The sequence below is a fragment of the Streptomyces sp. NPDC088923 genome (assembly GCF_044749745.1).
Taxonomy (GTDB): Bacteria; Actinomycetota; Actinomycetes; order Streptomycetales; family Streptomycetaceae; genus Streptomyces.
Map to the genome: position 1 here is coordinate 2,107,584 of NZ_JBIVIO010000001.1, position 230,195 is coordinate 2,337,778.

The window sequence follows — 230,195 nt, forward strand, 5'->3', positions numbered from 1 at the left end:
GAACTCGGCTCGGTGGCCCACGTGCCCGCCGACCGCGTCACCGTCAACCCCGAGGCGTACGAGGAACTCGGCTCCTTCGGCAAGCGCTTCGTACTCATCCACGAGGCCACGCACGTCGCGACCCGCTCCGCCACGACCGCCGAGACCCCGCTGTGGCTCTCCGAGGGCTTCGCCGACTGGACCGGTTACCACGGCAGCGGGCGCACCCCGCGCCAGGTCGCCCCCGAACTCGCCCAGGCGGTCCGCGAGGGCGAGGCGCCCACCGCGCTGCCCACCGACGCCGACTTCGCCTTCTCGGGGGACCCGGACCACCTCGCCCGCGCCTACGAGGGCGGCTGGCTCGCCTGCCGGATGATCGCCGAACAGTGGGGCGAGCCGAAACTGCGCGACTTCTACCAGGCGGTGGGGGAGCACAAGGGCCGGGACGGAGCGGTCGCCGCCGCCGCGCGCGGGGTGCTCGGGGTGAGCGAGGCGGAACTCGTGGGGAGGTGGCGCGGGTACGTGAGGGAGCAACTCGCCTAGACGTCCGCCACGCCCCGGCCCCGACCCCGCTCGCCTACGCGTCCGTCGTCGCCCACCCCGGCACCGGCTCGCGCTCCTCGCTCCCGCCGCGCGGCACGGCCCGTACCGTCTCCCGCCACAGCCCCCGGCAGGCGAGCACCGTCGCCGCCACGAGCAGCCCGTTGCGCACGACGAGCAGGCCGGTGCCGAACGGTGTCGAGCCGACCACGTCGCCGAAGTACACGGGGAACTCCAGCCACGTCACGAACGAGGCGATCACCGTGAGGACCACCGGGAGCGTCATCCGGCCGCCCCGGTACAGCAGGCACACCGCGCCGAGACCGAGGAGCCACACCAGGTACTGCGGGCTGATGACCCGGCTCGTCGTCGTGAAGAGCAGCAGCGCCGTGAACGCCGCGTCCGCGAACGTCGCCTCGCTCCACACCCGCGCCCGCACCCGCCACAGCACGAGCCAGCAGAGCGCGAGCACGCTGAGCACCTGCGCGAGCGTCGACACGAGCGGCACACCCGTGCCGAGGAACTCCATCGAGCCGTAGTGGAACTCGACGCGCCCGTCCCAGCCGAAGTGCCGCGCGAAGTGGAACACGAGGGCGCCCAGCGACTCGACCTCCGTGCCCCGGTCCCGCTGCGCCGTCAGGAAGGAGAGGCTGCCCGGCATCAGGAGCCCGAAGCCGGCGAGCAGCACGAGTCCCGTCACGGCCGCGCTCGTCCACGAGCGGCGCGTCCCGAGCCCGCGCGGCGTCCCGACGAGCAGCAGCACCGGCCACCCCTTGACGACCGCGCCGAGCGCCGCGAGCGCCCCGAAACCGCGCGCCCGGCGCGTGCCCACGAGCAGCGCGCCGACGGCGAGCGCCGTGACCATCACGTCGTAGCGCGCGTAGACCGTCGGCCCGAGCAGCGGCACGCCCACGACCCACACCCACACCCCGGCCCCGCTCCGTCCAGGGCGCCCCGCCGCGTACAGCAGGAGCGCCGTCACGAGCGCGTCGCACACGAGCGCGAGGACGAAGAACGCCGTCGCGTACGGCCAGAAGGGCAGCAGCTTCGGCGCGAGGATCGCGAGCGCCGCGCCCGGCGGGTACTGCCACGTCACGTCGTGCTCGGGAAAGCCGCCGCCGGACAGGACGTTCGCCCAGTTCTGGTACGTGACCGAGACGTCGCCCGTCACGTCGAGACCGGGCGGCACGATCACCTTGAGCACGGAGAGCAGGAGCAGCGCCCGCGTCGCCGCCCACACCACGCACGCGCCCGCCGTCCGCGTCCACGCCGTCCGCCCAGTCCGTCCGCTCACGTACCGTCCCGCTCTCGTCTCGTCACCTCGACCGCGCCCTTCGGGGGCCCGGGGTCCGGGTCATGATGCCTGCCCCACCCCTCCTGGGCCATCGCGCCGGGCGCTGTGTCCCGGTTCGCCCGCCGGGCGGCGGCAACGGGAGGGGTGCGGGCCTGGGCCCGCGCCGACCGGTACTGTCGGCGGCGATGGACAGGACCTTGATCGTCACCAACGACTTCCCGCCACGTCCCGGCGGCATCCAGTCGTTCCTGCACAACATGGCGCTCCGCCTCGAACCCGAGCGCTTCGTCGTCTACGCCTCGACGTGGAGACGGAGCCAGGAGGGCCGCGAGGCGACGGCCCGCTTCGACGCCGAGCAGCCCTTCCGCGTGCACCGCGACCAGACCACGATGCTGCTCCCCACCCCGCGCACCACCGCGCGAGCCAAGCTGCTCCTGAAGCGGTACGAGGCGACCTCGGTGTGGTTCGGCGCCGCCGCCCCGCTCGGGCTCATGGCCCCCGCGCTGCGCGCCGCGGGGGCCACGCGGCTCGTCGGCACGACGCACGGGCACGAGGCGGGCTGGGCGCAACTGCCCGGGGCCCGTGAGCTGCTGCGGCGGATCGGTGAGGGCACCGACACGCTCACCTACCTCGGCGCCTACACGCGCGCGCGGATCGCCCGCGCGCTCACCCCCGAGGCGGCGGCCCGCATGGTCCAGCTCCCGCCGGGCGTCGACGAGAAGGTCTTCCACCCCGGCTCGGGCGGGCTCGCGCTGCGCGCCGCGCTGGGGCTCGCGGACCGTCCCGTCGTCGTGTGCGTCTCGCGCCTCGTGCCGCGCAAGGGACAGGACACGCTCATCCGGGCCTGGCCCGCCGTGCTCCGCGCGCAGCCGGACGCCGTGCTCCTGATCGTCGGGGACGGGCCGTACGGGGAGGACCTGCGGCGCCTCGCGCGCGAGAGCGGCGTCGCGGACTCCGTGCGGTTCACGGGCGGCGTCCCGTGGTCCGAACTGCCCGCGCACTTCGGCGCGGGCGACGTCTTCGCGATGCCGTGCCGCACGCGGCGCGGAGGGCTCGACGTGGAGGGCCTGGGAATCGTGTACCTGGAGGCCTCGGCGACGGGGCTGCCCGTCGTGGCGGGGGACTCCGGGGGCGCGCCGGATGCCGTCAAGGAGGGCGAGACCGGATTCGTCGTGCGCGGCGAGAGCGTCGCGGAGACGGCGGAGCGGATCGTCGCCCTGCTCGGGGACGCGGGACTGCGGGAGCGGATGGGCGCCGCGGGACGGGCGTGGGTGGAGGAGAAGTGGCGGTGGGACCTGCTGGCGGAGCGGCTCAAGGAGCTGCTGTAGCGGGGCGGCCGGGGTGAGGGCGGCCGGGGGGCCGCCTCCGCCGCCTCACTTCCGGTACAGCGCCTCGATCTCCAGCGCGTAGTCCTTCGTGACGACCGAGCGCTTGAGCTTGAGCGAGGGGGTCACGTGGCCGGACTCCTCGGTGAACTGCGTGTCGAGGACGCGGAACTTGCGTACCGACTCCGCCTTCGAGACCGCGAGGTTGCCCTCGTCCACGGCCTCCTGGAGCGCGGCGAGCAGCTCCGGGTCCTCGCGCAGCGCCGCGACCGTCGCCTCGGGCTTGCCGTGGTCCTTCGCCCAGTGGGCGAGGAACTCCTCGTCGAGCGTGAGGAGCGCGCCGACGAAGGGGCGGCCGTCGCCCACGACCATGCACTCGGCGACGAGCGCGTTGCCCCTGACGCGGTCCTCGATGACGGCCGGGGCGACGTTCTTGCCGCCCGCCGTCACGATGATCTCCTTCTTGCGGCCCGTGATCGCGAGGTAGCCGTCCGCGTCGAGCGTCCCGAGGTCGCCGGTGTGGAACCAGCCGTCCGCGAGCGCCTCCGCGGTCGCCGCCTCGTTGTTCCAGTACCGCGTGAACAGGTGCTCGCCGTGGAGCAGGACCTCCCCGTCGTCGGCGATCCGCACCACCGAACCGGGCAGTGGCTGTCCCACCGTGCCGATCTTCTGCCGGTCCCAGGGGTTGAAGGCCGTCGCGGCGCAGGACTCGGTGAGCCCGTACCCCTCCAGGACCGTGAAGCCGATGCCGCGGAAGAAGTGCCCGAGCCGCTCGCCGAGCGGCGCGCCGCCCGAGATCGCGTACTCGCCGCGCCCGCCGAGCACGGCGCGCAGCTTCGCGTAGACGAGCTTGTCGAAGAGCGTGTGGCGCAGGCGCAACCCGAGCGAGGGCCCCTGCGGGGTGTCCTTCGCACGGCTGTACGCGATCGCCGTATCGGCCGCGCGGTCGAAGATCCGGCCCTTGCCGCCGGCCCGCGCCTGCGCGCGCGCCGCGTTGTAGACCTTCTCGAAGACGCGCGGGACGCCGAGCACCATCGTCGGCCGGAAGGCGCTCAGCTCCTCGGTGAGGTCCTTGACGTCGGGCGCGTGGCCGAGCTTGATCGGTGCCATGAGCGCCGCGACCTCGACGAGCCGTCCCAGGACGTGCGCGACGGGCAGGAAGAGCAGGACCGAGCACTCGCCGGTGCGGAAGAGCGGCTTGAGGCGCTCCACGACGTTGCCGCACTCGGCGAAGAAGTTGCGGTGCGTGAGGACGCAGCCCTTGGGGCGGCCCGTCGTGCCCGAGGTGTAGACGATCGTCGCCGGGTCGTCCGCGCCGACCGCCGCGGCCCGCTCGTCGAGGGCGCTGTCCGGTACGCCGGCGCCCGCCGCCCCCAGCGCGCCGATCGCGTCCTCGTCGAGTCGCCACACCTGCTTCAGCGCGGGCAGCCCCTCCCGTACCGCCTCGACCGCCCGCGCGTGCTCGCCGCTCTCCACGACGCACGCGACCGCGCCCGAGTCGCCGAGAATCCACCGCACCTGCTCCTCGGAGCTCGTCTCGTAGACGGGCACGGTGACCGCTCCGGCCATCCAGACGGCGAAGTCGACGAGGGTCCACTCGTAGCGGGTACGGGACATGAGCCCGACGCGGTCGCCGGGGCCCACGCCCGAGGCCACGAGCCCCTTGGCCACCGCGGTGACCTCGGCGAGGAACGTCGTCGAGGTCACGTCGCGCCACACCCCGTCGACCTTCCGGCCGAGCACCGCCACGTCCGGGTGCCGCGCGGCGTTGCGGCGGACGATGTCGGCCAGGTTGCCGGCCGCGGGGACCTCGTACAGGGCCGGAAGGCTGAACTCGCGCAAAGCTGCTCCTCGTAGGGCACCGGTGGTCACCCCGTGGAGTGCGGGTGGGCCGCGACGGTGCGGATGCCCCCGGCGGGGGGCAGGACGGACTGCCCGGACGTTACCCACCGGTAAGCGGTTCCGATAGGGGGGTCCGGAGAGATGTTCACTCCGTCACACTCCCTCGTGGGGGCTTGCGGGAAGGGTAGTCCCCCGCAGCGGGCTTCGGGGAGTAACCGCAGGTGAGGGCCGTGCGTCGGGCGCGTACTAGGCTGCACGCATGACGCGGGTTCATGTGGTGAGTGACGTGCACGGGAACGCGCGGGATCTCGCGCACGCCGGGGACGGGGCCGACGCCCTCGTATGCCTCGGGGATCTCGTCATGTTCCTCGACTACGCCGACCACGCGAACGGCATCTTCCCCGACCTCTTCGGCACCGCGGCCGCCGACCGGATCGTCGAACTGCGCACCGCGCGCCGCTTCACCGAGGCGCACGCCTTCGGCCGCGCCCTGTGGGAGGCCCTCGGCGAGGAGCCGGGCCCCGCCATCGAGCGCGCCGCCCGCGAGCAGTACGCGCGCCTGTTCGCCGCGATGCCCACGCCCACGTACGCGACCTTCGGCAACGTCGACCTCCCGCACCTGTGGCCCGAGTACGCGCACGCGGGCGTCACCGTCCTCGACGGGCAGCGCGCCGAGATCGGCGGCCGCGTCTTCGGCTTCGTCGGCGGCGGCCTGCGCACCCCGATGCGCACCCCCTACGAGCGCGACGAGGAGGAGTACGCGGCCCTCGTCGAGCAGCTCGGCGAGGTCGACGTGCTGTGCACCCACATCCCGCCCGACGTGCCCGAACTCTGCTACGACACCGTCGCGCGCCGCTTCGAGCGCGGCAGCGGCGCCCTGCTCGCCGCGATCCGCCGCACCCGCCCCCGCTACCACCTCTTCGGCCACGTCCACCAGCCGCTCGTGCGCCGCACGCGCATCGGCGCCACCGAGTGCGTGAACGTCGGTCACTTCGCGTCGACCGGCCGTCCCTGGGCCCTCAGCTGGTGAGTACGGGCCCCGGCGAGGCGCGTGCCGGGGAGCGGTAGCCTTGCCGCGCGGGCCCCGCACCGCGTCCCCGCCACCCGGCAGCACGGAGGAGTCACGGCGATGGCCGAACACACCAGCTCAAGCATCACCATCGAGGCCGCGCCGGCCACGGTCATGGGTGTGATCGCCGACTTCGCCCGCTACCCCGACTGGACCGGCGAGGTCAAGGAGGCCGACGTCCTCGCGCGCGACGCCCAGGGCCGCGCCGAGCAGGTCCGCCTCGTCATGGACGCGGGCGCCATCAAGGACGACCAGACCCTCGCCTACACGTGGGTGAGCCCCGACGAGGTCACCTGGACCCTCGTCAAGTCCCAGATGCTGCGCTCCCTCGACGGCTCCTACCGGCTGCGCGCCAAGGGCGACGCGACCGAGGTGACCTACCAGCTCACCGTGGACGTCAAGATCCCCATGCTCGGCATGATCAAGCGCAAGGCGGAGAAGGTCATCATCGACCGAGCCCTCGCCGGGCTGAAGAAGCGCGTCGAGTCCGGCACGGCGCCCGGCACCGAGGGCTGACCCCCTCCGTGCGCACCGTCCTCGTCACCGGACCCGGCGGGGCCGGACGCACCACGCTCGCCGCCGCCACCGCCCTCACCGCGGCCCGCGCCGGAACCCCCACGCTCCTGCTCACCCCGGGTCCCGTGCCCCTCGGCACCGCGCCCGCCCCCGGCCTGCGCGTCGTCGCCGCCGACCCCGACGCCGCCTTCCGGAACGGGGTCGGCGCACTCCAGGACCGCGCGGGCGCCCTCCTCGGACTGCTCGGCGCGGCACCCCTGGAGGACGGCGAACTGGCGCCGCCGCCCGGACTCGCCCCGTACGCCCTCCTCGCCGCGCTCCACCGGCACGCCACGGAGCCGTACGGCCTCCTCGTCGTGGACCTCCCGGCCGGCACCGAGGGGCTCGCTCTCCTCGCCGCGCCCGCCCTGCTGCGCCGCTACCTCGACCGGCTCCTGCCCCGGCAGCGCCAGGCGGCGCGCGCCCTGCGGCCCGTCCTCGGCAAGCTCGCGGGCGTCCCGCTGCCCGGCGCGGAGTGGTACGAGGCCGCCGCGCGGGCGGAGGCCGCGCTCGCCGCGAGCGAGGCGCTCCTCACCGGACCGGAAACGAGCCTCCTGCCCGTCCTCGTCCCGGGCCGCGCCGGTACGGAGGCGCTCCGCCTGACCCGGATCGCCGCGAGCCTGCACGGCCTCGCGCTCGATCGTCCGCTCGCCAACCGCGTCCTGCCCGAAGGGGCCTTCGGCGCGGCGGCCCAGCACGCGGCCCTCAAGACGTTGGAGGACGTGCGCGAGATCCCGCACCTCGGCGCCGAACCGGCGGGCCCCGCCGGCCTCGAAGCCCTCGGCGCCCCGCTGCCCGGCGAGCCCGCGAGGGCCCCGGAGTGGACCCTGCACGACCTGCGGGCCGAGACGGGTCTCATCGAGTGGCATGTCCCCCTGCCGGGAGCCGAGCGCGGGGAACTCGACCTCTACCGCTTCGAGGACGAACTCGCCGTCACGGCGGGCCCCTTCCGCCGTACCCGCCCCCTGCCCTCGGCCCTGCGCCGCTGCGACGTCACGGGAGCGGCCCTGCGGGACGGCGTGCTGCGGGTCCGGTTCCGGCCGACGCCGGGGCTGTGGCCGGAGGGCTGAGAGGGGCCGCCCCGGGGCTGCCGCGTTCCGCGGCGCGGTCCGGTACCGTCGAAGGCACCACCGTGTCCCAGGAGTCCGCCATGAGCGAAGCCCATTCCTCCCAGCCGCCCGAGGACCCCGAGGGCGACGCCTGGTCCGAGGCCTGCGCCGAGGACCTCGCCGCCGAGCGCGAGCGCCGTGCCGGGGAGGGGCGGGCCGAGACCGGTTCCGCCGCCGAGGAACTGCTGCGCCTCGCCGACACCCTCGCCGAGAAGCTGACCGGCCTCACCTCCCGCGCCGCGGGCCCGCTCCAGGGCGAGGCCGTGCGCCAGGCCGTCGGTCAGGCCCGCTCCTTCGTGGAGCCCGTCCTCGCCCGCAACCCCGAAGTGCTCGATCACCTCGCGGCGGCCGGCTCCGAACTCCTCGCCGCCTACCGCTCCGCCGTCACCGGCCAGGAAGCCCGCTGGACGCGCGAGAAGCCGCCCCGGGGCCCCGCCGGCGACCCCCTGCGCAAGCCCCCGCCCGAAGAGGGCGAGGGCGGCCGGGGGGAGCGCATCGATCTCGACTGACAGGCCCTCGCGTAAGGTTGAGCCTCAGCGGGGCTCGACCGAAAACTGAGGGACACATGGGACTCACCATCGGCGTCGACATCGGCGGTACCAAGATCGCGGCTGGAGTGGTGGACGAGGAGGGCGCGATCCTTTCCACGTTCACCGTGCCCACGCCGCCCACCGCCGAGGCCATCGTCGACGCGATCTCCAGCGCGGTCGCCGGGGCCAGCAAGGGACACGACATCGAGGCCGTGGGCATCGGCGCGGCCGGGTACGTGGACGACAAACGGGCCACCGTCCTGTTCGCACCCAACATCGACTGGCGGCACGAGCCGCTCAAGGACAAGGTCGAGAAGCGCGTCGGCCTCCCCGTCGTCGTCGAGAACGACGCGAACGCCGCCGCCTGGGGCGAGTACCGCTTCGGCGCGGGCCAGGGGCACGAGGACGTCATCTGCATCACCCTCGGCACCGGGCTCGGCGGCGGCATCATCATCGGCAACAAGCTCCGGCGCGGACGCTTCGGCGTCGCCGCCGAGTTCGGCCACATCCGGGTCGTCCCCGACGGCCTCCTGTGCGGCTGCGGCAGCCAGGGCTGCTGGGAGCAGTACGCCTCCGGGCGCGCCCTCGTCCGCTACGCCAAGCAGCGCGCCAACGCGACCCCGGAGAACGCCGAGATCCTGCTCGGCTTCGGCGACGGCACGCCGGACGGCATCGAGGGCAAGCACATCAGCCAGGCCGCCCGCCGGGGCGACCCGGTCGCCGTCGACTCCTTCCGCGAACTGGCCCGCTGGGCGGGGGCCGGGCTCGCCGACCTCGCCTCGCTCTTCGACCCCTCCGCCTTCATCGTCGGCGGCGGCGTCTCGGACGAGGGCGACCTCGTGCTCGACCCGATCCGCCGCTCCTTCCGGCGCTGGCTCATCGGCGGAGCCTGGCGCCCGCACGCCCAGGTGCTCGCCGCCCAGCTCGGCAACAAGGCCGGACTCGTCGGCGCGGCCGACCTGGCCCGGCAGGGCTGAACCCGGCTCGTACCCGGGCCTGTTGACGTGGTGCCGCCCCGCCTGTGGCGGGGCGGCACCCGTCTGTCCGGGGTCCGTGATCTTGAGGGGCGGGCACGTGCTTAGCTTGGGCGCCATGAGCACCGCCGCGCCCCAGAGCCTGCCCGCTTCCCGCACCGAGGAGGACGGCTCGGCCGTCGTACGAGTCCTCAGCTACAACATCCGCTCGATGCGCGACGACACCACCGCGCTCGGCCGGGTCATCCGCGCCTGCGACCCGGACCTCGTCCTGATCCAGGAGGCCCCGCGCTTCTTCCGCTGGCGCAAGGCCCTCTCCCGCCTCGCGCGTTCGGCCGGGCTCGTCACCCTCGCGGGCGGTGCGACCGCCGCGGGGCCCGCGCTGCTGTGCGCGATGCGGGCGACCGTCGAGCGGACCGAGGACGTGCTTCTTCCGCTGACGCCGGGTCTGCACCGGCGCGGCTTCTCGACCGCCGTCGTGCGGTTCGGCGCCGTTCGCCTCGGCGTGGTGAGCTGCCACCTGAGTCTGGCGAAGGACGAACGGCTGGCACAGGCACGGCTGTTGACGGAGCGGGTGGCGGGGATGGGGGTCTCGCACGTCGTCGCCGGGGGCGATCTCAACGAGGGGCCGCGCGGGAGGGCCTTCCGGCATGTGGCGGCGAAGCTGCGGGACGCGTTCGCCGCGCGGGCCTGGGGCGGGGAGTTCACCTCCACGGCCGTTGATCCGTATCAGCGGATCGACGCGGTGTTCGTGACGGAGGGGATCGAGGTGCTGGGGTGCGGGGTTCCTGACGTGGTGGGGGCGGACGTCGCTTCTGATCACCTGCCGGTGCTGGCCGTGCTGAGGGTTCCGGCAGTGTGAGCCCGCTCGGGCCTCCGCCCCGGGTGGTTCACACCACCGCGCCCCTCCCCGGGTCGTCCTCGTCCTCGTCGTCCCCCGCGCCCATGCGGATGACCAGCGTCACGAAGCCGCCGACGAAGCCACCGATGCACAGCGTCGCGAGCCACCAGGTCATGTCCCAGTCGAGGAGCACGGCCAGGAGGGTCAGGACCGGGCCGCCGATCACCGCGAGCCACGCGAACTTCGAGGTCACGTCGGATTCGGGGAGTTCGGGGTCCGGCGGGACGAAGTGGCCCTCGTCCTCCTCCGCCGGGGTGTGGTCGCGCGGGCCCGGGGGCGCCGGGGTGGCGCGGACGCCGGGCGCGAAGGCGACCGAGCCGCCGAGCGCCGGCTTCTCCGGGGGCTTCTCCTCCTCGCCCTCCGGGGGAGCCGCGGCGTTCCGCGAGCGCGTCTCCAGGTCCGCCAGGTCCTCGACCGACTTGAAGGGCTTCGTGCCCGGCGGGTCGTCCGGCTCCTCGCCGTAGCCCGCGACGATCGCCGCCCACGCGGCCTCCTCGTCGAGCGGGGGCACGCCGCTCTCCTCTGGCTCCCTGCTCTCCTCGCGCTCCGCGCCGTTCTCAGCCACCGCTGGCCGTCCCTTCCTGGCCGACAAGGCCGACATGGGCGTACTCGGGGGCGATCCGGGCCACGAAGGACTCGCTCTCCGCGAAGATCCGGTCCGCGTCGTTGTCCAACGTCGCGACATGGTGACTGTGTTCCAGGACCAGTTCGGTGGTGTCCGCCGAGGAGACCCGCGCGAGCACGCGCGCCGAGTCGGCTGACGGTACGACGTGGTCGGTGGCGCTGCGCAGCAGGAGCAGCGGCCGCGACACGCGCGGCAGGTCGCGGTCCACGATCCGGAAGAAGCGCCGCAGCGAGTGCGCGGCGTGCAGCGGGACCCGCGTGTAGCCGGTCTCCTCGACCCCCTCCTTCGCGATGTCGCTGACGATCCCCTTCGTCGAGGGCAGTACGTGCCGGGCCACGGGCAGCGCGTGCGCCGCGAGGCCGTGCACCTTGAGCGCCGGGTTCACCAGGACGAGGCCCGCGACCGCGTCGCCGTGCCGTTCCGCGAGCCGGAGCGCGAGCGCCCCGCCCATCGAGAGCCCCGCCACGACCACCGTCGCGCACCGCTCGCGCAACTCGGCGAAGGCCCGGTCCACCTCCGCGTACCAGTCCTGCCAGCCGGTGACCTGGAGGTCCTGCCAGCGGGTGCCGTGACCGGGCAGCAGCGGCAGCGACACGCTCAGCCCGCGTGCCGCCAGGTACGCGGCCCACGGCCGCAGCGACTGCGGGCTCCCCGTGAAGCCGTGGCACAAGAGGACTCCGGTGGCACCGCCCTCGTGGCGGTAGGGCTCGGCTCCGGGGATGACCGGCACGACGGGCTCCTTCGGTGAGCGATCGACGACGAACGAGAGGACGGAGGAGGCGGGACGGCGGACGGACGAAGCGGCGGGCGCGAGGGCCCGGACACGCGGGCCCGTACATGACCCTCATGCCCGGGGGAACAGGCACAGTACGGTGTCGCGGCGTATTTCACCGTACGCGACCGGACCGACACCGACCAGGGTCCTGGGCGGCCGGGAACGGCCGTGCGAGGGCCCGGGCCGGTATGGTCGGCCACGACGGAGGACGGAAGGCGGAGCGGTGATCTACAACGCGATGAAGCACTCCCTGGGTGCCTCGCTCAAGGTGGCGTTCCGGCCGTGGGTCGAGGGCATGGAGAACATCCCCGAGGAAGGCCCCGCGATCCTCGCGAGCAACCACCTCTCCTTCTCCGACTCCTTCTTCCTCCCCGCCGTCCTGGAACGCCGGGTGACCTTCATCGCCAAGGCCGAGTACTTCACCACCCCCGGGGTCAAGGGCAGGCTGACGGCCGCCTTCTTCAAGGGCGTCGGACAGCTCCCCGTGGACCGCTCGGGCGGGCGCGGCGCGGGCGAGGCCGCGATCAAGAGCGGCATCGACGTCCTCGCGCGCGGCGAGCTCTTCGGCATCTACCCCGAGGGCACCCGTTCCCCCGACGGCCGCCTCTACCGCGGCAAGCCCGGCGGCCTCGCCCGCGTCGCCCTCGGCAGCGGTGCCCCCGTCATCCCCGTCGCCATGATCGACACCGAGAAGATCCAGCCCCCCGGCAAGGCCGTCCCCAAGCTCATGCGGCCCGGCATCCGCATCGGCAAGCCCCTCGACTTCAGCCGCTACGAGGGCATGGAGGGCGACCGCTTCATCCTCCGCGCCCTCACCGACGAGGTCATGTACGAGATCATGAAGCTCTCGGGCCAGGAATACGTCGACATCTACGCCACCGCGGCCAAGCGCCAACTGGCGGAGGCGGCGAAGGCCGAGGCGGCGAAGGCGGGCAGGACGAAGGCCGCCTGAACCTCCGGGCCCGGCGAGGAACCCCGGGGCGGGCAGGCACGTCTCCCTCCGCGAGCGCGCCGCCCGTAGGCTGCCTCCCGGGGACCGGGCCGGACGCCCGGCAGGCGGACACGGGGAACACGAGGACATGGCCACGAGCGACAACGCCCCGCCGAAGGCGGCGAACCGCCTCGTCGAGCGCCCCTTGTGGCAGGCCCTCACCGCCTACCGCCTCCTCACCGCCTGCTACGCCCTCGCCCTCTTCCTCGCCGAGCGCGAGCACTTCGCCCGCCCCGCCGTCGCCTGGGCCTTCTACGCCGTCCTCCTCCCCTGGACGGTCCTCACCCTGCCCCGCGTCCGCCAAGAGGCCCGCTGCACCCGGCCCTTCCTCGTCGCCGACCTCCTCCTCGCCCTCACCGGCGTCCTCCTCACTCCCCTCGCGGACGGCGCCGCGCGCGTGGCGAGCGGGGTGCCGACGCTGCCCTCGATATGGACCGCCGGCGCCGTCCTCGCCTGGGCGCTCAAGGGCGGCTGGCGCCCTGCCGCCGTCGCCTCCGTGCTCGTCGGCATCGCGAACGTCGTGCAGCGCGGCACCCCGAGCCAGAGCACCCTGCACGCCGTCCTCCTCGTCTGCATCGCCGCGATCGCCATCGGGTACGTCGTCGAGGTCGCCCGCGCCTCCGAGCGCACCCTCGCCCGCGCCCTGGAGATCGAGTCCGCGACCCGCGAGCGCGAACGCCTCGCCCGCGACATCCACGACGGCGTGCTCCAGGTCCTCGCCATGGTGCAGCGGCGCGGTACCGCGCTCGGCGGCGAGGCGGCGGAGCTGGGCAGGCTCGCGGGCGAGCAGGAGACGGCCCTGCGCGCGCTCGTACGGGGCGGACCGCCACCCGCCGCGCCCAGCCCCGGGAAGCCGGGCGCTCCCGTCGACCTCATGACGCTCCTCGCCCCGCTCGCGGACGCCCGCACGAGCCTCGCGGGCCCGGGCACCCCCGTACCGCTCGCCGCCCACGCCGCCCGCGAGCTGACCGCCGCCGTCGCCGCCGCGCTCGACAACGTCGGGCGGCACGCGGGCGAGGAGGCGCGAGCCTGGCTGCTTGTCGAGGACGAGACGGACGCGGTGCTCGTGACCGTGCGGGACGACGGCCCCGGCATCCCCGAGGGCCGCCTCGCCGAAGCCGCCGAGCAGGGTCGTCTCGGCGTCGCGCAGTCGATCAGGGGCCGCCTCGCCGACCTCGGCGGCAGCGCGGCCCTCCTCTCGGTCCCGGGCCAGGGCACCGAGGTCGAACTGCGCCTGCCGCGCCCGCCCGAGAGCACCAACGACCGGAAGGACAGCGCCCGATGAACGCGCCCGCACAGACCGCCCGCGTCATGGTCGTCGACGACCACCCGATGTGGCGGGACGCCGTCGCCCGCGACCTGGAGGCCGCCGGTTTCGAGCTCGTCGCGACCGCGGGGGACGGGCCGCAGGCCGTGCGCCGCGCGAGCGCCACGCGCCCCGACGTCCTGGTCCTCGACCTCAACCTGCCGGGCCTGCCCGGCGTCGAGGTCTGCAAGCGGCTCGTACGGGAACTGCCCGAGCTGCACGTCCTGGTGCTCTCGGCCTCCGGCGAGCACGCCGACGTCCTGGAGGCAGTGAAGTCCGGCGCCACCGGCTACCTCGTGAAGTCGGCGAGCACGGAGGAACTGATCGAGGCGGTGCGCCGGACGGCCGTCGGCGACGCGGTCTTCACCCCCGGACTCGCCGGGCTCGTCCTCGGCGAGTACCGCAGGCTCGCGGCCGAGCCGGAGCCGAAGACCTCCGGCGGGGGGCCGGAGACCCCGCGTCTCACCGAGCGCGAGACGGAGGTGCTGCGGCTGGTGGCGAAGGGCCTGAGCTACAAGCAGATCGCGGAGCGGCTCGTCATCTCGCACCGGACGGTGCAGAACCACGTGCAGAACACGCTGGGGAAGCTGCAGCTGCACAACCGGGTCGAACTCGTCCGCTACGCGATCGAACAAGGGCTGGACGACCCGGCCTGAGGACCCTGGGGAGCGCCCCTCGGCCGCCGTAGTGTGGGCCGCCCAGACACAGGGAGTTGACGTGGACGTACTCGCGTTCGGGGTGCAGGCCGACGAGCGGCCGTTGATCGAGGCCGCCTTCGCCGGGGAGTGCGAGGTGCGCTGCGTCGATGTCTTCCTCACGGCCGACACCGCCGCCATCGCGCACGGCCACGAGGCCATCTCGACCAGCGTCAACTGCGAGCTCGGGCCCGAGGCCCTCCAGGCTCTCGCCGCCGGCGGCACGCGGATGGTCGCCCAGCGCTCCACCGGCTTCAACAACATCGACCTCGACGTCGCCGAAGCCCTCGGCCTCACCGTCTTCCGCGTCTCCTCCTACTCCCCGTACTCCGTCGCCGAGTTCGCCTGGTCGCTCGCCATGGCCGTCAACCGCAACCTCGTGCGCGCCGCGATCCGCACCCGCGACTTCGACTTCCGCCTCCACGGCCTCATGGGCCGCGACTTCCACGGCCGCACCGCCGGAATCATCGGCACCGGCAGAATCGGCACCGCCTTCGCCTCGATCGCGCGCGGTTTCGGGATGCGGCTGCTCGGCTGGGACGTCCACGAGAACCCGGACTGCCGCGCCCTCGGCGTGGAGTACGTGGACCGCGACCGCCTGCTGCGCGAGTCCGACCTCGTCAGCCTCCACGTACCGCTCCTGCCCACCACCGCGCACCTCCTCGACGCGCGGGCGCTGCGCCTGATGAAGGACGACGCGCTCCTCGTCAACTCCAGCAGGGGCGGGCTCATCGACACGGAGGCGCTCGTGGGGGAGTTGCGCAAGGGGCGGTTCGCGGGGGTCGGGCTCGACGTGTACGAGGCGGAGAGCGGGCTCTTCTTCCTCGACAAGTCCCTGGAAGGGGTGGACGACGACGTGCTGGCCCGTCTCATGACGTTCCCGCACGTCATCGTCACCTCGCACCAGGCGTACTACACCGAGGACGCCGTGGGGCAGATCATCGCGGCGACCCTGGAGAACGTGCGGGACTGGGGGGCGGGGCGGCGGACGCCGAACGTCATCGTGCCGCGGGCACCAGAAGCCGTGTGATCACCTCCCGCACCACCTCCACCCCTCCCAGGCTCAGCACCGACTCCGGGTGGAACTGGACCGAGGCGAAGCCGGGGCCGCGAAGCGCGTGGACCTCGCCGCTCGCCGGGTCGCGGCTCACCTCGATGCCGTGGGCCGCGAGTTCGGTGGCCGCCTCGTCGTCGCAGCGGGCGACGAAGCTGTTGTAGAAGCCGACCGTCTCGCGGCGGCCGAAGAAGCCGATCTCCGTCTGCGCGCCCTGGTAGGGGACGTCCTTGCGGACGAGGGGGAGGCCGAGGCGCTCCGCGATCAGCTCGTGGCCCAGGCACACGCCGAGCACGCCGTGCCGGTGGCCGGCGAGCAGCGCGTCCGCGAGCGCCCCGAGGCGCCGCATCCGGGGGTCCGCGCGGTCGGCGGGATCACCGGGCCCGGGGCCCAGCACGACCTGGCCCTCGTGGGCGAGCGCCGCCTCGTGCAGGCCCGGCTCGTCGTGCCGCCGCACCGTCACCTGGCAGCCCGTCGCCCGCAGCACGTGCGCGAGCATCGCCGTGAACGTGTCCTCCGCGTCCACGACGAGCACCCGCGCCCTCGGTTCCCCGCCCGGCGCCTCGCGCAGCCGCAGCCAGAACGGCGCGAGCCCCGCGCGCCGCCCGTCGAGCGCGGCCCGCACCCGCGGATCGTCCGCGAGCCGCGCGGGCGCCGCGCCGTCCGTCCGCGCCGCCCCCTCCCGTACACCCAGCGCCGTCAGCACCCCCGCCGCCTTCGCGTGCGTCTCCGCGACCTCGCCGTACGGGTCCGAGCCGCGCACGAGCGTCGCGCCGACGGCGACGCGCAGCCCGCCCGCCGCGTCGATGTCGGCGGTACGGATCAGGATCGGCGAGTCGAGCGTCTGCGCGCCCGAGGCGTCGCGGCCGATGAGCGCGAGCGCGCCCGCGTAGTAGCCGCGCCCGTCCGGCTCGTGGCGCGCGATGACCCGGCAGGCGTTCTGCACCGGGGACCCGGTCACGGTCGCGGCGAACATCGTCTCGCGCAGCACCTCGCGCGCGTCCAGCGTCGAGCGCCCGCGCAACTCGTACTCGGTGTGCGCGAGGTGCGCCATCTCCTTCAGGCGCGGCCCGACGACGACCCCGCCGAGGTCGCCGACGGTCGCCATCATCTTCAGCTCCTCGTCCACCACCATCGACAGCTCCTCCTTCTCCTTCGCGTCCGCGAGGAAGCGCAGCAGGTCCTCGGAGTCCGGGCCGCCGGCCGGGTAGCGGTAGGTGCCGCTGATCGGGTTCATGACGACGGTCCCGCCCGTCATCCGCACGTGCACCTCGGGGCTCGCGCCCACGAGCGTGCGCTCCCCGGTGTGCACGACGAACGTCCAGTACGCGCCCCGCTCGCCCACGAGCAGCCGCCGGAACAGCGCGAGCGCGTCCCGCCGCCCGAAGCCGGGGATCTCGGCCCGGTACGTACGGCGTACGACGAAGTTCGCGCCCTCGCCGGAGCCGATCTCGTCCCGCAGCACCCGGCCCACCGTCGCGGCGTACGCGTCGTCGTCCTGGTCGAAGCCGTGGCCGACGATCCCGGGGCGGTGCGCGGGCAGGAGCGCCGTCACCTCGTCGAGCGGCAGCCGGTACGTCTCCTCGGCGACGAGCACCGCGAGCGGCGTCCCGTCCTCGCGCACCTCGAAGCCGCGCTCCCTGATCTGCCCGAACGGCACGAGGGCGAGGACCGGGTGCGCGGCGTCCTCGTCAGGGATCTCCGCGAGCCGTTCCACCTCGCGCACCTGTCCGAGCAGTACCTCGACGGTGTCGGGCTCCAGGCCCGGCGTACGGCGCCGCAGCAGCGCGAAGGGCGGGGCACAGGGAGCGGTGAGACGTGCGAGGACCTGAGCTGTGGTGGACATCGGGTTCCTTCCGGGAGGGACGGGAACCGCCGGGAGAGCCCACCCCCGGAAAACACCGAAGGCCGCCCTCGGGCGGCCTTTCGCATACGCGACAAGAGGTGGACCGCCTAGGGAGCGGACCACCACCACATGGAACGAGTCGCGAACATGGGGGGAGCGTACCCCAGGAACGTGAGAACACAGCCCCTCCGGCGTTTGAGGAGCGGGGTCCGGGGCGGAGCCCCCGGAAAGAGGCCACCCCCGCCGCGACGTCTCACCGACCGAACCACGTCCACCCCGCCCCCGCCCACCCCGTAAGGTGGCCGTCGTGACCGCCATCGCTGAAACAGACGCCCTCGCCACCAAGGCGAGCTGGCGAGACCTGCCCGCGGCGCAGCAGCCTACGTACCCCGATGCCGAGGCCCTGCGCGAAGTCGTCGCGGACCTCGAGTCGTATCCCCCGCTCGTCTTCGCCGGCGAGTGCGACGAGCTGCGCACCCGGATGGGAGCCGTCGCCCGCGGCGAGGCGTTCCTCCTCCAGGGCGGCGACTGCGCCGAGTCCTTCGACGCCGTGACCGCCGAGCACATCCGCGCCAAGCTCAAGACGATCCTCCAGATGGGTGCCGTCCTCACCTACGCGGCCTCCGTGCCCGTCGTGAAGGTCGGCCGGATCGCGGGCCAGTACTCCAAGCCCCGCTCGAAGGACACCGAGACCCGCGACGGCGTGACGCTCCCCACCTACCGGGGCGACTCCGTCAACGGCTTCGACTTCACCGAGGCCGCCCGCGTCCCCGACCCGGACCGCCTGCGCCGGATGTACCACCACTCGGCCTCCACGCTGAACCTCGTGCGCGCCTTCACCACGGGCGGCTACGCGGACCTGCGCCAGGTGCACGCCTGGAACCAGGACTTCGTCCGCACCTCGGCCTCGGGCCAGCGCTACGAGCAGCTCGCCCGCGAGATCGACAACGCGCTGAACTTCATGCGGGCCTGCGGGACCGACCCCGAGGAGTTCCGCACCGTCGAGTTCTACTCCTCGCACGAGGCGCTGCTCATGGACTACGAGTCGGCGCTCACCCGCGTCGACTCGCGCACCGGGCGGCTCTACGACGTCTCGGCGCACATGGTGTGGATCGGTGAGCGCACCCGCCAGCTCGACGGCGCCCACATCGAGTTCGCCTCGAAGATCCGCAACCCCATCGGCGTCAAGCTCGGCCCCTCCACGACCCCGGAGGAGGCGCTCCAGTACATCGAGCGCCTCGACCCCGAGCGCGAGCCCGGCCGCCTCACCTTCGTCGTGCGCATGGGCGCGGACAAGATCCGCGACAAGCTCCCGACGCTCGTCGAGAAGGTCACCGCCTCGGGCGCCACCGTCGCCTGGGTCACCGACCCCATGCACGGCAACACCTTCGAGGCCGCCTCGGGCCACAAGACCCGCCGCTTCGACGACGTCCTCGACGAGGTCAAGGGCTTCTTCGAGGTCCACAAGGAGCTGGGCACCCACCCGGGCGGCATCCACGTGGAGCTGACCGGGGACGACGTCACGGAGTGCGTGGGCGGCGGCGACGAGATCTTCGTCGACGACCTCCACCAGCGCTACGAGACCGCCTGCGACCCGCGCCTGAACCGCAGCCAGTCGCTCGACCTCGCCTTCCTCGTCGCGGAGATGTACCGCTCGCAGTGAGGTGAGCCGGACCGTACGGTCGCCGATGGGGCACGGATCGCCTGTGATCCGTGCCCCATCGGCGTATCCGGGGTTCCTCGCCGGACTCCACGGGGTTAGGTTAGGTTTGCCTCAGCAAGGCGGGCGGGTAGTCCCCTCCCGGCAGGAGGCGCCCGGTCCGGACGGGCCGGACGACCGGCGGTTTCGGCAGGAGGTGACCCGCGTGTACGTGTGCTCGTGCTTCGGCATCACGGAGGCGGACGTGCGCGCGCACGCGGAGAACGGGGCCGTCACACCCCGCAAGATCGCCTCCGCCTGCAAGGCCGGGACCGACTGCGGCGGTTGCGTCCGCCGCATCCAGGCCCTCCTCGGCCGGGGCACCTGCCCGCGCAGGGAGGCCGCCGACCGCGAGGAACCGGTGTTCCTGCCCGTACCGGCCCCGCTCCCGGCGCCGACGGCTCAGGACCCGCTGCCGGCGACGCGGCTGCCCGTACCCGTGACGGCGTCCGCGCGGCTGCCCGTACCCGTCGCGCAGACGCCCGCGGCACCGGTCGCGCGCCTCGACGACGCCGCCTGAGCCGCGCGGGCGGTACCCGCCTCCACCGCCTCAGTCGGTCTTGAAGCCGCTCGTGCCCGGGCCCGAGGGGTCCGGCTGCTCCTGCGAGATCACCGTCGACAGGTACAGCGCCTCGCCCAGCTTCTCGATGAGGTCGAGCTGGGTCTCCAGGTAGTCGACGTGGTGCTCCTCGTCCGCGAGGATCGCCTCGAAGACGTTCGCCGAGGTGATGTCCCCCTTGGAGCGCATCAGCTCGATCCCGCGCCGCAGCCGGTCGATCGCCTCGACCTCCACCTGCCGGTCGGCGCGGAACATCTCCGTCACCGTCTGCCCGACCGAGACGTGGAAGAGCCGCTGGTAGTTCGGCAGCCCGTCGAGGAGCAGGATGCGGTCCGTGAGGATCTCCGCGTGCCGCATCTCGTCGAAGGACTCGGCACGCGTGTACCTCGCGAGCTTCGTCCACCCCTTGTGATCCTGGAGCTTCGCGTGCAGGAAGTACTGGTTGATCGCCGTCAGCTCGGCCGTGAGCTGCTCGTTCAGGAATTCGATGACCTCGGGGTCGCCCTGCATCGTCCGGGCTCCTTCTAGGAGTACGACTAGGCGGCGGGTACGTCTGGTGTCCGACCTGCTACGGAACGCGCGCATCGTCGCATCACCGGTTCCGCGGAGTCCAGTAAGTGCACGCTTAGTCACGTCTGCCCCGGAAGCCACCCGGGTAACACGTGCCAGGTCGGCGGCTCCCCGCCCGGTCTGTCAGGATGGATGCATGGGCCAGGCGGAGAGCGAGAGAGACGGCCCGCCTTCCCCGGGCGGGCCTGCCGCGGACGATCCCTCCTCGGCGGCGCACCGGCTGCCGCCGGGACAGCGGCTCCAGCGCGGCTGGCCGGTCACCCACTACGGGCCGGTGCCGAAGTTCCGGCCCGAGCGCTGGGAGTTCCGCGTCTTCGGGGCGACGGCGGACGGGGACAAACGCGGCTGGAACCACGAGGAGTTCACCGCGCTCGGCTGGACCACCGTCGAGGCCGACCTGCACTGCGTGACCCGGTTCAGCGTGGTCGACGCGGAGTGGGGCGGCATCCCGGCCCGTACGCTGCTCGACCTCGTCCCGCCCGCGCCCCGGGCCACGCACGTCATGGTGTGGGCCGAGTACGGCTACAGCGCCAATCTGCGGCTCGCCGACTTCGCCGCGCCGCACACCGTCTTCGCCACCCACAAGGACGGCGAGCCCCTCACCGCCGAACACGGCTACCCGGTGCGCCTCGTCGTGCCGCACCTCTACGCCTGGAAGGGCCCCAAGTGGGTGCGCGGCGTCGAGTACATGACCGCCGACCGGCGCGGCTTCTGGGAGGAGCGGGGCTACCACAACATCGGCGACCCGTGGCGGGAGCAGCGGTACACCTACCAGGAGGAGGCGGGGGACGGACCCGGGCTGTGAGCGCCGCCGCGACGCCCGGCCGCGCGGTTCTCCTTCGGCCGCCGTCCGCTCAGCCGCGCAGTTCCTTCAGCCGTGCCACGTCCGCCGCGTGTCCCTCGGGGCCGCCCGGGGTCTCGATGATCAGCGGCACGCCCGCCGTCGCCGGGTGGGCGCACAGCTCCGCGAACGCCGCCGTGCCGATCGTGCCCGCGCCGATGTTCTCGTGCCGGTCCAGGTGCGAGCCGCAGCCCGCCTTCGAGTCGTTGGCGTGGACGAGCTTGAGCCTGCCCTCGCCGACCTCGTCCACGAGCAGGTCGAGCGTCTGCTTCGCGCCGCCCGGGGCACCGAGGTCGTGCCCCGCCGCGTGGACGTGGCACGTGTCCAGGCACACGCCGAGCCTCGGGTGCGCGTCGAGGGCGGCCGCGTACGGGCCCAGGTCCCACGTCCGCGCGCACAGCGAGGCGCCCTGCCCGGCCGTCGGCTCCAGGAGCAGATCCGGGTCGCCGGGCTGGTCGAGCTCGTCGAGCAGCGGCAGCATCCGCTCCCGCACCTGCGCGAGCGCCACCTCGCGCGTACGGCCCCCGGTCGCCGAACCGGTGTGCACGACGACACCGAGCGCGCCGATCTCGCGCGCCCTGCGCAGCGAGTGCCGCAGCGAGAGCACCGACTTCTCGACGGTGGCCTCGGTGTGCGAGCCGAAGTTGATGAGGTACGGGGCGTGCACGTACGCGCGCAGGCCCTCGGAGGCGCAGCGCGTACGGAACTCCTCGTCCTGCGCCGGGTCCCCGGGTCCCGTCGCCCAGCCGCGCGGATTGGCGACGAAGACCTGCACGGCCTCGGCGCCGAGCGTGCGCGCGTAGGAGAGGCCGGTCTTCGCGAGACCCCCGGCGACGGGGACGTGCGCGCCGACGGGGTTGCGGGGGGTGGTGTTCACCCGTCCAGGGTGACACGGACCCGGGGGCGGACAGGTCTCAGGGGAGGGCCGGGCGTTCGGAGCCGGCGGGCTCGCCCTCCTCGATGACGAGGTCCTCGGGGAACTCGACGACGCAGTCCGCCTCGTCGGTCAGGCCCTCGGTCAAGGGCTCGGCGCACGGACCGTCGGGGTCGGTGGGATCGACGGGGGCGCTGGTGGCCGCGGCGGGCCGCACGACGGTGTGATCCCCGGTCCCCCCGCTCGCCGGGCCGCCGTCCGACGACGAGCAGGCGGTCGCGGTGAGGCCCGCGCCCAGAACAAGGACGGCACTGACGGCGACGGCGCGCAGACGCATGGTTCCCCCCACACGAAACGGCCTCTCCGGTGGAGGCCGAGAGGAGAAGTCTGCCCTGTGGATCACGGACACGGAGAACGTTTTCGGTGAAGGAATCGTTCAGGTGTGCGGACGTGCTTCCGGACCGTCACCGCACCCGGCCGCTCACCGCACGCGGACCGTCACCGCACCCGGATCGTCACCGTGCTCCCGCGCGGTGCCGTGTCCCCGCCGCTCACCGACTGGTCCCACACGGTGTGCCCGAGGAACCAGCGGGAGACCTTCACCTCGAACCCGGCGTCCTCCAGCAGCCCCTTCGCCTCGTCCTCCTGCTTGCCCTCCACGTCCGGGACCTCCACGAGGTCGGGGCCCTTGGAGAGCGTCAGCGTCACCGTGTCGCCCGCCGCGAGCCGCTTGCCGGGCGAGGGGGACTGCTTCGCGACGGCGCCCTCGTCGGCGTCCGAGGAGAAGACCCGCTCGGCGGCGACCTTCACGTCCAGACCCGCGTCGGACAGCTCCTCGCGCGCCTCCGCCTCGTCCTTGCCGCTCACCTCCGGTACGTCCACGGGCGCGCCCCTGCTCACGGTGATCCGCACCGTCGAACCGGCCTTCACGTTCTCGCCCGCCTGCGGCTCCGTGTCGATCACGGCGCCCTGGCTGACGTCCTGGTCGAAGCGCTCGGTGACCAGGCCCGGGTCGAGCCCACGCCCGCGCAGCGCCGCGCGCGCCTCGGTGAGGGTCTTGCCGGTGAGCCGGGGCACGTCGACCGTGCGCGGGCCGAGCGAGACGGTGAGGGCGACCTCGCCGTGGTCGCGGATACGGGCGCCCGGCGCCGGGTCTGTGCCGAGCACGGTGCCGCGCGGCTCGGTGGCGCTGTAGCGGCCCTTGACGTCCTTGACCCGCAGCCCCGCCTTGTCGAGACGCCCCTTCGCCTCCTTCTCGCTCTTCGCGAGCACGCGCGGGACCTCGGTGAACTGCCCCGCGTTGACGTACCAGACGCCCGCGCCCCCGCACAGCACGACGACGGCGACGACGAGCGCCGACCACAGCCTGCGGCGGGGCCGCCCGGTGCGCGCGGGGGCGGGTGCGGGCGTGGGCGTGGGCAGCACGCTCGTGCGCGACACGTCCCCGGCGGCCCCCGGGCGGGGCAGTGTCAGCGCGCGCGGCAGGACGCTCGTACGGTCCTCGGCGTTGTCATGCCCGCCCGCGCGCGCCGCCGGGGGCTCCGCGTCGAGCGCCGCCCCGTCGAGGTGCGCCGTCGCGTGCCGTACCGCCGCGAGGAGGGCCACCGCGTCGCGCGGACGCGCCGCCGGCTCGCGTGCCGCGGCGGCGGCCACGAGCGTGTCGAAGGCCGGGTCGAGGGCGGGGAAGAAGCCGGAGGGGGCGGGCACGTCGGTGTTCAGGTGCTGGTAGAGGACCTGCGCGGGGGAGTCGCCGAGGTGCGGCTTGCCGCCGGTCAGCATCTCGAAGAGGACGATGCCGCAGGCGTACACGTCGGCGCGCTCGTCGACCGCCTCGTCGCTGATCTGCTCGGGGGCGAGGTAGGAGACGGTGCCGAGGACGGCGCCCGTCGAGCGCGAGTCGGTGCCCACGCCCCGTACGAGACCGAAGTCCGCGACCTTGACCCGGCCGTCGTCCCCTATCAGGACGTTCTCCGGCTTCATGTCGCGGTGCACGAGACCCGCGCGGTGCGCCGCGCCGAGCCCGGCGAGGACCGGCTCCAGGATGTCGAGCGCGGCCCGCGGGCTCAGCGCCCCGCGCTCGCGCAGCACGTCGCGGAGCGTGCAGCCGGGCACGTACTCCATCGCCAGGTACACGAAGGCGCCGTCCGCGTTCTGGTCGAAGACGCTCACCACGTTCGGGTGGTCGAGCCGCGCCACCGACTTCGCCTCGCGGATGAACCGCTCGACGAACACCGCGTCCGTGGCGAGTTCCGGGTGCATGACCTTGAGCGCGACCACCCGGTCCAGGCGCAGATCGACCGCGCGATGCACGGTCGACATGCCCCCGGCCGCGATGAGCGCGTCCACCCGGTACCGCCCGTCGAGGACCTTCCCGAGGAGCGAGGCGTTCTGATCGGCCGGCCTTGTGTCCACGCGGCGAGTCTACGGGGCCGCGCGCGGCCCTCCGGGGCGGCGGTGTCACGCGGTGTCAGTGGCGGCTGGCACTGTGAAGGCGGTCACCGGGCGCGCTCGCCCGCCTCCCCCCACGTGGCCGGACGGAAGGATCTGGACATGAGCTGGGACGTGCTGGTGCTGCGGCTGCCCGAGGGCCGCGCCCGGGTGGAGGACCTGCCGGAGGGCCCCGCGGAACTTCCCCTCGGGCCGCGCGCCGACGTGCTCGCCGCGCTCGCCGCGGCGGTGCCCGAGGCGGACTTCTCCGACCCTGCCTGGGGTGAGCTGGAGGGGCCCGGCTGGTCCATGGAGCTGAACATCGGCGACGCGGAGCCGGTCGACGCGGTCATGCTCCACGTGCGCGGCGGCGGGGACGACGTGCTCCCCGTCGTCCTGCGCATCGCCGAGGCGCTGGGGGCGCGCGCCTGGGACACGGCGGGCGGAATGCTCACCGGCCCCGGCGACACCTCGGGCTGGCACGCCTTCCAGGAGTTCCGGGACCACCTGACGGGTGTGCGGAGCGGGGGGTGAGGCGGTACGGGGACGGGGCCGCCGTCCGCGTACCGCCGCCCCGTCCCCGTCCCTCAGAACGCCGGGCGCTCCGGGTCCAGCTCGGCGCGGTCCTCCACCGGGGACGAGGCCTCGGCGAAGTGGCGGCGCGGGATGCGGCCCGCGCGGTGGGCCAGACGGCCCGCCTCCGTCGCGTGCCGCATCGCGCGCGCCATCAGCTCCGGCTCGCGCGCCCGCGTCACCGCCGAGGCGAGCATCACCGCCGCGCAGCCCAGCTCCATCGCGAGCGCCACGTCCGAGGCCGTCCCCGCGCCCGCGTCGAGGATCACGGGGACGCGCGCCCGCTCCGTGATGAGCTGGAAGTTGTGCGGATTGCGGATGCCGAGCCCGGAACCGATCGGCGAGCCGAGCGGCATGACGGCCGCGCAGCCCACGTCCTCCAGCTTCCGCGCGAGCACCGGGTCGTCGTTCGTGTACGGGAGCACGGTGAACCCGTCGTCGACGAGGACCTCGGCCGCGTCGAGCAGCTCCACCGGATCGGGCAGCAGGGTGCGCTCGTCCGCGACGACCTCCAGCTTCACGAGGTCCGTGCCGAGCGCCTCGCGCGCGAGCCGCGCCGTGAGCACCGCCTCGCCCGCCGTGTGACAGCCCGCCGTGTTCGGCAGCACCCGGATGCCGAGCCGGTCGAGCACCGAGAGCACCGAACCCTGCGTGCCCGGGTCCAGACGGCGCATCGCGACCGTCGTCAGCTCCGTGCCCGAGGCGGTCAGCGCGCGCTCCAGGACGTCGAGACTGGGCGCGCCGCCGGTGCCCATGATCAGCCGCGAGGAGTACGTCGTCCCCGCCAGCACGAAAGGATCGTCGGCCATGAGCGCCTCAGCCTCCCTGGACAGCGGTCAGGATCTCGACGCGGTCCCCCGCGGCGAGCACGGTCGCGGGCCAGTCGCCACGCGGGACGACCGTCTCGTTGACGGCGGCGGCGACCCCCGTACGGGCCCGGCTCAGCCCGGTGACGAGCACGTCGAGCGTCGTGCCCGCGGGGACGGCGTGCTCGGCGCCGTTGACTCTCACGGTCAGGTCGAGGTTCACAGCACGGGCTCCGGGCTTCTCGTGAATCGCTGGGGGGTGAAGGGGCGCGCGGCTTCCGGCAGCGCGTCATGGGCCAGGGCATGCGCCATGACGGCGCCCGTCTCGGGGGCGAGGAGCACCCCGTTGCGGCCGTGACCCGTCGCGAGGTGCAGTCCGGGGAGCGCCGTGGGGCCGAGGAGCGGCGCGTTGTCGGGCGAGGCGGGGCGCAGCCCGGCACGGGTCTCGGTGAGCGCGAGTTCGGTGATGCCGGGGAGCAGTTCGTGCGCGTCGCGCAGCAGGGCGTAGACGCCGCCCGCCGTGACCGTCGTGTCCCTGCCCCGCTCCTCGCTCGTCGCGCCCACCACGAGTTCGCCGTTCTCACGCGGCACGAGGTAGAGGCTCCCGCCCCGTACGACGGCGCGCACCGTGCGGCGCAGGAACTCCGCGTACGCGCCGTCCATCCGCAACCGCAGGACCTGGCCCTTCACCGGCCGTACGGGGACGACGACCTCGGGCGGCAACCCCGCCAGGTCCGTGCTGAAGCACCCGGCCGCGAGCACCGTGCGGGCCGCGTCCACGCGCGCGCCGTCCGCGAGCACGACGCCGCGCGCCCGGTCCCCCTCCACCACGAGCCGCGCCGCCCTCGCCCGCCGGAACCCCACCCCGGCCCGGGCGCACGCGACGAGCAGTGCCCCCGCGACCCGGCGCGGATCGACCTGGTGGTCGCCCTCGACACGCAGCCCGCCCCGTATCCCCGGCGCGAGCATCGGCTCCAGGCGGCGGCACTCCCGGCCCGTCAGCCACTGCGAGTCGAGCCCGCGCCGCGTGTGCAGCGCGTGCAGTTCGCGCAGTTCGGCGCGGTCGTCGGCGTCCAGCGCGACGGCGAGCGTCCCGCAGGCGCGGTACCCGAGGTCCCGCCCGCTCGCCTCGCCCAGTTCGGCCGCGAACTCCGGCCACCGCCGCGCCGAGGCGAGCCCGAGCGCGAGCAACGCCTCCTCGCCGTAGTGCGGTTCGGTGACGGCCGCGAGCATCCCGGCGGCGACCTGCGCCGCCCCGCCCCCCGGCTCCGGATCGACCACCGTCACCCGCGCCCCGCCGAGCGCGGCCCGCCACGCGGTCACGAGCCCGACGATCCCGCCCCCGACCACGAGGACATCCCCACCACTGGCCACCAAGCCCCCTCCCTTCGCCGGAATGACCCGGATCAGGTTCATACGGTCGGAGGCCGCAGCCCCCCTCTCAGCCCGGTCCGCCCGGACTCCCGCGGTGTGCGCGGCACAGCTTAGGGGGTGGCGGGGCGGAACGGGCGCCCCGGTCCCCGCTTCCCGCGCCGGGCGGTGCGCCGGACCCGGCCGGTCCTGCCCGGATCCCTCCGGCCGTGGTCCCCCTCGCCTGCGCCGGGCGCCCGACGACCTCGGCCCGAGTGGCCCCGGCCTTTGGTCCGGCCTGGCCCCGGCCTTTGGTCCGGCCTGGCCCCGGCCTTTGGTCCCGGGCGGCCCGGAAGCGCCTGGTGTGGGCGGGATCTCGTGGGGGAGCGGGCTCGGGGGCGGGGGTGGGCGGCCTAGAGTTGCGGGCGTGAGCGGAGACCGGGAGCAGCAGGGGCGGGTCGTTGTCGTCGGCGCCGGGATGGCGGGGGTGCGGACCGTCGTGGCGCTGCGCGAGGAGGGGTACGAGGGGGACGTCGTGCTGCTCGGCGAGGAGCCGCACGCCCCGTACGACCGTCCTCCGCTCTCCAAGTCCGTGCTCCTCGGCAGCGCCGAGACCTCCGCCTTCGACGTCGACTTCGCCGCGCTCGGGACCGAGCTGCGGCTCGGGGTGCGCGCCACCGGGCTGCGCGCCGCCGCGCACGAGATCGACACGAGCGAGGGCCCGCTCGGCTACGACCACCTCGTGCTCGCGACCGGCACCGCGCCCGTACGGCTCCCCGGCACCGCCCAGCACCCCCACGTCCACCTCCTGCACACCCTCGACGACGTCCGCGCCCTGCGCGCGGTCCTCGCGCGCCGCGCCGAGGTCGCCGTCGTCGGCGCGGGCTGGATCGGCGCCGAGTTCACGACGGCCGCGCGCGAGGCGGGCTGCGCCGTCACCGTCCTGGAGGCCGCCGGCCACCCGCTCAGCGGCGCGCTGCCCGCCGAGGTCGCCGCGCCGATGGCGAAGTGGTACGCCGAGGCGGGCGCCCGGCTGCGCACCGACGCCCGCGTCGCCGCCGTCGAGGACGACGCCGTCGTCCTGGCGGGCGGCGAGCGCGTGCCCGCCGACGCCGTCCTCGTCGGCATCGGCGCCCGCCCCGTCACCGGCTGGCTCGAAGGCTCCGGCATCGACCTCGCCCCGGACGGCTCGGTCCGTACCGACGCCTGGCTGCGCACCTCGCTGCCCGACGTCCACGCGGTCGGCGACTGCGCCTCCTTCCCCTCGCGGCGGTACGGGCGGCGCCTGACCGTGCACCACTGGGACAACGCCCTCCAGGGCCCCCACACGCTCGCCGGCGTCCTCACGGGCGAGCGCGCCGAGCCGTACGACCCGGTGCCCTACTTCTGGTCCGAGCAGTTCGGGCGCTTCGTGCAGTACGCGGGCGACCACGCGGGCGCGAGCCGCCTCGTGTGGCGCGGCGACCCGGACGGGGCCGCCTGGACCGTGTGCTGGCTGGAGGAGGACGGGCGGCTCGCCGCCGTGCTCGCCGTCGGCCGCCCCCGCGACCTCGCCCAGGGGCGCAAACTCATCGCCTCGGGCGCGACGCTCGACCCCGTACTCCTCGCGGACGCGGCACGGCCCCTGAAGACGGCCGTGCGCTGACCGGTGGCCCGGGCCCCCGCCCCGTCGCCCGCGGGGACCCTCCCGCTACCGCCCGGCCGCCCGGGATGGCACGCTTGTCCCGTGACCCAGATTGATGCCAAGACCGAAGCGCTCGTCCCCGAGTGGCTCAGCCTCCCCGACATCGCCGAACGGTTCGACGTCGAGGTGACCCGGGTGCGCCAGTTGGTGAAGGAGGGCCAGCTCGTCGCCGTCCGCCGCGGCGAGAACAACGCCCTCTACGTGCCCGCCGCCTTCCTCGACGGCAACCGCACCGTGCGCGGCCTGTCCGGGCTGCTGACCCTGCTGCGCGACGACGGCTTCGACGACGTGGAGATCATCCAGTGGATGTTCACTCCCGACCCGACGCTGCCCGGCACCCCCGCCCAGGCGATGAGCGAGAACCGGGGCACGGAGGTGAAGCGCCGCGCCCAGGCCCTCGCCTTCTGAGCCGGACCGCGGGACCACGGTGACCCCCGCCCCTGCACGAGTGGCATGATCCTCATGTCGTACGAACAGGGGTGGGGCATGCCGAACCGAACACCGCGCGATCCGCGCACCGCGCTCGCCGACGCCCGTCTCTACCTCTGCACGGACGCCCGCAAGCGCCAGAACGACCTGCCCGGCTTCCTCGACGCCGTCCTCTCCGGCGGGGTCGACATCGTCCAGCTGCGGGACAAGGGCCTGGAGGCGGCCGAGGAGCTCGAACTCCTCCAGGTCTTCGCCGACGCCTGCCGCCGCCACGGCAAACTCCTCGCCGTGAACGACCGCGCCGACATCGCCCACGCCGCCCGCGCCGACGTGCTCCACCTCGGGCAGGGCGACCTCCCCGTCCCCGCCGCGCGCGCCCTGATCGGCCCCGACGTGCTCGTCGGCCGCTCGACCCACAGCGAGGCGGAGGCCGCGGCGGCGGCCGTGCGGGACGGCGTCGACTACTTCTGCACCGGCCCCTGCTGGCCGACCCCCACCAAGCCCGGCCGTCCCGCCCCCGGCCTGCCCCTCGTGCGCTACGCCGCCGCCCTCGGCACCACCCGCCCGTGGTTCGCGATCGGGGGCATCGACGCGGCCCGCCTGGACGAGGTCCTCGACGCCGGGGCGCGCCGCGTCGTCGTCGTCCGGGCACTGACCGAGGCCGACGACCCGGAGGACGCGGCCCGCGACCTCGCCCGCCGGGTGCGCGCGCTGCCCCTGGAGACGCCCTCCGTCCAAGGCGTGGACAAGAAGACCGCGTAACGGGCATAACACTCCGCTTCGCCTCGCTGACCGGCGGCTTCTGGCTACCCTGCCCCTATGGCCTCCGGCACCGCATCCACCTGGACCTCCGAGCACCCGACCGTGGCGGAGGTGCTCGCGAGCGGCAAACGCTCCTACTCCTTCGAGTTCTGGGCGCCGAAGACCCCGAAGGGCGAGCGCAACCTGTGGAACGCGCTGCGCCGCGTCGAGGCCGTCGCGCCGAGCTTCGTCTCGGTGACGTACGGCGCCGGCGGCAGCACCCGCACCGGCACGGTGCGCGCCACGCAGGCGATCGCCGAGAACACCACGCTCGTCCCCGTCGCCCACCTCACCGCCGTCGAGCACTCGGTCGCCGAGCTGCGCCACATGATCGGGCAGTACGCGGACGGCGGCGTCCGGAACATCCTCGCCGTGCGCGGCGACCCGCCCGGGGACCCGCTCGGCGACTGGGTGGCGCGCGCGGACGGGCTGACGTACGCCGCCGAACTCGTGCGCCTCATCAAGGAATCGGGAAATTTCTGCGTGGGTGTCGCGGCCTTCCCCGAGATGCATCCGCGCTCCGAGAACTGGGACTCCGACGTCCGGTACTTCGTCGACAAGTGCCGGGCCGGGGCGGATTACGCGATCACGCAGATGTTCTTCGATCCGGCCTCCTACCTGCGCCTGCGCGACCGGCTCGCCGCCGCCGGGTGCGAGACCCCGGTGATTCCCGAGGTCATGCCGGTGACGAGCGTGCGCCAGCTGGAGCGGCTCTCCCGGCTCAGCACCGCCGCCTTCCCCGAGACGGTGAAAGAACGCATGCTCGCGGCGAAGGACGACCCGGCGGCGGTACGCTCCATGGGAATCGAGTTCGCCACAGAGTTCTGCGCGCGACTGCTGGCCGAGGATGTCCCGGGGCTGCACTTCATCACGCTCAACAACTCCACGGCGACACTGGAGATCCACGAGAATCTGGGCCTTCCCCACCACAGGCCCTGATCCGACGGACGGACCCCGGCCCCCATGCCGGGGCGAGAGGGGCGTACATGGGCTGGGCGGTCCTCTATTTCGCTTTCGCCGTAGTGGCGTTGTGGCTCCTCGGGGAGGTGCTGCTCCAGTACAAGGCGCGGCTGCGCTGGCGCCTGCTCGCCTTCGCGGGCTTCCTCGGCGTGGTGCTCGGCGTGCTCATGGCCTCGGTCTTCGTGATCGTCCTCGGCGCGCTCGCCTTCGCGACCGGGCAGACCCTCGTCACGCTCTCCTTCCGGCGCGGCTTCGCGGCGGGCTGGGCCCTCAAGGGCAAGGCGGGCGAGAAGCTCGGCGCGCTCGGCGACCGGGTGCGCGGCGAGCGCGAGCGGGGTCCCGCGCTGGAAATCTCCGACCTGCGCGAGGAGTCCGGCGAGCCCGTACGCGAGCAGCCCGGGTCCCCCGAGACCCCCGAGGCCGCCACGACCTCGGTCCTCGACGCGGTCAACGTCGCGGAGGGCAGGGGAGTGCTGAGCGAGCCGGCCGCGGCGGAGGCTTCCTGGCAGTCCCCGGTCGCCGAGCACACCCCCGGCTACCAGTCCGGCTACGACCCGTACACCGGCCACGGCTACGCCCCGGAGACGGCCCCCGCAGCGTGGGACCAGCAGCAGCCCGGGTACGGGACGGGGACGCACGACGCGGGCGCGAGCGCGGCCGCGTACGGCACCGGTCCGTACGAGACGTCCAAGTACGACGCCTCCGGGTACGACACCACCGGGTACGACACCTCCTCCTTCGCGAACGCGTCGCCCTTCGGCGGCGCGTTCGCGCAGCAGCCCCAGGACACCAGCGGTACCTGGGCGGGGCTGGTGCAGGGCGACGCCACGGGCACGTGGGGCACGACGACGGATGGGTGGGGGCAGCAGTACGCGCAACAGCAGCCGTACGCCGCGCCCCAGCCTTCCCAGGAGCAGTACCAGCAGCCCTACGCGGACCCCTACGCCGACCCGTACGCGACGTCCGGCTACGGCTATCCCGCGCAGGAGCAGGGCGGGCAGGAGACCCCGCCCGGTGGGGTGTGGGTGCCGCGGCAGCGGGAGGACGAGCAGCAGGGCGGGGCGTGGCCGGCGGGCCCGTACGAGGGCAGCGAGGGGTATGGGTACCGGGGCTGATAGGGCGTCCGCGAGGTGAGTGAGTACTCACTCATGCCCAAAGCTTCCCGGAAAACGGACCACACTTTCGAGTGAGACGTGGTGCGAGTTTCCCGGAGTTATCCACAGATTCGGGCGGATGGCGCTGAGGGGGCTTCGAGTTGGGGGAGGATGGTATTGGGGTCGCCCCCCGGGCGGGAGGGGGCTGTCCGCCCCCGGGGAGACCCCCCTCACGTCGACCCCGTGAACCCCGCCCCCTCCACGATCAGCCCCGCCACGAGTGCCCCCGACATCCCCGCGTGCGGCAGCCCGCCGCCTGGGTGGGACCAGCCGCCCACCGCGTAAAGGCCGGGCAGCGCCGTCGAGTTGGCCGGGTAGAGCCACCGGCCCCCGCCGGCGGCGAGCGCCGGGGCGGGGACCGCGCCGCCGGGCGCGCCCGTCGCCGCCTCGGCCGTCGCGGGGGTCAGCGTCTCGTGCCACAGCAGGCGGTCGCGAAGCTCCGGTACGGCGGCGGCGCCGACCCGGTCGATCAGCTCCGCCACGTACGCCTCCGGCACCTCGGCGCCCGCCGGGACCGTCACCGTCAGCGTCACCGCCTCGTGCCCGGCGTCCGGCACCCGCTCCGCGTCGCCCGGGCGCAGCACCGTCACGGTCGGCGCGGGGGGCGGCGTGCCCGCCGCGAGCGCCGCGCGCTCGGCGGCCGCGTCGGGAGTGTGCAGCACCGTGCGCACGACGGTTCCCGCGGGGCGCTCCCCGCGCAGCGCGAGCAGGACGAGGAGGCGTGCCGCCCCCTCCGTACGGGCCGGCACCCCGTCCGCGGGCCACGGTGCCGTCCCGCCGAGCAGCCGCGCGAGGACCGCGGGGGCGACCCCCGCCACGACGTGCTCCGCCTCCACGAGCGAACCGTCCGCGAGCCCGACGCCCGCCGCACGACCGTCCTTCTCCACGATCCGCGTCACCTCCGAACCGAAGACGAACTCCACCCGCCGCTCGACGCACCGGGCGTGCACCGCCTCCGCGAGCGCCCGCAGCCCGCCCCGCACCGCCCACACGCCGAAGGTGTGCTCGACGAACGGCAGCACAGCCGCGCTCGCCGGGGCCCGCTCCGCGTCCAGCCCGGCGGCGAGCGCGTAGCTCTCCAGGAGTGCCCGCAGTCGCGGCTCTCGCAGCTCCAGCTCACCCACCTCGGCGAGCGTCCTCGCGCGCCGCTCGCGGCGCAGCGGCCTGCGCACGGGCAGCGCGGGGTAGGGCTCGCGCTCCGCGAGGACCTGCCAGTTGGGCCACTGCGTCTCCTCCAGGAGCGGACGGCGGGTACGGTCCCACGCCTCGCGCGCCCGGCCGAGGAAGTCCGCCCACCGCGCCCCCGCACCCGCGCCGAGAGCCGCGTCCAGCGCCTGCGCGACCCCGCCGCGCGAGGCGTTCGGCAGCGCGCACTCCGTACCGTCGGCGAAGACGTGGCGCGCCGCGGGGTCCACCTGCTCCAGCACGATCCGGTCCGCCAGCTCCGCACGGCCCGTCTTCACGAACAGGTCCCGGTACACCGCGGGGAGCGTCAGGAGCCCCGGCCCCGTGTCGAAGCGGAACCCGTCCCGCGCGTACTCGCCGAGCGCGCCCCCGTACGTCGCGCCCCGCTCGTGCACCACCACCCGGTGCCCCGCGATCGCGAGCCGCGCCGCCGCCGCCATGGCGCCGAGCCCCGCGCCGATCACCACAATCCGTGCCATGCCAGCGACTTTATCCGCAGCTCACACGCGCCCCACGCCCTGTCCCGCCTCCCCGCCCGGGGCCCGCTGGGCGCCGCGCCCCAGCCCCTGAGTACCGCTACTCAGACCCCCGGTTGAGTACGCCTACGGATGGGCCCCGACCTGCGCGGACGGCACAGTGGTGCACGGATCGGGGGCCCTTCGCCCCGGTACCGCCGACACGGGGCGGCGGAACCGGGCAGGGGCCCCTTGGCCGTGACCGCCTGCCGCGTGCGCCCTTAACCTCCCCGCTCCACGGGTACCCGGAGTCGCACGACGGACGGAGACGGGGGACGCCGATGGCAGGACATGGACCGAGGAGAGAGCCCGGGTGGCTGCGGGCGATGTGGCTGGCATGGGCGTTCCTCGGCGTCCCGGCGCTCATGGGGTGGGAGTTCCACGGGGGAGCCGTGATCTTCGTCCCCCTCGTCGTCGTCATGGTGGGCGGACTCCTCGGCAGCCTGTGGACAGGGGCGCGCGCCGCACGCGTCTCCGTGCGCGCATACCGGCGGACGGGTGCGCGGCTCAACCGCGGTCACGCCCCGGTGAGCCCCACGGAACGCGCCGTCGCGTGGACCGTTCTCACCCGTGAGGAGTCGACCCCGAGGGGGCCGTGGGCGCGCTGGGGCTTTCCCGCGCTCTTCCTGTTCTGCGCGCTCGTCAACGTGCCGGACCGGAACTGGGCCTTCCTGGCCCTGATGCTGGGCAACGTCCTGCTCTTCACGACGGCCGGGCTCCTCGCTCCGCGGCGGACGACCTGGTGCGCCTGGCTGCGGCGGGAGCTGAAGGGCGCCGCCGGCGACGGCCGTGCGGCGGCCGAGCGGCCCGGTGGCGCGACCAAGGAGCCGGGGTGAGCGAGCGCGAAGCGGACGGAGGAGCCTTCCGCCGCTACGCCGCCCGCCCCGCCACCCGCCCCCGCAACAGCAGCGACAGTGCCCCGTGCACCTCGTCCAGCGAGCGGTCCGGCTGGAAGGCCTGCCAGTCGAGCGCGGCGACGAGGACCATGCCGACGAGCGCCGCCGCCGTGAGCGGTACGTCGATCTCCTCGCTCAGCTCACCGGCCGCGATCCCCTCGGCGAGCGACCTCTCCACGACGGCCACGACCTCCCGTCGCACGACGCCGAGCGTCGCCTGCCAGGCCCGGTTCGTGCGCCACAGCTCCGCCACGTACAGCTGCGTGAACGCCGGGTAGCGGTCGATGAAGACGAGGCCCGCGCGGATCATCGCGTCCAGCGCGGCGACCGGGCCGCCGCCCGCCGCCGCCATTCGCTCCGCCGCCTCGCGCAACGCCGCCGTGAGCAGCCCCACGCCGTGCCGCAGCAGCGCCTCGAAGAGTCCCGCCTTGCTCCGGAAGTGGTAGTAGACGGTGCCCTTCGCGACTCCGGCCCGCTCCGCGATCTCGTCGACGGTGGTCGCCGAGAAGCCCTGCTCCGCGATGAGCGTGACGGCGGCCTCGTAGAGCCTCTGCCGCGTCGCCTGCCGCCGGTCGCCGCCTCCACCGCTGCTCTCCATGCCGCCGATTCTCACAGGCCCGGCCCACCCGCGCCGGAGCGCCGTCGGGGGAGCGGACGCGCTCGCTGCGCGGGCGCGGACACCGGCCCGGGGGCCTCCGCGTGTCCCCCGATCGGGGTGAATGTCCAGCTCAGGGGCGATTGTCAGTGCGGGAAGCGAGGATGGGGGCACACGCGGTCACGGTGACAGGGAGCGGAGCGCGCTCCAGGACGGAGGAGGTACGCCATGGCCCACACGCCCAGCGGTGACGCCGCAACCCCTCGACCGGAGAGCGACGCCCCCGAGCAGGGGAGCGGCACCCGCGTGGCAGGGGGTGGTGCCCGCGGGGAGCGGGGTGGCGCCCGCGAGCGGCCGGGCGTGCGGCGCGAGCCGCCGGAGCAACTGCGCCTTCCGGTGCCCGACCAGAGGGCCGCCGTCCCGGCGGCCCCCCGCACGCCGCGCCGCGTCGCCCGTCAGCTCGCCTTCCCGGTCACCCCGGCCCAGCCCGTACGCCCCGGACCACGAGGCGCCGCGGCGAGGACCGTGCGCCCCGGCGAGCGGGAGCGGGCGGCGGCGACGCGGGCGGCGGGGGAGGGGGACGCCGGGCGAGGTGGTGGTGCGGTTCCGCCGACGGACGCCCCTTCGCGGGAAGCGGCCCACCGGCCCCCCGTCGTCATCCCGCGACAGCCCGCCCCGCCGGACACAGGAGCGGCACCCACCCCGCTCGGACCGCCCGCCCCGCCGGGCACAAACGCGCTGCCCATCCCGCCCAGCACACACACCCCGCCCGCGCCGCCCGCTACGAGCGCGCCCCCGCCCGCCTCGCCCGCCTCGCCCGGCGAGGACGTGCACCCCGTGCTGCGGAAGGCCGGGGCGCCGCCCGCCGCGCGGGACCTGCTCGACCGGGCGCGCGAGGAGCTGGCGGTGGCGCGGAGCGAGACCGGCGCGGAGCGGTACGCCGCCGCGCACCGGGCGGCGTTGCGGGCCGCCTCGGCCGTGCTCGCGGTGCACGGACCGCCGCCGGGCACGCGGCCCCGCGGCCGCCGGGGTATCCGCAGTGCGTGGGAGACGCTCGCCGAGGCGGTCCCGGAGCTCGCCCCGTGGACCCTCCTCTTCACCGCGAGCGCCGCCCACCGCGCACGCGCCGAGGCGGGTCTCCACGACCCGGCGAGCACCGGCCAGGCAGACGAACTCCTCCGCGCGGCCGAGGACTTCACCCAGCAGGCCACGGCCCTGCTGGCCCTGCCCGAACCTCACGCGACCCCCTGACCCACGCCTTTGAGATCCCACCCGCACCGCATATCCAGCCCCTTCGGCCTTCGAGGAGCCGGGGGCGCGAGGGGCGGGGCCCCCGCAAGGCCCACCCCGCGAGAAGGCCCCACCAGGACATAAGCTGACCCTCACCACTTGGCCCACCCCCTCCTCCGCAGGAGCACCGTGTCCGACCCGATGCGCCCCCGCGCCGCCCTTCGTACCGCCGTCGTCTGGGACGTCCTGAAGGACGCCCTCGACGGTGCGGGGCAGACCCTGGACGTGCTCGACACCGGCGGGGGCACCGGGAACTTCGCCGTGCCCGTCGCCCGGCTCGGGCACCGGGTCACCGTCGTGGACCCCAGCCCCAACGCGCTCTTCGCGCTCGAACGCCGTGCCGCCGAGGCCGGGGTCGCCGACCTCGTGCACGGCGTGCAGGGCGACGTCCACGGCCTCTTCGACGTCGTGGGACGCGAGAGCTTCGACGTCGTGCTCTGCCACGGCGTCCTCGAATACCTCGACCGGCCCGCCGCCGGTCTCGGCAACGTCGTCGCCGCGCTCCGCCCCGGCGGCACCCTGAGCCTCCTCGCCGCCGGGCTCGGCGGCGCCGTCCTCGCCCGCGCCCTCGCCGGGCACTTCTCCGAGGCCCGCCAAGCCCTCGACGACCCTGAGGGGCGCTGGGGCGCCGCCGACCCCGTGCCGCACCGCTTCACCGCCGGACAGCTCACCGCGCTCGTCGCGGACGCCGGTGTCGAGACCGGCGCCGTGCACGGCGTACGGGTCTTCTCGGACCTCGTGCCCGGCGTCCTCGTCGACACCGAACCCGGCGCGCTCGACGCCCTCCTGCGCCTCGAAGCGGCCGCCGCGGCCCGCCCCGAGTTCCATGCGGTGGCCACCCAGTTGCACGTGCTCGGCCGCAAGAGCGCGGCCGGGGCCTGAGCCCGCGGGGGGCCGGCTTTCCTCGACCCGCCGTCCTCGGCACAGGCGCCGTATGATCGGAGGAGGCCGCCCGGCATGGCGTCGGGGTTCGTGGGAATGCTGGTGTCAACCGGTGTACCGGCGGACCCCCGGTGTCCGGCCGGTCGCGTCCGGTGAATTGGCGCAGAGGGGCGGGTTTCACGGGGGCGATTCCCTGCCTATCCTTAAGGGGACCCCCGGTCGCCCCGGCGACTGCACGATGAGGAGGACTCCCGTGCCGCTCTCAGAGCACGAGCAGCGAATGCTCGAGCAGATGGAGCGAGCGCTGTACGCCGAAGATCCCAAATTCGCGACAGCGCTTGAGGGAAGCAAGCTGCGCACGTACACCCGACGCCGGGTGTACCTGTCGGTCGTGGGCTTCCTGGTCGGCATCGCGCTCCTTGTCGGCGGAGTCGGCCAGGGCGGTGTGAGCAGCGTCGTCTTCGGCGTCATCGGCTTCCTCGTGATGCTCGTCTGCGCGGTACTCGCGATCACCGGCTGGCGCAAAGCTCCCAAGCCGGGCGAACAGCAGGCCACCGCCCCCGGCGGCGAGGCGACGGCCCCGCACGGCCGCACCGCCCGCCAGAAGCGCGGAATGATGGACCGCATCGAGCAGCGCTGGCAACGGCGCCGCGACGAATCCGGCCACTAGCGGAAATCCTCGAACGCGCCACCTTTCCTTACGTGGAAGCGGCGGACCTCCACCGAGAGGTCCGCCGCTTCCACGTACCCGGGTCCCGGCGGACGATTCCTCGAAGCCCGCCCCGCGCCAGCCTGTCCCGTCAGCAGTCCGCCCCGCGTCAGTCCCTCCCCGCGTCAGTCCGCCCCGCGTCAGCCTGCCCCGTCAGCAGCCCGCCCCGCCCCGCCTCAGCCCGCCTCGCGCGTCCCGCGCACCCGCACCCACCCCGTGACCCGCCCCCGCACCGCGGCGCCCCGCGCCGACAGCGATCGGCCCAGGCGGCCCGCCGAGGAGCGGGGTGCGAACAGGGCGCGGAGCCGGTCGGTACGGCCCGAGCCCGCCCGCAGCCCCGCCAGCACCCGGCGGACGTCGGCGGCGACCGGCGCGGGGGTCGCCGCGGGGGCGTAGCGAACGTGTTCCAGGGCGTCGACGAGCCGGTCCAGGGCGGCGGCGGCCTCCTCGTCCAAATGACCCGCGCGGACCAGTCGCGCCGCCGCCGCGCGCGGGCTGAGCGCCTCGTCCGGCGGGATGCCGAGGTCCCAGGCGGTGTCGAGCACCTCGGCCCACGCCGCCCGCACCCGCGCCCCGAGCGCTAGGGCGTCGCGCCCCGGGCCCCCGCCGAGCCGCCGCGCGCGCAGCCTGCGCCGCCACAGCACCGGCAGGAGCGGCACCGCGAGGACCACGAGCACGAGGAGCCCCACCCCGAGGAGCGTGCCCGTGGGCGGCCCGTCGTCGCCGTGCGCCACGACCGCCTGCGGGCTCGGCCCGCCGCACTCGCCGAGCCGCCGGTCGGCCGCCGGGCAGGAGGCGTCCGCCGAGGCCGAGGTCGAGGGGGCGGCGGACTCGCTCGCCTCGGGCTGCTCGGGCGCCGTGCTCGCCGCGCCCCCTTCGGGCGTCTCGGGCTGCGTGTACTCCGGGGTCGTGCCCCGGCTCGGCGTCGGCTCGAAGCGCGTCCAGCCCACGCCCTGGAAGTACAGCTCGGGCCACGCGTGCGCGTCCCGCAGGCCCACCGACATCGTGCCCTCGTCCCCGGTCTGGGTGCCGGGCGTGAACCCGATCGCGACCCGGGCCGGGATGCCGAGGGTGCGGGCCATCGCCGCCATCGAGAAGGAGAAGTGGACGCAGAAGCCCTCCTTCTGCTTCAGGAACCGCGCGATCGCCTGCGGGCCGCTGCCCGCGCCGACCCGCGTGTTGTAGGTGAAGCCGCCGTCGTAGGCGAACCAGTCCTGGAGCCGCACCGCGCGCTCGTAGTCGTTGGCGGCGCCCTTCGTGACCTCGCGCGCGGTCGCCTCGACGACGTCGGGCAGGTTGCCCGGCACGGCGGTGTACGCGCGGCGGATGTCCTCGGGGGCCGGCTGGGCGTTGGCGAGCTGGCGGGCCGTGGGACGTACGTCGAGGCTCTCGACGCGGTACGAGGCGTTGCGCGTCGTCTGGCCGCGCTCGCCGACGAGGGTGCGGCCCACCGGCTCGTACCGCCAGCGCCCGTCGATGTCCACGGAACTGGCCGGGTAGGGCAGTGGCAGCCAGTCCTGTCCGTAGTCGCCCGCGACCCGCACGGACGTCGTGACGGTGCCCGTGGCGACGTCGGGGGAGAGGCCGGTGGGCTGGGGGAGCTGGTCGGGGATCTCGGTGATGCGGCGTTCGGACGGCGACCAGGAGGTGCCGTCGAACTTGTCGAGCGAGACGATCCGCAGATACAGGTCGGAGATGTTCGCCGCGTCGGTGCGGTAGCGCAGGACCTCGCGGTCGTCGGGCTGGTTGAGGGCGTCCTGGAGCGAGACGAGCGGGTTGACCGCCGAGATCGTGCCGCCCCCGCCGCCCTTGCCACCCCCGCCCTTGCCGTCGAGGAGCCCGCCGTCGAGCGCCGGCAGCGCGAGCGGTACGACGAGCGCGACGCCGAGCGCGAGGACACCGATCCTGCGGCCGTTGCGCACCGGGGACAGCTTCGGCGGCTTCCCGCGCCCGTCGGCGGCGCGTACCCCGAAGACCCGCCCCCAGCGCGCGACCCGGTCGCGGCTCTCGGCGAGCAGCAGAAGCAGATAGCCGCCCGCCGCGAGGAGGAAGAGGAGCCAGCCCGAACCTTCCTCGGCGATCCCGGTGGCGACCGAGTAGAGCGCGAGCAGCGGCAGCCCCGCCGCCGAGGCCGCGCGGAACGTCACCGCGAGCGTGTCGACGACCAGGCCCACCACGAGGACCCCGCCGATCAGCAGGAACGTGATGCCGTCGGTGAGCGGCGCGGGGATCGTGTACCCGCGCACGTCGTGCTGCCCGGCCTCGAAGAGCTGTCCGAAGTGCCGCATCGCCTCGGGCCCCGGAACGAAACCGGCCAGGGCCTGGGACCGCGCGAAGACGAGGGTCAGCAGGAGCAGCCCCACGAGGGCCTCGATCGCGACCACGAGCGGGCGCGGCAACTGCGCCTGCCGCGCGAGCGCCCCCGCCCCGGCCATGAGCGCGAGCAGCAGGAGGCACAGCGCGAACCACGTCCCGCTCTCCACGAGCGGCAGCAGCGCCGCGGCGGAGAGCGCCGTCGCCACCGTCGCCGCGAGAGTGACCCGACCCCGCCCGCTCATGACTCCCGCTCCCTGTCGTCCGGCCGCCGGTCCCGTTCCCACCGCGCGACACGCTCGATCCGCTCATAGGGCGAGGGCGCACGGGGCCCCGGGGGACCGGGAGGCGGAAGGTACGCGCCCGGGGCGTCCCCCTGCCCGTACGCACCGCCCCCGAAGTTCTCGCCGCGCGGGGCGCTTTCCCCGTACGTGCCACTGCTCCCGTACGTGCCGCCGCCCCCGTACGCCCCCGCGCTCTCCGGTCCGCCGCCCACGGCGTGCCCCGTGTGGAGGGCGCCCGCCTGCCGCCACAGCTCGGCGAGCGGGGCGCCGCGCGGGACGCGCAGCACCGTCCAGCCCGCCTCGCGCAGGGCACGCGCGGACCGCTCGGCCCCCGGCGGTACCTGCCCGGGCTCCGCGGGCAGTCCCCACTCGGGGCCGTCGAGGAGGAAGGCGACCGCGCTCGCGCCCCGGCCGCGCGCCCCGGCGAGCAGCGCCGTCTGCTCCGCGTCGAGCGCGCCGAGGAAGGCGACGAGCAGCCCCTCCGTACCGCCGTGCAGGACCTCGTGGGCCGCCGCGAGGCCCGTGCCCGCCGAGTGGTCGATGACCGCGAGGACATCGAGGAGCGCGCCCGCGGCCTCGGCGGCCTCGTGCCGCGCGGTCGCGAAGCCGTCGCTGCCCGGCACGGCGTCGAGCGCGCCCTCGTCGGTGATGAGGCGTACGTCCATCTCGCGTTCGAGGAGGTGCGTGAGGACCGAGGCGGTTCCCGAGACGGCCCACTCGAAGGCGCTGTCCGGGCCACCGCCCGCGTAGGCGCCGCGCCGCGTGTCGAGCAGCACCGTGCAGCGGGACCTGCGCGGCTGCTCCTCGCGCCGCACCATCAGCTCCCCGTACCGCGCCGTCGAGCGCCAGTGCACCCGGCGCAGGTCGTCGCCGTGCCGGTAGCCGCGCGGGATGACGTCGTCCTCGCCGGTGAACGAGAGCGCGCGCTGCCGCCCGCCGCCCGCCCCCGGGGCCTGCCCGTCGAGCCCCGCCGCGGGCAGCGGGACCACCGCGGGGAGCACGGTGAGGGTGTCGCGCGCGCTGAAGGAACGGCTCAGCTCGCACATCCCGAAGGGATCGCTGAGCCGCAGTTGCAGGGGACCGAGCGGGAAGTGGCCCCGCATGTCGGAGCGCACCCGGTACGAGACCTCGCGGCGCCCGGCCGCCTCGACGCGGTCGAGGACGAAGCGCGGGCGGGGGCCGAGCTGGTAGGGCACCCGGTCCTGGAGCATGAGCAGCCCCGTCGTGAGCCGCGAGACGTTCTCGACGCGCAGATGGACGCGGGCCTCCTCGCCCGCCTGCACGCGCAGCGGGCTGAGCCTGCGGCTGCCCGTGACGCGGTGGCGGGTACGGAAGAGGACGCTCGCGGCGACGAGCGGGAGCACCGCGAGCAGCACCCCGACCCGCAGCAGCTCGCCCTGCCCGAGGACGTACGCGCAGATCCCGGCGGCGACCCCGGCGGCGAGGAAGGACCGGCCGCGTGTGGTCAGCCCCGCGAACGCGGTCCGCAGCGGCCCGCGCGCCCCGCCCTCCTCGTGGTCCTCGGCGACCGGCGCGAGGGCGGGCCGGTCCTGCGGGGGCACGGTGCCGGGCCGCCGAGGGGCCACGAGGCCGCCGGTGCCCTCCGCGCTCCCGCCCCCCGAGCCCCGTACCGCCGCGCCCCGCCCGGCCCCTGGGACCTTCACCGGCCGCCGCTCGCGGGGCGGCCCACGCGGGCGCCGCTGTCGGGGATCGCCACCTGCTGGAGCAGTTCGACGACGATCGCCTCGGCGCTGCGCCGCCCGAGCTGCGCCTGCGTCGTCGGGAGCAGCCGGTGCGCGAGTACCGGCACCGCGAGGTGCTGCACGTCGTCCGGGAGCACGAAGTCGCGCCCGGCGAGCGCGGCCGAGGCACGCGCGGCCCGTACGAGATGGAGCGTGGCGCGCGGCGAGGCGCCGAGCCGCAGCTCGGGGTGGACCCGGGTCGCCTGCGTGAGCGCCACCGCGTACCGCTCGATGTCCTCGGCGATGTGCACGCCCCGCACCGCCTCGACGAGCTTGGCGATCTCGTCGACGTGCGCGACGGGGAGGAGCGCGTCGAGCGGCGAGGCGGCACCGTGCGCGCCGAGCATCTTCAGCTCGGCCTGGGCCGAGGGGTACCCCATCGAGACGCGCGCCATGAAGCGGTCGCGCTGCGCCTCGGGGAGCGGGTAGGTGCCCTCCATCTCGACCGGGTTCTGCGTCGCGACGACCATGAAGGGGCGCGGCAGCGGGAAGGTCTCGCCGTCGAGCGTGACCTGCCCCTCCTCCATCGCCTCCAGGAGCGCCGACTGCGTCTTCGGCGAGGCCCGGTTGATCTCGTCGCCGATCACGATCTGCGCGAAGACGGCGCCGGGTTTGAAGTCGAAGGTGCCGGAGACCTGGTCGTAGACGGAGACGCCGGTGATGTCCGAGGGCAGCAGGTCCGGCGTGAACTGGATACGGCGCACGGTGGCGTCCACGGAGCGCCCCAGCGCCCGCGCGAGCATCGTCTTGCCGACCCCCGGCACGTCCTCGATGAGCAGGTGCCCCTCCGCGAGCAGCACGGTCAGGGCGAGCCGGACGACGTCCGGTTTGCCCTCGATGACCGTCTCGACGGCGCCCCGTACCCGGCCCGCCGTCTCGCTCAGATCCCTCAGGTCCCCTCGCGCGTCGGCGCGCTCGTCAAAGGTCGTCACCCGGCCCTCCTCGGCCCACGGCCCCGAGCGGGGCCACCCCTCCACCGGGTTGCGCCCGGCTCGCGGCGAGCCGGCACCCGACATGTCCTGGACCCCGCGCGGACCACTCCGCGCGGGCTCCCCACGCATTCTTGTTGCCGTTATCGGTTCGTGTCACTCGCCCGCGGACAACAGCTCACCGCTTGTCAGCGCTTGTGGCATTTGTCCGCCGGATTCGGCCGATACCCGGCCGCGGCGGTGCCGGAACCGGAGGTACGGGACCGGGACGCCGCGCGCGGCCGGGGCGTGCGGCCGGCTCAGGCGGCGGGGGCCGGGTCGACCTCGCGCAGCAGCCCCGTGTGCACGTCGAAGACGAATCCGCGCACGTCGTTCGCCTCGACGAGGAACGGCGAGGTGCGCACCCGCTGCATCGACTGCCGTACGTCCTGCTCCGCGTTGGTGAAGGCCTCGACCGCCCACGAGGGGCGCTGGCCCACCTCGCGCTCCAGTTCCTGGCGGAAGTCCTCGGTCAGCGATTCGAGACCGCAGTTGGTGTGGTGGATGAGGACGACGCTGCGGGTGCCCAGGGCGCGCTGGCTGATCGTCAGGGACCGGATCACGTCATCGGTCACCACACCGCCCGCGTTGCGGATCGTGTGGCAGTCGCCGAGTTCCAGGCCGAGCGCGGCGTGCAGGTCGATACGCGCGTCCATGCACGCGACGACGGCGACCTTCTGCACGGGCCGGGCGTCCATGCCGGGGTCGGTGAACGTCTTCGCGTACGCCTCGTTCGAGGCGACGAGACGGTCGGTGACCGAGGTACCGGGGGTGATAGGGGCGGAAGTCATGCTCCAGACGGTACCGAACCGCGGCGCCGGGCCCCGCCGCGCGCGTATCCGTACGAACGTGATCATGCCGCGCGGGCCCCGGTTTCACGGGCTCCGCGACGCGCAGGGTCGTTGATTGACCGGGCGACAGGGTGGACTAAAGTGACGCGAAGCGGGACCCCGGACACCCCGCTGGTGACTGTCGCGGTCCGTGTCGGCCGCGGCCCCGCGTCCCGGGGCCGCTTCTCCACGGTGCGCGGCGGATACGTACGACCCGGCCCCCTCCCGTTCCGGCCGGCCGGTGCCGCGAGGCGCCGGCGGGCCACTCCCCTTCCGAGCGGGAGGGGACCAGGCCGCGCGTCCCCGCCGCGCCGTCCGCGCACGGGGGAGCACGGCGCGGGACCGGGGCGCGGGACCAGGGCGCGAGGCGCCTTTCGACGAGGGTGACGGGCAGGACATTGCACACGGACCAGACGCCCGAGGGCACAGCACCGGAGGGCACAGCGCGGGACCGGCCCGCACCGGCGGCGGGAACGGCCGAGGGGCGCCACGTCCCCGTCATGCTGCGCCGCTGCCTCGACCTCCTCGGCCCCGCCCTCGCGGAGCCGGGCGCGGTGGTCGTCGACTGCACCCTCGGCCTCGGCGGCCACAGCGAGGCCCTCCTCAGCACCTTCCCCGCCGCCCGCCTCGTCGCGCTCGACCGCGACAAGGAGGCGCTGCGCCTCGCGGGCGAACGCCTCGCCCCCTTCGGCGCGCGCGCGACACTGGCCCACGCCGTCTACGACGAGCTTCCCGACGTCCTCGACCGGCTCGGCGTCCCGCGCGTCCAGGGCGTCCTCTTCGACCTCGGCGTCTCCTCGATGCAACTCGACGAGGCGGACCGCGGCTTCGCCTACGCGCAGGACGCCCCGCTCGACATGCGCATGGACCAGACGGCGGGCATGAGCGCCGCCGAGGTCCTCAACACCTACCCGCCCGGGGAACTCGTCCGCATCCTGCGCACGTACGGGGAGGAGAAGCAGGCCCGCCGGATCGTCTCCGCGATCGTGCGCGAGCGCGAGAAGGAGCCCTTCGCGCGCAGCGCGCGCCTCGTCGAGCTGATCCGCGAGGCACTGCCGCAGGCCGCCAAGCGCACCGGCGGGAACCCGGCGAAACGCACCTTCCAGGCCCTGCGCATCGAGGTCAACGGCGAACTGTCGGTCCTGGAACGCGCGATCCCCGCGGCGGTGAACACCCTCGCCGTCGGCGGCCGGATCGCCGTGCTCTCCTACCACTCCCTTGAGGACAGGCTCGTCAAGCAGGTCCTCTCCTCCGGGGCCACGAGCACCGCGCCCCCCGGGCTCCCCGTCGTCCCCGAGCGCTACCAGCCCCGCCTCAAACTCCTCACGCGCGGCGCCGAACTGCCCGCCGAGGAAGAGGTCGCCGCCAACCGCCGTGCCGCGCCCGCCCGCCTGCGCGGGGCCGAGCGCCTCCGCGAGGGGGCCGTGTGAGCGGAAGCGGGCCGCCCCGTACCGGAGCCGGCCGCGTCCGCGGAACCGGCGGCCGTGCCCGTGCGTGTCACCCCCCGGAGGAGTCGTGAACGGTGTCCTGCGCGGCCGGGCGGCCGCCCTCGCCCGGCTGCTGCCCGAGCGCGGCCCGAACCGGGCGGCGCGCACGCCCTTCGTGCTGCTCGTCGTCGTCCTCCTCGCCGGGGGGCTCATCACGCTCCTCGTGCTCAACTCCTCGCTCAACGAGGGCTCCTTCCAGGTGAGCCGGCTCAAGAAGCAGTCCACGGACCTCACCGACGAGCAGCAGGAACTCCAGCGGGACGTGGACGCCTACTCCGCCCCCGACGCGCTCGCCCGCCGCGCCGCCGAACTGGGCATGGTGCCGGGCGGCGACCCGGCGTTCCTCGCGCCGGACGGGACGGTACGGGGCCGGGCCTCGGCGGCGCCCCGCGTCGCGCTCGTCCGGCCGAGCGCGGCGGCGGAGTCCGTACCGAAGGCGAGCCCCACCCCGACGCCCTCCCCGAGCCAGAGCCCGAACCCCAACTCCAGCGCCAGCCCGAGCCCGAGCCCGGGGCAGAGCCAGAGCCCGAGCCCCGGCTCCAGCACCTCCCCGAGCCCCACCCCCACCCCGTACGCGAGCCCGGACCCCACCCCCGGAAGGTGACGCCGTGACCGACAGGGAACCGCCCCGCCGCCGGGTGCCAGGCCCCGCCAGGCCCGCCGAACGCCCACGCGCCGGGGCACGGCCGGGCGCCCGCCCGGGACCCGGGGCCCGGCCGCGCCGCAGCCCCTCCGGACCGGGGCCCAGGCTCCAGGGACCCCGCACGATCCGGCTCGGCTCGCCGCGCCCGAGGCTCCGGCTCGTCGGCGTCACGATCACGCTGATCATGGCGGTCTTCGTGGGGCGACTGCTCCAGATCCAGGCCGTCGACGCGGACTCCTTCACGACGGCCGCGCAGAAGAACCGCGTCGTCGTCCACGAGATCGCCCCCGAGCGCGGCGCCGTGACCGACCGCGAGGGGGTCGAGCTGGCCACGAGCGTCGACGCCTACGACATCACCGCCGACCCCTCGATGTTCAGCCGCGAGCAGACCCACGTGAAGGACGCCCCCGAGCAGGCCGCGGCCCTCCTCGCCCCGATCCTCGGCAAGGACGAGGACAAGGTCGCCGCCCAGTTGCGCGGCACCGGCCGCTACGCGCTCCTCGCCACCCGGCAGACCCCGCAGGTCTGGACGCAGATCAAGGACCTCAAGAACGCCTTCCAGGAGAAGGCCACGAAGGACAGGCCCAGCATCCTCGCCGGGGTCTTCCAGGAGCCGACGAGCAAACGCGTCTACCCCAACGGCGACCTCGCCGCCGGGATACTGGGCTGGGTCAACTCCGAGGGCAAGGGCGCGGGCGGCCTGGAGGCGCAGTACGAGACCTCGCTCGCGGGCACCCCGGGCGAGGTGCGCTACGCGCAGGCCGGGGGGCGCCAGGTCCCGACGGCGGGCGGCAGCGAGCACCCCGCCGTGGCCGGTACGGACGTACAGCTCACCCTCGACCGCGACATCCAGTGGGCCGCGCAGCAGGCGATCACCGAACAGGTGAAGAAGTCCAAGGCCGACCGCGGCTACGTCATCGTGCAGGACACCCGCACCGGCGAGATCCTCGCCCTCGCCAACGCACCCGGCTTCGACCCGAACGACCTGAGCGCCGCCGACGTGGACGCGCTCGGCAACCCGGCCCTCCAGGACGCCTACGAACCCGGCTCCACCAGCAAGATCATGTCCATGGCCGCCGTCCTGGAGGAGAACAAGGCGACCCCGGGCACCCACGTCACCGTGCCCGGCGAACTGCGCCGCGGCGACCGCATCTTCCACGACGACGTACCGCACGGCACCTGGCACCTCACCCTGAACGGGGTGCTCGCCAAGTCCTCCAACATCGGCACGATCCTCGCCACGGGGCAGCTCGGCAAGACGCAGGAGCAGGCGAACCAGGTGCTCTCCTCGTACCTGCGCAAATTCGGCATCGGCAGCCCCACCGGGCTCGGCTTCCCCGGCGAGACCTCCGGCATCCTCGCGCCGCCGGAGAAGTGGAACACCTCGCAGCAGTACACGATCCCCTTCGGACAGGGCCTGTCGCTCAACGCGGTGCAGGCCGCCTCGGTCTACTCCACGATCGCCAACGGCGGCGTCCGCACCGCGCCGACCCTCGTCAAGGCGACCAAGGGCGCGGACGGCCGCTGGGCCCCCACCGAGCCCGCGAAGAAGACCCGCGTCGTGAGCGACAAGACCGCCAGGACGCTCGCGGCCATGCTGGAGTCCGTCGTCGACGACAAGGAGGGCACGGGCACCTCCGCGCGCATCCCCGGCTACCGCGTCGCGGGCAAGACGGGGACGGCCAACCGGGTGGACCCGAAGACCGGGCTCTACCGCGGCTACACCGCCTCCTTCGCCGGCTTCGCCCCCGCCGACAAGCCCCGCGTGACCGTCTACTGCGCCATCCAGAACCCGACGAAGGGCGGCTACTTCGGCGGCCAGATCTGCGGACCCATCTACAAGAGCGTCATGGAGTTCGCGCTGAAGACCCTCCAGGTCCCGCCCACCGGCGCCGAGCCCGCGCGGCTTCCGACCACCTTCGAACCCTGACCGGCGGACCCCGCGCCCCGCGCACCCCCGAAGACCCACCAGGAACCGCCCGTGACAACGATCACCCCCGATCCGGGGAACCGCCGCCGACCCCCCGGAACCGACGGCGCGCCAGCCCCCGCCCACAGCCCCTCATTTCGCGGCGAGCCCATCCCGCCCGGTACGCTCACCGCCGTGCCACGCCCCGATCAGCCCCACACCCCCCGGGAGAACGGTCCCGTGACGTACCCCGGCCCCCCGCGCCCCGCCAAGACCGCGGCCACCCCGCTCGACGACCTCGCGGAAGAACTGGGGGTCGAGCCGCGCGGCGGCCGCGGCCCCGCGCCCGCCGATGTCACCGGCATCACCCACGACTCCCGCGCCGTGCGCCCCGGCGACATCTACGCCGCCCTGCCCGGCGCCCGCTTCCACGGTGCCGACTTCGCCGCGCAGGCCGCCTCGCTCGGCGCCGTCGCCGCGCTCACCGACCCCGCGGGGGCCGAGCGCGTCCTCGCCGCCGGGCTCCCCGTCCTCGTCGTCGGGGACCCGCGCGGCCGCATGGGCGCCCTCGCGGCGCGCATCTACGGCAACCCGGGCGACGGCCTCCTCCAGATCGGCATCACCGGGACCTCGGGGAAGACCACCACCGCGTACCTCATGGAGGGCGGCCTGCGCGCCGCCGGGCACGCCACCGGGCTCATCGGCACCGTCGAGACCCGCATCGGCGACGAACGCCTCAAGTCCGAGCGCACCACGCCCGAGGCCACCGACCTCCAGGCGCTCTTCGCCGTCATGCGCGAACGCGGCGTCGACGCCGTCGCCATGGAGGTCTCCAGCCACGCCCTCGTGCTCGGCCGCGTCGACGGCGTCGTCCACGACGTCGCCGTCTTCAACAACCTGAGCCCGGAGCACATGGAGTTCCACTCCGGCATGGAGGACTACTTCCAGGCCAAGGCCCAGCTCTTCACCCGCGCGCGCAGCCGCAGAGGCGTCGTCAACTACGACGACGAGTACGGCCGCAGGCTCGTCACCGAGGCCGAGGTCCCGATCGTCACCTTCTCCGCCGAGGGCCACCCCGACGCCGACTGGCGCGCCGAGGACGTCGAGACCGGCCCCACCGACTCGACGTTCACCGTCGTGGGCCCCGACGGCTCCCGCTACCCGGCCCGCGCCCCGCTGCCCGGCGCCTTCAACGTCGCCAACACCCTCGCCGCCGTCGCGGCCCTCGCCGAGGCCGGGACGGACCCCCGCGTCGCCGCCGAGGGCATCGGGGCCGTCCCCGGCGTCCCCGGCCGCCTGGAGCGCGTGAACGAGGGCCAGCCCTACCTCGCCGTCGTCGACTACGCGCACAAGACCGACGCCGTCGAATCGGTGCTCCGCTCGCTGCGCCGCGTCACCGAGGGCCGCGTGCACGTCGTGCTCGGCTGCGGCGGCGACCGCGACACCACCAAACGCGGACCGATGGGGGCCGCCGCGGCGCGCCTCGCCGACACCGCCGTACTCACCTCCGACAACCCGCGCTCCGAGGACCCGCTCGCGATCCTCGCCGCGATGCTCGCGGGCGCCGCCGAGGTGCCCGTGCACGAGCGCGGGGACGTCCTCGTGGACGCCGACCGGGCGGCGGCCATCGCCGCCGCCGTCGCCCGCGCCGAGCCCGGGGACACCGTGCTCATCGCGGGCAAGGGTCACGAACAGGGCCAGGACGTCAACGGGGTCGTCCGCCCCTTCGACGACCGCGAGGTCCTCAAGGAAGCCATCCGCAAAGCCGCGGCCACCCCGGCCGCGCAGCAGAAAAGCGTGGGATGAACCTGTGATCGCCCTCTCTCTCGCCGAGATCGCTGACATCGTCGGCGGGCGGACCCACGACATACCGGACCCGGAGCTTCGCGTCACCGGTCCCGTCGTCACCGACTCCCGGGCCGTCGAGGACGGCGGACTCTTCGTCGCCTTCGCCGGCGAACGCGTCGACGGGCACGACTACGCCGCGTCAGCCGTCGCGGCGGGCGCCGTCGCCGTCCTCGCGACCCGGCCCCTCGGCGTGCCCGCGATCGTCGTGGACGACGTCACCGCGGCCCTCGGCGCCCTCGCCCGCACCGTCGTGGAGCGCCTCGGCACCACCGTGATCGCCATGACCGGCTCGGCGGGCAAGACGTCCACCAAGGACCTCATCGCGCAGCTCCTGAGCCGCCGCGGACCCACCGTGTGGCCACCGGGCAACCTCAACAACGAGATCGGGCTCCCGCTGACCGCGCTGCGCGTCACCGAGGAGACCCGCCACCTCGTCCTGGAGATGGGCGCCCGCGGCATCGGCCACATCCGCTACCTCACGAGCCTCACCCCGCCCTCCATCGGCATCGTCCTCAACGTCGGCTCCGCCCACATCGGCGAGTTCGGCGGCAAGGAGCAGATCGCCGAGGCCAAGGGCGAGATGGTCGAGGCCCTGCCCGAGTCCGGACTCGCCGTGCTCAACGCGGACGATCCGCTCGTACGCGGCATGGCACCCCGTACCCGGGCACGGGTCCTCCTCTTCGGCGAAGCGGACGATGCGGAAGTCCGGGCCGAGAACGTCACGCTTACGGACACCGGACGCCCCCGGTTCCTCCTGCGCACACCCACCGGGTGCGGCGAAGTGACCTTGCGCCTGTACGGTGAGCACCACGTGTCGAACGCGCTCGCCGCCGCAGCCGTCGCCCATGAGCTGGGCATGCCCGCCGAAGAGATCGCCCTTGGTCTCAGCGAGGCACGCTCCCTCTCCCGCTGGCGGATGGAGGTCACCGAGCGCCCGGACGGCGTGACGATCGTCAACGACGCCTACAACGCGAGCCCCGATTCCGTACGAGCAGCACTGCGCGCGCTCGTCGCGATGGGCTCGGCAGCCCGAGACAAGGGCGGCCGGACCTGGGCGGTGCTCGGGATGATGGCGGAACTCGGGGACGAATCGCTCGCCGCCCACGACGCCGTCGGACGGCTGGCCGTCCGGCTCAACGTGAGCAAGCTCGTCGCGGTCGGGGGCCAGGAGGCGGCCTGGCTGCGGATGGGCGCATACAACGAGGGTTCGTGGGGTGAGGAGTCGGTGCACGTGTCCGACACACAGGCGGCGATCGACCTGCTACGCGGGGAACTGCGACCGGGGGATGTCGTCCTGGTGAAGGCGTCCCGGGCGGCGGGCCTGGAGGAAGTCGCCCAGGCCCTCCTGGAAGGCGCCGGTGAGGGCGAGGCCGCCGCGCGATGAAGCAAATCCTCTTCGCGGGAGCGATCGGTCTCTTCCTGACCCTCATCGGCACCCCGTTGCTCATCAAGCTGCTCGCCCGCAAGGGCTACGGCCAGTTCATCCGTGACGACGGGCCGCGCGAGCACCACAGCAAGCGCGGCACGCCGACCATGGGTGGCATCGCCTTCATCCTCGCCACGCTCATCGCGTACTTCCTCACCAAGCTCATCACCGGCAGCCCGACCAGCTTCTCCGGGCTCCTGGTGCTGTTCCTGATGACGGGCATGGGCCTGGTCGGCTTCCTCGACGACTACATCAAGATCGTCAAACAGCGCTCGCTCGGCCTGCGCGCCAAGGCGAAGATGGCCGGCCAGCTCATCGTCGGCATCGCCTTCGCCGTGCTCGCCCTGCAATTCGCCGACCAGCGCGGCAACACCCCGGCGTCCACGAAGCTCTCCTTCGTCACCGACTTCGGCTGGACCATCGGCCCCGTGCTCTTCGTGGTCTGGGCGCTCTTCATGATCCTGGCCATGTCCAACGGCGTGAACCTGACGGACGGTCTGGACGGCCTCGCCACCGGCGCCTCCGTCATGGTCTTCGGGGCGTACACCTTCATCGGCGTCTGGCAGTTCCAGGAGTCCTGCGCCAACGCGGCAACCCTCACCAACCCGGCCGCCTGCTTCGAAGTGCGTGACCCGCTCGACCTCGCCGTCGTCGCCTCCGCCCTCATGGGCGCCTGCTTCGGCTTCCTGTGGTGGAACACCTCGCCCGCCAAGATCTTCATGGGCGACACCGGCTCGCTCGCTCTCGGCGGCGCCCTCGCGGGTCTCGCGATCTGCTCGCGCACCGAACTGCTCATCGCCCTCCTGGGCGGCCTGTTCGTGCTCATCACGCTCTCGGTCGTCATCCAGGTCGGCTCCTTCAAGCTGACCCGCAGGCGCGTCTTCCGCATGGCACCGCTCCAGCACCACTTCGAACTCAAGGGCTGGTCGGAAGTCCTCGTCGTGGTCCGGTTCTGGATCATCCAGGGCATGTGCGTCATCGTCGGCCTCGGTCTCTTCTACGCGGGATGGGCGGCCGACAAGTGACCGAGCAGGACTTCGCGGGCAAGCGCGTCACCGTCGCCGGGCTCGGCGTCTCGGGGATGCCGGCCGCACGCGTCCTCCACGCGCGCGGAGCCCTCGTCACCGCCGTCACCGACGCCGAGGACGAGCGCTCCCGCGCCCAGGCCGAGGAACTGCGGGCCCTCGGCATCACCGTCCGCCTCGGCGACGGGACGGCCCTCCCCGAGGGCACCGAACTCGTCGTCACCGCCCCCGGCTGGCGGCCGGACAAGCCGCTCTTCGCCGCCGCCGAGGCGGCCGGGGTGCCGGTCTGGGGCGACGTCGAACTCGCCTGGCGCCTGCGCGGCCCGGACGCCGCGCCCTGGCTCGCCGTCACCGGCACCAACGGCAAGACGACGACGGTACGGATGCTCGCCGCGATCCTCGAAGCGGCGGGCCACCGCACCGCCGCCGTCGGCAACATCGGCGTATCGCTCCTCGACGCGGTCCTCGCCAAGGAGCCGTACGACGTCCTCGCGGTCGAGCTGTCGAGCTATCAGCTGCACTGGGCGCCCTCGGTGCGGCCGCACTCCGCGGCCGTGCTCAACCTCGCGCCCGACCACCTCGACTGGCACGGCTCGATGGCCGCGTACGCCGCCGACAAGGGCCGCGTCTACGAGGGCAACACGGTCGCCTGCGTCTACAACGCCGCCGACCCGGCCACCGAGGAACTCGTGCGCGCCGCCGACGTGGAGGAGGGCTGCCGGGCCATCGGCTTCACGCTCGGCACGCCCAGCCCCTCCGAACTCGGCGTCGTCGAGGGCTACCTGGTCGACCGGGCCTTCGTGCCCGACCGTGCCCAGCAGGCCCAGGAACTCGCCGAGGTCGCCGACGTGGACCCGCCGGCCCCGCACAACATCGCCAACGCCCTCGCCGCCGCCGCGCTCGCCCGCGCCTACGGCGTCCCGGCCACGGCGGTGCGCGAGGGACTGCGCGCCTTCCGGCCCGACCCGCACCGCATCGAGCACGTCGCCACGATCGACGGCGTCTCCTACGTCGACGACTCCAAAGCGACCAACACGCACGCCGCCGAAGCCTCGCTCGCCGCGTACGAACCGATCGTCTGGATCGCCGGGGGACTCGCGAAAGGCGCGTCCTTCGACGAACTGGTGCAAGGCGCCGCGAAACGCCTGCGGGCCGTCGTCCTCATGGGCCGCGACCGCGCGCTGATCCGCGAAGCCCTCGCGCGACACGCGCCGAACGTACCCGTGGTCGACCTCGACCGGGCCGACACTGGGGCGATGTCCGAAGCGGTGCGCGAGGCGGCCGGGCTCGCCGAGAGCGGCGACACGGTCCTGCTCGCCCCGGCGTGCGCCTCGATGGACATGTTCACCAACTACAACGTGCGCGGCGACCTCTTCGCCGAGGCGGTCCGCGCACGCGCCACCGCTGCCGAAGGCGACTGATCCGGACCGGCCCGCCGCCGGGCCGGTCCGCGCCAGGACGACTGGAGGGGACAGCGACGATGGCCGCTGAGCGTACGGCCGAGGGCGGGCGGTACAGCTCCGCCCGCGTGCACCGCAGCCGCAGCCCGAGAGCACCCCGCGCGGGCCTCCCGCTGCGCGGCAGGACCTTCGCGGGCCGGGCGCGCGGCACGGGGAGCGGAGCGGGGGGCGGCGGCTCGTCCCGCGCCCCCCGGCCCCCGAGGGGCCCGCGCGGCAATCCGCTGCGCGGGCTCCCCGCCCGGCTCATGCGGGCCTGGGACCGGCCGCTCACCGCGTACTACGTGATCCTCGGCGCGAGCCTGCTGATCATCGTGCTCGGCCTCGTCATGGTCTACTCGGCCTCCGTCATCACGGCCCTCAACTACGGGCTCGCGGGCTCCTTCTTCTTCCGCAAGCAGCTCGGCGCCGCCCTCATCGGCGGCCTGCTCCTGGTCGCCGCCGCGCGGATGCCGGTCAAACTGCACCGGGCGCTGTCGTACCCGCTGCTCGTCGTGGCCGTCATCACGATGGCCGCGGTGCCGCTCATCGGCGTCTCCGTCAACGGCAACCGGAACTGGATCAACCTCGGCTTCTTCCAGATCCAGCCCTCCGAGTTCGGCAAGCTCGCGCTCGTCCTGTGGGGCGCCGACCTGCTCGCGCGCAAGAGCGAGAAGCGGTTGCTCAACCAGTGGAAGCACATGCTGGTGCCGCTCGTGCCCGTGACCTTCCTGCTGCTCGGGCTCATCATGCTCGGCTCGGACATGGGCACCGCGATGATCCTCACCGCGATCCTCTTCGGCCTCCTGTGGCTCGCGGGGGCGCCCACGCGGATGTTCGCCGGCGTGCTCGGCTTCGTCGGGCTGCTCGGCGTGATCCTCGTCAAGACGAGCGACAACCGCCTCGCCCGCTTCGCCTGCCTCGGCTCGACCGACGCCCACGCCTTCAACGACAAGTGCCAGCAAGGCGTGCACGGCCTCTACGCCCTCGCCTCCGGCGGCTTCTTCGGCTCCGGCCTCGGCGCGAGTGTGGAGAAATGGGGTGAACTCCCAGAAGCCCACACGGACTTCATCTTCGCCGTGCTCGGCGAGGAACTGGGCCTGGCGGGGACGCTGTCGGTGATCGCCCTCTTCACCGCTCTAGGCTATGCGGGTATCCGCGTGGCCGGACGCACGGAGGACCCCTTCGTGAGGTACGCCGCGGGAGCGGTCATCACCTGGATCACGGCGCAGGCCGTGATCAACCTCGGTGCGGTGCTCGGTCTGCTGCCGATCGCCGGGGTGCCGCTGCCGCTGTTCTCCTACGGGGGTTCCTCGCTGCTGCCGACCATGTTCGCCATCGGGCTCCTCATCGCCTTCGCACGCGACGAGCCCGCTGCGCGAGCGGCCCTCGCCCTGCGGGGGCCCGGCTTCGGCCGCAAGCGGTTCGCGGTGAGATGGAACACGATGAGACGGCGCGCCCCGGGGGCGCGTCCGTCCGGAGAGCGGTGAATTTCGGTGCATGTCGTACTCGCCGGCGGGGGGACCGCCGGCCACATCGAGCCGGCGCTCGCCCTCGCGGACGCCCTGCGCAGGCAGGACCCCACCGTGGGGATCACGGCTCTGGGCACGGAACGCGGCCTGGAGACCCGGCTCGTACCCGAGCGCGGCTATGAACTCGCTCTCATCCCCGCGGTCCCGCTGCCGCGCAAGCCGACCCCCGAGCTGATCACCGTGCCGGGCCGGCTGCGCGGCACCATCAAGGCCGCCGAGCAGGTCATCGAGCGCACCAAGGCGGACTGCGTCATCGGCTTCGGCGGGTACGTGGCGCTGCCCGGCTACCTCGCGGCGAAGCGCACCGGCACCCCGATCGTCGTGCACGAGGCCAACGCCCGCCCCGGCCTCGCCAACAAGATCGGCTCGCGCTACGCCTCCGGCGTCGCGGTCTCGACGCCGGACAGCAAGCTGCGCGGCGCCCGCTACATCGGCATCCCGCTGCGCCGCACCATCGCGACCCTGGACCGCGCCCGGGTGCGCCCCGAGGCCCGCGCCGCCTTCGGCCTGGACCAGAACCTGCCCACCCTCCTCGTCTCCGGCGGCTCCCAGGGCGCCCGCCACCTGAACGAGGTCGTCCAGCGGGTCGTCCCGCTGCTCCAGCGCTCCGGCATCCAGGTCCTGCACGCGGTCGGTCCCAAGAACGAGCTGCCACGCGCCGACAACATGCCCGGAATGCCGCCGTACATCCCGGTACCGTACGTGGACCGGATGGACCTCGCGTACGCCGCCGCCGACATGATGCTGTGCCGCGCGGGCGCGATGACCGTCGCCGAACTCTCCGCCGTGGGCCTGCCCGCCGCCTATGTCCCGCTGCCCATCGGCAACGGCGAACAGCGGCTCAACGCCCAGCCGGTGGTGAAGGCGGGGGGCGGACTCCTCGTGGACGACGCGGAACTGACCCCGGAGTGGGTGCAGTCCCAGGTGGTGCCGGTGCTCGCCGATCCGCACCGGCTCTACGAGATGTCGCGCGCCGCCGCCGAGTTCGGCCGCAGGGACGCCGACGACCTGCTCGTCGGCATGGTGTACGAGGCGATCGCCGCACGCAGGAACCGCTGAGGGGCCCTGGAAGCCCCCGCATCACGAGGAGGCTGAGGGAGCGTGGCCGGAGCGAGGACCGCCCAGGGCGGCGAAGGACGTACCGGGGCCGAAGCGCCCCACGACGCCGAGCGGTCCCCGGCCCCGCCCCCGCCCCCGCGCGGCCTGCCGGGACCGAGGTTCTGGCTCGTCGCCGGGAGCCTCGTGCTGCTGCTCGGCGGGGCGCTCTACCTGCTCTACGGCTCGCCGTGGCTCAAGCTCCGGCAGGTGAGCGTGACCGGGACCGAGGTGCTCACCAGGCGCGAGGTGGAACAGGCGGCGGCGGCCCCCGAGGGAAGTCCGCTCATTTCCGTGGACACCGACGCGCTCGAAGCGAATGCGCGCGACCGGCTGCCCCGTATCGAATCCGTGGAAATCAACCGTTCCTGGCCGCACGGAGTGCGCATCACGGTCACGGAGCGTAAACCCGTTCTCGTACGGGAAAAGGGCGGAAAATTCGACGAAGTGGACGCGCACGGCGTGCTTTTCGCCACCGTGGGCACTCCTCCGCGCGGTATTCCGCGACTGGATCTCGACGCGTCCGACTCGCCCTCGCTGCACCGTTTCGGCACCGGCCGGCTGCTGCGCGAGGCGGCCACCGTCGCGGCCCGCGTGCCGTCGTCCGTGGTCAAGGATCTGCGCACGATCCGGATTCGCTCCTACGACGACGTGACACTGCTGTTGCGCGAGGGGCGAACGGTGGCGTGGGGGAGTGGTGAGAAAGGCGTGGCGAAGGCCCGCAGCCTGACCGCCCTGATGAAAGCGGCGCCCAAGGCGCGGCACTTCGACGTCTCTGTTCCTGTCGCGCCGTCAGTGAGCGGAAGTTGACGGGTAGTTGGCGCGGTATTGACCCCGAATTGGCCCGAAAAATCGCGGTACTGACCCCTGGTTGGGCATCGCCACGGCTGATCACATAGGGTGAAAAGAAAAACGGGAGGTTCGGCGTGTTCGTTGAACGCGCGCCACTTGTCGACTTAGTGTCCTGTTCGGAACAGTCAGCGAAGTCCCAGCAACAGACACACTGGTAACCCTCTCTCACTGGGGTAGAACACAGGGGAACTCTTACGGGAGTAACCCTGAACTTCAGGGTGAGGGTTCGGGTCGGCGCTTCGGACCGTCCCTTATTCGGCATCAGTCGACGCACGCCGGGCGGCGAGGCATCGACACGTAAATCGAGGCGAGAGGCAGCCTTCGACGTGGCAGCACCGCAGAACTACCTCGCAGTCATCAAAGTCATCGGTGTCGGCGGCGGTGGTGTCAATGCCATCAACCGGATGATCGAGGTCGGGCTCAAGGGCGTCGAGTTCATCGCGATCAACACCGACGCGCAGGCCCTGCTCATGAGCGACGCCGACGTCAAGCTCGACGTCGGCCGCGAACTGACCCGGGGCCTGGGAGCCGGCGCCAATCCGGCGGTCGGCCGCAAGGCGGCCGAGGACCACCGCGAGGAGATCGAGGAGGTCCTCAAGGGGGCCGACATGGTCTTCGTCACGGCGGGCGAAGGTGGCGGCACCGGCACCGGCGGCGCACCCGTCGTCGCCAACATCGCACGCTCCCTGGGCGCCCTCACGATCGGCGTGGTCACCCGGCCCTTCACCTTCGAGGGGCGACGCCGGGCCAACCAGGCGGAGGACGGCATCGCCGAACTCCGCGAAGAGGTCGACACCCTCATCGTCATCCCCAACGACCGACTGCTGTCCATCTCGGACCGGCAGGTCAGTGTCCTGGACGCGTTCAAGTCCGCGGACCAGGTCCTGCTCTCCGGTGTCCAGGGCATCACCGACCTGATCACGACCCCGGGGCTCATCAACCTCGACTTCGCGGACGTCAAGTCCGTGATGAGCGAGGCGGGCTCCGCCCTCATGGGGATCGGCTCCGCGCGCGGCGACGACCGGGCCGTAGCGGCGGCCGAACTGGCCATCTCCTCACCGCTGCTCGAAGCCTCCATCGACGGGGCGCGCGGGGTCCTGCTGTCCATCTCGGGCGGCTCCGACCTCGGTCTCTTCGAGATCAACGAGGCGGCCCAGCTGGTGAGCGAGGCCGCGCACCCCGAGGCCAACATCATCTTCGGCGCCGTCATCGACGACGCCCTCGGCGACGAGGTCAAGGTCACCGTCATCGCGGCCGGCTTCGACGGGGGCCAGCCCCCCGCCAAGCGGGACAACGTGATCGGTGCCAGCACCGGCAAGCGCGAGGAGCAGCCGCAGGCCCGTACGAGCGAGCCGGTCCGTCCGGCCTTCGGCGGCCTCGGCTCCGTCACCCCGCGCGAGGAGCCGGCCCCCCGCCCGGAGCCCGAACCGGCCCCGGTCAACGAGGCGCCCGCCCCGCAGCTCCCGCAGCCCTCGGTCCCCCCGGCCCGTCCCTACCCGGACAGCCAGGCCGAGGAGCTGGACGTGCCGGACTTCCTGAAGTGATAGGCACGCACGAGGAAGCGGGCGGCGCGCACTTCGCCTTCACCGACAGGTGGGGCGGGGTGAGCGCCGCTCCGTACGAGGAGCTGAACCTCGGCGGCGCGGTCGGCGACGCTTCCGAGGCGGTCCTCGCCAACCGGGCGCTCGCGGCGAAGGACCTCGGCCTCGATCCCGCGCACGTGGTCTGGATGAACCAGGTCCACGGGCGCGAGGTCGCGGTCGTCGACGAGGCCTGGGGGGAGGAGCCCGTACCGGCCGTCGACGCGGTCGTCACCGCGCGGCGCGGGCTCGCGCTCGCGGTGCTCACCGCGGACTGCGTGCCCGTCCTGCTCGCCGACCCCGTCGCCGGGGTCGTGGGCGCCGCGCACGCGGGGCGCCCCGGGCTCGTCGCCGGGGTCGTCCCCGCGGCCGTCGAGGCCATGCGCGGACTCGGCGCCGAGCCCGCGCGGATCGTGGCCCGCACCGGACCGGCGATCTGCGGGGCGTGTTACGAGGTGCCCGAGGCCATGCGCGCCGAGGTCGCCGCGCTCGCGCCCCGGGCGCACGCCGAGACAAGCTGGGGCACGCCGGCGCTCGACGTGGCGGCGGGGGTGCTCGCGCAACTCGACGCGCTCGGCGTGCGCGACATGCGCCGCTCGCCGTCCTGCACGCGGGAGTCGGCGGATCACTTCTCGTACCGCGGGGACCGGGTCACCGGGCGCCTCGCGGGCTACGCGTGGCTGGACTGATGGGGCATGACGGACCTGAGTGGACGTAAGGAACAACTCGCCGCGAACCTCGCGAAGGTGGAGGAAAGGATCGCCAAGGCGTGTGCCACGGCGGGCCGTCCGCGCGCCGACGTGACATTGATCGCGGTCACCAAGACCTACCCGGCGAGCGATGTGCGTCTTCTCTCCTCGCTCGGCGTCGAACAGGTCGGCGAGAACCGCGACCAGGAAGCGGCCCCGAAGGCCGCCGAGTGCGCGGACCTGCCGCTCACGTGGCACTTCATCGGGCAGTTGCAGACCAACAAGGCGAAGTCCGTGGCCCGGTACGCCTCGTACGCGCACTCCGTGGACCGCGCGCGGCTCGCCGCCGCGCTGGGGGCCGCGGCGGTGCGCGAGGGACGCGAGATCGGCGCGCTCGTGCAGGTCGCGCTCGACACCGAGGGCGATCCCGCGGCGCACGCCGGTCGCGGCGGGGCCCACCCGGACGAGGTCTTGGAACTCATGGACCGTATCGCCGCCACCGAGGGCCTGCGCCCCGCCGGGCTCATGACGGTGGCTCCGCTGGCGGGGCGTTACGCGGGCGACGCGCGCGCCGCCTTCGCGCGGCTCGCGGAATTGGCGAGGCTCGTACGCGCCGCGCATCCGGCTGCCACGATGGTCTCCGCCGGGATGAGCGGTGACCTGGAGGAGGCGATCGCGGCCGGGGCGACACATGTACGGATCGGCAGCGCGATACTCGGCACGCGTTCCCCCCTCGGGTAACGTCGCCAAGCAAGTCGGACCACAGCACAAAATATGGTCATTACCCGTCAAAGAGGCGGAAAGGCCACGTGGATCGCGGGCAGGTGGTCCTTGTCGATCCACCACAGAGCGGAGGACTCAGAGCATGGCCGGCGCGATGCGCAAGATGGCGGTCTACCTCGGCCTCGTGGAGGACGATGGGTACGACGGCCCGGGGTTCGACCCCGATGACGAGTTCGAGCCCGAGCCGGAGCCCGAGCGCGACCGCAGGCGGCACAACCCGCCGCTCCAGGAGCCCGAACCGGACGAACCGGTGCGTTCCGCCCAGCCTCCGGCTCCGCGTGAACCCGTGTCGCTGCCCGTGGAGTCGGGCCGTCCGGCGCGTATCGCGCCCGTGTCATCCATCACACCAGAACGTCCGAGCATGGAGAAGAACGCGCCGGTGATCATGCCCAAGGTTGTCTCGGAGCGGGAGCCGTACCGCATCACGACGTTGCACCCCCGGACCTACAACGAAGCCCGTACCATCGGGGAACACTTCCGCGAGGGCACGCCGGTGATCATGAACCTGACCGAGATGGACGACACGGACGCGAAGCGACTTGTCGACTTCGCGGCCGGTCTGGTGTTCGGCCTGCACGGGAGCATCGAGCGGGTGACTCAGAAGGTTTTCCTGTTGTCGCCTGCTAACGTCGATGTAACGGCGGAGGACAAGGCTCGCATCGCAGAGGGCGGGTTCTTCAACCAGAGCTGAGACCGAATGACGCACAACGGAACGGCTCGTGACGGCGGGCTCGCAGGACAGGGGAGTGGGAAGCGTTCATGAGCGTTGTGCTGGATGTGCTCTACATCGCGCTGATGTGTTTCCTGCTGGTCCTGATCTTCCGGCTCGTCATGGACTACGTGTTCCAGTTCGCCCGCTCCTGGCAGCCGGGCAAGCCCATGGTGGTCGTTTTGGAGGCCGCCTACACTGTCACCGATCCACCACTCAAGCTTCTGCGGCGGTTCATCCCGCCGCTGCGCCTCGGGGGCGTGGCGCTCGACCTGTCCTTCTTCGTACTGATGATCATCGTCTACATCCTGATCTCCGTCGTGAGCCGGCTGTGAGCGCGATGTCAACTACGTTCTTGCCGAATGCCGACGACTACGTTGAGGTGAAGAGATGCCATTGACCCCCGAGGACGTGCGGAACAAGCAGTTCACGACCGTCCGCCTCCGAGAAGGCTATGACGAGGACGAGGTCGATGCCTTCCTCGACGAGGTAGAGGCCGAACTGACCAGGCTCGCGCGGGAGAACGAGGACCTGCGGGCGAAACTCGCCGCGGCCACTCGTGCCGCCGCGCAGAACCAGCAGCAGAACATGCGCAAGGGTCCCGAGCAGCCGGAACGGCCGCAGGGTCCCGGGCCCGCCGCCATATCGGGTCCGCCGCAGGGGCAGCACCCTGGACAGCCGCAGCACCCGGGGCAGCCCCAGCACCCCGGTCAGCCGCAGCACCCGGGACAGCCCCAGCACCCCGGTCAGCCTCAGCACCCGGGCCAGCAGCAGCACCCGCAGCAGCAGCACATGGGCGGCCCGCCCCAGCTGCCCTCCGGTGCGCCGCAGCTGCCCTCGGGTCCCGGCGGTCACGGTCCGCAGGGGCCGGGCCCGATGGGCCAGGGTCCGATGGGCGGCCCGCAGGGCCCCGGCCCCATGGGACAGATGGCTCCGCAGGGCCCCGGCCCGATGGGCCAGCAGGGTCCGATGGGCCAGCAGGGCCCCGGCCCCATGGGCCAGCAGGGTCCCGGGCCCATGGGCCAGGGACCGATGGGCGGACCGCAGGGTCCGATGGGCCAGCCGCAGCAGCAGATGGTCGGCCCGCTCGGTCACGGCGGCCCCCAGCTGCCGCAGCCGGGCCAGGGTCCTGGTGGCGACAGCGCCGCGCGTGTCCTCTCGCTCGCCCAGCAGACCGCCGACCAGGCGATCGCCGAGGCGCGTTCCGAGGCCAACAAGATCGTCGGCGAGGCCCGCAGCCGCGCCGAGGGTCTGGAGCGGGACGCCCGTGCCAAGGCGGACGCCCTGGAGCGGGACGCGCAGGAGAAGCACCGCGTGGCGATGGGCTCCCTGGAGTCCGCGCGCGCCACGCTGGAGCGCAAGGTCGAGGACCTGCGCGGCTTCGAACGCGAGTACCGGACGCGGCTGAAGTCGTACCTGGAGTCGCAGCTGCGCCAGCTGGAGACGCAGTCGGACGACTCGCTCGCCCCGCCGCGTGTCTCCTCGACGCCGTCGCTGCCGCCGTCCCCCTCGCCCTCCATGGCCCCGGCCGGTGCGCCGTCCTTCGGGGGCGGGCACAACGGTCCCGGCCCGATGGGTGGACCCACGCCGCCTTCGGCCGGTCCCTCGTACGGGGGTGGGCAGCAGCAGATGTCCCCGGCGATGACCCAGCCGATGGCGCCGGTGCGGCCGCAGGCGCCGCAGCCGATGCAGCAGGCGCCGTCGCCGATGCGGGGATTCCTGATCGACGAGGACGACAACTGAGCCGCCCGCGGCGGTAGATGTCGGCATTCGCTGGCCCCCCAGGTCTGGTTGACCTGGGGGGCCAGTTGCCGTTGCGGGGCTCCGCCCCGGACCCCGCTCCTCAATCTCCCCCAGCCTCCGGCCGGGAGGTACCCCCAGAGGGGCTGGGATGAGTTCGCCGGAGGGGCTGGATTTTTCCAGTCCCTCCGGCGATAAGGGCTTTCAGCCCAGCTTGTGCAGTGCGAACGTCAGCCCGAGGCCCGTGTCCTCGAAGGGCTTGCCGTAGAGCTCTGTCGGCTCGCCCTCCGCGTAGTCCGTGGCCAGGACTTCGTCGGCGATCAGGCTCGCGTGTTCGCGCAGGGCCTCGGCGAGGGCGGGGTCGGCGCTGGTCCAGCGCAGGGCGATGCGGTCGGCCACGTCGAGGCCGCTGTTCTTGCGGGCCTCCTGGACGAGGCGGATCGCGTCACGGGCGAGGCCCGCGCGGCGCAGCTCCTCGGTGATCTCCAGGTCGAGGGCGACCGTGGCGCCCGCCTCGGAGGCGACCGCCCAGCCCTCGCGCGGGGTCTCCGTCAGGAAGACCTCCTCGGGGGAGAGGGCGACCTCCTCACCGTCCACGAGGACCGTCGCCGTGCCCGTCTCGCGCAGGGACGCCGAGAGCGCCGCGGCGTCCGCGTCGGCGACCGCCTTCGCGACCGCCTGCACGCCCTTGCCGAACCGCTTGCCGAGCGCGCGGAAGTTGGCCTTCGCGCTCGTGTCCACGAGCGAGGCGCCGACCTCGCCGAGCGAGGCGAGCCCCGCGACGTTCAGCTCCTCCGCGATCTGCGCCCGCAGCTCCTCGCCCAGCGTCTCGAAGCCCGTCGCCGCGATGAGCGCGCGGCTCAGCGGCTGGCGGGTCTTGACGCCCGACTCGGCGCGCGTCGCGCGGCCCAGCTCCACGAGCCGCCGCACGAGCGCCATCTGCCGCGACAACTCCTCGTCCACGGCCGCGGGATCGGCCTCGGGCCAGCTCGCCATGTGCACCGACTCGGCCGCCGAGGCGTCCACGGAGACCACGAGGTCCTGCCAGACCCGCTCCGTGACGAAGGGGACGAGCGGGGCCATGAGCCGCGTGACCGTCTCGACGACCTCGTGCAGGGTGCGCAGCGCCGCCTTGTCGCCCTGCCAGAAGCGGCGGCGCGAGCGGCGCACGTACCAGTTGGAGAGGTCGTCGACGAAAGCGGAGAGGAGCTGCCCGGTGCGGTGGGTGTCGTACGACTCCAGCGCCTCGGTGACCCCGGCGGTGAGCTTGTGCAGCTCGGACAGGAGCCAGCGGTCGATGACGGGGCGCTCGGCGGGGGCCGGATCGGCGGCCGAGGGCGCCCAGTTCGACGTACGGGCGTACAGGGCCTGGAAGGCCACGGTGTTCCAGTACGTGAGGAGCGTCTTGCGGACGACCTCCTGGATCGTGCCGTGCCCGACGCGGCGCGCCGCCCAGGGCGAGCCGCCCGCCGCCATGAACCAGCGGACCGCGTCGGCGCCGTGCTGGTCCATGAGCGGGATCGGCTGGAGGATGTTGCCCAGGTGCTTGGACATCTTCCGGCCGTCCTCGGCGAGGATGTGGCCGAGGCACACGACGTTCTCGTAGCTCGACTCGTCGAAGACGAGGGTGCCGATCGCCATCAGCGTGTAGAACCAGCCGCGGGTCTGGTCGATCGCCTCGGAGATGAACTGCGCGGGGTAGCGCGCCTCGAACAGCTCCTTGTTGCGGTACGGGTAGCCCCACTGCGCGAAGGGCATCGAACCCGAGTCGTACCAGGCGTCGATGACCTCCTCGACGCGCTTCGCGCCCGCGCCGCACTCGGGGCAGGCGAAGGTGACCGCGTCGATGTACGGGCGGTGCGGGTCCAGGCCCGACTGGTCGGTGCCGGTCAGCTCGCTCAGCTCGGCGAGCGAGCCGACGCAGGTCAGGTGGTCGTCCGGGCAGCGCCAGACGGGCAGCGGGGTGCCCCAGTAGCGCTTGCGCGAGAGCGCCCAGTCCACGTTGTTCTTGAGCCAGTCCCCGAAGCGGCCGTGCTTGACGTTCTCCGGGTGCCAGTTGGTCTTCTCGTTCTCCTCCAGGAGGCGGTCGCGCACCGCGGTCGTGCGGATGTACCAGGAGGGCTGCGCGTAGTAGAGCAGCGCGGTGTGGCAGCGCCAGCAGTGCGGGTAGCTGTGCTCGTACGGGACGTGCTTGAAGAGCAGGCCGCGCGCCTTCAGGTCGGCGACGAGGTCCTCGTCGGCCTTCTTGAAGAACTGGCCGCCGACGAGGGGCACGTCCTCGGCGAAGGTGCCGTTGGAGCGGACCGGGTTGACGACGGGCAGCCCGTAGGCGCGGCAGACGCGGAGGTCGTCGGCGCCGAAGGCGGGGGACTGGTGGACGAGCCCGGTGCCGTCCTCGGTCGTCACGTACGTGTCGTTGACGACGTAGTGCGCGGCCTCGGGGAACTCGATCAGCTCGAAGGGGCGCCGGTAGGTCCAGCGCTCCATCTCCGCGCCCGTGTACCGCTCGCCCGTCGCCTCCCAGCCCTCGCCGAGGGCCTTCTCCAGGAGAGGTTCGGCGACGAGGAGGCGCTCGGCGCCGTCCGTCGCCACGACGTAGGAGACCTCGGGGTGCGCGGCGACGGCGGTGTTCGAGACGAGCGTCCACGGCGTCGTCGTCCACACGAGCAGCGCGGTGTTCCCGGCGAGCGGGCCGGAGGTGAGCGGGAGGCGTACGTAGACCGAGGGGTCGACGACGGTCTCGTACCCCTGCGCCAGCTCGTGGTCCGAGAGGCCCGTCTCGTCCTTCGGGCACCAGGGGGCGACGCGGTAGTCCTCGACGAGGAGGCCCTTGTCGAAGATCTGCTTCAGCGACCACCACACCGACTCGACGTACTCGGGGTCCATCGTGCGGTAGGCGTGGTCGACGTCGAGCCAGTAGCCCATGCGGGTCGTCAGCTCGGTGAAGGCGTCGGTGTGCCGGGTCACGGACTCGCGGCACTTCGCGTTGAACTCCGCGATGCCGTACGCCTCGATGTCCTTCTTGCCCGTGAAGCCGAGCTCCTTCTCGACCGCCAGCTCGACCGGCAGGCCGTGGCAGTCCCAGCCGGCCTTGCGGCCCACGTGGTAGCCGCGCATCGTGCGATAGCGCGGGAAGACGTCCTTGAAGACGCGCGCCTCGATGTGGTGCGCGCCCGGCATGCCGTTGGCGGTCGGCGGGCCCTCGTAGAAGACCCACTCGGGGCGGCCCTCGGACTGGGCGAGCGTCTTGGCGAAGGTGTCGCGCTCGCGCCACAGGTCGAGCACCTCGTGCTCAAGGGCGGGGAGGTCCACCTGGGCGGGGACGGGTCGGTACTGCGGCGGGGTCGTCATGGGGCTCGCTGCTCCTCCGGCGGATCTGCTTTCCGTCGGAGGGACGAGAGCCGACGCGCTCCCGCGGTACCACCCTCCTTGGCCACCGGGCGACTGCCCTGCGGCCCCCTCATTGGGTCCGCGAAGCCGGTTCTACGGCCGCGGGGCACTCACCCCTGGCTTTCCTCCGGCGGCTCCGGGGGTGATCTTCGCGTCGCGCGTGCCCCCGGGCTTCCACCGTCCCCGGGTCGCTCCTGGCCGCTTCTCGGCGCTACTCGTCCCCATCCACACCTGTGTTTCGCTGCCGCAAGTGTACGGGTACGGGGTGGGCGGGCCGCCACGGCTTTGGGCGCCACGGCTTTGGGCGCGACCGGTGGCCGGTCGGGGAGAGCCGTCCGGGGAGGGCGCACGGGGGCGCGTGGCGGTCGGGGGCGGCGTGGCCCGTTGCCGAGCGGAGGATGTCGATTTATCGTCCCACCACCGTGTGTGCGGGGCTGTTTCGCGTACGCGGGGGCAGGAACGAGGAATATCGCAGGCCGGTCCGGTGCTGCGTCTGCGGCAAGCGGTACGACGAAGGTGATGGAGGAGATCGTGCCCACTACGCGCGGCGGAGCGACGGACCCCGCTGAACTGGCGGTACGGCCTGGCGAGGACCCCTGGACGGCTGAGGAGGCCGCCGAGGCGAGGCATGGCCTGGAGCAGGAGATCGCCGGGCTGCGGGCCGAGCTGGAGACGGCCGAGGCGGACCTCGCGAGCCTGATGCGGGACTCCGCGGACGGGGCGGGGGACGACGAGGCGGACACCGGGACGAAGAACGTGACCCGGGAGCACGAGCTGGCACTGGCCGCGGGGTCGCGGGAGCGGCTCGAACAGACGGAGCGGGCGCTGCGGCGGCTGGAGGCGGGGACGTACGGGGTGTGCGAGAACTGCGGGAAGCCGATCGGGAAGGCGCGGATGCAGGCGTTTCCGCATGCGATTCTCTGCGTGGACTGCAAGCAGAAGTCCGAGCGGCGGTAGGGGCGGGAGAGGGCGGGGCTTCGGGGCTTCGCCCCGGGCCCCATCTCTGGGGCTCCGCCCCAGACCCCGCTCCTCAAACTCCCCCAGCCTTCGGCCGGGGGGACCCCCAGAGGGGCTGGTTTTCGCGTTACCCTCGGAGCCATTCGGTTCATCGGGTTTGAGGACGGCACGTGGCTGAGGCGGGGCGCACCATCGAGAGAGTTTCGGCCGAGCGTGCGGGCAAGGGGCCGCGGCGCGTGCTCGCGTTGTTCGTGGTGGCCGTGCTCGTGTACGCCATCGACCTCGTGAGCAAGCTGCTCGTCGTCGCGAGGCTGGAGGGGCACGGGGACGGGTCCGTGCAGGTCATCGGGGACTGGCTGCGGCTCACCGCGATCCGGAACTCGGGGGCCGCCTTCTCGATGGGCGAGGCGTACACGATCGTCTTCACGGTCATCGCCGCCGGCGTCATCGTCGTCATCGCCCGTCTCGCCCGCAAGCTGCACAGCCTGCCCTGGGCCATCGCGCTCGGGCTGCTCCTCGGCGGTGCGCTCGGCAACCTCACCGACCGGATCTTCCGCTCCCCGGGCGTCTTCCGGGGCGCCGTCGTCGACTTCATCGCGCCCAAGGGCTACGCCGTCTTCAACCTCGCGGACTCCGCGATCGTGTGCGGTGGCATCCTCATCGTCCTGCTCTCCTTCCGCGGCCTCGACCCGGACGGCACCAGGCACCGTGACGAGAAGGCCGAGGACAAGACCGAGGACGAGGGCGACGAGAAGGCCGGGGAGAAGGCCGGGAGCGCGGGCGAGTAGCTCGCGTACCGGCCTTCCTCACCGTCCGGCATACTCGACGGGTGAGCGCTATTCCCGAGGTCCGTACCCTTCCCGTCCCCGACGGCCTGGAGGGCGAGCGTGTCGACGCCGCCCTCTCCCGCATGTTCGGCTTCTCCCGCACCAAGGCCGCCGAGCTGGCCGCGGGCGGAAAGGTGCAGGTCGACGGCTCGGTGGTGGGCAAGTCCGAGCGGGTGCGCGGCGGCGCCTGGCTGGAGGTCGAGATGCCGCGGGCCGCGGCGCCCGTCCGGATCGTCGCCGAACCCGTCGAGGGCATGGAGATCGTCCACGACGACGAGGACGTCGTCGTGATCATGAAGCCGGTCGGCGTCGCCGCCCACCCCAGCCCCGGCTGGACGGGCCCGACCGTGATCGGCGGCCTCGCCGCCGCCGGGTACCGCATCTCCACCTCGGGCGCCGCCGAGCGCCAGGGCATCGTGCACCGCCTCGACGTCGGCACCTCCGGGCTCATGGTGGTCGCCAAGTCCGAGCACGCGTACACCTCGCTCAAGAACCAGTTCCGCGTCCGTACGGTCGACAAGCGCTATCACACGCTCGTCCAGGGCCACCCCGACCCGACCTCGGGCACCATCGACGCGCCCATCGGCCGCCATCCGCAGCACGACTACAAGTGGGCCGTGACCGCCGAGGGCAAGGCCTCGGTCACCCACTACGACCTCATCGAGGCGTTCCGCGCCGCGTCCCTCTTGGACGTCAAGCTGGAGACGGGCCGCACCCACCAGATCCGCGTGCACATGTCCGCGCACCGCCATCCCTGCGTCGGCGACCTCACCTACGGGGCCGATCCCACGCTCGCCAAGCGGCTCGGCCTCACCCGGCAGTGGCTGCACGCGGTCCGCCTCGGCTTCACCCACCCCGGCACGGGCGACTGGGCCGAGTACACGAGCGAGTACCCCGAGGACCTCCAGCGCGCCCTGGACCGGGTCCGCGCCGAGAGCCGCTGAGGAGGCTTCGTGAACAACGCGACACTGGCGGAGGGCACGCTGCCCGACGGCACCGCGTACGTCGTGCGGCGGGCGGAGAGCGACGAGGACCGCGCGGCGTGCTTCCTCGTGCGCAAGGAGGTCTTCGTCCAGGAGCAGGGCGTGCCCGAGGACCTGGAGTACGACGCGCTCGACGCCGGGGCCGTGCACGTACTCGCGCTCGCCGAGGACGGCACACCGCTCGGCGCCGGACGGCTGCTGCACGGCGAGGCCGCGTGGGAGCCGACCGGGCACACGGAGGGGGCCGGCTCGCTCGGGCGGCTCGCCGTGCGCGGCGCGGCACGGGGCGGCGGGGCCGGGGCCGCGCTCGTCACCGGCATCGAGCGGCTCGCCGCCGGACTCGGGCTCACGAGCGTGGACCTGCACGCCCAGACGCGTGCGCTCGGTTTCTACGAGCGGCTCGGATACGTGGCGTACGGGGGGACTTACCTCGAAGCCGGGATCGAACACCGGGCGATGCGGAAGGCTGTCTGAGGCCGGGGGCCACCGGTCGCGCGACCGGGCGGGCCGTGACCCACCTGTTCGGTAAAGAAACACCCATGGGAGGGTAGGGGGACCCCTCAGGGGGTGATTCCGGTGAGGATCGGCCCTGGTGGAGGGGTGGCCCGTACGTCTGAGCCCCCTGGGAGGCCCCCGCCGTGGACCAATTGGCGCTGCTGATCCTGCTGTTGCTCGGAGCCGTGCTCACGGTGCCCCTCGGGGACAAACTGGCGCTGCCCTCCCCGGTGCTCATGACGCTGCTCGGGGTCGTCCTCGCGCTGCTCCCCTTCGTGCCGAACGTCAGCATCCCGCCCGAGTTCATCCTGCCGCTCGTCCTGCCGCCCTTGCTCTACGCGGCGGTGCAACGGACCTCCTGGCGCCAGTTCGCGGCGAACAAGCGGCCCATCTTCTTCCTCGCCGTCGCGCTCGTCTTCGTCACGACCGCCGCCGTCGCCGCGGTGGCCAGCGCTATCGTCCCGGGCCTGCCGCTCGCCGCCGCCGTCGCGCTCGGCGCACTCGTCGCGCCGCCCGACCCGGTCGCGGCGACCGCCGTCGCCGGCTCGCTCGGGCTGCCGCGCCGCCTCGTCTCCATCCTGGAGGGCGAGGGCCTCTTCAACGACGTCACCGCGATCGTGCTCTACCACGTCGCGATCGGCGCGGCGGTCGGCGGCAGCTTCTCGCTCCCCTCGGCCGTGGGCCTCTTCTTCCTCTCGGCGGCCGTCGCCGTCGCCGTCGGTCTCGCGCTCGGCTGGCTCACCAGCAAGCTCCTCGACTTCCTCGGCGACGCGACCCTCCAGACCGGGCTCACCCTCCTCGTCCCCTTCGTCAGCTACGTGATCGCCGAGGAGCTGCACGGCTCGGGTGTGCTCGCCGTGCTCACCACCGCGCTCTTCCTGTCCGAGTACGCGCTCGGCGCCGACGACGTGCTCGGGCGCATCACCGGTCAGACCTTCTGGCAGGTCGTCGACACCCTCGTCACCGGGGTCGCCTTCGGGCTCATCGGGCTCGAACTGCACACCGTCTTCGGCACGGCCGGCGACCGGGTCTGGGAGATGATCGGCTGGGGCCTGCTCGTGGCGGCCGTCGTCATCGGCGTACGGTTCCTGTGGCTGCTGCCCGCGAGCTGGCTGACCCAGCGGCTGCACAAGAAGCGTGACGTCGCCGAGGACATCCCGACGAGCTGGCGCGAGACCGTCGTCATGTGGTGGGCGGGGATGCGGGGCGTCGCCTCGGTCGCCCTCGCCCTCGCCATCCCGCTCACGACGGACGCGGGCAAGCCCTTCCCCGGGCGCGACGAACTCGTCTTCATCGCCTTCTGCGTCATCATGGTCACTCTCGTCTTCCAGGGGCTCACGCTGCCGTGGCTCGTGCGGAGACTGGGCGTGCGGGCCGATACGGACGCCGAGCGGCAGATCGAGCACGACCTCGCCATCCGCGCGGCGAAGGCGGCCCGGCGCAGGCTCCACGAGATCGAGTCGCTCCAGGACCTTCCCGACGATGTCATCGAACGCCTTCAGCGCGGTGCCTTCGATATCGGGGCGCGGATCAGCCCGGAGATCCTGGACGACGAGCGGCGCGAGCACCTGGCGCAGCGGGTGGAGCGCGTGAGGGCGTTCAGGAAGGTGCAGAAGGAGATGATGTCGGCGGCGCGGCATGCGGTGCTGTCGGCGCGGAGTGAGCCGGGGGCGGATCCGGAGATCGTGGACCGGGTGTTGCGGCAGCTTGACGTGCGGTCTTTGCATTGAGGGGGCGGGGGTGGCCCGGGACGCGGGTGCGGCCTCGCGGGGCTCCGCCCCGGGCCCCGGATTCGGGGCTCCGCCCCGGGCCCCGGATTCGGGGCTCCGCCCCGGGCCCCGCTCCTCAAACGCCGGAGGGGCTTGATTTATGGGGCTCCGCCCCATGCCCCGCTCCTCAAACGCCGGAGGGGCTGGAGTGCCGGGCTCCGCTGCTCAAGTGGCGGAGGGGCTTGATTTGTTCTTCGTGCGGCTATGAAATCTCAACTTCGCGTGGTCTTGAGGGGGGCGGCCATCCCGCTCATCCCGCTCACCCCCGTCCGGTCCGTCGGGTCCGGGGGCCCACGTCGTGGTGGCGGGGGTCAGGGGCGCTCGGGTGGGGGCGCTGCGGGGCGTGGTCGCGGGAGCCGCGGCCGTAGTGCTCGCGGGAGCGGGGGGCGCGGTCCGTGCGCGGCGAGGACTCGTCCTCCCGAGGCCCGTCCGCGTTCTGCGCGGGCACGGCGTCGTCCTCCTCCGCGCGCAGCGCGTCCTCCGCCTCCGGGGGCAGTTCGTGGCCGTCCTCGCGCAAGGGGTAGTCCGCCGCGTTGTTGCTGTGGACCTCGGAGGGGCGCGGCTGGGTGTCCTTGCGCAGGCTCGGTGCGGAGGCGGCGGCCGGGGGCTCGGCGGCGGGGACGGTGGCGACGCTCGGCAGGGCGTACGGGTGGTGGGCGCTGAGCCAGGCGATGAGCCGCTCGCGGACCACGACCCGTACCGTCCAGATGTCGTCCGCGTCCTTCGCCGTGACCACGGCGCGTACCTCGATCGTCGTCGGCGTCGTGTCCGTCACGGCGAGGCTCCAGTCGCGGCCGTCCCAGGCGGGGCAGTCGGCGAGGATGCGCCGCAGTTCCTCGCGCATGAGCGGGACGGGGGCCGAGTGGTCGAGCTGGAAGAAGACGGTGCCGGACATCTGCGCGCCGCCGCGCGACCAGTTCTCGAAGGGCCGCGAGGTGAAGTACGAGACCGGCATCGTGATGCGCCGCTCGTCCCACGTACGCACCGCGAGGAAGGTCAGCGTGACCTCCTCGACGACACCCCACTCGCCGTCCACGACCACCGTGTCCCCGATCCGGACCATGTCGCCGAAGGCGATCTGGAAACCGGAGAAGAGGTTGCCGAGGGTCGACTGCGCGGCGACACCCGCGACGATCCCGATGATCCCCGCCGAGGCGAGCACCGACTTCCCCGCCGTCCGCAGATCGGGAAAGGTCATGAGCATCGAGGCGACCGCGATGACGATGACGAGGGCCGTGACGATCCGCATGATGAGCGTCATCTGCGTACGGACCCTGCGCACCCGCGCCGCGTCGCGCGTCACCGCCGCGTACCGCGCGTACGAGGACTCCAGGACCGTCGAGACGACCCGGACCAGGAGCCACGCCGTCGCCCCGATGAGGACGAGGGTCAGGATCAGCCCGATCGCGCCGTCGGAGCGCTCCACCACGCTCCAGGTGATCTCCCGGTAGCTGCCGCGCAGGAGCGCCGCGAGCAGCAGCACCTGCCAGGGCACCCGGCACTCGCGCAGCTTCTCCCACAGCGGGGTCTCGTTGTGCCGTACCGCCGCGCGCGCGAGCAGCCGGTCCGAACCCCAGCCGAGGAACAGCGTGAGCAGGACGGAACCGCCGATCACGAGGACGGGGCGCAGGATCTCTTCCATGGGCGTCAAGGTCTCCGGGTCTCGGTCGGCCCCCGGGGCCTGGCGCGTCCGGGTCGGGGGCGCTGGCAGGATGACCGTCATGGACATCCTGCTTTTTCACTCCGCCTACGGACTGCGACCGGCCGTGCACGAGGCGGCCGACCGGCTGCGGGCGGCCGGACACCAGGTGCGCGTGCCCGACCTGTACGAGGGGCAAACGGCGGGGACGGAGGAGGAGGCCGCCGAGCTGCGCGAATCGATCGGCAACGACCGCCTGCTGACCCGGGCCGTCAAGGCCGCCGCGCCCTTCAGTGACAAAGGACTCGTCTACGCCGGCTTCTCGCTCGGCGGGGCCCTCGCGCAGAACCTCGCACTCGGTGACGAGAACGCCCGCGGTCTGCTCCTCCTGCACGGCACCTCGGATCTGCGCGAGGACGCGGCCGTCGACGACCTCCCCGTACAGCTGCACGTCGCCGACCCCGACCCGGCCGAGACGCACGAGTGGCTGAGTCTGTGGTACCCGCAGATGCGGCGGGCGGGGGCCGACGTGGAGATCTACCGGTACCCGGGCGCGGGCCACCTCTTCACCGACCCCGCACTCCCCGACTACGACGCGGAGGCCGCCGAGCAGGTGTGGCGGACGGCGCTCGGGTTCCTGGACAGCCTGTAGCCGCCTGGGCGGCTCGCCTCTCGGGGCTCCGCCCCGAACCCCGCTCCTACCCCGCTCCTCAAACGCCGGAGAGGCTGGAATGTTCCCGTCCCAGGAAATTCCAGCCCCTCCGGTCCTGAGCGACTCAGCCCTTCAGCGCCGCGTCGATCGCCGTCTTGTAGTCCTGGACGGTCATCGGCGCGTTCTGGCCGTCGCTGCCGACGACCTTCTTGCCGTCCATGACCATCGACGGTGTGCCGGTGACGCCGTACTTGTCGGACTGCTTGTTGAAGTTCTTGCTCATCTCGATCGCCCAGCGGTCGTACGTGCCGTCCTTGACCTGCTTCTCGAAGGTCGCGTTGTCCTTGAGCGCGGGGACGGTCGCGGCGATCTTGAGGAGGTAGGAGTCCGAGTTGAACTTGTCGTCGGTCTCGTCCGGGTGCCATTCCTTCTTGTACATGGCGGTCTTGTAGTCGAGGAAGGCGTCGGGGCTGACGTTGAGCGCGGCGCCGAGAGCGCTCATCGCGTTCTTGGAGCCGGAGCCCCGGCTGCCGAGGTCGATCTTGCTGCCGGAGCCGGAGTCCCCGTCGAGGAAGGTCGCGCCGACGTACTCGATCTTGAACTTGCCCGCGTCCAGGTCGGCGTGGACGTCCGGGCCCACGGTCTGCTCGAACTGCGAGCAGATCGGGCAGCGCGGGTCCTCGAAGAGGGTCAGGGTCTTCTTCGCGGAGTCCTTGCCGATGACGACCGTCGTGCCGTTCGCGCCGCTCGTGTTCTTCGGCTTGACGAGGGTGTCCGACTTCGCGGACTCCCACTGCGAGGGCTTGTTGCCCTGGGCGACCGCGACGGCTATCCCGGCGCCTATCGCGAGGACGGCGACGACGCCGCCGGCGACGAGGAACTGGCGCTTGCGGGCGTCCTTCTTCGCCTGGCGCTCGCGTTCGGCGCGCAGCCGCTCGCGGGCGGTGGCCTTGGCCTGCTGGCTGTTGCGCTGGCTCATGGGGTGACTCCGTAATCCGTAAGACGTGTGAGGACGTGCGAAACGAGGCCGTGCCGGCGGGCACGGCGGGGGACTTCAGGCGGTGAGTGCCACCGCGGGAGGTCCCCGGCGTCCTACGGAGTGGGCCAGGAGCAGCAGGTGGGGGCGGGCCACGCGGGCGAGGGCGGGGCCGAGGTGGGCGCGGGCCGCGCGGGAGCGGGCGGCGGCGCAGGCCACGGCGAGCAGCAGCGGCCGGAAGGCGAACCAGGTGAGCGAGCCGAGCGCCCGCGCGAGGGCCCTCTCGCCGCCGCGCAGCCACGCCGCCGCCAGCATCCCGACGGCCAGGTGCGCGCCGAGCAGCAGCCAGGCGGCGCCCGGCCGCGGGTCGGTGAGGAGGGTCGCGGCGCCGGTGGGCTCGCCCCCGGCGAAGTGGCTCAGCGGGACACCGACCGGGCCGCCGCCGCACAGGACGTCGATGCCGACGCTGCGCAGCGGTCCCGCGACCGGGCCGCCGCCCTCGCCGTAGCAGAGGTGCTGGCCCGTCGTGAAGACGGTGTCGGCGGCCAGTTCCAGGGGGACGAGCAGCGCGGCGATGGCCCCGTAGCGCCGCTCACGGCCCGCGAGCGCGTACGCGAGCGCGAAGACGGCCCCCGCGACCACGAGGAGCGGGGTGAGGGGCAGCGGGGAGCGGGTCAGGATCACGTGGGAGGCAGCCGAGAGCGTCACCACGAGCGCGGTGAAGAACAGCGCGCGCAGTGCTCTGAGCTGGGTCCCTGATATGTCCATCGCTGTCGAGTCTGCCACGGGCCCGGTTAAGCGAGCCCTAAAGGGATGCTGTGGAAGGCCCCGGGGTGACAGGCGCCACCGCGAAGCCGTGTGGCGCAAGGGAATCATCCGTCCGCCCCCGGGACAACACCCCGGAGGCGGACGGCTGCTCACAGCCCGGGGATACGCCCGTTGCGGAAGAGGTCCACGAAGATCTGGTGGTCGCGGCGGGCGACCGCCCCGTAACCGTGCGCGAACTCGACGAGGAGCGGCGCGAAGCCCTCCTCGTCCGCGGCGATCGCGGCGTCGATGGCCCGCTCGGTCGAGAAGGGCACCAGCTCCGAGTGCTCGCTCTCGTCGTCCGCCGCCGCGTGCATCGCGGCCGTGGCCCGCCCGAGGTCGGCGACGACGGCGGCGATCTCCTCGTACTCGTCGATGTCGCTCCAGTCGAGATCGACCGCGTACGGCGAGATCTCCGCGACGAGCTGCCCGGCCCCGTCCAGCTCGGTCCAGCCGAGCCACGGGTCGGCGTGCGCCTGGAGGGCGCGCTGCGAGATCACCGTGCGGTGCCCCTCGTGCAGGAAGTAGGCGCGCGCCGCCGGGTCGTCCACGTGCCGCGAGACGGCGGGCGTCTGGGCCTGCTTGAGGTAGATCACGACGTCGTTCTCCAGCGCGTCGCTGTTCCCCTCCAGGAGGATGTTGTACGAGGGCAGCCCGGCCGAGCCGATGCCGATGCCGCGCCTGCCGACGACGTCCTTGACGCGGTAGGAGTCGGGCCGCGCGAGGCTGGACTCGGGCAGCGTCTCCAGGTAGCCGTCGAAGGCGGCCAGGACCTTGTAGCGTGTCGCCGCGTCCAGCTCGATCGTGCCGGGACCGGCGGTGAAGCGGCGCTCGGCCTCGCGAATCCCGGTCATCGACTCCAGGAGCCCGAAGCGGGTCAGCGAGCGGGCCTCGCGCAGCGCGCCGAGCAGCGGCCCCTCGGCGGTGTCGAGCGTGAAGGGCGGCACCTCGTCGCTCTTGGCGCCGGTCGCGAGCTGGTGGACGCGCTCGCGGTAGGCGTGCGCGTAGACCGTGACCAGCTCGGTGATCTGCGCGTCGCTGAGCGCCTTCGCGTAGCCGATGAGGGCGACGGAGGCGGCGAAGCGCTTGAGGTCCCAGGTGAAGGGGCCGACGTACGCCTCGTCGAAGTCGTTGACGTTGAAGACGAGGCGGCCCTGGGCGTTCATGTACGTGCCGAAGTTCTCGGCGTGGAGGTCGCCGTGCACCCACACGCGGCTCGTGCGCTCGTCGAGGTAGGGGCCGCCGTGCCGCTCGCGGGCGAGGTCGGCGTAGAAGAGGCAGGCCGTACCGCGGTAGAACGCGAAGGCGGAGGCCGCCATCTTGCGGAACTTGACGCGGAAGGCGGCGGGGTCCGCCGTCAGCAGCTCCCCGAAGGCCGTGTCGAACACGCCGAGGATGTGCTCTCCCCGCTCCTCGGCGGGGATGGCAGTGGGCTGCGGGACGGACATCGCGGGTGCCTCCTTGGGCGGTGAACCAGGGGAAGGAATCAACTCCCCGAGCTGAAACGACCGGCAGCGGGGTCAGGGTTCCGGCAGAGCGAAATTTAAACCCGCCCGGGATCGAGCGGAGGAAATATCAAGCCCGTCCGGCGTTTGAGGACGAGCCCGAAGGGCGATCCACGGCACCCCCGCAGGAAGCGAAACCGTAGACTTCCGGGGTCCCCGCATCCGCGCCCGCCCCGGAGGATTCGTGCCAGCGAAAACGCCGTTCACTCACCTGCACGTGCACACGCAGTACTCGCTCCTGGACGGCGCGGCGCGGCTCAAGGACATGTTCCAGGCGTGCAACGAGATGGGCATGACGCACATCGCGATGTCCGACCACGGCAACCTGCACGGCGCCTACGACTTCTTCCACCAGGCGAAGAAGGCGGGCGTCACGCCGATCATCGGCATCGAGGCGTACGTGGCGCCCGAGTCCCGCCGCAACAAGCGCAAGATCCAGTGGGGCCAGCCGCACCAGAAGCGCGACGACGTCTCCGGCTCCGGCGGTTACACCCACAAGACGATCTGGGCGGCGAACAGCACCGGGCTGCACAACCTCTTCAGGCTCTCCTCCGACGCCTATGCCGAGGGCTGGCTCCAGAAGTGGCCCCGGATGGACAAGGAGACGATCTCGCAGTGGTCCGAGGGCCTCATCGCCTCGACCGGCTGCCCCTCCGGCGAGGTGCAGACGCGGCTGCGCCTCGGCCAGCCCGAGGAGGCGCTCAAGGCGGCGGCCGACTACCAGGACATCTTCGGCAAGGACCGGTACTTCCTGGAGCTGATGGACCACGGCATCGATATCGAGCACCGGGTCCGTGACGGGCTCCTGGAGATCGGCAAGAAGCTCGGCATCCCGCCGCTCGTCACCAACGACTCGCACTACACGTACGCGCACGAATCCGTCGCCCACGACGCGCTGCTGTGCATCCAGACCGGCAAGAACCTCTCGGACCCGGACCGCTTCCGCTTCGACGGCACGGGCTACTACCTCAAGACGACCGACGAGATGTACGCCATCGACTCCTCGGACGCCTGGCAGGAGGGCTGCCGCAACACGCTCCTGGTCGCCGAGCAGATCGACACCACGGGCATGTTCGAGAAGCGCGACCTCATGCCGAAGTTCGACATCCCCGAGGGCTTCACGGAGATCACCTGGTTCCAGGAGGAGGTCCGCCGCGGGATGGAGCGCCGCTACCCGGCGGGCGTCCCCGACGACCGGCAGAAGCAGGCCGAGTACGAGATGGACGTCATCATCCAGATGGGGTTCCCCGGCTACTTCCTCGTCGTCGCCGACTTCATCATGTGGGCGAAGAACAACGGCATCGCGGTCGGCCCCGGGCGAGGCTCCGCAGCCGGCTCGATCGTCGCGTACGCGATGGGCATCACCGACCTCGACCCGATCGAGCACGGGCTGATCTTCGAGCGCTTCCTCAACCCCGAGCGCATCTCGATGCCCGACGTCGACATCGACTTCGACGAACGCAGGCGCGTCGAGGTCATCCGCTACGTGACCGAGAAGTACGGCGCCGACAAGGTCGCCATGATCGGCACGTACGGCAAGATCAAGGCGAAGAACGCGATCAAGGACTCCGCGCGCGTCCTCGGCTACCCGTACGCGATGGGCGACCGCATCACCAAGGCGATGCCCGCCGACGTCCTCGGCAAGGGCATCGACCTCGACGGCATCACCAACCCCACGCACCCGCGCTACTCCGAGGCGGGCGAAGTGCGCGGGATGTACGAGAACGAGCCCGACGTCAAGAAGGTCATCGACACCGCCAAGGGCGTCGAGGGCCTCGTGCGGCAGATGGGCGTGCACGCCGCCGGCGTCATCATGTCCAGCGAGCCGATCATCGACCACGCCCCGGTCTGGGTCCGGCACACGGACAACGTGACGATCACGCAGTGGGACTACCCGCAGTGCGAGTCGCTCGGCCTGCTGAAGATGGACTTCCTGGGCCTGCGCAACCTCACGATCATGGACGACGCCGTCAAGATGGTGAAGTCCAACAAGGGCAGGGAACTCGACCTCCTCGCCATCCCGCTCGACGACCCGAAGACGTACGACCTGCTGTGCCGGGGCGACACGCTCGGCGTCTTCCAGTTCGACGGCGGCCCGATGCGCTCCCTGCTGCGCCTCATGAAGCCGGACAACTTCGAGGACATCTCCGCCGTCTCGGCCCTGTACCGGCCGGGCCCGATGGGCATGAACTCGCACACGAACTACGCGCTGCGCAAGAACGGCCAGCAGGAGATCACCCCGATCCACCCCGAGCTGGAGGAGCCGCTCAAGGAGGTCCTGGGGCTCACCTACGGGCTCATCGTGTACCAGGAGCAGGTGCAGAAGGCCGCCCAGATCGTCGCCGGGTACTCGCTCGGCGAGGCCGACATCCTGCGCCGCGTGATGGGCAAGAAGAAGGCCGACGAGCTCCAGAAGAACTTCGTGCTCTTCCAGGCCGGTGCCCGCAAGAACGGCTACAGCGACGAGGCGATCCAGGCCCTGTGGGACGTCCTCGTCCCCTTCGCCGGTTACGCCTTCAACAAGGCGCACTCCTCGGCGTACGGCCTCGTCACCTACTGGACCGCGTACCTCAAGGCGAACTACCCGGCCGAGTACATGGCCGCGGTGCTCACCTCGGTGCGCGACGACAAGGACAAGTCGGCCGTCTACCTCAACGAGTGCCGGCGCATGGGCATCCGGGTGCTGCCGCCGGACGTGAACGAGTCGCTCGCGAACTTCGCGGCCCAGGGCGACGACGTGATCCTCTTCGGTCTCACGGCGGTCAGGAACGTCGGCCAGAACGTCGTGGACTCGATCATCCGCAGTCGCAAGGGGAAGGGGAAGTACGCCTCGTTCCCCGACTACCTCGACAAGGTCGAAGCCGTCGTCTGCAATAAGCGCACGACGGAATCGCTCATCAAGGCGGGCGCCTTCGACCAGCTCGGGCACACCCGCAAGGGCCTCACCGCGCAGTACGAGCCGATGATCGACAACGTCGTCGCGGTCAAGCGCAAGGAGGCGGAGGGGCAGTTCGACCTCTTCGGCGGCATGGGCGACGACGACGCCAAGGACGAGCCGGGCTTCGGGCTCGACGTCGTCTTCGGCGAGGACGAGTGGGAGAAGAGCTACCTCCTCGCGCAGGAGCGCGAGATGCTCGGCCTCTACGTCTCCGACCACCCGCTCTTCGGCCTGGAGCACGTCCTCTCGGACAAGGCCGACGCGGGGATCGGGCAGCTCACCGGCGGCGACTTCGGTGACGGCGCCGTCGTCACCGTGGGCGGCATCATCTCCGGTCTCCAGCGCAAGATGACCAAGCAGGGCAACGCCTGGGCGATCGCCACGGTGGAGGACCTCGCGGGCTCCATCGAGTGCATGTTCTTCCCCGCCACCTACCAGCTCGTCTCGACCCAGCTCGTCGAGGACACCGTCGTCTTCGTCAAGGGCCGCCTCGACAAGCGCGAGGACATCCCGCGCCTCGTCGCGATGGAGATGCAGGTCCCCGACCTCTCCAACGCGGGCACCAACGCCCCGGTGATCATCACGATCCCGGCGACCCGCGTCACGCCGCCGATGATCAGCCGCCTGAGCGAGGTGCTCGGCAGCCACCGGGGCAACTCGGAGGTGCGGATCAAGCTCCAGGGCCCGCGCAAGACGACCGTGCTGCGCCTGGACCGGCACCGGGTACAGCCCGATCCCTCGCTGTTCGGCGACTTGAAGGTGCTGCTCGGCCCGTCCTGCCTGGCGGGATGACGGGGCCGCGCGGGGGCTCTCGTACGGGCCGGTCCCGCTGACGGGCCCCCGGCCGGGCTCTCGTACGTGCCGAAGGGGCGCCGCCGTCGCGTGACGGGGGCGCCCCTTCTCGTACGTCCCGGGGGGTGCGGGACACCCGGGAGACGTACGGGTCCTGACCGGTCCCGGCTCAGTTGTGGCCGAAGCGCCGCTCGCGGCCCTTGCGGGCCATGTCCCCCGGCGTCGCCTGCGAGGTCTGGTGCGCCTCGGTCGACGTCTCCTTGGCCTGCGCGCTCGCCGCCTCGGCGGAGGAACGGTTCTGGGCGCTCTGCTTGCGGTTCTTGTTCTTGGCCATGGGAATCTTCCTCCTGGGAAGGTCTGGGGGCCAGGTACGCGCTCACTCTCACACGGCCCGACAAAGAACGCATTTCGGATAATTACTTTCCGTGATGATCGCGGTGAAGAGGCGTGCGCGAGCCTTGACATGGCCGGTAACGGACGGTGGCGACAGGGCGGGCGGCGAAACGGCACGCCGATGATCGAGTTCGGACCGTTAACCCTCGTAGGGTCGGGCAGACTCGAAGCGAAGCCGGAGTGAAACCGCCTTCCGTCAGCGGAGACGGAAGCGGGCACCGGGTCGTGAGGGAAGAGGGTGGAACGCGTGGACCGCTGCGTCGTCCTGGTGGATGCCGGGTATCTCCTCGGTGCCGCCGCCAGTCTGCTGGCCGGTGATCCCTCGCGTTCCCGGATCACCGTCGATCACGCCGCGCTCATCCAGCGGCTGCGCGAGCGGGCCGAGGAGGAGACCGGCCAACCCCTGCTCCGTATCTACTGGTTCGACGGCGCCCCCGATCGCGTACCGCAGCCCGAGCACCGCAGGCTGCGGGTCCGGCCACGTGTCACCGTGCGGCTCGGCGCGCTGACGCGCAGTGACGGGCGCTGGGCGCAGAAGGGCGTCGACGCGGCGATGCACGCCGAACTGACGGAGCTGGCCCGCAACCGCGCCTGCTCCGACGTCGTCCTCGTGACGGGCGACGGCGACCTCCTGCCCGGTCTCGTCTCCGCCAAGGAGCACGGCGTCGCCGTGCACCTGTGGGCCGTTCAGGCGGCGGACGGCGACTACAACCAGTCCGAGGACCTCGTCGCCGAGGCCGACGAGCGGCGGGTCCTGGACCGGCAGTGGATCACGGGCGCGATCCGCGCCAAGGAGACCCCCGGGCCCTGCGCGCTGCCGAACGGGCAGCGCAGCCCCGAGATCACCGCGATCTTCTCGGCGCCGCTCCCCGACAGCGACGGGGCACCGCCCGCGCCGCGCGTGCCCGAGCCGAGCGCCGGGGCGGGGGCCGGGACGGCGGGAGGGGGAGTGGGCATCGGGACCGGAGCGGGTGCCGACTCCGACGGCGGGACGGGGGCGGGCTCGCGGGCGGGCGACGGGGCCTTGGCCGGGGGCGGGGCCGGGGCCGGTATGGGTTCCGGTCCCGGTGACGACGAGGAGGGGCAGGCGGGAGAGCGGGCCGGGGGCCGGGGCGTCCCCACGCCGAAGGATCTCGCGGCGCTCAAGACCCCCGCACCGGCACCGCAGCCCGCGCCGAACGCGACCCTGCGGTGGTCCTCCGACAAGGGCTGGGTCGAGCGGCCCGGCGGAGAGCCGGCCGAGGCCGCGGCGCTCCCCACGCTCGCCCAGCTCACCACCGCCGAACAGCGGTGGGCGGACCGCGAGGAGGACATCACGACGGTCGGCGGCGACCCCTTCGAGGTCGGCCAGGTCTTCGCCCGCCGCTGGCTCTCCCGCGTCCCGCCCAACCCCCCGGCCCGCGAGCGCCTCGCCCCCCTCTACCCCCGCATCCCGCACCGCATCGACGGCGAACTCCTCCGCTACGCCGCCCGCTTCGGCCTCCTCGCGCACAAGGACGACCAGATCGACGAGAACGACCGCTACGCGATCAGGGCGGGCTTCTGGCGCGAGACGGGCGTGGAGGCGGGGGCGACGACGGGGCGGTGACCTGTCCCCCCGAGGGCCGGGAGCGGGGGAGCCGCTCCCGGCGAGGGGGACCGCCCGGGCTGAAGAGGGGCGGCCCTGACGTCAGTTCGGCAGCAGCGTCCCCAGCGGGCCGAGGTCCAGGTTGAGGTCCTCGCGGCGCAGGCCGTGGCGTTCGCACAAGTCGTCCATGCGCTCGTCCAGCAGCATCAGCGCCGTACCCACCGCCTCCTCCTGCTCGCTCGTGAGGTCCCCCGAGTCGAAGCGCCGCACCGCCTGCCGTTCCATCAGCTGCCGCAACAACTCGACGACCGTCAGCACGAGCGCGGCGAGGTCGCGGCCCACCGCCGCAGGGTCGAGATCGAGGGTCGCCGGGGGCTTCGCGGCGCCGGGGAGCATGCTCGTCACAAGGGGCCTCCGTCGTTCCAGGGGGCGGGTACGGACTCGCTCACCGAGGCGAGCAGCGCGTGCAGGGAGATCCGCACGAGAGGCACCTCCGCGATCGCGAGCACGAGGTCCCCGCTGACCACGACCCCCGCCCCGAGCACGCGGTCGAGCAGGTCCACGAGGGGCACCCCGAGCGGTGCCCCGCTGTCGGGCCCGGTCCACGCCACCGGCGCCCCGGCCGCGCTCACACCGCCTCCCCGGTGAAGGAGTACGGGACCCACGGCCCCGCGAGCTCCAGCGCGCACCCCACGGGCAGGTCCGCCCGCTCGCGCGCGATCCGCTCCGTGAAGGCGGCGGCCTTCGCGAGCGGCACGAGGTAGGCCCCGTTGAGCACCTGCGAGCGCCCCTCGCCCGTCACCTCCTTGCCGTGCAACGGCCGCCGCACCCCCTCGGCCGCCACCTCGCGCGCCGCGCTGTCGACCCGCTCCGCGATCCGCAGCGCCGCCTCGTGCCCGGACTCCTGCGCGCGCTGCCTGGCCCGTACCCGGTCCAGGTAGTCGCGCCCCCCGCGCGGCCGCCCCGACGGCGGCGACGCGGGGGAGGCGGCGGGCGCCTCGCGGTGCACCTTGACGGCCCACTCGGCGTGCTCCGCCACGCGCCGCAGCACGGTGTCGAAGCGGTCCGCGTGCGCGAGCAGCCCCGTCCGCGCGCCGTGCTCGTCGTGGTAGAGCGTCGCGAGCGGCAGTGGTACGGCACGCCACTCGGCGGCGGCCGCCGAGACGACGGCGTGGTGGGTACGGGCGAGTTGCTCCAGCTCGGCCGGATCGGCGCACCGCGCGCGGAGCGCCGCGTCGTCGTACCCGGCGGCGGGCACCTCCTGCACGACGGCCCACAGATCGCCTGCCGCCATGAGCCGCACCTCGCCGCCGCCGCTGTGGCCGGTCAGCCCCGCGGGGAGCGCGGGCCCGCGCCCGCGCCGTACCGCGAAGACGCAGACGGCCGTCGCCGCGTCCGTCATGCCGTCTCCTTCTCGCGCCCGGAGGCGCCGCCGCGCCCGCCGCCGTTCGCGCGGGCCCTGCCGTCAGCGCGCGCCTTCCCGTCCTCGCGCCCGGTGGCGTCGTGCCCGGGCGCGGCCCGCTCCAGTTCGGCGAGGCGCGCGCGCAGTTCCCTGTTCTCCTCGCGGAGTTCCTCGCGGGCGGCGCGCGAGGACAGGGCGGGATCGGTCTCCCACCAGTCGATGCCCGCCTTGCGCGCGGTGTCGACGGAGGAGACGAAGAGCCGCAGCCGGATGGTGAGCAGCTCGATGTCGAGCAGGTCGATCTTGATGTCCCCCGCGATGACGACCCCCTTGTCGAGCACCCGTTCCAGGATGTCGGCGAGGTTCGCGGGCTGCGCGGCGTGCGAGGGCGGGCCGAGGGGAGTGGTGGTGAGGTCGACGGTCATCGGGCCCCGCTCCGGGCCCTGCGACGGCGGCGCGGACGCTCCTCGGGCTCTTCCTCCTCCTCGGGCTCCTCCTCGCCGTCCTCGCCCTCTCCGTCCTCGTCGCCGTCCTCGGACTCCTCGTCCTCGTACGGCTCTTCGCCGCCCTCCTCCGGCTCCTCCTCCTCGCCCTCCGGAGCCTCCTCGTCCTCGTAGCCGTCCTCGTACTCGCCCTCGTCGCCCTCCCCGGCGTTCTCCTCGTTCTCGTCCTTCTCGTCGTCCTCCAGGCCCTCCTCGTGGCTGCGGACGACCTCGCCGTCGCGGATCTCGCCGCGCCAGCCCTCGATCTCCTCGTCCTCGTGGAGGGTGACGTGGCGGGCGAAGTGCTTGAGGTCCAGGCGGAGCCTGCGGCCCTGCGCGCGCCAGAGGTTGGCGGTCTTCTCGAAGAAGCCGGAGGGCTCGTACTCGACGACGACCACGACGCGGGTCAGGTCCGGGGTCAGCTCGTGGAAGCTGACGCAGCCCGTCGTCGAGCCCTTGGCACCCTCGGAGGTCCACACGATCCGCTCGTCGGGGACCTGCTCCTGGGTGGTCGCCTTCCAACTGCGGGCGGAGGGGGCGATCTTCATCTGCCACTGCGTCGTGACGTCGTCCTCCTGGTTGACGCTCTTGACGCCCTTCGTGAAGGCGGGGAAGTCGGCGAGCTGCGTCCAGTGGTCGTACACGGTGCGGACCGGCTTGCCGATGTCGACCGTCTCGATGATGTTCGTCGTCTTGACGTTCTCGCCGCCGCCTCCGCCACCCCCTCCGCCCCCGCCGCCGCCGTCCCCGCCCCCGCCGCCGAAGAGACTTTTCGCCTTGTCCGTCACGCCGCCCGTCAGGTCCTTTGCTTTCTGACCCGCGATCGCCTTCAGCGGGTTCTCGCCCTTGAGGATCTTGCCGCCGATCCCGGCCATGCTGCCGAGACCACCCCCGCCCCCACCGTCGCCGATCTTCTCGACGAGCCCGCTCAGCGAGTCCCCCGCCTTCTCGGCCAGCTTGCCGCCGTGGGCGCCGAGGTAACCGTTGATCTCTTCCATCAGGCGGTCGAGGCCCGAATGCTGCTCAGCCATTGCCTTACCTTCCTCGTCCGCCGCGCGAAGCCGAACGCTTCGCGGTGCTCTTCGTCGTGCGCTTCGCCGCCTTCTTGGCGGGCGCCTTCTTCGCGGGCTCGCGCGTGGGCTTGCCCCTGAGCGCGGCGGCCTTCCTGGCACCGGGATTGTTGGCGGGGGCCCGCTTGGCCGCGGACTTCTTGGCCGGGGCCTTCTTCGCCGCCTTCTTGGCGGGGCGCCGGTGGCGGGCGGGACGGCGGGGGGCGGGCTCCTCCTCCGGCTCCTCCTCGCCTTCCTCCGCCTCGTCCCGCGGCTCCTCCTCGGGCTCCTCCTCGGGCTCCTCCTCGGGCTCCTCCTCGGGCTCCTCCTCGTCCCGGGGTTCCTCCTCGCCCTCCTCCGGCTCCTCCTCTTCCTCGTCGCGCGGGGGCTCCAGGAGGGAGGCGGTGCGGGCCGCGAGGGTGTCGGCGAGCGCGCTGAGACGGCGGTCGGCCGCCGTGCGCCCGGCGGTGAGCAGTTCCTCGCGCACCTGATCGCTCAGCTCGGCGAACTGCGGGGTCTCCCGGAGCTTGCGCACGCCAGCGGTGAGGAGGTCCTGCGGGGTCAGGTTGAGGCGCTTGCCGGCGAGGCAGGAGGCGACCACGAGGGCCAGCCGTGCCTTGCGGGTGCGCCCGAGCAGGTAGCCGCCGATGAGGGCGGTACCGAGAACGAGCTTGTCCGAGTCATCCATCGGGCATTCCCAAAGTCGTGGGGGACGGGGTAAGGGGTGAACGGGTTTCCAGCAGGCCGAGCAGGTGGTCCTCCTCGGCCTCGAACGTGGCCTCGTCGATCTCGCCCGCCTCGAAGGCGGAGTTGAGCGCGGCGAGGCGGACACGGACGGCGGCGGGCGAGTACAGACGCCGCTCCGCCTCGTCGGCGATCTGCTCCGCGACCCAGGCGACGCCGCGCACGGGCGCGAGCGGCAGCAGCAGGACGCCACCGACGAGGCCCATGTCAGGCACCGACCGGCAGGGGCGGCGCGGCCACGAAGCTGTAGCAGGGCAGCGGTCCGGTGAGGACGAGCGCGAGGTACGGGGCCGAGGGACCCGCGAGCCGCCCGGCCTCGGCGCGGAAGGCGGCGAGGCGGTCGGCGTCCACGAGCCAGGAGGCGTTGAGGACGGTGCTCTCGTCCACGGGACCCTGGCAGGAGTCCACGGCGAGCGGCTCCAGCGCCGCGCGCACCGCGCCCGCCGCCTCGCGTGCCCGCCGGGTCAGCGCCTCGGCGACCGCGCGGCCGAGCCGCACCTCCGCCTCGTACCCGGGCCGGGCCCGCGCCTGCTCGCGCAGACCGCGCAGTCGCGCGTCGGCGCGCAGCAGCGCGGGCAGGCCCTGCTCCGAGACGGTGCCCTTGACGTTGACCTCGACGCGCCCGGTGACGCGCTCCAGCGCGGCGCGGTACCGCTCGGCCCCGCGCCGCAGGTCCTCGCGGACCGCCTCCTCGCCGGCCGCCACGACGCCGAAGCGCATCGGGACGACGGGACCGCGCGCGGCGAGCGCGGCGAGGACCCCTTGATGGGCGAGGAGGTCGCGGCGCTTGGCGCGCAGCGGGGCGGGCGCCGGGCTCACGAGCGCGGCGAGGCCCGCGGCGCGCACCGCGCGCGGCTCCCGGGCCGGGCTCCCGACCCCGGTGAGGCCGGTCGGCTCCGTGTCCTCGGGGACGACGGCGTAGACGTACAGGCCGGGTGCGCTCACGCGGCCTCACTCCTGCGGCGGCGCGCGGTGCCGGCGGGGCGGCGGGCGGGCTCCCGCTCGTCCTCGCGGTCCTCCGCCTCCTCGTCCCCGCCGTCCATGCCGAGCGTGCCCTTGACCTTGTCGCCGACCGAGCGCACGGCGCGCTTGCCCGCGGCCCCGGCCAGTCCCGCCTTGCCCCCGGCGAACAGCTCGGGGACCGTGCGGCTGGACGGGTCGTTCGACAGGTCGACCCTGTTGCACGCCTCGGCGAAGCGCAGGTACGTGTCGACGGAGGCGACGACGACGCGGGCGTCGATCTTCAGGATCTCGATGCCGACGAGCGACACGCGCACGAAGATGTCGATGACCATGCCGCGGTCGAGGATGAGTTCGAGGACGTCGTAGAGGGTGCCCGCGCGCGGTGCGCACAGGAGGGCGCCGGGCTCGGCGTACTCGGTCTGGATCGTCATGGCAGGACGTGCTCCTAGGTCGGTGTGGCAGTGGCCCCCGTCCGGTGCTGCCCGGGCGGTGCGGCTCAGCCGTCGGCCCAGCCCCGGCGGAAGCGCCGGAGTCTGCGGTACTCGACGAGGCGGCCCTCCTCGTCGAGCGTCATCTCGTACGTGGCGAGCAGGCTCGTCGTGTCCGGGATGCGGAGCACCTCGACCACGTCGACCTCGACCCGCCACCCCGCCTCGCCGCGCCGCACCGCCGAGACGCCCTCGGCCTCGTGGCCGATGAGCGCCGCGAGCTCCTCGGCGGCCTCGGTGGCGATCTCGCGCAGCCGGGAGGCCGCGGGAGCCTTCGCGGGAGCGCGCCCGGCCGTGCTCTTCGGCGTGCTCCCGGCCGTGCTCTTGGCAGGGCTCTTCGCCGTGCTCCTCGCCGTGCTCTTGGGCCGGGACGTGCCCGAGCCCGCCTTCGGCCGGGACGTGCCGGAGGCCGCCTTCGGCCGGGTGCTTCCCGTGCTCTTCGTGCCACCACTCCGGGTGGCTCTGCGTGTACCGCGCGCTTCCGCCATGGAGCCACGGTCCGTCATCCCCCTGCCTGCGCGCGCGGTGGAGGGAGCCATCCGGGTCGTGCGCCCGGCCGGACGGTGCCTCCGGCCCGACACGCCGGGACCGGGAGCGGAGCGGGCCCCGGGCGCCGCGTCCCGGCCCCGACCCAGTAGCCTCGGGTGTCGTGGACACGGGTACGGGCGAGGCGCGCGACGGCGAAGTCGTGTGCGCGGTGCGTGAGCTGGTCAAGACGTATCCGGCCCTGCGCGGGCGGCGCGGCCAGCCCCCCGCCCCCGCCGTGCGCGCCACCGACGGTGTCGATCTCGACGTGCGCCGCGGTGAGATCTTCGGCCTCCTCGGTCCCAACGGGGCCGGCAAGTCCACGCTGGTGCGGCAGCTCACCGGGCTCATGCGCCCCGACGCGGGCTCCATCCACCTCCTCGGCCACGACCTCGTGCGCCACCCCGAGCGCGCCGCGCGCCTGCTCGCCTACCTCGGGCAGGAGTCGACCGCGCTCGACGAGCTGACCGTCTCCCTGGCCGTCGAGACGACGGGCCGGCTGCGCGGTATGGACGCCGCGGTGGTACGTACGGCCCGCGAGGCGATCCTCGACGAACTCGGCCTCACCGAACTCGCCGCCCGCCCGCTCAAGAAGCTCTCCGGCGGCCAGCGCCGCCTCGCCTGCTTCGCCGCCGCCCTCGTCGGCGACCGCTCCGTTCTCGTCCTCGACGAGCCCACGACCGGCATGGACCCCGTCGCGCGCCGCGCCGTGTGGGCCGCCGTCGACCGGCGCCGCGAGGAGCAGGGGGTCACCGTCCTGCTCGTGACCCACAACGTCATCGAGGCCGAGACCGTGCTCGACCGGGTCGCCGTGCTCGAAGCGGGCCGCATCATCGCCTGCGACACGCCCTCCGGTCTCAAGTCCCGCGTCGCCCACGAGGTCAGGCTCGACCTCGTCTGGCGCGAGCGGGCGCCCCTCGACGTGCCGGAGGTCGCGGCGCTGCGGGCCTCGGCGATCGAGTCCGGGCGGCGCTGGACGCTGCGGCTCGCCCCCGACGAGGCCCGCGCGGCCGTCTCCGCCGTGACCGGCGGCGCCGCCTTCCTCGCCCTCGACGACTTCACCCTCACGACCCCCAGCCTCGAAGACGTCTACCTCTCCCTCGGCGGAAGCACGAAGGGGCTGGTCAAGGCGTGAGCCCCCGCAGCGGCAGGCCGGTGGGCACCAGCCCAGCGAAAGCGAACAGGAGCACCCGGACCGTGACAGCCGTACCGGTGGATCTCGTGGACCCTGTCGAGCACGCGGACGGCCGCCGATGAGCGCCGCCCCGATCGAGGTGACCGCCACCGTGCGCACTCCAGGACCCCGCCGCGCGAGCGCGCCCGCCACCGCGCCCGCGCCGCTCGCGCCGCGGGCCCGGCTGCTGCCCGCGCTCGGCGCCGTCTACCGCGCCCAGCTCTCGCGGGCCCGGGTGGCCCGCATCCCGCTGCTCTTCGTCGCGACGTTCCAGTCCGTCGGCATCATGATCCTCATGCGCGGGGTCGTCGACGGCGGCGACGAGGCCCGCGCGGTCGTCGCCGGGTCCGCCGTCCTCGTCGTCGCCTTCGTCGCGCTCAACCTCCTCGCCCAGTACTTCGGGCAGCTCCGCGCCACCGGCGGGCTCGACCACTACGCGACCCTCCCGGTGCCCCCCGCGGCCGTCGTCCTCGGCGCCGCCGGGGCCTACGCCTCCTTCACCGCGCCCGGCACCCTCGTGACCGCGCTCATCGGCTGCGGGCTCTTCGGGCTGCCCATCGCGCACGTGTGGATTCTCTTCGCGGTCGTCCCGCTCGCCGGGGCGGCGCTCGCCGGGCTCGGCGCCGCGTTCGGGCTGCTCGCGCCGCGCCCCGAACTCGCCACGCTGCTCGGGCAGCTCGGCATGTCCGCCGCGCTGCTCCTCGGCGTCCTGCCCGCCGACCACCTGCCCGAGCCGATCCAGTGGTGCCGCGACCTGCTCCCCTCGACGTACGGCGTCGAGGCCTTCGCCAGGACCTTCACGGCACACCCCGACTGGCTCGTGGTCCTCGGCGACCTCGGCGTCTGCGCGGGGGTCGGGGTCGTCTCGCTCGCGGTGGCGACGTGGGCGTACCGGCGCGCGGCGGTCGCGGGCCCCCGCTGACGCACCGCTGAACCCGCCGCCGAACCCCCCGCGCGCCGCACAGGCCGTCCACAGCGTGCCCCGCACGGCACCCCTCGAACGGCCGTCCCGTCGCACGTTTGGCACGATGGGCCGGTGAGCGCTCCCCAGACACCGCCCCCGGCCCCGTACGACCCCGCGCAGCAGGCCTCCGAGAGCGGGGGAGCGCGGGTGCGGCGCGGCGTTCTGCTCGCCCTCGTGCTCGTCGTGCTCGGGCTCGCCTTCGGGGCGCTGTGGCTGTGGCTCGCGCCGCGCGTGCCGCTCGTCGCGGACGGCAAGGCCGTGTACCTCAAGGACAGCGAGGGCGAGCAGCCCATCGGCGCGGACGGCACGTTCGCCCTGATCGGTCTCGGGCTGGGGATTCTCACCGGCCTGGCCGTCTTCCTGTGGCGCCGCGCGGGCGGCGCCGCGCTGGTCCTGGGCATGGCGGTGGGCGCGTTGCTCGGCTCGGTCCTCGCGTGGCGGCTCGGCGTGTGGCTCGGGCCGACGCAGGACGTCGTGGCCCACGCGAAGGAGGCCGGCGAGAACGTCACCTTCGACGCCCCCCTGAAGCTCGCCGCGAAGGGCACCCTGCTGGCCTGGCCCCTCGCCGCCTGCGTCGTCCACCTCCTCCTGACCGCCGCCTTCGGCCCCCGCGACCCCTCGCCGTACGGCCTGGACGCGGTCCCCGCCTGGAGGAGTCCGGGCGGCGAAGCCAAGCACTGGCCGGCCCCGGGCCCGGCGGGAGGCGGGGGCGCGGGGCCCCAGGGCCACGGAGGTACGGGTCCCGAGGGTCGCGACGGCGACGGCGGTACGCGAGGTCCGGGCGCCCCCGCCCCGTACGCGCCCCCGCCGGCGGGCTGAGCCGGAGCGCCTCAGCCCCTCCCGATCGGTGCCAGCACCGCCTTCGTCAGGGCCGCCAGGTCCTTGGGCGCCAGCTCGACCTCCAGACCGCGGCGGCCAGCCGAGACGCAGATCGTGGGGTGGGCCCCGGCGGAGTCGTCGATGACCGTGGGCAGGGCCTTGCGCTGGCCCAGTGGGGAGATGCCGCCCCGGACGTAGCCCGTCGTGCGCTCGGCCGCCGCCGGGTCGGCCATCACGGCGCGTTTGCCGCCCGCCGCCGCCGCGAGGGCCTTGAGGTCGAGGGTGCCCGCGACCGGGACCACCGCGACCGTCAGGGAGCCGTCCACCTCGGCGACGAGCGTCTTGAAGACCCGGTCCGGTGTCACACCGAGCGCCTCGGCCGCCTCCTCGCCGTACGAGGGGTGCGCCGGGTCGTGCTCGTAGGCGTGCAGCGTGTACGCGGTGCCCGCCCGCGTGAGCGCGACCGTCGCCGGGGTGCCGCCCGCCTGGTTCTTCCTCGTCTTCTTCGCCATCCGGGTCTCTCAGTTCAGGCTGGTCGGCGTGCGCGTCAGCTCCATCGCGGGCAGCGAGGGCAGGTGCCGGATGAGCGCCGTCTCGGCACGCAGCAGCCGCACCTCCTCGCGCAGCCGCGAACTCGTGTCGGGGGCCTGGAGCAGCCGCTGCCTCGTCGGCACGTCGAGCATCGTCGCCGCCGCCACGAGGTAGGAGACGACGGAGGGCTCGTCCGGCAGCTCGGTGCCCGCCGCGAGTGTCCGCTCCCGCGCCCCCGCCAGCCGCTTCTGGTACGCGCGAAACGCCCGCAGCACCGCCTCGGCGAGCGCCTCCGGATCGTCCCCCGGCTCCTCGGGCAGCTCCTCCGCCTCCACCGTCAGGTACGGGCCGGAGTCGTCGACCGCGCCGAGCCTGACCCGGGTCGTCCCGGTCGTCAGGACCTCGTACCCGCCGTCGGGCCGCTCCCGCACGCTCGCCGCGTCCGCGACGCACCCGACCTCGTGGAAGGCCCGCCGCGGATCGGGCCCGAAACCGGCCCCCGCCCGCGTATCGGGCTTCGCGTCCTCACCGGGCAGCCCCGGCAGACTCGGCGCGACCTCCAGGCCGTCCTTGATCGCCACGACCACGAAGCGGCGCGGTTCCTCCTCGGGCAGCTCTTCGAGTTCGCGGACGAGGGTGCGATAACGCTCCTCGAAGATGTTGAGGGGAAGCACGAGCCCGGGAAAGAGCACCGAGTTCAGCGGGAAAAGAGGCAATCGGACGGTCGTCACGGCTGGCAAGCCTAATGGGCCGGGACGCCCCCGCGCGGCGCCCTCGCGCACTCCGCGCCGCGCCGCCCCCGCCCCGCCGCCCGCAGACCCCCGCACCGGCGCTCCCGAAGCCCCGTACCGGCGTACCCGAAGGCCCGTACCGGCGTACCCGAAGGCCCGTGCCCGCGTCCCGCGAACCCCCGTCAGGAGTGCGCGTCGCGCAGCGGAGTCGCCGCGGCGACCTCGATGCGCACCCCGTCCCGTACGTCCATGAACTGCGCGAGCGGGTCGTCCGAGAGCCGCGCCCACGGCAACGAGGTCACGAGCGGCCCCACCCGCCGCACCTCCTGGAGCGCCGCGTCCCAGGCCCGCAGCCGCACCAGCACGTACACGAGCAGATTGCGGATCTCGGCCGGCCACGGATCGCCCTCGGCGAACCGCGCGGAGAGCGCCTGGGCGCGCTCGGCCGCCGCAAGCACGCGCGTCTCGGAGACCTCGCCCGTCCCCTCCGCGCGCAGCCACAGGTACGCGGCGCGCAGCGGCAGCGCCTGGCTCAGCGAGCCGGGGAGGGCGTCCTCGGCGGCGCGCTCGGCGAAGTCGAAGCACTCGCCGTGCGAACCGTGCCAGGAGGCCGAGAGATAGAGCAGCGCCGAGACGTGCGAACCGTCGTGGTGCGGGCTGCGCCGCAGCGCCCGCTCCCACAGGTCCGCGAAGACGTCGTGCCCGGCGCCCGTGCCGCGCGCCCCGTCGAGCGCGAGCCGCCACGGCACCGGGTCCTCGGGCTGCGCCCCGGCCGCCGCGTCGATGAGCGGCGCGGCCTCGCGCAGCAGTTCGGCCCGCACGGGCGACTCCCAGGCGGCGTGCAGGGCGACCTGCGCGTGGAGGAGGAGCAGGTCGGGGTCGTGCGGGGCCGACGCCGTCCAGCGCGCGTACCACTCGGAGCGGCGCGCGGCGAACGAGGCGAGCCGCCGCACCGCGCGGTCCCGCACCTCCCACTGCCCGCGCTCCCGCGTCGTCGCGAGCAGCTTCGCCGCCGCCTCGTGGTCGCCCGCCCCCGCCGCGACGAGCGCGGGCGCGAGCCAGGGCTCCGGCGCGTCGAGCAGCAGCTCCTCGTCGGCGGGCAGCCCGTCGGAGAGCGGGGCGGTGTGCCTGGCCATCCGGGCGGCGCGGCGCAGGGCGAGCAGGGGGCGCATGGTGCGGACCATTGAAAACCGCAGGTGGGAGCGCGTCCAGAGGGAGCCGGGTGTCGCTTTGGCATCGGGGTTTACGTTGTACGGGCGCAGGTAAATTCCTGGCAAAGCATGACACCTCGCCGGACTGCCCGAGCCACCCCGCACACGCCCTCGTCAACCCGCCGAGCGGCTTCGCACACGCCCTCGTCAACCCGCCGAGCGGCTTCGCACACGCCCTCGTCAACCCGCCGAGCGGCCCCGCTCACCCCTTCCGCAGCGCCCGCGTCGCCCCCGCCGCCACCGTCGTCGCGAGCATCCAGCCGAGCGCCACGAGCCCCGCGGCCGCCCACTGCGCGGCCCCCTGCATCCGCCAGAAACCGTCCTGCCCCAGGTCCACGACCGGGATGAGCAGGTCGAGCGCGAAGAGCGCCGGGTTCCACTGCGGGTGCTCGCCCGCGCGCAGCGGCGAGGGCGGCTCCCAGGAGAAGAACAGGCTGCTCGCCGCCCACAGCACCCCCATCCACAGCGCCGCCCGTCCCGGCCGGTACCCGTACGCCACCGTGACGTCCTGCACGTACCCCCACAGCCGTACGGCGGGCGGCAGCGTCGCGCGCCGCGCCCGCTCCTTGGCGAGCAGCACCTCGCGCGCCTCCGGGTCCTCGCCGCTCGCGCGCAGCACGGCGGCGAGCCGCTCGTACCCCTCGGGCCGGTACTCCGGCTCGGCGGCGGCGACCCACGCGAGCCGCGCCGAGAGCGGGAACGCTCCCACGGGCACGAGGCTCTCGTAGCTGAAACCGCCCATCGCGAGGAGCCCCGCGCGCGGCCAGCTCGCCGCGCGGTCCACGAGCGTCCCCACCCGCGCCCCCGAGAGCACGACCCGCCCCCGCTCGACGCGCCGCGCCAGGAACCGCAGCTCGGGCACCTGGATACGGCGCAGCGACACCTCCTGGTCGTTGTCGAGCACGAACTCCGCCTGCTCCAGGTCGACCGCGTCCCCGAATCTCCCGTCGTCCAGCCGCACCCCGCCCCGGCACTCGAAGCCCCGCACCCGCGCCCCGCGCGCCGGGGTGCTGCCACCCGTCACCGGCGGGTCGACCACGGCGGCCGGGGTCAGGTAGAGGGTGCGCTCGACGGTCAGCTGCGGCGCGTTGAGCGCGCGGCGCCCGTACGGGTGACTGAGCCGGGCCCCGCGCAGGCTCAGCGAGACCCCGATCTGCGCCCCGCGCAGACTCACCTCGCCCTCCGCCTCCAGAAGTTCCGCCTGGAGGTCCTGGCCCACACTCAGCCCGTCGCCCAGCAGGCAGCTCCCGCGCCGGTCCGCGCGCAGCACGGCCTGGTTCAGGAGCAGGTCCGTGCCGATGTGCGCGTCGGTGAGCCGGACCCCGTGCGCGACCTGGCAGCGCGGGAGGTGGAAATCGCCCTCCGTGTGCAGCCGCGCCGCCTCCAGGCGTGGCAACGCGCAGTCCACGAGCCGCAGTGTCGTGAACCGGGCCTCGGGCAGCAGCACCTCCTGCTCGAAGCGGCAGCCCACGAGTTCGACGTACGGGGCGACCGTGCCGCCCGCGAGGTCGAGCAGCCCCGTCACGCGCGCCCCGGCGAGCTTGAGCGAGGAGACCCGCCCCCGCAGCGGGGGCGGACAGCTCAGCAGCAGGACGCACACGACGCGCGCCCGTACCTCCCTGTCGTGCCCCCACGGCTCGGTGCCGTGCGGATCGTCCCTGACCGGGTCCCCGGTGCGCAGGTCGAACATGCTGCCGTTGCGGAACGCCAGCCACAGCCCGGCCTCCGCCGGGCTCAACCATTCCGGTGGCTCGCCGCTCAGTTCCTCGTCCACGGCCGGCCTCCCCTCAAGGAGTCGTCGGCGCGCACCGCCGTGCGCACACACCGTCAGGGATCACATGCCCGCTGCGTGATGCCTCGAACGCGCACAGTGAGACGAATCGGGTGGTGGGGAGGTGTTCTTTTGTTCGGACGGCCTGCTTCGGGGTGACGCAGGGTGGCAGCCCCCGTGTCCGACGGCACACACGGCCGCGCCCCCTCCACGGCCGCCCCCCGTCCCGTATCACCGAGTGATACGCGCCCGCGTGCTCCGCGCGGCGTCTGCGAGACTTGACCCCGTGATCTCTCGAATCGACCTGCGTGGTGCCGCCCTCCCCGAGGGCTCCGCGCTGCGCGACCTGCTGCCCCGAGCCGAGTTCGACGTCGAGACCGCCCTGGAGAAGGTGCGGCCCGTCTGCGAGGACGTGCGCCATCGGGGCTCGGCGGCGGTCATCGAGTGGGGAGAACGCTTCGGCGACGGCACACCGGCGCGCCTGCGGGTGCCGAGGGCCGAGATCGAGAAGGCCCGCACCGCGCTCGACCCCGAGGTCGAGGCCGCGCTCGTCGAGTCGATCCGCCGCGCCCGCCTCGTCCACCGCGAGCAGCGCCGCACCGACGTCACCACCCAGGTCGTCCCCGGCGGCACCGTCACCGAGAAGTGGGTGCCCGTCGAGCGCGTCGGGCTCTACGTGCCCGGCGGGCGCTCGGTCTACCCCTCCTCCGTCGTCATGAACGTCGTGCCCGCGCAGGAGGCCGGGGTCGAGGGCATCGCCGTCGCCTCGCCCGCGCAGCCCGAGTTCGGCGGACTGCCGCACCCGACGATCCTCGCCGCCTGCGCCCTCCTCGGCGTCGACGAGGTGTACGCGGCGGGCGGTGCCCAGGCGATCGCGATGTTCGCCTACGGCACGTACGGCCCCGAGGACCCCGAGGGCTGCCGCCCCGTCGACCTCGTCACCGGTCCCGGCAACATCTACGTCGCCGCCGCGAAGCGCCTGCTCAAGGGCCGGATCGGCATCGACGCCGAAGCGGGCCCGACCGAGATCGCGATCCTCGCCGACGCGAGCGCGGACCCCGTGCACGTCGCCGCCGACCTCATCAGCCAGGCCGAGCACGACCCCATGGCCGCCTCGGTCCTCGTCACCGACTCGCCCGTACTCGCCGAGGCCACCGAGCTGGAGCTGTCCCGCCAGGTCGCCGCGACCAAGCACCGCGCCGAGCGCGTCGAACCCGCCCTCGCCGGGCGCCAGTCCGCGATCGTCCTCGTGGACGACCTCGCCGACGGGCTCACCGTCGTCGACACCTACGCCGCCGAGCACCTGGAGATCCAGACCGCCGACGCCGCCGCCGTCGCCGCCCGGGTCCGCAACGCGGGCGCGATCTTCGTCGGCCCCTGGGCGCCCGTCTCGCTCGGCGACTACTGCGCCGGCTCGAACCACGTGCTGCCCACCGGCGGCTGCGCCTGCCACTCCTCGGGCCTGAGCGTGCAGTCCTTCCTGCGCGGCATCCACATCGTCGACTACAGCCGCGACGCGCTCGCCGAGGTCGCCCACCACGTCGTGACCCTCGCCGAGGCCGAGGACCTCCCCGCGCACGGCGCCGCCGTGACCGCCCGCTTCGAGGGGCAGGTGCCGCGCGCGTGAGCACCCCCCAGGACCGTATCGACGCCCTCCCGCTCCGCCCCGAACTGCGCGGCAAGAGCCCCTACGGCGCGCCCCAGCTCGACGTGCCCGTACGCCTCAACACCAACGAGAACCCGTACCCGCTGCCCGACGCGCTCGTCGCGCGCATCGCCGAGCGCGTCCGCGAGGCCGCCCGCGGCCTCAACCGCTACCCGGACCGCGACGCCGTCGAGCTGCGCACCGCGCTCGCCGCGTACCTCTCCCGCGACGGCTTCGAGGTCACCGCCGGGCAGGTGTGGGCCGCGAACGGTTCCAACGAGGTCATCCAGCAGCTCCTCCAGGTCTTCGGCGGCCCCGGGCGGCTCGCGATCGGCTTCGAGCCCTCGTACTCGATGCACGGCCTCATCGCCCGCGGCACCAGCACCGAGTGGGTCTCCGGGCCGCGCCGCGCGGACTTCCGCATCGACACCGAGGCCGCCGTCGCCGCGCTCGCGACGCACCGCCCCGACGTCGTCTTCATCACCTCGCCCAACAACCCGACCGGCACGGCCGTGGACCGTGAGACCGTCCTCGCCCTCTACGAGGCCGCGCAGGCCGTCAAGCCGACGGTCGTCGTCGTCGACGAGGCGTACGTCGAGTTCAGCCACGCCGACTCGCTGCTCCCGCTGCTCGAAGGCCGCCCGCTGCTCGTGATCTCGCGCACCATGTCGAAGGCCTTCGGCGCCGCCGGGCTCCGCCTCGGCTACCTCGCCGCCGACCCCGCCGTGGTCGACGCGGTCCAGCTCGTACGCCTCCCGTACCACCTCTCCGCCGTCACCCAGGCCACCGCGCTCGCCGCGCTGGAGCACACCGATACGCTGCTCGGGTACGTCGAGCAGCTCAAGGCGGAGCGCGACCGGATCGTCGGCGAGCTGACCGAGCTCGGCTTCGAAGTGACCCCCTCCGACGCGAACTTCGTGCAGTTCGGGGTCTTCGACGGGCCCGGCGGGGCGCACACCGCCTGGCAGTACATCCTCGACCGGGGCGTCCTGGTCAGGGACAACGGCGTACCGGGGCGGCTGCGGGTCTCGACCGGGACCCCCGCCGAGAACGACGCGTTCCTCGACGCGGTACGCGGACTGAAGAAGGAGCACAGCGCATGAGCCGCACGGGCCGGGTGGAGCGCACCACCAAGGAGACCTCCGTGCTGGTCGAGATCGACCTCGACGGGACCGGGAAGACCGACATCTCCACGGGGGTCGGCTTCTACGACCACATGCTCGACCAGCTCGGCAGGCACGGCCTGTTCGACCTCGTCGTACGCACCGAGGGCGATCTGCACATCGACACGCACCACACCATCGAGGACACCGCGCTCGCCCTCGGCGCCGCCTTCAGGCAGGCGCTCGGCGACAAGGTCGGCATCTACCGCTTCGGCAACTGCGCGGTGCCGCTCGACGAATCCCTCGCCCAGGTCACCGTGGACCTCTCGGGCCGCCCCTATCTCGTGCACACCGAGCCCGAGGGCATGGCCCCGATGATCGGCGCCTACGACACGACGATGACCCGGCACATCCTGGAGTCCTTCGTCGCCCAGGCCCAGCTCGCCCTGCACGTCCACGTGCCCTACGGGCGCAACGCGCACCACATCGTCGAGTGCCAGTTCAAGGCACTCGCCCGCGCCCTGCGCTACGCCAGCGAACCCGACCCGCGCGCCGCGGGCATCCTCCCCTCCACGAAGGGCGCCCTGTGAACGGCACCTCCACGCTCCTGATCATCATCGGCCTGTTCCTCGCCGGGGGCGTCTGGTCCTTCGTGAAGCAGGGCATGCCGAAGAGCCTGCTCGCGATGCTGTCGGTCGGGGCCGGGGTCTTCCTGATCGCCGGCGTCCTCAACCTCACGGTGTGAGCGGCTCCATGACCTTCAGGAAGAGCGCCCCATGACCACGAAGAAGAAGGTCGTCGTCCTCGACTACGGCTTCGGCAACGTCCGCTCCGCCGAGCGCGCCGTCGCCCGCACCGGCGCCGAGGTCGAGATCACCCGCGACTACGACGCCGCGATGGCAGCGGACGGCCTCCTCGTCCCCGGCGTCGGCGCCTTCGCCGCCTGCATGGCCGGGCTCAAGGCCGCGCGCGGCGACTGGATCGTCGACCGCCGCCTCACCGGGGGCCGCCCCGTCCTCGGCATCTGCGTCGGGATGCAGGTCCTCTTCGGGCGCGGCATCGAGCACGGCGTCGAGACCGAGGGGCTCGACGAGTGGCCCGGCACGGTCGGCCCGCTCAAGGCGGACGTCGTCCCGCACATGGGCTGGAACACCGTCGACGCCCCCGCCGACAGCGCGATGTTCGCCGGGCTGAGCCCCGAGGAGCGCTACTACTTCGTGCACTCCTACGCGGTGCACGACTGGACCCTTCAGGTCACCAACCCGGCGATCCGCCCCCCACTCGTGACCTGGACCACGCACGGCGAGCGCTTCGTCTCCGCCGTCGAGAACGGCCCGCTGTGGGCCACCCAGTTCCACCCCGAGAAGTCCGGCGACGCCGGAGCCCAGCTCCTCACCAACTGGATCGAGACCCTCTGACCATGGCCCAGCAGCTCGCACTCCTCCCCGCCGTCGACGTCCGCGACGGCCAGGCCGTGCGCCTCGTGCACGGCGAGTCCGGTACGGAGACCTCCTACGGCTCCCCCCTGGAGGCCGCCCTCGCCTGGCAGTCCGCGGGCGCCGAGTGGCTGCATCTCGTCGACCTCGACGCCGCCTTCGGCACCGGCGACAACCGCGCGCTCGTCGCCGAGGTGACGGCCGCCATGGACATCCGCGTCGAGCTCTCCGGCGGCATCCGCGACGACGACACCCTCGCCGCCGCGCTCGCCACCGGCTGCACCCGCGTCAACCTCGGCACCGCCGCCCTGGAGACCCCCGAGTGGGTCGCCAAGGTCATCGCCGAGCACGGCGACCGCATCGCCGTCGGCCTCGACGTCCGCGGCACCACGCTGCGCGGACGCGGCTGGACCCGCGACGGCGGCGACCTCTACGAGACCCTCGCGCGCCTGGACGCCGAGGGCTGCGCCCGCTACGTCGTCACCGATATCGCCAAGGACGGCACCCTCAAGGGCCCCAACCTCGACCTCCTGCGCGGCGTCTGCGCCGCCACCGACCGCCCCGTCGTCGCCTCGGGCGGCGTCGCGACGCTCGACGACCTGCGCGCGCTCAGCACGCTCGTTTCCGAGGGCGTCGAGGGCGCGATCGTCGGCAAGGCGCTCTACGCGAAGGCGTTCACGCTGGAGGAGGCGCTCGACGTGGTGAGGCAGGCGTGAGCGGCGCGGTACGCAGGATCTCCTCGGGCGGCCCCTGGGAGGAACGCTTCGGCTACGCACGCGCCGTCGCCCTCCCGAACGGCCTCGCCCTCGTCTCCGGCTGCACCGGGATACAGGCGAGCGGCACCCTCGTCGCCGGCGGCCCCTACGAGCAGGCCCGCGCCGCGCTCGCGACGGCGCTCGACGCGCTCGGCCGCCTCGGACTCACCGCCGCCGACGTCGTCCGCACCCGCATGTACGTCGTCCACGCCCGTGACGTGGACGAGGTCGGACGTGCCCACGCCGAGGTCTTCGGCGAGGTCCGCCCCGCCGCGACCCTCGTCCTCGTCGCCGGGCTCGTCGACCCCGAGATGCTGGTGGAGATCGAGGTCGAGGCGTACGGGAACCCGGAGGTGACCGCGTGAGCCTCGCCGTCCGCGTGATCCCCTGCCTCGACGTCGACGCGGGCCGCGTCGTCAAGGGCGTCAACTTCGAGAACCTGCGCGACGCGGGCGACCCCGTCGAACTCGCCAAGCTCTACGACGCCCAGGGCGCCGACGAGCTGACCTTCCTCGACATCACCGCCTCGTCCGGCTCCCGCGAGACGACGTACGACGTCGTGCGCCGCACCGCCGAGCAGGTCTTCATCCCGCTCACGGTCGGCGGTGGCGTCCGCACCGCCGAGGACGTCGACAAGCTCCTGCGCGCGGGCGCCGACAAGGTCGGTGTCAACACCGCGGCGATCAGCCGGCCCGAGCTGATCCGCGAGATCGCCGAGCGCTTCGGCCGCCAGGTCCTCGTCCTCTCCGTCGACGCGCGCCGCCGCACGGACTCCACCCCGGGCTTCGAGGTGACGACCCACGGCGGACGCACGGGCACCGGGCTCGACGCCCTGGCGTGGGCCGAGCGGGCCGCGGAACTGGGCGCGGGCGAGATCCTCCTCAACTCCATGGACGCGGACGGCACCAAGGACGGCTACGACCTGGAGATGATCACCGAGGTCCGCCGCCGCGTCGACGTCCCCGTCATCGCGAGCGGCGGCGCCGGCAAGCTCGCCGACTTCGTCCCCGCCGTCGAAGCGGGCGCCGACGCGGTCCTCGCGGCCTCGGTCTTCCACTTCGGCGACCTGGCCATCAGCGAGGTCAAGGACGCGATGCGGGGGGCGGGACTGCCGGTGCGCTGAGGCGCGCGGGCGGCGCGGGGACGTCGAACCCCCACCGGAGGGCGGGGACGTCGAACCCGCCACCGCAGCCCCCCGGGACCGGAATCCGGCAGCTCGGAGGCCGTTCTCACTGCCGTATCCCCGCACTGCGCCCCGCCCCGCCCGGAAGCTACGGTTCCGGGCGGGGCGGGCGGTTCCTTCGCACGCCGTACGAGGGAGGGGAGTCCATTGCGGATACGCGGGAAGCGGGCGTACGGCGAGGGCGCGCGGCACCGGGGCAGCCGCTACACGTACGACCGCACCTGGCAGAGCCGTGCGCACCTGCCGCGCAAGCGCCCCGCCTGGCTGGGGTGGACGTTCTGCGGGGGTGTCCTCGCCCTCGCGGTCGGCGTGGGTGCCCTGCTGGCGCTGCCCGGGCAGGTGACCGAGGAGGCCGCTTTCCGCAAGGCCGGGACCTGCGGTTCCTCCGTACCCGCGAGGGACACGGGAGCCGACTGCCTGCGCCCCGTCCGCCTCACCGTCACCTCGGTGGGGAACACGACGGAGGGCAAGAGCAAGGTCCGCCGCGTCGGCTTCGACGGCAAGGGCTGGAGCGGCGCCGTCAACTTCGCGGACGACACCCGGTTCGGCGGGGAGGTCGCGGAGGGCGACACGGTGCGGGGCTCCCTGTGGCACGACAGCCTCGTCGCGGTCACCTGGGCGGGGAAGCGCCAGAAGAGCACCAGCGACCCGCGTGGCGAGAGTCTGGCCCTGACCGGCTTCGTGCTCGGCGGCCTCTCCGTCGGCGCGCTCTGCCTCCGCGCGGGCGTCCGCCGCCTACGGCGCGCGGGCTGGCACCGCCCGCACGGCCCCGCGGGATACGCGCTGGACAGGGAGTCGGACGACCTGGTCAGTGCCTGCTTCACGCTCGGCCTCGCCGCGATCCTCCCCGGGATGCTCCTCGGCGCCCTCGATCTGCCCTGGTGGAGCCTGCCGCCCCTCTGGGCGGCGATCGTGGGAACGGCCTACGCGGGGTACCTCCGGTGGCGGGACCCGGGACGGAGGCGGATCTCCGCCCTCGCACTGCGCGCGGAGTGACCGTCCGCCCCGCCGCCCCCTCAGAACCCCAGTTTGTCCGTCTCCGAGACCGCCGTGACCGCTGCCTTCTCGCCCTCCAGCTGCACGTCCGCGTGTGCCTGGCGGCCGAAGAGGAAGAGGGTCAGTTCGCCCGGCTCGCCCGTCACCGTCACGACCGGGGTCTCACGGTTGGCGACCGCCGTGCGGCCGTCGGGCAGGCGCAGGACGAGGCCGACCGGGGAGCGGCGGGCGAGCGGGCGCGCCATCTTCTCCAGGCGCGTCCACAGCGTGCCCGCGAAGACCGGGTCGAGGGTGCGCGGCGTCCAGTCGGGCTGCGCCCGGCGGACGTCCTCGGCGTGGACGAAGAACTCGACGGCGTTCGCCAGCTCGTCGACCTGCTTGAGCTTGAACGGCGAGTACTTCTGCGGACCCGTGCGGATGAGCTGGAGCAGTTCCTCGTACGGCTTGCCCGCGTACTCCGCCTGCACCCGCTCCAGGCGCGGGGCGAGCGCCTTGACGAACATGCCCCCTGACGCGTCCGGGCGCCGCTCGCGGACCACCACGTGCGCGGCGAGGTCCCGCGTCAGCCACCCCTCGCACAGGGTCGGCGCGGTGGGACCCGACGCCTCCAACAGATCGGCCAGAAGGAGCCGTTCACGCTTCGCATGACTGGACATACAGGTCAGCCTAGCCCCGCGAGGGGCAGGTGAAACGTCCCGCGCCCGGGGCGTGCCGCGCTGCGCGACAATGGGCGGTATGAACAGTACGGCCGACAGCCCCCTCGACCCGGACCTCGCCCGGCGGCTCAAGCGGACGGCGGACGGGCTCGTGCCCGCCATCGCCCAGCAGTACGACACCGGCGAGGTGCTCATGCTCGGGTGGATGGACGACGAGGCGCTGCACCGCACCCTCACCACCGGGCGCTGCACCTACTGGTCGCGCTCGCGGCGGGAGTACTGGGTCAAGGGCGACACCTCCGGTCACGTCCAGCACGTCAAGTCCGTCGCCCTGGACTGCGACGGCGACACGCTCCTCGTCCAGGTCGACCAGGTGGGCGCCGCCTGCCACACGGGCGACCGCACGTGCTTCGACGCGGACGTCCTGCTCGCGCCGGAGTCCTGAGGCGGGGGGACCGGCGGCCGGACCCCACCCGGCGGCCCCGGCGGCGAGACGTGAATCCGGTGACCCCCGCAGGCCAGTAGGGTCCTGCCCCATGGACCTCGCAGCCTTCCGCGCTCTCGCCGCCGACCGGCGTGTCATCCCCGTCAGCCGCACCCTGCTCGCCGACGGCGACACCCCGGTCGGCCTCTACCGCAAGCTCGCCGCCGAGCGCCCCGGCACCTTCCTGCTCGAATCGGCCGAGAGCGCGGGCCAGTCCTGGTCCCGGTACTCCTTCATCGGCGTCCGCAGCGCCGCCGTGCTCAGCGAGCAGGACGGGCAGGCGCACTGGACGGGCACCCCGCCCGTCGGCGTCCCCACCGAGGGCGACCCGCTCGCCGCGCTGCGCGCCACCGTCGAGGCCCTGCACACCCCGCGCGACCTCGCCCCCGGACTGCCGCCCTTCACCGGCGGCATGGTCGGCTACCTCGGCTACGACGTCGTCCGCCGCCTGGAGAAGCTCCCCGAGGACACGCCCGACGAACTGGGCCTGCCCGAACTGACGATGCTCCTCACCTCCGACCTCGCCGTACTCGACCACTGGAACGGCACCGTCCGGCTCATCGCCAACGCCATCAACCACAACGACCTCGCCACCGGCGTCGACGAGGCGTACGCGGACGCCGTCGCCCGCCTCGACGCGATGGAGGCCGACCTGCGCCGCCCCCTCGCCTCCGAGCCCGCCGCACTCCCCGAGTCCGCGCTGCCCGAGTACACCGCGCGCTGGGGCGGCCCCGACTTCCGTACCGCCGTCGACACCATCAAGGAGCGCATCCGCGCCGGGGAGGCCTTCCAGGTCGTGCCCTCGCAGCGCTTCGAGACCCCGTGCGCGGCGAGCGCCCTCGACGTCTACCGCGTCCTGCGCGCCACCAACCCCTCGCCGTACATGTACCTCCTGCGCCTCGACGGCTTCGACATCGTCGGCTCCAGCCCCGAGGCGCTCGTCAAGGTCGAGGACGGCCGCGCCATGGTCCACCCCATCGCGGGCACCAGGCCACGCGGCGCGAGTCCGCAGGAGGACCGCGAACTCGGCGAGGAACTCCTCAAGGACCCCAAGGAGCGCGCCGAGCACCTCATGCTCGTCGACCTCGGCCGCAACGACCTCGGCCGCGTCTGCGCCCCCGGCAGCGTCGAGGTCGTCGACTTCATGTCGATCGAGCGGTACTCGCACGTCATGCACATCGTCTCGACCGTCACCGGGCAGGTCGCCGAGGGCCGCACCGCCTTCGACGTCCTCACCTCCTGCTTCCCCGCCGGGACCCTCTCGGGCGCGCCGAAGCCGCGCGCCCTGGAGATCATCGACGAGCTGGAGCCCTCGCGGCGCGGCGTGTACGGCGGCGCCGTCGGCTACCTCGACTTCGCGGGCGACTCGGACACCGCGATCGCGATCCGCACCGCCGTCCTGCGCGAGGGCACCGCGTACGTGCAGGCCGGGGCAGGGGTCGTCGCCGACTCGGACCCGCTCGCCGAGGACCAGGAGTGCCGCAACAAGGCCGCCGCCGTGCTCCGCGCCGTCCACAGCGCCGACCGCCTGCGGGCCGCACGGGGCGGTGAGGGATAGTGGACGAGTGACTGCTGTCCCGCATCCCCGTACCGACGCGCCGCCCGCGCCCGCGAGCCCGGCGGCCCCCGCCGCGGCGCGCGCCCAGCGCGGCGCGCGCCGGAGCCTCGCCGCCGCGCTCGTGCTCGGCGCCGCGGGTGCCGCGCTCGCCCTCCTGTGCTCGCGCCAGACCTGGGCGCACGGCACCGCGAACGTCGTGGGCGGCACCCTGCCGCTCTCGGTGAAGGGCGGCGACGTCACCGGCGCGCCCGCGGCCCTCGCCATCGTCGGCCTCGCCTCGCTCTTCGCCGTCTTCGCCGTGCGCCGCGCGGGCCGCGTCTTCGTCGCGGCGCTCCTCGCGCTCAGCGGCCTCGGCACCGTCGTCGCCGGTGTCCTCGGCGCCCGCGACCACGGCGCGCTCGACGACAAGGCCGCCGAAGCCTCCGGGCACGCGGCGGCGACCGTCCACGCCTTCAGCGCGACCGCCTGGCCCTGGGTCTCCACGGGCGCGGGCGCCCTCCTCCTGCTCGCGGGCGTCCTCGCGCTGCTGCACGGCCGCCGCTGGCCCGCGATGTCCGGGCGGTACGAGCGGGGGAGCGCGGCGCCCCGGCCCCGTACCCCCGCCCGCGCGCTCGACCCGGACCGCCCCGAGGACCTGTGGAAGGCCATCGACCGGGGCGAGGACCCGACGGGCGAACGCTGAGCCTCCGCAGCTCAGCGGGCCCACCCCGGTGCGCGCCGCCGGGCCCGGTGGGCGACAATGGAGGCGTAGATCCACCGTACCGAGGAGCAAGTCATGTCGAAGAGGAGCCACGGGCACACCCCGGCGGCGTGGACCGGCGTCCTGATCGCCTTCGTCGGGTTCATCGTTTGCAGCGTCTTCATCGTGATGTCCGTGCCGGTCGGCTTCTGGATCGGCATCGGGATTCTGCTGCTCGCGGCGATCGTCGGCGGCGTCATGAGCATGGCGGGCCTGGGGAACCGGCCCACCGGCAAGACCGAGCTCGGCCACGGCGCGCACTGACCCCGCGCGCCACGCCGCGAGCGAGCCGTGTGCGCGGTGCGGGCCCGGCCCGCACAATGAGCCCGTGACCACCCCGTCCGCCGCCGCGCACCCCGCCCGCCGCCTCCTCGCCCCCGCCGCCGCCCTCGCGGGCGTGGCGGGGGCGTTCGTGTACGTGGGGGCCGTCGACCCGAACGAGCCCGGGCACTATCCCGCGTGCCCCCTGCTGCGGCTCACCGGCATCTACTGCCCCGGGTGCGGGGGGCTCCGCAGCGCGCACGCCGTGGCGCACGGGGACCTCGCGGCGGCCTTCCAGGACAACGCGCTCGCCGTCGCCGGGTACGCGATCGCCGCGGTGCTCTGGCTCGTGTGGGTCGTCCGCGCCGCCCGCGGCCAGGACCTCGCGGTGCTCCAGCCCCCGGCCCGGCTGCGGTGGGCGCTCGGGGCCCTCGTGCTCGCCTTCACGCTCCTGCGGAACCTGCCGCCCGGCGGTTTCCTGCACCCATGAGTCAACGCCGCGGCGAATGCGCTGGTCAGCCTCGCCACCGTCAACCGGATGCGCGCCTTACGCCTTGTGGCGGCTACCATCGCCAGAGGTCCCCCGGCCCCGTACCACCGGGCACGGCCGCGCCCGTACCACGTTGCCCCTTCCCGCGCGGGGAGGCTTGAGAGGAGTCCGCCGGAGTGAGTGTGCTCGACGAGATCATCGACGGAGTGCGTGCCGACCTCGCGGAGCGGCAGGCGCGCGTCAGCCTCGACGAGCTGAAGGAGCGTGCGGCCCGCGCCCCGGAGGCCCGCGACGGGCTCGCCGCGCTCGGCGGCGAGGGCGTGCAGGTCATCTGCGAGGTCAAGCGCTCCAGCCCCTCCAAGGGCGCGCTCGCCGCGATCGCCGACCCCGCCGCGCTCGCGGCGGACTACGAGGCGGGCGGCGCCGCCGTCATCTCCGTGCTCACCGAGCAGCGCCGCTTCGGCGGCTCGCTCGCCGACCTCGAAGCCGTCCGCGCCAAGGTCGACATCCCCGTCCTGCGCAAGGACTTCATCGTCACCTCGTACCAGCTCTGGGAAGCCCGCGCCTACGGGGCCGACCTCGCGCTCCTCATCGTCGCGGCCCTGGAGCAGCCCGCGCTCGAATCGCTCATCGAGCGCGCCGTCTCGATCGGCCTCACGCCGCTCGTCGAGGCGCACGACGAGGAGGAGGTCGAGCGCGCGGTCGCCGCCGGCGCCCGCCTCGTCGGCATCAACGCGCGCAACCTCAAGAACCTCAAGGTCGACCGCAACACCTTCGAGCGCGTCGCCCCGGAGGTCCCCGCGGGCGTCCTCAAGGTCGCCGAGTCGGGCGTACGCGGTCCGCACGACCTCATCGCCTACGCCAACGCGGGCGCCGACGCCGTGCTCGTCGGCGAGTCGCTCGTCACCGGGCGCGACCCGAAGACCGCCGTCGCCGACCTCGTCGCCGCGGGCGCCCACCCCGCGCTGCGCCACGGACGGGACTGACACCTCCACCATGACCACCGCCGCCCCCGCCCCCGCGACCCGGCAGGCCCCGTGCCCGCCCGGGGCCGCGGCCTGCGCGGCGGAGAGCGGTCTCGCGGTTCCCGCCCGGCCCGGCCCCGTAGCGGAACGGGCGGCGTGCGCGCAGGCCCGCGACCCGTACGCGCGGCTCGCCAGGGGCTGCCGCCCGCGCGGCTGCCGCGCACCGGCCCGCCGCGTCCACGGCCGCCGGGTGCGGTACGTGATCGGCGACGAACCGGGGCAGGTCAACGGCATGCGATGGCGCCGCACCGGCCGCTGAGGGCGCTGACGCGGCGTGCCGCCCGTACCGTATGTGTCCGGGCGGGCACACTCCGTACCCTCGTGGCCGCTGTGCCGTCCCTGACCACCTCTCCCGGGCCGCCCACACGCGCCCCGGTACCGGAGCGTCCATCCATGTCACACGAGACATCCCAGGGGCACGACTTCTTCGTGCCCGATCCCGAGGGCCTGAGCCCGAACACCGAGGGCTACTTCGGCCGCTTCGGCGGCGCCTTCATCCCCGAGGCGCTCGTCGCGGCCGTCGACGAGGTCGCCGTCGCCTACGACAAGGCCAAGAGCGATCCCGCCTTCGCCGCCGAGCTGAACGACCTCCTCCTCAACTACACCGGGCGCCCCAGCGCCCTCACCGAGGTGCCCCGCTTCGCCGGACACGCGGGCGGCGCCCGGGTGTTCCTCAAGCGCGAGGACCTCAACCACACCGGCTCGCACAAGATCAACAACGTGCTCGGGCAGGCGCTGCTCACCCGCCGCATGGGCAAGACCCGCGTCATCGCCGAGACCGGCGCGGGTCAGCACGGGGTCGCCACCGCGACCGCCTGCGCCCTCTTCGGCCTCGACTGCACGATCTACATGGGCGAGATCGACACCGAGCGCCAGGCCCTCAACGTGGCCCGCATGCGCATGCTCGGCGCCGAGGTCGTCGCCGTGAAGTCCGGCAGCCGCACCCTGAAGGACGCCATCAACGAGGCGTTCCGCGACTGGGTCGCCAACGTCGAGCACACGCACTACCTCTTCGGCACCGTCGCGGGCCCGCACCCCTTCCCCGCGATGGTCCGCGACTTCCACCGCGTCATCGGCGTCGAGGCCCGCCGCCAGCTCCTGGAGCGCACCGGCAGGCTCCCCGACGCCGCGGTCGCCTGCGTCGGCGGCGGCTCCAACGCGATGGGTCTCTTCCACGCCTTCCTGCCCGACGAGGGCGTCCGGCTCGTCGGCTGCGAGGCCGCGGGCCACGGCGTCGCCTCCGGCGAGCACGCGGCGACCCTCACGGCGGGCGAGCCGGGGATACTGCACGGCTCCCGCAGCTACGTCCTCCAGGACGAGGAGGGCCAGATCACCGAGCCCTACTCGATCTCCGCCGGGCTCGACTACCCCGGCATCGGCCCCGAGCACGCGCACCTGCGCGAGAGCGGGCGCGCCGAGTACCGCCCGGTCACCGACCGGGAGGCGATGGAGGCGCTGCGGCTTTTGTCGCGCACCGAGGGCATCATCCCGGCCATCGAGTCGGCGCACGCCCTCGCGGGCGCCCTCGACATCGGCCGCGAACTCGGCCCCGACGGGCTCGTCCTCGTCAACCTGTCCGGACGCGGCGACAAGGACATGGACACCGCCGCCAAGTACTTCGGCCTCTACGACGAGGAATCGGTCGTCGTGGACGGCATCGTCCGCGCCGACGCGGAGGGGGAGCCCCAGTGAGTGAGCACCACGTTGGACAGTCCGCGCTTTTGAGCGAGACCCTCGCGGGGGCCCGCGCCGAGAACCGCGCCGCGCTCGTCGCGTACCTCCCGGCGGGCTTCCCGAGCATCGAGGGCGGTGCGAAGGCCGTGCGGGCCGCGCTCGAAGGCGGCGCCGACGTCGTCGAGGTCGGGCTGCCGCACTCCGACCCGGTCATGGACGGCCCCGTGATCCAGACCGCCGACGACATCGCGCTGCGCGGCGGCCTCAAGATCCGGCACGTCATGGACACGGTCCGCCAGGCCTTCGAGGCGACGGGCAAGCCCGTCCTCGTCATGACGTACTGGAACCCGATCGACCGCTACGGCATCGAGCGCTTCACGCGCGAACTCGCCGAGGCCGGGGGAGCGGGCTGCATCCTGCCCGACCTGCCCGTGCAGGAGGCCGGCGAGTGGCGCGCGCACGCCGAGAAGCAGGGCCTCGCGACGGTCTTCGTCGTCGCGCCGAGCAGCACCGACAAGCGGCTCGGCGAGATCACGGCGGCGGGCAGCGGCTTCGTCTACGCGGCCTCGCTCATGGGCGTCACGGGCACCCGCGACTCGGTGGGCGAACAGGCCAAGGACCTCGTGGCCCGCACCCGCGCCACGACCGACCTGCCGATCTGCGTCGGCATCGGCGTCTCGACCCCGGCCCACGCCGCCGAGGTCGCCGCCTTCGCGGACGGCGTCATCGTCGGCTCCGCCTTCGTCAAGCGCCTCCTGGACGCGCCCGACGAGGAGTCGGGACTGGCGGCGGTACGGGAACTGGCGGGCGAGCTGGCGAAGGGCGTCCGGCAGCGGGGCTGAACCGGTGGGGCCGGTCCGGCGAGGCCGGTCCGGCGGGCGTGACGCACGGCAGCGGGCCGGGCGCGGCGGGGGTTCCCCCGGCCGTGCCCGGCCCGCGGGCTTTCCGGGCCGACGTACGGCGCCGCTTTCCACGACGTGCCCGCACGAGGGGGCGGCCGATGAGCCGATCGTCCGACCGGTTCCCGGCAACCCCGCGCGTCCCGTTTCACTCGTCCGCGTGAAGAAGCCGTTCGGCAGGCACGCGTGCCCCGCCGGTTCGTTGACGGGGGTGTGAGCGAGAAGAATCGTCAGGGAAAGCTGTCCGCGCGGGACCGCATCGCGGCCGACCGCCGTCGTGAGGAGGCCCGCGAGAAGCGGCGCAAGAGCCTCGTCATGGGCGCCGTCGTGCTCGGGGTGCTCGCCGTGGTGGGGGGCGTCGGTGCCGCCGTCACGCTCGGCAAGAAGAGCGGCACGGACGCCGCGGGGCCCGTCGTCGCTCCCAAGGGCGCGACGGGCGAGGACGGGCTCGCCATCCCGCTCGGCGAGAAGTCGGCCCCCTCCGTCCTCACCATCTGGGAGGACTTCCGCTGCCCGGCCTGCGCCCAGTTCGAGAACGGCTTCCGGTCCACGATCCACGAGCTGACCGCCTCGGGGAAGCTCCGCGTCGAGTACCACCTCGCCACCCTCATCGACAGCAACATGGGCGGCAGCGGTTCGGCGACCGCGGCCAACGCGGCGCTCTGCGCGCAGGACGAGAACAAGTTCCCCGCCTACCACGACGTCCTCTACGCCCACCAGCCCGCCGAGACGACCGACCCCTACGCCGAGCCGGACGAGCTCATCGGCCTCGCCAAGAAGGTCAAGGGCCTCGACACCCCCGTCTTCCGCGCCTGCGTCACCGAGAAGAAGCACAGCGCCTGGGTCGCCAAGTCCAACGAGAAGTTCCAGCAGGGCGACTTCCGCGGCACCCCCACGGTGATCCTCGACGGCAAAGACGTCTTCAAGAACCCGAAGCCGGCCTTCACCCCCGACCGCCTGAAGGAACTCGTGGAGGAGAAGGCGGCCAAGGGCTGAGCCCCTCGCCCGAGGCCCACGAATCAAGCCCGTCCCGCGCTTGAGGAGACTGCCGGAGGCGGCGGAGGGCCGGCCCGCCGAAGGGCGCTGTTACGGAGACGTTGCCAACACTGCGGCCCGTCCCCCTCCCGCCCCGCGATAGCGTGGACGTCGTCATGGACCTTGCCTACATTCCCAGCCCGTCGCGCGGAGTGCTGTACCTCGGCTCCATCCCGCTGCGCGGATACGCGTTCTGCATCATCATCGGCGTCTTCGTCGCCGTGCTCATCGGCAACCGGCGCTGGATCGCGCGCGGTGGCCGGGCGGGCACGGTGGCGGACATCGCCGTCTGGGCGGTGCCCTTCGGGCTCGTCGGCGGACGGCTGTACCACGTCATCACCGACTACGAGCTGTACTTCACCGAGGGCAAGGACTGGGTCAACGCCTTCAAGATCTGGGAGGGCGGCCTCGGCATCTGGGGCGCGATCGCCTTCGGCGCCCTCGGCGCCTGGATCGGCTGCCGCAGGCGCGGCATCCCGCTCCCGGCCTGGGCCGACACGGTCGCCCCCGGCATCGCCTTCGCCCAGGCGATCGGCCGCTGGGGCAACTGGTTCAACCAGGAGCTGTACGGCAAGCCGACCGACCTGCCCTGGGCGGTGAAGATCACCAACGACAGCGGCGGCCGCATCCCCGGCACGTACCACCCGACCTTCCTCTACGAGTTCCTGTGGTGCGTCGGCGTCGGCCTCCTCGTGATCTGGGCCGACCGTCGCTTCCGCCTCGGCCACGGACGCGCCTTCGCGCTCTACGTCGCCGCGTACTGCGCGGGCCGCGGCTGGATCGAGTACATGCGCGTGGACACCGCGCACCACATCTTCGGGGTCCGGCTCAACGTCTGGACGGCGATCATCGTCTTCATCGCCGCCGTCACCTACTTCGTGCTCTCCGCCCGCCTGCGCCCGGGCCGCGAGGTCATCGTCGACAAGGGCGGCGACGACACGGAGACCCCGGAGCCGCTGGACGCCGGGGACACGAAGGACACGAAGGACGGGAAGGCCGCGAAGGGCGCCGAGGACACCGGCGACACCGGGGCCGAGGCGAGCGACAAGGCCGGGGACAAGGCGGACGAGCCGGGCGACGCCGCCCGCGAGGACGCCGAGTCCGCCGGTCCCGCACCCTCCCTCAAGAAGAGCTGAGCCGCCGGGCCGCACCCAGGTCCACGGCACCCCGCGGGGCGGGACGGATCACCTCCGTCCCGCCCCGTACCCGTACCGCCTGCCCCGGCCCCTGCCCGCCGTCCTCTACCCCACCCCGAGCCGCTCCGCGAGCGACTTCGTGCGGCGGGCGACCGCGACGAGCGCCGCGTCCACGAAGCGGCCGTCCGGGAGCACGAGCGCGCCGCCGTCCCGCGCCGCCGCGCTCAGCACCTCCTCCGCCGCCGCGACCTCCGCACCGCCCGGACGCCACGCGCGCTCGATGACCGCGAGCTGACGGGGGTGGATCGCCGCGCGCCCGAAGAAGCCGAGGTCCCTGCCGTGCCGGCACGAGGCCGCGAGGCCCTCCTCGTCCCGCACGTCCGGGTACACCGACTGCGCGGGCGGCGCGAGCCCCGCCGCGCCCGCCGCGAGCACGACGCGCCCGCGCGCGTGGTCCAGCCCCGCGTCCCCGCGCACCCCCAGCACCGCCCGCAGATCCGCCTCGCCGAGCGCCAGGCCCCGTACCGCCGGGTGCGCCGTCGCGACCTCGAAGGCGCGCTCGACGCCGAGCGGGCACTCCAGGATCGGGTACAGCTCGGGCACCGGCGCCCCGCCGCAGGCGACCGCCGCGCGCCGTACGTCCTCCGGCCCCCGCGACTTCGGCAGCCGCAGGCCCGACAGGTGCGGCAGCCCGGCGAGCGCCGCCACGTCGTGCGCGCCCCACGGGCCGTCCAGGTGGTTGACGCGCACGTGCACCGGGACGGGGACCGGGGAGGAAAGGAGTTCGGCGACGGCGGCCCGCGCGTACTCCTTGCCGTCGGGCGCGACCGCGTCCTCCAGATCCACGAGCACCACGTCGGCCCCCGCCGAGAGCGCCTTCTCCACCCGCGCGGGACGGTCGCCCGGCACGTACAGCCAGGTCAGCGGAGTGCTGGACAGCGTGTCCTCCCTCGCCTCGCTCGTCATACGGCACCCGCCGCCCGCAGCCGCGCGATGTCCCCGGCGCCGAAACCGGCCTCACCGAGCACCGCGTCCGTGTCCGCGCCGTGCGGTCTGCCCGTCCAGCGGATGTGCCCCGGCGTCTCCGAGAGCCGGAAGAGCACGTTCTGCATCCGCAGGCGCCCCAGCTCGGGATCGTCGAACACCGGCAGCGAGCCGAGCGCCGCGTACTGCGGATCGGCCATGACGTCGGTGACGTCCTGCACGGGCGCGATCGCCGCCTGTGCCTCCTCGAAGGCGGCCACGACCTCCTCGCGCTCGCGGGCCGCGATCCACGAGCCGACCGCCTCGTCGAGCACGTCCGCGTGCGCCGCGCGCCCCGCGCCGCTCCCGAACCACGCCTCCTCGATCAGCTCAGGGCGCCCCACGAGCCGCATGACCCGCTCGGCGACCGACTGCGCCGAGGTCGAGACCGCGACCCAGCGGTCGTCCGCCGTGCGGTACGTGTTGCGCGGGGCGTTGTTCGCGGAGCGGTTGCCGGTGCGCGGCTGGACGTAGCCGAGCTGGTCGTACCAGAGGGGCTGCGGGCCGAGCACCGTGAGGATCGGCTCGATGATCGCGAGGTCCACGACCTGGCCGCGCCCCGTGCGTTCCCGCCCCGCGAGCGCCGTCATGACCGCGTACGCCGTCGCGAGCGCCGCGATCGAGTCGGCGAGCCCGAACGGCGGCAGCACCGGGGGCCCGTCCGGCTCCCCGGTGATCGCCGCGAAGCCGCTCATCGCCTCCGCGAGCGTCCCGAAGCCGGGGCGACGCGCGTACGGGCCGAACTGCCCGAAGCCCGTGACGCGCGCGAGGACGAGCCGGGGATTGACCTCACTCAGCTCCGCCCAGCCCAGCCCCCAGCGCTCCAGCGTCCCCGGGCGGAAGTTCTCGATCACGACGTCCGCGTCCGCGACGAGCCGCAGCAGCACCTCGCGCCCCTCGGGCCGCGACAGGTCCGCCGTCGCGTTCCGCTTCCCGCGCCCGAGCAGCTTCCACCACAGCCCCACGCCGTCCTTGCCGGGCCCGTGCCCGCGCGAGGGATCGGGCCGCGTGGGGTGCTCGATCTTGACGACGTCGGCGCCGAAGTCCGCGAGCATCGTCGCGGCGAGCGGCCCGGCGAAGAGCGTCGCGAGATCGAGCACGCGAGTGCCGTGCAGGGGACCCGGCTCCTCGGGCTGCTCCGGGGGCTCGGGCCGCTCCGGGAGTTCGGCCGCGCCGACGCCCGGCGGGGGCTCGCGCGTCGCGAGCGGCTCGTGGTTGCCCGCGCCCCTCACGCCACCACCCCCGCGCTCGCGTCGATCTCGGACCGGTGCGGCATCGAGGGCGCCGCGCCCGCGCGCTGCACCGAGAGCGCCGCCGCCGTGCCCGCCCACGCGAGCGCGTCCGGCATCGCGCGGCCCTCGCCGAGCGCGACGGCGAGGGCGCCGACGAAGGTGTCCCCCGCCGCCGTCGTGTCCACCGGGTCCACCTCGGGCGCGGGGACGAGGAGCTGGGCCGCGCCTCTCGCCGCGTAGAGGCAGCCGCGCGCGCCGAGCGTCACGACGACCTCGGGCACGCGGTCGAGCAGGACCCGCGCGGCCTCGGCCGGGTCGCGGCTGCCGGTCAGCGCCGCGGCCTCGTGCTCGTTGGGGACGAGGAGGTCGGTCGCGGCGAGGAGCCCGGGGGGCAGCGTCTGCGCGGGCGCGGGGGTGAGGACCGTGCGCACGCCGTGGCGGCGCGCGGCCTCGGCGCCCGCCAGGACCGTGCCGAGCGGGATCTCCAGTTGCAGGAGCAGCGTGTCGGCCCCGGCGATGAGGTGCTCGTCGCCGGGGACGAGTCCGGTGAGGCTCGCGTTGGCGCCCGGGACGACGACGATGGCGTTGCCCCCGTCGTCGTCCACGACGATGTGGGCGGTGCCGCTCGGGCCGGGGACGAGGCGGAGCAGTTCGGTGTCCACCCCGGCGTCGGCGAGTTCCTGCCGCAGCCGGGTGCCGAAGGCGTCCTCGCCGACGGCGCCGATCATCGCGACGGTCCCGCCCGCGCGCGCGGCGGCGACGGCCTGGTTGGCGCCCTTGCCGCCGGGGTGGGTGCGGAAACCGTGCCCGGTGACGGTCTCCCCGCGCTCGGGGGCGCGGGCGACGCGGGCGACGAGATCCATGTTCGTGCTGCCGAGGACCACGATGTGGCTCATGGCGTGGGGCTCCTGGTGGCGGTCGGGGGCGGCGCCTCGCCGTCCGTGGCGGGCACGTCCCGTACGAGGACGCGCTCGCGGGCGGCGGGGCGAGGTGCGGTCTGGTCGTGCGCGGCCCCGGGGGGCGAGGGCGAGTTCCGTCGTGAGCCGGGCGAGCCTGTCGTACTCCGCGCCGGTCTCGCCGGGATCGTTCCAGCTCCCCTTGACCGCTGTCCTCAATCGGTTCCCCAGGGGAGCGGTCCACACCCCGGGGACCCCGTGGAGCACTCCTGCGACGGACCCGGCCGTCGCTCCGTTCGAATCCGTGTCCCAGCCGCCGGAGACGGTACGGGTCACGGCGGCGGTGAAGAAGTCCTCCTCCGCGCCCGCCTCCACCGCGAGCGCCGCGTGGGTGAGCGCGGCGGCGAGCAGCGCCACGTTCGGCACGACGTGCACCCAGTGCGTGCCCCGGTGGGCGGCGTGGAGCGCGTCCACGACGGTGGCGAAGTCCTCGTGGGTACGGGCGAGGGCGACCGCCTCGCGGACCGCGCGCGCGAGGCGCGAGCGCGCGGGCACGACGCGCAGGCCCGTCGCGAGGCAGTGGTGCGCGTCCCCGCCGTGCGCGGTCGCCTCCGCGAGCACGGCCGCCGCGAACATCGCCCCGTACACGCCGTTGGTCGTGTGGCTCAGCACCGCGTCCCGCCACGCCTGCGCCGCGGCGCCCGCCGGGTCGCCCGGGTGCGTCCAGCCGTGCACGTCGGCCCGGATCAGCGCGCCGATCCACTCGCGGAAGGGGTTGCGGTGCCGGGCGGTCTCCGGCGGCTCCAGGCCGCGCAGGAGGTTCGCGTACGCGACCCGCTCGGCCGTGAAGACCTTCCCGGCGGGCAATTGCTCCAGCCACAGCGCCGCGAGGTCGGCCGTCGTGAAGTCCCGCCCGTGCCGCAGCAGCAGCTCGACGGTCAGCACGGGGTGGTCGAGGTCGTCGTCCTCGGGCGTCCCCGCGATGTTCTCGGCGAGGCAACTGCCCGCGCTGCGCCGGTTCCAGGGGTAGGCGGCGAGCAGTTCGGCCGGGACGCCGCGCGCCGTGAACCACGTGCGCAGCGGCCAGTTCCCCGCCGCCCGCGCGAGCGCCCTGATCCCGTCGAGCGGGAGCTTCTCGACCGGCTTGCCGAGCACGCACCCGGCCGCGCGCCCGCGCCAGGCGGCTTCGAGCCGCGCCTTGAGCGTCGCCGGATCGCCCTCGTACGCACGCGCCTTGGGCCACTCGGGACACGCCGCGACGATCTCGGCGAGCCCCGTCGGCTCGGCGCGGTCCGCCGCTTCGGGCACGTCCGCGATCCGGTCCATCAACTCCTCGGCGAGCGCGCGCAGTTCACGCGGTACGGAGACGGTCGAGGCCCCGGCCCGCACGGGTGCGGCGAGGCCGCCCGCCGCATACCAGCGCGCCGCGATCCCCGCGACCTCCCGCCCCTCCTCGCCCGCCTGCCGCAACTCGTGCCCGATCAGGTCCTCGGGCTGCACCCAGGTCAGGCGCAGCCGCGCGCCGCGCCTCTCCGCGTCGCCCGCGCCCGTCCGCGCGCCGCGCCTCTCCGCGTCGCCCGCGCCCGTGCCCCTCACGCGCCGTCCCCCGCGTCCAGCGCGGCGAACGCCGCCTCGTGCGCGCGGCGCCGTGCCACGTCCTTGCGGTGGATCTCCCGTGCCACCGCCGTGAGTTCGGCTGCCGGGCCGTCCAGGTCGAGGCGGCTCGCGCGGCTCACCTCCGCCGCCCACTCGGCGGGGATCGCCGCCGCACCGCCGAGCGCCCCCGCGAGTGCCCCGCCCATCGTCGCGATCGAGTCGCAGTCCCTGCCGTAGTTCACCGCGCCGAGGATCGTGTCCCCGCCCCGGCCCGCGCACACGAGCAACATGCCGAGCGCGATCGGCAGTTCCTCGATCGAGTGCAGCCGCGAGGGCCGCCGCGCGCCGAGCGAGGGCGCCCGGTACTCCTCGCCGACCGTGTCGTACGGCGCGACCGCGGCGCGCAACTCGGCCTGGGCCGCCTCCGGCTCCTCGTGCCGTACGGCGACCGCGCACACCGCCTCGATCGCCGCGCGCGTCCCGTCCTTCGCGAGCCGCAGACACGCCTCCACGACGTCCCCGGGGCCCGCCCCGGGCCGGCACGCGGCGGCGACGGCGGCGGCGAAGACCGCGGCCGCCTCGCGTCCGTAGGAGGACTGGTGCGCGCCCGCGATCTCGGCGGCCTCCGCGTAGGCGCCCTCCGGGTCACCCGCGTTGACGAGCCCGACCGGCGCCATGTACATCGCGGCGCCGCAGTTCACGACGTTCCCGACGCCCGCCTCGCGCGGGTCGGCGTGCGCGTAGTGCAGCCGTGTCACGAGCCACTTCTCGGCGAGGAAGACCCGTTGCAGCGGCAGCGCCTCGGCCTCCAGCTCGGGAATCCACCGGGGTTTCTCGGTGAGTTCGGGCACGAGGTGCGCGGCGATCGCGTGCGCGTCCAGGTGGTCGCGGACGGTGCCGTAGACGCGGATCAGCGCGTGCGTCATGAGGGTGTCGTCGGTGACGTGCCCGTCGCCCTTGTGGTACGGGGCCAAGGGGCGCGCCGTACGCCACTGTTCCCCCGCCCACGGGCCGACGATCCCGGTCACCCTGCCGCCGTGCCGCGCCACGATCTGCTCCGGGCTGTACCCCTCGACGGGCCCGCCGAGCGCGTCGCCCACGGCGGCGCCGAGCAGCGCGCCGCGCACACGGTCGGCGAGGGAGGGGCCCGCCGCGGGGACGTCTCGGGCAGGGGGAAGCGGTGAGACTGCGGTCATGAGGTACTGCCGTCCTTTCCCGCGCCCGCGGCGGGTGCGGTGGTCTTCTCGCGGAGTGGGGTCTGCGTGGCGCCTCGGCGGGGTTCCCGCGCGGGTTCCGGGTGGGTGCCCCGCGCGGGTTCCCGCTGGGTTTCGCGCGCGGGGACGAGGGCGTCGAGCCGTGCGGCGAGCGCGAGGAGATCGGTGCCCGCGAGCCGGGGCACGGCGCAGCCGCTGAGCCACCGGCAGGCCGCGCGCCACGGAGCGGGCACCACCGCACCGAGCGCCCCGGTGAGCGCCCCGGTCAGCGCGGGCGCCGAGTCGGCGACGCGGGCGAGGCAGGCGGCGGCGGGCAGCGCGGCCTCGACGCGACCGCGCGCGGCGAGCGTCAGCGCGAGCGCGACGGGCACGGTCTCGGCGGCGGCGACTCCGTAGCTGTAGACGTGGTCGACGATCTCGTGCTCCAGGACGGGGACGAGCGCGAAGGCGGCGGTGCCCGCGTCGCCGCCCGCGCGCCCGTGCCCGCCCGCGCGGTCGTCGCGCCCGTGCCCGCCCGCGCCGTCGTCCTCGCCCATGGCCCGGCGCGCGTGCGCGACCGCCTCGTGCGCGGCTCGGCCGATCGCCGTGGTCGCGGGCAGTTCGGCGAGCGCCGCGCCGACCGCCGCCTCCGCGTCCGCGCCGCCGAGCGCCGCGGCGACCGCCGCGGCGACGGCCCGCGCGCCGAGCACCCCGTCCCCGTCCTGCGTGTAGCGCGCGTCGTACTCGGCGAGCGCGGCGGCCGCGCGGGGCTCGCCGGGGCACAGCGTCGCGAGGACGGCGGCGCGGACGCACGCCGCGTCGTCGAAGTAGTGCGGGTTGTCGTGCCCGCAGGCCGGGGGAGCGAGCCCGGCGGCGAGGTTCGCGAGCGAGGTCCGCACCGAGATCCGCGCGCGGAAGGCGGGCGGCGGCTCCTCGGACGCGTGCGCCGCGGGCTCGGCGCGCGGCGCGGTGAGCTGGGCCGCGAGCGCCGTCCAGTGCCGGTCGAGCGCCGCGCGCACCCCGCTCGCGTCGGGCGCCTCGCGTACTCCGCTCGTGTCGGAAGGTACGGCGTCGAGCAGCGCGTACGCCGTCAGCGCCGCCCACTCGGCGTCGTCCGAGGGTCCGAGTCGCAGCGGCCCCGGCGCCTGGTTGAGCGCGACGGGCACCGGGAGCGTGGTCACGCCGCCCTGCTCGGCGAAGAGGTCGAGTTCGCGCGCGAGCCGCCGCGTCCACGCGGGCATCCCGTGCGCCCGGTGCCGAGCCGCGGGCCATCCCGCCGCGTCCCCGGCGGCGATCCCGAGCAGCACGCGGGCGGCGGGGGAGCGGGGGTCGTCGGCGGCGTGCGCGCGGGCGGGCGTGACGGCGACGGTCGCTGATTGCGCGGGGGCGCTCATGGGGTGGCTCCGGAGGAGGGAGGGAACGGGGCGACAGGTCCTCCGGCCGGCGGTGCGGCGGCGGGGTCCGGCACGGCGCGGTCCGGCACGGGTCGGTCCGGTGGGGCCGCGCCGGACCGGCCGGCCGCGTGGCGGGCCGTGACGAGCTGGTCGGCCAGGTCGAGTACGTGTCGGCCGGCCATCGCCGGGAGGCAGGAGCCGCGCGCGGGGCCGATGCGGCGCGCCCACTCCGGGGGGATCGCCTCGACCCCGCCCGCCGCGCCCGCGAGCGCGCCGGCGATCGCGGCGGTCGTGTCGGCGTCGCGGCCCATGTTCACCGCGGCGAGCACCGCCGTACGGAACGCGCCGCCCGCGAGCGCGTACGCGCCGAGCGCGAGGCCCACGGCCTCCGGCGCGAGGTCCGTCCACGGGTAGGCGCGCACGACGACGGCGGCGCGCAGCGCCCGTTCCCCCTCGCGCGCCGCCACGAGGGCGCGGCGCGCGGAGCGGTACGTCCAGGAATCGGTCGGTACGCAGGCGAGCGCCGCCTCCGTCACCTCGCCGGGAGCCGCCCCCGTCATCGCCACGGCGACCGCCGCGGCGACGGCCTGCCCGCCGTACACGCCCTCGCCCTCGTGGCTGACCGCGCCGTCCACGGCGACGAGCCGCGCCGCCTCGGCCGGGTCGCCCGCCGCGTACACCCCGAACGGCGCCGCCCGCATCGCGAGGCCGTCGCTCCACGGGTGCCGGTGCTGCGCGCTCGCCGGGGCGCCGAGCCCGCGCCGCAGGTTCTCCACCGTGCCGCGCTCGCTGAACCCGGCCCCGCGGAAGGCGCCCTCGTCGATGTCGGTGAGCCACTCCCGCCACGCCGCCTCCGCGTGCGCGACGGTGAGCCCGGCCCCGTGCCGTACGAGCAGCAGGCCCGAGAACAAGGCGTACTCGGTGTCGTCCGTCCCCGCGGGCCGCTCCGCCACGTACCCGGTGATCCGCCCCCACCGCCGTCTGATCTCGCTCGGCTTGAGGTTCTCGGCGGGCGCGCCGAGCGCGTCCCCGACCGCGAGCCCGAGGAGCGCGCCGCGTGCCCGTGTCTCCAGCGCGGGCGGTGCCGTGCTCACCGTGGTGGCCATCGTGTGCCTCCTCGGGCGACCTGCGGCGGGACCCTCGTTCCGCCCTCCGTCCGCTGATCCTGCGTCATCCTTCGCGCTGTTCGGACGACGTTCGAGGGGACGGGGGGATGCCCGCGGGAGAGAATCACTCTTTCGGCGGTCGCGGGAGCGGGGGGCGACAGGAGGCGGGCGCACGGCCGGGAGGTGTGCGCCCGCCGTGCGCCGGGGCCCGGCCGTGCCGGGTGGCGCGCGAGGTGCCGCGCGGGCCGGTAAGTACGGCCTTCCTTGCTGGCAGCCGCCGTTTTTCGCGCGTACTTTCGAGCGTCCCGCTCCACTCGTTCGACCCGCGAAGGACCCCCGGGCATGACGCCGCTCGATACGACCACCCCGCCCAGGCCCGACCCCGCCGTCACCCCCGAGGCCCCCGCCCCCACGCCGCCGCACCCCCACCACCGCGACGTCAACGGCGGCTGGCTGCGGCCCGCCGTGTTCGGTGCCATGGACGGGCTCGTCTCGAACCTCGCGCTCATGAGCGGAGTCGCCGGTGGCTCCGTCGCGCCGCACACCGTCGTGCTGACCGGCCTCGCCGGGCTCGCGGCGGGGGCGTTCTCGATGGCGGCGGGGGAGTACACCTCGGTCGCCTCGCAGCGCGAACTCGTCCTCGCGGAGCTGGAGGTCGAACGGCGCGAGCTGCGGCGCAACCCGGAGGAGGAACTGGCGGAGCTGGCCGCCGTCTACGAGGCGCGCGGCGTGGAGCCGCGACTCGCCGCCGAAGTGGCCCGCCAGCTCTCGGCCGACCCGGAGCAGGCCCTGGAGGTGCACGCGCGCGAGGAACTGGGCGTCGACCCCGGCGACCTGCCCTCGCCGCTCGTGGCCGCGGGGTCCTCGTTCGTCTCCTTCGCGCTCGGCGCCCTGCTCCCCGTCCTGCCGTACCTCCTCGGCGCGAGCGCCCTGTGGCCCGCCGTGGCGCTCGCGCTGCTCGGCCTCTTCGGCTGCGGCGCGGTCGTGGCCCGCGTGACGGCGCGCAGCTGGTGGTACGGGGGGCTGCGCCAGCTCGTCCTGGGCGGCGCGGCGGCCGGTGTGACCTACCTCCTGGGCAATCTCTTCGGGGCCGCTCTAGGATGAGGAGCTGAGCGCCTATACGGAACTTTGCATAGCTAGTCGTTACTTGGCGGTTTCAGTCACGCGACGGCAGGGCATGAGCCGTACGCGCCACGGGCAGCGTCGCCCGTTCCACGGCCTGCCGGGCACGACCCCCGCACCTCGCAGGCCCCCCGCCCGGCTCGCCGCCGGGCTTTTCAGGCCCCCGATCGCCCCCGCTCGACCAGCACCCTGGTCGGTGCGGTCACCAGACCGCCGCAGGCGGCCGGTCCACGCCCGTGGACCGGTCGCGGCACGTGTCTCGGCAACACTCCAGCCGTATCGAAGCCGGACCGTCGCCACCCCGCCCGAGCCGCGGGTTCCGCCGGGTGATTGTCCGCATGGTGGAACGCGGTATCCGGTTTCCGGGATTGCTTCCATCATGTAACCTGCTCGAAATTTCGCAGAGGGCCAACGTCGTCCCTCGGCACATGTCATATGCCACCGACGACGACGGGAGAGCCGATGCGTACTCCGCGCCCGCAGTCCCCGCGGACAGCGGCCCAGGGCTCCGCGGTCACCTCGACCTCCTGGGCCCCCATGGACGCCCGCCCTGCCGCCCAGGGCCTGTACGACCCCCGCGACGAGCACGACGCCTGCGGCGTCGGCTTCGTGGCGACCCTCACCGGCGAGGCGAGCCACACGCTCGTCGAGCAGGGACTCACGGTGCTCAAGAACCTGGAGCACCGCGGCGCGACCGGTTCCGAACCCGACTCCGGCGACGGCGCGGGCCTCCTCTCCCAGATCCCCGACGCCTTCCTGCGCGAGGTGGCCGGCTTCGAGCTGCCCGCCCCCGGCGCCTACGCCGTCGGCATCGCCTTCCTCCCCGACAACGAGCCCGACGAGGTCGCCGACGCCGTCGCGATCCTCGCCCGCGAGGAAGGACTCACCGTCCTCGGCTGGCGCGAGGTCCCCGTCGCCCCCCAGCTCCTCGGCGCCGCCGCCCGCGCCACCATGCCCGTCTTCCGGCAGCTCTTCGTCGCCGACGCGGCGGGCGAGGCCACGGGCATCGCGCTCGACCGCCGCGCCTTCCTGCTCCGCAAGCGCGCCGAACGCGAACTCGGCGTCTACTTCCCCTCGCTCTCCGCACGCACGATCGTGTACAAGGGCATGCTCACCACGGGGCAGCTGGAACCCTTCTTCCCCGACCTCTCGGACCGCCGCTTCGCGAGCGCCGTCGCCCTAGTGCACTCGCGCTTCTCGACGAACACCTTCCCGAGCTGGCCGCTCGCCCACCCGTACCGCTTCATCGCGCACAACGGCGAGATCAACACCGTCAAGGGCAACCGCAACTGGATGCGCGCCCGCGAGTCCCAGCTCGCCTCCGACCTCTTCCCCGGCGAGTCGCTGGAGCGGATCTTCCCGATCTGCACCCCCGACGCCTCCGACTCCGCGTCCTTCGACGAGGTCCTCGAACTCCTCCACCTCGGCGGCCGCTCGCTCCCGCACAGCGTGCTCATGATGATCCCCGAGGCCTGGGAGAACCACGCCTCGATGGACCCCGCACGCCGCGCGTTCTACGAGTACCACTCGGCGCTCATGGAGCCCTGGGACGGCCCCGCCGCCGTCGCCTTCACCGACGGCGTCCAGATCGGCGCCGTACTCGACCGCAACGGCCTGCGCCCCGGCCGCTACTGGGTCACCGACGACGGTCTCGTCGTGCTCGGCTCCGAGGTCGGCGTCCTCGACATCGACCCCGCCAAGGTCGTCCGCAAGGGCCGCCTCCAGCCCGGCCGCATGTTCCTCGTGGACACCGCCGAGCACCGCATCATCGAGGACGACGAGGTCAAGGCGGCGCTCGCCGCGGAGCACCCCTACGAGGAGTGGGTCGAGGCCGGCGAGATCGAGCTGCCCGACCTGCCCGAGCGCGAGCACGTCGTGCACACGCACGCCTCCGTCACCCGCCGCCAGCAGACCTTCGGCTACACCGAGGAAGAACTGCGCGTCCTCATCGCCCCCATGGCCAAGGCCGGCGCCGAGCCGATCGGCTCCATGGGCACCGACTCGCCGATCGCCGCGCTCTCCGCCCGGCCCCGGCTCCTCTTCGACTACTTCACGCAGCTCTTCGCGCAGGTCACCAACCCGCCGCTGGACGCGATCCGCGAGGAACTGGTCACCTCGCTGCGCTCCGTGCTCGGCCCCCAGGGCAACCTCCTGGAGCCCACCGCGGCCTCCTGTCGCGGCGTGACCCTGCCCTTCCCGGTGATCGACAACGACGAGCTGGCCAAGCTCATCCACATCAACGCCGACGGCGACCTGCCCGGCATGAAGGCCGTCACGCTCTCCGGCCTCTACCGCGTCTCCGGCGGCGGCGAAGCGCTCGCCGCCCGCATCGAGGAGATCCGCGCCGAGACGGACGCCGCCATCGAGGCCGGCGCACGCCTCATCGTGCTCTCCGACCGGCACTCGGACGCCGAGCACGCCCCGATCCCCTCGCTGCTGCTCACCGCGGCCGTGCACCACCACCTCATCAAGACCAAGCAGCGCTCCGAGGTCGGCCTGCTCGTCGAGGCCGGGGACGTCCGCGAGGTCCACCACGTGGCCCTCCTCATCGGCTACGGGGCCGCCGCCGTCAACCCGTACCTCGCCATGGAGTCCGTCGAGGACCTCGTGCGCGCCGGGACCTTCCTCCCCGACACCGAGGTCGAGCAGGGCATCCGCAACCTCATCAAGGCGCTCGGCAAGGGCGTCCTGAAGGTCATGTCGAAGATGGGCATCTCGACCGTCGCCTCCTACCGCGGCGCGCAGGTCTTCGAAGCCGTCGGCCTCGCCGCCGACTTCGTCGAGACCTACTTCTCCGGCACCGCCTCCAAGATCGGCGGCATCGGCATCGACGTCGTCGCCGAGGAGGTCGCGGCCCGACACGCCAAGGCCTACCCGCCCACCGGCATCCCCTCCGCGCACCGCGCCCTGGAGATCGGCGGCGAGTACCAGTGGCGCCGCGAGGGCGAACCGCACCTCTTCGACCCCGAGACGGTCTTCCGCCTCCAGCACGCCACGCGCAGCCGCCGCTACGACATCTTCCAGAAGTACACGGAGCGCGTGAACGAGCAGTCCGAGCGGCTCATGACGCTGCGCGGCCTCTTCCACTTCGACACCGGGCGCCCCCCGGTCCCGCTCGACGAGGTCGAGCCGGTCTCCGAGATCGTCAAGCGCTTCTCGACCGGCGCCATGTCGTACGGCTCCATCTCCCAGGAGGCGCACGAGAACCTCGCCATCGCGATGAACCAGCTCGGCGGCAAGTCGAACACCGGTGAGGGCGGCGAGGACGCCGACCGGCTCTACGACCCCGCGCGCCGCTCCGCGATCAAGCAGGTCGCCTCCGGGCGTTTCGGCGTCACGAGCGAGTACCTCGTCAACGCCGACGACATCCAGATCAAGATGGCCCAGGGCGCCAAGCCCGGCGAGGGCGGCCAGCTCCCCGGCCACAAGGTCTACCCCTGGGTCGCCACCACCCGGCACTCCACGCCCGGCGTCGGCCTCATCTCGCCGCCCCCGCACCACGACATCTACTCCATCGAGGACCTCGCCCAGCTCATCCACGACCTGAAGAACGCCAACCCCCGGGCGCGCGTCCACGTCAAGCTGGTCTCCGAGGTCGGCGTCGGCACCGTCGCCGCCGGTGTCTCCAAGGCCCACGCGGACGTCGTCCTCGTCTCCGGCCACGACGGCGGCACGGGAGCCTCGCCGCTCACCTCGCTCAAGCACGCGGGCGGCCCCTGGGAGCTGGGCCTCGCCGAGACCCAGCAGACGCTGCTCCTCAACGGGCTGCGCGACCGCATCGTCGTGCAGACCGACGGACAGCTCAAGACCGGCCGCGACGTCGTCATCGCGGCCCTCCTCGGCGCCGAGGAGTACGGCTTCGCGACCGCGCCTCTCGTCGTCTCCGGCTGCGTCATGATGCGCGTCTGCCACCTCGACACCTGCCCCGTCGGCATCGCCACGCAGAACCCCGTCCTGCGCGAGCGCTTCGCCGGCAAGCCCGAGTTCGTCGTCAACTTCTTCGAGTTCATCGCCGAAGAGGTCCGCGAACTCCTCGCCGAGCTGGGCTTCCGCACCCTGGACGAGGCCATCGGCCACGCCGAGTACCTCGACACGACCCGCGCGGTGAACCACTGGAAGGCGCGGGGCCTCGACCTCGCCCCCCTCTTCCACGTGCCCCAGCTGCCCGAGGGCACGGCCCGCCGCCAGGTCACCGAGCAGGACCACGGCCTCGCCAAGGCGCTCGACAACGAGCTGATCAAGCTCGCCGCCGACGCGCTGGCCGCCGCCTCGCCCGAAGCGGCCCCGCCGGTCCGCGGCCAGCTCGCGATCCGCAACATCAACCGCACCGTCGGCACGATGCTCGGCCACGAGGTCACCCGCCGCTTCGGCGGCGCGGGCCTGCCCGACGACACCATCGACATCACCTTCACCGGGTCCGCGGGCCAGTCCTTCGGCGCCTTCCTCCCGCACGGCGTCACGCTGCGCCTGGAGGGCGACGCCAACGACTACGTCGGCAAGGGCCTCTCCGGCGGCCGCGTCGTCGTCCGCCCCGACCGGGGCGCCGACCACCTCGCCGAGTACTCCACGATCGCGGGCAACACGATCGCCTACGGCGCGACCGGCGGGGAACTCTTCCTGCGCGGCCGTACCGGCGAGCGCTTCTGCGTCCGCAACTCGGGCGCCACCGTCGTCTCCGAGGGCGTCGGCGACCACGGCTGCGAGTACATGACCGGGGGCCGCGCCCTCGTCCTCGGCCCGACCGGGCGCAACTTCGCGGCCGGGATGTCCGGCGGCATCGCGTACGTCATCGACCTCGACCGGGACAACGTCAACGGCGAGTCCCTCGCCTCCGTCACCGACGTCCTCGACGACACCGACACCGCGTGGCTGCGCGAGACCGTCCGCCGCCACCAGGAGGAGACCGGCTCCACCGTCGCCGCCAAGCTCCTCGCCGACTGGGACAGCGCCGTCCACCGCTTCAGCAAGATCATTCCCCGTACGTACCAGGCCGTGCTCGCCGCCAAGGACGCCGCCGAGCGGGCCGGGCTCTCGGAGAACGAGACCCAGGACAAGATGATGGAGGCGGCGACCCATGGCTGACCCCAAGGGCTTTCTCACCCACGGGCGCGAGGTCGCCCGCACCCGTCCCGTCGCCGAGCGCGTCCAGGACTGGAACGAGGTCTACGTCCCCGGCTCCCTGCTGCCGATCGTCTCGGCGCAGGCCAGCCGCTGCATGGACTGCGGCATCCCCTTCTGCCACCAGGGCTGCCCGCTCGGCAACCTCATCCCCGAGTGGAACGACTTCGCCTACCGCGAGGACTGGTCCGCCGCCGCCGAGCGCCTCCACGCGACGAACAACTTCCCCGAGTTCACCGGACGGCTCTGCCCCGCCCCGTGCGAGTCGGCGTGCGTCCTCGGCATCAACCAGCAGCCGGTGACCATCAAGAACGTCGAGGTCTCCATCATCGACAAGGCGTGGGACACCGGCGACGTCGCGCCGAGCATCCCCGAGCGCCTCTCCGGCAAGACCGTCGCCGTCATCGGCTCCGGCCCCGCCGGACTCGCCGCCGCCCAGCAGCTCACGCGCGCCGGGCACACCGTCGCCGTCTACGAGCGCGCCGACCGCATCGGCGGCCTCCTGCGCTACGGCATCCCCGAGTTCAAGATGGAGAAGCGGCACATCAACCGCCGCATCGAGCAGATGCGCGCGGAGGGCACCAAGTTCCGCACCGGCATGGAGATCGGCCGCGACCTCGACGCGGCGAAGCTGCGCCGCCGCCACGACGCCGTCGTCATCGCCGCCGGAGCCACCGTCTCGCGGGACCTGCCCGTCCCCGGGCGCGAGCTCAAGGGCATCCACTACGCGATGGAGTACCTGCCCCTGTCCAACAAGGTGCAGGAGGGCGACTACGTCGCCTCGCCGATCTCGGCCGAGGGCAAGCACGTCGTCGTGATCGGCGGCGGCGACACGGGCGCCGACTGCGTCGGCACCGCCCACCGCCAGGGCGCGGCCTCGGTCACGCAGCTGGAGATCATGCCGCAGCCCGGCGCCGAGCGGAACCCGGCCTCGCAGCCCTGGCCGACCTTCCCCCTGCTCTACAAGGTCACCTCCGCGCACGAGGAGGGCGGCGAGCGGATCTACTCCGCCGGCACCACCCACTTCGAGGGCGACGAGGACGGCAACGTGCGGTTCCTGCACCTCGCCGAGGTCGAGTTCGTCGACGGCAAGCTCACCCAGAAGCCGGGCACCGAACGGAGGATTCCCGCCGAACTGGTCACCCTCGCCATGGGCTTCACCGGCACCGACCAGTCCAACGGCCTCGTCGAGCAGTTCGGCCTCGACCTCGACGCGCGCGGCAACATCGCCCGCGACGAGCACTTCGAGACCAACGTCCCCGGCGTCTTCGTCGCCGGCGACGCCGGCCGCGGCCAGTCCCTCATCGTGTGGGCCATCGCCGAGGGCCGCTCCGCGGCGCGCGGCGTGGACCGCTACCTGACCGGGGCCAGCTCGCTGCCCGCCCCGATCCGCCCCACGGACCGCTCCCTCGCGGTCTGACGGCCCGCCCCGCGAAGGGGCCCTCACTGTCCCGTACAAAGGCGTACGGAACTGAGCGCGGCGCCCGCCTCGTCCCCGACCGGACGGCGGGCGCCGCCGCACGTCCCGCCACCCCGCCGCCCGCACGTCCCGCCACCCCGGCCCGGCCCGTTCCGCCGCACCCCCGCCGCCGCGCGCCCCGCCGCCTGCCCCACCCCTGACCTGCGCCGCGACACGCCCGAGTGGCCTGACTCACGCACGGGACGGGCTGTGCGTGTTAGGCTGGCGATGTTGCAGTTTTGGTACCCATAGAACTTTCTTATGTGCGCCTGACGGAATGCTTCGTCGGGCGCATCGTTTGTTTGGTCCCGGTTCTCCGGGTGGGGCTCATGGTGCGACACGGTGCGTGCACAGGGTACGTACCGCTCTCATCTCTCGACCTCTCAGGAGATTGATATGGCCACCGGTACCGTGAAGTGGTTCAACAGCGAAAAGGGCTTCGGCTTCATCGAGCAGGACGGCGGCGGCCCCGACGTCTTCGCCCACTACTCGAACATCGCGTCCTCGGGCTTCCGTGAGCTCATCGAGGGCCAGAAGGTCGAGTTCGACGTCACGCAGGGCCAGAAGGGCCTGCAGGCGGAGAACATCACGCCCAAGGGCTGATCTCGCGCACGGCCCCCTCGGGGGCCGAAAACGCCGCGTGAGCGGGGTCCGCACCAGCAGGTGCGGGCCCCGTTTCCGTGCCGACGCCTTCCGCGCACGGGCGTCACCCATCCGCCCGCCGCCCCTAGAGGAAGGCACCCGTATGACCACCCCCCAGGACCCCGCAGGCCGCCCCGCCCGCGACTCCCGCCGCCCCGCCCGCCGCCGAGGCGGAAACGGCGGCGCCACCGCCCGCACCGAGGCCCCCCGCACCGCACGCGGCGACGCCCCCCGCGTCGGCCGCGGCGAGCCCCGTACCGCCCGCGGCGACTCGGCCCGCGCCCCCCAGCCCCGCCGCCGCGGCCCCGCCTCCGGCGCACCGCGCGGCAGCGGCTCACGCGGCGGCGCCAAGCCCGGCGGCGCCCCCCGCGACTTCGCGGCGCCCGAGCCCCGCACCCCCGCGCTCCCGCCCGTCGCGGCCTTCGAGGACCTCGACATGCCCGAGGCGCTCCTGAAGACCCTCGCCGCGCAGGGCGTCACGACGCCGTTCCCGATCCAGGCCGCGACCCTCCCGAACTCCCTCGCGGGCCGCGACATCCTCGGCCGGGGCCGCACCGGCTCGGGCAAGACCCTCGCCTTCGGCCTCGCGCTCCTCGCCCGGACGGCCGGCCGCCGCGCCCAGCCGCACGCCCCGCTCGGCCTCGTCCTCGTGCCCACGCGCGAACTCGCCCAGCAGGTCACCGACGCCCTCACCCCCTACGCCACCTCGGTGAACCTGCGCCTGACGACCGTCGTCGGCGGGCTCTCGCTCACCAAGCAGGCCAACGCCCTGCGGCGCGGCGCGGAACTCCTCGTCGCGACCCCCGGGCGACTCAAGGACCTCATCGACCGCGGCGACTGCACCCTCCAGGACGTGCGCACCACCGTCCTCGACGAGGCCGACCAGATGGCCGACATGGGCTTCCTGCCCCAGGTCACCCGGCTGCTCAACCAGGTCGAGCCCGAGGGCCAGACGATGCTGTTCTCGGCGACGCTCGACGCCAACGTCGACCGCCTCGTCCGCGACTTCCTCGACGACCCGGTCGTCCACTCTGTCGACCCCTCCGCGGGCGCCGTCACGACGATGGAGCACCACCTGCTCTACGTCGCCGACGCGACCGTCAAGCGCGCCGTCACGCACCACATCGCCGCCCGCGAGGGCCGCCTCATCATGTTCGTCGACACCAAGCACGGCGCTGACCGGCTTGCCAAGCGCCTCCTCGCCGACGGCGTCCCCGCCGCGGCCCTGCACGGCGGACGCAGCCAGCCCCAGCGCACCCGCACCCTCGACCAGTTCAAGAACGGGCAGGTCACCGCGCTCGTCGCGACCAACGTCGCCGCCCGCGGCATCCACATCGACGCGCTCGACCTCGTCGTCAACGTCGACCCGCCCGTCGACCACAAGGACTACCTGCACCGCGGCGGACGCACCGCCCGCGCCGGCGAGTCGGGCAGCGTCGTCACGCTCGTCCTGCCCGAGCAGAAGCGCGACACACAGCGCCTCTTCTCGGCGGCCGGCATCCGCCCGCAGACCGCGAACGTCACCGCGAGCGACCCCGAACTCGCCCGCGTCACCGGCGCCCGCGAACCCTCCGGCGTCCCCGTGACCCTCGCCCCGCCCGTCAGCGCCACCCCGCCCGCCCAGCGCGGCGGCGGCGCCACCCGCACCGGCTCCGGTAGGCGGCGCGGCGGCGGTGGCACCGGCGGCGGCGCGAGCCGACGCGGCCGGGGGCGCGGCCCGCGCTCGCAAGCGAGCTGACCAAGCCCGCGCAGGGGGCGCCCCGGGATCATCCCGGGGCGCCCCTTCGGCGTCCCGGCCGTCACGCATCCCCACCCGTCTCGTTGGGCAGGCTCCCCACCGGCACCCTCCCCACGGCGCCCCGGTCACCGGAGCACCCCCAGCGAAAGGGCCCCCGTTGCCGTACCGCCTGCCGTACCGCACCCTCGGCACCGTCCTCGCCGCCGTCGCGCTCACCTTCGGCGCCACCACCGCCCACGCCGCGCCCCGCCCCGTCATCGGCGGCACCGAAGCGGCCCCCGGCGAGTACCCCTGGGCGGTCCACCTCTCGATGGGCTGCGGCGGCTCCCTCTACGCCGAGGACCTCGTCCTCACCGCCGCGCACTGCCTCGACGGCACCGTCAGCCCCGACCAGGTCACCGCGACCCTCGGCAGCACGGACCTCGACAGCCCCGACGCGCTCAAGGTCCGCGGCACCAAGGCCGTCCTCGCGCCCGGCTACGACGGAGCGGGCAAGGACTGGGCCCTCCTCGAACTCGCCGAGCCCGTCGACCTCCCGACGCTCCCCCTCACCCCGTCGAAGCGCTACGACAAGGGCACCTTCACCGTCGCCGGCTGGGGCGCCACGAGCGAGAACGGCACCGAGGTGCGCCAACTGCGCACCGTCGACGTCCCCTTCGTCGACGACCGCACCTGCGCCCGCACCTACGGCAAGGACCTCGTCCCGGCCGAGGAACTCTGCGCGGGCAAGCCCAAGGGCGGCGCCGACGCCTGCCAGGGCGACTCCGGAGGCCCCCTCTTCCGCCCCGGCCCCTCGCGCGAACCCGTCCAGATCGGCATCGTCAGCTGGGGCCAGGGCTGCGGGCGCGCCCACACCCCCGGCGTCTACACCGAACTGAGTCACTTCCGCGAGGACATCGCGAAGGCGGCACGGACGCTGTGACGACGGGGGAGCGGGGCTCCCGGGAGCTCGGGGCTACCGCGGTACGGGGCCCGTCGCGGCCGTACGGACCGGCCTCACCCCTCCACCGGCCGCAACCGCACCGCCCCCGCCTCCTCGCCCTCCGAGTCCGGCCCCTTGGGGCCCGCCAGCTCCAGGACCCGTAGCTCGTTCTCGCCCTCCGCCCGCAACACAGGTCCGGGCACGAAGAGTTCGGTCTGCGGGCCCTGCGACCAGTAGCGGCCCAGGCACTCGCCGTTCAGCCACACGAAGCCCCGGCCCCACCCCGGCAGCGAGAGCCAGGCATCCCCCGGAGCGGCGGTCGCGAACACGGCGCGGTGCAGACCGCGCGCCCCCGGCACGGGCGGCGCCGCGAAGGGCAGCGCGGGCAGCGCGCCGTCCAGGTCCCGCAGCCGCAGCGGGGTCGCGCGGACGCCGTGGAGGTACTGGGTCGCGTGCAGCACACCGCCCGGCAGGCCCTTCGGCTCGCCCAGGCGCGGCCCGTAGTTGACGCGCCCCAGGGACTCCACCCACAGCTCGACCTCGGCCCCACCCCCGACCGGGGTGCCCGGCGCGACGCGGACCCCGTCCACGTACACCTCGCACAGGTCCCGTATCTCCGGCAGACGCAAGGGGCGCGGCGCGCGCGGACCCGGGACGCGCAGCCGGTAACGGACCAGGCCCCGGTCCACGCCCAGGTCCTCGAACGACGGAGCCCATGCCGACTCGCGCTCCCCGCCGCCCACCGCGTCCACGAGCGCGTCGAGCGGCGCCCACGCCTCGGGCCGCACCGACACCTCCGCGCCGAGCGCCAAGGGAGCGGCGGGCAACTCCGGGAGCGGACCCCGCGCGTACGGGGCGAGCACCTCGCGCATGAGGTGGAACTTCCGCGTCGGGCGGCCCGCCTCGTCGATCGGGGCGTCGTAGTCGTACGAGGTCGTCGTCGCCGTGTACGCGCCGTCGTGCCACTCGCCGAGCCGGTTCGCGCCCTCCCAGCCGCCGTTCGAACCGCCGTGCGCCATGTAGAGGTTCACCGAGGCACCCGCGTCGAGGATCGCCCGCAGTTCCGCCGCCGCGTCCGCCGCGTCCCTGCGCTCCACGGCCTTGTCCCCCCAGTGCGTGAACCACCCGCACCAGAACTCCATGACCATCAAAGGACCCTCGGGCCGCGCGCGCCGCAGCGTCGCGAGCGCCTCCGCGCTCCCCGAGCCGAAGTTCACCGTCGCGAGCACCCCCGGCACCGTGCCGCCCGACAGCATCCAGTCCTCGGGACCGTCCGACGTGCACAACGGCACCGTCACACCCACCTCGCGCAGCAGCCCCGCCAGCCACTCCAGGTACACCGCGTCCGAGCCGAAACTTCCGTACTCGTTCTCCACCTGCACCATGACCACGGGCCCGCCCCGGTCCGCCTGCCGCTCCACGACCTGCGGCAACAGCCGCCGGAACCACGCGGCGACCGGCTCCGTGTAACTCGCGTCCCGCGTCCGCAGCGGGCCCCGCAGCCAGACGGGCAGCCCGCCGTTCTCCCACTCGGCGCAGATGTACGGCCCCGGCCGGACGATCGCGTACAGGCCCGCCTCCGCCGCCGCGTCCAGGAACCGCCCGAGCGCCGCCACGTCCTCGTACCGCCCCCGCTCCGGCTCGTGCAGGTTCCACGGCACGTACGTCTCCACGCAGTTCAGGCCCAGCGCCCGCAGCATCCCGAGCCGGTGCGCCCACTGCCCCTCATGCACGCGGAAATAGTGCAAAGCCCCCGAAAGCAGCCGCACCGGCCGCCCGTCCACCAGGAAATCCCGCTCGCCGACCTCGAACATCGCCTACCCCTGTCCGCCCCGGTGCCCCGGCCACCGTAGGCTCCCTGTCCATGACCACCAGCAACGCCGAGGACGCCCGCGCCGAACTGCTCCGGCTCCGGGACAGCATCGACAACATCGACGCCGCTGTCATCTACATGCTCGCGGAACGCTTCAAGGCCACGCAGCAGGTCGGCCACCTCAAGGCCGCCCACCAGCTGCCCCCGGCCGACCCCGCCCGCGAGGCCCAGCAGATCGCCCGCCTCCGCCGCCTCGCCGAAAGCGCCAAACTCGACCCGGCCTTCGCGGAGAAGCTCCTGAACTTCATCGTCGCGGAGGTCATCCGCCACCACGAGCGCATCGCGGAGGAAGCGGGCGGCAAGAGCTGAGCCGCACGGAGCGGGCGGGGGCTGCGGGGACGTCGGCCGGGGCGGGGCCGCGGGGACGTCGGCCGGGGCGGATGCCCGCGCGGGGACGTCGAACCGTCCCCGTACCGCTACACCCCCGGCACCGACTCCACGTACCGGTACACCCCCTCCTCCCGCCGGTACACGAGCGTCACCGACTCGTCCTCCCGCGCCCCCTCCCACTTCGGCACCGCCGCGAACCGCAGCTCCACCCCCGGCACCCCCTCCACCTCGTGCCGCTTCCCGTCCAAGGGACCCCCGTACAGCTCCACCACCGTCACACCGCTCACTCCTCCCACACAGCCGGACGCGCACAGTAGACCTCCCCGCTCCCGCGCACCACCATGCCGCGCCCTGCCTCCCGCAACCCCACCCGGCTCCGGCAGCATGGCCCCATGTCCGTACTGACGCGCGACGAAGCGCACACCCGCTCCGCCCTCCTCGACGTCCAGCGCTACGAGGTCCGCCTCGACCTCACCCAGGGCCCCGAGACCTTCGGCTCCACGACCGTCATCCACTTCACCGCCCGCGCCGAAGGCGACACCTTCGTCGAGCTGAAGCCGGACACCCTCCACACCATCGCCCTCGACGGCACCCCGCTCGACCCCGCCCGCCTCGACGGCAACCGCTACCCCCTGCCCGCCCTCGCCGCGGGCGCACACACCCTCACCGCCGAAGCCACCATGCGCTACTCCCGCACCGGCGAGGGCATGCACCGCTTCACCGACCCCAGCGACGGCGAGACCTACCTCTACACCCAGCTCTTCATGGAGGACGTCCAGCGCGTCCTGACCGCCTTCGACCAGCCCGACCTCAAGGCCGTCTTCGACCTCACCGTCATCGCCCCCGAAGGCTGGACCGTCCTCGCCAACACCGTCACGACCCACGACGGGCACGGCACCTGGACCGCCGCGACCACGCCGCTCATCTCCACCTACCTCCTCGCCGTCGCCGCCGGACCCTGGCACTCCGTGCGCACCGAGCACCGCGGCCTCCCCTTCGGCATCCACTGCCGCCGCTCCCTCGCCCCCCACCTCGACGCCGACGCCGAGGAGATCCTCGACGTCACCCGCGCCCTCTTCGACCGCTACCACGAGAAGTTCACCGAGCCCTACCCCTTCGACTCCTACGACCAGGCCTTCGTCCCCGAGTTCAACGCCGGCGCCATGGAGAACCCCGGACTCGTCACCTTCCGCGACGAATTCGTCTACCGCTCCGCCGTCACCGAGACCGAACGCCAGACCCGCGCCATGGTCATCGCCCACGAGATGGCCCACATGTGGTTCGGCGACCTCGTCACCCTGCGCTGGTGGGACGACATCTGGCTCAACGAGTCCTTCGCCGAGTACATGGGCTACCAGACCCTCGCCGAGGCAAGCACCCGCTTCGCCGACACCTGGACCGAGTTCGCCGTCTCCCGCAAGACCTGGGGCTACGAGGCCGACCAACGGCCCTCCACGCACCCCGTCGCCCCCGACGACGTCCCCGACACCGCCGCCGCCCTCCTCAACTTCGACGGCATCTCCTACGCCAAGGGCGCCTCCGCACTGCGCCAACTCGTCGCCTGGCTCGGCGAGAAGGACTTCCTCGCGGGCATCAACACCCACTTCGCCCGCCACAAGTTCGCCAACGCCTCCCTCGCCGACTTCCTCGACTCGCTCGCCTCCGCGACCACGCGCGACGTCCACGCCTGGGCCGAATCCTGGCTGCGCACCACCGGCGTCGACACCCTCACCCCCGAGCTCGACGAGACCGGCACCCGCCTCACCGTCCGCCACGAGGGCACCCGCCCCCACCGCGTCCGCCTCGGCCTGTGGGACCTCGACCCCGAGGGCGCCCCCCGCCGCCGCCCCGACACCTGGCTCGACCTCACCCCCGGCACCCCCACGACCGTCACCGTCGAGGCCCCCCGCCCCGCCCTCGTCCTCCTCAACGACCACGACCACACCTACGCCAAGACCGGCTTCGACGACACCTCCCACGCCACCCTCACCGCGCACCTCTCCGGCATCGCCGACCCGCTGAGCCGCGCCGTCGTCTGGACCGCGCTGCGCAACGCCGTACGCGACAACCGCCTCGCCCCCGCCGACTACCTCGCCGCCGTCCGCGCCCACCTCCCGCACGAGGACGACGCCGCCGTCGTCCGCGGCGTCCTCCAGTTCGCCCACACCCAGGTCGCCGACCAGTACACCGACGCGACCCGCCGCCCCGAGGCCCTTACCCTCCTCGGCGACACATGCCGCGACCTCCTGCGCCGCACCGAGGACGGCCACAACCCCTCCCTGCGCCTCACCGCCGTACGCAACCTCCTCCACCTCGCCACCCGCCCCGAGACCCTCCAGGACTGGTACGAGGGCGGCACCGTCCCCGGCGGCCCCGCCCTCGACCCCGAACTGCGCTGGACACTCCTCACCCGCCTCGCCGTCCTCGGCGCCACCGACGAGGCCACCATCGCCGCCGCCCTCGACCGCGACCCCAGCGCCACCGGGCACGAGGGCGCCGCCCGCTGCCGCGCCGCGCTGCCCCACCCCGAGGCCAAGGAGGCCGCCTTCCGCTCCCTCTTCGAGGACGACTCCCTCTCCAACTACCTCTTCACCGCCACCGCACAGGGCTTCTGGCAGCCCGAACAGGCCGCGCTCCTCGCCCCCTACGTGGAGCGCTACTACCCGGCCGCGCTCGCCCTCGCCGAGCGCCGGGGCGCCGCCCTCGCCCAGGCGGCCGGCAAGACCGCCTTCCCCACGAGCACCGTCACCCCCGAACACCTCGCACTCGGCGAGGAAACCCTCCGCACGGCCACGGACGCGACCCCGGCCCTGCGCCGCGCCCTGACCGACCAACTCGACGACCTCCGCCGCGCGCTGCGGGTGCGGGAGGGGGCGAAGGGCTGAGGCGCGTAGCTGGGGTGGGGGGGGTGGGCGGTTCCCGCCGGGCCTGAGTGCGGACAGTCCCCGCCCGCCGTGGGTGCGGGCAGCCCCCGCCCGCCCTGCGTGCGGACAGTCCCCGCCCGCCGTGGGTGCGGGCAGCCCCCGCCCGCCGTGGGTGCGGGCAGCCCCCGCCCGCTCTGGGTGCGGACAGCCCCCACCCGCCCTGGGGGGGCGACCCCAACACCAAGTCTTCCGCACCCGCAAGCCCGTTCCGCCCCCTCCACCCGCATCTGTGGACAACTCGGCGAAACCCGCGAATCCGCTCACCCCCAAGGGTGAGCGGATTTCCGCTTCAGGCCGAGTTATCCACAGGTGACGGCGAAGAACACGCACCGTCCAGTACCCGCCCCCCTCGCGCTCGCCCCGTACCGGCACCTCCCCGTACCGCCGCCCCCGCCGGGTCGCCCTCGCCCCGTACCGCCGCCCCCGCCCCCTACCAGCCCCCCGTAACGCAGCCCCTATACCAGACCACCCCCACCCGGAGGCGGATTCACCCCACCCCCATACCCCTTTCGGGTTCCGTTCGTTGGGCTCTGTGGACCTCGCACGCGCAGCGCCGGGCAGGCTGACCGCCGACCCGCAGACCCGAAGGACGAGCCGTCATGCCCCGCCCCCTCCCGCCCCTGTCCGGCGGCCCGCACGGAGCCGAGGCCCTGCGGCCCCTGCTCGACACCGTCCTCGCCGCCCTCACCGACGGCGCCCACCACCGCAAGGGCCCCCTCCCCGCCGGGGGCCCCGCGCCCGTCGCCGCCGCCCTCCACGCCGCGGCGACCCCCGTACTCCCCGACACCGGCACCGACCCGCACACCGCCCTCACCACCCTCGTCACCGCCCTCGCCGCCGGCGCCGCCGACCCCGCCCACCCGCACTGCGCCGCCCACCTGCACTGCCCCCCGCTCGCCGTCGCCACCGCCGCCGACCTCGCCGCCAGCGCCCTCAACCCCTCGCTCGACTCCTGGGACCAGGCCCCCGCCGCGACCGCGCTCGAAGAACACGTCACCCACACCCTCGCCGCCGAGATCTACCCCCAGGCCGTCGCGGCCCAAGCCCTCGTCACCACCGGCGGCACCGAGGCCAACCAACTCGCCGTCCTCCTCGCCCGCGAAGCCGCGCCCGACCGCGCCCCGCTCCTCCTCCACGGCGCCAACGCCCACCACTCCCTGCCCCGCGCCGCCTGGCTCCTCGGCCTCCCCCCGGCCCACCGCATCCCCACCCCCACCGGACGCGTCCACCCCGCGGACCTCCGCACCGCGCTCGAAACCCACCGGGGCCGCCCCCTCCTCGTCGCCGCCACCGCCGGAACCACCGACGCGGGACTCATCGACCCGCTCGACGAACTCGCCGACCTCTGCGAGGAATTCGGTGCCCGCCTCCACATCGACGCCGCCTACGGAGGCCCCCTCCTCTTCAGCCCCACCCACCGCCACCACCTCACCGGCCTCGACCGCGCCCACACCGTCACCCTCGACCTCCACAAACTCGGCTGGCAGCCCGTCGCCGCCGGACTCCTCGCCACCCGCGACCCCCACGACCTCGCCCCCCTCACCCACCAGGCCGACTACCTCAACGCCGACGACGACACCGACGCCGGACTCCCCGACCTCCTCGGCCGCTCCCTGCGCACCACCCGCCGCCCCGACGTCCTCAAGGTCGCCGTCACCCTCCGCACCCTCGGCCGCGAAGGACTCGCCCACCTCGTCGACACCGTCCAGGAGCAGGCCCGCACCCTCGCCGCCCTCATCACCGAACGCCCCCACCTCGACCTCTGGGCACCCCCCACCCTCAGCACCGTCCTCTTCCGCCCCACCCACGCCACCGACCACGACCTCGCCCGGCTCCGCCGCACCCTTCTCACCGAAGGCACCGCGGTACTCGGCCGCGCCCGCGCCGAAGGCCGCCTCTGGCTCAAGGCCACCCTCCTCAACCCCCACACCACCCCCCAGGACCTCACCGCCCTCCTCGACCTCGTGGAAGGACACACCCCCCGATGAACCTCCAGCCCCGCCCCTTCCGAAGCCACCACGACACCCCCGCCGTCCCCGCCCCCCGGGCCGCGGAAACCACCGACGCCACCGAGGAACCCGAACCCCCCGAGGCCGCCCCCGCCCCCGAGCCCTCCACACCCACCCCCACCGAAACCCCCCTCGACCTCGCCGGAATCGGCATCGGCCCCTTCAACCTCTCCCTCGCCGCCCTCGCCCACCACCTCCCGACCGGCACCGCCCCCCTGCGCACCGCCTTCTACGAGCAACGCCCCGCCTTCCACTGGCACCCCGGCCAGCTCATCGACGGCACCACCCTCCAAGTCCCCTTCCTCGCCGACCTCGTCACCCTCGCCGACCCCGGCAACCCCTGGACCTTCCTCAACTGGCTCAAAGCGAACGACCGCCTCTATCCCTTCTACTTCGCCGAGCGCTTCCACATCCACCGTGCCGAATACGACGCCTACTGCCGCTGGGTCAGCGAGAACCTCCCCGGACTCCACTTCTCCCACCAGGCCGACGCCGTCCGCTGGAACGCCGACCGCTCCTGCTTCGAGATCGACTACACCCAACTCGACGCCGACGGCGAGGCCCACGCCCTCGGCCGCACCCACACCCGCAACCTCGTCCTCGGCATCGGCACCGCCCCCCACATCCCCGAACCCCTGCGCCCCCTCGCCGAAGCCCCCCACGTCCCCGTCGTCCACTCCGCCGACTACCTCGGCCACCGCGAACGACTCCTCACCGCCGGACACATCACCGTCATCGGCTCAGGACAGTCGGGCGCCGAGATCTTCCTCGACCTCCTCCGCCACCGCGCCCCCGGCCGCGAACGCCTCACCTGGCTCGCCCGCACCCCCGCCTTCGCCCCCATGGAGTACTCGAAACTCGGCCTCGAACACTTCACCCCCGACTACACCCGCTACTTCCACGCCCTCCCCGAGACCACCCGCGACCAGCTCACCGCCCAGCAGTGGCAACTCCACAAGGGCATCGACACCGAGACCATCACCGCCATCCACGACGAGCTCTACCACCGCACCCTGAACGGCGGCTGGCCCGACGCCACCCTCACCCCCGGCGTCAGCGTCCGCACCGCCGGACGCGTCGCCACCACCCAGATCGAACTCCACCTCGAACACCGCGAACAAGGCACCCGCTCCCGCCTCACCACCGACGCCGTCGTCCTCGCCACCGGCTACCGCGAACGCCCCCTCGCCCAACTTCTCGCCGGACTCGACCCCTACCTGCGCCGCGACAACGCCGAACGCCCCCGCGTCGACGCCCACTACCGCCTCCACCTCGACGAGGCCATCACCGCCACCGGCTCCCACGTCTACGTCCAGAACGCCGAACGCCACACCCACGGCGTCGGCGCCCCCGACCTCGGCCTCGCCGCCCACCGCAGCGCCACCATCCTCAACACCCTCACCGGCACCACCCCCTACCCCCTCCCCACCCGCACCGCCTTCACCACCTTCGGCCTCACCCCCCAAACCGCCCCCACGCCCCGCCCCCAGCACCTGGTCCGCCTCAACGAACAACCCTGAACACACCCGTACGGCCCCGGAGAACCCTCCGGGGCCGTACGCGCACACACCGACTCAGGCCACCGGCCTCAGAACACCGGCACCCCCTCCCGCACCAACCGCCACTCCACCCCCGCGAAATCGGCCGGATCGATCGTCCCCGCCTCCCGCACCCACGTAATGATCGTGTTGCGGATCTCCTCCGAATTCGCCCACACCTGCGTCGACTTCGGCACGTACGGGAAGTTCCCGCCACCACTCGCCCGGTAGTTGTTCACCGCCAGCACGAACCGCGCCTCGTCCGCCACCGGCGCACCCTCGAACGTCAGGCCCACGATCCGCGCGCCCACCTCCTTCGAGATGTCGATGTCGTACGAAACACCCGACACCACGTCGTAGTTGTAGTCCGGCGTCCCGTCCGCGTTCGTCAACGCCGCCGGATCGACCGGCGCCCCCACCGCCGTCCGCACGAAGAACTTCGCCGAGTACTCCAGGTACTCCTTCAACTGCGCACCCGTGATCAGCCGCGCCTCCAACGTGTTCTCGAACGTGTACAGACCCGCCGCGTCCCGGATCGTCACATCCCCCGCCGGGAACCGCGCCGTACGCGAGAACGGCGACGCCTGCGACAGCACGGGCACCTCCGCGTACTCCCCGCCAGCCAGCGCACCCCGCACCGTCTCCGCCTGCACGTGGTTGATCAGATCCACCATCGGAACGTCCTTGTACGTCCCCTCCGCCGTCGACATCTCCACCACCGACGAACCGATCACCTGATTCACGTACGCCACCACCTCACGGTGCTCCTTCGCGAGCAACCGCGTGATCCGCACGTCCTCCGCCACCTCGTTCGAGTTCAGCACCCGCGAAGCCACCCGCTCCACCGACCACCGCCCCCGCTCCCACACCAGCGAGAAATCGAAGACCGACAACCGCTGTCCCCACTTCAACGGCTCCGAGAGCACCACCTCACGCCCCGACTCCGCGTTCACCACCCGCCGCTCCGGGATCTCCACATGCGCGTGACCCACCAGGATCGCGTCGATCCCCGGCACCCGCTCCGCCACCCGCGCCGCGGCGTTCTCCACGTACGGCAACTGATCACCCCACGACGAGGAACCGTCCGCACCCGAGTGCGCCGCCACCAGGACCACGTCCGCGCCCATCGACCGCAACTTCGGCACCCAGTACGCCGCCTGCTCCTCCAGCCCCGGGAACTTCAGCTTCCCCTGCACATTCACCTTGTCCCAGATCGCGATCCCCGGATTCGTCAGCCCGAGCACCGCCACCCGCACATCCCGCCCGTGCGGCGTCCGCAGCCGCTTCATCACATACGGGCGAAACGCGGGCCGCCCCGAACGCGCGTCCACCGCGTTCGCGCCCAGCAACGGGAACTCGCACTGCTCCTCGAACTTCCGCAGCACCTCGATCCCGTAATTGAACTCGTGGTTCCCCAGCGCCGCCGCCTCGTACCCGATCGCGTTCATCGCCTTCGCCATCGGATGCACCGGCCCCCGCCGCGCCGTGATCGGATCGATCCGCGCGTAGTAGTACGAGAGCTGCGTCCCCTGGATCGTGTCGCCCGCGTCGATCAGCAGCGTGTTCCCCCGCCCCTTCTCCTCGCGCAGGCGATTCACCAGCGTCGAGATCTTCGCGAGGCCCACGTCATTGTGCTGCGCGTCGTCGTACTCCTTATCGGTGAAATAATCCCAGTTCATCGCATTGCCGTGCAGATCCGTCGTCCCGAGTACCGAAAACCCGTACCGACGCGCTTCCTTGCCCCGTCCACCCCCCTTCGCGGCCTCGGCCGGCGCCGCCGCACCCAGCGCCACCACCGCCCCGGTCGCCGCCGAAGCACCCAGGAACACCCTGCGATCCACGCTCATCACGTACTCCCTCTCGTCCACACCGCGGAACAACGCGCGTAGATGATGGCCCGAAACGCCAACCCCGCAACACCCCCGCCACGTTGCGATCAGATGACCACCCCCGGCACCACCCCGTCCCCCGCTCATCGGAGACCGCACCCGCTCATTCAACATTTGTCAAATCCCGTGCACCCAAAGGCCGTTGGCTCGTCACCACCACCCAGCCCCCTACCCGCCGGTAAGCCCTAGGCTCGAACCATGCGCCGAGCGAAAATCGTCTGCACCCTGGGCCCAGCCACCGACTCCTACGACCAGATCAAAGCCCTGGTCGAAGCCGGAATGGATGTGGCCCGCTTCAACCTCAGCCACGGCAGCTACGCCGAACACGAGGAGCGCTACCACCGCGTCCGCGAAGCCGCCGAGGAGACCGGCCGCAGCGTCGGCGTCCTCGCCGACCTTCAAGGACCGAAGATCCGCCTCGGCCGCTTCAGCGAAGGCCCCGTACTCCTTGAACGCGGCGACACCTTCACCATCACCACCGAGGACGGCTACCTGGGCGACCGCGGCAGCTGCGGCACCACCTACGCCGGACTCGCCACCGACGTCACCCCCGGCGAACGCGTCCTCGTCGACGACGGCAAGGTCTGCCTCCAGGTCACCGCCGTCGAAGGCCCCCGCGTCCGCACCACCGTCGTCGAAGGCGGCATGGTCTCCGACCACAAGGGCCTCAACCTCCCCGGCGTCGCCGTCTCCGTCCCCGCCCTCTCCGAGAAGGACATCGAAGACCTCCGCTGGGCCCTGCGCACCGGCGCCGACATCATCGCCCTCAGCTTCGTCCGCAGCGCCCGCGACATCGTCGACGTCCACCGCGTCATGCGCGAGGAAGGCCGCCGCCTCCCCGTCATCGCCAAGGTCGAGAAGCCGCAGGCCGTCGAGAACATCGAGGAGATCGTCGACGCCTTCGACGGCATCATGGTCGCCCGCGGCGACCTCGGCGTCGAGATGCCCCTCGAAGCGGTGCCCCTCGTACAGAAGCGGGCCGTCAAGCTCGCCAAGCGGAACGCCAAGCCCGTCATCGTCGCGACCCAGATGCTCGACTCCATGATCGAGAACAGCCGGCCGACCCGCGCCGAAGCCTCCGACGTCGCCAACGCCGTGATCGACGGCACGGATGCCGTGATGCTCTCCGGCGAGACCAGCGTCGGGAAGTACGCCGTCGAGACCGTCCGCACCATGGGGCGCATCGTGGAGGCGGCCGAGGAGGAGATCCTCGACAAGGGACTGCCGCCCCTCACCGATCGCAACAAGCCCCGCACCCAGGGCGGGGCGGTCGCCCGCGCGGCGGCCGAGATGGGCGACTTCCTCGGCGCCCGCTTCCTCGTCGCCTTCACGCAGTCCGGCGACACGGTCCGCCGCCTGAGCCGCTACCGCTCCCCGATCCCGCTCCTCGCCTTCACCCCCGACCCGGCGACGCGGGCACAGCTCAACCTGTCCTGGGGCGTGGAGACCTTCCTCGGGCCGCACGTGGACTCCACGGACGCGATGGTCGAGCAGGTCGACGACATGCTCCTGAAGCTCGGCCGTTGCGAGCGGGGCGACGTCGTCGTGATCACGGCCGGCTCCCCTCCGGGCGTCGCGGGCACGACGAACCTGGTGCGGGTGCACCACATCGGAGAGGACGACGCCCCGAAGTAGACGAGCGCGGTACGAAGGGGGCGACCGGAATCCCGCTCGCCCCCTTGCGCCCGTCCCGCTCGCCCCCTTGCGCCCGTCCCGCTCGCCCCCCTGCGCCCGTCCCGGCACCCTCTTGCGCCCGTCCCGGCGCGTGTCTCAGTACTTGGGACCGATGTGGGCGTCCATGAGGGCGACGGAGGCTTTGCGGGCGACAGAGATGTTGTATGCATTGGGTCTTTTCCACGCGACCCCGAGCCGGTCGAGGGCCTCGCAGTACAGGTCCCGGATATCCGCCGATTTGTTGGTGAAGAAGTAACGCGGGTATTCGTACCGCTTCGGCTCCCTGTTCACCGTGCGCACGGTCCAGTTGGTGATGCGGCAGCCGTCGGAATGGATGAGGCCGCGCACGAATTCCCAGGAGAATTCCGCGACGAGATCCCGCTGCCAGCCGGCGAGGACGATCGCGCGCTCGTGTTTCTTTCCCGCGCCGTGCTGCGGAAAGAGGCAGGACCAGTGTTTGCTGCTGCCGGAGACGGCGACGCAGCCCGGGCACTGCGTGCGCCAGACACTGTTGTGCGGAAGGACGGTGCGGAGCGCGGTCTCGCAGGCGTCCTGGAGGCCGGGCCAGGCGTCGGCGCAGGCGATACGGAGGGTGTAGACGCCCTTGGTGGAGCGGCTGAGGCAGCCGTCGCCCAGGTAGAGGCCGAGCAGGTAGCAGTACGCGGCGGGGTCGGGCGGTGCGGTGGGGAGGTCCTGGCAACGGCAACAGGTGGCCACCGCCCGTACCGGATCGATCCGGTCGCGCCAGCCGCGGATCGCTGAGCGGGATATCCCGGTCTGCTTGCTCACGGAATTGAGGCTGTGGCCCCGCTCCAGGAGACGGAGCGCCTGCGCGCGGACAGAGTGCTTGTACATGCGGCACATGATGTGCGCCGCGCGTGGGAAAAGGCGCGGCTCGGCATTGAAAAACCCGATCGAGTGATACCCGACCGGGTTTTCCTTCAGTGGACCGAGTGCCCCGAGTCGGATTCGAACCGACGCTGGATGGGTTTTGAATCCATGGCCTCTACCGCTGGGCTACCGGGGCTTGCCTTGGAATCGAAGGTTTCCTCCGACCCAATGCGCCACACCTTACCCCAGCTGGGTAGGCTCTCTCCAGCAGTCCCCTGCCTATACGAGGAGCCCCCGTGAGCGCCCCCGAGCCCCAGTCGTCTTCCGCTGCCGCCGCCCACGGCGAGTCATCGCATGTGCCGCCCCTCACCACGCGTGTCGTCATCGCCGAGGACGAGGCGCTCATCCGGCTCGATCTCAAGGAGATGCTGGAGGAGGAGGGGTACACCGTCGTCGGGGAGGCCGGGGACGGGCAGGCGGCTGTGGAGCTGGCTCGGGAGCACCGGCCCGACCTCGTCATCCTCGATGTGAAGATGCCCGTGCTGGATGGGATCTCGGCGGCCGAGAAGATCGCCGAGGAGTCCATCGCCCCCGTGCTGATGCTCACCGCGTTTTCGCAGCGCGACCTCGTCGAGCGGGCGCGGGATGCGGGCGCGATGGCGTACCTCGTGAAGCCGTTCAGCAAGAGCGACGTCGTGCCGGCGATCGAGATGGCGGTCTCGCGGTTCACGGAGTTGCGGGCGCTGGAGAAGGAGGTCGAGGACCTCTCGCAGCGGCTGGAGACGCGCAAGCTGGTGGACCGGGCGAAGTCGGTGTTGCAGACGGAGTACGGGCTCACCGAGCCTGCCGCGTTCCGGTGGATTCAGAAGACGTCGATGGACCGGCGCATGTCGATGCGGCAGGTGGCGGAGGCCGTGATCGAGGACGCGGCGGAGAAGAAGGCGGCGAAGGAGCAGAAGGACAAGTAGCCGCCGCCGAGGTACGTACGTACGGGGAAGGGGCGCCCACCACAAGGTGGGCGCCCCTTCCCCGTACCTGCCCGGAGGGCCGGGTCAGTCCTCGCCGAGGTACGCCTTGCGGACGGACTCGTCGTGGAGGAGGTCGGAGCCCGTGCCGCTCAGTGCGATCGTGCCGATCTCCATGACGTGTGCCTGGTCGGCGAGGGAGAGCGCGGCCTGCGCGTTCTGCTCGACGAGCAGGATCGTGGTGCCCTGTTCGCGCAGTTCGGCGATGGTCGTCATGATCTTCTGCATCATGATCGGCGAGAGGCCCATGGAGGGTTCGTCGAGCATGAGCAGTTTCGGCTTGGACATGAGGGCGCGGCCCATGGCGAGCATCTGCTGTTCGCCGCCGGAGAGGGTGCCCGCCGCCTGCCTGCGGCGTTCCCCGAGGATGGGGAAGAGGTCGTAGGCGTGCTGGATGTCCTTGGCGATGCCTTCGGTGTCCTTGCGGAGGAAGGCGCCGAGGCGGAGGTTGTCCTCGATGGTCATGCGGGGAAAGATGTGGCGGCCTTCGGGGGAGTGCGCCAGGCCGAGCGCGACGATCTGGTCGGCGCGGTACTTGTGGAGCGGTTGCCCGTCGAAGGTGATGGTGCCGGCGAGGGGTTTGAGGAGTCCGCTGAGGGTGCGCAGGGTCGTGGTCTTGCCGGCGCCGTTGGTGCCGATGAGGGTGACGACCTGTCCGGCCTCGACGGTGAAGCTGATGCCCTTGACGGCTTCGATCTTGCCGTAGGCGACGCGGAGGTTGTCGACTTCGAGGAGCGCGGTCACTCGCCGTCCTCCTTGGTGGTCCGGGGGGTGTCGGTCTTCGTGGCGGCGGCTTCGGCGGCCTGGACCTCGGCGAGGGCCTCGTCCTCGGGGGCGGTGTCCATGGGGGTGCCGAGGTAGGCGGCGATGACGCGTTCGTCGGCCTGGACGATGTCGGGGGTGCCTTCGAGGAGTTTCTGCCCTTGGACGAGGACGGCGACGCGGTCGCTGAGGTTGAAGATGAACCGCATGTCGTGCTCGATGACGAGGACGGCGGTGCCCTGCTCGCGGATGGCGAAGACGAGTTCCTCGGTGGCGCGGGTCTCCTGGGGGTTCATCCCGGCGGTGGGTTCGTCGAGGAGGAGGAGTCCGGGGTCGCTGGCGAGGGCGCGGGCGATCTCCAGTTTGCGCTGCTCGCCGTAGGGGAGGTTGCGCGAGAGGTGGTCCGCTTTGTGGGCGAGGCCGATGAATTCCAGGAGTTCCATGGCCCGGGCGGTGGAGGCGGCTTCGGCGCGCTGGAATCCGGGGCCGCGCAGGAGGGCGGAGAAGAGCCCTTCGCGGGTGCGGGTGTGGCGGCCGACGAGGACGTTCTCCAGGACGGTCATGTTGGCGAAGAGCCGGATGTTCTGGAAGGTGCGGGCGATGCCGGCCTTGGTGACGAGGTGGGGTTTGGGCGGGAGGGTGGTGCCTTTGTAGGCGACGCGGCCCTCGGTGGGGACGTAGAGGCCGGTGAGGCAGTTGAAGAAGGTGGTCTTTCCCGCGCCGTTGGGGCCGATGAGGCCGACGATCTCGCCGGTGTTGACGGTGAGGGAGACGTCGCGTACGGCGGTGAGGCCGCCGAAGCGCATGGTGACGCCGGTGGCTTCGAGGACGGCGGTGCCGGTGGGGGCGGGGGTTGTCGTGGTGGTGGTCATGGTGGTCAGGCCCCCGCTTTGGTGGCGCCGGTGGCGGCTTCGGGTGCGTTGTCCCCGGTCAGGCGCTGTTCCGGCACGGCGAGTTGGTCGTTCTCGTGGAATTCGAGTTGCTTGCGGCGGTCGGGGACGATGCCCTCGGGGCGCAGGCGCATGAGGAGGATGAGGGCGAGGCCGAAGAGCAGAAGCTGGTACTTCTGCATGAATTCGAGCTTCTCCGGGATGAGGAAGAGCAGTGCGGCGCCGATGAGGGGGCCGGTGATGGTGCCCATGCCGCCGAGGATGACGGCGGCGATGAGGAAGGCGGAGTTGGGCGGGGCGGTCCCGGCGAACTGGTACTGCTCGGGGGTGACGCTGTAGTTGACGTGTGCCTGGACGGTGCCGGCGAGTCCGGCGAGGGTCGCGCCGAGGGCGAAGGCGAGGAGTTTGAGGCGGAAGCCGTTGATGCCCATGGCGGAGGCGGCGGTCTCGTCCTCGCGGATGGCGACCCAGGCGCGGCCGATGCGGGATTGCCCGGAGCGGTGGAAGACGAGGAGGACGATCGCGGTGAACAGGAGCATCAGCAGGAAGTAGTTGCCGGACCTGCCGAGCGGGAAGCCGAGGACGTCGTGGGCTTCGCCGAACTTGAAGCCGAACATTTCGAGGTCGGGGATGTTCGGGATGCCCTGGGAGCCGTTGACGAGGTCGGGGCCGCTGTTGCCGTTGAGGTTGTTCATGGTGATCCGGAAGATTTCTCCGAATCCCAGGGTGACGATGGCGAGGTAGTCGCCGCGCAGGCGCAGTGTGGGCGCGCCGATGACGACGCCGAAGACGAGGGAGACGGCGGCGCCGGTGAGGACGGCGAGGGGGAAGGGGAAGTGGACGCCGATGCTGGACTGGGGGGAGCCGGAGACGAGTGCGGCGGTGTAGGCGCCGACGCCGAGGAAGGCGACGTATCCGAGGTCGAGGAGTCCGGCGAGGCCGACGACGACGTTGAGGCCGAGGGCGACGGTGGCGAAGATCAGGATGTTGGTCCCGATGAGCGCGTAGGTGTCGTTGTCCTGGGTGAAGGGGAAGCAGATCGCGGCGACGAACATCGCGGCGAGGCTGACGGCGCGGTGGCGTGCGGTGAGGGCGGCGAGGCGGCGGAAGAGTCCGGCGCGGGTGAGGGAGAGGGCGCCGAGGGCGACGAGGATGAGGTAGCCGATGAAGAGTTCGGAGTTGGCGCTGTCGATGTCGATGCCGTACGTGAAGACGTAGAGGGCGAGGCCGAAGGCGACGGCGATGAGGAGGATGTCGGCCCAGGCGGGGAGGGTGCGGCTGGGGGCGCGGGGGGCCGGGGCCTTGAGGGTGTGGGTGAGGCGGTTCAGCGCGGTGTCGCCGGGCTGGGGGTCGTAGGGGGTGTCGTCGGGGAGGCCGAAGGCCGCGGTGGCGGCGACGAGGGAGCCGACGAGGGAGATCCAGGCGCCGGGGTCGAGGGCGATGAGCCCGTCGAGTTCGACGGCGATGGCGATGACGGTGTAGAGGGTGGCGGCGAGGGTGCCGAGGGCCATGAGGCGTACGGCGCTGTGCGGGCCGCCGGGGGTGAGCCAGCGCAGTCCGGGGGTGCCGAGGGCGGCGAGGGTGAGGAGTGCGGTGAGGAGTGCTCCGGTGAGGGTGATGAGCTGGAGGCCGCCGGGATAGCCGTTGACGGTGAGGTTGCCGGGGAATTCCTCGGTGTAGGTCCAGGAGAGGAAGGTGCCGGCGAAGGCGATGAGGGCGCCCGCGAGGGTGCCGTAGCGGGCGGCGGGGGCGGGGAGTTTCAGCAGCTGGGTGTCGGTCATGGTGTTCACGCCCTGTCCGCGACGCGTTCGCCCAGGAGACCCTGGGGCCTGATGAGGAGGACGACGATGAGGAGCACGAAGGCCCAGACGTCCTTCCAGGCGCCGCCGCCGAAGAGGTCCATGCCGGGGACGTCGCCCATGTAGCCGGTGGCGAGGGATTCGGCGATGCCGAGGACGAGTCCGCCGAGCATGGCTCCGTAGAGGTTGCCGATGCCGCCGAGCACGGCGGCGGTGAAGGCTTTGAGGCCCATGATGAAGCCCATGCGGAAGCCGATCTGGCCGTTGTGCAGTCCGTAGCCGACGGCGGCGACGGCGGCGAACGCGGCGCCGATGGCGAAGGCCATGACGATGATGCGGTCGGTGTTGATGCCCATGAGCTTGGCGGTGTCGGGGTCCTGGGCGGTGGCCTGCATGCCGCGTCCGGAGCGGGTGCGGTTGACGAACCAGCCGAGGGCGATCATGCAGACGGGGGCGGCGATGATGACGAAGAGGTCGCCGCGCTGCACGGTGGCGCCGAGGACGTGGAAGGGGTCGCCGTGGAACTGGGGGAAGGAGATGTCGGACTTGGCGTCGGGGTAGAAGGCCCAGACGAGTTGCTGGAGGAAGAGGGAGAGCCCGATGGCGGTGATGAGGGGGGCGAGGCGGGGGGCGCCGCGCAGGGGGCGGTAGGCGAAGCGTTCCGCCGCGGTGCCCACGAGGACGGAGCAGAGGATGCCGCCGAGGATCATGAGGGGGATGACGGCGGCGAGCGAGGAGCCGTCGGGCAGGAGGGTCCAGACGGTGTAGGCGCCGAATCCTCCGATCATGAATATCTCGCCGTGGGCGAAGTTGATGAGCTGGACAATGCCGTAGACCATCGTGTAGCCGATCGCGATGAGTCCGTACATCGCGCCGAGGATGAGTCCATTGGCCAGCTGTTGCGGCAGTTCGTGCACCGCAGGGCCTCCGTGGAGTGGTCGGATAAGGGTGCGCCGCGCGGGACGCTGTGTGCATCCCGCGCGGCGTGTGTGGGGTGCCCGGTGGTGGGCGGGTGGGGCGGGGTGACGAGCGCTCGGGGGGCTGTGGGTGGGGCCCCTCAGCGGGTCACGGCTTGTAGACCTCGCTCTTCTTGGGCACCCACTTGCCGCTCTCGACCTGGTAGGCGGTCATCATCGTGTTGGTGGTGTCGCCGTACTCGTCGAAGGAGATGTCGCCGGTGACGCCGGAGAACTTGACGGTGCTCATGGCTTCGAGGACCTTGGCGCGGGCGTCGGAGGGGAGCTTGCCGTCGTTGTCGTCGACGACCTTCTTGACGGCCTCGATGATGGACCAGGCGGCGTCGTAGGTGCCGCCGCCGTACGCCTCGTAGCCGTCCTTGTAACCGGCGGCCTCGTAGTCGGAGATGAACTTCTTGGCGGAGTCGAGCTGTTCGACGGGGGCGCCGACGGAGGTCGCGAGGTCGCCCTGAGCCTTCTTGTTGAGCTTGATGAAGTCGGCGGCGTAGATGCCGTCGCCGCCCATGAGGGGGATCTTGGCGCCGCTGTCCTTGAGCTGCTGGCTCAGGGGGCCGGCGGCGGGGTACTCGCCGCCGTAGTAGACGGCCTTGGCGCCGGTCTTCTTGACCTTGGCGACGACGGAGTTGAAGTCGCGGTCGTCGGGGTTGATGTGGTCGGCGCCGACGATCTTGCCGCCGAGCTTGGTGAAGGTGTCCTTGAAGGAGGCGGCGAGTCCGGCGCCGTAGGTCTTCTGGTCGTCGATCAGGTAGACCTTGTTGATCTTCGCCGTGTCGTGGAGGTACGTGGCGGCGAAGGAGCCCTGGATCTGGTCGGTCGTCGCGGTGCGGAAGAAGGAGGCGAAGGGGCGCTTCTTGTCGCCGGTCTTCCAGTTGTCGCCCTGGGTCAGCTCGGTGCCGGTGTTGGCGGGGGAGACCTGGGTGAGTTTCGCGTCGTTGAAGGGCTTCTGCATCGACTGCGAGACGTTGGAGTTCAGCGGGCCGACGACGCCGAGGACGTCCTTGTTGCCGATGAACTTGGTGGCGTTCTGCTGGCCGATGGTCGGCTGCGCCTGGTCGTCGAGGGGCTGGACGTCGAACTGGATGCCGGGGACGAGGTCCTGCTTGTTGGCGATCTTGGTGGCGAGTTCGGCGGAGTTGCGGATGCCGAGGCCGAGGGCGGAGAGGTCGCCGGTGATGGGTGCGTCGACGCCGATGACGACGGTGGTCTTCTTGCCGCCGTTCGAGCCGCCCTTGTCGTCGCCGGAGTCGTCGTCGCGTGAGCCGCAGGCGCTGAGGGTGAGTGCCCCGGTGGTCAGGACGGTGGTGAGGATGAGCAAGGAACGGTGTCGCACGGATGGGTCCTTTCCCTGGCGCGGCCTCCTCGCTGGAGGTGCCGTGTCGATCGCGCCGGGCAGGACGGTGGTGCTCGGTGGTGCGGTGGTGCTCGGGGTGTGCTGCCCGGCGTAATGGTGACTGGCCGTGACTCTAAGCGCAGGTGAAGGGGTGTGGGGTGGGGAGCGGACAGGATGTGACTGTCTTGTTATGCGAGAAGGGGGTGGGGCCCGGGAGTGAGGGGTGTTTGTTCCGCATCGTGAGAACTCCCTGCATGTGTAAGCAACTTCAGGGGGTTTTGGTACTGGCGGCGGTCTGTCCCATGGTGCCCGTGGTGGTGGTTGGGGGTCGTTTTGGTGCGTGAACGGGGTGTGCGGGCCGTATTGCGTACGTGTTACGCAACGTGACGAACGGCGGGTGTGGTACGGGCACCCGACGGGCCTCGGCGGGGCGGGCGCCCGGGCGGGGTGTCCGGTGGGCGGTGTACGTGTGCGGGAATGCGAACGGCGGGGCTCACGCCCCAAGTTGGGGCGGGCCCCGCCGTAACGGGCTTGACCGCTCAGACGGTTGTGGGGGGTTGCGGAGCGTCGCGCAGGAGGCAGGTCAGGCGGGAGGAGCAGACGCGTCGGCCGCTCTCGTCGGTGATGACGATCTCGTACGTGGCGGTGGAGCGCCCCCGGTGCACGGGGGTCGCCGTGCCGGTGACGTGGCCGCTGGAGAGGCCCCGGTGGTGGGTGCAGTTGAGGTCCACGCCGACGGCGACCTTGCCGGGGCCGCCGTGGAGCATGGCGCCGACGGAGCCGAGTGTCTCGGCGAGGGCGGCGGACGCGCCGCCGTGCAGGAGGCCGTAGGGCTGCGTGTTGCCCTCGACGGGCATCGTGCCGACGACCTTCTCGGGGGAGGCCTCGACGACCTCGATGCCCATCCGGGTGCCGAGGTGGCCCGCCGAGAAGTAGGAGGGGAGGTCGACGCCGAGGCTGCTGAAGCGGTCGAGGACTTCCTGGGGGAACTTCACGCCGCGGTGCTCGCCCATGTGCGGCTCCGTTTCTGTCGCGTCCGCCGCGTGGCCCGCGGCCACGCCGCCCGCGGCGGGTGCCGCGTGCGGTTCTGTCCTATCAGGTGCGCTGAGCGAACGCTTAGTGCGCTTGGTCACGTGCCCGGCGCCCCGGAACCTGTCGCGCCCCCCGCCCGAGCGGCGCCCCGGCCGGAAAAGCACGGACGTGTTTAATGAAGAGATGTTTGATCACGAGAAGTTGGGCGCGTCCGATCTCTCCACATCCCCTCTGTGCCTGGGCGGCAACGTCTTCGGCTGGACGGCCGACCGCGAACAGTCCTTCGCCGTGCTCGACGCCTACGCCGCCGCGGGCGGGAACTTCGTCGACACCGCCGACTCGTACATGTACCAGTTCCCCGGGAACGACCCCGGACAGTCCGAGCGGATCATCGCCGCCTGGCTCGCCGCACGCGGCAACCGGGACGACGTCGTCGTGGCCACGAAGGTCGGCGACCACCCGGAGCGCAAGGGCCTCGCCCCCGACAACATCCGCGCCGCGCTCGACGACTCGCTGCGCAGGCTCGGCACCGACCACGTCGACCTCTACTACGCGCACTTCGACGACGAGTCCGTGTCCGTCGAGGACATCGTCACGACGTTCGACGAGCTGGTGCGGGCCGGGAAGACCCGGGCGCTCGGGGCGTCCAACATCTCCCCGGCACGGCTCGACGCCATGCTGCGCTTCGCCCGCGCCGAGGGCCTGGCGCGCTTCGAGGTGCTCCAGCCCCAGTACAACCTCGTCTCGCGCGACACCTACGAGGGCGAGCGCCGCGACCTCGTCGCCCGCGAGGGACTGGCCTGCGTCCCCTACTTCGCCCTCGCCTCCGGCTTCCTCACCGGGAAGTACCAGCCGGGGACCACGGGCCGGTACGTGCGCGACGTACCGGGGCTCGCCGGCGGCTACGCCGGCACCGAGCGCGGCGACAAGGTCCTCGCCGCCATGAAGGAGATCGCGGCGGCGCACGGCACGGAACTCGCCACCGTCGCCCTCGCCTGGCTCGCCCAGCAGCCCACGGTGGCGGCGCCGATCGCCTCCGCGCGCACGGTGGAGCAGGTCCCCGCCCTCGTGGCCCTCGCGGACCTGCGGCTCAGCGGGGACGAACTCCAGGCCCTGGACACGGCCTCCGCCTGACGGCCCCCGCCCGGCGCCCCCCTACCGGACGCGCCCGCTCAGTCGGCGGGCGCGTCCGCGCGGGCCGGTTCGAGGCGGACGACGAGGGACTTCGAGGCGGGCGTGTTGCTCGTGTCGGCGGTCGCGTCGAGCGGGACGAGGACGTTGGTCTCGGGGTAGTAGGCGGCGGCGCAGCCGCGCGCGGTGGGGTAGTGGACGAGGCGGAAGCGGGGCGCGCGGCGCTCGGTGCCGTCCCGCCACTCGCTGACGAGGTCCACGTACGCCCCGTCCTCGTGGCCGAGCGCGGTCGCGTCCTCGGGGTGGACGAGGACGACGCGGCGGCCGTTCGCGATGCCGCGGTAGCGGTCGTCGAGCCCGTAGATCGTGGTGTTGTACTGGTCGTGCGAGCGCAGCGTCTGGAGCAGCAGGCGCCCGGTCGGCAGGCGGGGGAACTCGACGGGCGCGGCGGTGAAGTTGGCCTTCCCCGTCGCGGTGGGGAAGCGGCGCTCGTCGCGCGGGGCGTGCGGGAGGGCGAAGCCGCCGGGGCGGGCGACGCGCGCGTTGAAGTCCTCGAAACCGGGGATCACACGGGCGATCCGGTCCCGTACGCGGCCGTAGTCGGCGGCGAACTCCTCCCAGGGCAGCGGCGATCCGGGGTGTACGGCGCGGGCGAGGCGGGCCACGATCGCGGGCTCGGAGAGCAGCGCGGGGCCGGCGGGGGCGAGGCGTCCGCGCGAGGCGTGGACCATGCCCATGGAGTCCTCGACGGTGACGAACTGCTCGCCGCCCGCCTGGACATCGCGTTCGGTGCGGCCGAGCGTGGGGAGGATGAGCGCGCGGGCCCCGGTGACGACGTGCGAGCGGTTGAGCTTCGTGGAGACGTGCACGGTGAGGCGGGCGCGGCGCATCGCGGCCTCGGTGACGTCGGTGTCCGGGGACGCGGCGACGAAGTTGCCGCCCATGGCGAGGAAGACCTTCGCCTCGCCGTCGCGCAGCGCGCGGATGGCGCGCACGACGTCGTAGCCGTGCGCGCGGGGTGGCGCGAAGCCGAACTCGCGCTCCAGGGCGTCGAGGAAGGCGGGCGCGGGCCGTTCGAAGATGCCCATGGTGCGGTCGCCCTGCACGTTGGAGTGGCCGCGCACGGGGCAGACGCCCGCGCCGGGGCGGCCGATGTTCCCGCGCAGCAGCAGGAAGTTGACGACCTCGCGGATCGTGGGCACGGAGTGCTTGTGCTGCGTGAGGCCCATCGCCCAGCACACGATGGTGCGTTCGGAGGCGAGGACGAGGCGCAGGGCCTCCTCGACGTCGGCGCGGGACAGGCCCGTCGCCGCGAGGGTCTCGTCCCAGTCGGCCTCGCGCGCCGCCTCGGCGAAGTCCTCGAAGCCGTGGGTGTGCTCGGCGATGAAGGACTCGTCGAGCGCGCCCCCGGTCTCCAGGATCAGCTTGTTGAGGAGGCGGAAGAGGGCCTGGTCGCCGCCGAGGCGGATCTGGAGGAAGAGGTCGGTGAGCGCGGTGCCGCTCGCGAGGCCCTGGGGGGTCTGCGGGTTCTTGAACCGTTCGAGTCCCGCCTCGGGCAGCGGGTTGACGCTGATGATCTTCGCGCCGCCCGCCTTCGCCTTCTCCAGCGCGGAGAGCATCCGGGGATGGTTGGTGCCCGGGTTCTGGCCCGCGACGATGATCAGGTCGGCCTGGTGGAGGTCTTCGAGCGAGACGCTGCCCTTGCCGACGCCGATCGTCTCGGAGAGCGCGGAACCGCTCGACTCGTGGCACATGTTGGAGCAGTCGGGCAGGTTGTTCGTGCCGAACTCGCGGGCGAAGAGCTGGTAGAGGAACGCGGCCTCGTTGCTCGTGCGGCCCGAGGTGTAGAAGACGGCCTCGTCGGGCGAGTCGAGCGCGGTCAGCTCCCCGGCGACGATCCGGAAGGCCTCGTCCCAGCTCACGGGCGTGTAGTGGGTGGCGCCCTCGGCGAGGTGCATGGGCTGGGTGAGGCGGCCCTGCTGGCCGAGCCAGTAGCCGCTGCGCTCCGCGAGGTCCGCGACGGAGTGCGCGGCGAAGAAGTCCGGGCCCACGCGGCGCAGCGTCGCCTCCTCGGCGACGGCCTTCGCGCCGTTCTCGCAGAACTCGGCGGTGTGCCGTTTGTCGCCCTCGGGCCAGGCGCAGCCCGGGCAGTCGAAGCCGTCCTTCTGGTTGACCCGCAGGAGTGTGAGCGCGGTGCGCCTGAGCCCCATCTGCTGCCGCGCGATCCGCAGCGAGTGCCCGACGGCGGGGAGCCCGGCCGCGGCGTGTCGTGGGGCGGTGACGCGCGGTGCGTCCTGGGCCGGGTCGCTCGCGGGCGGCTTCGTCGCCATGGGTCCCTCCGCTGCTCGTTACGTACCGCCTCGATCCTCGCACGGCGGCCGGGGACGGTACGGGGCCGGGCCCGGGGGCCGCGGGCCACAGGGCCCCGCTCCGTCCCCCGTACCCCCGCCCTCCGCGTCGCGCGGTCCGGGCTGTCGGTGCTCCGTGGCAGGATCGGGGGCGTGGCACAGACAGCAGCGAAGAAGAAGTCCGCGACCGCCGAGCAGAGCCCCGCCAAGGGGGGTGGCGGCCGTCCCCGGCTCATGCTCATGGACGGGCACTCCCTGGCGTACCGGGCGTTCTTCGCGCTGCCCGCGGAGAATTTCACGACGTCCACCGGGCAGCCGACGAACGCGATCTACGGATTCGCCTCGATGCTCGCGAACACGCTGCGTGATGAGCAGCCCACGCATTTCGCGGTCGCCTTCGACGTCTCGCGCAAGACGTGGCGGGCCGAGGAGTTCACCGAGTACAAGGCGAACCGGGCGAAGACCCCCGACGAGTTCCGCGGGCAGGTCGAGCTGATCGGCGAACTGCTCGACACGATGCACGCGGACCGCTTCGCCGTCGAGGGCTTCGAGGCGGACGACATCATCGCGACCCTGGCCACGCAGGCGGAGGCGGCCGGTTTCGACGTCCTCATCGTCACGGGCGACCGGGACTCCTTCCAGCTCGTCTCGGAGCACACGACGGTGCTCTACCCGACGAAGGGCGTCTCCGAGCTGACCCGCTACACCCCGGAGAAGGTCGAGGAGCGGTACGGGCTCACCCCCGCCCAGTACCCGGACTTCGCAGCCCTGCGCGGCGACCCCTCCGACAACCTGCCCGGCATCCCCGGCGTCGGCGAGAAGACCGCGGCGAAGTGGATCACGCAGTTCGGTTCCTTCGCGGAGCTGGTCGAGCGCGCCGAGGAGGTCAAGGGCAAGGCGGGGCAGAACTTCCGGGACCACCTGGAGGCCGTCAAGCTCAACCGGCGGCTCACCGAGATGGTTCGGGACGTGCCCCTCGACAAGGGCCCCGGGGACCTGGAGCGCGCCGCGTACGACCGCAAGCAGCTCGCCGTCCTCCTCGACACGCTGGAGATCCGCAACCCCTCGCTGCGCGAGCGCCTCCTCGCCGTGGACCCGGGCGCCGAACAGGAGCAGGAGCCCGTCACGGAGGACGTGGCGCTGGACGCCACGCTCGTGCCCGCGGGCGGGAAGCTCGCCTCGTGGCTGGAGGAGCACGGCAACGCGGTGCTCGGCGTCGCGACGGTCGACACCTGGAAGCTCGGCGCGGGCGAGGTCGCCGAGGTGGCGCTCGCCGCCGCGGGCGGGGCCGCCGCCTGGTTCGAGCCCTCCGCGCTCGACGAGGACGACGAGCGGGTCTTCGCCCAGTGGCTCGGTGACCCGGAGCGCCCCAAGGTCATGCACGACGCGAAGGGCCTCATGCGCGTCTTCGGCGAGCACGGCATGAGCGTCGCGGGCGTCTCGATGGACACGGCGCTCGGCGCGTACCTCGTCAAGCCGGGCCGCCGCACCTTCGCGCTCGACGCGCTCTCCCTCGAATACCTGGGCCGCGAGCTGGTCCCCGCGCAGGAGTCGGACGGGCAACTCGCCTTCGGCGCCGACGACGAGACCCAGGCGCGCACCCTCATGGTCGAGGCCCGCACGATCCTCGACCTCGGCACGGCGCTCGGCGCGCGCCTGCCCGAGGTCGGCGCGGAGGGGCTGCTCACCGACATCGAGCTGCCCACCTCGGCGCTCCTCGCGCGCATGGAGCGGGCCGGGATCGCGGCGGACCGCGAGCACCTGGAGGAGATGGAGCGGCAGTTCGCCGGAGCGGTCGAGCAGGCGGTGCGCGAGGCGCACGCGGCGGTGGGGCACGAGTTCAACCTCGGCTCGCCCAAGCAGCTCCAGGAAGTCCTCTTCGGCGAGCTGAACCTGCCCAAGACCCGCAAGACGAAGACGGGTTACACGACGGACGCCGACTCACTCGCCTGGCTCGCGGGCCAGACGGAGCACGAGCTGCCGGTCATCATGCTGCGCCACCGCGAGCAGGCGAAGCTGCGGAGCACGGTGGAAGGGCTCATCAAGTCCATCGCCCCCGACGGCCGTATCCACACGACGTTCAACCAGACCGTCGCCGCCACCGGCCGGCTCTCCTCGACGGACCCGAACCTCCAGAACATCCCCGTGCGCACCGACGAGGGCCGCGCGATCCGCCGCGGCTTCGTCGTCGGCGAGGGCTACGAGGCCCTCATGACCGCCGACTACAGCCAGATCGAGCTGCGCGTCATGGCGCACCTGTCGGAGGACGAGGGGCTCATCGCCGCCTTCACCTCCGGCGAGGACCTGCACCGCACGGTCGCCGGGTACGTCTTCGGCGTCGAACCGGCCGCCGTCGACGCCGAGATGCGGCGCAAGATCAAGGCCATGTCGTACGGGCTCGCCTACGGCCTCTCCGCCTTCGGCCTCTCGCAGCAGCTCGGCATCGAGGCCGGCGAGGCACGCGCCCTCATGGACACGTACTTCGAGCGCTTCGGCGGCGTACGGGACTACCTGCACCGCGTCGTCGAGGAGGCGCGCGCCATCGGCTACACGGCGACGATGCTGGGCCGCCGCCGCTACCTGCCCGACCTCAACAGCGACAACAGGCAGCGCAGGGAGGCCGCCGAGCGCATGGCGCTCAACGCGCCGATCCAGGGCACGGCCGCCGACATCGTGAAGATCGCGATGCTGGGCGTGGACCGCGCGCTGCGCGAGGCGGAGCTCAACTCGCGGATGCTGCTCCAGGTCCACGACGAAATCGTCCTCGAACTCGCCCCGGGCGAGCGCGAGCCGGTCGAGGAGATCCTGCGCCGCGAGATGGCCGCGGCGGCCCAGCTCCGGGCCCCGCTGACGGTGTCCGTCGGCGTCGGACGGGACTGGGAGGCTGCGGCGCACTGACGGGGGAGGGGCGGGGCGCGGGACGGCGGCGGGGCGGGACGGGAGCGGTGTACGGGTACGGGGGCGGCCTCCCGGGCCACGCGGCACGCCCCGCGCGCCCGTAACCCCCGCCGCCCCGTACCCGTACCCCTCGCGGCCCGCACCCCCGCCTCCCGCATCGCCGCACTTCACGCCCCTGCCGGAGCGCCCCGTGTCCGCGCCTTCACTCCCTGTCGGCGCGCGCTGAACGAAGGGCGAAGCGGCGGCGGCGAGTTATGGCCAAGTGGTGAAAGCCGGTCACCCTTCCCTGCCCCCGTGCGGCAAGTTGTCGTAGTGTCACCTGGGTCAACACGCCTGAGCGCGTGGCAGGCGGTGGACGGGAGGGGCGGACCGGGATGGCGGCGCAATTCGGGATACGGCTGCGCAAGGGGGCCGCGGCGACGGCGGTCACGGCGGCGGTGATGGCGGCGCTCGCCGGCTCGCAGGCACCCGGCGCCGGCGCGCTCAAGGACCTGCCCGGCGGCACGAGCCACTCGGCCGACGCGGGCGAGCAGGTCCCGCCGAGCGACGACCACTACTACACCGACCTCCCTCCGATCCGCCCCGACGACCCCCAGTCCTCCCACGACCTGCCGGGGACGCGGAAGCCCGGCGACGAGGCCGACCCCGCCGAGCCCCAGGCCGGTATCCCCGCCACGGTGCTCGCCGCGTACAAGAAGGCCGAGGCGGAACTCGCCCGCACGCGCGGCGAGTGCGCGCTGCCGTGGGAACTGCTCGCCGCGATCGGCCACGTCGAGTCGGGCCACGCGCGCGGCGGGAAGGTCGACGCGGACGGCACCACGATCGGCAAGATCCTCGGCCCGCAGCTCAACGGCCAGGGCTTCGCGCTCATCCAGGACACCGACCACGGGCGTTACGACGACGACACGACGCACGACCGCGCCGTCGGCCCCATGCAGTTCATCCCCTCGACGTGGGCCGGATCGGGGCGCGACGGCAACGGCGACGGCATCGAGGACCCGAACAACGTCTACGACGCCGCCCTCGCCGCCGGTTACTACCTGTGCGGAGACGGCCGCGACCTCGGCACGAGCGACGGCATGCGCGCCGCGATCCTCAGCTACAACCACTCCTCGGAGTACCTCGCCACCGTCCTGACCTGGTACGACTTCTACCGCGACGGAGCCCACGAGGTCCCCGACGGCACCGGACCGCTGCCCAGCCACCCCAACAGGCCCACCTCCCCGAGCCCTTCGACACCCCCGTCGACCCCGCCCTCCGTCCGGCCGAGCCCGCCCGGGCACACCACGTCGCCCACGCCGCCCAGCCACTCCACGCCCCCGGCGACGAAGCCGCCCACGAGCCCCGGCACGCCGAGCACACCCCCCACGACGCCGCCCACCACCCCGCCCGCCACGCCGAAGCCCCCCGCCGAGCGCGTCACCGCCCTCACCAAGACCGGGCCCGCGACGCTCGCGACCCTCACCGGGCTCGACTTCGACGTGCGGCCCGCCGTGCGCGCGCTCGACAAGGAGGGCAAGCCGGTGGCCGGGCTCAAGGTCACCTTCGGACTTGTCGGCGCCACCGACGCGCGCTTCTCCGGCGCGAAGAGCGTCGTCGTCACGACCAACGCGCAGGGCACCGCGACGGCCCCGACCCTCACCGCGGGCAAGACCCCCGGGAAGTTCACGGTTCGCGCGAGCCTCGCCTCCGGCAAGCCCGGCCCCGTCGACTTCGCGGCCACGGTCACCGAACCCGCCGCCGACGCGCTGAAGCCCGTGGACGACAAGGCCACGTACGAGGCGAAGGCGGGCGACGCCTTCGAGGAGAGCCCGGACCTGAAGGCGAGCCTCGACGGGAAGACCGTCGCGGGCGTCCGCACCACGGTCACCGTCCTCGACGAGGACGGCAAGGAACTCGCCGAGGACACCGGCCCGTACGTACTCGACGCCGACGACGAGAAGACGCGCGCCCTCACCCTCGTGAGCGACAAGGACGGCGTCCTCCACCTGCCCAACCTCCACGCCGGGGACCAGCCGGGCACCTACGTGCTGCGGTTCACGGCGGGCAAGGCCACGGCGGACGTCGAACTGACGGTGACGGACGCCAAGCCGGCGGAACCCGGCGAGGACGGCTCGCAGAGCCCGCAGCCCGGCACGGGCAGCGAGAGCCCGGCCGCTTAAGGCACGCCCGGACGGTGGTCCCGCCGCGAGCCGCGGCGGGACCGTCCGCGGGCCTCCCGCCACAAACAGCCGCCCGCGCGGGACCGCCTCAGGGCCGCTCCGGCCACGCGTGCTTCGGGTACCGGCCGCGCAAGTCCGCCCGTACGGCCCGGTAGCCCTCCGCCCAGAAGGACTCCAGGTCCGAGGTCACCGCGGCCGGCCGCCCCGCCGGGGACAACAGGTGCACCATCACCGGCACCCCCGCCACGAGCGGCGTCTCCCGCAGCCCGAACAACTGCTGCACCCGCGCGGCGAGCACCGGCGGCTCACCGCTCCCGCCCTCCGCGTACGCGAGCCGCACCCGCCGCCCGTCCGGCAACTCCACCGACTCCGGAGCCAGTTCCGCGAACCGCCCCGCCGCCCCCGAGGCCCACGGCAGCAACCTCCGCAGCGCCTCCGCGACCCGCACCCGCGCCAGGTCCGCACGCCGCCGCGCCCGCGACAGCTCCGGCTCCAGCCAGTCGTCCGCCCGCGCGAGGAGCGCCGCGTCCGACACGTCCGCCCACGGCTCGCCCAGCACCCCGTGCAGGAACGCCATCCGCGCCCGCAGCCCCCGCGCCCCCGGCGTCCACTCCAGGAGCCCCAGCCCCGTCTCCGCGAGCCCCTGAAGCAGCGCGGCCCGCACGAGCGCGGGTTCGGGCCGCGCGAGATTCCGCTCCCGCAGCACGACCGCGCCGAGCCGGCTCACCTCACGCGCCCGTACGTCCCCGTCCGCCCAGCGCACCTCCTGCCCCTCGGCGTACAGCGGCGCGGCGGCCTCGCGGGCCGTCCGCTCGTCGATCGCCGCCGCGAGCCGCACCCGCGCCGAGGCCGCGCCCGCCGGACGGTCCGCGACCGCGACCGCGAGCCAGGACGCCTCGCGCAGCCGCGACTCCCGCTCCGGCTCCGCACCCGTCCCCGACACCATGAGGAAACCGCCACCGCGCGCCCGCGCGACCCGCTCCGGGTGCGCGAGCGCCGTCACCACCCCGGCCGCCGCGTCCTCGGGAAGCGAAGCGCCGCCCCCGTCGTCCGCCCCCGCCTGCCGCAAGGCCCCGCGCAGCCGCCGCACCTCCTGCCGCCACCGGCCCCCGTACCCGTCACCGCCCTGCCGGGCCCGCCGCAGCACGAGCGCCAGTTCGTCCCCGTACGCGCGCGGCGGCTCCTCGCTCAGCAGCGCCACGAACTCCGCCGCGAGCCGCCCCCCGACCTCACCCGCGCCGTCGAGCAGCGCCCGCCCCAGGCGCGGATGCAGCCCGAGCCGCGCGAGCCGCTCCCCGCGCGCCGTCGCCCGCCCGTCCGCTCCCGTGGCGCCGAGCGCCCCGAGCACCGTGCGCGCCGCCGCGAGCGCACCGGCGGGCGGCGGGTCGAGCAGCGCGAGCGAGGAGGCGTCCGGATCGCCCCAGCACGCCGCCTGGAGCGCGAAGGACGTCAGGTCCGCGACGGCGATCTCCGGCGCCGGGAACGCCGCCAGGCGATGCTCCTCGGCCCGGTCCCAGCAGCGGTACGCGGTCCCCGGAGCCTCCCGCCCGGCACGGCCGCCGCGCTGCGCGGCGGCGGCGAGCGAGGCCCGTACGGTCGTGAGCGCCGCGAGCCCGCGCGCGTGGTCGACGCGCGGCTCCCGCGCGAGCCCCGAGTCCACGACGACCCGCACCCCCGGCACGGTCAGCGAGGACTCGGCGACCGAGGTCGCGAGCACGACCCTGCGCCGCGCGCCCGGACCCGCGAGCACCGCGTCCTGCGTCTCGGCCGGAGCCCGCCCGTGCACCTGGAGCACGTCCAGCTCCGGCTCCCCGGCGAGCAGCCCCGCGACCTTCGCGAGCTCCCCGACACCCGGCAGGAAGCACAGCACGTCCCCGGTCCGCTCGGTGAGGGCCTGCCGCACGACGGCGGCGACGTGCTGGAGCTGCGCGGGGTCCACGCGCGGTCCGTGCGGCGGACGGAAGGGGTGCCGGGGCGGCGCCCACACCGTCTCCACGGGGTACGAGACACCCTCGGCGCGCACGACGGGCGTCGGCGCGCCGCCTTCGCCGAGCAGCCGCGCCCAGCCCTGAGCGTCCGTCGTCGCGGAGGCGGCGAGGAGGCGCAACCCGGGCCGCAGCGCCGCCCGTACGTCCAGGAGGAAGGCCGTCGCCGTGTCCGCGTCGAGGTGCCGCTCGTGGCACTCGTCCAGGACCACCACGTCCACGCCCGCGAGTTCCTGGTCGCGCTGGAGCCGCTGGAGCAGAACACCCGTCGTGACGACCTCGACGCGGGTACGGGGCCCGGTGCGCCGCTCGCCGCGCACGCGGAAGCCGACGTGCTCTCCCACCTCCTCGCCCAGCAGCCACGCCATGCGCCGCGCCGCGGCCCGTACCGCGATCCTGCGCGGCTCCGCGACGAGCACCCGCCGCCCCGGCGTCCCGTCCCCGAGCAGCCCCGCGAGCGCGAGCGGCACGAGCGTCGTCTTGCCACTGCCGGGGGGCGCGGTGAGTACCGCCGTACCGCCCGCCCCGGCCCCGTACAACGCGGTGGCGAGCGCGGGCAGGGCGGAGCGGACGGGCAGGGCGTCGAGCGCGGCGGTACGGATCACGGGGCCAAGTCTCGCGCAGCGGCGGGGCAGGCGGCCCTCAGGCGTCCCTCTCGCACACGAAGATCGCCGTGCCCGGGATGAGATGCCCGCGCAGCGGGGACCAGCCGCCCCACTCCTGCGTGTTCCACTCCGGCCACTCCGGCTCGACGAGGTCCACGAGTCGCAGGCCCGCGCGCACGACGTCGCGGACGCGGTCCCCGACCGTGCGGTGGTGCTCCACGTACACCGCCTCGCCCTCCTCGCCCTCCTCCACATAAGGAGTGCGGTCGAAGTACGAGCCCGAGACGCTCAGCCCCTCCGGACCCGGCTCGTCGGGGAAGGCCCAGCGCATCGGGTGGGTCACCGAGAAGACGAAGCGCCCGCCCGGCCGCAGCACGCGCCGCACCTCGCGCAGCACCCGCACCGGATCGGCGACGAACGGCAGCGCCCCGTACGCCGAACAGGCCAGGTCGAAGGAGGAGTCGGCGAAGGGCAGCGCACTCGCGTCCGCCTCGACGAGCGGGAAGCGCGCGGAGTGCTCCTCGGCGATGCGCAGCGCGTGCTGGAGCTGGCGGTGCGCGAGGTCGAGCGCGACGGGGCGCGCGCTCTGCGCCGCGAGCCACCGCGAGCACTGCGCCGCGCCCGCGCCGATCTCCAGGACGTCCTTGCCCGCGAGCTCCTCCGCGGGGCCGAGGAGCTGCGCCTCCACCTCGTCGAGCCCCTCGGGGCCCCAGACGAAGCGGTCGTCGCCGAGGAAGGTGCCGTGCTCGGCCTGGTACTCGTCCGCGTTGCCGTTCCACCAGCCGCGATTGGCGCGGCTGCTCTCGGTGACGCTCGCGGCACGCCGCGTGGCGGTGACGGTCTCGTCCCCGGCGGTCTCGTCCGCCGGGTCGAAGGGGATCTCGGGGGCTTGGATGATGTGCTCCATCGTCGTACTGTTCGCTCCAGCCGTCGCCGCCGGGTCCTCAAGGGGGCGCCGTACGTGGGGCGTCGGGGCGTCGGGTGCCGGGAATGCGGGGATCGCCCTCGCGTGGGCGCCTTCGCGCATTGACCCTGTCCGGCTGCCCCCGTATGCTACAAGTTGCGCTGCGAGCCTGCGCTCCTCAGACCTAGCAGGCGGTGCTCGCAACTGTTGTCTGTCTCGCGGTTTCCGAGGCGGCCGTCCCCTGGGGGCGGCGGTCACGTGCCGCTCGGGCTCCACAGTGCGAAATGGGTTCCAGCGCGAGCAGTGCCTACGACTTCAATGTCCGTACCGGAGCCCTTACCCACATGACGAGCAGCACCGAGACCACCGCCACCACCCCGCAGGTAGCGGTCAACGACATCGGTAACGAGGAAGCCTTCCTCGCCGCGATCGACGAGACGATCAAGTACTTCAACGACGGCGACATCGTCGACGGCGTCATCGTGAAGGTCGACCGGGACGAGGTCCTGCTCGACATCGGTTACAAGACCGAAGGCGTCATCCCCTCCCGCGAGCTTTCGATCAAGCACGACGTCGACCCCAACGAGGTCGTCAAGGTCGGCGACGAGATCGAGGCCCTTGTTCTCCAGAAGGAGGACAAGGAAGGTCGGCTCATCCTGTCCAAGAAGCGTGCGCAGTACGAGCGCGCCTGGGGCACGATCGAGAAGATCAAGGAAGAGGACGGCATCGTCACCGGTACCGTCATCGAGGTCGTCAAGGGTGGTCTCATCCTCGACATCGGCCTCCGCGGCTTCCTCCCGGCCTCCCTGGTCGAGATGCGCCGCGTCCGCGACCTCCAGCCCTACGTGGGCAAGGAGCTCGAGGCGAAGATCATCGAGCTGGACAAGAACCGCAACAATGTGGTCCTGTCCCGCCGTGCCTGGCTGGAGCAGACCCAGTCCGAGGTGCGCCAGACCTTCCTCACGACCCTCCAGAAGGGTCAGGTCCGCTCCGGCGTCGTCTCCTCCATCGTCAACTTCGGTGCCTTCGTGGACCTGGGCGGCGTGGACGGTCTCGTGCACGTCTCCGAGCTGTCCTGGAAGCACATCGACCACCCCTCCGAGGTTGTCGAGGTCGGCCAGGAGGTCACCGTCGAGGTTCTCGACGTGGACATGGACCGCGAGCGCGTCTCCCTGTCGCTCAAGGCGACGCAGGAAGACCCGTGGCAGCAGTTCGCCCGGACGCACCAGATCGGTCAGGTCGTCCCCGGCAAGGTCACCAAGCTCGTTCCCTTCGGCGCGTTCGTCCGCGTCGACGAGGGCATCGAGGGCCTGGTCCACATCTCCGAGCTGGCCGAGCGCCACGTGGAGATCCCGGAGCAGGTCGTCCAGGTCAACGACGAGATCTTCGTCAAGGTCATCGACATCGACCTGGAGCGCCGCCGCATCAGCCTCTCGCTGAAGCAGGCCAACGAGGCCTTCGGCGCCGACCCGGCCTCGGTCGAGTTCGACCCGACCCTGTACGGCATGGCCGCGTCCTACGACGACCAGGGCAACTACATCTACCCCGAGGGCTTCGACCCCGAGACCAACGACTGGCTCGAGGGGTACGAGAAGCAGCGCGAGGAGTGGGAGGGCCAGTACGCCGAGGCCCAGACCCGCTTCGAGCAGCACCAGGCCCAGGTCATCAAGTCCCGCGAGGCCGACGAGCAGGCCGCGGCCGAGGGCACCGAGGCGGCTCCGGCCGCCGCGGGTGCCTCCACCAGCGGTGGTGGCGGCGGCGGTTCGTACTCCTCGGACACCGGTGACAACTCGGGTGCCCTCGCCTCGGACGAGGCGCTCGCGGCCCTGCGCGAGAAGCTGGCCGGCGGCCAGAGCTGAATCCCGCGGCGCGGCGGGATGACCGCCGCGCACGGTAGCCAGTAGCAGTACGGAGTCCCGGTCCCCTTCCGGTGGGGGCCGGGACTCCGTCGTTGCCGGGGCCGCCCTCCTCTTCGCGGCCCGTACCGGCCGCCCCGGCCGCCGCCGCGGTCTCGTAACACCCGGAAACGTGTGCGATACACCTGCGGGACGCGCCCCGTAACCCCGCGCTGCGAAGCTCCTCGCCATCCAAGATCACGCCCGGCCGCCACCGGCGCGTGTCCCGAGGGAGAGGAAGCCGCACGTGGAAGAGATGCAGTCCGGCACGAGTCGTCGTTCCTTCCTGCGCAATGTCGGTGTGACCGGCGGCGCGGGCGTCATGTTCGCCACCATGGGCGCCCTCGGGCTCGCCCCCGACGCCGCCGCGGCGGCCCGCCACGAGCCCGCGTTCACCGCTCCGCGCACCGGCGACTTCACGTTGCGCGGCAAGGCGGCGGCGAAGGTCGTCGTCATCGGCGGCGGCATCGCCGGGCTCGCCTCCGCCTACGAACTCGGCAAGGCCGGTTACGACTGCACGGTCCTGGAGGCCCGCGAGCGCACCGGAGGCCGGAACTTCACCGTGCGCGGCGGCGACACCACCATCGACCTGAACGGCCACCGCCAGACCGCCCGTTTCTCCCGGGGCCAGTACATGAACGCCGGGCCCGGCCGCATCGCGCAGTGGATGATCACCCTCGACTACTGCCGTGAACTCGGCGTCCCCATCGAGGTCTTCACCAACACCAACGCGAGCGCCTACCTCTACAACGAGCAGGCCGGGATGAAGACCCCGACCCGCTACCGCACCGCCAAGGCCGACGTCTACGGCTATGTCTCCGAACTCCTCGCCAAGGCCACCGACCGGGGCGCGCTCGACAAGGAACTCACCGCCGACGACCGCGAACGCCTCCAGAGCTTCCTGAAGTCCTTCGGCGACCTCGGCGCCGACCGCGCGTACACGGGCAGCGAACGCCGCGGCTACCTCACCGACCCCGGCGCGGCCGGCAGCCCCGGCGAGGAACTCGGTTCCCCGGCCGCCCTCTCCGAGGTCTTCGCCTCGAACGTCGGCCGCTACTTCTCCTTCGAGTTCGGCTACGACCAGGCCATGCTCATGTTCCAGCCCGTCGGCGGCATGGACCGGATACCCGCCGCGCTCACGCGCGCGATAGGCGAGCGGCGCATCCGTACCGGAGCCGCCGTCACCGACCTCAAGAACACCGCGCACGGCGTCACCGTCACGTACACGCAGGGCGGGCGCACCCACCGCGTGGACGCCGACTACTGCGTCGCGGCGCTGCCGCCGAACATCCTCGCCAAGACCTCGCACAACCTCGGCCCGGCGGTGCAGAGCGCCCTGGAGGCGTGCAAGCCCTCCTCGGCGGGGAAGATCGGCCTGGAGTACCGCACCCGCTGGTGGGAGACCGAGCACCGCATCTACGGCGGCATCACCGAGACCGACATGGACCTCGACCACATCTGGTACCCCTCGCACGGATACCACGACGACAAGGGCCTGCTCATCGGCTACTACAACACCGGTGCCCACGCCGACTCCTACGCGGCGCTCACCCCCAAGGAGCGCGAGGCGCGGGCCGTCGCGCAGGGCGTCAAGATCCACGGCGAGTCCTACCGCAAGCACCTCGCCTCCTCCTTCTCGCATCACTGGCGCCAGACCCCCTACCTCGAAGCGTCCTGGCACTCGCTGGCCGGCGGCCCCGACGCGCCCGCCTTCGCGCCGCTCAACGAGCCCGCGGGGCACGTCTACTTCGCGGGCGACTGGCTCAGCTACCTCGACGCCTGGCAGCACGGCGCGTTCTCCTCGGCGCGCAAGGTCGTGGGGAGCCTGCACCAACGGGTGCTCAACGCCTGACCGGGGAGCCCGGGGCGGACCCCTCGCCCTCGGTCGCCCGACCGGACATGATCAAGTGTGATCAAGGGGGGCGGTGCGGGAATGATCCGTGCCGCCCCCGGCGTTCTCGTCCACGGAGTAAGAGAGGACCGGAGGGCCTTACCGTGCTTGATCCGCAGGATTTGTACTCATGGGTGCCGAAGGGCCTGGCGGTGGTCGACACCGCGCTGGCCCAGGAGTCCGCCGGGCTCGTCATGCTGTGCCACTTCGACGGCTACATCGACGCCGGGGAGACCGGTGACCAGATCGTGGAGCGCATGCTCGACACGCTCCCGCACCAGGTCGTCGCCCGCTTCGACCACGACCGCCTCGTCGACTACCGGGCCCGCAGGCCGCTGCTCACCTTCCGCCGCGACCGCTGGACCGACTACGAGGAGCCGGCCATCGAGGTCCACCTCGTCCAGGACGCCACCGGCGCCCCCTTCCTGCTGCTCAGCGGCCCCGAACCGGACGTCGAGTGGGAGAGGTTCGCCGCCGCCGTCGGCCAGATCGTCGAGCGCCTCGGCGTCCGCCTCGTCGCCGACATCTACGGCATCCCGATGGGCGTCCCGCACACTCGCCCCGTCGGCCTCACCCCGCACGGCAACCGCAGCGACCTCGTCCCCGGCCACCCGAGTCCCTTCGAGCAGGCGCAGGTCCCCGGCTCCGCGGGCGCCGTCGTGCAGTACCGCCTCGGCCAGGCGGGCCACGACATCCTCGGCATCGCCGCGCACGTCCCGCACTACCTCGCCCGCTCCGCGTACCCGGACGCCGCGCTCACCGCGCTCGAAGCGTTCACCGCCGCGACCGGGCTCGTGCTCCCCGGGCTCGTGCACTCCCTGCGCAACGACGCCCACCGCACCCAGACCGAGATCGAGCGGCAGGTCCGCGAGGGCGACGAGGAACTCGTCTCGCTCGTCCAGGGCCTGGAGCACCAGTACGACGCCGCGGCCGGGGCCCTCGCCCGCGGAAACATGCTCGCCGAGCCCGCCGACATCCCGACCGCCGACGAGATCGGCCGCGAGTTCGAGCAGTTCCTCGCCGAACGGGAGGGGGACGCCTGAGGGGCGGGGTTCCTGAGGCCGGGGTTCCTGAGCGGCGGGGACGTCGAAGGGCGCGGACGCGCGTGCCGTGTCCTGCCGTGCCGGGTCGCGCTCGGGCGCTTTCCCGGCAGGATCTAGGCTGCGCTCATGCTTTCGGTACTTTCGGTAGGGCTGACCGGCGGGATCGCCGCCGGCAAGAGTGAGGTGTCCCGGCTGCTCGTGTCGTACGGGGCGGTGCTGATCGACTCCGACCGGATCGCCCGCGAGGTGGTCGAGCCGGGCACCGACGGGCTCGCCGCCGTCGTCGCCGCCTTCGGGACCGGAGTCCTCGCCCCGGACGGCAGCCTCGACCGGGCACGCCTCGGCGCGCTCGTCTTCTCCGACCGGGAAGGCCTGCGCACCCTCAACGGCATCGTCCACCCGCTCGTACGGGAGCGCTCCGCGGCCCTGCAGGCGGCGGCCCCGCCCGGTTCCGTCGTCGTCAACGACGTGCCCCTCCTCGTCGAGAACGGCCTCCAGTCCCTCTACGACCTCGTCGTCGTCGTCGACGCGAGCCCCGAGACGCGACTGCGACGGCTCACCGAGGACCGCGGCATGAGCGAGGACGACGCCCGCGCCCGCATGGCCGCGCAGGCCACGCGCGAGCAGCGCCTCGCCGCCGCCGACGTCGTGATCCCCAACGACGGCACGCGCGAGCAGCTGGCCGAGCGGGTGCGGGAGGTGTGGCGGTCGCTGGAGCGGCGGGCGCGGGGGCAGTCGCCGGAGCGGCCCGCGACGGGGGACTGAGCGCGCGCCCCGCGGGGGAGGAATACGCGCGGGCGCTCGCGTGTTGCGCCCGTGCCGGGAGAGGAGGACCCGCTGTGCCCGCGAACAGCCCCGAGGACCACGTCATCGACTACCGCGCCGCCGAGCAGTTGCTCGCCGCCAAGGACCCGCGCGGCGCGATCAAGCTGCTCGACAACGTGATCGCCGCGCACCCAGAGAACACCGCCGCGCGCCTGCTGCGCGCCCGCGCCTTCTTCGCGGGGGCGCAACTGCGAGGCGCCGAACTGGAATTCAGCCTCGTCCTGGAACGCGAGCCGGACAACGCCTTCGCGCACTTCGCCCTCGCCCGCACCTTCGAGCGCGCCAACCGCCCCGAGGCGGCACAGCGCCACTTCCGCCTCGCGGCGGCGCTGGACCCGCGTCCCGACTACCTGCGGGCAGCGAACTTCGGCGGAGCGGGCGAGGCGGGGCAGGGCTGAGCGGGCGGCACCCGTCACGGGGCTGATGGGGTGGGCTCAGCGCCACGGGGACGGGGGCTGCCGGTTCTTGCGCAGCCGTACGGAGACGACGACGAGGTCGATCGTCACGAGCAGCCACAACGCCGCGCTCACGGCCGCCCACCCCGGGTGCCCGGTGAGGACGAAGACCACCGTCGCCGCGATCGTCACCACCTCGCCCCACACGCTGAGCGCGAGCCGCAGCCCCAGCGGGCTGCGCGCGGTGAGCGGCTCCGTGCCGCCGCGCCCGGGACGCTCGGTGTTCGCCCTGGTCAGATGGCCACCGGCGGCCGCTGACGTCCGGTGGTGGTGCACGTGATGTGTTCCAGCAGGCATGGCTTTCACCGCTCCCTCGTAGGGGCTCTCCTTCCGGTGTACCTCGTTCGGGTGAGGAAGGGAAACGGGGAACCGCGCCCGCCGGCGAGCCGTTGCCCGGACAGGAGCGCCGCGTGAGGAGCCGGTGCCGAGGGAGGGAGCGGGCACATGACGAGTGAGGGGACGACGACCGCGTACCGGCCGGGCTACGGGGCGAGCGGGCCGGGCGCGCTGACCCCGGACGGCTGCGCGGTCGAGCTGTACAAGCGGCTGCCGGTACGGGACGAGCCGGACGTCATCGCCTCCGTCGCCCCGCCGGGCGCGCGCCTCCTGGAGCTGGGCTGCGGCGCGGGCCGCGTCACGCGTCCCCTGGTGGAGCGCGGCTTCGACGTGACGGCGGTGGACGAGTCGGCGGCGATGCTCGCCGAGGTGCGCGGGGCGCGGACGGTGTGCTCCCCGATCGAGCGGCTGGACCTCGCGGAGACCTTCCCCCTGGTCCTGCTCGCCTCCTTCCTCATTCACGCGGGGGACGCGGAGGTGCGGCGCGGTCTGCTGCGCGCATGCCGCCGCCACCTCGCCCCGGGCGGCAGCCTGCTGCTCCAGCGCGAGCCCGCCGACGCCCACGACGGCCTCCCGCGCGAGCGGCACGACCCGGGTTTCACCACCCGGATCGTCTCCTCGGTGCCCTACGCCGAAAGGGTCCGCCAGGTGCGCGCCGAGTACGTCTTCCCCGACGCGACCTGGACGCAGACCTTCCTCTCGCGCCTCCTGGACGACGAGGAGTTCGCCGGGGTGCTCGCGGAGGAGGGGCTGCGTGCGGTGGAGCGGCTGAGCGCGGACGGTGTGTGGTGGCGGGCCGTCGCGGCCTGAGGGCCCGGGCGGAGCGGGCGCTCCGGATGCGCCCGCTCCGCCCGGGGCGGTGCTCAGGAGTTGGGGACGGTGTCCTCGAAGGCCGTGCCGGCCGTGCGGTAGGCGGCGATCTCCGTGTTCACCTGCTGCGGGGTGAGGACCTGGTCCTTGACGTGCAGGACGTAGTCGATCTGCTCGTCGTAGGCGCGCGGGGTCGTCGAGGTCTGGCCCGCGAGGTCGATGAGCCACTGGTTGAAGTTGATCGACATGGGCGTCTCGGGCAGGTACTTGGCGTCGTGGGTGCCGAACTCGGCGCCGTCGATGTAGTACGTGATCCGCTGGTTGTCGATCGTGAGGACGAGGTCGTGCCAGCCCGCGTAGGACTGGCGGGACTCGGTGTGCTGGTTGACGGCCTCCCAGGGGTCGGGCCGGTAGGTCTCCCAGGAGGTCGTGTACATGATGTTGCCGCTCTCGCCCCAGCCGCCGTTGGGCAGGTACTCGAAGTCGTACTCGCCGTAGTCGTCGTCCATCGGGGCCTTGAGGGCGTTGATGGTGAAGAAGGTCTGCACGAGGTGGTCGCCGTCGGGGCCGCTCTTCGGCGCGTCGGAGAACTTCACCCGGGCCGCGTAGGTGCCGTTCTTGAACTTCGTCGCCTTGGTGAGGACTTCGGTGTGCACGGTGGACTCGCCCGTGCCGGCCGTGGAGGTCTCCAGGTTCATGACGGTGTTGGTGCCGTCCTTCGGGAAGGTCACCTTGCGCGGGTCCCACGTGGCCCCGGCGACCCCGGGCCCGCCGGAGTTGGAGCGCACACTCCAGCCGTGCGCGTCGAGCCCCGGGTCGGTCGACGAGGTGTAGGAGAAGTCGTCGAAGAGGGTGGCGCCGTCACCGGGCGGGTCGGTGGGGTCGGTCGGGTCCGTGGGATCGGTGGGGTCGGTCGGCCCGTTGCCCTCCGGCGCCGTGCCCCAGACCTGGGTGCCGTTCAGGCTCGCGGTGACCTTGTCCCAGGCCCCGTACGAGGTCTTCGCGGCGCTGAAGGAGTAGTCGTCGTTCTGGTTGAGCGGGCCCCAGTCGGCCCGGTAGAAGCGGAGCTGGAGATCGCCCGTGTCGGCGCCGGGGGCGAGGGTGCCCGCGCCGGAGGTGAAGCCGATCTCCAGGTAGCGGTCCGCGGTGGAGGTGGGGTGGGCGAGGGTGCCGAACGTGCCGGTGACGTTCGCGCAGCCCTTCACGGCCCAGGAGCACGCGAAGCGGTAGGCGGCGGCGTTGTCGGAACGGAAGTAGTACCGCAGCTTGACCTGACTGAGACTGACCGAGCCGCTGCCGGAGTTGACGACCTTGAACCACGGTTCGGCCTGGTCGGCTCCGGTCGAGCTCTGCCGGTACTGGACGGTGACCGGCTCCCCGGCCGCCTGCGCGGGCAGGGCGGTGAGCGCGGAGCCGACGAGCCCCGCGCCGAGGGCCGCCGCGAGGAGCAGTCTGCGACGGCGGGCGGGGCGGGAGACGGTACGGGGGACGGCGTGCGATGTGCTGCTGGGCAGGGGGGACATCAGCCGGTTTCCTCTCCGGTGGGTGGGGTGTCACTGACCCGGTCCGCGCCCCGGACGCCGAGGGCGTCGAGGCGGAGCCGGTGGCGGGTGAGGCGCGCGCCGAAGTCGTCCCAGTCGCGCCGTGGCGACCAGGCACGCTCGGCGAGCGCGCTGAGCCGGGGGAAGGCGAGGTACTCCAGGTGGGCCGGGGTCGGCGCGTACTCGCTCCACAGCTGCGCCTGCCGCCCGACGACCTGCCGGGCCGCCTCGGGTTCCCAGCCCGGCGGGACGGGATCGGCCTCGTACACCTGGCGCAGGGTGAGCAGCCCGGGCTGGCCGGGGGGTTCGCCGGGGCCTGGACGCTGCGGGTAGTCGAGGTAGCTGATGCGGTACGCGGACGTGATGACCGGGTGGCCGCGGCGGGCAGCGGCGAGGCCGTGGTCCGTTTCGCGCCAGGGCAGCACGGTGAACCCCGGGGGCAGGTCGGTGCCGTTCTCGCTCCAGCCGAACGGGACGCGGCCGTGCGCGGCGAGGTGCCGCCCGACCTGCGCGAGGAACCAGCCGCGCAGCGCGTCCGGGCCCGGCAGCCGCTCGGCGCGCACCCGGTCCAGGGCGCTGGGCGCGTGGTGCCACTCGGTGGTCGGGCACTCGTCGCCGCCGACGTGCACGTGGGGCGAGGGGAAGACGTCCATGACCTCGTCCAGCACCGTACGGACGAAGTCGAGGGACTCCTCGCCCATGCCGAGCACCGTGTCGCACACGCCCCACCGGGTCCACACCGGGAGCGTTCGCGCCGGATCGTTGCCCAGGCGCGGGTACGCGGCGATCGCGGCCCGCGTGTGCCCGGGCACCTCGATCTCCGGGACGATCTCGACGCCGCGCGCCTCGGCGTAGGCGACGAGGCCGCGCAGTTCGGCCGTCGTGTACGCGCCGCCGTGCGGCACGCCGTCGCCGAGCGTCTCGGCGCGCACGCCGCCGACCTCCGTGAGGCGGGGCAGCGCCGGGACCGGCATGCGCCAGCCCTGGTCGTCGGTGAGGTGCAGTTGCAGGACGTTGAGCTTGTGCAGGGCGAGGAGGTCGACGAGCCGGCGCAGCCACGAGACGGGCTGGAAGTGCCGCGCCACGTCGATCATGAAGCCGCGGCGGGGCAGCAGCGGCCGGTCGGTGATCTCCACGCAGGGCAGTTCCCAGCGCTCCGCGCGCACCGCGCCGGGCAGCAGCGCCTCGAGGGGCAGGAGTTGCCGCAGCGTCTGCACCCCGTGCAGGAGACCGGCCGGGCGGGCCGCGCGCAGCAGCACCGCGTCGGGGGCCACGGTGAGCCCGTACCCCTCCTCGCCGGTGCCGCCGAGCGCGGGATCGAGCGCGAGGATGATCTGCCCGTCGGGCGCCGCGGGGAGGGCGAAGCCGGTGGCGGGCGTGAGCAGTTCGCGCAGCAGCGCGGCCGCGCTCTCGGCGCCCGGTGCGATACGGACGGCCGTGTCGGGGCCGAGGGCGAAGCTGCCGAAGCGGCGCGCGAGTTTGAGCGGCCGGGGCACGAGCGCGAGGGGCTCGCGGGGGGCGGGCATACGGGAGCCTTTCGAGGGGGGTGCGGGCATGTGGGCAGGGCGGGATGGCGTGGGGCGCTTCGGTGGTGGCGGCCCGTGTGCGGGCGTGGCGGTGGCGGCCCGTGTGCGGGCGTGGCGGTGGTGGCCGCCCGTGCGGGGGTGGCGGCTTTCGCCACGTACCGGTCTCGCCGTGGGTGGTGCCTCGCGGGGGTGCCTCGGGCCTCAGCCCTTGACCGCTCCGCTCGTGAGGCCGGCGCCGACCCGGCGCTGGAGGACGAGGAAGAGGACGAGGACGGGGAGCGCGAAGAGCGTCGAAGCGGCCATCGTGGCGCCCCAGTCGGTGCCGAAGACGTTGGAGAAGGAGGAGAGCCAGACGGGCAGGGTGCGGTCGTCCTGGTTCTTGATGATCAGCATGTTGGCGAAGGCGAACTCGTTCCACGCCGTGATGCAGCCGAAGAGCGAGGTCGCGAGGAGGCCGGGGGCGAGGAGCGGGAGCGTGACGCGGCGGAAGGCGGCGGCACGGGTGCAGCCGTCGACCTGTGCCGCCTCCTCCAGCTCGGGCGGGATGCCGCTGAGGAAGGACCGCAGCGTCACGATGGTGAAGGGCAGGGTCAGCATGAACGAGACGAGCGTGAGCATCGAGAGGCGGTCGAGCATCCCGGCGTCCCGCGCGATGATGTACATCGGGATGAGCAGCGCTTCCCAGGGGGCGACCTGGGCGACGAAGACGAGCAGGATGAAGGCGCGCCGCCCGCGCCAGCGCAGCCGGGCCACGGCGTAGGCGGCGGCGAGCGCGATGACCAGGGCGAGCAGTACCGAACCGGCCGTGACGAGCAGGCTGTTGCGCCAGAACCCCCAGAAGCCGTCCGCGTGCACGGCGTCCGAGAAGTGGTCGAGGGTGAGGCTCGTCGGGAAGAAGACGGGCGTCTCGGACTGGATCTGCGCGTTCGGCTTGAGCGCCGTGAGGACCATCCAGTAGACGGGGAAGACGCTCAGGACGAAGACGACGGCGGCGGCGAGGCCGCGCAGGGCGGTGCGGGTGAGGCGGCGGTTGCGCGCGGGCCTCGGGGCGGGCCGGGCCTTCACCGGTGTGAGGGCGGGCAGCGGCGGGGCCGCGGGGGCGGTCATGACTCGGCCTCCTGGCGGAACATGCTGCGCAGGTAGGCGATGAGGACGCCGACGAGGAGCAGCACGGTGAGGGTGGAGATCGCGGCGCCGAGGTCGTAGCGGTGCAGGGCCTGCGCGACCTGGTAGGCGTAGACGGGCAGTGTCGTGGTCGCCGAGTCGGGACCGCCCTTGCTCAGCGCCCAGATCTGCGCGAAGCAGCGGAAGACCCAGATCACCTCCAGGCACAGCACGAGCCCGAAGACCGGCCGGAGCAGCGGCAGGGTGACCGAGCGGAAGATCCGCCAGGCCCCGGCGCCGTCCATACGCGCGGACTCGGTGAGTTCGGCGGGGACGGTGAGCAGCGCGGCGTGCAGCGTGATCGCGACGAACGGCACGGACTGCCACGTGATGAGCAGGACGAGGACGGTGAAGGTCGCGGGGCCGTGCGCGAACCACGCGTAGTCGTGGAAGGAGTCGAGACCGAGCTTCGTGAGCGCCCAGTTGACGACGCCGAGCCGCGAGGAGAAGAGCCACTGGAAGACCGTCGTCGTCGCGATGACGGGGCTCGCCCAGGCGAGGACCAGTCCACTGAGGACGAGCGTGCGCGAGAGGCGCCCGAGCGAGCGGAGCAGCAGCGCGACGAGCGTTCCGATACCGAGGATCAGTACGACGTTGACGAGCGTCCACAGCAGCGTGCGCCGCACGACCCGCCAGAACTCCGGGTCCTTGAGGACCTCTTGGTAGTTGCCGAAGCCGGCGCCGCTCGCCCCGCCGCGGATCAGCTCACCCATCCCGAAGTGCTGGAAGGAGATGACGAGGTTGCGCACGAGGGGGTAGCCGAGCAGGAGCGCGGCGCCGAGTACGGTCGGGGCGATGAGGAGGTACGGCCACAGGGCGGCGAGGCGGGCGCGGGCACTCCGTGCGACGCGCGGGCCCCGCGTGCTTCCTCGGGTCCCTGGGCTCCGTTCGCCCTGCTCGTCCGGTCCGCCCTGACCGGTCGCGGGAGGCGCGGCGGCGCGGGGGGCCTCCGGGGTGCGCCCGCGCGCACCCCGGAGCGTGCCGTGGGTGCTGCTCACTTCTTGAGGGTCTTGGTGATCGAGGCGGAGGCGTCCTTCGCGGCCTTCGCCGGGTCGGTGCCGGTGAGGACGGCGGTCATGTAGCCCTTGATCGGGTTGGTCGCCTCGACGGCGGCCCACTCGGGGGAGTTGGGCGTCGCGTGGCCCCGGGCCGCGCCCGCGGCCATCGCCGCGGTGCCCTCGTCGTCGGCGACGACCTTCGAGAGCGAGGTGCGGTTGGGCACGTAACTCATCGTCTTGGCCATGTCCGTCTGCCACTTCGTCCCGGCGAGGGCCTTGATCACCTGGTAGGCGGCGTCCTGGTGCGCGGACGCCTCCGGGATCACGAGGTCGGAGCCGCCGGTGAAGACGGAGCCGGGCTTGCCCGCGTCCTTGCCCGGCACGGGGAAGAAGCCGATCTTGCCCTTGAGCGCGGGCGTCGACTCCTCGACGATCTTCGCGCCGCCGGGGACGGAGACGACCTGTGCGACATCGCCCTTGGCGAAGACGTCGGCCTGCGGGGGCTTCGCCTCGTCGGAGTCCTTCGGTCCCTTGCCGAGCGACTGGAGACTCTTGTAGAAGGCCATGCCCTTGAGCGCCTCGGGGGAGTCGAGCGCGCCCTTCCAGGAGTCGCCGTCCTTGACCGCGAGGTCGCCGCCCTCGTCCCAGATGAACCCGGCGAGGGTGTACCAGTTCTGCCCGGGGAGGTAAATGCCCTGGGTCTTGCCCTTGTTGAGCTTGCGTGTATCGCTCAGCCACTCGTCCCGCGTGGTCGGGGGCTTCGTGATGCCGGCCTTGGCGAAGAGGTCCTTGTTGTAGAGCACGACGCGGTTGGCGGCGTACCAGGGGATGCCGTACTGCTTCCCGTCGATCTTTCCCGGCTCCGCGAGACCGGGCAGCCAGTCCCCGCCCTTGAGGTCGGTGACGCGGTCGCTGAGGTCCTTGACCCCGCCGCTCGCCGCGTACTGCGCGACCTGCGTGTTACCGACCTCGATGACATCGGGCGCGTCGTTGCTGGCGAGGGCCGCGGTGACCTTCTCACCGATGCCGTCCCACTCCTGTATCTGGACGTCGAGCTTGATCTTCTCGTGCCGCTGCTCGAAGTCCTTGGTGAACCGGCCGAGGAAGTCCTCGGAGACGCTGTCCCGCATGACCCACACGGTGACCTTCTCCGGGCTCTTGGCCGTCCCGGAGCCGTCACCGCTGCCGCTGTCGCCGTCGTCGGAACAGGAGGTCAGACCCGTGAGTCCCGCGAGACTCAGCGCGAGGACAAGCGGGGGAGTGGTAAGCCGCAGCTTCATGGGCACCTCATCAAGGAGTTGACCAGTTGACCACTGGTCAGTGGGTGAGCAAGAAGGTGACACAAGGGGACGGTGGCGTCAAGAGCCTTGTGCGGCTTGGGGAATGAGGGGGTGGGGGGTTGGGGTGAGTGGTGTGACGGGGGGTGTTCCGGGGTGCGGCTGGGGGTGGGAAGGGTGGGGAGGCGAGGGGGTGCTGTGCCAATTCCCTGACCAGTAGGGTTCACTGGTCAAGTCGGTGGATCGGCGGTCATGATGGGGTGGCTGGTGGCTGGTGGCTGGTGGTCGGCTGGACGTCTCGTGGCTGGCCGGCTGGTGGCCGGTGTGCGGTCACTGGCGGATCGGCTGGTCGGTCGGTGGCCGGTGTGCTGGTCCGTAGTGGTGGTGAGAGGCGAAACGGGAGGCGGGCGACGATGGTGGAGCACGAGGCGGGGGGAGTGCCGGGAGTGGGCGCGGATGCTGTGGCCGAGGGTGCGGCGGGAGCTCAGGTCGCGGCGGGGGGCGGTGTCGGGGCGGCCGGGGGCGGGAGCGGTTCCCGGGCGGCCGGTGGTGGAAGCGGTTCCGGGGCGGCCGGTGGGGGTGGTGCCGGTCCCGGAGGGGGCGCGGTGCCGAAACGCGAACGGGTGCGGGAGTACCTGCTCTCCCTCGTGGAGGCGCGGGCGCCCGGCGAGGCGATCCCGTCGGAGCGGACGCTCAGCGCCCAACTCGGCGTCTCGCGCCCGACCTTGCGCGCCGCGGTGGACGAACTCGTCGCCACCGGGCTGCTGCGCCGCGAGCACGGACGCGGCATGTTCGTCGCCCCCGCGAAGATCACCCAGGAACTCGTCTCGGACGACGGCACGCTCTCGGTGCCTCTCGCGCAGGGGACGTGGTCGAGCCGCGTCCTGGAGCACTCGGTGATCCAGGCCGGGGCACGGATCGGCCGTCGGCTGCGCCTGTCACCCGCCGCCCGTCTCGTCTACATCGCCCGGCTGCGCCTCGTCGACGGCCACCCCATGGCCATCGAGCACCTCCACATCCCGCAGGACCTCGTCCCCGGCCTGTCGGCGGGCGAACTGGAGGCCGGTGACCTGTACGAACACCTCCGCGAGAGCCACCAAGTGGAGGTGCACGAAGCGACCCAGTCCATCGAGCCGACCGTCGTCAACGAGGCCGAGGCCGACGTCCTCGACGTCCCGCTCCTCTCCCCGGCCCTCCTCATCGAACGTCTCACGACCGACACGACGGGCCGCCCGGTCGAGTACGTCCACTCCGTCTACCGGGGGGACCGCTACCGCATCGTCTCCCGCCTCGCTCTCGGCCCGGCCCGTGACACCACCCACCCCACGGCCCACCACCCCGGCATCCCTCCGGGCGACCTGGCCCCGGCGGACATCATCGGCTCCTCCACGGTGGGGGACGTCCAGGGAGGCTGAGGGTGAGGCGGAGCGGAGCGGGGCGGGGCGGGGCGCTGGACGTCAACTGCGGGGTGCGGGGTGCGGGGTGCGGGGTGCGGGGTGCGGCGTGCGGGGTGCCGGATGGCGGGCCCGGGTGCCGGATGCCCAGTGCCGGGCGCCGGGTCCGGACGCTTGGTGCCGGGTCCGGTTGCCGGGTATCGGATGCTGGCGAGGCCAGTGCGGCGTGCCGGTCCGGCCCCTCGGCTCGCTCAGCCCCGTTCCCGTCCCGCCTCCCACTCGTACGACGGCGGCTGGGGCATGCCCAGCCCGGCGCCGCGCAGCCGCTCCATCTCGCGCCGGTCGCGCTTGGTGGGCCGGCCCGCCCCGCGGTCCCTGATACCGGCCGGCGCGACAGCCGCGCGAGGCGGTGGGGGTGGGCTGTTGTCCTCGTAGCACGTGACCGCGACGGGCGCGCCGACGCGCTTGCGGAGCAGGCCCCGTACCACGAGCACCCGGTCGCGCCCCTCGTGCCGCAAGCGCACCTCGTCACCGACCCGGACGCCCGCCGCTGCCTTGGCCGGGGCGTTGTTGACGCGTACGTGCCCGGCCCGGCAGGACGCGGTCGCCGCCGACCGCGTCTTCACCATCCGCACCGCCCACAGCCACACATCGACCCGCACACTCCCGGACTCCGTCCCCACCTCGCTCACCATGCCTCCGAGCCTAAACGGCGCCACCGACGACGGGCCCGGCTCGGCGGGGGAGTACGCCAGGAGCGGACTACTCCGGACGGTCACCACGCTTTCGAGTGAGAGAAATAATGACTTCGGCGAAGTTATCCACAGATTTCGGTGGGTGGCGCTGGAGGGGGTCGGAGCGCTGGAAGAATTGATGCAGGGGCGCCCCCCTGGGAGGGCGGGGGACTGTCCTCAGCCCTGCGCGCGAAAGCTACCCTCCCCCCATGCCCACCCCACCCCCACCCACGACCCCCGCCTCCTCCCCGCCCCCGAAGCCCGCACCCACCCCGGCTTCCTCCCCGCCGCCCACGCCCTGCTCGCCTCCCTCGTCCGGGACGGGGCCGCCCTCGGCTGGACCGAGCCGCCCCCTTACGACGAGGTCGCCGCGCTGCTCGACGCCGTGTGCGAGGAGGCCGCGCTCGGGGACGCGGCGCTGCGGGCCGCGTACGACGGGCCCCGCCTGCTCGGTCTCGGCTGGTGGCGGCGCTACTCCCGTCCCACCCACCGCCCCCACGCCGACCTGGAGAAACTCGCCGTCGACCCGGCCGCGTCGGGCCGGGGCCTGGGCCGCGCGCTCGCCGAAGCCCTCGTCAGCGAGGCCCGCGCCGCCGCTGTCGAGGTCCTCACCCTCGACGCACGCGGCGACAACACCCGCGCCCTGAGCCTCTACCGCTCCCTCGGCTTCACCGAGTACGGCCGCATCCCCGCGTTCGTCGCGGTCGGCACCCGCCGCTACGACAAGGTCTTCTGCGCGTACGACCTGCGCACCCCGCCCGATCCCGCGCACCGCACCCTCGCCCGCGTCGTACGCACCAGCGCCTCGCCGGCGCGATGGGACGCCTGGACCCCCGAGGGGCAGTACCTGCTCCTCCACTACCGGCGCGGCAGCGGCACCGTCGAGCGCCATCCCGGGCCCGGCCCCGAGCAGTGGACCGAGGAGTCCTGTAAGGAGGGCCGCTCGGCGGTCCTCGCCACCTGGGACGACGGCACCGGCGGAGCCACGATCGGTCTCCCGGCCTTCCTCGCGGCGAGCGGCCTCACCCTGGCTCCGGACGCGGAGACCTCCGACGCCCCTTGAGGCCCGCGCAAGGCTCTCCCGATCGCACCTCTCAGCCTTCCCCCAACCCCGCCTCCCGGCCCGCTTCCCGCAAGACCCCCCGCAGCATCTCCGGGGTCAGCCGCCCCGTGAACGTGTTGCGCTGGCTCACGTGGTAGCACCCGAAGACGTCGAGCGAGGCGCCCCCGTCCCGCGCCGGCAACCGCACCCTGGCGCCGTGGCCGAAGGCGGGGCGCGGGCGGGGCACCTCCCAGGCCGCCGCCGCGAAGGCCGGAAGAGCGGCCTGCCAGCCGAAGCCCCCGAGGACCACGACCGCGCGCAGCGTCGGCCGCAGCAGCGTCAGCTCCTCCACCAGCCAGTGCCGGCACGTGTCACGCTCCTGCGGCGTCGGCCTGTTCGCCGGTGGCGCGCAGTGCACCGGGGACGTCAGCCGGGTCCCGCGCAGGCGCAGGCCGTCGTCGGCCGCGCGCGGTCGCGGCGCGCTCGCGAGGCCGCTGTCGTACAGGGCGCGGAAGAGTACGTCGCCCGCGCGATCGCCCGTGAACATCCGTCCCGTACGGTTCCCGCCGTGCGCCGCCGGGGCGAGCCCGACGACGAGGAGCCGCGCGTCCTCCGGCCCGAAACCGGGCACGGGCCGCGCCCAGTACTCCTCGTCCGTGAACGCCGCCCGCTTCACCCGGCCCACTTCCTCTCGCCAGGCCACCAGACGCGGACAGGCACGGCACCGCGTGATGTCCGCGTCGAGCGCGTGCAGGTCCCCGCCCGCACCGTCATGGACCCCGTCACCCAGAACCATGCCCCCACCGTAGGCCCCTCCACCCGGCCCACCGCGGAACGCGCCCCGCCGCACGAGCGCCTCGCCACCGCCCCACGACCAGCGCCCGATCCACGCCCTGCCCCCCACGACCGGGCCCCAAACGCACCACGGCCCCGCATGCACAAGGCACACGGGGCCGTGGTCGACGGACGTCAGCCCGCCACACGGTGCGCGGACGTCAGCCCGCCACGTGGTGCACAGACATCAGCCCGCACACCCCCTACCGGCATCAGCCCTTCAGCGACGCCAGCGCCTCGTTGAAGGTCGCCGACGGGCGCATGACCGCCGCCGACTTCGCGGCGTCGGGACGGTAGTAGCCGCCGATCTCCGCCGGGGAGCCCTGGACGGCGATCAGCTCGCCGACGATCTTCTCCTCGTCGGCAGCGAGCTTCTCGGCCAGCGGGCCGAAGGCGGCCGCCAGCTCCGTGTCCTCGGTCTGCGCGGCCAGCTCCTGGGCCCAGTACTTGGCGAGGTAGAAGTGGCTGCCGCGGTTGTCGATGCCGCCGAGCTTGCGGCTCGGCGACTTGTCCTCGTTGAGGAAGGTGCCGGTGGCGCGGTCGAGGGTGTCCGCGAGGATCTGGGCGCGCGCGTTGCCGGTCTTCTGCGCGAGGTGCTCGAAGCTCACCGCGAGCGCGAGGAACTCACCGAGCGAGTCCCAGCGCAGGTAGTTCTCCTTGACGAGCTGCTGCACGTGCTTCGGGGCCGAGCCGCCCGCACCGGTCTCGAAGAGGCCGCCGCCGTTCATGAGCGGGACCACGGAGAGCATCTTGGCGCTGGTGCCCAGCTCCAGGATCGGGAAGAGGTCGGTGAGGTAGTCGCGCAGCACGTTGCCGGTCACCGAGATGGTGTCCTCGCCGCGGCGGATGCGCTCCAGGGAGTACGCGATGGCGTCCTCGGGCGACTTGATCTCGATGGTCAGGCCCTCGGTGTCGTGCTCCGGGAGGTACTGCTTGACCTTCGCGATGAGCTGCGCGTCGTGGGCGCGGGTCTCGTCGAGCCAGAAGACGGCGGGGGTCCCGGTGGCGCGGGCGCGCGTCACGGCGAGCTTGACCCAGTCGCGGATCGGGGCGTCCTTCGTCTGGCACATGCGGAAGATGTCGCCCGCGCCGACGGCCTGCTCCAGTACGGCCTCGCCGGCCTTGTTCAGGACGCGGACGGTGCCGGTGACCGGGATCTCGAAGGTCTTGTCGTGGCTGCCGTACTCCTCGGCCTTCTGCGCCATGAGGCCGACGTTCGGCACCGAGCCCATCGTGGCCGGGTCGTAGGCGCCGTGCGCACGGCAGTCGTCGATCACGACCTGGTAGATGCCGGAGTAGCTGCTGTCCGGAATGACGGCGAGCGTGTCCGCTTCCTTGCCGTCCTTGTCCCACATGTGACCGGAGGTACGGATCATGGCGGGCATCGAGGCGTCGACGATGACGTCCGAGGGGACGTGCAGGTTCGTGATGCCCTTGTCCGAGTCGACCATCGCGAGCGCGGGGCCCTCGGCCAGCTCGGCCTCGAAGGACTCCTTGATCTTCTGGCCCTCGGGGAGCCCGTCGATGCCCTTGAGGATGCCGCCGAGCCCGTCGTTCGGGGTCAGGCCGGCAGCCGCGAGCTGCTCACCGTAGGCAGCGAACGTCTTCGGGAAGAAAGCGCGCACGACGTGACCGAAGATGATCGGGTCGGAGACCTTCATCATCGTCGCCTTGAGGTGCACCGAGAAGAGCACGCTCTCGGCCTTGGCCCGCGCGACCTGCGCGGTCAGGAACTCGCGCAGCGCGGCCACGCGCAGCACGGAGGCGTCGACGACCTCGCCGGCGAGTACGGGTACGGACTCGCGCAGCACGGTCGTCGAGCCGTCGTCGCCGTTCAGCTCGATGCGCAGGCTGTCGTCGGCCGGGAGGACCGCGGACTTCTCGGTCGAGCGGAAGTCGTCGTTCGTCATCGTCGCGACGTTCGTCTTCGACTCGGGGGTCCAGGCGCCCATGCGGTGCGGGTGCGCCTTCGCGTAGTTCTTCACCGACGCGGGGGCGCGGCGGTCGGAGTTGCCCTCGCGCAGGACCGGGTTGACGGCCGAGCCCTTGACCTTGTCGTAGCGGGCGCGGACGTCATTGTCCTGGTCCGTCCTCGGGTCGTCCGGGTAGTCCGGCAGCGCGTAGCCCTGCGCCTGGAGCTCGGCGATCGCGGCCTTGAGCTGCGGGATCGACGCCGAGATGTTCGGCAGCTTGATGATGTTCGCCTCGGGCGTCTGCGCGAGGCGGCCCAGCTCGGCGAGGGCGTCCTCGATGCGCTGGCCCTCCTCCAGCCACTCCGGGAAGCTCGCGATGATGCGGCCGGACAGCGAGATGTCGCGGCTCTCCACGCCGACCCCGGCGGTGGAGGCGTACGCCTCGATGACCGGCAGGAACGAGTACGTCGCCAGCGCGGGCGCCTCGTCGGTGTGCGTGTAGATGATGGTCGAGTCAGTCACCGGGTGCTCCGCTCCGTCTCCACTGTCTGCGTCTTGCTGGTACTGCGGGTGTCGCTGATGCTGCGGGGTACTGCTTGTGTTGCCTGTGTTGCTTGTGTGCGGGTCTTGCCTGTCTTGCTTCGCGTCTTTTCAATATTGCTCGATATCAAGATATCCCGAGAGGGCGGCTCTCCCGAAAGGGCCCTTCGTCCTGCGGACGGCGGCACCCCCGACGCCCCCGGCCCGGTACGGTCCCGGGCCGCCATATCCCCTCGCCCCGCCCCGCGCCCCTCTCGTATGCTGCGGGGATGCCCGCCCCCGTACCGCTGCACGCGGACTCCGCCCCGTACGCCCACGGCCATCTCCCCACCGACGACGGACACGAGCTGTACTGGGAGACGTGCGGCAATCCGGCGGGCCTGCCCGCCCTCGTCCTGCACGGGGGCCCCGGCTCCGGCTGCTCGCCCCGCTTCCGGCGGTACTTCGACCCGGCCCGCTACCGGATCGTGCTGCTCGACCAGCGCGGCGCCGGCCGCAGCCGCCCGCACGCCTCCGAGCCCGCGCACGACCTCGCCACCAACACCACCGCGCACCTCATCGCCGACCTGGAGGCGCTCCGCGCGCACCTCGGCATCGACCGCTGGCTCGTCTGGGGCGGCTCCTTCGGCTCCTTCCTCGGCCTGCGGTACGCGCAACTCCACCCCGCACGCGTACGGGCCCTCGTCCTCACCGGCGTCGCGACCGGCAGCCGCGCCGAGGTCGAGGTCCTCACCCGGGGCCTCGGCCGCTACTTCCCCGAAGCCTTCGCACGTTTCCGCGCCGGTGTGCCCGAGGCCGCGCGCGACGGCGACCTCGCGGCCGCGTACCGCGACCTCCTCGCCTCGCCCGATCCGGCCGTACGCGCCCTCGCCGCACGCGACTGGACGGACTGGGAGACGGCGATCATGCCCGCCGCGCCCCGCTCCGAACCCCGCTACGAGGACCCCCGCTTCCGCCTCGGCTTCGTCCGCACCGTCACGCACTACTGGAGCCACGACCACTTCCTCGGCGGCGACGAGGTGATCCTCCGCGAGGCCCACCGCCTGCACGGCATCCCCGGCACCCTCGTCCAGGGCCTCCTGGACCCCGGCAACCTCACCGGCGCCGTCCACCGACTCGCCGCCGCCTGGCCCGAGGCGAGCCTGCACGTCGTCAACGACGGCGTCCACGGCGCGAACGCCGAGATGGCCGGGCATCTCGTCGCCGCGACCGACCACTACGCGGACGAGGCGGAGGCAGGGGCCTGAAGCGCGCGGGCGCCGGGGCGGCACCCCCGTCACCGCGCCCGCCCCGTCGCTTCAGTCCCGCCCCCAGCTGCAGCCCCGCCCCCGCCCCCGCTCCCGCCCCCGGCTCAGCCGAACGTCACCGGCAGCACCGCGTGCTCGGTGAAGACACCGAACGTCCGGAAACCGAGCCCCCGGTACAGCGGCTCACCCTCCTCGCTCGCCTGGAGCACCGCCGTCCCGAAGCCCGCGTCCCGCGCCGCCCGCAGCGCGGCGAGCGTCACCGCCGTCCCATGACCGCGCCGCCGGAACCCGGCCCGCGTCGACACGTTGTACAGCCCCGCGACCCCGTCCGACAGGAACACCTCCGCGCTCGCCACGACCTCGCCCGCCACCTCGCCCACGAAGAGCAGCGCCGGAGAAGCGGGGCGCAGCAACGCCTTCGCCGAATCCGCGTAGAAACGCGTGACGGTCGCCGCGGGCGGCTCCCAGTTCGCCGCGACGACCGCGGCGAACGCCGCCAGATCCCCCGGCGTCCGCACCCGCCGCACCACGAGCCCGTCCCGCGCCACGGGCCGGGGCAGCGCCCGCCGCAGGCTCCGCGCCATCGCCTCCTCGCGCGCGGTGACGGGCGCCCCGGCCGCGGTGAGCAGCGCCGACAAGCCCTCAGGGCGTGAGCCGGGCCCCACCCACCACGTGAACCGCCGCCCCGTCGTCCGCAGCGCGGCGAGCGTCGCGAGCACCCGCGCCGACGAGGCCCGCCCCGGGAACCGCGCACCCGCCACGACGTTGAACGTGTCGTCGTCGAGCCCACTGTCCGCGACGTGCACCTCCCCGCCCGGCGGCACACTCACCGTCCGTCCCGCACCGGCGCGGTGCAGGTGGCAGGCGTGCGCCACGAAGTTCCGCTCGCCCCGCCCCGCCAGATCCCTCACGCGGCCCCCTCCCGCACGCGCGCCACCGGCAGCAGTCCCGCCAGCGCGTCGGCGGGCACCTCGTACGGCCGCTCGACGGGCAGCAGCGCCCGCGCCGCGTCGAGTTCCCCCGCCCGCACGAGCCCGTGCACCTGCCGGGCAAGCGGCGTCACGTCCCGTATCCCGACGATCCACTCGTCCGCGTACCCGCGGCTCGCCTCGCCCGACAGCCCCAGTTGCAGCGAGCGATGCCCCAGCGCTCGCGCGTGGAAGTCCCGCTCGGGGTCCCACTGCACCCGCGCCGGCGCACGCCGCAGCGACCGCTGCCACTGCGCCCGGTCCCCGTGCACCCCGCGCTCGTAGTGCGAGAGCGTCGCGTGCCGCAGGGCCCACAGGAAACCCTCCCGCGCGATCTGCACCGCGAGCACCGTCTCCTGCCCCTCCTTCGTCCCCCACCCGCAGCGGTACATCATCCACAGGAACGACGGCTTGACCCACGTCATGCGCCCCCGCCCCCACGCCTGCGGAAACCGCCCGTCCCGCGCCGCGGGCACCCCGAGCGAGGGCCGGTACGCCTGGTACACGGTGAGCGTGTCCGCCGTGTGCAGCGCGCGGATCTCGTGGCGGGGTACGGCCCGCACCGTGCCCCCTCGGGGGCGTTCGTCAGTCTCCATACGACGAGCCTGACGGCCCGCTGACCGGCGCGCCAGGGAATTCGCCGCCGCACGGGGGCCGCCACACCCCCGTAACCCGCCCGTTTCCTCCGCACCTCGCCCCTCCCGTACCCTTGTACGAGCACAGCCACGGCCACCGCCGCCCGCAGGCACTCGCGCGTTCGTACCGCGCGATCCCCCAGACCTGCCGACGGGAGTGACCTTGCCCGCACGCGGATTCCGCCACCAGCACCTCCGCCGCTTCCACCCCCTGCCCGCCTGGCTCGCCCATGCCCTGCGCGTCCCGCGCCTGCCGGTGCCGCGCGGTGCCATGGCGCGCGGCCTGCTCGGCGCGCTGCCGCTCGTCCTCGCCGTCGCCGCCGCCCAGCCGGGGCTCGGCGTCATGGCGGCGCTCGGCGGCCTGCTCGCCGCCATCAACGACCGCCCCGGCAGCCGCCGCACCGCGGGACTCCGCCTCGGCGCCCCCGCCCTCGCAGGCACCTGCGGTCTGCTGCTCGGCAGCGGGGCGACCGCGCTCCTTCCGCACTCCACCCAGCCTTTCCTCCTCCCTCTCGTCCTCACCGTGCTCGGCCTCCTCGCCGGCGCCGTGAGCGCACTCGGTCCGGTCGCCTCGGGGATCGGCACCCAGGTACTCGTCACGACCGCCATCGGCGCGGGGATGCCCCTGCCCGAGCCCGGCTGGCAGCGCGCCCTCGCCTTCCTCACCGGAGCGGCCTGGCTCCTCGCCCTGCGCCTCCTGCTCCCGTCCCCGGACGACGGCGCCCGCCACCCGTACCGGCTCGGCACCGAACGTGCCGCCGTCGCCTCCGTCTACACCGCGATCGCCGCCCTTCTCGACGCCACCGGCACCCCCGCCGCTCCCGCCCGCCGCTCCGCTCTCACCGCCGCACTCGACCAGGCCCAGGACGCCCTGCTCGGCCCCCGCCTCCACCCCTTCGCGAGCAGTTCGGCCGAACGCCGCCTCCGTGCCCGCCTCGACGCCGCCCTGCCCCTCGCCGAGGCCGCGACCGCCCTCTTCTGGGCCGGGCGCCCGCTCCCGGCCCGTACCGTACGGGGCCCGCTGGCCCTCGCGGACGCCGTACGCCACGACACCGCGCCCGGACCGGTCCCCGCCCCCGAACGCGACGCCCCTGGCCTCCGCGCGCTCGACGCCTCCCTGCTCTCCGCCCTCGCCGTCTTCGACTCGGCCCCCGGACCGGTCCCCGCCACCCGTGCCCCGCGCGGCGCGGGGGCCCGCCTGCGCGCCGCGCGGCATCGGGTCACCGGCCCGGCGGGGCGCGAGTACGGAATCCGCGTCGCGCTCAGCATGGGAGCCGCGACCGCCGTCGCCCAGACCCTCCACCCCGAGCACTGGTACTGGCTCCCCGCCACCGCCGTCTTCCTCGTCAAGCCCGACCTGGGCCCGCTCGCCTCGCGCGTCCTGTGCCGGATCGCCGGCACCCTCGTCGGAGCCGGGCTCTTCGTCGCGCTCGCCGCCGTCGCCGCCCCCGTACCGCTGCCGCCCGAGAGCGGCCTCGTCGCCCTCGCCGCGGTCTGCGCGACGCTCGTCCCGCTCGCCATGCGCCATTTCGCCCTCCAGACCGGTGTCGTCACCCTCCTCGTCCTCGCCCTGGTCGGTCTCGGCGGCGACACCCAAGCCACCTGGAACCGCCTCACCGACACCCTGCTCGCCTGCGGGATCGTGCTGCTCGCCGGGCACCTCCCGCTCCCAGGCCGGGCGGGCACCGTCGCCCGCGGTCGGCTCGCCATCGCCTCGCAGGCGGCCACCGACTACCTGGGCCACGTCCTCAGCGGCTCGCCCGATCTGCCGGGCCGCTGGGCACTGCGCCGCGCCGCCTACCGCTCCCTCGCCCAGGCCCGCGCCGCCGTGGAGGTCTCCGCCGCCGAACTGCCCCCGCTCGCCCGCCGCAGCGCCGGGAGCGCCGAACTCACCGCCGTACTCGAACGCCTCGTCGACACGACCACGGCCGCCGCCGTCCACGCCGACGACGCGGGCACCCTGCCCCCGCGCGACAGCGCCCGCCTGCGCGCCCTGCTCGGCGAACTCGGCACGCTGGACCACGACCGGGCCCCCGTGCCGCACTGACCACACCGGCCCTGTCCCGCGTCCGCGCCGACCACGCGCCCGGCCCCCGTGCCCGCCCGCCCGGAACCGCGGGGCCGCTGATCCTCCTGTGTGCGAACCGTGTGCGAAACTGCGGTCCGATGATCACACCCGGACGGGATGACAAAGGAGTCGTGTGAGACCTCCTGTGCTTCCGGCGGTGCTGGCGCTGGCCGTGCTCGCCCTGCCCCTGCTCAGTGGTTGCGCGGGTGAGACCACCGGCCCGCGCGAGGCCGCCGCCGAGGTCTCCGCCTCGTCGGCCCCGACCCCGTCGGCCTCGACCATGCCGGCCTCGCCCCCCTCGGCCTCGTCCGCCGCCGAGGACGCCCCCGACTACGACCCGAAGGCGGACGCCGCGGCCGACATCGCCGCCGCCCTGAAGGCGGCGAAGAAGGACGGCCGCCCGGTTCTCGTCGACTTCGGCGCCGACTGGTGCCTCGACTGCCGCGTCCTCGGCGCGCGGTTCGCACAGCCCGGGCCCTCCGCGCTCCTGGCCCGGTACCACGTAGTCAAGGTGGACGTCGGCGAGTTCGACCACAACCTGGACGTCGCCGGACGCTACGTCGACCTGCTGACGAGCGGCATACCGGCCCTCGCCGTCCTGGACGCCGCTTCCGGCAGGATCGAGGTGGCCACGAACCAGGGGGAGTTCGCCAACGCCCACGCCATGTCGGCCGCGCAGGTCGAGGAGTTCCTGAGGCAATGGGCATAGCCGCCCCGCTCCGAGCCCGCCGCACGGGTACGGGCGCGATCCTCGCGGTGGCCGCCGTCGCCGCCGTACTCCCCGGCTGCTCTGCCGCCGGGCCCAGCGGCCCCACGGAGCGTGCCGCTTCCTTCACGGCCGGAGGCGTCTCCGTGCGGATACGCCTGGACTCCGACGAGGACGGCCCGCGACTCCTCGCGGAACTACGGCCCCAGCAGGCCGGATTCCACCTCTACAGTCTCGGCCTCCCCGACGGTGGGGTGGAGGGGATCGGCATCCCGACCCGCCTCCGCACCGAAGGCGGACTGCGGGCCACCGGACCGGCGACCACCGACGCGAAGCCGCGGGTGCTGCGCCCGGCCGGGCTCGATGTCGACCTGCCGGTCTACGAGGACGGGTCGGTCACCCTCACTCTCCCCGTGCGGCGGTCCGAGGGCGCCGACACCGCCCGCGTGTCGCTCACGTACGGTGCGTGCAGCGAGAGCGGCGGCTGCCTGCTCCCCGTCCGGGACCGTGCGGTGACCCTGCCGCTGGGCCCGGCGGACTGAAGTCCGGGGGGAGCCCGGCGCGCCGCCCGCGCCACTCGGCCCCCTCCCACCAGCCAGAAGATGACTTCCCCCCGCTCCTCCGGTCCACCAGGCGACCGCGCGTGCACCCGCACCCGCCCCCGCCGGCCCCCGAAGGAACGTCGTGAACGACACCCCCACACAGCCCCCCGGCCCCCTGCCCGCCACCGCGACCCCCGCCGAGTGGCTCTCCGCCCGCACCGCGCTGCTCGCCGAGGAGAAGGCCCTGACGCGCGCCCTCGACGCCCTCGCCGCCCGGCGGCGCGCCCTGCCGATGGTCGCCGTGGAGAAGGAGTACGTGCTCACGGGGCCCGACGGAGCCACCGGGCTGTTGGAACTCTTCGAAGGGCGCGATCAGTTGATCGTGTACCACTTCATGTTCGCGCCCGAATGGGAGACGGGTTGCGCGCGTTGCGCGGCCTTTCTCGATCAGCTCGGCGACCTGCGGCACCTGCGCGCGCGGGGAACCGCCTTCGCCGCCGTCTCCCGCGCCCCGTACCCGCGCATCCTCCCCTTCAAGGCGGCGGGCGGCTGGACGGTGCCGTGGTACTCGGCCCACGAAAGCGACTTCCCCTACGACTTCGGCGCCTCCTTGGCCCCGAGCGGCCCCGCCGACCCCTCTCCCGCCGTCCTGGCCCCCACCGACCCGGGGCTGAGCGCCGCGCTCGCCGCCGGGGAACACGCCGACCGGCCCGCGATCAACTGCTTCCTGCGCGTCGGGGAACAGGTCTTCCACACCTACTCGGCATATGCCCGCGGTCTCGACCGTCTCGGCAGCGCGAGCACCCTCCTCGACCTCACCGCGCTCGGCCGCCGCGACCACCTCGCGCGGCCCACCTCCTGAGCTGCCGCAACCCCCTCACCATCGCAGGGCCCGGTGCGCCGCCGGTCGCGCCCCCCGTGCTCCCCGAGGGCGACGTATGCCGTTACGAGCCGGGGCGAACAGGTGACGGTACGGTCACGGCGCCCACGCCCGGGGGCTTCGCTGCGTCATTCTCGACGCACCGCCCGGCGCGGTGTGACGTGACGACGGGTGCACTCGTTACTCCATGCGAGTGAGTGAAGGGTGGGGTCCGGGTGATCACGTGTGGCGACAGCACCGGCGGCGGGGGAGTGCGACCCGGGTACGACAGGACGGAGTTGCGGCCGTGAGGACTGAACGAGTGGTGCTGGAACGCTTCCCCGCGGGCGGACCGCGAGGCTCCTGGCCCGCCGAGGAATTCGCCCGTCAGCGACGCCGCGAGGGCACGGCCGCCGAGGTCGTCATGGATCTCGACGCGGACGCCTTCCTCGTCATCGTGCGCGCCCGCTCCGCGCCGGAGTGAGCCCGTCCCCGCCGGGGGTGGGCGCCCGTCAGTCCTCGGCCGGTGCCGAGCGCGACCACGGCGGAAGGGTGTCGGTGAGGCGGCACAGGGTCACGTAGAGCGGGATCGGCGGGGTGTACGGCGCCCTGCCGGCCGGCTGGTGGACGAGCCGGGGCTCCCTCCGGGCATCCGGTACGAGCGCGCCGGCCGCGTAGTGCGCGGGTGCGGGCCACTCCAGGGCCACGTCCGAACCGGAGGGCACGATCCACCACCACCGCCCGCCGTCCGCGAACACACAGCCCATCCGGGGCAGTCGACCCATCACCCGGCGAGCCAGCGCCTCGGGCACGCCCACCGCGTCCACCCCCATCGAGGTGGTCATCCCGCTCGGCACCGTCAAACGCACCAGTGGCGTCCGCGCCGCTCCCCCGGGGGACCTGCCCCGGCTGAGCGAGGCGAGCGTGTCGAGGCTCAGCGAGCCTGCCGTCCACGTGTGCATTCAGCGTGCCTCTTCCCACGACAACTCGGCCCACGCGACCAGGCCCGAACCCGGACCCGCCTCCTGGGTGCCCCAGGACAGGCTCATGGCGGAGACCAGGAAAAGGCCGCGCCCGTGCTCGTCCTGCGGGTCCTGGCGGGGACTCGCGGGCTGCCTGCCGCACTGCCCCTCGTCGCGCACCGCTATCCGCAGTCGCGCCCCGGCCCCCTCGCCCGCCGCGCCACTCCCCCCGCCCGCTCGCCCGAGCGGGTCCTGGGCCTGTCGCGGGACCCGGTCACGCGGCTCGATCTCGCGCAGCTCGCAGAAGATCTGCCGACTGCCCGTGTGGACAAGCGCGTTGGTGACGAGTTCGGAGACGATCAGGATCGCCGCCTCGCACGTCTCCTCGGGCGCCGACCAGCCGTCGAGCTGCGTGCGGGTGAGCCGCCGGGCCTGGGCGGCGGAACCCGGGTGAGCGGCGAGTTCGAAACTCGCACAGCGCTCACCGGTCTGGGGGGTGATTAACGGAGCGGACGGAATCACGTGTGCCACTATCTCCCCGGCGCGAACACTTGGCAAGGGTCACTCTGAAAAATTCAGAGTGCAGTGTGCTGGGGTTGCGGCGCATGGCACACTGCTCGGGAACTGTTCGCCAAGGGGAGGTCGACGTGAGCGAACCGAGGTCCGCGCCGACCGTGGGCCAGGTGGTGTTGGGGCGGCGGCTCCAGGACCTGCGCGAGCACGCGGGCTTCAGTCGCGAACAGGCGGCCAAGGTCTTGCGCGTCGCACCGGCCACGGTCCGGCGCATGGAGACGGCAGAGGTCGCGCTGAGGATTCCGTACCTCCAGCTCCTCCTCCAGTCCTACGGGGCATCGGCGGAGGAGGTCGAAACCTTCGTCACGCTCGCCGAGGACGCCAACAAGCCGGGCTGGTGGCAGCGTTACCACGGCGTGCTCCCCAACTGGTTCAGCATGCACGTCAGTCTGGAGGGGGCCGCGAGCCTCATCCGCAACTACGAACCGCACTTCGTGCCGGGTCTGCTCCAGACGGAGGAGTACGCGCGCGCCGTCATGCGGGCCGGCTCGCTCGGGCGCAGCGAACCGGAGGAGATAGAGCGTCATGTCGACCTACGACTGCGACGCCAGAAGCTCCTGGTGCGCGAGGACGCCCCACGGCTGTGGTACGTCCTGGACGAAACGGCGGTCCGCCGCCCGGCGGGGGACGCGGCGGTCATGCGCCGGCAGATCGACCATCTGCTCGACGTCACCGCCCTGCCCAACGTGACCCTCCAGATCGCCGAGTTCAGCGCGGGGCCCCACCCCGGCACCTTCGGTCCCTTCGTGCTCTTCCGCTTCCCCATGCCCGAACTTCCGGACATGGTCTTCGTGGAGTACCTGACCGGCGCCGTCTATCTCGACAGCCGGCCGGAAGTCGCCACGTATCTGGAGGTCATGGACCACATGGCGGCACATGCCGCCACTGCACAACGCACAAAGGAGATCCTGAGGGATGTCCGCAAGGAGCTGTGAATGAACCGCGTCCGGATATACAACGGCATGCCCGCCGCCCAGCTCGGTGACGCGGGGTGGCGCAAGCCGTGGAGCGGGGGCAACGGGGGGAACTGCGTCGAGGCGATGAAACTCGCCGACGGCAGGATCGCTTTCCGCCAGTCCTCCGATCCAGAGGGGCCCGCACTCATCTACACGCCGGCGGAGATCACCGCCTTCATCCAGGGAGCCAAGGCCGGACAGGCCGACTTCCTCCTCTCCTGACCTCTTCGCTTCCCTCCCTCCCGATCTCCTCCCCACCCGGGCCGTGTCCCGGAGCCTTTCCCGGGGGCGTGCCACAGCGCGCCCCCGTCTTTCGTCTCCGCCTCCGGTCCCGCGGCCCCCGCCCCCCGCGCCGCGACCGCCTGCGTCACCATGGACCCGTGCGATTCGAAGCGATCACCTGGGAACGCCTGACCGGGGACCTCACCGAGCGCCTGCTCGCGACCACCCCGGCGGACGGCGGCGACCACGTCAGGGTGGCACTCGACGGCGCACCCGCCGCCCGGCCCGAGGCCCTCGCCGCCCGGCTCGCCGAAGCGCTGCGCGCGGCGGGCCGGCCCGCGCTGGCGCTCGCCACGAGCGGCTTCCTGCGCCCCGCCTCGCTCCGTTTCGAGCACGGCCGTAACGACCCCGACAGCTACCTCGCGGGCTGGTTCGACACCCCGGCGCTGTGGCGGGAGGTCTTCGCCCCGCTCGATCCCGGCGGCAACGGCCGGGTGCTGCCCGACCTGTGGGACCCCGCCACCGACCGCGCGACCCGCACCCCCTACGTCACCCTGCCGCCCGGCGGCTTCCTCCTCCTCCACGGACCCTTCCTCTTCGGCCACTGGTTCCCCTTCGACCTCGGCGTCCACCTCTCCCTCACCGAGGCGGCACTGCGCCGCCGCACCCCCGAGGAGGAGCACTGGACCCTCCCGGCCTTCGCCCGCTACGAAGCCGAGCAGACGCCTCTCGACGCGGCCGACCTCGTCGTCCGCGCGGACGACCCCCGCCACCCCGCCCGCCGCGTCCCCCAGGACTGACCCGGCCCCGGGGTCGCCGCGCCCGCCACGTCCCCGGGACCCGCAGGACGGGGCCCCGTCCACGAGACCCCCGCCGCTCAGAACAGTGGCTGCGGCAGCACCCCCTCCAGCGCCAGCAACCGCCGCTTCGTCTCCACGCCGCCCCCGAAGCCCCCGATGCCGCCGTCCCGCTCCACCACCCGGTGGCAGGCCACGAAGAGCGGGAGCGGATTGGCCCCCATCGCGAGACCGACGGCCTGCGCCGCGCCGGGCTGCCCCACCCTGCGCGCCAGTTCCCCGTACCCGACGACCGCCCCGAACGGGACCTCTGCCGCCAGGACCCGCAGCACCTCGCGCTGGAAGCCGGTGACGAGCGACCAGTCCAGCGGCTGCGCGGCGAGCGCGCCGTCCCCCGCGAAGTACCCGCTCAGCGCCTTGCCCGCCGCCTCCACCGCGACCGCGCCCGTCGCCGGGTCCTCCGGTCCGCCGAGGCGGGCGGTGAGCGCCGCCCGCTCCCGGGCCGCCGTCCGCGCGTCCGCGTGGAAGGCGACCCGGACCAGACCGGCGGCCGTCGCCGCCAGCAGGAGCGGCCCGATGGGGCTCTCCACCACCACCGAGGTCCAGCCCCGGGCGCCCTCCGGCGCGTCGGCGCACTCCGGCACGGGCCCCTGGCGGCCGGGCGCGGCGGACGTGTCATCGTTCATGCGCACACCGTACGGCCGCCCACTGACAACGCCGCCGGTACCAGGCTGACCAGGGGTTTCCCGGCCGACTGCGGCCGCTCGTCAGTCGCCCAGCGCGCCCCGCACGACGTCCGGGGCGTTGCTGATGATCCCGTCCACACCCTTGTCCGCCGCCGTCACCGTGTCGTTCGGGGTGTCCACGGTCCAGGTGAAGACCTCCAGCGGCTTGTCGTGCGGACCCTTCAGCGCGTGCGCCGCGGCGACCCAGTCCGCACCGATCGTCGTGTGCGAGGGATTGATCTGGTCGGCGAAACGGGCGTACTCGGGCAGCTGCGCCTGCGTCGGCGTGCCGAGGAAACCGGTCTTCACGTCGGGCCGCTGCTTGTGGACCTCCTTGATGCTCTTCGCGTCGAAGCTCTGCACCACCAGCCGGTGCCGCACGTGCCCGCGGTCGAGCCAGCCGCTGTTCCGCAGCGCGGCCAGGGTCTCGGCCTCGATGCCCGGGTAGAGATCGGGGCTCTTCAGTTCCAGGATCAGGCTCTGGTGGGTGCGGGTGATCTCGTCCAGGTACTGCTTCAGGGTCGGGATGCGCGTACCGGCGAAGGAGGGGTCGTACCAGGTCCCCGCGTCCAGCCGCGCGATCTCCGCCGCGGTGAAGTCGCGCACGTTCCACGGCGCGCGGTCGGGGAAGACCTGTTCCACGTCGGTCGTACGGGTGAGGGTCGTGTCGTGCAGGACGATCAGCTCTCCGTCCTTGGTGCGCTGGACGTCGTTCTCCACCCAGCGGAAGCCCAGCTCGGCCGCCTTCTCGACCGAGGGCAGGGTGTTCTCCGGCGCGTAGGCGGGCGCGCCGCGATGTCCCACGACGGTGATTCCGGCGGGGCTGTGCGCGCTGTCGGCTGCCGAGGCGGACGCGGCGGGGAGGCCGACGAGGGCTCCGCTGCCGAGGATCGCGACGGTCACTGCTGTTGCGGCTCGTGCGGACAAGAAGGCTCCTGGAGTTCGCGGGATCACTGACAGTAGGAGCGTGACCGCTGCGGGGTGCGCGCAGACAGATGCGCGATGGCCACACCCCGAACGGAGCGCGACCGGTCGGACGCACCCCGGGGCGGCTCCCGCGCGCCGCCGGGGAAAGCCCAGGTCAGGGAGGTAAGGGCGCATAGCGAGGCGCGTGCGGCACACAGGGCGTGTGGTCACCGCCCGTACCGCACCGCACGGTGGCCCCCCGTGCCGCGGGAACGCCGGGTGACCGGTGCGCGGCCGGAATCGAACGGCGCGCCGCCCGCGCCGGGGGCGCGCGCTCCCCGCCCGCACGCGGTCCGCCCCCTGGCCCGGTCCCGTCCCCCGCACGCCGCGGTCCGTTCGCCGGGCCGCTTGTCAGTGGTCGGTCGTACCGTGGAGGACATGCGGCCCGTAACTCAGATCGAACGCACGGTGGCGCCTTTCGAGGTCGTCAGCCCGTACTCGCCCAGCGGTGACCAGCCCACCGCCATCGCCGAGCTGGAGAAGCGCGTCAAGGGCGGGGAGAAGGACGTCGTCCTGCTCGGCGCGACCGGTACCGGCAAGTCGGCGACCACCGCGTGGATGATCGAGCGGCTCCAGCGCCCGACCCTCGTCATGGCGCCCAACAAGACCCTCGCTGCCCAGCTCGCCAACGAGTTCCGCGAGCTGCTCCCGAACAACGCGGTCGAGTACTTCGTCTCGTACTACGACTACTACCAGCCGGAGGCGTACGTCCCGCAGTCGGACACCTACATCGAGAAGGACTCCTCGATCAACGAGGAGGTCGAGCGGCTGCGGCACTCCGCGACGAACTCGCTGCTGACCCGCAGGGACGTCGTCGTGGTCGCCTCCGTCTCCTGCATCTACGGCCTCGGTACGCCGCAGGAGTACGTGGACCGCATGGTCCCCCTCAAGGTCGGCGACGAGCTGGACCGCGACGAGCTGCTGCGCCGCTTCGTCGACATCCAGTACACGCGCAACGACGTGGCCTTCACGCGCGGCACCTTCCGGGTGCGCGGCGACACGATCGAGATCTTCCCCGTGTACGAGGAGCTGGCCGTCCGCATCGAGATGTTCGGCGACGAGATCGAGGCCCTCTCCCTGCTCCACCCGCTCACCGGCGAGGTCATCAGCGACGACCAGCAGGTGTACGTCTTCCCCGCCTCGCACTACATCGCCGGCCCCGAGCGCATGGAACGGGCGATCAACGGCATCGAGAAGGAGCTGGAGGGACGGCTCGCGGAGCTGGAGAAGGAGGGCAAGCTCCTGGAGGCGCAGCGGCTGCGGATGCGGACCACGTACGACATCGAGATGCTCCGCCAGATCGGCACCTGCTCCGGCGTGGAGAACTACTCGATGCACTTCGACGACCGCGAGCCCGGCTCCCCGCCGAACACCCTGCTCGACTACTTCCCGGAGGACTTCCTCCTCGTCATCGACGAGTCCCACGTCACCGTCCCGCAGATCGGCGCGATGTACGAGGGCGACGCCTCGCGCAAGCGCACCCTCGTCGACCATGGCTTCCGCCTCCCCTCGGCGCTGGACAACCGGCCGCTGAAGTGGGAGGAGTTCCAGAAGCGCATCGGCCAGGCGGTGTACCTCTCCGCGACCCCGGGGAACTACGAGCTGTCCCGCTCGGACGGCTTCGTGGAGCAGATCATCCGCCCGACCGGGCTCGTCGACCCGGAGATCGTCGTCAAGCCCACCGAGGGCCAGATCGACGACCTCGTCCACGAGATCCGCGAGCGCACCGAGAAGGACGAGCGCGTCCTCGTCACGACGCTCACCAAGAAGATGGCCGAGGACCTCACCGACTACTTCCTCGAACTCGGCATCAACGTCCGCTACCTGCACAGCGACGTCGACACGCTGCGGCGCATCGAGCTGCTGCGCGAGCTGCGGGCCGGGGAGTACGACGTCCTCGTCGGGATCAACCTGCTCCGCGAGGGCCTCGACCTCCCCGAGGTCTCCCTCGTCGCGATCCTCGACGCCGACAAGGAGGGCTTCCTGCGCTCGGGGACCTCGCTCATCCAGACCATCGGGCGCGCCGCCCGCAACGTCTCCGGGCAGGTCCACATGTACGCGGACAAGATCACGCCCGCGATGGAACGGGCCATCGACGAGACCAACCGCCGCCGCGCCAAGCAGATCGCGTACAACACCGAGCGCGGTATCGACCCGCAGCCGCTGCGCAAGAAGATCAACGACATCGTCGCCTCGATCGCGCGCGAGGAGGTCGACACCGACTCCCTGCTCGGTACGGGGTACCGGCAGGCCAAGGAGGGCAAGGGCGCGAAGACGCCCGTGCCCGCGCTCGGCGGCAAGGCGACGGCGGAGGCGGGCAAGGCGGCGAAGGGCAAGGGCAAGAAGGGCAAGGCCGCGCCCGCGCCCACCGATCAGCCGGGCGCCGCGCTCGCCCAGCAGATCGAGGAGATGACGGACCGTATGCGGGCCGCCGCCGCCGACCTCCAGTTCGAGGTGGCCGCGCGACTGCGCGACGAGGTCTCCGAGATGAAGAAGGAACTGCGGCAGATGAAGGAGGCGGGGGTCGCCTGAGGGACAGGCCGCCGGGCGCCGGGAGCGGCACCGGAGGCCCACGCCCGCCCGTTGCCCGCCCGCCTCACCCGGGAGGGTGAGCCGGGCCTCGCCCCTGACCGGGTCACCCTCCCGGGTCACGCGGTCCGCCTCCGTGTCCCGGGACGGCCACAATCCGCCGTACGGGGGCTGCGCCGCGCCCCGCCGCCGTGCGAGGGTCGGGGCGGGCGCTCTACGGGGGAGCGTCCTGTGACGCAGCCACGGAAGGTGGGGACACGTGACGGTCAACTTGGCCAAGGGACAGGGCATCAGCCTGGAGAAGGGTGACGGGGGAGCGCTGACGGCGGTCCGGATGGGGCTCGGCTGGCAGGCGGCGCCCCGCAAGCGGGGACTGCTCAGCGGGCTGATGCGCCCCCGGGAGATCGACCTGGACGCCTCCGCCGTGCTCTTCAGCGGGAAGAAGTCGGTCGATGTCGTCTTCTTCCAGCACCTCACGAGCAATGACGGCTCGATCCGGCACACCGGGGACAACCTGGTCGGGGGAGCGGGGCAGGGGGACGACGACGAATCGATCCTCGTCGACCTCCAGCGTGTGCCCGCGCAGGTCGACCAGATCGTCTTCACGGTGAACTCCTTCACGGGCCAGACCTTCCAGGAGGTCCAGAACGCCTTCTGCCGGCTCGTCGACGAGACGACCGGGCAGGAGCTGGCCCGGCACACCCTGGCGGGCGGCGGCCCGTACACCGCGCAGATCATGGCGAAGGTGCACCGCGTGGACGGCGGCTGGCGGATGACCGCGCTCGGCACGCCCGCTCAGGGCCGCACCTTCCAGGACCTCGTACCGGCGATCCTGCCCCTGCTCTGAGAGCGGCCCGGGTGGGTGCCGGGAGGAGCCGGGCTCAGGGGCCGCTCCTCCCGGCACCCACCACCTGCGTTTTTGGGTTTTCTTTTACCTGAACCTTTACATCTCTTGGGTATCCCCGTAGCTTAGGACCAGCGGAGGGGAGTACTCCTCAAGCGGCGTACCCGTCAATACGGACCATTCAAGTCCCGGGGCGTCGGCCATGCGCATGAGTGCGCGTGGTGGAAGAGACCTCCGGCAGCGACGAGCTGATCGAATGCCGTGACGTACTGCCGGAGGCGCAGTGAACATCTCTCTCACCGTTTGGCTGATCACGATCGTGGCCCTGCTGGCCATGATCGCGGTCGACTTCCTCATCGGACGCAAACCCCACGAGGTCTCCCTCAAGGAGGCCGGGATCTGGACGGTCGTCTGGATCGCCCTCGCGTGTCTCTTCGGCGCCGGGCTGCTGGTCTTCGCCGGGGGCAAGCAGGGCAGCGAGTTCTTCGCCGGGTTCATCACCGAGAAATCGCTCAGCGTCGACAACCTCTTCGTCTTCGTGCTGATCATGGCGAAGTTCGCGGTCCCCGCGAAGTTCCAGCAGCGCGTGCTCCTCGTCGGCGTGCTCATCGCGCTGGCCCTGCGCACCCTCTTCATCCTCGCGGGCGCCGCGATGATCGAGAACTTCTCGTGGATCTTCTACATCTTCGGCGCCTTCCTCCTCTACACCGCCTGGAAGCTCATCAAGGAGGCGCGCGAGGAGGACGAGAACGAGGAGGAGTTCGAGGAGAACAAGCTCCTCAAGTCCCTGGAGACCCGCTTCGGCGTCGCCGACAGGTACCACGGCACGAAGCTCTTCGTCCGGCAGCACGGCAAGCGGATCATGACGCCGATGCTCGTCGTGATCCTCGCCATCGGCACGACCGACGTCCTCTTCGCCCTCGACTCCATCCCGGCGATCTTCGGGCTCACCCAGGACCCGTACATCGTCTTCACGGCGAACGCCTTCGCGCTGATGGGGCTGCGCCAGCTCTACTTCCTCATCGGCGGACTGCTCAAGAAGCTCGTCCACCTCAGCTACGGGCTCTCGGTCATCCTCGGCTTCATCGGGGTCAAGCTCGTGCTCCACGCCCTCCACGAGAGCGGCGTGCACGTCCCCGAGATCCCGACGACCGTCTCGCTCGGCGTCATCGTCGCCGTCCTCGCGGTCACGACCGTCACGAGCCTGCTCGCCACGCGCAGGCAGCGTGAAGCCGAGAAGGCCGCCGGGACGGGCTCGGAGCACGCGGCGGTGGGTGCGAGGACCGAGCGGCACGAACACACAGACGCGGCCCAGCCGTCCAGGGACGGGGACGACGGGGCCGGACCGAGGCGCTGACCGCACGCGGCACGCCTCACGCGTGGTCCTCGCCCGCCATGGGGACGGGCGGGGACCACGCTTCCTCACGCCGGGAGCCGACGTGATAGACCTCGGTCCAGCTTCAGCCCCGGACCGGAGGACCCCATGCCGCACACCTTCACTTCCGCCCCGCTCATGGTGCTCAACGGGCCCAACCTGAACCTCCTCGGCAAGCGGCAGCCCGAGGTCTACGGCACCGACACGCTCGCCGACGTCGAGGCGCTGTGCGCCCGTACCGCCGAGAAGCTCGGCGGCCGCACCGACGCCCGGCAGAGCAACCACGAGGGGCAGCTCGTCGACTGGGTGCACGAGGCGCGCGAGCACCACTGCGGCATCGTGATCAACCCCGCCGCGTACTCGCACACCTCCGTGGCCCTCCTCGACGCGCTCCAGGCGTGCGAGGGACTCCCCGTCGTCGAGGTCCACCTCTCGAACATCCACCAGCGCGAGCGGTTCCGGCACCACTCCTACGTCTCACTGCGCGCCGACGCCGTCATCGCCGGCTGCGGCCTCCAGGGCTACGGCTTCGCCGTGGAACGGGTCGCGGCGCTGCTGGGCTGAGGGCCGGCCGCGGCTGGTACGGTCACGCGCGCGCCGGGCCTCACCAGCCCCGGGCCCGCCACTGCCCGAGGTGCGGGCGCTCGGCGCCGAGCGAGGTGTCGTCGCCGTGGCCCGGGTAGACCCAGGTCTCGTCCGGCAGGGGCGTGAAGACGCGCTCCTCCACGTCGTCGATGAGCTGCCGGAAGGCCGCCGCGTCGCCACGCGTGTTGCCGACCCCGCCGGGGAAGAGCGAATCGCCCGTGAAGACGTGCGGGGCGCCGTCCGGATCGTCGTAGACGAGCGCGACCGAGCCGGGGGTGTGCCCCCGCAGGTGCCGTACCCCCAGCTCCACGCGGCCGACCCGCACCACGTCCCCGTCTTCCAGCGGGATGTCCGTGGGCACCGGGATGCCCGCCACGTCCTCGCGTCCGGCGCAGGTCAGCGCCCCGGTCGCCGCGACGACCTCCGCGAGCGCCTGCCAGTGGTCGGGGTGCTGGTGGGTCGTGACGACCGTGCGCAGCCCGTCGGGGCCGATGAGACGCAGCAGGGTCCGCGGCTCCGCCGCCGCGTCGATCAGCAGCTGCTCGCCCGTCTCCCGGCAGCGCAGCAGGTAGGCGTTGTTCTCCATGGGGCCGACGGCGACCTTGGAGATGATCAGCTCGCCCAGTTCGTGCGCCTCGGCGGGCCCGCCCACCCGCACTTTTCCGCTGTAGGTCATGCGGCACACCCTAGAACGCCCCACTGACAGCCCCCGGGACCGCCCGTGACGGCGGCGTCCCGCGCGCCGTTGTGACGGTGGGCACAGCCCGTCCGGTCCCGAGCGCGTCCCGCGCCGGGACGGCTGGCGTCAACCCGCTTCCGTGGCTTTGGCTCGTACGAGTGAAGAAACCCGGACGCGGCCCGGAATCGAAAGTGCGTGCTATACGCTCGGAGGTGCGGTCACGAGGCATGCTGGTGGGGACGACCGGAGCGGGGTGACAAACCCCGCGGAATCACCACGGTCCCCCCGGCGTTCTCGACAGGGACGGTGGCGGCGCAGGCGCCCCGCCTTCGTGACAGCCCATCGCCCAGACGGCGTGGCGCGGACCGGACCGGAAGGTCCCCTACCGCGAGCACGGAACCGTCCGTGCCCGATGGTCCAGACATTTTCCGAAGCGGGGTGCGCCCGGCTTCACCGATCAGAAAGGTGCGGACCGGCGTGGCCGACCGTCTCATCGTCCGTGGAGCACGCGAGCACAATCTGCGGAACGTCTCGCTCGACCTCCCCCGGGACTCCCTGATCGTCTTCACGGGACTCTCCGGCTCGGGCAAGTCATCCCTCGCGTTCGACACGATCTTCGCCGAGGGGCAGCGGCGTTACGTGGAGTCGCTCTCCTCGTACGCCCGGCAGTTCCTCGGCCAGATGGACAAGCCGGACGTCGACTTCATCGAGGGGCTCTCGCCGGCCGTCTCGATCGACCAGAAGTCCACCTCGCGCAACCCGCGCTCCACGGTCGGCACCATCACCGAGGTCTACGACTACCTCCGCCTGCTCTTCGCGCGCATCGGCAAGCCGCACTGCCCCGAGTGCGGCCGCCCCATCGCCCGCCAGTCGCCGCAGGCCATCGTCGACAAGGTCCTCGGCCTGCCCGAGGGCAGCCGCTTCCAGGTCCTCTCGCCGCTCGTGCGCGAGCGCAAGGGCGAGTTCGTCGACCTCTTCGCCGATCTTCAGACCAAGGGGTACAGCCGCGCCCGCGTGGACGGCGAGACCATCCAGCTCAGCGAGCCGCCCCAGCTCAAGAAGCAGGAGAAGCACACGATCGAGGTGGTCGTGGACCGCCTCACCGTCAAGGAGAGCGCCAAGCGCCGCCTCACCGACTCGGTCGAGACCGCCCTCGGTCTCTCCGGCGGCATGGTCGTCCTCGACTTCGTCGACCTCGAAGCCGACGACCCTGAGCGCGAGCGGATGTACTCGGAGCACCTGTACTGCCCGTACGACGATCTCTCCTTCGAGGAGCTGGAGCCCCGCTCCTTCTCCTTCAACTCGCCGTTCGGCGCCTGCCCCGAGTGCACCGGCATCGGCACCCGCATGGAGGTCGACCCCGAGCTGATCGTCCCCGACGAGGACAAGTCCCTCGACGAGGGCGCCATCCACCCCTGGTCGCACGGGCACTCCAAGGAGTACTTCGGCCGCCTCGTCGGCGCGCTCGCCGACGCTCTCGGCTTCCGCACCGACATCCCCTGGGCCGGGCTGCCGCAGCGCGCCAAGAAGGCGCTGCTGCACGGTCACCGCACCCGCATCGAGGTCAGCTACCGCAACAGGTACGGTCGCCAGCGCACCTACACCACCGCCTTCGAGGGCGCCGTGCCCTTCGTCAAGCGCCGCCACTCCGAGGCGGAGAGCGACACGAGCAGGGAGCGCTTCGAGGGCTACATGCGCGAGGTGCCCTGCCCGAGCTGCCACGGCACGCGGCTCAAGCCGATCGTCCTCGCGGTCACCGTCATGGGGAAGTCCATCGCCGAGGTCTCCGCGATGTCGATCAACGACTGCGCGGACTTCCTCACCGAACTGCGGCTGGGCGGGCGGGACAAGAAGATCGCCGAGCGGGTGCTCAAGGAGGTCAACGAGCGGCTGCGCTTCCTCGTCGACGTCGGCCTCGACTACCTCTCGCTCAACCGCGCGGCGGGCACCCTCTCCGGCGGTGAGGCCCAGCGCATCCGGCTCGCCACGCAGATCGGCTCCGGCCTCGTCGGCGTCCTCTACGTCCTCGACGAGCCCTCCATCGGGCTGCACCAGCGCGACAACCACCGGCTCATCGAGACCCTCGTGCGCCTGCGTGACATGGGCAACACCCTCATCGTCGTCGAGCACGACGAGGACACCATCAAGGTCGCCGACTGGGTCGTCGACATCGGCCCGGGCGCCGGTGAGCACGGCGGCAAGGTCGTGCACAGCGGCGAACTGCCGGGGCTGCTCAGCAACAAGGAGTCGCTGACCGGGCAGTACCTCTCCGGGCGGCGCGCCATCGCCGTCCCCGAGGTGCGGCGTCCCGCCGACCCGAAACGGAAGCTGACCGTCTTCGGCGCGAAGGAGAACAACCTCCGGGACATCGACGTCTCCTTCCCGATCGGCGTCCTCACCGCCGTCACCGGGGTCTCCGGCTCCGGCAAGTCCACGCTCGTCAACGACATCCTCTACACGCACCTGGCCAGGGAGCTGAACGGCGCCCGCTCGGTCCCCGGGCGGCACACCCGTGTCTCCGGCGACGACCTGGTCGACAAGGTCGTGCACGTCGACCAGTCGCCCATCGGCCGCACCCCGCGCTCCAACCCGGCCACGTACACGGGTGTCTTCGACCACGTCCGCAAGCTCTTCGCCGAGACGACCGAGGCGAAGGTGCGCGGTTATCTGCCGGGCCGTTTCTCCTTCAACGTCAAGGGCGGCCGGTGCGAGAACTGCTCCGGCGACGGCACGATCAAGATCGAGATGAACTTCCTCCCGGACGTCTACGTGCCGTGCGAGGTCTGCCACGGCGCCCGGTACAACCGGGAGACCCTGGAGGTCCACTACAAGGGCAAGTCCATCGCCGAGGTCCTGGACATGCCGATCGAGGAGGCGATGGACTTCTTCGAGGCCGTCCCCGCCATCGCGCGGCACCTGCGCACGCTCAACGACGTCGGCCTCGGCTACGTCCGGCTCGGCCAGTCCGCCCCGACCCTCTCCGGCGGCGAGGCGCAGCGCGTCAAGCTCGCGAGCGAACTCCAGAAGCGCTCCACGGGCTCCACGGTCTACGTCCTGGACGAGCCGACCACGGGGCTGCACTTCGAGGACATCAGCAAGCTCATCAAGGTGCTGTCCGGGCTGGTCGAGAAGGGCAACACGGTGATCGTCATCGAGCACAACCTCGATGTGATCAAGACCGCGGACTGGGTCGTCGACATGGGCCCCGAGGGCGGCAACGGCGGCGGCATGGTCGTCGCCGAGGGCACCCCCGAGGAGATCGCCGCGGAGCCCGAGAGCCACACGGGCCGCTTCCTGAAGGAGGTGCTCGGCACCCAGGTGGCCGCCGCGCCCGCGCGCAAGGCGGCCCCGCGCAAGCGGGCCACGGGCAAGACGGGCGGCCAGATCGTCACGGGCCAGGGCGCCGCGCGCAAGGCGGCGGCCCCGCGCGCGACGAAGACGGCCAAGACGGCCAAGTCCGCGACGGCGAAGCGGGCCACCGCGAAGGACTGATGGTCCTTCCCGAAGGAGGAAAGCCCCGAGGGCGGGATGGGCCGCGGCGCACACGGTACGTGCCGCCCCCACCCCGCCCTCACGCGCACGCGCCCCGCGTCCCGGCCTCTCAGCCCAGGCCGAGTTCGCGGGCGTACGGGGGCTGGGCGCCCGCGCGCGAGCAGGTCAGCGCGGCGGCGCGGGCCGCGAAGCCGAGCACGTCCCGCCAGCCCTCCTCGCCCAGCGCGGCCACCGCGTCCTGGCGCAGCGGGCCGAGGGCGGCGAGGCGGTGCAGCAGCGCCGCGTTCACCGTGTCGCCCGCGCCGATCGTGTCGACGACCTCGACGGGCACTCCGGGCACGGAGAACTCCTCACCCTTACGGGTGGTGACGTGCAGGCCCTCCCCGCCCCGCGTCACCACGACGGCGGCCGGACCCGCCGCCGCCCACCCCGCCACGTCGTCCCCGAGCCACGCGGCGTCCTCCTCGGAGAGCTTCAGCAGATCCACGTACGGGAGCCAACGGAGGAAGCGGGCGCGGTAGGCCTCGGGGTCGGGGATGAGCCCGGCCCGGATGTTGGGGTCGAGCAGTGTGAAGACCCCCGCCCGCGACTGCCGCCGCAGCAACTCCTCGTACGCGCTCGCGCCGGGCTCCAGGACGAGCGAACAGGTCCCGAAGCAGATCGCCCGTACCCCTTCGGGGAGCGTCTCGGGGACGCTGAAGAGCCGGTCCGCCGTGCCCTCCGCGTAGAAGGAGTACCCCGCCGAGCCCTGCGCGGTGAGCGTCGCCACGGCGAGCGTCGTGGGCTCGGGTCCGCGCTGCACGGCAGCGGTGCCGACGCCCGCCGTGCGCAGCCCGTCGAGCAGTGCCGTGCCGAAACCGTCCGTCGACAGGCGCGAGCAGAAGGCGACCTCGTCGCCGAGCCTGCCGAGCGCGACCGCCGTGTTGTACGGGCCGCCGCCCGGACAGGGCACCAGCGGGGCCAAAGGCCCCTCCTCCGCGGGGCCCGAGGGGCGCGGCACGAGATCGATCAGGGCCTCTCCAGCGACGAGGAACACAGGCAGTCCTTTCGCCCGGCGCGAAGCCGGGAGGGGATGGCGAACGGGCCGCACCGAGTTTTCCACAGCACCGGCGACTCGTCCGATGATCAACCCGGGTTCTCCACAGGCGGACCCGGAGCCGCCCGGACTGTCACAGAGCGCAAGTAGGGTGTGTGACATGGCCGATCCGTCCAGCTACCGCCCCGCCCCGGGACAGATCCCGGACTCGCCGGGCGTCTACCGATTCCGCGACGAACACCGCAGGGTGATCTACGTCGGGAAGGCCAAAAGCCTGCGCCAACGCCTGGCCAACTACTTCCAGGACCTGGCCAACCTCCACCCGCGCACCCGCACGATGGTCACGACCGCGGCCTCGGTGGAGTGGACGGTCGTCGCCACGGAGGTCGAGGCGCTCCAGCTGGAGTACTCCTGGATCAAGGAGTACGACCCCCGGTTCAACGTCAAGTACCGCGACGACAAGAGCTACCCCTACCTCGCCGTCACGATGAACGAGGAGTTCCCCCGCGCCCAGGTCATGCGCGGCGCCAAGCGCAAGGGCGTGCGGTACTTCGGGCCGTACGGGCACGCCTGGGCCATCCGGGACACCGTCGACCTGCTCCTGCGCGTCTTCCCCGTACGCACCTGCTCCGCCGGGGTGTTCAAGAACGCCGCCCGCACCGGACGCCCCTGCCTCCTCGGCTACATCGACAAGTGCTCCGCCCCCTGCGTCGGCCGCGTCTCGCCCGAGGACCACCGCGACCTCGCCGAGGACTTCTGCCACTTCATGGCCGGCCACACCGGCACCTATCTCCGCCGCCTCGAAGCGCGCATGACCGAGGCCGCCGAGGACATGGAGTACGAGCGCGCCGCCCGGCTCCGCGACGACATCGGCGCCCTCACCCGCGCCATGGAGAAGAGCGCCGTCGTCCTCGCCGACGCCACCGACGCCGACCTCATCGCCCTCGCCCAGGACGAGCTGGAGGCCGCCGTGCAGATCTTCCACGTGCGCGGCGGGCGCGTACGCGGGCAGCGCGGCTGGGTCACCGACAAGGTCGAGGCCGTCACCACCGGCGACCTCGTCGAGCACGCGCTCCAGCAGCTCTACGGCGAGGAGCGCGGCGACTCCGTACCGAAGGAAGTCCTGGTCCCCGCGCTGCCCGAGCCCGTACAGCCCGTCCAGGAGTGGCTGAGCGAGCGGCGCGGGGCGCAGGTCTCCCTGCGCGTGCCCCAGCGCGGCGACAAGCGCGCCCTCATGGAGACCGTCGAGCGCAACGCGCAGCAGTCCCTCGCCCTGCACAAGACCAAGCGCGCCTCCGACCTCACGACCCGCTCCCGCGCCCTGGAGGAGATCGCCGCCGCGCTCGACCTCGACGGGGTGCCCCTGCGGATCGAGTGCTACGACATCTCCCACCTCCAGGGCGACGACGTGGTCGCCTCCATGGTCGTCTTCGAGGACGGCCTCGCCCGCAAGAGCGAGTACCGGCGCTTCCAGATCAAGGGCTTCCAGGGCCAGGACGACGTGCGCTCCATGCACGAGGTCATCACCCGCCGTTTCCGCAGGTACCTCGCCGAGCGGGAGCGGACGGGGGAGTGGACGGAGGAGGAGCTGGACGGCCCGGTGGACCCCGGGGGGCTCGACGAGGACGGGCGCCCCAAGCGCTTCGCCTACCCGCCGCAGCTCCTCGTGGTCGACGGGGGACAGCCCCAGGTCGCCGCGGCGCGGCGGGCCCTCGACGAACTCGGCATCGACGACGTCGCGGTCTGCGGGCTCGCCAAGCGCCTGGAGGAGGTCTGGGTCCCCGGCGAGGAGGACCCCGTCGTCCTCCCGCGCAGCAGCGAGGGCCTCTACCTGCTCCAGCGCGTCCGCGACGAGGCGCACCGCTTCGCCATCACCTACCAGCGCAGCAAGCGCGCCAAGCGTTTCCGGGCCGGTCCCCTCGACGAGGTGCCCGGCCTCGGCCAGACCCGCAAGCAGGCCCTGCTCAAGCACTTCGGCTCGGTGCGCAAACTCCGCGCCGCGACGATCGAGCAGATCTGCGAGGTCCCCGGCATAGGCCGCAAGACCGCCGAGACGATCCTCGCCACCTTCGCCCGCAGTGAGCCGGGCGCGCCCGCGGTCAACATGACGACGGGCGAAATCCTGGACGACGGCTCCGAGGAGACGACGAGCGAGCAGCCCGGCCCGGACGATGGCCATCAGGACGCGGCACGCGGGACGGCCGATGACGTCGACCACGCACCGGCGGAAGCACCCGAGCCGCAGGGCCCCGGACGTACGGACGGGACACCGCCAGGGGCCGGGGAGCCGCCGTCGACGAGTGGCCCAGCACCCGCGGGCCCCGGCACCGACCAGGCTGCTGCGGTCCCCTCCGTACCGGGTGAGAAGGAAGTCACGCACCGTGAGCGAGATGCCGAGGGAGCGCGTGAGGCCGCTCCCGGGGGCGGCTTCGCGTCGCGGGAGACGCCGGGGCATTCGACGTGGCAGGCTTCGGCGAGCACGATGGAGTACGGAACCTCTCCTGAAGGGCCCGGCGACGAGGGCGTCCCCGCGAGCCCCGGCGCCCCCACGGACCGGGACGAACCCGCGCCGGAGCACGGCTCCGCCCCGAGCGACAACCCACCGGGGACGCAGGAGCAGCCGCCCCCCGCCCCTGACCAGGGCAAAGACCCGGACGGCAAGGACGAAGACACCCCGGCCCCCGCTCCCGGCGAGCGGCGGGACGACGTGGACGACGCGGACGAAGACGGCCGTACGACGGACGGTGGCAGAACAGATGCAGCAGGAAGAACGGGACGGAGCGCGACAGGTGAGCACGGCCACGAGCAGTGAACCGGGGAAGACGGAGGAGACCCCGATCCCCGAGCTGGTGATCATCTCCGGCATGTCCGGGGCGGGCCGCAGCACCGCCGCGAAATGCCTGGAGGACCTCGGCTGGTTCGTCGTCGACAACCTGCCACCCGCGCTCATCCCCACCATGGTCGAACTCGGCGCCCGCTCCCAGGGGAACGTCGCCAGGATCGCCGTGGTCGTGGACGTCCGCGGCCGGCGTTTCTTCGACAACCTCCGCGAATCGCTCGCCGACCTGGAGAGCAAGCACGTCACACGGCGCATCGTCTTCCTGGAGTCCTCCGACGACGCGCTGGTCCGCCGGTTCGAATCGGTGCGCCGCCCCCACCCGCTCCAGGGTGACGGCCGCATCGTCGACGGCATCGCCACCGAGCGCGACCTGCTGCGCGAACTCCGGGGCGACGCCGACCTCGTGATCGACACGTCGAGCCTCAACGTCCACGAACTACGCGCGAAGATGGACGCCCAGTTCGCCGGTGACGAGGAGCCGGAACTGCGGGCCACGGTCATGTCCTTCGGCTTCAAGTACGGGCTCCCGGTCGACGCGGACCTCGTCGTCGACATGCGCTTCCTGCCCAACCCGCACTGGGTCCCCGAACTGCGCCCGTTCACCGGACTGAGCGAAGAGGTGTCGAACTACGTCCTCAGTCAGCCCGGCGCCAAGGAATTCCTCGACCGCTACACCGAGTTGCTCCAGCTCGTCGCCGCGGGCTACCGGCGCGAGGGCAAGCGGTACGTGACCATCGCGGTCGGCTGCACGGGCGGCAAGCACCGGTCCGTCGCGATGGCCGAGAAGCTCGCCTCCCGGCTCGTCTCCGAAGGGGTGGAGACCGTGGTCGTCCACCGGGACATGGGCCGCGAATGAACCCACGTCCCCGTCGCGTCCGCCGCCTGCGCCGGCAGGAGGCCGGCCCCGCGCCCAGGCCCCGGCGCCGCGGCACCCAGCCCAAAGTGGTCGCGCTCGGCGGCGGCATGGGACTCTCCGCCTCGCTCGCCGCGCTGCGCCGCATCACGGGCGAGCTGACCGCGGTCGTCACGGTCGCCGACGACGGCGGCTCCAGCGGCCGCCTGCGCGACGAACTCGGCGTGCTGCCCCCCGGGGACCTGCGCAAGGCGCTCGCCGCGCTGTGCGGGGACGACGACTGGGGCCAGACCTGGTCCCGGGTGATCCAGCACCGGTTCGCGAGCCAGGGCGAACTGCACGGCCACGCGGTCGGCAACCTCCTCATCGTCGCGCTGTGGGAACAGCTCGGCGACCACGTCGCGGCCCTCGACCTCGTGGGCACCCTGCTCGGTGCCCACGGCCGGGTGCTACCGATGTCCGCCGTCCCGCTCGAACTCCAGGCGCTGGTACGGGGGCACGATCCCGCGCGGGCCGAGGAGGTCCAGCTCGTGCGCGGCCAGGCGACGGTGGCGCTCACGCCCGGCGAGGTGCAGTCCGTGCACGTCGTCCCCGCCGACCCGCCCGCCGTGCCCGAGGCGGTCGAGGCGGTGCTCGACGCGGACTGGGTCGTGGTCGGTCCCGGGTCCTGGTTCTCCTCCGTGATCCCGCACCTGCTCGTCCCCGAACTCCTCGACGCGCTCATCCAGACCAGGGCCAGACGGGTGCTCTCGCTCAACCTCGTTCCGCAACCGGGAGAAACCGAGGGCTTCTCCCCGCAGCGTCATTTGGAGGTTTTGGCCCGACACGCACCTAAACTCGCCTTCGACGTGGTGCTGGCCGACGAGGCAGCCGTACCTGACCGCGCCTCGCTCGTCGAGGCCGCAGAGCGGTTCGACGCAACGGTGGAGCTGGCCCCGGTCGCCCGGCCCGACGGCGTTCCGCGGCATGACCCGGAGCTGCTGGCAGCCGCGTACGACCGTATTTTTCGGATGCATGGAAGGATCGGCCCATGGCGATGACGGCGGCGGTCAAGGACGAAATCTCGCGACTGCCCGTGACCCGGACCTGCTGCCGGAAGGCGGAGGTCTCGGCGGTCCTGCGTTTCGCCGGCGGCCTGCACCTGGTGAGCGGACGCATCGTGATCGAGGCGGAGCTCGACACGGGCATCGCGGCCCGGCGGCTGCGCAAGGACATCCTGGAGATCTTCGGCCACGCCTCGGACCTCGTGGTGATGGCGCCGTCCGGACTGCGGCGCAGCTCCCGCTACGTCGTCCGGGTGGTCAGCGGAGGCGACCAGCTCGCGCGGCAGACCGGGCTCGTGGACGGCAGGGGGCGCCCCATCCGGGGTCTGCCGCCGCAGGTCGTCTCGGGTGCCACGTGCGACGCGGAGGCGGCGTGGCGCGGGGCTTTCCTCGCGCGCGGTTCGCTCACCGAGCCGGGCCGTTCCTCCTCCCTTGAGGTCACCTGCCCGGGTCCCGAGGCCGCGCTCGCGCTCGTCGGCTCCGCGCGCCGCCTCCAGATCGCGGCGAAGGCGCGCGAGGTGCGGGGCTCGGACAAGGTCGTCGTACGGGACGGGGACGCGATCGGCGCGCTGCTCACCCGGCTCGGGGCGCACGAGTCGGTGCTCGCCTGGGAGGAGCGCAGGCTGCGCCGCGAGGTGCGGGCGACGGCGAACCGGCTCGCCAACTTCGACGACGCCAATCTGCGCCGCTCCGCCCGCGCGGCGGTCGCGGCGGGGGCGCGGGTCGGGCGGGCCTTGGAGATCCTCGGCGAGGAGGTGCCCGAGCACCTCGCGGCGGCGGGCCGGCTCCGCATGGAGCACAAGCAGGCGAGCCTGGAGGAGCTGGGTGCGCTCGCGGACCCGCCGCTCACGAAGGACGCCGTCGCGGGCCGTATCCGCCGCCTCCTCGCGATGGCCGACAAGCGCGCGACCGACCTCGGCATTCCCGGCACGGAGGCGTCCCTGACGGAGGAACTGGCCGACAGCATCGCCGGCTGAGCCGAGGGCGGGCGGTCACGTCGGGCACGAACAATCCCGTACGGACCCTGTGGAGCCCGGCAGTTGACGCGCCGTCCCCGCGCCACGAGTACGTGGGGCGCGGTCCCCGCGCCGTGCGGAGTACTTGACGGGCCGCCACCGCGCCGCGCGGAGTACTTGACGCGCCGCCACCCCGCCGCGCGGGGTCTTGGCGCGCCCCCTCCGCTCCGCCCCCGGCAACTGCCGTGCCCCCTCGCGCCGCTTCCCCCGGCCGCCGACGCGTCCCCACCGCGCCGCGTCCGCCCGAAGCCCTCGCGCCCCGGCTCCCGGCGCGCCGGTGTCCCGTCCTGCCCCGCCGTGCGCGGGTGCGCCCCCACGCCGCCCCACCGCGAGCGGCACGGGGGCGGGACCGGGCGCGGGGGCGGCCCCCGCGGGCTCGGGTGTCGCAGCCTCCGTACGGCACCGCGATCGGGCCCGTGCCGCGCGGTGCGAGGTGGTCCGCCGGGATGGTGGCGAAGCCCTGGTGGCGCTGTCGCTCAGGGCGACGGCGGCGAACGGGCCGCGCTCGGCGGTGATCTCCGGGCCGAGCGGCCGGCGAAGAACTCCGGCGCTCGCTCTCGACTTAAAGCGGACTCGCGCCGGTAATCCGTCCGGATGACCTCGCGGTTGCTCCCGCCGGAATTCGGTGATGCCGGTACGAGAGGTATTCCAGAAGGCGTTCAGCGCTCATTTCCGTATCCGCCGCGCTCCTTTGTGCGCACGAACGAGCGGGAAGCGGAACGAGTGAGCGCAAGATGTTCGGAATTCGGTCACCGTCCCGTTCCTGTGAGGTCGGTGGGTGGCATCGACGCAGGTCGGAATGGGTGGGAGTGGGAAGGGAATGAGGGATTCCGCTTCTTCGGGCGGGGTGTCGGTGGCTTGTTCCCCGGGTGGCGGGGAAAGGGGAAAAGTGGTAGCGGTGGGGCGTTACCGGCGGGTAGAAAGCGTCCCGCTGCGCAAGCCATGCTCAATGTCACCCGGCAGGCCCATGCGAGGTAGGGTCAGAGGCGGTCGGGGACATCCCATACAACTCGCCGGCGTCGAAAACCGGCGTACCAACGAGGAGATCGGTTCGTGACGATCCGCGTAGGCATCAACGGCTTCGGCCGCATCGGGCGCAACTACTTCCGCGCGCTGCTCGCGCAGGGTGCGGACATCGAGGTCGTGGCTGTCAACGACCTCGGTGACACCGCGACCACCGCCCACCTGCTCAAGTACGACACGATGCTCGGCACCCTGGGCGAGGAGGTCTCGCACACCGCCGACACCATCACCGTGGGCTCGCGCACCATCAAGGTGCTCTCCGAGCGCAACCCGCAGGACATTCCCTGGGGCGAGCTGGGCGTCGACATCGTCATCGAGTCGACCGGCATCTTCACGAAGAAGGCCGACGCCGAGAAGCACATCGCGGGCGGCGCGAAGAAGGTCCTCATCTCGGCCCCGGCCAAGGACGAGGACATCACGATCGTGATGGGCGTCAACGAGGCCGCGTACGACCCGGCGAAGCACAACGTCATCTCGAACGCCTCCTGCACCACCAACTGTGTGGCGCCGATGGCGAAGGTTCTCGACGAGAACTTCGGCATCAAGAAGGGCCTGATGACGACGGTCCACGCGTACACCAACGACCAGCGCATCCTTGACTTCCCGCACAAGGACCTGCGTCGCGCCCGTGCCGCCGCCGAGAACATCATCCCGACCACGACGGGCGCCGCGAAGGCCACCGCGCTGGTCCTCCCGCAGCTCAAGGGCAAGCTCGACGGCATCGCGATGCGCGTGCCGGTCCCGGTCGGCTCGGTCACCGACCTCGTCGTGACCCTCGACCGCGAGGTCACCAAGGACGAGGTCAACGCCGCGTTCGAGAAGGCCGCGCAGGAGGGCCCGCTCGCCGGCCGTCTCGTCTACACCGCCGACCCGATCGTCTCCTCGGACATCGTCGGCACCCCGGCCTCCTGCACCTTCGACTCGGAGCTGACCATGGCCGAGGGCAACCAGGTGAAGATCATCGGCTGGTACGACAACGAGTGGGGTTACTCGAACCGTCTCGTGGACCTCACGGTCTTCGTCGGCGAGAAGCTCTGAGCCGAGCGGTACTGATCGCGGGCCGCTGAGGCACCTCGATGCGGACAGGGTCCGGGCGGCGCGCCTCGCGCGGCACGGGCCCTGTCCCCGTGCGGGGGCCCCGCCACCGGACCCCGCGTCCCGCGCACGGGCCGGAGCCGTCCCGTACGCCGTCGGAGCCTCCCGTACGCCCCCGGAGCCGTCCCGTACGTGCCGAGCCGCCGCGCACGCGCCCCGGCGGCCGGTGAAGGTGCCGTGCGCCGCCCGTCCGGGGGACCGGGTGGCACGGCGTGCGGCGCGGCGACCTACGCTGCTTCCCGCGGCCGGACCCGCCGCCCCGTCCGCCACCGCCACGCCGCCCCTGCCGCCACCGGCGCGCCCTTCGCCACCGTCAGTCAGCCAAGGAGTCCACAAGTCCCATGAAGACGATCGACGAACTCATCTCGCAGGGAGTGTCCGGCAAGCGGGTCTTCGTCCGCGCCGACCTCAACGTGCCGCTCTCGGACGGTGTCATCACCGACGACGGCCGTATCCGCGCCGTCCTGCCGACCCTGACCGCGCTCGTCGAGGCCGGTGCCAAGGTCGTCGTCGCCTCGCACCTCGGCCGCCCCAAGGGCGAGCCGGACCCCGCCTTCTCGCTGCTGCCCGCCGCCGAGCGGATCGGTGAACTCCTCGGCCGTCCCGTCGCCTTCGCGCAGGACACCGTGGGCCCCGCCGCGCACGAGGCCGTCGACGGCCTGGAGCCCGGTCAGCTCGCCGTCATCGAGAACCTGCGCTTCAACCCCGGCGAGACCAGCAAGGACGACGCCGAGCGCGGTGACTTCGCCGAGCGGCTCTCGCACCTCGCGGACGTCTACGTCGGCGACGGCTTCGGCGCCGTGCACCGCAAGCACGCCTCGGTCTACGACCTGCCGAAGCTCCTGCCGCACTACGCCGGCTACCTCATCGCCACCGAGGTCGGCGTCCTCAAGAAGCTCACCGAGGACGTCCAGCGCCCCTACGCCGTCGTGCTCGGCGGCGCGAAGGTCTCCGACAAGCTCGGTGTCATCGACCACCTCCTGGAGCGCGCCGACCGCATCCTCGTCGGCGGCGGCATGGTCTTCACCTTCCTCGCCGCCAAGGGCCACGAGGTCGGTGCCTCGCTCCTCCAGGAGGACCAGATCCCCGTCGTCCAGGAGTACCTGAAGCGCGCCGCCGAGAAGGGCGTCGAGTTCGTGCTCCCGAGCGACGTCGTCGTCGCGCGCAGCTTCCCCGACCTCAAGGCCAAGGCGCCCACCGAGCACGAGACGGTCGCCGCGGACGCCATCCCGGCCGACGGCATCGGCCTCGACATCGGCCCGGAGAGCGCCCGCCTGTACGCGAGCAAGCTCGCCGACGCGAAGACCGTCTTCTGGAACGGCCCGATGGGCGTCTTCGAACACCCCGACTTCGCCGGCGGCACCCGCGCCGTCGCACAGGCGCTCGTCGACAGCGAGGGCTTCACCGTGGTCGGGGGCGGCGACTCGGCCGCCGCCGTCCGTATCCTCGGCTTCGACGAAAGCGCTTTCAGCCACATCTCGACCGGCGGCGGCGCGAGCCTCGAATATCTTGAGGGCGCAAGCCTGCCCGGCCTCGCCGCACTGGAGGACTGAACACCCGTGACCACCCGCACTCCGCTGATGGCGGGCAACTGGAAGATGAACCTCAACCACCTCGAGGCCATCGCGCACGTCCAGAAGCTCGCCTTCGCCCTCTCCGACAAGGACTACGAGACCGTCGAGGTCGCGGTCCTCGCACCCTTCACCGACCTGCGCTCCGTGCAGACCCTGGTCGACGGCGACAAGCTGAAGATCAAGTACGGCGCCCAGGACGTCTCCGCGCACGACTCGGGTGCGTACACCGGTGAGATCTCCGGCGCCATGCTCGCCAAGCTCAAGTGCGCGTACGTCGCCATCGGCCACTCCGAGCGGCGCCAGTACCACCGCGAGACCGACGAGCTGGTCAACGCCAAGATCAAGGCCGCCTACAAGCACGGCCTGACCCCCATCCTCTGCGTGGGCGAGGAGGAGTCGGTCCGCGAGGCGGGCGAGCACGTCGCGCACACCCTCGGCCAGGTCGAGGCCGCCCTCAAGGACCTGCCCGCCGAGCAGGCCGCCACCATCGTCGTCGCCTACGAGCCCGTGTGGGCCATCGGCACCGGCAAGGTCTGCGGTCCCGACGACGCGCAGGAGGTCTGCGGGGCGATCCGCGGCAAGCTCGCCGAGCTGTACGACCAGGAGCTCGCCGACGCCGTGCGCATCCAGTACGGCGGCTCGGTCAAGGCGGCCAACGTCGCCGAGATCATGGCCCGCCCCGACATCGACGGCGCGCTCATCGGCGGTGCTTCGCTCGACACCGACGAGTTCGTCAAGATCGTCCGCTTCGGCGAGCAGTGAGGGCCCGCCCCGGCGTCCGCCCGCTCGTGGCCGTGAGCTGCGGTGAGTAGGCGCCGGGGCGGATCACCAGTACCCTGACGGGGGCCGGACCGCGTCCACGCGACGCACCGGCCCCGTCCTCCGCCAAGAGACGGGCCCCCGCCCCCGGCGGGGACCTCTCCCGAGAAGTTCGCTGAAAGTAGGGTCACGCCGTGGTTTTGGGGTTTCAGATCGCCCTGATCGTCTTCAGCCTGCTGCTGATGCTGCTCGTGCTGATGCACAAGGGCAAGGGCGGTGGCCTCTCCGACATGTTCGGCGGCGGCATGCAGTCCTCGGTCGGCGGTTCCTCGGTCGCCGAGCGCAACCTCGACCGGATCACCATCGTGCTCGGGGTGTGCTGGTTCGCCTGCATTGTCGTGCTCGGGCTGCTGATGAAGTTCGACAACTGAGGGACGAAGGACACCCACCGGGGAGCGAGCGCTTCGAGGCCGGTACGCCGTCGAAGGACGCGGCCTATCATGGTGACTCGCGCCCCGGGTGGGTGTAACTCCCTTCTGGGGGTGCGCGTTGGGCCTTGTACGTACACAAACCTCGTACGTGCACGAGGCGCCCGCGGCGGAGTGCGTGGCCCGGTGACGGGCGCAGCGCCCCGCGGCACCATCACGCAGGGAGTTACGACCGTGGCAAGTGGCAACGCGATCCGGGGCAGCCGGGTCGGGGCGGGCCCGATGGGCGAGGCCGAGCGCGGCGATGCGGCCCCGCGCCTGCGCATCTCCTTCTGGTGCGCCAACGGGCACGAGACACAGCCGAGTTTCGCGAGCGACGCGCAGGTCCCCGACACGTGGGACTGCCCCCGCTGCGGTTTCCCGGCGGGGCAGGACCAGGAGAATCCCCCCGACCCGCCGCGCAACGAGCCCTACAAGACCCATCTCGCCTACGTGCGCGAGCGGCGCAGCGACGCGGACGGCGAGGCGATCCTCGCGGAGGCGCTGGCGAAGCTGCGGGGGGAGATCTGAGGCACGGCACCGGCGGCCGGACGCGGGAAGGCGGTCCGCGGCGGTACGGACGACGACGGCCGGGCACCTGAGGGTGCCCGGCCGTTCGCGTACCGCGTGCCAGGGCGGTTCCCGTCGTTTCCGTAGGCACGCACCCGGGCCGCTCCCGGTCGTTTCCGCAGGTCAAAGCGATTGTCAGTGGCACCGGTTACGGTCTCCGGCAGAACGTGTGGTCGTGCGCGCCGGGGCGCACGGGCCGGAAGCGGAGGGGGACCGGTGTGGCGGAGACGGTGGTGGGCGGGGCGCGCGGGAGTGCCCCTGCCTGGCGGGGCGGGTTCGGGCGGTTGTGGGGCGCGGCGGCCGTGTCGTCGTTCGGGGACGCCGTACGGCTCGCCGCGCTGCCCCTGCTCGCCACGACGCTCACCCGTGACCCGCTGCTCATCGCGGCCGTCTCGGCCTGTGGGTACCTGCCCTGGCTGCTCTTCGGGCTGCTCGGCGGGGCGCTCGCCGACCGGGTCGACCAGCGGCGCGCGATGGTCGCGGTGGATCTCGTACGGGGCGTGCTCGTCGCCGTCTTCGCGGTCGGTGTCGCGACCGGGCACGTATCGATCGGCCTGCTCCTCGTCCTCGCCTTCGCGCTCACGAGCATGGAGACCCTCTTCGACAACGCCGCCACCGCCCTCCTGCCCGCGCTCGTCCCAGCGGAACAACTGGGCCGCGCCAACAGCCGGTTGATGACCGGACAGCAGCTCGTCAAGACCGTCGTCGGGCTCCCGGCCGCACCCCTGCTCCTCGCCGCGGGCGCCGCGCTGCCCTTCGCCACCGACGCGGCGAGCTACCTCCTCGCCGCCGCGCTCGTCGCCCCGCTGCGGCGCGTCCTGCCCGGGCGACCACCGAGGCCGGCCGGGTCGACGCTGCGCGCAGAGATCGGCGAGGGGCTGCGCACGCTCGGCGCGGACCGGGTGCTGCGCGGGCTGTGCGCCGCCACGACGCTCTGCAACGTCGGCGTGGCCTCGCTCGTCGCGACCCTCGTCCTGGTGAGCGGCCGCCACCTGGGCCTCGACGACAGCGGGTACGCGCTCCTCCTCACGGCGTACGGGATCGGTGGGATCGGCGGCGGGCTGTTCGCCACCCGGCTCGCGCGCCGCCTCGGCCAGGCTCGCGCCGTGCTCCTCGCGGGTTCCGGGCAGATCCTGTGTCTCCTCGTCCTCGGCCTCGCTCCCGGCGGGCTCGTGGCAGGGGGTGCCTTCGCCGTCTTCGGCTGCCTCGGCATGGTGTGGAACGTCAGCTCGCGCACCCTCATGCAGCGCGCCGTGCGGCGAGAGCTGCTCGGCCGGGTCTCCGCCGCCTTCCGTACGTGCGCCGTCGCCGGGGCACCGCTCGGCGCGCTCCTCGGCGGGGCCGTCGTGCGCCGGTGGGGGCCGGGAGCGCCGCCCTTCCTCGCCGCCGGGTTCTTCGTGCTCTCCGTCCTCGCCCTGCTCCCGGCCGTACGGGCGAGGACGGGCGGGGAATCAGGGGACGCCTCGCGGTTGCTGACGAAGAAGGACACCGGCGGTGCCGGGGTACCCGTATCGCGCAGTGGCCAAGACGCCCCGGGCGACGCCTGATCGTTTAGGTTGGGGGCCGGCGGGACGGTACGTATGGACGAAAGAAGGCAGAAGTCCCTGATGAACGCGGAAAGCCGGACCAGGCTCAACCAGACGCCCGAGTGGAACGCTCTCGACAAGCACCGGGAAGCCCTCGGCGAGGTGGGGTTGCGGGAGCTGTTCGACGCCGATCCCGAGCGGGCCTCGCGGTACCGCCTGACGGCCGGTGACCTGTATCTGGACTACTCCAAGCACCTCGTGACGGACGAGACACTCGACCTGCTCCGCCGGCTCGCGCGGGCGACGGGCGTCGAGAAGCTGCGGGACGCCATGTTCCGGGGCGAGAAGATCAACACGACCGAGGACCGCGCGGTGCTCCACACCGCGCTGCGCGCGCCGCGCGACGCCGTGATCGAGGTGGACGGCGAGAACGTCGTACCGGCCGTGCACGCCGTGCTCGACAAGATGGCCGCCTTCGCGGAGCAGGTCCGCTCCGGGGCCTGGACGGGCCACACCGGCAAGCGCATCAAGAACGTCGTGAACATCGGTATCGGAGGTTCCGACCTCGGACCCGCGATGGCTCACGAGGTGCTGCGCCCGTACACCGACCGTTCGCTGACGGTCCGTTTCGTCTCCAACGTCGACGGCGCCGACCTGCACGAGGCCGTGCACGACCTCGACGCGGCCGAGACGCTCTTCATCATCGCCTCGAAGACGTTCACGACGATCGAGACGATCACCAACGCGACCTCCGCGCGCTCCTGGCTCCTCGACGCGCTCGACGCCGGCCAGGACGCCGTCGCGAAGCACTTCGTCGCGCTCTCGACGAACAGCGAGAAGGTCTCGGACTTCGGTATCGACACGGCCAACATGTTCGAGTTCTGGGACTGGGTCGGCGGGCGGTACTCGTACGACTCCGCGATCGGGCTCTCGCTCATGATCGCGATCGGCCCGGACCGCTTCCGCGAGATGCTCGACGGCTTCCACCAGATCGACGAGCACTTCCGCACCGCCCCGATCGAGGAGAACGCGCCCTTCCTCCTCGGCCTGCTCGGCATCTGGTACGGGAACTTCCACGACGCGCAGTCGCACGCCGTGCTCCCGTACTCGCACTACCTCTCCAAGTTCACCGCCTACCTCCAGCAGCTCGACATGGAGTCCAACGGCAAGTCCGTGGACCGCGAGGGCCGCCCGGTGCAGTGGCAGACCGGCCCGGTCGTCTGGGGCACGCCGGGCACCAACGGGCAGCACGCCTACTACCAGCTCATCCACCAGGGCACGAAGCTCATCCCGGCCGACTTCATCGGCTTCGCCCGGCCCGTGGACGAGCTGGAGCCGCAGCTCGCGGACCAGCACGACCTGCTCATGGCGAACTTCTTCGCGCAGACGCAGGCGCTCGCCTTCGGCAAGACCGCCGAGGAGGTACGGGCCGAGGGTGTCGCGGACGACCTCGTCCCGCACAAGACCTTCCGCGGCAACCACCCGACCACGACGGTGCTCGCCCCCGAGCTGAGCCCCTCCGTGCTCGGGCAGCTCATCGCGCTCTACGAGCACAAGGTGTTCGTGCAGGGCGCGGTGTGGGACATCGACTCCTTCGACCAGTGGGGCGTCGAGCTGGGCAAGGTCCTCGCCAAGCGGGTCGAGCCCGCGCTCACCGAGGGCGCGGAGGTCCCGGGGCTCGACGCCTCGACGAAGACGCTCGTCGCGAAGTATCGGGAGCTGCGCGGGCGCTGAGCGCCCGGAGGGAAAACCGCGTGCGGTGGTGGGGCGGACCCGGTGAGACTGGGGCCCGTCCCGCCCCCGTACGAGAGGTGATTCCCGTGGAGACCCATCCCGTTCTCGAAGCGCTCGCCGACCCGGCGCGGCTGCGGCTCTTCGCCCGCCTCGTCCTCGGTGAGCGCGTCGAGAACGCGCCGCGCGCGCAGCTCGTGCCGCTCCTGCACGCGGGCCTCGTCCGCCGCGACGGGGACGGCACGCTGCGGGCGCGCCCCTCGGCGTTCCGCACTCCCGGCGCCGACACGCCCGGACGGCTGCCCGCCTGGGTGCCGCCGCACCTGGCCGGGCACTTCCGCGCGGGCCGCCTCGGCTCCGTACCGGCGAAGCAGCGGGTCCGCGCCGAGCTGTTGACGCGGCTCGCCGAGGCCGAGTTCGCGCCGGGCCGCGCGTACACGGAGGACGAGGTGAGCGAGACGCTCGCCCGCTACAGCGGGGACCCCTCCGGCGCTGCGCCGCCACTGCGTCGAGTACGGCGTACTGACGCGGGAGCGGGACGGGAGCGGGTACCGGCTGGGCGAGGCGGGGGAGCGGGCGGCGCGTCTGGCGACGGTGGCCTGAGCCGGTGGCGTCGAGCGGAAACCGCACACCGGGCGCCCCGCCGTCGGCAAGGGAGAACAGTCCCGTGCGACGCTCCAGCACGGCTCGTACGGGCACGGCGAGGCCCTGGCCGCCGCGCTCCCCGCGGAGGCCGGGCAGCTGGGTGGGGTGCGTGGGGGACTGAGCGCGCCCGGCGCACCGCGAAGGCCCGCACCCGGAAACCGGGGCGGGCCTTCGGGCGTGCGGGTGGCTCAGGCCACGTCCCTCGGGTACAGCTCCGGCGGCAGCTTGGACGCCGCGTCGCTGTCCAGGAGCCACAGGGTGCGGCGGGTGCCGTAGGCGCCTGCCGCCGGGGCCTGGATCTCGCCCGTGCCCGAGAGGGCGATCTGGACCGCCTCGGCCTTGTCCTCGCCCGCCGCCAGGAGCCAGACCTCGCGGGCCGTGCGGATCGCGGGGAGGGTCAGCGAGAGGCGGGTCGGCGGGGGCTTCGGCGCTTTGTGGACGGCGATGACCGGGCGGTCCTGCTCGCGCACGCCCGCCAGCTCGGGGAAGAGCGAGGCCACGTGCGTGTCCGGGCCGACCCCGAGCAGGAGCACGTCGAAGGCCGGGACGGCCCCGTGCGACCCGGCCCGCGAGGCCGCGTCGGCGAGTTCGGCCGCGTAGACCTGGGCCGCCGCGTCCGGCTCGTACGGGCCGTCCGAGGCCGGCATCTCGTGGACCTGGCCCGGGTCGAGCGGCACCCGCGCGAGCAGCGCCTCGCGCGCCTGCGTGGCGTTGCGCTCGGGGTCGCCGTCGGGCAGGTAGCGCTCGTCGCTCCACCAGATCTCCAGGCGCCCCCAGTCGATCGCGTCACGCCCGGGCTCCTCGGCGAGGGCCGCCAGCAGCCCGTTGCCGTTGCGGCCCCCCGTGAGGGCGATCGAGGCGCTGCCGCGCTCGGACTGGGCCTCGACGATCAGGGTGATCAGCCGTGCGGCCGCGGCCCTCGCCATCTCGGCCTTGTCCTGGTGCACGACGAGTTCGGGCGTGGTGCTCATGACGTGGTCGCCTTCTTCGCGGAAGCGGTGGACTTGGCGGACTTGCGCGCCGCCGTCTTCTTTGCCGCCCCCGTGCCGGAAGGCGTGCCTCCCTGCGGCGCCCCCGTCCCCGTCTCGGCCGTCTCGGCCGCCTCCGCCGCCGCCTCCTCGGGCGTCGGCGCGGTCTGCGCCCCGGCCGGCTCGTCGAGCCGGTCCACGCCGAACTTCAGCGCGGCGGCGTAGGTGTCGTCCGGGTCGAGCCTGCGCAGCTCCTCGGCGATGAGCTCGGCCGTCTCGCGGCGCTTGAGCGCCACCGCGCGGTCCGGCTGGCCCTCGACGGACAGCGTCGCGAGCGAGCCGTCGTTGCGGTCGAGGACGACCGGCCCGCAGTCCGTCTCCATGTGCACCGAGGTGAGCCCGGGGCCCTCCGAGGCGGTGCGCTTGACGGGGACGGCGAGGCGGTGGCCGAGCCACATCGCGAGGAGTTCGACGCTCGGGTTGTACTCCTCGCCCTCGACCTCCACCGCGGTGACCTCGCAGGCCACCTGGTCGAGCGCCGCCGCGAGCATCGAGCGCCAGGGCGTGATGCGCGTCCACGACAGGTCGGTGTCCCCCGGCGTGTACGTCTCGGCGCGGGCCTTCAGCTCGTGGATGGGCTGCTCGGCCGCGTACGAGTCGGTGACCCTGCGCTGCGCGAGGGCGCCCAGCGGGTCCTTCGCCGGGTTCTCCGGCGCGTTGACCGGCCACCAGACGACGACGGGCGCGTCCGGGAGCAGCAGCGGGAGGACGACGGACTGGGCGTGGTCGCCCACCTCGCCGTACAGCCGCAGCATGACCGTCTCGCCGGTGCCGTTGCCGGTGTCGCCACCGAGCTGGACCTCGGCGTCGAGGCGGGTCGTGGCGCGGTCGCGGGGGCCGCGCGAGACGCGCTTGATGACGACGAGGATGCGCGAGGGGTGCTCGCGCGAGGCGTCGTGCGCGGCGCGCAGCGCGTCGTAGGCGTTCTCCTCGTCGGTGACGATGACGAGGGTGAGCACCATGCCGACGGTGGGCGCGCCGAGCGAGCGGCGGCCCTCGACGAGCGCCTTGTTGATCTTGCTGGACGTGGTGTCCGTGAGATCGATCTTCATGGCCGCCTCCAGCTCCGTCCGTCACGTCGGAGCATGTCGTCCGCCTCGGTGGGGCCCCAGGTGCCCGAGGGGTACTGGGCGGGCTTGCCGTGGCGGTTCCAGTGCTCCTCGATGGGGTCGAGGATCTTCCAGGACAGCTCGACCTCCTCCGTGCGCGGGAAGAGGTTCGCGTCGCCGAGGAGGACGTCGAGGATGAGCCGCTCGTACGCCTCGGGGCTCGACTCGGTGAAGGACTCGCCGTACGCGAAGTCCATCGAGACGTCCCGTACCTCCATCGAGGTGCCCGGGACCTTCGAGCCGAAGCGCACCGTCACGCCCTCGTCCGGCTGCACGCGGATGACCAGGGCGTTCTGGCCCAGCTCCTCCGTGGCCGTCTGGTCGAAGGGGGAGTGCGGGGCGCGCTGGAAGACGACCGCGATCTCGGTGACGCGGCGGCCGAGCCGCTTGCCGGTGCGCAGGTAGAACGGCACCCCGGCCCAGCGCCGGTTGTCGACGCCGAGCTTGATCGCCGCGTAGGTGTCGGTCTTCGACTTGGGGTCGATGCCGTCCTCTTCGAGGTAGCCCACGGCCCGCTCGCCGCCCTGCCAGCCCGCCGCGTACTGCCCGCGCACGGTGTCGCGGCCGAGGTCGGCCGGGAGGCGCACGGCGCGCAGCACCTTCGTCTTCTCCGCGACGAGCGCGTCGGCGTCGAAGGAGGCGGGCTCCTCCATGGCGGTGAGCGCCATGAGCTGGAGCAGGTGGTTCTGGATGACGTCGCGGGCTGCGCCGATGCCGTCGTAGTAGCCGGCGCGGCCACCGATGCCGATGTCCTCGGCCATCGTGATCTGCACGTGGTCGACGTACGAGCGGTTCCAGATCGGCTCGAACATCTGGTTGGCGAAGCGGAGCGCCAGGATGTTCTGGACGGTCTCCTTGCCGAGGTAGTGGTCGATGCGGAAGACCTGGTCGGGGTCGAAGACCTCGTGGACGATCGCGTTCAGCTCCTTGGCCGAGGCGAGGTCGTGCCCGAAGGGCTTCTCGATGACCGCGCGCCGCCAGGCGCCCTCGGGGGCGTCGGCGAGGCCGTGCTTCTTGAGCTGCTGGACGACGTCGGGGAAGAACTTCGGCGGCACCGAGAGGTAGAAGGCGAAGTTGCCGCCCGTGCCCTGGGCCTTGTCGAGTTCGTCGATCGTGGCCTTGAGGGTCTCGAAGGCCTGGTCGTCGTCGAAGGCGCCCTGGACGAACCGCATCCCCTGGAAGAGCTGCTGCCAGACCTCCTCGCGGAACGGCGTGCGGGCGTGTTCCTTCACCGCGTCGTGCACGACCTGGGCGAAGTCCTCGTCCTCCCAGTCGCGGCGCGCGAAGCCGATGAGGGAGAAGCCCGGCGGCAGCAGGCCGCGGTTGGCCAGGTCGTAGACGGCCGGCATCAGCTTCTTGCGCGAGAGGTCCCCGGTGACGCCGAAGATGACCAGGCCCGACGGCCCCGCGATTCGCGGGAGCCGTCGGTCCGCGGCGTCACGGAGCGGGTTGGCTCCGTGCTGTGCGGTCAAGGTGATCAGCCCTCCGAGGGGGCGAGGCGCTTGAGCTCCGCCTCGGTCGACTTGAGCAGGTCGTTCCAGGAGGCCTCGAACTTGTCGACGCCCTCCTTCTCCAGGAGGTCCACCACCTCGTCGTACGAGATGCCGAACTTCGCGAGCCCGTCGATGACGGCCTGCGCGTCCTCGTACGTGCCGGCGATCGTGTTCCCGGTGATCTCGGCGTGGTCGCCCACGGCCTCCAGGGTCGCCTCCGGCATGGTGTTCACCGTGTTCGGCGCGACGAGCGCGTCGACGTACAGCGTGTCGGGCAGCGACGGGTCCTTGACGCCCGTCGAGGCCCACAGCGGGCGCTGCCTGTTCGCGTGCGCCTTGTCGAGGGCGGCCCAGCGCTCGGAGGAGAAGACCTCCTCGTACGCCTGGTAGGCCAGGCGCGCGTTGGCGACGGCGGCCTTGCCCTTGGCGGCCTTGGCCTCGTCGGTGCCGATCGCGTCGAGGCGCTTGTCGATCTCGGTGTCGACGCGCGAGACGAAGAAGGAGGCCACCGAGTGGATCTCGGAGAGGTCGAGGCCCGCGGCCTTCGCCTTCTCCAGGCCCGCGAGGTAGGCGTCCATCACGAGGCGGTAGCGCTCCAGGGAGAAGATCAGCGTCACGTTGACGCTGATGCCCCGGCCGATGGTCTCGGTGATCGCCGGCAGACCGGCCTCGGTCGCCGGGATCTTGATGAACGTGTTGGGGCGGTCGACCAGCCACGCGAGCTGCTTGGCCTCGGCGGTCGTGGCCCGCGTGTTGTGCGCGAGACGCGGGTCCACCTCGATCGAGACCCGGCCGTCGGTGCCGCCGCTCCTGTCGAAGACGGGGCGCAGCACGTCGGCGGCGTCGCGGACGTCGGCGGTGGTGATCATGCGGATCGCCTCCTCCACCGTGACGCGGCGCGCGGCGAGGTCGGTGAGCTGGGTGTCGTACCCGTCGCCCTGCGAGATCGCCTTCTGGAAGATCGACGGGTTGGTCGTGACACCCACGACGTGCTGGTCGTCGATCAGCTCGCTCAGGTTGCCGGACGTGATGCGCTTGCGCGACAGGTCGTCCAGCCAGATCGCGACGCCTTCGTCGGAGAGGCGCTTGAGTGCGTCTGTCATGGAAATTGCATCTCCTCGTAGAGTGTCTGTTCGCGTCAGCGCCGTGCGGCGTCGAGAGATTCCCGCGCGGCGGCGGCTACCGCCTCGCCCGTGAAGCCGTACTCGCGGAAGAGCACCTTCGCGTCCGCCGAGGCACCGAAGTGCTCCAGCGAGACGATGCGGCCCGCGTCGCCGACGAAGCGGTGCCAGGTCAGCCCGATACCGGCCTCGACCGCGACCCGCGCCCTGACGGCGGCCGGGAGCACGGACTCCCGGTACCCCGCGTCCTGCTCCTCGAACCACTCGACCGAGGGCATCGACACGACACGCGCGGCGACACCCTGCGCACGGAGCAGCTCGCGCGCCTCGACGGCGAGCTGGACCTCGGAGCCCGTACCGATGAGAACGACGTCGGGGGTGACGGTCTTCCCCTCGGCGTCCTCCGCGTCGAGCAGGACGTAGCCGCCCTTCGCCGCGTCCTCGTTCGGCGCGTACGTGGGCACGCCCTGCCGGGTGAGGACCAGCGCGTGCGGGTGGCCCTCGCCGTACACCTTCGTGTAGCGGCGGAGCACCTCGCGCCAGGCGATCACCGTCTCGTTCGGGTCGGCCGGACGGACCACGTTGAGGCCGGGGATGGCGCGCAGCGCGGCCACGTGCTCCACGGGCTGGTGGGTCGGGCCGTCCTCGCCGAGACCGATCGAGTCGTGCGTGAAGACGTACGTGACCGGCAGCGTCATGAGCGCGGACAGCCGGATCGCGTTGCGCATGTAGTCGGAGAACGTCAGGAACGTACCGCCGAAGACGCGCGTGTTGCCGTGCAGCGTGATGCCGTTCAGCTCGGCGGCCATCGCGTGCTCGCGGATACCGAAGTGGACGGTTCGCCCGTACGGGTCGGCCTCGGGCAGCGGGTTGCCCTCGGGCAGGAACGACGACGTCTTGTCGATCGTCGTGTTGTTGGACCCCGCGAGGTCGGCGGAGCCGCCCCACAGCTCGGGGATCACCGGGCCGAGCGCCTGGAGGACCTTGCCGGACGCGGCGCGCGTGGCGAGCGAGGTGCCGGTCTCGAAGACGGGGAGGTGCTTCTCCCAGCCCTCGGGGAGCGCGGTGGAGGCGACCCGGTCGAAGAGGGCGGCGTGCTCGGGCTGGGAGGTACGCCAGTTCGCGAAGCCCTTCTCCCACTCGGCGCGGCGCGCCTTGCCGCGCTCCAGGGCCTTGCGGGTGTGCGCGAGGACCTCGTCCTCGACCGCGAAGTGCTTCTCGGGGTCGAAGCCGAGCACGCGCTTGGTCGCGGCGACCTCGTCCTCGCCGAGCGCCGAGCCGTGCGCGGCCTCGGTGTTCTGCGCGTTCGGGGCCGGCCAGGCGATGATCGAGCGCATCGCGATGAAAGAGGGGCGCCCCGTCTCGGCCTTCGCGGCCTCGATCGCGGCGTACAGCGCGGCCGGGTCCAGGTCGCCGTCGGCCTTCGGCTCGACGCGCTGCACGTGCCAGCCGTACGCCTCGTAGCGCTTGGTGGTCTCCTCGGAGACCGCCGTCTCGGTGTCGCCCTCGATCGAGATGTGGTTGTCGTCCCACAGCAGGATCAGGTTGCCGAGCTTCTGGTGCCCGGCGAGCGAGGACGCCTCGGCGGAGATGCCCTCCTGGAGGCAGCCGTCCCCGGCGATCGCGTAGATGTAGTGGTCGAAGGGCGAGGTGCCGCGCGGCGCCTCGGGGTCGAAGAGCCCGCGCTCGTAACGCGCCGCCATCGCCATGCCCACGGCGTTGGCCACACCCTGGCCGAGCGGCCCGGTCGTGGTCTCGACGCCCTTGGTGTGCCCGTACTCCGGGTGCCCGGGGGTCTTCGAACCCCAGGTGCGGAAAGCCTCCAGGTCCGCCAGCTCCAGACCGAAACCGGCCAGGTAGAGCTGCGTGTAGAGGGTCAGCGAGGAGTGCCCGGCGGACAGCACGAAACGGTCGCGGCCGGTCCAGTCCGGGTCCGCGGGGTCGTGGCGCATCACCTTCTGGAAGAGCGTGTACGCGGCCGGGGCCAGGCTCATCGCCGTACCGGGATGGCCGTTGCCGACCTTCTGCACGGCGTCCGCGGCCAGTACACGCGCCGTGTCTACGGCCCGCTGATCCAGTTCGGTCCACTCGAAATCTGTGGTGGTCGGCTTGGTGCTCACCCTGAGTCAGGGCTCCTCTCCACATGTCGAAGGCCGGTGACTTTGCGTACACCGGACGGCGTCGAGCCTACCCCTGGAAACGTTCGCGTCTCCGCGCCTGATTCCCAGGGTGCCGAAGACGGG

Annotated in this window: 198 protein-coding genes, 1 tRNA gene, 4 pseudogenes and 1 riboswitch (1 of these 204 only partly in view); of the genes and pseudogenes, 121 read left to right on the top strand and 82 right to left on the bottom strand. The window is 73.1% G+C overall.

Annotated features, from left to right (window positions below; translation table 11 throughout):
- Positions 1-522, top strand: the 3' portion of a protein-coding gene (locus ACIP4O_RS09510) for a hypothetical protein (protein ID WP_401573268.1). 699 nt of this gene lie to the left of the window's left edge; the window shows 522 of its 1,221 coding nt (coding positions 700-1,221); its start codon lies off the left edge, out of view; its stop codon occupies positions 520-522.
- Positions 523-556: 34 nt separating this feature from the next.
- Here ACIP4O_RS09510 and ACIP4O_RS09515 read toward each other — a convergent pair whose 3' ends face one another.
- The gene (locus ACIP4O_RS09515) at positions 557-1,813 is read right to left on the bottom strand and encodes a glycosyltransferase 87 family protein (protein ID WP_401573270.1); all 1,257 of its coding nucleotides are present in this window, start codon (positions 1,811-1,813) and stop codon (positions 557-559) included.
- A gap of 185 nt (positions 1,814-1,998) precedes the next feature.
- Between ACIP4O_RS09515 and ACIP4O_RS09520 the strand changes: the two genes are divergently transcribed.
- A complete protein-coding gene (locus tag ACIP4O_RS09520) occupies positions 1,999-3,141 on the top strand; it encodes a glycosyltransferase family 4 protein (RefSeq protein ID WP_401573272.1) in 1,143 nt (380 codons plus the stop codon).
- Between the two features lie 45 nt (positions 3,142-3,186).
- On the opposite strand, the gene ACIP4O_RS09525 is transcribed toward ACIP4O_RS09520, so the two are convergent.
- Positions 3,187-4,980, bottom strand: a complete 1,794-nt coding sequence (locus ACIP4O_RS09525; protein WP_401573274.1) for an AMP-dependent synthetase/ligase — start codon at positions 4,978-4,980, stop codon at positions 3,187-3,189.
- Positions 4,981-5,239: 259 nt separating this feature from the next.
- On the opposite strand from ACIP4O_RS09525, the gene ACIP4O_RS09530 reads away from it, so the two are divergent.
- The 6 genes from ACIP4O_RS09530 (at position 5,240) to ACIP4O_RS09555 (ending at position 10,079) form a co-directional block, all read left to right on the top strand.
- On the top strand, positions 5,240-6,010 hold the full coding sequence (locus ACIP4O_RS09530) for a metallophosphoesterase (protein ID WP_401573275.1): 771 nt from the start codon (positions 5,240-5,242) through the stop codon (positions 6,008-6,010).
- Positions 6,011-6,109: 99 nt separating this feature from the next.
- Positions 6,110-6,565, top strand: a complete 456-nt coding sequence (locus ACIP4O_RS09535; protein WP_401573277.1) for an SRPBCC family protein — start codon at positions 6,110-6,112, stop codon at positions 6,563-6,565.
- Between the two features lie 8 nt (positions 6,566-6,573).
- Complete coding sequence (locus ACIP4O_RS09540; protein WP_401573279.1) at positions 6,574-7,674, top strand: ArsA-related P-loop ATPase; 1,101 nt, start codon at positions 6,574-6,576, stop codon at positions 7,672-7,674.
- Between the two features lie 80 nt (positions 7,675-7,754).
- Positions 7,755-8,222 (top strand): DUF5304 family protein, encoded by a 468-nt coding sequence (locus ACIP4O_RS09545; RefSeq protein ID WP_401573281.1) that lies wholly within the window; start codon positions 7,755-7,757, stop codon positions 8,220-8,222.
- 56 nt (positions 8,223-8,278) lie between these two features.
- On the top strand, positions 8,279-9,220 hold the full coding sequence (locus tag ACIP4O_RS09550; RefSeq protein ID WP_361325131.1) for an ROK family glucokinase: 942 nt from the start codon (positions 8,279-8,281) through the stop codon (positions 9,218-9,220).
- A gap of 115 nt (positions 9,221-9,335) precedes the next feature.
- Positions 9,336-10,079, top strand: coding sequence for an endonuclease/exonuclease/phosphatase family protein (locus tag ACIP4O_RS09555; RefSeq protein ID WP_401573283.1), 744 nt, complete (start codon positions 9,336-9,338; stop codon positions 10,077-10,079).
- 28 nt (positions 10,080-10,107) lie between these two features.
- Here the strand turns inward: ACIP4O_RS09555 and ACIP4O_RS09560 are convergent, their stop codons facing one another.
- Together ACIP4O_RS09560 and ACIP4O_RS09565 are read right to left on the bottom strand one after the other, a co-directional pair.
- Positions 10,108-10,683 carry a hypothetical protein gene (locus tag ACIP4O_RS09560; protein WP_401573285.1) on the bottom strand — a complete coding sequence of 192 codons (576 nt, stop codon included), beginning with the start codon at positions 10,681-10,683 and terminating at the stop codon, positions 10,108-10,110.
- On the bottom strand, positions 10,676-11,473 hold the full coding sequence (locus tag ACIP4O_RS09565; protein ID WP_401573287.1) for an alpha/beta hydrolase: 798 nt from the start codon (positions 11,471-11,473) through the stop codon (positions 10,676-10,678). The genes ACIP4O_RS09560 and ACIP4O_RS09565 overlap by 8 nt, the downstream gene beginning before the upstream one ends.
- A 268-nt stretch (positions 11,474-11,741) precedes the next feature.
- On the opposite strand from ACIP4O_RS09565, the gene ACIP4O_RS09570 reads away from it, so the two are divergent.
- The 4 genes from ACIP4O_RS09570 to ACIP4O_RS09585 all read left to right on the top strand — a co-directional run bounded on the left by ACIP4O_RS09570 (position 11,742) and on the right by ACIP4O_RS09585 (position 15,540).
- Positions 11,742-12,470: a lysophospholipid acyltransferase family protein gene (locus ACIP4O_RS09570; RefSeq protein ID WP_401573289.1), complete on the top strand. Its 729-nt coding sequence runs from the start codon at positions 11,742-11,744 to the stop codon at positions 12,468-12,470.
- A gap of 127 nt (positions 12,471-12,597) precedes the next feature.
- Positions 12,598-13,794, top strand: coding sequence for a MacS family sensor histidine kinase (gene macS, locus ACIP4O_RS09575; RefSeq protein ID WP_401573291.1), 1,197 nt, complete (start codon positions 12,598-12,600; stop codon positions 13,792-13,794).
- Positions 13,791-14,471: a response regulator gene (locus ACIP4O_RS09580; RefSeq protein WP_401573293.1), complete on the top strand. Its 681-nt coding sequence runs from the start codon at positions 13,791-13,793 to the stop codon at positions 14,469-14,471. The genes macS and ACIP4O_RS09580 overlap by 4 nt, the downstream gene beginning before the upstream one ends.
- A gap of 61 nt (positions 14,472-14,532) precedes the next feature.
- Positions 14,533-15,540, top strand: a complete 1,008-nt coding sequence (locus ACIP4O_RS09585) for a 2-hydroxyacid dehydrogenase (RefSeq protein WP_401573295.1) — start codon at positions 14,533-14,535, stop codon at positions 15,538-15,540.
- Here ACIP4O_RS09585 and ACIP4O_RS09590 read toward each other — a convergent pair.
- Complete coding sequence (locus ACIP4O_RS09590; protein ID WP_401573297.1) at positions 15,509-17,410, bottom strand: anthranilate synthase family protein; 1,902 nt, start codon at positions 17,408-17,410, stop codon at positions 15,509-15,511. The genes ACIP4O_RS09585 and ACIP4O_RS09590 overlap by 32 nt on opposite strands.
- Before the next feature lie 298 nt (positions 17,411-17,708).
- On the opposite strand from ACIP4O_RS09590, the gene ACIP4O_RS09595 reads away from it, so the two are divergent.
- Together ACIP4O_RS09595 and ACIP4O_RS09600 are read left to right on the top strand one after the other, a co-directional pair.
- Complete coding sequence (locus ACIP4O_RS09595) at positions 17,709-19,073, top strand: class II 3-deoxy-7-phosphoheptulonate synthase (RefSeq protein WP_401573299.1); 1,365 nt, start codon at positions 17,709-17,711, stop codon at positions 19,071-19,073.
- 202 nt (positions 19,074-19,275) lie between these two features.
- The gene (locus tag ACIP4O_RS09600) at positions 19,276-19,629 is read left to right on the top strand and encodes a bacterioferritin-associated ferredoxin (protein WP_401573921.1); all 354 of its coding nucleotides are present in this window, start codon (positions 19,276-19,278) and stop codon (positions 19,627-19,629) included.
- A 30-nt stretch (positions 19,630-19,659) separates the two neighbouring features.
- On the opposite strand, the gene bfr is transcribed toward ACIP4O_RS09600, so the two are convergent.
- Positions 19,660-20,178, bottom strand: a complete 519-nt coding sequence (gene bfr, locus ACIP4O_RS09605) for a bacterioferritin (protein WP_361325158.1) — start codon at positions 20,176-20,178, stop codon at positions 19,660-19,662.
- Between the two features lie 196 nt (positions 20,179-20,374).
- Here bfr and ACIP4O_RS09610 point away from each other — a divergent pair, with 196 nt between their 5' ends.
- On the top strand, positions 20,375-21,043 hold the full coding sequence (locus tag ACIP4O_RS09610; RefSeq protein ID WP_401573301.1) for a sulfite oxidase-like oxidoreductase: 669 nt from the start codon (positions 20,375-20,377) through the stop codon (positions 21,041-21,043).
- A 49-nt stretch (positions 21,044-21,092) separates the two neighbouring features.
- Here the strand turns inward: ACIP4O_RS09610 and ACIP4O_RS09615 are convergent, their stop codons facing one another.
- The 3 genes from ACIP4O_RS09615 to pknB all read right to left on the bottom strand — a co-directional run bounded on the left by ACIP4O_RS09615 (position 21,093) and on the right by pknB (position 24,365).
- Positions 21,093-21,956: a deoxyribonuclease IV gene (locus tag ACIP4O_RS09615; RefSeq protein ID WP_401573303.1), complete on the bottom strand. Its 864-nt coding sequence runs from the start codon at positions 21,954-21,956 to the stop codon at positions 21,093-21,095.
- 37 nt (positions 21,957-21,993) lie between these two features.
- Positions 21,994-22,290 (bottom strand): hypothetical protein, encoded by a 297-nt coding sequence (locus tag ACIP4O_RS09620; protein WP_401573305.1) that lies wholly within the window; start codon positions 22,288-22,290, stop codon positions 21,994-21,996.
- A gap of 161 nt (positions 22,291-22,451) precedes the next feature.
- The gene (gene pknB, locus ACIP4O_RS09625) at positions 22,452-24,365 is read right to left on the bottom strand and encodes a Stk1 family PASTA domain-containing Ser/Thr kinase (protein ID WP_401573307.1); all 1,914 of its coding nucleotides are present in this window, start codon (positions 24,363-24,365) and stop codon (positions 22,452-22,454) included.
- 138 nt (positions 24,366-24,503) lie between these two features.
- Between pknB and ACIP4O_RS09630 the strand changes: the two genes are divergently transcribed.
- On the top strand, positions 24,504-24,914 hold the full coding sequence (locus tag ACIP4O_RS09630; protein WP_401573308.1) for a hypothetical protein: 411 nt from the start codon (positions 24,504-24,506) through the stop codon (positions 24,912-24,914).
- 53 nt (positions 24,915-24,967) lie between these two features.
- On the opposite strand, the gene ACIP4O_RS09635 is transcribed toward ACIP4O_RS09630, so the two are convergent.
- From ACIP4O_RS09635 to thiO, 3 genes are read right to left on the bottom strand one after another with little or no spacing between them, the layout of a single operon-like run.
- The gene (locus ACIP4O_RS09635) at positions 24,968-25,762 is read right to left on the bottom strand and encodes a thiazole synthase (protein WP_401573310.1); all 795 of its coding nucleotides are present in this window, start codon (positions 25,760-25,762) and stop codon (positions 24,968-24,970) included.
- Positions 25,763-25,769: 7 nt separating this feature from the next.
- Positions 25,770-25,982 (bottom strand): sulfur carrier protein ThiS, encoded by a 213-nt coding sequence (thiS, locus tag ACIP4O_RS09640; RefSeq protein ID WP_401573312.1) that lies wholly within the window; start codon positions 25,980-25,982, stop codon positions 25,770-25,772.
- Positions 25,979-27,109 carry a glycine oxidase ThiO gene (gene thiO / locus ACIP4O_RS09645; protein WP_401573923.1) on the bottom strand — a complete coding sequence of 377 codons (1,131 nt, stop codon included), beginning with the start codon at positions 27,107-27,109 and terminating at the stop codon, positions 25,979-25,981. Before thiO ends, thiS begins: the two co-directional genes overlap by 4 nt.
- A gap of 16 nt (positions 27,110-27,125) precedes the next feature.
- Positions 27,126-27,236: riboswitch (TPP riboswitch) on the bottom strand.
- A 300-nt stretch (positions 27,237-27,536) separates the two neighbouring features.
- On the opposite strand from thiO, the gene ACIP4O_RS09650 reads away from it, so the two are divergent.
- The 5 genes from ACIP4O_RS09650 to ACIP4O_RS09670 all read left to right on the top strand — a co-directional run bounded on the left by ACIP4O_RS09650 (position 27,537) and on the right by ACIP4O_RS09670 (position 32,098).
- Positions 27,537-28,754, top strand: coding sequence for an NAD(P)/FAD-dependent oxidoreductase (locus ACIP4O_RS09650; protein ID WP_401573314.1), 1,218 nt, complete (start codon positions 27,537-27,539; stop codon positions 28,752-28,754).
- Between the two features lie 81 nt (positions 28,755-28,835).
- Positions 28,836-29,201: an Rv2175c family DNA-binding protein gene (locus ACIP4O_RS09655; protein ID WP_361325185.1), complete on the top strand. Its 366-nt coding sequence runs from the start codon at positions 28,836-28,838 to the stop codon at positions 29,199-29,201.
- 78 nt (positions 29,202-29,279) lie between these two features.
- Positions 29,280-29,984, top strand: coding sequence for a thiamine phosphate synthase (thiE, locus tag ACIP4O_RS09660; RefSeq protein WP_401573316.1), 705 nt, complete (start codon positions 29,280-29,282; stop codon positions 29,982-29,984).
- A gap of 57 nt (positions 29,985-30,041) precedes the next feature.
- Positions 30,042-30,962: a methylenetetrahydrofolate reductase [NAD(P)H] gene (gene metF / locus ACIP4O_RS09665; RefSeq protein WP_361325190.1), complete on the top strand. Its 921-nt coding sequence runs from the start codon at positions 30,042-30,044 to the stop codon at positions 30,960-30,962.
- Positions 30,963-31,009: 47 nt separating this feature from the next.
- Positions 31,010-32,098, top strand: a complete 1,089-nt coding sequence (locus ACIP4O_RS09670; RefSeq protein WP_401573319.1) for a hypothetical protein — start codon at positions 31,010-31,012, stop codon at positions 32,096-32,098.
- A 209-nt stretch (positions 32,099-32,307) separates the two neighbouring features.
- On the opposite strand, the gene ACIP4O_RS09675 is transcribed toward ACIP4O_RS09670, so the two are convergent.
- Positions 32,308-33,801, bottom strand: coding sequence for a phytoene desaturase family protein (locus tag ACIP4O_RS09675; protein ID WP_401573321.1), 1,494 nt, complete (start codon positions 33,799-33,801; stop codon positions 32,308-32,310).
- Positions 33,802-34,118: 317 nt separating this feature from the next.
- Here ACIP4O_RS09675 and ACIP4O_RS09680 point away from each other — a divergent pair, with 317 nt between their 5' ends.
- A complete protein-coding gene (locus tag ACIP4O_RS09680; protein ID WP_401573323.1) occupies positions 34,119-34,673 on the top strand; it encodes a hypothetical protein in 555 nt (184 codons plus the stop codon).
- Between the two features lie 34 nt (positions 34,674-34,707).
- Here the strand turns inward: ACIP4O_RS09680 and ACIP4O_RS09685 are convergent, their stop codons facing one another.
- Complete coding sequence (locus tag ACIP4O_RS09685) at positions 34,708-35,331, bottom strand: TetR/AcrR family transcriptional regulator (protein WP_401573325.1); 624 nt, start codon at positions 35,329-35,331, stop codon at positions 34,708-34,710.
- A gap of 225 nt (positions 35,332-35,556) precedes the next feature.
- Here ACIP4O_RS09685 and ACIP4O_RS09690 point away from each other — a divergent pair, with 225 nt between their 5' ends.
- The 3 genes from ACIP4O_RS09690 (at position 35,557) to ACIP4O_RS09700 (ending at position 38,170) form a co-directional block, all read left to right on the top strand.
- The gene (locus tag ACIP4O_RS09690; RefSeq protein WP_401573327.1) at positions 35,557-36,579 is read left to right on the top strand and encodes an SAV_6107 family HEPN domain-containing protein; all 1,023 of its coding nucleotides are present in this window, start codon (positions 35,557-35,559) and stop codon (positions 36,577-36,579) included.
- Positions 36,580-36,747: 168 nt separating this feature from the next.
- Complete coding sequence (locus tag ACIP4O_RS09695; RefSeq protein WP_401573329.1) at positions 36,748-37,500, top strand: methyltransferase; 753 nt, start codon at positions 36,748-36,750, stop codon at positions 37,498-37,500.
- Between the two features lie 253 nt (positions 37,501-37,753).
- Positions 37,754-38,170: a DUF3040 domain-containing protein gene (locus tag ACIP4O_RS09700; protein ID WP_401573331.1), complete on the top strand. Its 417-nt coding sequence runs from the start codon at positions 37,754-37,756 to the stop codon at positions 38,168-38,170.
- Between the two features lie 215 nt (positions 38,171-38,385).
- Here the strand turns inward: ACIP4O_RS09700 and ACIP4O_RS09705 are convergent, their stop codons facing one another.
- The 4 genes from ACIP4O_RS09705 to ACIP4O_RS09720 form a co-directional block, all read right to left on the bottom strand.
- Positions 38,386-40,767: a transglutaminaseTgpA domain-containing protein gene (locus tag ACIP4O_RS09705; RefSeq protein WP_401573333.1), complete on the bottom strand. Its 2,382-nt coding sequence runs from the start codon at positions 40,765-40,767 to the stop codon at positions 38,386-38,388.
- Positions 40,764-42,368 carry a DUF58 domain-containing protein gene (locus ACIP4O_RS09710; RefSeq protein ID WP_401573925.1) on the bottom strand — a complete coding sequence of 535 codons (1,605 nt, stop codon included), beginning with the start codon at positions 42,366-42,368 and terminating at the stop codon, positions 40,764-40,766. Before ACIP4O_RS09710 ends, ACIP4O_RS09705 begins: the two co-directional genes overlap by 4 nt.
- 98 nt (positions 42,369-42,466) lie before the next feature.
- On the bottom strand, positions 42,467-43,480 hold the full coding sequence (locus ACIP4O_RS09715) for an AAA family ATPase (RefSeq protein WP_401573335.1): 1,014 nt from the start codon (positions 43,478-43,480) through the stop codon (positions 42,467-42,469).
- Positions 43,481-43,776: 296 nt separating this feature from the next.
- Positions 43,777-44,307 (bottom strand): carbonic anhydrase, encoded by a 531-nt coding sequence (locus ACIP4O_RS09720; protein ID WP_361325217.1) that lies wholly within the window; start codon positions 44,305-44,307, stop codon positions 43,777-43,779.
- Positions 44,308-44,744: 437 nt separating this feature from the next.
- On the opposite strand from ACIP4O_RS09720, the gene rsmH reads away from it, so the two are divergent.
- From rsmH to ACIP4O_RS09800, 16 genes are all read left to right on the top strand, one after another.
- On the top strand, positions 44,745-45,776 hold the full coding sequence (gene rsmH / locus ACIP4O_RS09725) for a 16S rRNA (cytosine(1402)-N(4))-methyltransferase RsmH (protein WP_401573337.1): 1,032 nt from the start codon (positions 44,745-44,747) through the stop codon (positions 45,774-45,776).
- A gap of 85 nt (positions 45,777-45,861) precedes the next feature.
- Positions 45,862-46,437 carry a septum formation initiator family protein gene (locus ACIP4O_RS09730; RefSeq protein WP_401573339.1) on the top strand — a complete coding sequence of 192 codons (576 nt, stop codon included), beginning with the start codon at positions 45,862-45,864 and terminating at the stop codon, positions 46,435-46,437.
- Positions 46,438-46,441: 4 nt separating this feature from the next.
- A complete protein-coding gene (locus tag ACIP4O_RS09735) occupies positions 46,442-48,406 on the top strand; it encodes a penicillin-binding transpeptidase domain-containing protein (RefSeq protein WP_401573341.1) in 1,965 nt (654 codons plus the stop codon).
- Positions 48,407-48,457: 51 nt separating this feature from the next.
- On the top strand, positions 48,458-50,191 hold the full coding sequence (locus ACIP4O_RS09740; RefSeq protein WP_401573343.1) for a UDP-N-acetylmuramoyl-L-alanyl-D-glutamate--2,6-diaminopimelate ligase: 1,734 nt from the start codon (positions 48,458-48,460) through the stop codon (positions 50,189-50,191).
- A gap of 4 nt (positions 50,192-50,195) precedes the next feature.
- Positions 50,196-51,617 (top strand): UDP-N-acetylmuramoyl-tripeptide--D-alanyl-D-alanine ligase, encoded by a 1,422-nt coding sequence (murF, locus tag ACIP4O_RS09745; RefSeq protein ID WP_361325232.1) that lies wholly within the window; start codon positions 50,196-50,198, stop codon positions 51,615-51,617.
- Entirely contained in the window at positions 51,614-52,684 is a 1,071-nt protein-coding gene (gene mraY / locus ACIP4O_RS09750; RefSeq protein ID WP_009064394.1) for a phospho-N-acetylmuramoyl-pentapeptide-transferase, read from the top strand. The genes murF and mraY overlap by 4 nt, the downstream gene beginning before the upstream one ends.
- Entirely contained in the window at positions 52,666-54,105 is a 1,440-nt protein-coding gene (gene murD, locus ACIP4O_RS09755) for a UDP-N-acetylmuramoyl-L-alanine--D-glutamate ligase (protein ID WP_401573346.1), read from the top strand. Before mraY ends, murD begins: the two co-directional genes overlap by 19 nt.
- A gap of 59 nt (positions 54,106-54,164) precedes the next feature.
- On the top strand, positions 54,165-55,610 hold the full coding sequence (gene ftsW, locus ACIP4O_RS09760) for a putative lipid II flippase FtsW (RefSeq protein ID WP_401573348.1): 1,446 nt from the start codon (positions 54,165-54,167) through the stop codon (positions 55,608-55,610).
- Between the two features lie 6 nt (positions 55,611-55,616).
- Entirely contained in the window at positions 55,617-56,711 is a 1,095-nt protein-coding gene (murG, locus tag ACIP4O_RS09765; RefSeq protein WP_008748464.1) for an undecaprenyldiphospho-muramoylpentapeptide beta-N-acetylglucosaminyltransferase, read from the top strand.
- 42 nt (positions 56,712-56,753) lie between these two features.
- Complete coding sequence (locus ACIP4O_RS09770; protein ID WP_401573350.1) at positions 56,754-57,557, top strand: cell division protein FtsQ/DivIB; 804 nt, start codon at positions 56,754-56,756, stop codon at positions 57,555-57,557.
- A gap of 368 nt (positions 57,558-57,925) precedes the next feature.
- Positions 57,926-59,143, top strand: coding sequence for a cell division protein FtsZ (ftsZ, locus tag ACIP4O_RS09775; protein ID WP_007828251.1), 1,218 nt, complete (start codon positions 57,926-57,928; stop codon positions 59,141-59,143).
- Positions 59,140-59,868 carry a peptidoglycan editing factor PgeF gene (pgeF, locus tag ACIP4O_RS09780; protein ID WP_401573352.1) on the top strand — a complete coding sequence of 243 codons (729 nt, stop codon included), beginning with the start codon at positions 59,140-59,142 and terminating at the stop codon, positions 59,866-59,868. The genes ftsZ and pgeF overlap by 4 nt, the downstream gene beginning before the upstream one ends.
- Before the next feature lie 6 nt (positions 59,869-59,874).
- Complete coding sequence (locus ACIP4O_RS09785) at positions 59,875-60,609, top strand: YggS family pyridoxal phosphate-dependent enzyme (RefSeq protein WP_401573354.1); 735 nt, start codon at positions 59,875-59,877, stop codon at positions 60,607-60,609.
- Between the two features lie 124 nt (positions 60,610-60,733).
- Positions 60,734-61,342, top strand: a complete 609-nt coding sequence (locus tag ACIP4O_RS09790) for a cell division protein SepF (protein WP_361325252.1) — start codon at positions 60,734-60,736, stop codon at positions 61,340-61,342.
- Positions 61,343-61,410: 68 nt separating this feature from the next.
- Complete coding sequence (locus ACIP4O_RS09795; protein ID WP_007828256.1) at positions 61,411-61,695, top strand: YggT family protein; 285 nt, start codon at positions 61,411-61,413, stop codon at positions 61,693-61,695.
- 55 nt (positions 61,696-61,750) lie between these two features.
- The gene (locus ACIP4O_RS09800) at positions 61,751-63,103 is read left to right on the top strand and encodes a DivIVA domain-containing protein (protein WP_361325256.1); all 1,353 of its coding nucleotides are present in this window, start codon (positions 61,751-61,753) and stop codon (positions 63,101-63,103) included.
- Positions 63,104-63,304: 201 nt separating this feature from the next.
- Here the strand turns inward: ACIP4O_RS09800 and ileS are convergent, their stop codons facing one another.
- Complete coding sequence (gene ileS / locus ACIP4O_RS09805; RefSeq protein WP_401573357.1) at positions 63,305-66,451, bottom strand: isoleucine--tRNA ligase; 3,147 nt, start codon at positions 66,449-66,451, stop codon at positions 63,305-63,307.
- 570 nt (positions 66,452-67,021) lie between these two features.
- Here ileS and ACIP4O_RS09810 point away from each other — a divergent pair.
- The 5 genes from ACIP4O_RS09810 (at position 67,022) to ACIP4O_RS09830 (ending at position 71,482) form a co-directional block, all read left to right on the top strand.
- Positions 67,022-67,447, top strand: coding sequence for a TraR/DksA family transcriptional regulator (locus ACIP4O_RS09810; RefSeq protein WP_401573359.1), 426 nt, complete (start codon positions 67,022-67,024; stop codon positions 67,445-67,447).
- 170 nt (positions 67,448-67,617) lie between these two features.
- A complete protein-coding gene (gene lspA, locus ACIP4O_RS09815) occupies positions 67,618-68,235 on the top strand; it encodes a signal peptidase II (RefSeq protein ID WP_401573360.1) in 618 nt (205 codons plus the stop codon).
- 41 nt (positions 68,236-68,276) lie between these two features.
- Entirely contained in the window at positions 68,277-69,218 is a 942-nt protein-coding gene (locus ACIP4O_RS09820; protein ID WP_401573362.1) for an RluA family pseudouridine synthase, read from the top strand.
- A 9-nt stretch (positions 69,219-69,227) separates the two neighbouring features.
- Positions 69,228-69,731 (top strand): GNAT family N-acetyltransferase, encoded by a 504-nt coding sequence (locus ACIP4O_RS09825; RefSeq protein ID WP_401573364.1) that lies wholly within the window; start codon positions 69,228-69,230, stop codon positions 69,729-69,731.
- Between the two features lie 164 nt (positions 69,732-69,895).
- Complete coding sequence (locus ACIP4O_RS09830) at positions 69,896-71,482, top strand: Na+/H+ antiporter (protein WP_401573366.1); 1,587 nt, start codon at positions 69,896-69,898, stop codon at positions 71,480-71,482.
- A gap of 298 nt (positions 71,483-71,780) precedes the next feature.
- On the opposite strand, the gene ACIP4O_RS09835 is transcribed toward ACIP4O_RS09830, so the two are convergent.
- Positions 71,781-73,163: a mechanosensitive ion channel domain-containing protein gene (locus ACIP4O_RS09835; protein ID WP_401573367.1), complete on the bottom strand. Its 1,383-nt coding sequence runs from the start codon at positions 73,161-73,163 to the stop codon at positions 71,781-71,783.
- Between the two features lie 79 nt (positions 73,164-73,242).
- Here ACIP4O_RS09835 and ACIP4O_RS09840 point away from each other — a divergent pair, with 79 nt between their 5' ends.
- Entirely contained in the window at positions 73,243-73,812 is a 570-nt protein-coding gene (locus ACIP4O_RS09840; protein WP_401573369.1) for a dienelactone hydrolase family protein, read from the top strand.
- A gap of 124 nt (positions 73,813-73,936) precedes the next feature.
- On the opposite strand, the gene ACIP4O_RS09845 is transcribed toward ACIP4O_RS09840, so the two are convergent.
- From ACIP4O_RS09845 to ACIP4O_RS09855, 3 genes are all read right to left on the bottom strand, one after another.
- The gene (locus tag ACIP4O_RS09845) at positions 73,937-74,791 is read right to left on the bottom strand and encodes a thioredoxin domain-containing protein (protein WP_401573371.1); all 855 of its coding nucleotides are present in this window, start codon (positions 74,789-74,791) and stop codon (positions 73,937-73,939) included.
- Between the two features lie 75 nt (positions 74,792-74,866).
- On the bottom strand, positions 74,867-75,556 hold the full coding sequence (locus ACIP4O_RS09850) for a hypothetical protein (RefSeq protein ID WP_401573927.1): 690 nt from the start codon (positions 75,554-75,556) through the stop codon (positions 74,867-74,869).
- Between the two features lie 149 nt (positions 75,557-75,705).
- Entirely contained in the window at positions 75,706-77,043 is a 1,338-nt protein-coding gene (locus ACIP4O_RS09855; RefSeq protein WP_401573373.1) for a DUF2252 domain-containing protein, read from the bottom strand.
- A 241-nt stretch (positions 77,044-77,284) separates the two neighbouring features.
- On the opposite strand from ACIP4O_RS09855, the gene dnaE reads away from it, so the two are divergent.
- Positions 77,285-80,830: a DNA polymerase III subunit alpha gene (dnaE, locus tag ACIP4O_RS09860; RefSeq protein WP_401573375.1), complete on the top strand. Its 3,546-nt coding sequence runs from the start codon at positions 77,285-77,287 to the stop codon at positions 80,828-80,830.
- 169 nt (positions 80,831-80,999) lie between these two features.
- On the opposite strand, the gene ACIP4O_RS09865 is transcribed toward dnaE, so the two are convergent.
- The gene (locus ACIP4O_RS09865; protein ID WP_361325292.1) at positions 81,000-81,164 is read right to left on the bottom strand and encodes a hypothetical protein; all 165 of its coding nucleotides are present in this window, start codon (positions 81,162-81,164) and stop codon (positions 81,000-81,002) included.
- A 297-nt stretch (positions 81,165-81,461) separates the two neighbouring features.
- On the opposite strand from ACIP4O_RS09865, the gene ACIP4O_RS09870 reads away from it, so the two are divergent.
- Positions 81,462-82,811: an NYN domain-containing protein gene (locus tag ACIP4O_RS09870; RefSeq protein ID WP_401573377.1), complete on the top strand. Its 1,350-nt coding sequence runs from the start codon at positions 81,462-81,464 to the stop codon at positions 82,809-82,811.
- 81 nt (positions 82,812-82,892) lie between these two features.
- Here the strand turns inward: ACIP4O_RS09870 and ACIP4O_RS09875 are convergent, their stop codons facing one another.
- The 10 genes from ACIP4O_RS09875 to gvpO form a co-directional block, all read right to left on the bottom strand.
- Positions 82,893-83,186 carry a gas vesicle protein K gene (locus tag ACIP4O_RS09875; protein WP_361325973.1) on the bottom strand — a complete coding sequence of 98 codons (294 nt, stop codon included), beginning with the start codon at positions 83,184-83,186 and terminating at the stop codon, positions 82,893-82,895.
- 5 nt (positions 83,187-83,191) lie between these two features.
- On the bottom strand, positions 83,192-83,401 hold the full coding sequence (locus ACIP4O_RS09880; RefSeq protein WP_030994590.1) for a gas vesicle protein: 210 nt from the start codon (positions 83,399-83,401) through the stop codon (positions 83,192-83,194).
- 17 nt (positions 83,402-83,418) lie between these two features.
- Complete coding sequence (locus ACIP4O_RS09885; protein ID WP_401573379.1) at positions 83,419-84,192, bottom strand: GvpL/GvpF family gas vesicle protein; 774 nt, start codon at positions 84,190-84,192, stop codon at positions 83,419-83,421.
- A complete protein-coding gene (locus ACIP4O_RS09890) occupies positions 84,189-84,617 on the bottom strand; it encodes a gas vesicle protein (RefSeq protein ID WP_401573381.1) in 429 nt (142 codons plus the stop codon). The genes ACIP4O_RS09885 and ACIP4O_RS09890 overlap by 4 nt, the downstream gene beginning before the upstream one ends.
- Positions 84,614-85,705: an SRPBCC family protein gene (locus ACIP4O_RS09895; protein ID WP_401573383.1), complete on the bottom strand. Its 1,092-nt coding sequence runs from the start codon at positions 85,703-85,705 to the stop codon at positions 84,614-84,616. The genes ACIP4O_RS09890 and ACIP4O_RS09895 overlap by 4 nt, the downstream gene beginning before the upstream one ends.
- 4 nt (positions 85,706-85,709) lie before the next feature.
- Positions 85,710-86,411, bottom strand: coding sequence for a hypothetical protein (locus ACIP4O_RS09900; RefSeq protein WP_401573385.1), 702 nt, complete (start codon positions 86,409-86,411; stop codon positions 85,710-85,712).
- Positions 86,404-86,673 carry a gas vesicle protein GvpG gene (locus ACIP4O_RS09905; RefSeq protein ID WP_401573387.1) on the bottom strand — a complete coding sequence of 90 codons (270 nt, stop codon included), beginning with the start codon at positions 86,671-86,673 and terminating at the stop codon, positions 86,404-86,406. Before ACIP4O_RS09905 ends, ACIP4O_RS09900 begins: the two co-directional genes overlap by 8 nt.
- 1 nt (position 86,674) lies before the next feature.
- Positions 86,675-87,412, bottom strand: a complete 738-nt coding sequence (locus ACIP4O_RS09910) for a GvpL/GvpF family gas vesicle protein (RefSeq protein ID WP_401573389.1) — start codon at positions 87,410-87,412, stop codon at positions 86,675-86,677.
- The gene (gene gvpJ / locus ACIP4O_RS09915) at positions 87,409-87,861 is read right to left on the bottom strand and encodes a gas vesicle protein GvpJ (protein ID WP_401573391.1); all 453 of its coding nucleotides are present in this window, start codon (positions 87,859-87,861) and stop codon (positions 87,409-87,411) included. The genes ACIP4O_RS09910 and gvpJ overlap by 4 nt, the downstream gene beginning before the upstream one ends.
- Before the next feature lie 65 nt (positions 87,862-87,926).
- Complete coding sequence (gene gvpO, locus ACIP4O_RS09920; protein ID WP_401573393.1) at positions 87,927-88,406, bottom strand: gas vesicle protein GvpO; 480 nt, start codon at positions 88,404-88,406, stop codon at positions 87,927-87,929.
- Positions 88,407-88,567: 161 nt separating this feature from the next.
- Here gvpO and ACIP4O_RS09925 point away from each other — a divergent pair, with 161 nt between their 5' ends.
- The 3 genes from ACIP4O_RS09925 (at position 88,568) to ACIP4O_RS09935 (ending at position 91,400) form a co-directional block, all read left to right on the top strand.
- On the top strand, positions 88,568-89,578 hold the full coding sequence (locus ACIP4O_RS09925; protein WP_361325320.1) for an ABC transporter ATP-binding protein: 1,011 nt from the start codon (positions 88,568-88,570) through the stop codon (positions 89,576-89,578).
- Positions 89,579-89,696: 118 nt separating this feature from the next.
- Positions 89,697-90,539: an ABC transporter permease gene (locus tag ACIP4O_RS09930; RefSeq protein ID WP_401573395.1), complete on the top strand. Its 843-nt coding sequence runs from the start codon at positions 89,697-89,699 to the stop codon at positions 90,537-90,539.
- 189 nt (positions 90,540-90,728) lie between these two features.
- Positions 90,729-91,400, top strand: a complete 672-nt coding sequence (locus ACIP4O_RS09935) for an ABC transporter permease (protein WP_401573930.1) — start codon at positions 90,729-90,731, stop codon at positions 91,398-91,400.
- Between the two features lie 11 nt (positions 91,401-91,411).
- On the opposite strand, the gene ybaK is transcribed toward ACIP4O_RS09935, so the two are convergent.
- From ybaK to ACIP4O_RS09955, 4 genes are all read right to left on the bottom strand, one after another.
- Entirely contained in the window at positions 91,412-91,912 is a 501-nt protein-coding gene (gene ybaK / locus ACIP4O_RS09940; protein ID WP_401573397.1) for a Cys-tRNA(Pro) deacylase, read from the bottom strand.
- Between the two features lie 9 nt (positions 91,913-91,921).
- Positions 91,922-92,662, bottom strand: a complete 741-nt coding sequence (locus ACIP4O_RS09945; RefSeq protein ID WP_361325332.1) for an LON peptidase substrate-binding domain-containing protein — start codon at positions 92,660-92,662, stop codon at positions 91,922-91,924.
- A 182-nt stretch (positions 92,663-92,844) separates the two neighbouring features.
- Positions 92,845-93,846 carry a hypothetical protein gene (locus tag ACIP4O_RS09950; protein ID WP_401573399.1) on the bottom strand — a complete coding sequence of 334 codons (1,002 nt, stop codon included), beginning with the start codon at positions 93,844-93,846 and terminating at the stop codon, positions 92,845-92,847.
- A gap of 229 nt (positions 93,847-94,075) precedes the next feature.
- On the bottom strand, positions 94,076-95,647 hold the full coding sequence (locus ACIP4O_RS09955) for an oxidoreductase (protein ID WP_401573401.1): 1,572 nt from the start codon (positions 95,645-95,647) through the stop codon (positions 94,076-94,078).
- Positions 95,648-95,930: 283 nt separating this feature from the next.
- Here ACIP4O_RS09955 and hisD point away from each other — a divergent pair, with 283 nt between their 5' ends.
- The 9 genes from hisD to ACIP4O_RS10000 all read left to right on the top strand — a co-directional run bounded on the left by hisD (position 95,931) and on the right by ACIP4O_RS10000 (position 102,762).
- Positions 95,931-97,271 carry a histidinol dehydrogenase gene (gene hisD / locus ACIP4O_RS09960; RefSeq protein ID WP_401573403.1) on the top strand — a complete coding sequence of 447 codons (1,341 nt, stop codon included), beginning with the start codon at positions 95,931-95,933 and terminating at the stop codon, positions 97,269-97,271.
- Entirely contained in the window at positions 97,268-98,392 is a 1,125-nt protein-coding gene (locus ACIP4O_RS09965) for a histidinol-phosphate transaminase (RefSeq protein ID WP_401573405.1), read from the top strand. Before hisD ends, ACIP4O_RS09965 begins: the two co-directional genes overlap by 4 nt.
- On the top strand, positions 98,389-98,982 hold the full coding sequence (gene hisB, locus ACIP4O_RS09970) for an imidazoleglycerol-phosphate dehydratase HisB (RefSeq protein WP_401573407.1): 594 nt from the start codon (positions 98,389-98,391) through the stop codon (positions 98,980-98,982). Before ACIP4O_RS09965 ends, hisB begins: the two co-directional genes overlap by 4 nt.
- Complete coding sequence (locus ACIP4O_RS09975; protein WP_010277019.1) at positions 98,979-99,137, top strand: hypothetical protein; 159 nt, start codon at positions 98,979-98,981, stop codon at positions 99,135-99,137. Before hisB ends, ACIP4O_RS09975 begins: the two co-directional genes overlap by 4 nt.
- Positions 99,138-99,168: 31 nt before the next feature.
- On the top strand, positions 99,169-99,810 hold the full coding sequence (gene hisH / locus ACIP4O_RS09980) for an imidazole glycerol phosphate synthase subunit HisH (protein ID WP_401573409.1): 642 nt from the start codon (positions 99,169-99,171) through the stop codon (positions 99,808-99,810).
- Positions 99,811-99,812: 2 nt separating this feature from the next.
- On the top strand, positions 99,813-100,544 hold the full coding sequence (priA, locus tag ACIP4O_RS09985) for a bifunctional 1-(5-phosphoribosyl)-5-((5-phosphoribosylamino)methylideneamino)imidazole-4-carboxamide isomerase/phosphoribosylanthranilate isomerase PriA (protein WP_401573411.1): 732 nt from the start codon (positions 99,813-99,815) through the stop codon (positions 100,542-100,544).
- Entirely contained in the window at positions 100,541-100,948 is a 408-nt protein-coding gene (locus ACIP4O_RS09990; protein WP_401573413.1) for a Rid family hydrolase, read from the top strand. Before priA ends, ACIP4O_RS09990 begins: the two co-directional genes overlap by 4 nt.
- Positions 100,945-101,706: an imidazole glycerol phosphate synthase subunit HisF gene (hisF, locus tag ACIP4O_RS09995; RefSeq protein WP_401573415.1), complete on the top strand. Its 762-nt coding sequence runs from the start codon at positions 100,945-100,947 to the stop codon at positions 101,704-101,706. The genes ACIP4O_RS09990 and hisF overlap by 4 nt, the downstream gene beginning before the upstream one ends.
- A 207-nt stretch (positions 101,707-101,913) precedes the next feature.
- Complete coding sequence (locus tag ACIP4O_RS10000; protein WP_401573417.1) at positions 101,914-102,762, top strand: hypothetical protein; 849 nt, start codon at positions 101,914-101,916, stop codon at positions 102,760-102,762.
- 20 nt (positions 102,763-102,782) lie between these two features.
- Here ACIP4O_RS10000 and ACIP4O_RS10005 read toward each other — a convergent pair whose 3' ends face one another.
- Positions 102,783-103,418 carry a TIGR03085 family metal-binding protein gene (locus ACIP4O_RS10005; RefSeq protein WP_401573419.1) on the bottom strand — a complete coding sequence of 212 codons (636 nt, stop codon included), beginning with the start codon at positions 103,416-103,418 and terminating at the stop codon, positions 102,783-102,785.
- A 79-nt stretch (positions 103,419-103,497) separates the two neighbouring features.
- Here ACIP4O_RS10005 and hisI point away from each other — a divergent pair, with 79 nt between their 5' ends.
- The 11 genes and pseudogenes from hisI to lgt all read left to right on the top strand — a co-directional run bounded on the left by hisI (position 103,498) and on the right by lgt (position 112,719).
- Positions 103,498-103,863, top strand: a complete 366-nt coding sequence (hisI, locus tag ACIP4O_RS10010) for a phosphoribosyl-AMP cyclohydrolase (protein WP_401573421.1) — start codon at positions 103,498-103,500, stop codon at positions 103,861-103,863.
- A 91-nt stretch (positions 103,864-103,954) separates the two neighbouring features.
- A complete protein-coding gene (locus tag ACIP4O_RS10015) occupies positions 103,955-105,460 on the top strand; it encodes an anthranilate synthase component I (protein ID WP_401573423.1) in 1,506 nt (501 codons plus the stop codon).
- A gap of 7 nt (positions 105,461-105,467) precedes the next feature.
- Entirely contained in the window at positions 105,468-106,142 is a 675-nt protein-coding gene (locus tag ACIP4O_RS10020) for a TIGR02234 family membrane protein (protein WP_401573425.1), read from the top strand.
- A gap of 93 nt (positions 106,143-106,235) precedes the next feature.
- Positions 106,236-106,463: an HGxxPAAW family protein gene (locus ACIP4O_RS10025; RefSeq protein WP_401573427.1), complete on the top strand. Its 228-nt coding sequence runs from the start codon at positions 106,236-106,238 to the stop codon at positions 106,461-106,463.
- 64 nt (positions 106,464-106,527) lie between these two features.
- On the top strand, positions 106,528-106,950 hold the full coding sequence (locus ACIP4O_RS10030) for a DUF2752 domain-containing protein (protein WP_401573429.1): 423 nt from the start codon (positions 106,528-106,530) through the stop codon (positions 106,948-106,950).
- 176 nt (positions 106,951-107,126) lie between these two features.
- Positions 107,127-107,936 (top strand): indole-3-glycerol phosphate synthase TrpC, encoded by an 810-nt coding sequence (gene trpC / locus ACIP4O_RS10035; protein WP_361325383.1) that lies wholly within the window; start codon positions 107,127-107,129, stop codon positions 107,934-107,936.
- 133 nt (positions 107,937-108,069) lie between these two features.
- Positions 108,070-108,234, top strand: a pseudogene (trpM, locus tag ACIP4O_RS10040) (tryptophan biosynthesis modulator TrpM); the annotation flags it as partial.
- A 134-nt stretch (positions 108,235-108,368) separates the two neighbouring features.
- On the top strand, positions 108,369-109,667 hold the full coding sequence (gene trpB / locus ACIP4O_RS10045; RefSeq protein ID WP_361325389.1) for a tryptophan synthase subunit beta: 1,299 nt from the start codon (positions 108,369-108,371) through the stop codon (positions 109,665-109,667).
- Positions 109,664-110,491: a tryptophan synthase subunit alpha gene (gene trpA, locus ACIP4O_RS10050; RefSeq protein ID WP_361325392.1), complete on the top strand. Its 828-nt coding sequence runs from the start codon at positions 109,664-109,666 to the stop codon at positions 110,489-110,491. The genes trpB and trpA overlap by 4 nt, the downstream gene beginning before the upstream one ends.
- Positions 110,492-110,761: 270 nt before the next feature.
- A complete protein-coding gene (locus tag ACIP4O_RS10055; RefSeq protein ID WP_401573432.1) occupies positions 110,762-111,544 on the top strand; it encodes a DsbA family protein in 783 nt (260 codons plus the stop codon).
- A gap of 155 nt (positions 111,545-111,699) precedes the next feature.
- Positions 111,700-112,719 carry a prolipoprotein diacylglyceryl transferase gene (lgt, locus tag ACIP4O_RS10060; RefSeq protein ID WP_401573434.1) on the top strand — a complete coding sequence of 340 codons (1,020 nt, stop codon included), beginning with the start codon at positions 111,700-111,702 and terminating at the stop codon, positions 112,717-112,719.
- 105 nt (positions 112,720-112,824) lie between these two features.
- On the opposite strand, the gene ACIP4O_RS10065 is transcribed toward lgt, so the two are convergent.
- The 7 genes and pseudogenes from ACIP4O_RS10065 to ACIP4O_RS10095 form a co-directional block, all read right to left on the bottom strand.
- Entirely contained in the window at positions 112,825-113,685 is an 861-nt protein-coding gene (locus tag ACIP4O_RS10065; protein ID WP_401573436.1) for an HpcH/HpaI aldolase/citrate lyase family protein, read from the bottom strand.
- On the bottom strand, positions 113,682-114,974 hold the full coding sequence (locus ACIP4O_RS10070) for a CaiB/BaiF CoA transferase family protein (protein WP_401573438.1): 1,293 nt from the start codon (positions 114,972-114,974) through the stop codon (positions 113,682-113,684). The genes ACIP4O_RS10065 and ACIP4O_RS10070 overlap by 4 nt, the downstream gene beginning before the upstream one ends.
- Positions 114,971-115,870, bottom strand: coding sequence for a ribokinase (gene rbsK, locus ACIP4O_RS10075; protein WP_361325403.1), 900 nt, complete (start codon positions 115,868-115,870; stop codon positions 114,971-114,973). The genes ACIP4O_RS10070 and rbsK overlap by 4 nt, the downstream gene beginning before the upstream one ends.
- A 120-nt stretch (positions 115,871-115,990) precedes the next feature.
- A pseudogene (locus ACIP4O_RS10080) lies at positions 115,991-117,385 on the bottom strand (ADP-ribosylglycohydrolase family protein); the annotation flags it as partial.
- Between the two features lie 77 nt (positions 117,386-117,462).
- Positions 117,463-118,662 carry an ADP-ribosylglycohydrolase family protein gene (locus ACIP4O_RS10085; RefSeq protein ID WP_401573440.1) on the bottom strand — a complete coding sequence of 400 codons (1,200 nt, stop codon included), beginning with the start codon at positions 118,660-118,662 and terminating at the stop codon, positions 117,463-117,465.
- The gene (locus ACIP4O_RS10090; protein ID WP_401573442.1) at positions 118,659-120,053 is read right to left on the bottom strand and encodes an ADP-ribosylglycohydrolase family protein; all 1,395 of its coding nucleotides are present in this window, start codon (positions 120,051-120,053) and stop codon (positions 118,659-118,661) included. The genes ACIP4O_RS10085 and ACIP4O_RS10090 overlap by 4 nt, the downstream gene beginning before the upstream one ends.
- Entirely contained in the window at positions 120,050-121,159 is a 1,110-nt protein-coding gene (locus ACIP4O_RS10095; RefSeq protein WP_401573444.1) for an ADP-ribosylglycohydrolase family protein, read from the bottom strand. Before ACIP4O_RS10095 ends, ACIP4O_RS10090 begins: the two co-directional genes overlap by 4 nt.
- A gap of 342 nt (positions 121,160-121,501) precedes the next feature.
- On the opposite strand from ACIP4O_RS10095, the gene ACIP4O_RS10100 reads away from it, so the two are divergent.
- The 6 genes from ACIP4O_RS10100 (at position 121,502) to ACIP4O_RS10125 (ending at position 132,160) form a co-directional block, all read left to right on the top strand.
- Entirely contained in the window at positions 121,502-122,263 is a 762-nt protein-coding gene (locus ACIP4O_RS10100) for a VIT1/CCC1 transporter family protein (RefSeq protein WP_361325412.1), read from the top strand.
- Between the two features lie 555 nt (positions 122,264-122,818).
- Positions 122,819-127,363 (top strand): glutamate synthase large subunit, encoded by a 4,545-nt coding sequence (gene gltB / locus ACIP4O_RS10105; RefSeq protein ID WP_401573932.1) that lies wholly within the window; start codon positions 122,819-122,821, stop codon positions 127,361-127,363.
- Complete coding sequence (locus tag ACIP4O_RS10110; RefSeq protein WP_401573447.1) at positions 127,356-128,819, top strand: glutamate synthase subunit beta; 1,464 nt, start codon at positions 127,356-127,358, stop codon at positions 128,817-128,819. The genes gltB and ACIP4O_RS10110 overlap by 8 nt, the downstream gene beginning before the upstream one ends.
- 435 nt (positions 128,820-129,254) lie before the next feature.
- Entirely contained in the window at positions 129,255-129,461 is a 207-nt protein-coding gene (locus tag ACIP4O_RS10115; protein ID WP_008748518.1) for a cold-shock protein, read from the top strand.
- Positions 129,462-129,603: 142 nt separating this feature from the next.
- Positions 129,604-131,238 (top strand): DEAD/DEAH box helicase, encoded by a 1,635-nt coding sequence (locus ACIP4O_RS10120; RefSeq protein WP_401573449.1) that lies wholly within the window; start codon positions 129,604-129,606, stop codon positions 131,236-131,238.
- A gap of 169 nt (positions 131,239-131,407) precedes the next feature.
- Positions 131,408-132,160: a S1 family peptidase gene (locus ACIP4O_RS10125; RefSeq protein ID WP_401573934.1), complete on the top strand. Its 753-nt coding sequence runs from the start codon at positions 131,408-131,410 to the stop codon at positions 132,158-132,160.
- A gap of 74 nt (positions 132,161-132,234) precedes the next feature.
- On the opposite strand, the gene ACIP4O_RS10130 is transcribed toward ACIP4O_RS10125, so the two are convergent.
- The gene (locus ACIP4O_RS10130) at positions 132,235-133,974 is read right to left on the bottom strand and encodes a beta-galactosidase family protein (RefSeq protein WP_401573451.1); all 1,740 of its coding nucleotides are present in this window, start codon (positions 133,972-133,974) and stop codon (positions 132,235-132,237) included.
- Positions 133,975-134,024: 50 nt separating this feature from the next.
- Here ACIP4O_RS10130 and ACIP4O_RS10135 point away from each other — a divergent pair, with 50 nt between their 5' ends.
- On the top strand, positions 134,025-134,342 hold the full coding sequence (locus ACIP4O_RS10135) for a chorismate mutase (RefSeq protein ID WP_010261206.1): 318 nt from the start codon (positions 134,025-134,027) through the stop codon (positions 134,340-134,342).
- 107 nt (positions 134,343-134,449) lie between these two features.
- Here the strand turns inward: ACIP4O_RS10135 and ACIP4O_RS10140 are convergent, their stop codons facing one another.
- Entirely contained in the window at positions 134,450-134,641 is a 192-nt protein-coding gene (locus ACIP4O_RS10140) for a hypothetical protein (RefSeq protein ID WP_401573453.1), read from the bottom strand.
- Between the two features lie 114 nt (positions 134,642-134,755).
- Between ACIP4O_RS10140 and pepN the strand changes: the two genes are divergently transcribed.
- From pepN to ACIP4O_RS10155, 3 genes are all read left to right on the top strand, one after another.
- Positions 134,756-137,248, top strand: coding sequence for an aminopeptidase N (gene pepN / locus ACIP4O_RS10145; protein ID WP_401573455.1), 2,493 nt, complete (start codon positions 134,756-134,758; stop codon positions 137,246-137,248).
- A gap of 638 nt (positions 137,249-137,886) precedes the next feature.
- Positions 137,887-139,275: a pyridoxal phosphate-dependent decarboxylase family protein gene (locus ACIP4O_RS10150; RefSeq protein ID WP_401573457.1), complete on the top strand. Its 1,389-nt coding sequence runs from the start codon at positions 137,887-137,889 to the stop codon at positions 139,273-139,275.
- Positions 139,272-140,816, top strand: a complete 1,545-nt coding sequence (locus tag ACIP4O_RS10155; RefSeq protein WP_401573459.1) for a lysine N(6)-hydroxylase/L-ornithine N(5)-oxygenase family protein — start codon at positions 139,272-139,274, stop codon at positions 140,814-140,816. The genes ACIP4O_RS10150 and ACIP4O_RS10155 overlap by 4 nt, the downstream gene beginning before the upstream one ends.
- A gap of 68 nt (positions 140,817-140,884) precedes the next feature.
- Here ACIP4O_RS10155 and ACIP4O_RS10160 read toward each other — a convergent pair whose 3' ends face one another.
- On the bottom strand, positions 140,885-142,681 hold the full coding sequence (locus tag ACIP4O_RS10160) for a bifunctional metallophosphatase/5'-nucleotidase (RefSeq protein ID WP_401573461.1): 1,797 nt from the start codon (positions 142,679-142,681) through the stop codon (positions 140,885-140,887).
- Between the two features lie 240 nt (positions 142,682-142,921).
- Between ACIP4O_RS10160 and pyk the strand changes: the two genes are divergently transcribed.
- The gene (gene pyk / locus ACIP4O_RS10165) at positions 142,922-144,358 is read left to right on the top strand and encodes a pyruvate kinase (protein WP_401573463.1); all 1,437 of its coding nucleotides are present in this window, start codon (positions 142,922-142,924) and stop codon (positions 144,356-144,358) included.
- A gap of 135 nt (positions 144,359-144,493) precedes the next feature.
- Here pyk and ACIP4O_RS10170 read toward each other — a convergent pair whose 3' ends face one another.
- A complete protein-coding gene (locus ACIP4O_RS10170; protein ID WP_401573465.1) occupies positions 144,494-145,252 on the bottom strand; it encodes a helix-turn-helix domain-containing protein in 759 nt (252 codons plus the stop codon).
- 99 nt (positions 145,253-145,351) lie between these two features.
- Positions 145,352-145,424, bottom strand: a tRNA-Leu gene (locus ACIP4O_RS10175).
- A gap of 100 nt (positions 145,425-145,524) precedes the next feature.
- Here ACIP4O_RS10175 and ACIP4O_RS10180 point away from each other — a divergent pair.
- On the top strand, positions 145,525-146,196 hold the full coding sequence (locus tag ACIP4O_RS10180) for a response regulator (RefSeq protein ID WP_361325449.1): 672 nt from the start codon (positions 145,525-145,527) through the stop codon (positions 146,194-146,196).
- 84 nt (positions 146,197-146,280) lie between these two features.
- On the opposite strand, the gene ACIP4O_RS10185 is transcribed toward ACIP4O_RS10180, so the two are convergent.
- From ACIP4O_RS10185 to ACIP4O_RS10210, 6 genes are all read right to left on the bottom strand, one after another.
- Complete coding sequence (locus ACIP4O_RS10185) at positions 146,281-146,997, bottom strand: ABC transporter ATP-binding protein (protein WP_401573467.1); 717 nt, start codon at positions 146,995-146,997, stop codon at positions 146,281-146,283.
- Positions 146,994-147,887 (bottom strand): ABC transporter ATP-binding protein, encoded by an 894-nt coding sequence (locus ACIP4O_RS10190; RefSeq protein WP_401573469.1) that lies wholly within the window; start codon positions 147,885-147,887, stop codon positions 146,994-146,996. The genes ACIP4O_RS10185 and ACIP4O_RS10190 overlap by 4 nt, the downstream gene beginning before the upstream one ends.
- A 5-nt stretch (positions 147,888-147,892) precedes the next feature.
- On the bottom strand, positions 147,893-149,686 hold the full coding sequence (locus ACIP4O_RS10195; RefSeq protein WP_401573471.1) for a branched-chain amino acid ABC transporter permease: 1,794 nt from the start codon (positions 149,684-149,686) through the stop codon (positions 147,893-147,895).
- Positions 149,687-149,691: 5 nt separating this feature from the next.
- Entirely contained in the window at positions 149,692-150,621 is a 930-nt protein-coding gene (locus tag ACIP4O_RS10200; protein ID WP_007828426.1) for a branched-chain amino acid ABC transporter permease, read from the bottom strand.
- Positions 150,622-150,769: 148 nt separating this feature from the next.
- Positions 150,770-151,996: a branched-chain amino acid ABC transporter substrate-binding protein gene (locus ACIP4O_RS10205; RefSeq protein ID WP_401573936.1), complete on the bottom strand. Its 1,227-nt coding sequence runs from the start codon at positions 151,994-151,996 to the stop codon at positions 150,770-150,772.
- 554 nt (positions 151,997-152,550) lie between these two features.
- Positions 152,551-153,024 (bottom strand): PaaI family thioesterase, encoded by a 474-nt coding sequence (locus ACIP4O_RS10210; protein ID WP_401573473.1) that lies wholly within the window; start codon positions 153,022-153,024, stop codon positions 152,551-152,553.
- 202 nt (positions 153,025-153,226) lie between these two features.
- Here ACIP4O_RS10210 and ACIP4O_RS10215 point away from each other — a divergent pair, with 202 nt between their 5' ends.
- Positions 153,227-154,177, top strand: coding sequence for an aldo/keto reductase (locus ACIP4O_RS10215; RefSeq protein WP_361325465.1), 951 nt, complete (start codon positions 153,227-153,229; stop codon positions 154,175-154,177).
- A 38-nt stretch (positions 154,178-154,215) separates the two neighbouring features.
- On the opposite strand, the gene ACIP4O_RS10220 is transcribed toward ACIP4O_RS10215, so the two are convergent.
- Complete coding sequence (locus ACIP4O_RS10220) at positions 154,216-156,504, bottom strand: FdhF/YdeP family oxidoreductase (protein ID WP_401573476.1); 2,289 nt, start codon at positions 156,502-156,504, stop codon at positions 154,216-154,218.
- A 171-nt stretch (positions 156,505-156,675) separates the two neighbouring features.
- Here ACIP4O_RS10220 and polA point away from each other — a divergent pair, with 171 nt between their 5' ends.
- Both polA and ACIP4O_RS10230 read left to right on the top strand, forming a co-directional pair.
- Positions 156,676-159,420 carry a DNA polymerase I gene (gene polA, locus ACIP4O_RS10225; RefSeq protein ID WP_401573478.1) on the top strand — a complete coding sequence of 915 codons (2,745 nt, stop codon included), beginning with the start codon at positions 156,676-156,678 and terminating at the stop codon, positions 159,418-159,420.
- 374 nt (positions 159,421-159,794) lie between these two features.
- Positions 159,795-161,582, top strand: coding sequence for a hypothetical protein (locus ACIP4O_RS10230; protein WP_401573480.1), 1,788 nt, complete (start codon positions 159,795-159,797; stop codon positions 161,580-161,582).
- 88 nt (positions 161,583-161,670) lie between these two features.
- On the opposite strand, the gene hrpB is transcribed toward ACIP4O_RS10230, so the two are convergent.
- A complete protein-coding gene (gene hrpB, locus ACIP4O_RS10235) occupies positions 161,671-164,172 on the bottom strand; it encodes an ATP-dependent helicase HrpB (protein ID WP_401573482.1) in 2,502 nt (833 codons plus the stop codon).
- Between the two features lie 37 nt (positions 164,173-164,209).
- Complete coding sequence (locus ACIP4O_RS10240; protein ID WP_401573484.1) at positions 164,210-165,079, bottom strand: class I SAM-dependent methyltransferase; 870 nt, start codon at positions 165,077-165,079, stop codon at positions 164,210-164,212.
- 341 nt (positions 165,080-165,420) lie between these two features.
- Between ACIP4O_RS10240 and rpsA the strand changes: the two genes are divergently transcribed.
- The 5 genes from rpsA to ACIP4O_RS10265 all read left to right on the top strand — a co-directional run bounded on the left by rpsA (position 165,421) and on the right by ACIP4O_RS10265 (position 171,128).
- Entirely contained in the window at positions 165,421-166,935 is a 1,515-nt protein-coding gene (rpsA, locus tag ACIP4O_RS10245) for a 30S ribosomal protein S1 (RefSeq protein WP_401573486.1), read from the top strand.
- 283 nt (positions 166,936-167,218) lie between these two features.
- On the top strand, positions 167,219-168,823 hold the full coding sequence (locus tag ACIP4O_RS10250) for a flavin monoamine oxidase family protein (RefSeq protein WP_401573488.1): 1,605 nt from the start codon (positions 167,219-167,221) through the stop codon (positions 168,821-168,823).
- Positions 168,824-168,966: 143 nt separating this feature from the next.
- Complete coding sequence (locus ACIP4O_RS10255) at positions 168,967-169,905, top strand: PAC2 family protein (protein ID WP_401573490.1); 939 nt, start codon at positions 168,967-168,969, stop codon at positions 169,903-169,905.
- A gap of 126 nt (positions 169,906-170,031) precedes the next feature.
- On the top strand, positions 170,032-170,670 hold the full coding sequence (gene coaE, locus ACIP4O_RS10260; RefSeq protein ID WP_401573492.1) for a dephospho-CoA kinase: 639 nt from the start codon (positions 170,032-170,034) through the stop codon (positions 170,668-170,670).
- Between the two features lie 74 nt (positions 170,671-170,744).
- Entirely contained in the window at positions 170,745-171,128 is a 384-nt protein-coding gene (locus ACIP4O_RS10265) for a tetratricopeptide repeat protein (protein ID WP_361325494.1), read from the top strand.
- Positions 171,129-171,164: 36 nt separating this feature from the next.
- On the opposite strand, the gene ACIP4O_RS10270 is transcribed toward ACIP4O_RS10265, so the two are convergent.
- Entirely contained in the window at positions 171,165-171,482 is a 318-nt protein-coding gene (locus ACIP4O_RS10270) for a DUF6343 family protein (protein WP_361325497.1), read from the bottom strand.
- Between the two features lie 147 nt (positions 171,483-171,629).
- Here ACIP4O_RS10270 and ACIP4O_RS10275 point away from each other — a divergent pair, with 147 nt between their 5' ends.
- Positions 171,630-172,331: a class I SAM-dependent methyltransferase gene (locus ACIP4O_RS10275; RefSeq protein ID WP_401573495.1), complete on the top strand. Its 702-nt coding sequence runs from the start codon at positions 171,630-171,632 to the stop codon at positions 172,329-172,331.
- A 53-nt stretch (positions 172,332-172,384) separates the two neighbouring features.
- Here ACIP4O_RS10275 and ACIP4O_RS10280 read toward each other — a convergent pair whose 3' ends face one another.
- The 5 genes from ACIP4O_RS10280 to ACIP4O_RS10300 all read right to left on the bottom strand — a co-directional run bounded on the left by ACIP4O_RS10280 (position 172,385) and on the right by ACIP4O_RS10300 (position 178,840).
- Positions 172,385-173,854, bottom strand: coding sequence for a cellulose binding domain-containing protein (locus tag ACIP4O_RS10280; protein ID WP_401573497.1), 1,470 nt, complete (start codon positions 173,852-173,854; stop codon positions 172,385-172,387).
- Positions 173,854-175,398 (bottom strand): beta-N-acetylhexosaminidase, encoded by a 1,545-nt coding sequence (locus ACIP4O_RS10285; RefSeq protein ID WP_401573499.1) that lies wholly within the window; start codon positions 175,396-175,398, stop codon positions 173,854-173,856. Before ACIP4O_RS10285 ends, ACIP4O_RS10280 begins: the two co-directional genes overlap by 1 nt.
- Before the next feature lie 201 nt (positions 175,399-175,599).
- Positions 175,600-176,505: a carbohydrate ABC transporter permease gene (locus ACIP4O_RS10290; protein ID WP_401573501.1), complete on the bottom strand. Its 906-nt coding sequence runs from the start codon at positions 176,503-176,505 to the stop codon at positions 175,600-175,602.
- Entirely contained in the window at positions 176,502-177,377 is an 876-nt protein-coding gene (locus ACIP4O_RS10295; protein WP_401573938.1) for a carbohydrate ABC transporter permease, read from the bottom strand. The genes ACIP4O_RS10290 and ACIP4O_RS10295 overlap by 4 nt, the downstream gene beginning before the upstream one ends.
- 179 nt (positions 177,378-177,556) lie before the next feature.
- Positions 177,557-178,840 (bottom strand): extracellular solute-binding protein, encoded by a 1,284-nt coding sequence (locus ACIP4O_RS10300; protein WP_401573503.1) that lies wholly within the window; start codon positions 178,838-178,840, stop codon positions 177,557-177,559.
- Positions 178,841-179,442: 602 nt separating this feature from the next.
- Between ACIP4O_RS10300 and ACIP4O_RS10305 the strand changes: the two genes are divergently transcribed.
- Positions 179,443-180,252, top strand: coding sequence for a GntR family transcriptional regulator (locus ACIP4O_RS10305; protein WP_361325514.1), 810 nt, complete (start codon positions 179,443-179,445; stop codon positions 180,250-180,252).
- A 230-nt stretch (positions 180,253-180,482) separates the two neighbouring features.
- Here ACIP4O_RS10305 and ACIP4O_RS10310 read toward each other — a convergent pair whose 3' ends face one another.
- The gene (locus ACIP4O_RS10310) at positions 180,483-180,926 is read right to left on the bottom strand and encodes an RNA-binding S4 domain-containing protein (RefSeq protein WP_401573505.1); all 444 of its coding nucleotides are present in this window, start codon (positions 180,924-180,926) and stop codon (positions 180,483-180,485) included.
- A 178-nt stretch (positions 180,927-181,104) separates the two neighbouring features.
- On the opposite strand from ACIP4O_RS10310, the pseudogene ACIP4O_RS10315 reads away from it, so the two are divergent.
- Positions 181,105-181,743 (top strand): annotated as a pseudogene (locus ACIP4O_RS10315) (GNAT family N-acetyltransferase); the annotation flags it as partial.
- Positions 181,744-182,059: 316 nt separating this feature from the next.
- Here ACIP4O_RS10315 and ACIP4O_RS10320 read toward each other — a convergent pair.
- Positions 182,060-182,803 (bottom strand): uracil-DNA glycosylase, encoded by a 744-nt coding sequence (locus tag ACIP4O_RS10320; protein WP_401573507.1) that lies wholly within the window; start codon positions 182,801-182,803, stop codon positions 182,060-182,062.
- Positions 182,804-183,053: 250 nt separating this feature from the next.
- Complete coding sequence (locus ACIP4O_RS10325) at positions 183,054-185,276, bottom strand: NADP-dependent isocitrate dehydrogenase (RefSeq protein WP_401573509.1); 2,223 nt, start codon at positions 185,274-185,276, stop codon at positions 183,054-183,056.
- 287 nt (positions 185,277-185,563) lie between these two features.
- Here ACIP4O_RS10325 and pip point away from each other — a divergent pair, with 287 nt between their 5' ends.
- Complete coding sequence (pip, locus tag ACIP4O_RS10330; RefSeq protein ID WP_401573511.1) at positions 185,564-186,541, top strand: prolyl aminopeptidase; 978 nt, start codon at positions 185,564-185,566, stop codon at positions 186,539-186,541.
- A gap of 104 nt (positions 186,542-186,645) precedes the next feature.
- Here pip and ACIP4O_RS10335 read toward each other — a convergent pair whose 3' ends face one another.
- Both ACIP4O_RS10335 and ACIP4O_RS10340 read right to left on the bottom strand, forming a co-directional pair.
- A complete protein-coding gene (locus ACIP4O_RS10335) occupies positions 186,646-187,365 on the bottom strand; it encodes a GNAT family N-acetyltransferase (protein ID WP_401573940.1) in 720 nt (239 codons plus the stop codon).
- An 83-nt stretch (positions 187,366-187,448) separates the two neighbouring features.
- Positions 187,449-188,105, bottom strand: coding sequence for a DUF4291 domain-containing protein (locus tag ACIP4O_RS10340; RefSeq protein ID WP_401573513.1), 657 nt, complete (start codon positions 188,103-188,105; stop codon positions 187,449-187,451).
- Between the two features lie 250 nt (positions 188,106-188,355).
- On the opposite strand from ACIP4O_RS10340, the gene ACIP4O_RS10345 reads away from it, so the two are divergent.
- The 5 genes from ACIP4O_RS10345 (at position 188,356) to ACIP4O_RS10365 (ending at position 192,803) form a co-directional block, all read left to right on the top strand.
- Entirely contained in the window at positions 188,356-190,191 is a 1,836-nt protein-coding gene (locus ACIP4O_RS10345) for an FUSC family protein (protein ID WP_401573942.1), read from the top strand.
- 154 nt (positions 190,192-190,345) lie between these two features.
- A complete protein-coding gene (locus ACIP4O_RS10350; RefSeq protein WP_401573515.1) occupies positions 190,346-190,921 on the top strand; it encodes a thioredoxin family protein in 576 nt (191 codons plus the stop codon).
- Positions 190,912-191,460, top strand: a complete 549-nt coding sequence (locus tag ACIP4O_RS10355; RefSeq protein ID WP_401573517.1) for a hypothetical protein — start codon at positions 190,912-190,914, stop codon at positions 191,458-191,460. The genes ACIP4O_RS10350 and ACIP4O_RS10355 overlap by 10 nt, the downstream gene beginning before the upstream one ends.
- 142 nt (positions 191,461-191,602) lie before the next feature.
- A complete protein-coding gene (locus tag ACIP4O_RS10360) occupies positions 191,603-192,322 on the top strand; it encodes a DUF899 domain-containing protein (RefSeq protein ID WP_401573519.1) in 720 nt (239 codons plus the stop codon).
- Between the two features lie 304 nt (positions 192,323-192,626).
- A complete protein-coding gene (locus ACIP4O_RS10365; RefSeq protein WP_361325539.1) occupies positions 192,627-192,803 on the top strand; it encodes a hypothetical protein in 177 nt (58 codons plus the stop codon).
- Between the two features lie 28 nt (positions 192,804-192,831).
- On the opposite strand, the gene ACIP4O_RS10370 is transcribed toward ACIP4O_RS10365, so the two are convergent.
- Both ACIP4O_RS10370 and ACIP4O_RS10375 read right to left on the bottom strand, forming a co-directional pair.
- The gene (locus tag ACIP4O_RS10370; protein ID WP_361325542.1) at positions 192,832-193,281 is read right to left on the bottom strand and encodes a hypothetical protein; all 450 of its coding nucleotides are present in this window, start codon (positions 193,279-193,281) and stop codon (positions 192,832-192,834) included.
- Positions 193,282-193,803, bottom strand: a complete 522-nt coding sequence (locus ACIP4O_RS10375; RefSeq protein WP_401573521.1) for an ATP-binding protein — start codon at positions 193,801-193,803, stop codon at positions 193,282-193,284. It lies immediately after the preceding gene.
- 125 nt (positions 193,804-193,928) lie between these two features.
- On the opposite strand from ACIP4O_RS10375, the gene ACIP4O_RS10380 reads away from it, so the two are divergent.
- The 3 genes from ACIP4O_RS10380 to ACIP4O_RS10390 all read left to right on the top strand — a co-directional run bounded on the left by ACIP4O_RS10380 (position 193,929) and on the right by ACIP4O_RS10390 (position 195,832).
- Positions 193,929-194,789, top strand: coding sequence for a helix-turn-helix transcriptional regulator (locus ACIP4O_RS10380; RefSeq protein ID WP_361325547.1), 861 nt, complete (start codon positions 193,929-193,931; stop codon positions 194,787-194,789).
- On the top strand, positions 194,790-195,032 hold the full coding sequence (locus tag ACIP4O_RS10385) for a DUF397 domain-containing protein (protein ID WP_164291250.1): 243 nt from the start codon (positions 194,790-194,792) through the stop codon (positions 195,030-195,032).
- Positions 195,033-195,190: 158 nt separating this feature from the next.
- Entirely contained in the window at positions 195,191-195,832 is a 642-nt protein-coding gene (locus tag ACIP4O_RS10390; protein WP_401573524.1) for a uridine kinase, read from the top strand.
- A gap of 77 nt (positions 195,833-195,909) precedes the next feature.
- Here the strand turns inward: ACIP4O_RS10390 and ACIP4O_RS10395 are convergent, their stop codons facing one another.
- A complete protein-coding gene (locus tag ACIP4O_RS10395) occupies positions 195,910-196,515 on the bottom strand; it encodes a methylated-DNA--[protein]-cysteine S-methyltransferase (protein WP_401573526.1) in 606 nt (201 codons plus the stop codon).
- 81 nt (positions 196,516-196,596) lie between these two features.
- Complete coding sequence (locus ACIP4O_RS10400) at positions 196,597-197,457, bottom strand: glycerophosphodiester phosphodiesterase family protein (RefSeq protein WP_361325997.1); 861 nt, start codon at positions 197,455-197,457, stop codon at positions 196,597-196,599.
- 441 nt (positions 197,458-197,898) lie between these two features.
- On the opposite strand from ACIP4O_RS10400, the gene uvrB reads away from it, so the two are divergent.
- The 4 genes from uvrB to aroQ all read left to right on the top strand — a co-directional run bounded on the left by uvrB (position 197,899) and on the right by aroQ (position 202,832).
- Positions 197,899-200,052 (top strand): excinuclease ABC subunit UvrB, encoded by a 2,154-nt coding sequence (gene uvrB, locus ACIP4O_RS10405; protein ID WP_361325557.1) that lies wholly within the window; start codon positions 197,899-197,901, stop codon positions 200,050-200,052.
- 256 nt (positions 200,053-200,308) lie between these two features.
- Positions 200,309-200,896, top strand: coding sequence for a TerD family protein (locus ACIP4O_RS10410; protein WP_361325560.1), 588 nt, complete (start codon positions 200,309-200,311; stop codon positions 200,894-200,896).
- 280 nt (positions 200,897-201,176) lie between these two features.
- Positions 201,177-202,250: a TerC family protein gene (locus ACIP4O_RS10415; protein WP_401573529.1), complete on the top strand. Its 1,074-nt coding sequence runs from the start codon at positions 201,177-201,179 to the stop codon at positions 202,248-202,250.
- Positions 202,251-202,376: 126 nt separating this feature from the next.
- Positions 202,377-202,832, top strand: coding sequence for a type II 3-dehydroquinate dehydratase (aroQ, locus tag ACIP4O_RS10420; RefSeq protein WP_401573531.1), 456 nt, complete (start codon positions 202,377-202,379; stop codon positions 202,830-202,832).
- Between the two features lie 40 nt (positions 202,833-202,872).
- Here the strand turns inward: aroQ and ACIP4O_RS10425 are convergent, their stop codons facing one another.
- Positions 202,873-203,529 (bottom strand): MBL fold metallo-hydrolase, encoded by a 657-nt coding sequence (locus ACIP4O_RS10425; RefSeq protein ID WP_401573533.1) that lies wholly within the window; start codon positions 203,527-203,529, stop codon positions 202,873-202,875.
- A gap of 480 nt (positions 203,530-204,009) precedes the next feature.
- On the opposite strand from ACIP4O_RS10425, the gene uvrA reads away from it, so the two are divergent.
- The gene (gene uvrA, locus ACIP4O_RS10430; protein WP_401573535.1) at positions 204,010-207,024 is read left to right on the top strand and encodes an excinuclease ABC subunit UvrA; all 3,015 of its coding nucleotides are present in this window, start codon (positions 204,010-204,012) and stop codon (positions 207,022-207,024) included.
- A 109-nt stretch (positions 207,025-207,133) separates the two neighbouring features.
- On the opposite strand, the gene ACIP4O_RS10435 is transcribed toward uvrA, so the two are convergent.
- Positions 207,134-208,060, bottom strand: coding sequence for a carbohydrate kinase (locus ACIP4O_RS10435; RefSeq protein WP_401573537.1), 927 nt, complete (start codon positions 208,058-208,060; stop codon positions 207,134-207,136).
- Positions 208,061-208,220: 160 nt separating this feature from the next.
- Here ACIP4O_RS10435 and uvrC point away from each other — a divergent pair, with 160 nt between their 5' ends.
- The 12 genes and pseudogenes from uvrC to ACIP4O_RS10495 all read left to right on the top strand — a co-directional run.
- Positions 208,221-210,872, top strand: coding sequence for an excinuclease ABC subunit UvrC (gene uvrC, locus ACIP4O_RS10440; protein ID WP_401573538.1), 2,652 nt, complete (start codon positions 208,221-208,223; stop codon positions 210,870-210,872).
- Complete coding sequence (rapZ, locus tag ACIP4O_RS10445) at positions 210,817-211,755, top strand: RNase adapter RapZ (RefSeq protein ID WP_361325579.1); 939 nt, start codon at positions 210,817-210,819, stop codon at positions 211,753-211,755. The genes uvrC and rapZ overlap by 56 nt, the downstream gene beginning before the upstream one ends.
- Positions 211,752-212,792 carry a uridine diphosphate-N-acetylglucosamine-binding protein YvcK gene (yvcK, locus tag ACIP4O_RS10450; protein ID WP_361325582.1) on the top strand — a complete coding sequence of 347 codons (1,041 nt, stop codon included), beginning with the start codon at positions 211,752-211,754 and terminating at the stop codon, positions 212,790-212,792. Before rapZ ends, yvcK begins: the two co-directional genes overlap by 4 nt.
- Positions 212,783-213,772 (top strand): DNA-binding protein WhiA, encoded by a 990-nt coding sequence (whiA, locus tag ACIP4O_RS10455; RefSeq protein ID WP_164283298.1) that lies wholly within the window; start codon positions 212,783-212,785, stop codon positions 213,770-213,772. The genes yvcK and whiA overlap by 10 nt, the downstream gene beginning before the upstream one ends.
- A 1,092-nt stretch (positions 213,773-214,864) precedes the next feature.
- Positions 214,865-215,872: a type I glyceraldehyde-3-phosphate dehydrogenase gene (gene gap, locus ACIP4O_RS10460; protein ID WP_361325585.1), complete on the top strand. Its 1,008-nt coding sequence runs from the start codon at positions 214,865-214,867 to the stop codon at positions 215,870-215,872.
- A 398-nt stretch (positions 215,873-216,270) separates the two neighbouring features.
- The gene (locus ACIP4O_RS10465; protein WP_401573542.1) at positions 216,271-217,482 is read left to right on the top strand and encodes a phosphoglycerate kinase; all 1,212 of its coding nucleotides are present in this window, start codon (positions 216,271-216,273) and stop codon (positions 217,480-217,482) included.
- Positions 217,483-217,488: 6 nt separating this feature from the next.
- Positions 217,489-218,265, top strand: a complete 777-nt coding sequence (gene tpiA / locus ACIP4O_RS10470; protein WP_401573544.1) for a triose-phosphate isomerase — start codon at positions 217,489-217,491, stop codon at positions 218,263-218,265.
- Positions 218,266-218,456: 191 nt separating this feature from the next.
- Entirely contained in the window at positions 218,457-218,693 is a 237-nt protein-coding gene (secG, locus tag ACIP4O_RS10475) for a preprotein translocase subunit SecG (protein WP_008748576.1), read from the top strand.
- 231 nt (positions 218,694-218,924) lie between these two features.
- Entirely contained in the window at positions 218,925-219,260 is a 336-nt protein-coding gene (locus tag ACIP4O_RS10480; protein ID WP_164282195.1) for an RNA polymerase-binding protein RbpA, read from the top strand.
- 257 nt (positions 219,261-219,517) lie between these two features.
- A complete protein-coding gene (locus ACIP4O_RS10485) occupies positions 219,518-220,846 on the top strand; it encodes an MFS transporter (protein ID WP_401573546.1) in 1,329 nt (442 codons plus the stop codon).
- Positions 220,847-220,906: 60 nt separating this feature from the next.
- A complete protein-coding gene (gene pgi / locus ACIP4O_RS10490; protein WP_401573548.1) occupies positions 220,907-222,559 on the top strand; it encodes a glucose-6-phosphate isomerase in 1,653 nt (550 codons plus the stop codon).
- Between the two features lie 308 nt (positions 222,560-222,867).
- Positions 222,868-222,981 (top strand): annotated as a pseudogene (locus ACIP4O_RS10495) (DUF2087 domain-containing protein); the annotation flags it as partial.
- A gap of 408 nt (positions 222,982-223,389) precedes the next feature.
- Here the strand turns inward: ACIP4O_RS10495 and pgl are convergent.
- From pgl to tkt, 5 genes are read right to left on the bottom strand one after another with little or no spacing between them, the layout of a single operon-like run.
- A complete protein-coding gene (gene pgl / locus ACIP4O_RS10500; RefSeq protein WP_401573550.1) occupies positions 223,390-224,172 on the bottom strand; it encodes a 6-phosphogluconolactonase in 783 nt (260 codons plus the stop codon).
- Positions 224,169-225,281, bottom strand: a complete 1,113-nt coding sequence (gene opcA, locus ACIP4O_RS10505) for a glucose-6-phosphate dehydrogenase assembly protein OpcA (protein ID WP_401573552.1) — start codon at positions 225,279-225,281, stop codon at positions 224,169-224,171. The genes pgl and opcA overlap by 4 nt, the downstream gene beginning before the upstream one ends.
- Entirely contained in the window at positions 225,278-226,810 is a 1,533-nt protein-coding gene (zwf, locus tag ACIP4O_RS10510) for a glucose-6-phosphate dehydrogenase (protein WP_164282200.1), read from the bottom strand. The genes opcA and zwf overlap by 4 nt, the downstream gene beginning before the upstream one ends.
- 5 nt (positions 226,811-226,815) lie before the next feature.
- Positions 226,816-227,934, bottom strand: coding sequence for a transaldolase (gene tal, locus ACIP4O_RS10515; RefSeq protein WP_401573554.1), 1,119 nt, complete (start codon positions 227,932-227,934; stop codon positions 226,816-226,818).
- 35 nt (positions 227,935-227,969) lie between these two features.
- The gene (tkt, locus tag ACIP4O_RS10520) at positions 227,970-230,072 is read right to left on the bottom strand and encodes a transketolase (RefSeq protein ID WP_401573555.1); all 2,103 of its coding nucleotides are present in this window, start codon (positions 230,070-230,072) and stop codon (positions 227,970-227,972) included.
- Between the last annotated feature and the right edge of the window lie 123 nt (positions 230,073-230,195).

What these genes read in the sequence shown, in the direction of transcription:
- ACIP4O_RS09885 (WP_401573379.1), bottom strand. Translation starts at nt 84,192, where the DNA reads ATGACGGACGCGGCGACGGCCGTCTGCGTCTTCGCGGTACGGCGCGGG.
- ACIP4O_RS09795 (WP_007828256.1), top strand. Translation starts at nt 61,411, where the DNA reads ATGAGCGTTGTGCTGGATGTGCTCTACATCGCGCTGATGTGTTTCCTG.
- ACIP4O_RS10065 (WP_401573436.1), bottom strand. Translation starts at nt 113,685, where the DNA reads ATGACGAGCGAGGCGAGGGAGGACACGCTGTCCAGCACTCCGCTGACC.
- ACIP4O_RS10300 (WP_401573503.1), bottom strand. Translation starts at nt 178,840, where the DNA reads ATGAAGCTGCGGCTTACCACTCCCCCGCTTGTCCTCGCGCTGAGTCTC.
- pyk (WP_401573463.1), top strand. Translation starts at nt 142,922, where the DNA reads ATGCGCCGAGCGAAAATCGTCTGCACCCTGGGCCCAGCCACCGACTCC.
- ACIP4O_RS09545 (WP_401573281.1), top strand. Translation starts at nt 7,755, where the DNA reads ATGAGCGAAGCCCATTCCTCCCAGCCGCCCGAGGACCCCGAGGGCGAC.
- ACIP4O_RS09785 (WP_401573354.1), top strand. Translation starts at nt 59,875, where the DNA reads ATGACGGACCTGAGTGGACGTAAGGAACAACTCGCCGCGAACCTCGCG.
- ACIP4O_RS10275 (WP_401573495.1), top strand. Translation starts at nt 171,630, where the DNA reads ATGACGAGTGAGGGGACGACGACCGCGTACCGGCCGGGCTACGGGGCG.
- ACIP4O_RS09950 (WP_401573399.1), bottom strand. Translation starts at nt 93,846, where the DNA reads ATGGTCCGCACCATGCGCCCCCTGCTCGCCCTGCGCCGCGCCGCCCGG.
- ACIP4O_RS09580 (WP_401573293.1), top strand. Translation starts at nt 13,791, where the DNA reads ATGAACGCGCCCGCACAGACCGCCCGCGTCATGGTCGTCGACGACCAC.
- ACIP4O_RS09530 (WP_401573275.1), top strand. Translation starts at nt 5,240, where the DNA reads ATGACGCGGGTTCATGTGGTGAGTGACGTGCACGGGAACGCGCGGGAT.
- macS (WP_401573291.1), top strand. Translation starts at nt 12,598, where the DNA reads ATGGCCACGAGCGACAACGCCCCGCCGAAGGCGGCGAACCGCCTCGTC.
- ACIP4O_RS10195 (WP_401573471.1), bottom strand. Translation starts at nt 149,686, where the DNA reads ATGACCGACACCCAGCTGCTGAAACTCCCCGCCCCCGCCGCCCGCTAC.
- ACIP4O_RS09680 (WP_401573323.1), top strand. Translation starts at nt 34,119, where the DNA reads ATGGCAGGACATGGACCGAGGAGAGAGCCCGGGTGGCTGCGGGCGATG.
- ACIP4O_RS09875 (WP_361325973.1), bottom strand. Translation starts at nt 83,186, where the DNA reads ATGCTCCCCGGCGCCGCGAAGCCCCCGGCGACCCTCGATCTCGACCCT.
- ACIP4O_RS09900 (WP_401573385.1), bottom strand. Translation starts at nt 86,411, where the DNA reads ATGGATGACTCGGACAAGCTCGTTCTCGGTACCGCCCTCATCGGCGGC.
- trpB (WP_361325389.1), top strand. Translation starts at nt 108,369, where the DNA reads ATGTCACACGAGACATCCCAGGGGCACGACTTCTTCGTGCCCGATCCC.
- opcA (WP_401573552.1), bottom strand. Translation starts at nt 225,281, where the DNA reads ATGAAGATCGATCTCACGGACACCACGTCCAGCAAGATCAACAAGGCG.
- ACIP4O_RS10190 (WP_401573469.1), bottom strand. Translation starts at nt 147,887, where the DNA reads ATGACCACCACCACGACAACCCCCGCCCCCACCGGCACCGCCGTCCTC.
- metF (WP_361325190.1), top strand. Translation starts at nt 30,042, where the DNA reads ATGGCCTCCGGCACCGCATCCACCTGGACCTCCGAGCACCCGACCGTG.
- uvrB (WP_361325557.1), top strand. Translation starts at nt 197,899, where the DNA reads ATGCGGCCCGTAACTCAGATCGAACGCACGGTGGCGCCTTTCGAGGTC.
- ACIP4O_RS09790 (WP_361325252.1), top strand. Translation starts at nt 60,734, where the DNA reads ATGGCCGGCGCGATGCGCAAGATGGCGGTCTACCTCGGCCTCGTGGAG.
- ACIP4O_RS10210 (WP_401573473.1), bottom strand. Translation starts at nt 153,024, where the DNA reads ATGGGCGAGCACCGCGGCGTGAAGTTCCCCCAGGAAGTCCTCGACCGC.
- ACIP4O_RS10100 (WP_361325412.1), top strand. Translation starts at nt 121,502, where the DNA reads ATGACGCCGCTCGATACGACCACCCCGCCCAGGCCCGACCCCGCCGTC.
- hisB (WP_401573407.1), top strand. Translation starts at nt 98,389, where the DNA reads ATGAGCCGCACGGGCCGGGTGGAGCGCACCACCAAGGAGACCTCCGTG.
- ACIP4O_RS09855 (WP_401573373.1), bottom strand. Translation starts at nt 77,043, where the DNA reads ATGTCCGTCCCGCAGCCCACTGCCATCCCCGCCGAGGAGCGGGGAGAG.
- ACIP4O_RS10170 (WP_401573465.1), bottom strand. Translation starts at nt 145,252, where the DNA reads ATGTACAAGCACTCTGTCCGCGCGCAGGCGCTCCGTCTCCTGGAGCGG.
- ACIP4O_RS10220 (WP_401573476.1), bottom strand. Translation starts at nt 156,504, where the DNA reads ATGGCGACGAAGCCGCCCGCGAGCGACCCGGCCCAGGACGCACCGCGC.
- ACIP4O_RS10395 (WP_401573526.1), bottom strand. Translation starts at nt 196,515, where the DNA reads ATGAACGATGACACGTCCGCCGCGCCCGGCCGCCAGGGGCCCGTGCCG.
- lgt (WP_401573434.1), top strand. Translation starts at nt 111,700, where the DNA reads ATGGACCTTGCCTACATTCCCAGCCCGTCGCGCGGAGTGCTGTACCTC.
- mraY (WP_009064394.1), top strand. Translation starts at nt 51,614, where the DNA reads ATGAAGCAAATCCTCTTCGCGGGAGCGATCGGTCTCTTCCTGACCCTC.
- ACIP4O_RS10155 (WP_401573459.1), top strand. Translation starts at nt 139,272, where the DNA reads ATGAACCTCCAGCCCCGCCCCTTCCGAAGCCACCACGACACCCCCGCC.
- ACIP4O_RS09800 (WP_361325256.1), top strand. Translation starts at nt 61,751, where the DNA reads ATGCCATTGACCCCCGAGGACGTGCGGAACAAGCAGTTCACGACCGTC.
- hisH (WP_401573409.1), top strand. Translation starts at nt 99,169, where the DNA reads ATGACCACGAAGAAGAAGGTCGTCGTCCTCGACTACGGCTTCGGCAAC.
- whiA (WP_164283298.1), top strand. Translation starts at nt 212,783, where the DNA reads ATGGCGATGACGGCGGCGGTCAAGGACGAAATCTCGCGACTGCCCGTG.
- ACIP4O_RS10465 (WP_401573542.1), top strand. Translation starts at nt 216,271, where the DNA reads ATGAAGACGATCGACGAACTCATCTCGCAGGGAGTGTCCGGCAAGCGG.
- ACIP4O_RS09705 (WP_401573333.1), bottom strand. Translation starts at nt 40,767, where the DNA reads ATGAGCGGGCGGGGTCGGGTCACTCTCGCGGCGACGGTGGCGACGGCG.
- ACIP4O_RS10015 (WP_401573423.1), top strand. Translation starts at nt 103,955, where the DNA reads ATGGACCTCGCAGCCTTCCGCGCTCTCGCCGCCGACCGGCGTGTCATC.
- ACIP4O_RS10280 (WP_401573497.1), bottom strand. Translation starts at nt 173,854, where the DNA reads ATGTCCCCCCTGCCCAGCAGCACATCGCACGCCGTCCCCCGTACCGTC.
- ACIP4O_RS10230 (WP_401573480.1), top strand. Translation starts at nt 159,795, where the DNA reads ATGGCGGCGCAATTCGGGATACGGCTGCGCAAGGGGGCCGCGGCGACG.
- ACIP4O_RS10290 (WP_401573501.1), bottom strand. Translation starts at nt 176,505, where the DNA reads ATGACCGCCCCCGCGGCCCCGCCGCTGCCCGCCCTCACACCGGTGAAG.
- ACIP4O_RS09520 (WP_401573272.1), top strand. Translation starts at nt 1,999, where the DNA reads ATGGACAGGACCTTGATCGTCACCAACGACTTCCCGCCACGTCCCGGC.
- ACIP4O_RS09845 (WP_401573371.1), bottom strand. Translation starts at nt 74,791, where the DNA reads ATGAGCCAGCGCAACAGCCAGCAGGCCAAGGCCACCGCCCGCGAGCGG.
- ACIP4O_RS09620 (WP_401573305.1), bottom strand. Translation starts at nt 22,290, where the DNA reads ATGCGTCTGCGCGCCGTCGCCGTCAGTGCCGTCCTTGTTCTGGGCGCG.
- ACIP4O_RS10120 (WP_401573449.1), top strand. Translation starts at nt 129,604, where the DNA reads ATGACCACCCCCCAGGACCCCGCAGGCCGCCCCGCCCGCGACTCCCGC.
- ACIP4O_RS10150 (WP_401573457.1), top strand. Translation starts at nt 137,887, where the DNA reads ATGCCCCGCCCCCTCCCGCCCCTGTCCGGCGGCCCGCACGGAGCCGAG.
- thiE (WP_401573316.1), top strand. Translation starts at nt 29,280, where the DNA reads ATGCCGAACCGAACACCGCGCGATCCGCGCACCGCGCTCGCCGACGCC.
- ACIP4O_RS09590 (WP_401573297.1), bottom strand. Translation starts at nt 17,410, where the DNA reads ATGTCCACCACAGCTCAGGTCCTCGCACGTCTCACCGCTCCCTGTGCC.
- ACIP4O_RS09905 (WP_401573387.1), bottom strand. Translation starts at nt 86,673, where the DNA reads ATGGGCCTCGTCGGTGGCGTCCTGCTGCTGCCGCTCGCGCCCGTGCGC.
- ACIP4O_RS09720 (WP_361325217.1), bottom strand. Translation starts at nt 44,307, where the DNA reads ATGACTTCCGCCCCTATCACCCCCGGTACCTCGGTCACCGACCGTCTC.
- ACIP4O_RS10160 (WP_401573461.1), bottom strand. Translation starts at nt 142,681, where the DNA reads ATGAGCGTGGATCGCAGGGTGTTCCTGGGTGCTTCGGCGGCGACCGGG.
- aroQ (WP_401573531.1), top strand. Translation starts at nt 202,377, where the DNA reads ATGCCGCACACCTTCACTTCCGCCCCGCTCATGGTGCTCAACGGGCCC.
- rpsA (WP_401573486.1), top strand. Translation starts at nt 165,421, where the DNA reads ATGACGAGCAGCACCGAGACCACCGCCACCACCCCGCAGGTAGCGGTC.
- ACIP4O_RS09835 (WP_401573367.1), bottom strand. Translation starts at nt 73,163, where the DNA reads ATGGAAGAGATCCTGCGCCCCGTCCTCGTGATCGGCGGTTCCGTCCTG.
- ACIP4O_RS09685 (WP_401573325.1), bottom strand. Translation starts at nt 35,331, where the DNA reads ATGGAGAGCAGCGGTGGAGGCGGCGACCGGCGGCAGGCGACGCGGCAG.
- ACIP4O_RS09675 (WP_401573321.1), bottom strand. Translation starts at nt 33,801, where the DNA reads ATGGCACGGATTGTGGTGATCGGCGCGGGGCTCGGCGCCATGGCGGCG.
- priA (WP_401573411.1), top strand. Translation starts at nt 99,813, where the DNA reads ATGGCCCAGCAGCTCGCACTCCTCCCCGCCGTCGACGTCCGCGACGGC.
- ACIP4O_RS09865 (WP_361325292.1), bottom strand. Translation starts at nt 81,164, where the DNA reads ATGGCCAAGAACAAGAACCGCAAGCAGAGCGCCCAGAACCGTTCCTCC.
- gvpJ (WP_401573391.1), bottom strand. Translation starts at nt 87,861, where the DNA reads ATGACGATCCAGACCGAGTACGCCGAGCCCGGCGCCCTCCTGTGCGCA.
- yvcK (WP_361325582.1), top strand. Translation starts at nt 211,752, where the DNA reads ATGAACCCACGTCCCCGTCGCGTCCGCCGCCTGCGCCGGCAGGAGGCC.
- ACIP4O_RS09850 (WP_401573927.1), bottom strand. Translation starts at nt 75,556, where the DNA reads ATGGACATATCAGGGACCCAGCTCAGAGCACTGCGCGCGCTGTTCTTC.
- ACIP4O_RS10090 (WP_401573442.1), bottom strand. Translation starts at nt 120,053, where the DNA reads ATGAGCGCCCCCGCGCAATCAGCGACCGTCGCCGTCACGCCCGCCCGC.
- ACIP4O_RS10110 (WP_401573447.1), top strand. Translation starts at nt 127,356, where the DNA reads ATGGCTGACCCCAAGGGCTTTCTCACCCACGGGCGCGAGGTCGCCCGC.
- ACIP4O_RS09930 (WP_401573395.1), top strand. Translation starts at nt 89,697, where the DNA reads ATGAGCGCCGCCCCGATCGAGGTGACCGCCACCGTGCGCACTCCAGGA.
- ACIP4O_RS09550 (WP_361325131.1), top strand. Translation starts at nt 8,279, where the DNA reads ATGGGACTCACCATCGGCGTCGACATCGGCGGTACCAAGATCGCGGCT.
- rbsK (WP_361325403.1), bottom strand. Translation starts at nt 115,870, where the DNA reads ATGAGCCACATCGTGGTCCTCGGCAGCACGAACATGGATCTCGTCGCC.
- ACIP4O_RS10130 (WP_401573451.1), bottom strand. Translation starts at nt 133,974, where the DNA reads ATGTTCGAGGTCGGCGAGCGGGATTTCCTGGTGGACGGGCGGCCGGTG.
- ACIP4O_RS09840 (WP_401573369.1), top strand. Translation starts at nt 73,243, where the DNA reads ATGGACATCCTGCTTTTTCACTCCGCCTACGGACTGCGACCGGCCGTG.
- ACIP4O_RS09895 (WP_401573383.1), bottom strand. Translation starts at nt 85,705, where the DNA reads ATGGCTGAGCAGCATTCGGGCCTCGACCGCCTGATGGAAGAGATCAAC.
- ACIP4O_RS09630 (WP_401573308.1), top strand. Translation starts at nt 24,504, where the DNA reads ATGAGCTGGGACGTGCTGGTGCTGCGGCTGCCCGAGGGCCGCGCCCGG.
- ACIP4O_RS10310 (WP_401573505.1), bottom strand. Translation starts at nt 180,926, where the DNA reads ATGGTGAGCGAGGTGGGGACGGAGTCCGGGAGTGTGCGGGTCGATGTG.
- murD (WP_401573346.1), top strand. Translation starts at nt 52,666, where the DNA reads ATGGGCGGCCGACAAGTGACCGAGCAGGACTTCGCGGGCAAGCGCGTC.
- hisI (WP_401573421.1), top strand. Translation starts at nt 103,498, where the DNA reads ATGAACAGTACGGCCGACAGCCCCCTCGACCCGGACCTCGCCCGGCGG.
- ACIP4O_RS09670 (WP_401573319.1), top strand. Translation starts at nt 31,010, where the DNA reads ATGGGCTGGGCGGTCCTCTATTTCGCTTTCGCCGTAGTGGCGTTGTGG.
- ACIP4O_RS10370 (WP_361325542.1), bottom strand. Translation starts at nt 193,281, where the DNA reads ATGCACACGTGGACGGCAGGCTCGCTGAGCCTCGACACGCTCGCCTCG.
- ACIP4O_RS10115 (WP_008748518.1), top strand. Translation starts at nt 129,255, where the DNA reads ATGGCCACCGGTACCGTGAAGTGGTTCAACAGCGAAAAGGGCTTCGGC.
- gvpO (WP_401573393.1), bottom strand. Translation starts at nt 88,406, where the DNA reads ATGGCGGAAGCGCGCGGTACACGCAGAGCCACCCGGAGTGGTGGCACG.
- ACIP4O_RS09890 (WP_401573381.1), bottom strand. Translation starts at nt 84,617, where the DNA reads ATGACCGTCGACCTCACCACCACTCCCCTCGGCCCGCCCTCGCACGCC.
- ACIP4O_RS10320 (WP_401573507.1), bottom strand. Translation starts at nt 182,803, where the DNA reads ATGGTTCTGGGTGACGGGGTCCATGACGGTGCGGGCGGGGACCTGCAC.
- bfr (WP_361325158.1), bottom strand. Translation starts at nt 20,178, where the DNA reads ATGCAGGGCGACCCCGAGGTCATCGAATTCCTGAACGAGCAGCTCACG.
- ACIP4O_RS09690 (WP_401573327.1), top strand. Translation starts at nt 35,557, where the DNA reads ATGGCCCACACGCCCAGCGGTGACGCCGCAACCCCTCGACCGGAGAGC.
- ACIP4O_RS10355 (WP_401573517.1), top strand. Translation starts at nt 190,912, where the DNA reads ATGGGCATAGCCGCCCCGCTCCGAGCCCGCCGCACGGGTACGGGCGCG.
- ileS (WP_401573357.1), bottom strand. Translation starts at nt 66,451, where the DNA reads ATGACGACCCCGCCGCAGTACCGACCCGTCCCCGCCCAGGTGGACCTC.
- ACIP4O_RS09555 (WP_401573283.1), top strand. Translation starts at nt 9,336, where the DNA reads ATGAGCACCGCCGCGCCCCAGAGCCTGCCCGCTTCCCGCACCGAGGAG.
- ACIP4O_RS10385 (WP_164291250.1), top strand. Translation starts at nt 194,790, where the DNA reads ATGAACCGCGTCCGGATATACAACGGCATGCCCGCCGCCCAGCTCGGT.
- ACIP4O_RS10285 (WP_401573499.1), bottom strand. Translation starts at nt 175,398, where the DNA reads ATGCCCGCCCCCCGCGAGCCCCTCGCGCTCGTGCCCCGGCCGCTCAAA.
- pepN (WP_401573455.1), top strand. Translation starts at nt 134,756, where the DNA reads ATGTCCGTACTGACGCGCGACGAAGCGCACACCCGCTCCGCCCTCCTC.
- uvrC (WP_401573538.1), top strand. Translation starts at nt 208,221, where the DNA reads ATGGCCGATCCGTCCAGCTACCGCCCCGCCCCGGGACAGATCCCGGAC.
- ACIP4O_RS10005 (WP_401573419.1), bottom strand. Translation starts at nt 103,418, where the DNA reads ATGTCCAGTCATGCGAAGCGTGAACGGCTCCTTCTGGCCGATCTGTTG.
- ACIP4O_RS09610 (WP_401573301.1), top strand. Translation starts at nt 20,375, where the DNA reads ATGGGCCAGGCGGAGAGCGAGAGAGACGGCCCGCCTTCCCCGGGCGGG.
- ACIP4O_RS10085 (WP_401573440.1), bottom strand. Translation starts at nt 118,662, where the DNA reads ATGACCGCAGTCTCACCGCTTCCCCCTGCCCGAGACGTCCCCGCGGCG.
- pgl (WP_401573550.1), bottom strand. Translation starts at nt 224,172, where the DNA reads ATGAGCACCACGCCCGAACTCGTCGTGCACCAGGACAAGGCCGAGATG.
- ACIP4O_RS10135 (WP_010261206.1), top strand. Translation starts at nt 134,025, where the DNA reads ATGACCACCAGCAACGCCGAGGACGCCCGCGCCGAACTGCTCCGGCTC.
- ACIP4O_RS10095 (WP_401573444.1), bottom strand. Translation starts at nt 121,159, where the DNA reads ATGGCCACCACGGTGAGCACGGCACCGCCCGCGCTGGAGACACGGGCA.
- ACIP4O_RS09635 (WP_401573310.1), bottom strand. Translation starts at nt 25,762, where the DNA reads ATGGCCGACGATCCTTTCGTGCTGGCGGGGACGACGTACTCCTCGCGG.
- ftsW (WP_401573348.1), top strand. Translation starts at nt 54,165, where the DNA reads ATGGCCGCTGAGCGTACGGCCGAGGGCGGGCGGTACAGCTCCGCCCGC.
- pip (WP_401573511.1), top strand. Translation starts at nt 185,564, where the DNA reads ATGCCCGCCCCCGTACCGCTGCACGCGGACTCCGCCCCGTACGCCCAC.
- coaE (WP_401573492.1), top strand. Translation starts at nt 170,032, where the DNA reads ATGCTTTCGGTACTTTCGGTAGGGCTGACCGGCGGGATCGCCGCCGGC.
- pgi (WP_401573548.1), top strand. Translation starts at nt 220,907, where the DNA reads ATGAACGCGGAAAGCCGGACCAGGCTCAACCAGACGCCCGAGTGGAAC.
- ACIP4O_RS10215 (WP_361325465.1), top strand. Translation starts at nt 153,227, where the DNA reads ATGTTTGATCACGAGAAGTTGGGCGCGTCCGATCTCTCCACATCCCCT.
- rapZ (WP_361325579.1), top strand. Translation starts at nt 210,817, where the DNA reads ATGCAGCAGGAAGAACGGGACGGAGCGCGACAGGTGAGCACGGCCACG.
- ACIP4O_RS10025 (WP_401573427.1), top strand. Translation starts at nt 106,236, where the DNA reads ATGTCGAAGAGGAGCCACGGGCACACCCCGGCGGCGTGGACCGGCGTC.
- gltB (WP_401573932.1), top strand. Translation starts at nt 122,819, where the DNA reads ATGGACGCCCGCCCTGCCGCCCAGGGCCTGTACGACCCCCGCGACGAG.
- ACIP4O_RS10240 (WP_401573484.1), bottom strand. Translation starts at nt 165,079, where the DNA reads ATGGAGCACATCATCCAAGCCCCCGAGATCCCCTTCGACCCGGCGGAC.
- ACIP4O_RS09535 (WP_401573277.1), top strand. Translation starts at nt 6,110, where the DNA reads ATGGCCGAACACACCAGCTCAAGCATCACCATCGAGGCCGCGCCGGCC.
- ACIP4O_RS10340 (WP_401573513.1), bottom strand. Translation starts at nt 188,105, where the DNA reads ATGGAGACTGACGAACGCCCCCGAGGGGGCACGGTGCGGGCCGTACCC.
- ACIP4O_RS10270 (WP_361325497.1), bottom strand. Translation starts at nt 171,482, where the DNA reads ATGCCTGCTGGAACACATCACGTGCACCACCACCGGACGTCAGCGGCC.
- ybaK (WP_401573397.1), bottom strand. Translation starts at nt 91,912, where the DNA reads ATGGCGAAGAAGACGAGGAAGAACCAGGCGGGCGGCACCCCGGCGACG.
- ACIP4O_RS10425 (WP_401573533.1), bottom strand. Translation starts at nt 203,529, where the DNA reads ATGACCTACAGCGGAAAAGTGCGGGTGGGCGGGCCCGCCGAGGCGCAC.
- tal (WP_401573554.1), bottom strand. Translation starts at nt 227,934, where the DNA reads ATGACAGACGCACTCAAGCGCCTCTCCGACGAAGGCGTCGCGATCTGG.